Annotated in this window: 206 protein-coding genes, 1 other RNA gene, 1 pseudogene and 1 riboswitch; of the genes and pseudogenes, 91 read left to right on the top strand and 117 right to left on the bottom strand. The window is 44.0% G+C overall.

From position 1 onward, the window contains the following. The first annotated feature begins 223 nt into the window (after positions 1-223). Positions 224-925, top strand: coding sequence for an ABC transporter substrate-binding protein (locus tag Q4592_RS04150; protein ID WP_303510121.1), 702 nt, complete (start codon positions 224-226; stop codon positions 923-925). Between the two features lie 66 nt (positions 926-991). Here Q4592_RS04150 and Q4592_RS04145 read toward each other — a convergent pair whose 3' ends face one another. The 6 genes from Q4592_RS04145 to dnaK all read right to left on the bottom strand — a co-directional run bounded on the left by Q4592_RS04145 (position 992) and on the right by dnaK (position 6,873). Then, entirely contained in the window at positions 992-1,612 is a 621-nt protein-coding gene (locus Q4592_RS04145) for an FKBP-type peptidyl-prolyl cis-trans isomerase (protein ID WP_137675246.1), read from the bottom strand. Between the two features lie 53 nt (positions 1,613-1,665). Continuing rightward, positions 1,666-2,055, bottom strand: a complete 390-nt coding sequence (locus tag Q4592_RS04140; protein WP_303510117.1) for an N-acetyltransferase — start codon at positions 2,053-2,055, stop codon at positions 1,666-1,668. 70 nt (positions 2,056-2,125) lie between these two features. After that, the gene (locus Q4592_RS04135) at positions 2,126-2,986 is read right to left on the bottom strand and encodes a M48 family metallopeptidase (RefSeq protein WP_303510249.1); all 861 of its coding nucleotides are present in this window, start codon (positions 2,984-2,986) and stop codon (positions 2,126-2,128) included. Between the two features lie 35 nt (positions 2,987-3,021). Continuing rightward, positions 3,022-3,570, bottom strand: coding sequence for a bifunctional adenosylcobinamide kinase/adenosylcobinamide-phosphate guanylyltransferase (gene cobU / locus Q4592_RS04130; RefSeq protein WP_303510115.1), 549 nt, complete (start codon positions 3,568-3,570; stop codon positions 3,022-3,024). 131 nt (positions 3,571-3,701) lie between these two features. After that, positions 3,702-4,841: a molecular chaperone DnaJ gene (gene dnaJ, locus Q4592_RS04125; protein ID WP_137675250.1), complete on the bottom strand. Its 1,140-nt coding sequence runs from the start codon at positions 4,839-4,841 to the stop codon at positions 3,702-3,704. 115 nt (positions 4,842-4,956) lie between these two features. Beyond that, positions 4,957-6,873: a molecular chaperone DnaK gene (gene dnaK, locus Q4592_RS04120; RefSeq protein ID WP_303510111.1), complete on the bottom strand. Its 1,917-nt coding sequence runs from the start codon at positions 6,871-6,873 to the stop codon at positions 4,957-4,959. 295 nt (positions 6,874-7,168) lie between these two features. Between dnaK and Q4592_RS04115 the strand changes: the two genes are divergently transcribed. Next, entirely contained in the window at positions 7,169-8,500 is a 1,332-nt protein-coding gene (locus tag Q4592_RS04115; protein WP_303510108.1) for a dicarboxylate/amino acid:cation symporter, read from the top strand. Between the two features lie 68 nt (positions 8,501-8,568). On the opposite strand, the gene can is transcribed toward Q4592_RS04115, so the two are convergent. From can to grpE, 3 genes are all read right to left on the bottom strand, one after another. Further along, complete coding sequence (can, locus tag Q4592_RS04110) at positions 8,569-9,171, bottom strand: carbonate dehydratase (protein WP_137675253.1); 603 nt, start codon at positions 9,169-9,171, stop codon at positions 8,569-8,571. Between the two features lie 93 nt (positions 9,172-9,264). After that, the gene (locus tag Q4592_RS04105; RefSeq protein WP_137675254.1) at positions 9,265-9,516 is read right to left on the bottom strand and encodes a DUF1289 domain-containing protein; all 252 of its coding nucleotides are present in this window, start codon (positions 9,514-9,516) and stop codon (positions 9,265-9,267) included. A gap of 204 nt (positions 9,517-9,720) precedes the next feature. Beyond that, the gene (gene grpE, locus Q4592_RS04100; protein ID WP_303510100.1) at positions 9,721-10,344 is read right to left on the bottom strand and encodes a nucleotide exchange factor GrpE; all 624 of its coding nucleotides are present in this window, start codon (positions 10,342-10,344) and stop codon (positions 9,721-9,723) included. 153 nt (positions 10,345-10,497) lie between these two features. Here grpE and nadK point away from each other — a divergent pair, with 153 nt between their 5' ends. After that, a complete protein-coding gene (nadK, locus tag Q4592_RS04095) occupies positions 10,498-11,379 on the top strand; it encodes an NAD(+) kinase (RefSeq protein ID WP_137675271.1) in 882 nt (293 codons plus the stop codon). A gap of 32 nt (positions 11,380-11,411) precedes the next feature. Next, positions 11,412-12,116 carry a flagellar brake protein gene (locus Q4592_RS04090; RefSeq protein ID WP_137675256.1) on the top strand — a complete coding sequence of 235 codons (705 nt, stop codon included), beginning with the start codon at positions 11,412-11,414 and terminating at the stop codon, positions 12,114-12,116. A gap of 15 nt (positions 12,117-12,131) precedes the next feature. Here Q4592_RS04090 and Q4592_RS04085 read toward each other — a convergent pair whose 3' ends face one another. The 7 genes from Q4592_RS04085 to Q4592_RS04055 form a co-directional block, all read right to left on the bottom strand. Continuing rightward, positions 12,132-13,367, bottom strand: a complete 1,236-nt coding sequence (locus Q4592_RS04085; protein WP_303510094.1) for a cysteine desulfurase-like protein — start codon at positions 13,365-13,367, stop codon at positions 12,132-12,134. Then, entirely contained in the window at positions 13,367-14,005 is a 639-nt protein-coding gene (locus tag Q4592_RS04080) for a 2OG-Fe dioxygenase family protein (RefSeq protein ID WP_303510093.1), read from the bottom strand. Before Q4592_RS04080 ends, Q4592_RS04085 begins: the two co-directional genes overlap by 1 nt. Before the next feature lie 287 nt (positions 14,006-14,292). Then, entirely contained in the window at positions 14,293-15,498 is a 1,206-nt protein-coding gene (locus Q4592_RS04075; RefSeq protein WP_303510091.1) for a multidrug effflux MFS transporter, read from the bottom strand. A gap of 158 nt (positions 15,499-15,656) precedes the next feature. After that, positions 15,657-16,517, bottom strand: coding sequence for an ABC transporter permease (locus tag Q4592_RS04070; RefSeq protein WP_303510088.1), 861 nt, complete (start codon positions 16,515-16,517; stop codon positions 15,657-15,659). A 12-nt stretch (positions 16,518-16,529) separates the two neighbouring features. Beyond that, the gene (locus tag Q4592_RS04065) at positions 16,530-17,387 is read right to left on the bottom strand and encodes an ABC transporter permease (RefSeq protein ID WP_303510086.1); all 858 of its coding nucleotides are present in this window, start codon (positions 17,385-17,387) and stop codon (positions 16,530-16,532) included. Next, a complete protein-coding gene (locus Q4592_RS04060) occupies positions 17,377-18,492 on the bottom strand; it encodes an ABC transporter ATP-binding protein (RefSeq protein ID WP_303510084.1) in 1,116 nt (371 codons plus the stop codon). The genes Q4592_RS04065 and Q4592_RS04060 overlap by 11 nt, the downstream gene beginning before the upstream one ends. A gap of 59 nt (positions 18,493-18,551) precedes the next feature. Then, on the bottom strand, positions 18,552-19,622 hold the full coding sequence (locus tag Q4592_RS04055; RefSeq protein WP_303510082.1) for an extracellular solute-binding protein: 1,071 nt from the start codon (positions 19,620-19,622) through the stop codon (positions 18,552-18,554). A gap of 441 nt (positions 19,623-20,063) precedes the next feature. Between Q4592_RS04055 and recN the strand changes: the two genes are divergently transcribed. Both recN and Q4592_RS04045 read left to right on the top strand, forming a co-directional pair. Continuing rightward, a complete protein-coding gene (gene recN, locus Q4592_RS04050) occupies positions 20,064-21,731 on the top strand; it encodes a DNA repair protein RecN (RefSeq protein WP_303510080.1) in 1,668 nt (555 codons plus the stop codon). 76 nt (positions 21,732-21,807) lie between these two features. Further along, entirely contained in the window at positions 21,808-22,167 is a 360-nt protein-coding gene (locus tag Q4592_RS04045) for an outer membrane protein assembly factor BamE (RefSeq protein WP_137675265.1), read from the top strand. Between the two features lie 52 nt (positions 22,168-22,219). Here the strand turns inward: Q4592_RS04045 and Q4592_RS04040 are convergent, their stop codons facing one another. Together Q4592_RS04040 and Q4592_RS04035 are read right to left on the bottom strand one after the other, a co-directional pair. Then, entirely contained in the window at positions 22,220-22,564 is a 345-nt protein-coding gene (locus Q4592_RS04040; RefSeq protein ID WP_303510069.1) for an RnfH family protein, read from the bottom strand. 2 nt (positions 22,565-22,566) lie between these two features. Further along, on the bottom strand, positions 22,567-22,995 hold the full coding sequence (locus Q4592_RS04035) for an SRPBCC family protein (protein WP_137675267.1): 429 nt from the start codon (positions 22,993-22,995) through the stop codon (positions 22,567-22,569). Positions 22,996-23,096: 101 nt separating this feature from the next. Here Q4592_RS04035 and smpB point away from each other — a divergent pair, with 101 nt between their 5' ends. From smpB to Q4592_RS04020, 3 genes are all read left to right on the top strand, one after another. Continuing rightward, on the top strand, positions 23,097-23,582 hold the full coding sequence (gene smpB / locus Q4592_RS04030) for an SsrA-binding protein SmpB (RefSeq protein WP_137675268.1): 486 nt from the start codon (positions 23,097-23,099) through the stop codon (positions 23,580-23,582). A gap of 89 nt (positions 23,583-23,671) precedes the next feature. Beyond that, positions 23,672-24,038: a transfer-messenger RNA gene (ssrA, locus tag Q4592_RS04025) on the top strand. 217 nt (positions 24,039-24,255) lie between these two features. Next, entirely contained in the window at positions 24,256-25,305 is a 1,050-nt protein-coding gene (locus Q4592_RS04020; protein WP_303510060.1) for a CNNM domain-containing protein, read from the top strand. Positions 25,306-25,465: 160 nt separating this feature from the next. Here Q4592_RS04020 and Q4592_RS04015 read toward each other — a convergent pair whose 3' ends face one another. From Q4592_RS04015 to Q4592_RS04000, 4 genes are all read right to left on the bottom strand, one after another. Continuing rightward, the gene (locus tag Q4592_RS04015; RefSeq protein ID WP_303510057.1) at positions 25,466-25,717 is read right to left on the bottom strand and encodes a DUF2999 family protein; all 252 of its coding nucleotides are present in this window, start codon (positions 25,715-25,717) and stop codon (positions 25,466-25,468) included. A gap of 174 nt (positions 25,718-25,891) precedes the next feature. Next, positions 25,892-26,341 carry a cyanase gene (gene cynS, locus Q4592_RS04010; RefSeq protein WP_303510052.1) on the bottom strand — a complete coding sequence of 150 codons (450 nt, stop codon included), beginning with the start codon at positions 26,339-26,341 and terminating at the stop codon, positions 25,892-25,894. Between the two features lie 48 nt (positions 26,342-26,389). After that, positions 26,390-28,111 carry a bifunctional protein-serine/threonine kinase/phosphatase gene (locus Q4592_RS04005; RefSeq protein WP_303510049.1) on the bottom strand — a complete coding sequence of 574 codons (1,722 nt, stop codon included), beginning with the start codon at positions 28,109-28,111 and terminating at the stop codon, positions 26,390-26,392. 13 nt (positions 28,112-28,124) lie between these two features. Next, a complete protein-coding gene (locus tag Q4592_RS04000; protein WP_137671959.1) occupies positions 28,125-28,982 on the bottom strand; it encodes a formate/nitrite transporter family protein in 858 nt (285 codons plus the stop codon). Between the two features lie 497 nt (positions 28,983-29,479). Here Q4592_RS04000 and Q4592_RS03995 point away from each other — a divergent pair, with 497 nt between their 5' ends. Next, the gene (locus tag Q4592_RS03995; protein WP_303510042.1) at positions 29,480-31,198 is read left to right on the top strand and encodes a sulfotransferase; all 1,719 of its coding nucleotides are present in this window, start codon (positions 29,480-29,482) and stop codon (positions 31,196-31,198) included. A 77-nt stretch (positions 31,199-31,275) separates the two neighbouring features. Here Q4592_RS03995 and Q4592_RS03990 read toward each other — a convergent pair whose 3' ends face one another. Together Q4592_RS03990 and Q4592_RS03985 are read right to left on the bottom strand one after the other, a co-directional pair. Further along, entirely contained in the window at positions 31,276-32,295 is a 1,020-nt protein-coding gene (locus Q4592_RS03990) for an endonuclease/exonuclease/phosphatase family protein (RefSeq protein WP_303510040.1), read from the bottom strand. 167 nt (positions 32,296-32,462) lie between these two features. After that, the gene (locus Q4592_RS03985) at positions 32,463-33,032 is read right to left on the bottom strand and encodes a phosphoribosyltransferase (protein WP_303510038.1); all 570 of its coding nucleotides are present in this window, start codon (positions 33,030-33,032) and stop codon (positions 32,463-32,465) included. A 90-nt stretch (positions 33,033-33,122) separates the two neighbouring features. Here Q4592_RS03985 and Q4592_RS03980 point away from each other — a divergent pair, with 90 nt between their 5' ends. Then, the gene (locus tag Q4592_RS03980; RefSeq protein WP_303510036.1) at positions 33,123-33,728 is read left to right on the top strand and encodes a phosphoribosyltransferase; all 606 of its coding nucleotides are present in this window, start codon (positions 33,123-33,125) and stop codon (positions 33,726-33,728) included. A 73-nt stretch (positions 33,729-33,801) separates the two neighbouring features. On the opposite strand, the gene Q4592_RS03975 is transcribed toward Q4592_RS03980, so the two are convergent. From Q4592_RS03975 to Q4592_RS03935, 9 genes are all read right to left on the bottom strand, one after another. Continuing rightward, entirely contained in the window at positions 33,802-34,893 is a 1,092-nt protein-coding gene (locus tag Q4592_RS03975) for a hypothetical protein (RefSeq protein WP_303510033.1), read from the bottom strand. Positions 34,894-35,035: 142 nt separating this feature from the next. Beyond that, complete coding sequence (locus Q4592_RS03970) at positions 35,036-36,763, bottom strand: DEAD/DEAH box helicase (protein WP_303510030.1); 1,728 nt, start codon at positions 36,761-36,763, stop codon at positions 35,036-35,038. Positions 36,764-36,851: 88 nt separating this feature from the next. Next, positions 36,852-37,784: a glycosyltransferase family A protein gene (locus Q4592_RS03965; protein WP_303510028.1), complete on the bottom strand. Its 933-nt coding sequence runs from the start codon at positions 37,782-37,784 to the stop codon at positions 36,852-36,854. A 318-nt stretch (positions 37,785-38,102) separates the two neighbouring features. Further along, entirely contained in the window at positions 38,103-40,925 is a 2,823-nt protein-coding gene (locus Q4592_RS03960; RefSeq protein ID WP_303510026.1) for a glycoside hydrolase family 9 protein, read from the bottom strand. Between the two features lie 447 nt (positions 40,926-41,372). Continuing rightward, positions 41,373-43,535, bottom strand: coding sequence for a cellulase family glycosylhydrolase (locus tag Q4592_RS03955; protein ID WP_303510024.1), 2,163 nt, complete (start codon positions 43,533-43,535; stop codon positions 41,373-41,375). Positions 43,536-43,597: 62 nt separating this feature from the next. Continuing rightward, positions 43,598-46,531, bottom strand: a complete 2,934-nt coding sequence (locus Q4592_RS03950) for a glycoside hydrolase family 9 protein (protein ID WP_303510022.1) — start codon at positions 46,529-46,531, stop codon at positions 43,598-43,600. 290 nt (positions 46,532-46,821) lie between these two features. Next, entirely contained in the window at positions 46,822-47,127 is a 306-nt protein-coding gene (locus Q4592_RS03945; protein ID WP_303510020.1) for a hypothetical protein, read from the bottom strand. A gap of 136 nt (positions 47,128-47,263) precedes the next feature. Continuing rightward, positions 47,264-48,229 (bottom strand): sensor domain-containing diguanylate cyclase, encoded by a 966-nt coding sequence (locus tag Q4592_RS03940; RefSeq protein WP_303510017.1) that lies wholly within the window; start codon positions 48,227-48,229, stop codon positions 47,264-47,266. 264 nt (positions 48,230-48,493) lie between these two features. After that, entirely contained in the window at positions 48,494-48,712 is a 219-nt protein-coding gene (locus Q4592_RS03935; protein ID WP_303510015.1) for a hypothetical protein, read from the bottom strand. A 243-nt stretch (positions 48,713-48,955) separates the two neighbouring features. On the opposite strand from Q4592_RS03935, the gene Q4592_RS03930 reads away from it, so the two are divergent. Next, positions 48,956-49,231: a nitrogen fixation protein NifW gene (locus Q4592_RS03930; protein WP_303510013.1), complete on the top strand. Its 276-nt coding sequence runs from the start codon at positions 48,956-48,958 to the stop codon at positions 49,229-49,231. A gap of 21 nt (positions 49,232-49,252) precedes the next feature. On the opposite strand, the gene Q4592_RS03925 is transcribed toward Q4592_RS03930, so the two are convergent. From Q4592_RS03925 to Q4592_RS03915, 3 genes are read right to left on the bottom strand one after another with little or no spacing between them, the layout of a single operon-like run. Beyond that, the gene (locus tag Q4592_RS03925) at positions 49,253-49,402 is read right to left on the bottom strand and encodes a hypothetical protein (RefSeq protein ID WP_154675869.1); all 150 of its coding nucleotides are present in this window, start codon (positions 49,400-49,402) and stop codon (positions 49,253-49,255) included. Next, on the bottom strand, positions 49,399-49,668 hold the full coding sequence (locus tag Q4592_RS03920; protein WP_137671972.1) for a hypothetical protein: 270 nt from the start codon (positions 49,666-49,668) through the stop codon (positions 49,399-49,401). The genes Q4592_RS03925 and Q4592_RS03920 overlap by 4 nt, the downstream gene beginning before the upstream one ends. Then, on the bottom strand, positions 49,665-50,687 hold the full coding sequence (locus Q4592_RS03915) for a pentapeptide repeat-containing protein (protein ID WP_303510010.1): 1,023 nt from the start codon (positions 50,685-50,687) through the stop codon (positions 49,665-49,667). The genes Q4592_RS03920 and Q4592_RS03915 overlap by 4 nt, the downstream gene beginning before the upstream one ends. A gap of 302 nt (positions 50,688-50,989) precedes the next feature. On the opposite strand from Q4592_RS03915, the gene malE reads away from it, so the two are divergent. After that, positions 50,990-52,168: a maltose/maltodextrin ABC transporter substrate-binding protein MalE gene (malE, locus tag Q4592_RS03910; protein ID WP_303510007.1), complete on the top strand. Its 1,179-nt coding sequence runs from the start codon at positions 50,990-50,992 to the stop codon at positions 52,166-52,168. A gap of 65 nt (positions 52,169-52,233) precedes the next feature. On the opposite strand, the gene Q4592_RS03905 is transcribed toward malE, so the two are convergent. From Q4592_RS03905 to Q4592_RS03890, 4 genes are all read right to left on the bottom strand, one after another. Next, positions 52,234-53,247: a M48 family metallopeptidase gene (locus Q4592_RS03905; protein WP_303510004.1), complete on the bottom strand. Its 1,014-nt coding sequence runs from the start codon at positions 53,245-53,247 to the stop codon at positions 52,234-52,236. A gap of 5 nt (positions 53,248-53,252) precedes the next feature. Next, a complete protein-coding gene (locus Q4592_RS03900) occupies positions 53,253-54,449 on the bottom strand; it encodes a YjgN family protein (protein ID WP_303510002.1) in 1,197 nt (398 codons plus the stop codon). Between the two features lie 264 nt (positions 54,450-54,713). Beyond that, a complete protein-coding gene (locus Q4592_RS03895) occupies positions 54,714-55,532 on the bottom strand; it encodes a hypothetical protein (RefSeq protein WP_303510001.1) in 819 nt (272 codons plus the stop codon). Positions 55,533-55,557: 25 nt separating this feature from the next. After that, complete coding sequence (locus tag Q4592_RS03890) at positions 55,558-56,574, bottom strand: DUF2860 family protein (RefSeq protein ID WP_303509998.1); 1,017 nt, start codon at positions 56,572-56,574, stop codon at positions 55,558-55,560. 252 nt (positions 56,575-56,826) lie between these two features. On the opposite strand from Q4592_RS03890, the gene Q4592_RS03885 reads away from it, so the two are divergent. The 4 genes from Q4592_RS03885 to Q4592_RS03870 all read left to right on the top strand — a co-directional run bounded on the left by Q4592_RS03885 (position 56,827) and on the right by Q4592_RS03870 (position 60,018). Next, the gene (locus Q4592_RS03885) at positions 56,827-57,576 is read left to right on the top strand and encodes a response regulator transcription factor (protein ID WP_303509995.1); all 750 of its coding nucleotides are present in this window, start codon (positions 56,827-56,829) and stop codon (positions 57,574-57,576) included. 15 nt (positions 57,577-57,591) lie between these two features. Continuing rightward, positions 57,592-58,914, top strand: coding sequence for a cell wall metabolism sensor histidine kinase WalK (locus Q4592_RS03880; RefSeq protein ID WP_303509993.1), 1,323 nt, complete (start codon positions 57,592-57,594; stop codon positions 58,912-58,914). A gap of 77 nt (positions 58,915-58,991) precedes the next feature. Continuing rightward, positions 58,992-59,615 carry a PolC-type DNA polymerase III gene (locus Q4592_RS03875; RefSeq protein WP_303509991.1) on the top strand — a complete coding sequence of 208 codons (624 nt, stop codon included), beginning with the start codon at positions 58,992-58,994 and terminating at the stop codon, positions 59,613-59,615. A 112-nt stretch (positions 59,616-59,727) separates the two neighbouring features. Next, on the top strand, positions 59,728-60,018 hold the full coding sequence (locus Q4592_RS03870) for an RNA-binding protein (protein ID WP_303509989.1): 291 nt from the start codon (positions 59,728-59,730) through the stop codon (positions 60,016-60,018). A gap of 29 nt (positions 60,019-60,047) precedes the next feature. On the opposite strand, the gene Q4592_RS03865 is transcribed toward Q4592_RS03870, so the two are convergent. The 3 genes from Q4592_RS03865 to Q4592_RS03855 are packed head-to-tail and all read right to left on the bottom strand — an operon-like array spanning position 60,048 to position 64,500. Next, a complete protein-coding gene (locus Q4592_RS03865; RefSeq protein ID WP_303509987.1) occupies positions 60,048-60,335 on the bottom strand; it encodes a hypothetical protein in 288 nt (95 codons plus the stop codon). 8 nt (positions 60,336-60,343) lie between these two features. Continuing rightward, positions 60,344-63,469: an efflux RND transporter permease subunit gene (locus tag Q4592_RS03860; RefSeq protein ID WP_303509985.1), complete on the bottom strand. Its 3,126-nt coding sequence runs from the start codon at positions 63,467-63,469 to the stop codon at positions 60,344-60,346. Beyond that, on the bottom strand, positions 63,469-64,500 hold the full coding sequence (locus tag Q4592_RS03855) for an efflux RND transporter periplasmic adaptor subunit (RefSeq protein WP_303509983.1): 1,032 nt from the start codon (positions 64,498-64,500) through the stop codon (positions 63,469-63,471). Before Q4592_RS03855 ends, Q4592_RS03860 begins: the two co-directional genes overlap by 1 nt. A gap of 405 nt (positions 64,501-64,905) precedes the next feature. Here Q4592_RS03855 and gltS point away from each other — a divergent pair, with 405 nt between their 5' ends. The 6 genes from gltS (at position 64,906) to Q4592_RS03825 (ending at position 68,490) form a co-directional block, all read left to right on the top strand. Continuing rightward, positions 64,906-66,135 (top strand): sodium/glutamate symporter, encoded by a 1,230-nt coding sequence (gene gltS, locus Q4592_RS03850; protein ID WP_201798686.1) that lies wholly within the window; start codon positions 64,906-64,908, stop codon positions 66,133-66,135. Between the two features lie 182 nt (positions 66,136-66,317). Beyond that, a complete protein-coding gene (locus tag Q4592_RS03845; RefSeq protein ID WP_303509978.1) occupies positions 66,318-66,626 on the top strand; it encodes a hypothetical protein in 309 nt (102 codons plus the stop codon). A 112-nt stretch (positions 66,627-66,738) separates the two neighbouring features. Then, the gene (locus Q4592_RS03840) at positions 66,739-67,170 is read left to right on the top strand and encodes a DUF3429 domain-containing protein (protein WP_303509975.1); all 432 of its coding nucleotides are present in this window, start codon (positions 66,739-66,741) and stop codon (positions 67,168-67,170) included. A gap of 12 nt (positions 67,171-67,182) precedes the next feature. Next, positions 67,183-67,584 (top strand): thiol-disulfide oxidoreductase DCC family protein, encoded by a 402-nt coding sequence (locus Q4592_RS03835; protein ID WP_303509972.1) that lies wholly within the window; start codon positions 67,183-67,185, stop codon positions 67,582-67,584. A gap of 28 nt (positions 67,585-67,612) precedes the next feature. Continuing rightward, a complete protein-coding gene (locus tag Q4592_RS03830) occupies positions 67,613-67,867 on the top strand; it encodes a DUF3081 family protein (RefSeq protein ID WP_303509970.1) in 255 nt (84 codons plus the stop codon). Positions 67,868-67,998: 131 nt separating this feature from the next. Beyond that, entirely contained in the window at positions 67,999-68,490 is a 492-nt protein-coding gene (locus tag Q4592_RS03825; RefSeq protein ID WP_303509967.1) for a DUF962 domain-containing protein, read from the top strand. A gap of 236 nt (positions 68,491-68,726) precedes the next feature. On the opposite strand, the gene Q4592_RS03820 is transcribed toward Q4592_RS03825, so the two are convergent. The 3 genes from Q4592_RS03820 to Q4592_RS03810 form a co-directional block, all read right to left on the bottom strand. Continuing rightward, the gene (locus tag Q4592_RS03820; protein WP_303509964.1) at positions 68,727-70,295 is read right to left on the bottom strand and encodes a polysaccharide lyase family 7 protein; all 1,569 of its coding nucleotides are present in this window, start codon (positions 70,293-70,295) and stop codon (positions 68,727-68,729) included. Positions 70,296-71,190: 895 nt separating this feature from the next. Beyond that, positions 71,191-71,370, bottom strand: coding sequence for a hypothetical protein (locus tag Q4592_RS03815; RefSeq protein WP_137671991.1), 180 nt, complete (start codon positions 71,368-71,370; stop codon positions 71,191-71,193). A gap of 91 nt (positions 71,371-71,461) precedes the next feature. Next, a complete protein-coding gene (locus Q4592_RS03810; protein WP_303509960.1) occupies positions 71,462-72,382 on the bottom strand; it encodes a hypothetical protein in 921 nt (306 codons plus the stop codon). Positions 72,383-72,519: 137 nt separating this feature from the next. Here Q4592_RS03810 and Q4592_RS03805 point away from each other — a divergent pair. The 9 genes and pseudogenes from Q4592_RS03805 to Q4592_RS03765 form a co-directional block, all read left to right on the top strand. Continuing rightward, positions 72,520-72,720, top strand: a pseudogene (locus tag Q4592_RS03805) (VF530 family DNA-binding protein); the annotation flags it as partial. 120 nt (positions 72,721-72,840) lie between these two features. Then, complete coding sequence (yegS, locus tag Q4592_RS03800; protein ID WP_303509959.1) at positions 72,841-73,776, top strand: lipid kinase YegS; 936 nt, start codon at positions 72,841-72,843, stop codon at positions 73,774-73,776. Positions 73,777-73,822: 46 nt separating this feature from the next. Beyond that, entirely contained in the window at positions 73,823-74,509 is a 687-nt protein-coding gene (locus tag Q4592_RS03795) for a hypothetical protein (protein ID WP_303509955.1), read from the top strand. 235 nt (positions 74,510-74,744) lie between these two features. Then, positions 74,745-75,368: an NAD(P)H-dependent oxidoreductase gene (locus tag Q4592_RS03790; protein WP_303509952.1), complete on the top strand. Its 624-nt coding sequence runs from the start codon at positions 74,745-74,747 to the stop codon at positions 75,366-75,368. Beyond that, on the top strand, positions 75,365-77,308 hold the full coding sequence (locus Q4592_RS03785) for a monovalent cation:proton antiporter-2 (CPA2) family protein (protein ID WP_303509949.1): 1,944 nt from the start codon (positions 75,365-75,367) through the stop codon (positions 77,306-77,308). The genes Q4592_RS03790 and Q4592_RS03785 overlap by 4 nt, the downstream gene beginning before the upstream one ends. 143 nt (positions 77,309-77,451) lie before the next feature. Beyond that, positions 77,452-78,105 (top strand): 5,6-dimethylbenzimidazole synthase, encoded by a 654-nt coding sequence (gene bluB / locus Q4592_RS03780; protein ID WP_303509946.1) that lies wholly within the window; start codon positions 77,452-77,454, stop codon positions 78,103-78,105. 255 nt (positions 78,106-78,360) lie between these two features. Continuing rightward, positions 78,361-79,281, top strand: coding sequence for a bacteriophage abortive infection AbiH family protein (locus Q4592_RS03775; protein WP_303509943.1), 921 nt, complete (start codon positions 78,361-78,363; stop codon positions 79,279-79,281). A gap of 116 nt (positions 79,282-79,397) precedes the next feature. Then, positions 79,398-79,538 carry a hypothetical protein gene (locus tag Q4592_RS03770; RefSeq protein WP_303509941.1) on the top strand — a complete coding sequence of 47 codons (141 nt, stop codon included), beginning with the start codon at positions 79,398-79,400 and terminating at the stop codon, positions 79,536-79,538. Positions 79,539-79,665: 127 nt separating this feature from the next. Then, positions 79,666-81,168, top strand: coding sequence for a reverse transcriptase domain-containing protein (locus tag Q4592_RS03765; RefSeq protein WP_303509939.1), 1,503 nt, complete (start codon positions 79,666-79,668; stop codon positions 81,166-81,168). Between the two features lie 505 nt (positions 81,169-81,673). Here the strand turns inward: Q4592_RS03765 and Q4592_RS03760 are convergent. Beyond that, positions 81,674-82,771, bottom strand: a complete 1,098-nt coding sequence (locus Q4592_RS03760; RefSeq protein WP_303509937.1) for an alkene reductase — start codon at positions 82,769-82,771, stop codon at positions 81,674-81,676. Positions 82,772-82,959: 188 nt separating this feature from the next. Here Q4592_RS03760 and Q4592_RS03755 point away from each other — a divergent pair, with 188 nt between their 5' ends. Continuing rightward, positions 82,960-83,613: a DsbA family oxidoreductase gene (locus Q4592_RS03755; protein ID WP_303509935.1), complete on the top strand. Its 654-nt coding sequence runs from the start codon at positions 82,960-82,962 to the stop codon at positions 83,611-83,613. On the opposite strand, the gene Q4592_RS03750 is transcribed toward Q4592_RS03755, so the two are convergent. From Q4592_RS03750 to Q4592_RS03720, 7 genes are read right to left on the bottom strand one after another with little or no spacing between them, the layout of a single operon-like run. Further along, a complete protein-coding gene (locus Q4592_RS03750) occupies positions 83,610-84,098 on the bottom strand; it encodes a chalcone isomerase family protein (protein ID WP_303509933.1) in 489 nt (162 codons plus the stop codon). The genes Q4592_RS03755 and Q4592_RS03750 overlap by 4 nt on opposite strands. Then, positions 84,091-84,564, bottom strand: coding sequence for a DUF2878 family protein (locus Q4592_RS03745; protein ID WP_303509931.1), 474 nt, complete (start codon positions 84,562-84,564; stop codon positions 84,091-84,093). The genes Q4592_RS03750 and Q4592_RS03745 overlap by 8 nt, the downstream gene beginning before the upstream one ends. Positions 84,565-84,571: 7 nt before the next feature. Beyond that, complete coding sequence (locus Q4592_RS03740; RefSeq protein WP_303509927.1) at positions 84,572-85,795, bottom strand: cyclopropane-fatty-acyl-phospholipid synthase family protein; 1,224 nt, start codon at positions 85,793-85,795, stop codon at positions 84,572-84,574. Positions 85,796-85,817: 22 nt separating this feature from the next. Next, complete coding sequence (locus Q4592_RS03735; protein ID WP_303509925.1) at positions 85,818-86,552, bottom strand: DUF1365 domain-containing protein; 735 nt, start codon at positions 86,550-86,552, stop codon at positions 85,818-85,820. Positions 86,553-86,562: 10 nt separating this feature from the next. Continuing rightward, on the bottom strand, positions 86,563-87,816 hold the full coding sequence (locus Q4592_RS03730; protein ID WP_303509922.1) for an NAD(P)/FAD-dependent oxidoreductase: 1,254 nt from the start codon (positions 87,814-87,816) through the stop codon (positions 86,563-86,565). Positions 87,817-87,820: 4 nt separating this feature from the next. Next, positions 87,821-88,543 (bottom strand): SDR family NAD(P)-dependent oxidoreductase, encoded by a 723-nt coding sequence (locus Q4592_RS03725; protein ID WP_303509919.1) that lies wholly within the window; start codon positions 88,541-88,543, stop codon positions 87,821-87,823. Further along, entirely contained in the window at positions 88,540-88,980 is a 441-nt protein-coding gene (locus Q4592_RS03720; protein WP_303509915.1) for a nuclear transport factor 2 family protein, read from the bottom strand. The genes Q4592_RS03725 and Q4592_RS03720 overlap by 4 nt, the downstream gene beginning before the upstream one ends. A 151-nt stretch (positions 88,981-89,131) precedes the next feature. On the opposite strand from Q4592_RS03720, the gene Q4592_RS03715 reads away from it, so the two are divergent. From Q4592_RS03715 to Q4592_RS03690, 6 genes are all read left to right on the top strand, one after another. Beyond that, the gene (locus Q4592_RS03715; protein WP_303509912.1) at positions 89,132-89,740 is read left to right on the top strand and encodes a hypothetical protein; all 609 of its coding nucleotides are present in this window, start codon (positions 89,132-89,134) and stop codon (positions 89,738-89,740) included. A gap of 32 nt (positions 89,741-89,772) precedes the next feature. Then, the gene (locus Q4592_RS03710) at positions 89,773-90,399 is read left to right on the top strand and encodes a sigma-70 family RNA polymerase sigma factor (RefSeq protein WP_235836152.1); all 627 of its coding nucleotides are present in this window, start codon (positions 89,773-89,775) and stop codon (positions 90,397-90,399) included. After that, positions 90,392-91,069, top strand: a complete 678-nt coding sequence (locus tag Q4592_RS03705) for a ChrR family anti-sigma-E factor (protein WP_137672013.1) — start codon at positions 90,392-90,394, stop codon at positions 91,067-91,069. Before Q4592_RS03710 ends, Q4592_RS03705 begins: the two co-directional genes overlap by 8 nt. A 349-nt stretch (positions 91,070-91,418) precedes the next feature. Continuing rightward, complete coding sequence (locus Q4592_RS03700) at positions 91,419-91,907, top strand: DUF2798 domain-containing protein (protein WP_303509905.1); 489 nt, start codon at positions 91,419-91,421, stop codon at positions 91,905-91,907. Between the two features lie 22 nt (positions 91,908-91,929). Further along, on the top strand, positions 91,930-92,226 hold the full coding sequence (locus Q4592_RS03695; protein WP_303509903.1) for a DUF3861 domain-containing protein: 297 nt from the start codon (positions 91,930-91,932) through the stop codon (positions 92,224-92,226). A gap of 120 nt (positions 92,227-92,346) precedes the next feature. Next, entirely contained in the window at positions 92,347-93,342 is a 996-nt protein-coding gene (locus Q4592_RS03690) for an ABC transporter substrate-binding protein (protein ID WP_303509900.1), read from the top strand. A gap of 101 nt (positions 93,343-93,443) precedes the next feature. Here Q4592_RS03690 and Q4592_RS03685 read toward each other — a convergent pair whose 3' ends face one another. Then, positions 93,444-94,394, bottom strand: coding sequence for a chemotaxis protein CheV (locus tag Q4592_RS03685; RefSeq protein WP_303509897.1), 951 nt, complete (start codon positions 94,392-94,394; stop codon positions 93,444-93,446). Positions 94,395-94,648: 254 nt separating this feature from the next. Between Q4592_RS03685 and Q4592_RS03680 the strand changes: the two genes are divergently transcribed. Next, on the top strand, positions 94,649-95,638 hold the full coding sequence (locus Q4592_RS03680) for a rhodanese-related sulfurtransferase (protein WP_303509894.1): 990 nt from the start codon (positions 94,649-94,651) through the stop codon (positions 95,636-95,638). 34 nt (positions 95,639-95,672) lie between these two features. On the opposite strand, the gene Q4592_RS03675 is transcribed toward Q4592_RS03680, so the two are convergent. Next, the gene (locus tag Q4592_RS03675) at positions 95,673-96,176 is read right to left on the bottom strand and encodes an RNA methyltransferase (RefSeq protein WP_303509891.1); all 504 of its coding nucleotides are present in this window, start codon (positions 96,174-96,176) and stop codon (positions 95,673-95,675) included. Positions 96,177-96,290: 114 nt separating this feature from the next. Then, positions 96,291-96,755: a VF530 family protein gene (locus tag Q4592_RS03670; protein ID WP_303509889.1), complete on the bottom strand. Its 465-nt coding sequence runs from the start codon at positions 96,753-96,755 to the stop codon at positions 96,291-96,293. A gap of 308 nt (positions 96,756-97,063) precedes the next feature. On the opposite strand from Q4592_RS03670, the gene Q4592_RS03665 reads away from it, so the two are divergent. Beyond that, positions 97,064-100,126 (top strand): response regulator, encoded by a 3,063-nt coding sequence (locus Q4592_RS03665; protein WP_303509886.1) that lies wholly within the window; start codon positions 97,064-97,066, stop codon positions 100,124-100,126. Between the two features lie 57 nt (positions 100,127-100,183). Next, positions 100,184-101,272 (top strand): PotD/PotF family extracellular solute-binding protein, encoded by a 1,089-nt coding sequence (locus tag Q4592_RS03660; protein ID WP_303509883.1) that lies wholly within the window; start codon positions 100,184-100,186, stop codon positions 101,270-101,272. A gap of 25 nt (positions 101,273-101,297) precedes the next feature. Here the strand turns inward: Q4592_RS03660 and Q4592_RS03655 are convergent, their stop codons facing one another. Then, positions 101,298-102,161 carry a carboxylate/amino acid/amine transporter gene (locus Q4592_RS03655; RefSeq protein WP_303509881.1) on the bottom strand — a complete coding sequence of 288 codons (864 nt, stop codon included), beginning with the start codon at positions 102,159-102,161 and terminating at the stop codon, positions 101,298-101,300. Between the two features lie 162 nt (positions 102,162-102,323). Next, positions 102,324-102,965: an outer membrane beta-barrel protein gene (locus tag Q4592_RS03650; RefSeq protein ID WP_303509879.1), complete on the bottom strand. Its 642-nt coding sequence runs from the start codon at positions 102,963-102,965 to the stop codon at positions 102,324-102,326. 365 nt (positions 102,966-103,330) lie between these two features. Between Q4592_RS03650 and Q4592_RS03645 the strand changes: the two genes are divergently transcribed. Continuing rightward, positions 103,331-104,230 carry an HAD-IIA family hydrolase gene (locus Q4592_RS03645; RefSeq protein WP_303509878.1) on the top strand — a complete coding sequence of 300 codons (900 nt, stop codon included), beginning with the start codon at positions 103,331-103,333 and terminating at the stop codon, positions 104,228-104,230. Here Q4592_RS03645 and Q4592_RS03640 read toward each other — a convergent pair. Together Q4592_RS03640 and Q4592_RS03635 are read right to left on the bottom strand one after the other, a co-directional pair. Then, a complete protein-coding gene (locus Q4592_RS03640) occupies positions 104,227-104,637 on the bottom strand; it encodes a hypothetical protein (protein ID WP_303509877.1) in 411 nt (136 codons plus the stop codon). The genes Q4592_RS03645 and Q4592_RS03640 overlap by 4 nt on opposite strands. Positions 104,638-104,733: 96 nt before the next feature. Further along, entirely contained in the window at positions 104,734-110,121 is a 5,388-nt protein-coding gene (locus tag Q4592_RS03635; RefSeq protein WP_303509876.1) for a transporter substrate-binding domain-containing protein, read from the bottom strand. Between the two features lie 276 nt (positions 110,122-110,397). Here Q4592_RS03635 and Q4592_RS03630 point away from each other — a divergent pair, with 276 nt between their 5' ends. Next, positions 110,398-110,937, top strand: a complete 540-nt coding sequence (locus tag Q4592_RS03630; protein ID WP_303509874.1) for an HD domain-containing protein — start codon at positions 110,398-110,400, stop codon at positions 110,935-110,937. A 55-nt stretch (positions 110,938-110,992) separates the two neighbouring features. Here the strand turns inward: Q4592_RS03630 and Q4592_RS03625 are convergent, their stop codons facing one another. The 3 genes from Q4592_RS03625 to Q4592_RS03615 form a co-directional block, all read right to left on the bottom strand. Further along, the gene (locus tag Q4592_RS03625) at positions 110,993-113,836 is read right to left on the bottom strand and encodes a glycosyl hydrolase family 8 (RefSeq protein WP_303509873.1); all 2,844 of its coding nucleotides are present in this window, start codon (positions 113,834-113,836) and stop codon (positions 110,993-110,995) included. Between the two features lie 369 nt (positions 113,837-114,205). After that, the gene (locus tag Q4592_RS03620; RefSeq protein WP_303509870.1) at positions 114,206-116,755 is read right to left on the bottom strand and encodes a glycosyl hydrolase family 8; all 2,550 of its coding nucleotides are present in this window, start codon (positions 116,753-116,755) and stop codon (positions 114,206-114,208) included. 341 nt (positions 116,756-117,096) lie between these two features. Next, on the bottom strand, positions 117,097-117,807 hold the full coding sequence (locus Q4592_RS03615) for a pirin family protein (RefSeq protein ID WP_303509867.1): 711 nt from the start codon (positions 117,805-117,807) through the stop codon (positions 117,097-117,099). A 347-nt stretch (positions 117,808-118,154) separates the two neighbouring features. Between Q4592_RS03615 and rsgA the strand changes: the two genes are divergently transcribed. The 5 genes from rsgA (at position 118,155) to Q4592_RS03590 (ending at position 124,562) form a co-directional block, all read left to right on the top strand. Then, positions 118,155-119,207, top strand: coding sequence for a ribosome small subunit-dependent GTPase A (gene rsgA, locus Q4592_RS03610; protein WP_303509866.1), 1,053 nt, complete (start codon positions 118,155-118,157; stop codon positions 119,205-119,207). A 145-nt stretch (positions 119,208-119,352) separates the two neighbouring features. After that, a complete protein-coding gene (locus Q4592_RS03605; RefSeq protein ID WP_303509864.1) occupies positions 119,353-120,765 on the top strand; it encodes a hypothetical protein in 1,413 nt (470 codons plus the stop codon). Positions 120,766-121,524: 759 nt separating this feature from the next. After that, entirely contained in the window at positions 121,525-122,733 is a 1,209-nt protein-coding gene (locus Q4592_RS03600; RefSeq protein ID WP_303509863.1) for a glycoside hydrolase family 11 protein, read from the top strand. A gap of 101 nt (positions 122,734-122,834) precedes the next feature. Further along, positions 122,835-123,785, top strand: coding sequence for a HEAT repeat domain-containing protein (locus tag Q4592_RS03595; RefSeq protein ID WP_303509860.1), 951 nt, complete (start codon positions 122,835-122,837; stop codon positions 123,783-123,785). Between the two features lie 126 nt (positions 123,786-123,911). Further along, positions 123,912-124,562: a hypothetical protein gene (locus Q4592_RS03590; RefSeq protein WP_303509858.1), complete on the top strand. Its 651-nt coding sequence runs from the start codon at positions 123,912-123,914 to the stop codon at positions 124,560-124,562. Positions 124,563-124,615: 53 nt separating this feature from the next. On the opposite strand, the gene Q4592_RS03585 is transcribed toward Q4592_RS03590, so the two are convergent. Both Q4592_RS03585 and Q4592_RS03580 read right to left on the bottom strand, forming a co-directional pair. Further along, complete coding sequence (locus Q4592_RS03585) at positions 124,616-124,717, bottom strand: MetS family NSS transporter small subunit (RefSeq protein ID WP_303509856.1); 102 nt, start codon at positions 124,715-124,717, stop codon at positions 124,616-124,618. Between the two features lie 4 nt (positions 124,718-124,721). Then, complete coding sequence (locus tag Q4592_RS03580) at positions 124,722-126,203, bottom strand: sodium-dependent transporter (protein ID WP_303509854.1); 1,482 nt, start codon at positions 126,201-126,203, stop codon at positions 124,722-124,724. A 649-nt stretch (positions 126,204-126,852) separates the two neighbouring features. On the opposite strand from Q4592_RS03580, the gene Q4592_RS03575 reads away from it, so the two are divergent. Then, complete coding sequence (locus tag Q4592_RS03575) at positions 126,853-127,761, top strand: SMP-30/gluconolactonase/LRE family protein (RefSeq protein ID WP_303509852.1); 909 nt, start codon at positions 126,853-126,855, stop codon at positions 127,759-127,761. Between the two features lie 51 nt (positions 127,762-127,812). Here Q4592_RS03575 and Q4592_RS03570 read toward each other — a convergent pair whose 3' ends face one another. Beyond that, a complete protein-coding gene (locus tag Q4592_RS03570) occupies positions 127,813-128,229 on the bottom strand; it encodes a hypothetical protein (protein ID WP_303509850.1) in 417 nt (138 codons plus the stop codon). 324 nt (positions 128,230-128,553) lie between these two features. Next, positions 128,554-130,656, bottom strand: a complete 2,103-nt coding sequence (locus Q4592_RS03565) for an exo-alpha-sialidase (protein WP_303509847.1) — start codon at positions 130,654-130,656, stop codon at positions 128,554-128,556. 318 nt (positions 130,657-130,974) lie between these two features. Between Q4592_RS03565 and Q4592_RS03560 the strand changes: the two genes are divergently transcribed. Beyond that, positions 130,975-132,711, top strand: coding sequence for a hypothetical protein (locus Q4592_RS03560; RefSeq protein WP_303509844.1), 1,737 nt, complete (start codon positions 130,975-130,977; stop codon positions 132,709-132,711). 53 nt (positions 132,712-132,764) lie between these two features. On the opposite strand, the gene Q4592_RS03555 is transcribed toward Q4592_RS03560, so the two are convergent. Both Q4592_RS03555 and Q4592_RS03550 read right to left on the bottom strand, forming a co-directional pair. Next, on the bottom strand, positions 132,765-133,442 hold the full coding sequence (locus tag Q4592_RS03555) for a response regulator (protein ID WP_303509842.1): 678 nt from the start codon (positions 133,440-133,442) through the stop codon (positions 132,765-132,767). Positions 133,443-133,446: 4 nt separating this feature from the next. Further along, positions 133,447-135,060 carry a sensor histidine kinase gene (locus Q4592_RS03550; protein WP_303509840.1) on the bottom strand — a complete coding sequence of 538 codons (1,614 nt, stop codon included), beginning with the start codon at positions 135,058-135,060 and terminating at the stop codon, positions 133,447-133,449. 235 nt (positions 135,061-135,295) lie between these two features. On the opposite strand from Q4592_RS03550, the gene Q4592_RS03545 reads away from it, so the two are divergent. The 3 genes from Q4592_RS03545 to Q4592_RS03535 all read left to right on the top strand — a co-directional run bounded on the left by Q4592_RS03545 (position 135,296) and on the right by Q4592_RS03535 (position 138,414). After that, positions 135,296-136,264 (top strand): tripartite tricarboxylate transporter substrate binding protein, encoded by a 969-nt coding sequence (locus Q4592_RS03545; RefSeq protein ID WP_137672044.1) that lies wholly within the window; start codon positions 135,296-135,298, stop codon positions 136,262-136,264. 106 nt (positions 136,265-136,370) lie between these two features. Continuing rightward, positions 136,371-136,835: a tripartite tricarboxylate transporter TctB family protein gene (locus tag Q4592_RS03540; protein WP_137672045.1), complete on the top strand. Its 465-nt coding sequence runs from the start codon at positions 136,371-136,373 to the stop codon at positions 136,833-136,835. Between the two features lie 25 nt (positions 136,836-136,860). Beyond that, positions 136,861-138,414 (top strand): tripartite tricarboxylate transporter permease, encoded by a 1,554-nt coding sequence (locus Q4592_RS03535; protein ID WP_303509834.1) that lies wholly within the window; start codon positions 136,861-136,863, stop codon positions 138,412-138,414. A 153-nt stretch (positions 138,415-138,567) separates the two neighbouring features. Here the strand turns inward: Q4592_RS03535 and sstT are convergent, their stop codons facing one another. Next, positions 138,568-139,788, bottom strand: coding sequence for a serine/threonine transporter SstT (gene sstT, locus Q4592_RS03530; RefSeq protein ID WP_303509832.1), 1,221 nt, complete (start codon positions 139,786-139,788; stop codon positions 138,568-138,570). Positions 139,789-140,155: 367 nt separating this feature from the next. Between sstT and Q4592_RS03525 the strand changes: the two genes are divergently transcribed. The 4 genes from Q4592_RS03525 (at position 140,156) to Q4592_RS03510 (ending at position 145,436) form a co-directional block, all read left to right on the top strand. After that, entirely contained in the window at positions 140,156-140,908 is a 753-nt protein-coding gene (locus Q4592_RS03525; RefSeq protein WP_303509831.1) for a TetR/AcrR family transcriptional regulator, read from the top strand. A gap of 235 nt (positions 140,909-141,143) precedes the next feature. Continuing rightward, complete coding sequence (locus Q4592_RS03520) at positions 141,144-143,459, top strand: RND family transporter (protein ID WP_303509828.1); 2,316 nt, start codon at positions 141,144-141,146, stop codon at positions 143,457-143,459. Continuing rightward, complete coding sequence (locus Q4592_RS03515; protein WP_303509825.1) at positions 143,428-144,246, top strand: outer membrane lipoprotein-sorting protein; 819 nt, start codon at positions 143,428-143,430, stop codon at positions 144,244-144,246. Before Q4592_RS03520 ends, Q4592_RS03515 begins: the two co-directional genes overlap by 32 nt. Next, on the top strand, positions 144,246-145,436 hold the full coding sequence (locus Q4592_RS03510) for a hypothetical protein (protein WP_303509823.1): 1,191 nt from the start codon (positions 144,246-144,248) through the stop codon (positions 145,434-145,436). Before Q4592_RS03515 ends, Q4592_RS03510 begins: the two co-directional genes overlap by 1 nt. A gap of 205 nt (positions 145,437-145,641) precedes the next feature. Here Q4592_RS03510 and Q4592_RS03505 read toward each other — a convergent pair whose 3' ends face one another. The 3 genes from Q4592_RS03505 to Q4592_RS03495 all read right to left on the bottom strand — a co-directional run bounded on the left by Q4592_RS03505 (position 145,642) and on the right by Q4592_RS03495 (position 147,603). Next, positions 145,642-146,094, bottom strand: coding sequence for a GNAT family N-acetyltransferase (locus tag Q4592_RS03505; protein ID WP_303509820.1), 453 nt, complete (start codon positions 146,092-146,094; stop codon positions 145,642-145,644). A gap of 93 nt (positions 146,095-146,187) precedes the next feature. After that, positions 146,188-146,976 (bottom strand): hypothetical protein, encoded by a 789-nt coding sequence (locus Q4592_RS03500; protein WP_303509818.1) that lies wholly within the window; start codon positions 146,974-146,976, stop codon positions 146,188-146,190. 414 nt (positions 146,977-147,390) lie between these two features. Continuing rightward, positions 147,391-147,603, bottom strand: coding sequence for a hypothetical protein (locus Q4592_RS03495; RefSeq protein ID WP_303509815.1), 213 nt, complete (start codon positions 147,601-147,603; stop codon positions 147,391-147,393). Positions 147,604-147,931: 328 nt separating this feature from the next. On the opposite strand from Q4592_RS03495, the gene Q4592_RS03490 reads away from it, so the two are divergent. From Q4592_RS03490 to Q4592_RS03480, 3 genes are all read left to right on the top strand, one after another. Then, the gene (locus Q4592_RS03490; protein WP_303509812.1) at positions 147,932-148,093 is read left to right on the top strand and encodes a hypothetical protein; all 162 of its coding nucleotides are present in this window, start codon (positions 147,932-147,934) and stop codon (positions 148,091-148,093) included. Positions 148,094-148,207: 114 nt separating this feature from the next. Further along, positions 148,208-149,185 carry a YadA C-terminal domain-containing protein gene (locus Q4592_RS03485; RefSeq protein WP_303509809.1) on the top strand — a complete coding sequence of 326 codons (978 nt, stop codon included), beginning with the start codon at positions 148,208-148,210 and terminating at the stop codon, positions 149,183-149,185. Positions 149,186-150,032: 847 nt separating this feature from the next. Next, entirely contained in the window at positions 150,033-150,392 is a 360-nt protein-coding gene (locus Q4592_RS03480) for a hypothetical protein (protein WP_303509807.1), read from the top strand. A 159-nt stretch (positions 150,393-150,551) separates the two neighbouring features. Here the strand turns inward: Q4592_RS03480 and Q4592_RS03475 are convergent, their stop codons facing one another. The 3 genes from Q4592_RS03475 to Q4592_RS03465 all read right to left on the bottom strand — a co-directional run bounded on the left by Q4592_RS03475 (position 150,552) and on the right by Q4592_RS03465 (position 153,810). Beyond that, positions 150,552-151,874, bottom strand: a complete 1,323-nt coding sequence (locus tag Q4592_RS03475) for an anti-phage deoxyguanosine triphosphatase (protein WP_303509804.1) — start codon at positions 151,872-151,874, stop codon at positions 150,552-150,554. 164 nt (positions 151,875-152,038) lie between these two features. Next, a complete protein-coding gene (locus Q4592_RS03470) occupies positions 152,039-152,749 on the bottom strand; it encodes a hypothetical protein (RefSeq protein WP_303509803.1) in 711 nt (236 codons plus the stop codon). Between the two features lie 362 nt (positions 152,750-153,111). After that, positions 153,112-153,810 (bottom strand): hypothetical protein, encoded by a 699-nt coding sequence (locus Q4592_RS03465; protein ID WP_303509802.1) that lies wholly within the window; start codon positions 153,808-153,810, stop codon positions 153,112-153,114. Between the two features lie 332 nt (positions 153,811-154,142). On the opposite strand from Q4592_RS03465, the gene Q4592_RS03460 reads away from it, so the two are divergent. The 4 genes from Q4592_RS03460 to Q4592_RS03445 all read left to right on the top strand — a co-directional run bounded on the left by Q4592_RS03460 (position 154,143) and on the right by Q4592_RS03445 (position 160,755). Continuing rightward, positions 154,143-155,024 (top strand): LysR family transcriptional regulator, encoded by an 882-nt coding sequence (locus Q4592_RS03460; protein WP_303509801.1) that lies wholly within the window; start codon positions 154,143-154,145, stop codon positions 155,022-155,024. A 101-nt stretch (positions 155,025-155,125) separates the two neighbouring features. After that, positions 155,126-156,208: an efflux RND transporter periplasmic adaptor subunit gene (locus Q4592_RS03455; RefSeq protein ID WP_303509800.1), complete on the top strand. Its 1,083-nt coding sequence runs from the start codon at positions 155,126-155,128 to the stop codon at positions 156,206-156,208. A 1-nt stretch (position 156,209) separates the two neighbouring features. Then, complete coding sequence (locus tag Q4592_RS03450) at positions 156,210-159,293, top strand: efflux RND transporter permease subunit (RefSeq protein WP_303509798.1); 3,084 nt, start codon at positions 156,210-156,212, stop codon at positions 159,291-159,293. Then, entirely contained in the window at positions 159,280-160,755 is a 1,476-nt protein-coding gene (locus tag Q4592_RS03445) for an efflux transporter outer membrane subunit (protein ID WP_303509795.1), read from the top strand. Before Q4592_RS03450 ends, Q4592_RS03445 begins: the two co-directional genes overlap by 14 nt. Before the next feature lie 141 nt (positions 160,756-160,896). Here the strand turns inward: Q4592_RS03445 and Q4592_RS03440 are convergent, their stop codons facing one another. From Q4592_RS03440 to Q4592_RS03430, 3 genes are all read right to left on the bottom strand, one after another. Continuing rightward, a complete protein-coding gene (locus tag Q4592_RS03440; RefSeq protein WP_303509793.1) occupies positions 160,897-161,523 on the bottom strand; it encodes a YiiX/YebB-like N1pC/P60 family cysteine hydrolase in 627 nt (208 codons plus the stop codon). A gap of 92 nt (positions 161,524-161,615) precedes the next feature. Continuing rightward, positions 161,616-162,128 (bottom strand): PEP-CTERM sorting domain-containing protein, encoded by a 513-nt coding sequence (locus Q4592_RS03435; RefSeq protein ID WP_303509791.1) that lies wholly within the window; start codon positions 162,126-162,128, stop codon positions 161,616-161,618. Between the two features lie 265 nt (positions 162,129-162,393). Next, positions 162,394-163,278, bottom strand: coding sequence for a LysR family transcriptional regulator (locus Q4592_RS03430; protein ID WP_303509789.1), 885 nt, complete (start codon positions 163,276-163,278; stop codon positions 162,394-162,396). A 94-nt stretch (positions 163,279-163,372) separates the two neighbouring features. Between Q4592_RS03430 and Q4592_RS03425 the strand changes: the two genes are divergently transcribed. After that, entirely contained in the window at positions 163,373-163,885 is a 513-nt protein-coding gene (locus Q4592_RS03425) for a lactoylglutathione lyase family protein (RefSeq protein WP_303509788.1), read from the top strand. Between the two features lie 46 nt (positions 163,886-163,931). Here the strand turns inward: Q4592_RS03425 and Q4592_RS03420 are convergent, their stop codons facing one another. The 3 genes from Q4592_RS03420 to Q4592_RS03410 form a co-directional block, all read right to left on the bottom strand. Further along, positions 163,932-164,411 (bottom strand): DUF1772 domain-containing protein, encoded by a 480-nt coding sequence (locus tag Q4592_RS03420; RefSeq protein ID WP_303509786.1) that lies wholly within the window; start codon positions 164,409-164,411, stop codon positions 163,932-163,934. Between the two features lie 35 nt (positions 164,412-164,446). Continuing rightward, on the bottom strand, positions 164,447-165,343 hold the full coding sequence (locus Q4592_RS03415; protein WP_303509784.1) for a DMT family transporter: 897 nt from the start codon (positions 165,341-165,343) through the stop codon (positions 164,447-164,449). A 136-nt stretch (positions 165,344-165,479) separates the two neighbouring features. Beyond that, on the bottom strand, positions 165,480-166,397 hold the full coding sequence (locus Q4592_RS03410) for a LysR family transcriptional regulator (RefSeq protein ID WP_303509781.1): 918 nt from the start codon (positions 166,395-166,397) through the stop codon (positions 165,480-165,482). A 163-nt stretch (positions 166,398-166,560) separates the two neighbouring features. Between Q4592_RS03410 and Q4592_RS03405 the strand changes: the two genes are divergently transcribed. Together Q4592_RS03405 and Q4592_RS03400 are read left to right on the top strand one after the other, a co-directional pair. Further along, positions 166,561-167,250 carry a type 1 glutamine amidotransferase domain-containing protein gene (locus tag Q4592_RS03405; RefSeq protein WP_137672065.1) on the top strand — a complete coding sequence of 230 codons (690 nt, stop codon included), beginning with the start codon at positions 166,561-166,563 and terminating at the stop codon, positions 167,248-167,250. 29 nt (positions 167,251-167,279) lie between these two features. After that, positions 167,280-168,437, top strand: coding sequence for an iron-containing alcohol dehydrogenase (locus tag Q4592_RS03400; RefSeq protein WP_303510244.1), 1,158 nt, complete (start codon positions 167,280-167,282; stop codon positions 168,435-168,437). A 65-nt stretch (positions 168,438-168,502) separates the two neighbouring features. On the opposite strand, the gene Q4592_RS03395 is transcribed toward Q4592_RS03400, so the two are convergent. Together Q4592_RS03395 and Q4592_RS03390 are read right to left on the bottom strand one after the other, a co-directional pair. Beyond that, positions 168,503-170,683: a di-heme-cytochrome C peroxidase gene (locus Q4592_RS03395; protein ID WP_303509775.1), complete on the bottom strand. Its 2,181-nt coding sequence runs from the start codon at positions 170,681-170,683 to the stop codon at positions 168,503-168,505. A 194-nt stretch (positions 170,684-170,877) separates the two neighbouring features. Beyond that, complete coding sequence (locus tag Q4592_RS03390; RefSeq protein WP_303509772.1) at positions 170,878-171,138, bottom strand: DUF1127 domain-containing protein; 261 nt, start codon at positions 171,136-171,138, stop codon at positions 170,878-170,880. Positions 171,139-171,353: 215 nt separating this feature from the next. On the opposite strand from Q4592_RS03390, the gene Q4592_RS03385 reads away from it, so the two are divergent. Then, complete coding sequence (locus Q4592_RS03385; RefSeq protein ID WP_303509769.1) at positions 171,354-172,784, top strand: PLP-dependent aminotransferase family protein; 1,431 nt, start codon at positions 171,354-171,356, stop codon at positions 172,782-172,784. Between the two features lie 25 nt (positions 172,785-172,809). Here Q4592_RS03385 and Q4592_RS03380 read toward each other — a convergent pair whose 3' ends face one another. Further along, on the bottom strand, positions 172,810-173,031 hold the full coding sequence (locus Q4592_RS03380; protein ID WP_303509766.1) for a hypothetical protein: 222 nt from the start codon (positions 173,029-173,031) through the stop codon (positions 172,810-172,812). A gap of 562 nt (positions 173,032-173,593) precedes the next feature. On the opposite strand from Q4592_RS03380, the gene Q4592_RS03375 reads away from it, so the two are divergent. The 3 genes from Q4592_RS03375 to yjjX all read left to right on the top strand — a co-directional run bounded on the left by Q4592_RS03375 (position 173,594) and on the right by yjjX (position 175,416). Continuing rightward, complete coding sequence (locus tag Q4592_RS03375) at positions 173,594-173,953, top strand: hypothetical protein (RefSeq protein ID WP_303509764.1); 360 nt, start codon at positions 173,594-173,596, stop codon at positions 173,951-173,953. Positions 173,954-174,033: 80 nt separating this feature from the next. After that, positions 174,034-174,780, top strand: a complete 747-nt coding sequence (locus Q4592_RS03370) for a sugar nucleotide-binding protein (RefSeq protein ID WP_303509761.1) — start codon at positions 174,034-174,036, stop codon at positions 174,778-174,780. A 93-nt stretch (positions 174,781-174,873) separates the two neighbouring features. Beyond that, a complete protein-coding gene (gene yjjX, locus Q4592_RS03365) occupies positions 174,874-175,416 on the top strand; it encodes an inosine/xanthosine triphosphatase (RefSeq protein WP_303509759.1) in 543 nt (180 codons plus the stop codon). Here the strand turns inward: yjjX and Q4592_RS03360 are convergent. Then, positions 175,402-176,238, bottom strand: coding sequence for a hypothetical protein (locus Q4592_RS03360; protein ID WP_303509757.1), 837 nt, complete (start codon positions 176,236-176,238; stop codon positions 175,402-175,404). The genes yjjX and Q4592_RS03360 overlap by 15 nt on opposite strands. Before the next feature lie 566 nt (positions 176,239-176,804). Here Q4592_RS03360 and rnr point away from each other — a divergent pair. Continuing rightward, positions 176,805-179,135, top strand: a complete 2,331-nt coding sequence (rnr, locus tag Q4592_RS03355; RefSeq protein WP_303509754.1) for a ribonuclease R — start codon at positions 176,805-176,807, stop codon at positions 179,133-179,135. Positions 179,136-179,288: 153 nt separating this feature from the next. On the opposite strand, the gene Q4592_RS03350 is transcribed toward rnr, so the two are convergent. The 3 genes from Q4592_RS03350 to Q4592_RS03340 form a co-directional block, all read right to left on the bottom strand. Further along, on the bottom strand, positions 179,289-179,729 hold the full coding sequence (locus tag Q4592_RS03350) for a hypothetical protein (RefSeq protein ID WP_303509751.1): 441 nt from the start codon (positions 179,727-179,729) through the stop codon (positions 179,289-179,291). Positions 179,730-179,803: 74 nt separating this feature from the next. After that, positions 179,804-180,646, bottom strand: a complete 843-nt coding sequence (locus Q4592_RS03345; protein WP_303509747.1) for a nucleotide-binding protein — start codon at positions 180,644-180,646, stop codon at positions 179,804-179,806. Between the two features lie 151 nt (positions 180,647-180,797). Next, entirely contained in the window at positions 180,798-181,757 is a 960-nt protein-coding gene (locus tag Q4592_RS03340) for a hypothetical protein (protein WP_303509744.1), read from the bottom strand. Positions 181,758-182,120: 363 nt separating this feature from the next. Between Q4592_RS03340 and Q4592_RS03335 the strand changes: the two genes are divergently transcribed. Beyond that, complete coding sequence (locus tag Q4592_RS03335; RefSeq protein ID WP_303509742.1) at positions 182,121-183,002, top strand: glycoside hydrolase family 16 protein; 882 nt, start codon at positions 182,121-182,123, stop codon at positions 183,000-183,002. 48 nt (positions 183,003-183,050) lie between these two features. Here Q4592_RS03335 and Q4592_RS03330 read toward each other — a convergent pair whose 3' ends face one another. Together Q4592_RS03330 and Q4592_RS03325 are read right to left on the bottom strand one after the other, a co-directional pair. Further along, positions 183,051-184,541: an alpha/beta hydrolase-fold protein gene (locus Q4592_RS03330; protein ID WP_303509739.1), complete on the bottom strand. Its 1,491-nt coding sequence runs from the start codon at positions 184,539-184,541 to the stop codon at positions 183,051-183,053. Positions 184,542-184,720: 179 nt separating this feature from the next. Then, entirely contained in the window at positions 184,721-185,626 is a 906-nt protein-coding gene (locus Q4592_RS03325) for a LysR family transcriptional regulator (RefSeq protein ID WP_303509736.1), read from the bottom strand. 158 nt (positions 185,627-185,784) lie between these two features. Between Q4592_RS03325 and Q4592_RS03320 the strand changes: the two genes are divergently transcribed. Beyond that, a complete protein-coding gene (locus Q4592_RS03320) occupies positions 185,785-186,768 on the top strand; it encodes an aldo/keto reductase (RefSeq protein ID WP_303509731.1) in 984 nt (327 codons plus the stop codon). A 256-nt stretch (positions 186,769-187,024) separates the two neighbouring features. On the opposite strand, the gene ribB is transcribed toward Q4592_RS03320, so the two are convergent. Next, complete coding sequence (gene ribB / locus Q4592_RS03315) at positions 187,025-187,678, bottom strand: 3,4-dihydroxy-2-butanone-4-phosphate synthase (protein WP_303509728.1); 654 nt, start codon at positions 187,676-187,678, stop codon at positions 187,025-187,027. Positions 187,679-187,833: 155 nt separating this feature from the next. After that, a riboswitch (FMN riboswitch) is annotated at positions 187,834-188,026 on the bottom strand. Between the two features lie 247 nt (positions 188,027-188,273). On the opposite strand from ribB, the gene Q4592_RS03310 reads away from it, so the two are divergent. The 4 genes from Q4592_RS03310 to Q4592_RS03295 all read left to right on the top strand — a co-directional run bounded on the left by Q4592_RS03310 (position 188,274) and on the right by Q4592_RS03295 (position 191,599). Continuing rightward, positions 188,274-189,257, top strand: a complete 984-nt coding sequence (locus Q4592_RS03310) for a permease (protein ID WP_303509726.1) — start codon at positions 188,274-188,276, stop codon at positions 189,255-189,257. Positions 189,258-189,291: 34 nt separating this feature from the next. After that, positions 189,292-189,540 (top strand): thioredoxin family protein, encoded by a 249-nt coding sequence (locus tag Q4592_RS03305; RefSeq protein ID WP_303509723.1) that lies wholly within the window; start codon positions 189,292-189,294, stop codon positions 189,538-189,540. Positions 189,541-189,612: 72 nt separating this feature from the next. Next, a complete protein-coding gene (locus tag Q4592_RS03300) occupies positions 189,613-190,137 on the top strand; it encodes a sigma-70 family RNA polymerase sigma factor (RefSeq protein WP_303509721.1) in 525 nt (174 codons plus the stop codon). Positions 190,138-190,468: 331 nt separating this feature from the next. Beyond that, positions 190,469-191,599 (top strand): glycosyl hydrolase 53 family protein, encoded by a 1,131-nt coding sequence (locus Q4592_RS03295; RefSeq protein ID WP_303509720.1) that lies wholly within the window; start codon positions 190,469-190,471, stop codon positions 191,597-191,599. A 241-nt stretch (positions 191,600-191,840) separates the two neighbouring features. On the opposite strand, the gene Q4592_RS03290 is transcribed toward Q4592_RS03295, so the two are convergent. Further along, positions 191,841-192,338, bottom strand: coding sequence for a fasciclin domain-containing protein (locus Q4592_RS03290; RefSeq protein WP_303509717.1), 498 nt, complete (start codon positions 192,336-192,338; stop codon positions 191,841-191,843). 304 nt (positions 192,339-192,642) lie between these two features. Here Q4592_RS03290 and Q4592_RS03285 point away from each other — a divergent pair, with 304 nt between their 5' ends. Then, on the top strand, positions 192,643-194,373 hold the full coding sequence (locus tag Q4592_RS03285; protein ID WP_303510241.1) for a choice-of-anchor I family protein: 1,731 nt from the start codon (positions 192,643-192,645) through the stop codon (positions 194,371-194,373). Between the two features lie 85 nt (positions 194,374-194,458). On the opposite strand, the gene Q4592_RS03280 is transcribed toward Q4592_RS03285, so the two are convergent. Then, positions 194,459-196,174 (bottom strand): NAD-dependent malic enzyme, encoded by a 1,716-nt coding sequence (locus Q4592_RS03280; protein ID WP_137672088.1) that lies wholly within the window; start codon positions 196,172-196,174, stop codon positions 194,459-194,461. 226 nt (positions 196,175-196,400) lie between these two features. On the opposite strand from Q4592_RS03280, the gene Q4592_RS03275 reads away from it, so the two are divergent. Continuing rightward, on the top strand, positions 196,401-197,624 hold the full coding sequence (locus tag Q4592_RS03275) for a threonine/serine exporter ThrE family protein (RefSeq protein ID WP_303509714.1): 1,224 nt from the start codon (positions 196,401-196,403) through the stop codon (positions 197,622-197,624). Positions 197,625-197,774: 150 nt separating this feature from the next. Here the strand turns inward: Q4592_RS03275 and Q4592_RS03270 are convergent, their stop codons facing one another. Next, complete coding sequence (locus tag Q4592_RS03270) at positions 197,775-198,035, bottom strand: hypothetical protein (protein WP_137672089.1); 261 nt, start codon at positions 198,033-198,035, stop codon at positions 197,775-197,777. Positions 198,036-198,396: 361 nt separating this feature from the next. Between Q4592_RS03270 and ggt the strand changes: the two genes are divergently transcribed. The 3 genes from ggt (at position 198,397) to Q4592_RS03255 (ending at position 203,289) form a co-directional block, all read left to right on the top strand. Continuing rightward, complete coding sequence (gene ggt / locus Q4592_RS03265; RefSeq protein ID WP_303509711.1) at positions 198,397-200,136, top strand: gamma-glutamyltransferase; 1,740 nt, start codon at positions 198,397-198,399, stop codon at positions 200,134-200,136. A 104-nt stretch (positions 200,137-200,240) separates the two neighbouring features. Continuing rightward, entirely contained in the window at positions 200,241-202,724 is a 2,484-nt protein-coding gene (locus Q4592_RS03260) for a DUF1566 domain-containing protein (protein WP_303509708.1), read from the top strand. 22 nt (positions 202,725-202,746) lie between these two features. Further along, a complete protein-coding gene (locus Q4592_RS03255) occupies positions 202,747-203,289 on the top strand; it encodes a DUF1566 domain-containing protein (RefSeq protein WP_303509706.1) in 543 nt (180 codons plus the stop codon). A gap of 40 nt (positions 203,290-203,329) precedes the next feature. On the opposite strand, the gene nqrM is transcribed toward Q4592_RS03255, so the two are convergent. The 11 genes from nqrM to Q4592_RS03200 all read right to left on the bottom strand — a co-directional run bounded on the left by nqrM (position 203,330) and on the right by Q4592_RS03200 (position 212,762). Further along, the gene (nqrM, locus tag Q4592_RS03250; RefSeq protein WP_303509704.1) at positions 203,330-203,566 is read right to left on the bottom strand and encodes a (Na+)-NQR maturation NqrM; all 237 of its coding nucleotides are present in this window, start codon (positions 203,564-203,566) and stop codon (positions 203,330-203,332) included. A 15-nt stretch (positions 203,567-203,581) separates the two neighbouring features. After that, positions 203,582-204,607, bottom strand: coding sequence for an FAD:protein FMN transferase (locus tag Q4592_RS03245; protein WP_303509701.1), 1,026 nt, complete (start codon positions 204,605-204,607; stop codon positions 203,582-203,584). 3 nt (positions 204,608-204,610) lie between these two features. Further along, positions 204,611-205,834 (bottom strand): NADH:ubiquinone reductase (Na(+)-transporting) subunit F, encoded by a 1,224-nt coding sequence (gene nqrF, locus Q4592_RS03240; RefSeq protein WP_137672095.1) that lies wholly within the window; start codon positions 205,832-205,834, stop codon positions 204,611-204,613. 31 nt (positions 205,835-205,865) lie between these two features. Next, positions 205,866-206,474: an NADH:ubiquinone reductase (Na(+)-transporting) subunit E gene (nqrE, locus tag Q4592_RS03235; protein ID WP_303509698.1), complete on the bottom strand. Its 609-nt coding sequence runs from the start codon at positions 206,472-206,474 to the stop codon at positions 205,866-205,868. A 4-nt stretch (positions 206,475-206,478) separates the two neighbouring features. Continuing rightward, positions 206,479-207,111 carry an NADH:ubiquinone reductase (Na(+)-transporting) subunit D gene (locus tag Q4592_RS03230; protein ID WP_137672097.1) on the bottom strand — a complete coding sequence of 211 codons (633 nt, stop codon included), beginning with the start codon at positions 207,109-207,111 and terminating at the stop codon, positions 206,479-206,481. Continuing rightward, on the bottom strand, positions 207,104-207,889 hold the full coding sequence (locus Q4592_RS03225) for a Na(+)-translocating NADH-quinone reductase subunit C (RefSeq protein WP_137672098.1): 786 nt from the start codon (positions 207,887-207,889) through the stop codon (positions 207,104-207,106). Before Q4592_RS03225 ends, Q4592_RS03230 begins: the two co-directional genes overlap by 8 nt. Beyond that, on the bottom strand, positions 207,879-209,090 hold the full coding sequence (locus Q4592_RS03220) for an NADH:ubiquinone reductase (Na(+)-transporting) subunit B (RefSeq protein WP_137672099.1): 1,212 nt from the start codon (positions 209,088-209,090) through the stop codon (positions 207,879-207,881). Before Q4592_RS03220 ends, Q4592_RS03225 begins: the two co-directional genes overlap by 11 nt. Before the next feature lie 2 nt (positions 209,091-209,092). After that, complete coding sequence (locus Q4592_RS03215; RefSeq protein WP_303509693.1) at positions 209,093-210,433, bottom strand: Na(+)-translocating NADH-quinone reductase subunit A; 1,341 nt, start codon at positions 210,431-210,433, stop codon at positions 209,093-209,095. 298 nt (positions 210,434-210,731) lie between these two features. Then, a complete protein-coding gene (locus Q4592_RS03210) occupies positions 210,732-211,802 on the bottom strand; it encodes a TRAP transporter substrate-binding protein (protein ID WP_303509689.1) in 1,071 nt (356 codons plus the stop codon). Between the two features lie 46 nt (positions 211,803-211,848). Then, the gene (locus Q4592_RS03205) at positions 211,849-212,154 is read right to left on the bottom strand and encodes a BolA family transcriptional regulator (RefSeq protein ID WP_137672102.1); all 306 of its coding nucleotides are present in this window, start codon (positions 212,152-212,154) and stop codon (positions 211,849-211,851) included. A 20-nt stretch (positions 212,155-212,174) separates the two neighbouring features. Next, positions 212,175-212,762, bottom strand: coding sequence for an alpha-ketoglutarate-dependent dioxygenase AlkB (locus tag Q4592_RS03200; protein ID WP_303509685.1), 588 nt, complete (start codon positions 212,760-212,762; stop codon positions 212,175-212,177). Between the two features lie 98 nt (positions 212,763-212,860). On the opposite strand from Q4592_RS03200, the gene Q4592_RS03195 reads away from it, so the two are divergent. Genes Q4592_RS03195 through Q4592_RS03180 form a run of 4 tightly spaced genes read left to right on the top strand, consistent with a single transcriptional unit; the run spans position 212,861 to position 216,572 of the window. After that, on the top strand, positions 212,861-214,003 hold the full coding sequence (locus Q4592_RS03195; protein ID WP_303509682.1) for a methyltransferase: 1,143 nt from the start codon (positions 212,861-212,863) through the stop codon (positions 214,001-214,003). Between the two features lie 22 nt (positions 214,004-214,025). Continuing rightward, on the top strand, positions 214,026-214,607 hold the full coding sequence (locus Q4592_RS03190; RefSeq protein ID WP_303509679.1) for a YajG family lipoprotein: 582 nt from the start codon (positions 214,026-214,028) through the stop codon (positions 214,605-214,607). Further along, the gene (locus Q4592_RS03185; RefSeq protein ID WP_303509676.1) at positions 214,604-215,182 is read left to right on the top strand and encodes a peptidylprolyl isomerase; all 579 of its coding nucleotides are present in this window, start codon (positions 214,604-214,606) and stop codon (positions 215,180-215,182) included. Before Q4592_RS03190 ends, Q4592_RS03185 begins: the two co-directional genes overlap by 4 nt. Before the next feature lie 28 nt (positions 215,183-215,210). Next, positions 215,211-216,572, top strand: coding sequence for an MFS transporter (locus Q4592_RS03180; protein ID WP_303509674.1), 1,362 nt, complete (start codon positions 215,211-215,213; stop codon positions 216,570-216,572). Here the strand turns inward: Q4592_RS03180 and Q4592_RS03175 are convergent. The 4 genes from Q4592_RS03175 to Q4592_RS03160 all read right to left on the bottom strand — a co-directional run bounded on the left by Q4592_RS03175 (position 216,569) and on the right by Q4592_RS03160 (position 219,880). Next, complete coding sequence (locus Q4592_RS03175) at positions 216,569-217,825, bottom strand: RNA polymerase sigma factor (RefSeq protein WP_303509672.1); 1,257 nt, start codon at positions 217,823-217,825, stop codon at positions 216,569-216,571. The two genes, Q4592_RS03180 and Q4592_RS03175, sit on opposite strands and share 4 nt — an antisense overlap. Beyond that, positions 217,822-218,166, bottom strand: coding sequence for a YciI family protein (locus tag Q4592_RS03170; RefSeq protein WP_303509670.1), 345 nt, complete (start codon positions 218,164-218,166; stop codon positions 217,822-217,824). Before Q4592_RS03170 ends, Q4592_RS03175 begins: the two co-directional genes overlap by 4 nt. Before the next feature lie 258 nt (positions 218,167-218,424). Then, positions 218,425-219,219, bottom strand: a complete 795-nt coding sequence (locus Q4592_RS03165) for a hypothetical protein (protein WP_303509668.1) — start codon at positions 219,217-219,219, stop codon at positions 218,425-218,427. A gap of 178 nt (positions 219,220-219,397) precedes the next feature. After that, positions 219,398-219,880: a YajQ family cyclic di-GMP-binding protein gene (locus Q4592_RS03160; RefSeq protein ID WP_303509665.1), complete on the bottom strand. Its 483-nt coding sequence runs from the start codon at positions 219,878-219,880 to the stop codon at positions 219,398-219,400. Between the two features lie 147 nt (positions 219,881-220,027). Between Q4592_RS03160 and Q4592_RS03155 the strand changes: the two genes are divergently transcribed. The 3 genes from Q4592_RS03155 to Q4592_RS03145 are packed head-to-tail and all read left to right on the top strand — an operon-like array spanning position 220,028 to position 221,827. Next, positions 220,028-220,387, top strand: a complete 360-nt coding sequence (locus Q4592_RS03155) for a hypothetical protein (protein ID WP_303509662.1) — start codon at positions 220,028-220,030, stop codon at positions 220,385-220,387. Beyond that, the gene (locus Q4592_RS03150; protein WP_303509659.1) at positions 220,369-221,274 is read left to right on the top strand and encodes a ketopantoate reductase family protein; all 906 of its coding nucleotides are present in this window, start codon (positions 220,369-220,371) and stop codon (positions 221,272-221,274) included. Before Q4592_RS03155 ends, Q4592_RS03150 begins: the two co-directional genes overlap by 19 nt. After that, entirely contained in the window at positions 221,267-221,827 is a 561-nt protein-coding gene (locus Q4592_RS03145) for a DJ-1 family glyoxalase III (protein WP_303509658.1), read from the top strand. Before Q4592_RS03150 ends, Q4592_RS03145 begins: the two co-directional genes overlap by 8 nt. A gap of 70 nt (positions 221,828-221,897) precedes the next feature. Here Q4592_RS03145 and Q4592_RS03140 read toward each other — a convergent pair whose 3' ends face one another. From Q4592_RS03140 to Q4592_RS03115, 6 genes are all read right to left on the bottom strand, one after another. Then, positions 221,898-223,505 (bottom strand): cellulase family glycosylhydrolase, encoded by a 1,608-nt coding sequence (locus tag Q4592_RS03140; protein ID WP_303509657.1) that lies wholly within the window; start codon positions 223,503-223,505, stop codon positions 221,898-221,900. Between the two features lie 286 nt (positions 223,506-223,791). Continuing rightward, complete coding sequence (locus Q4592_RS03135; RefSeq protein WP_303509655.1) at positions 223,792-224,538, bottom strand: carbonic anhydrase; 747 nt, start codon at positions 224,536-224,538, stop codon at positions 223,792-223,794. 183 nt (positions 224,539-224,721) lie between these two features. Continuing rightward, positions 224,722-227,367, bottom strand: coding sequence for an alpha-amylase family glycosyl hydrolase (locus tag Q4592_RS03130; RefSeq protein ID WP_303509654.1), 2,646 nt, complete (start codon positions 227,365-227,367; stop codon positions 224,722-224,724). A gap of 168 nt (positions 227,368-227,535) precedes the next feature. Then, positions 227,536-228,957: an AraC family transcriptional regulator gene (locus Q4592_RS03125; RefSeq protein ID WP_303509653.1), complete on the bottom strand. Its 1,422-nt coding sequence runs from the start codon at positions 228,955-228,957 to the stop codon at positions 227,536-227,538. Between the two features lie 93 nt (positions 228,958-229,050). Then, positions 229,051-230,037, bottom strand: coding sequence for a substrate-binding domain-containing protein (locus Q4592_RS03120; protein ID WP_303509651.1), 987 nt, complete (start codon positions 230,035-230,037; stop codon positions 229,051-229,053). 105 nt (positions 230,038-230,142) lie between these two features. After that, a complete protein-coding gene (locus Q4592_RS03115; protein ID WP_303510238.1) occupies positions 230,143-230,592 on the bottom strand; it encodes a DUF1499 domain-containing protein in 450 nt (149 codons plus the stop codon). Between the last annotated feature and the right edge of the window lie 94 nt (positions 230,593-230,686).

Below are 230,686 nucleotides of genomic sequence, written 5' to 3'. Positions count from 1 at the left end.
TTTTTTCAATGAATTCACTAACTTAGACCACCGTCGCACAACTTTGGCGCACAAGAATAGAGATAGTACGTAAGGCCATACCGTTACTTATCAGTGTTTTCGAGTGAGAGACAAAACCCCAAGTCATAACGATTCATAAGGAAATAACCCGCTATTTAGGTGTTCGACTATTTTGTTTTTCGTCTCTATAATCTACGAATTGTATTAAAACAAGTTAAGAAATATGAAGAACCTTGTATTCTATTTGTTGTTTTGCTTGATGTTATCACCCACCCTATCCGCTAAAACGTACCGTACAACCCAAGTGATTAGCGGGCCACTCGCAGAAATGGGGCAAGCTTTATTAATTGAAGCTTATTACCGCGCGGGAGAACGCGTTGTATTTGAGTTATTACCTAGCGCAAACGCCTTGGAGGCAACCAATAGCGGCGAGTACGATGCTGAGATGTTTCGTATCGACAATTTACAGACTAAGTACGCCAATTTAATTCAAATTCCTACCAGTTACTTAAGCTCAGAGAATGTGGTTTTTACTCGTTTAAGTGATCTAAAAGTGGAAGGATATGAGAGCTTAAAACCCTACAGCATTGCTTATCGCAGTAGTTTAAAGGCAGCTGAAATAGCCACCTTAGGTTTTCCCAAAACTAGCCAACTTCAAGACTTAGATTCAGCCTTAAGATTTATGAGTATAGGTAGAGCAGACCTAGTGGTAGAAGAACGCTGGTTAGGCCTAAAGCGTATAAAGGCGCTTAAGCTCAACAATGTTAGCTTAGTTGAACCACCTGTTGACCAATTAAAGCTCTATCATTATGTACATAAAGATCATGTCGAACTAGCGGCAAAACTCGATGAGGCATTTAAACAAATGCTTAAAGATGGCAGCGCTCAATCAATCATTGAGAGTGTATTGAAAAATGTAGAGTAATTCAGGTGGGTCATTCTATACAAAAAAACCGGCCAATGGCCGGTTCTTTAAGAAGGTTTATAGCTATTAGCCAAGAATAGCTAATAACTCAACTTCAAATACTAATGCTGCAAACGGAGGAATTGCCGCGCCAGCACCTTGTGAGCCATATGCTAGCTCTTGAGGGATGTAAAGTTTCCACTTGTCACCCACTTTCATGCGTTGTAGTGCTTCGGTCCAGCCTTTGATTACGCCGTTCACAGGGAACTCTGCAGGTTGGCCGCGCTGAACTGAGCTATCAAATACTTCACCAGAAATTAAAGTACCTTCATAGTGAACTTGTACTTTGCTGCTAGCACTTGGAGTTTCGCCTTCGCCTTCAACAAGTACTTCATATTGAAGACCCGTTTCAGTTTTGTTGATTTCAGGACGAGAACCATTTTCAGCTAGAAAAGTTTCGCCTTCAGCCATTGCTTCTTTATGCTGCTCAGCTTTTTTAGCTTCGATATCTTTAGTGATTTCTTGGAAAGCCGCACCAATTACTGCTTCGTCAAGTTGTGGTTGAGCACCACTCATCACATCACGAATACCATCTAACATGGCATTTAGCTCTAATCCGTCGAATGCTGCGCGCTCAATTTGCTCGCCAATTTGAAGGCCGTAACCGTAACTTGCTTGCGCTGCTGCGCCTTGATATTTATCGCTCATTTCAACTCTTAAATCTAATCAATAAAAAGAGCCAAAAGGTTAACATAAAGTGGCTAGAAAAACCGCGAATCAGTGGCTAAATGCGCCTTTTTTTGCACAAAGTCACTACCAGAAAACGCCACTTTACGAAGCTCTCCGTCAAAGGTAAAACCTAAATGGCGGTAAAAACCCTCGGCATGCTCGTTATCTTGCATCACCCAACAATGTAACCGCTTCACATTCGCCTGCTGACAAGCGTGTTTAAGCATTGCGCGCCCCCAACCCTTACCAATCGTTTTAGGCAAAAGGTATAGGGCTGCTAGCTCGGTTTCGTCAGCTTGTTTCTCTAGCATTAACAACCCTTCTAGTTGTGGATTTTTTAGCACCCACACTTGGTTATTGTCATTGCTTACTCGTTGCTGCCAAAGCTTTTGGTGCAAACTGGAGGGCAACACTTTGAACATTTTTTTTACTAGTTGCGGTGAGTAAACATGCTGCCAGCTTTTCCGCTGAACCAGGCAGATGTTTTCAATATCACTCTGCGTTGCTAGTTTTATCGGCATCTGACTTTTCACTGTCTATATCAAAACTTGCCGGGCGTTTACACTGGGGCACTTTCCCCTGGGCGATAGCTTGCTTTTCTAATTGCGTAGCACGCGACATTCGTGCTTCTAAGTCGGCGATACGGGTTTTATTTGAAGGGTGGGTAGACAAAAACTCGGGAACCGAACCACCACCGGCTTTCGCCATGTTCTGCCATAAGGCCACACTGGCTTGCGGATTAAATCCCGCACTAGCCATTAAGTCTAAACCCATTACGTCGGCTTCACTCTCTTGAGTTCGACCATAAGGCAATAATACGCCATATTGAACACCTAAGCCCAAAGCTGCCATGGCTGCGCCTTTGTGTTTAACGTCATCGCTCACCCCAATAGCTACAGCAGCAACAGCGGTGCCAATACCGGCGATTTGGTTTTGTGATAATCGCTCGTTACTGTGCTCTGCTAATACGTGGGCAATTTCGTGACCAATCACCGTGGCCAGCTGATCCGGTGTTTCTGCCACTTGAATCAACCCGGTATACACACCAATATGGGCTCCTGGCAAAGCAAATGCGTTCACTTGTTCTGAATCAAATACCACCACTTCCCAGTCTTCATCGCCATAGTGACCAGGAATTTCTGCGGTTACCGCGTTAGATACACACGCCACGTAGTCGTTGGTTGCTTTGTCGTTATAGATCTTTTCTTGCTTTTTGATTTCATCAAAAGACTGAGCGCCTAACGCACTCATCTTCGAATCATCATAAAGTAATACCCGCTTACGCCCTGTTGGCGAAGCAGAGCAACTCAGTAAAGCCGCTAGCGAAACGGTGACTACTGCTGTTTTTAGCATTTTATTCATGTATGACTTCCATTCTAGGCAAACCTTTAAGCCTGCGTATCCTTTAATATTAGCGGCAATCCAGCGCTAATTAATACAACCTTGTGGGCTTTTGCAGCTAAAGCTTGATTTAAACGCCCTAATTCATCAGCAAACATTCTCGCCATGGGGTTATCAGAAACTAAACCTAGGCCGACTTCGTTACTCACTATCACTAAGTCACTAGAAAACTGCTCAAGACAAGCCAGCAACATCGAGGTTTGCAGCTTTATTTCCTGTAATTGATCATTCGGACTTTTATCTGTGCATAACCACCAACCCAGCCAAGTCGACATGCATTCCAACAGCACAGGTGTATTCTGCATAGCGTACTGGCTCAGTACATCACTTAAGTTCTCGGACGAAAAATCCAGCTCATGAGTATCAAAAGCCGCTTTTCTTAAGGATTGATGGTGCTGAATGCGCTGAGCCATTTCGGTATCACTGGCCATCGCTGTAGCGATGTACACCGGCTTGCTGTTATTGAGCGAACTAAACTGCTTTTCGGCCCACGAACTTTTGCCGCTTCTAATACCACCCAATACTAGGCTTATCATTTAGCTACCCTATTGTTTTACCGAATAATAACATAGCTAAACTGGGTTTTGATATGGCTAAGCTCTATGCAATACGCCAACCAATAGGCATAAAAAAAGCGGCTAATGCCGCTTTTTCTTTAGTTAATCGATTAACTGGTTAAGTCATCAAAAAACTTTTTAACCCCGTCGAAGAATCCTTCGGCTTTAGGTTTATGTTTGCTACCAGCAGACCCACCACAGCTCTCTTCGAAATCTTTAAGCAATTGCTTCTGAGTTTCGTTGAGCTTAATCGGTGTTTCAACAATCACTTTACAGATTAAGTCACCAATTGGACCGCCACGTACTGACTTAACGCCTTTGCCGCGCATTCTAAACATGCGGCCCGTTTGGGTTTCGTTCGGTACTTTTAAGCTCACTCGACCATCTAAGGTAGGCACTTCAATCTCGCCACCTAATGCTGCTAAGGTAAAGCTAATTGGCACTTCACAGTAAAGATTGTTTTCTTCACGCTTGAAGATTGGGTGTTCTTTTACATGCACTTGTACATATAAATCACCGGCAGGAGCCCCGCTCTCGCCAGCTTCGCCTTCACCCGATAAGCGAACACGATCACCAGTATCTACGCCAGCTGGAATGCTAACCGATAAGGTTTTAGCGCGCTCGTAACGACCTTCGCCATGACATTTATGACAAGGGTCTGAAATGATTGAACCTTTACCTTTACAGGTAGGACAAGCTTGCTGAACCGCAAAGAACCCTTGGCGCATTTGTACTTGGCCTTGGCCATGACAAGTTCCACAAGTTTTTGGCGTTGAGCCTTTTTTAGCGCCACTACCATTACACTGCTCACAGTGCACTAAAGTAGGAACGCGAATTTCTTTTTTAACGCCTTTAACGGCTTGCTCTAAGCTCAACTCTAGGTTGTAACGAAGATCAGAACCACGTTGAGGTTGGCGTCGACCGCCGCCTCCACGTCCACCGCCGAAGATATCACCAAAGATGTCGCCAAACGCATCACCAAAGTCGCCCTGTCCGCCACCAAAACCACCGGCTCCGCGGTTAGGATCAACCCCTGCGTGGCCGTAATGATCGTAAGCTTCTTTCTTCTGAGGGTTATTCAGAACCTCGTAGGCTTCTTTTACTTCTTTAAATTTTTCTTCAGAAGCTTTATCACCCTTGGTTCTATCGGGGTGAAATTTCATCGCCAAACGTTTGTAGGCTTTTTTAATTTCTCGCTCGCCGGCATCTTTGCCTAGACCAAGAACTTCATAATAATCGCGTTTTGACATAATGGGTGTTCTACTTTCTTACAACGAAACTCGTTGAAAGTATTGGCTTTGATAGACGTACGGGCGTTGTTCTCACAACGCCCGTTATTAACTTACTAAAAGTGTTTAAGACAAATTATTTTTTGTCGTCTTTCACTTCTTCGAACTCAGCATCAACAACGTCATCTTGAGCTGGTGCAGCTTGCTCAGCATCAGCTTCGCCTGCATTAGCTTGGGCTTGTTGTTGAGCCACTTCCATTAGCTTTTGAGAAGCTTCGATAAGGGCTTGAGTTTTTGCTTCAATCTCAGCTTTATCTTCGCCTTTGCTCGCTGCTTCTAACTCGGTTACTGCAGCGTCAATTTTCTCTTTGTCTTCAGCAGGAAGGGCTTCACCAGCTTCTTCAACTTGCTTACGGGTACCGTGTACAAGTGCATCAGCTTGGTTTTTAGCTTGAACTAATTCTTCAAACTTCTTGTCTTCTTCAGCGTTGGCTTCAGCTTCATTTACCATCTTGTTGATTTCGTCATCTGACAAACCAGAAGATGCTTGAATGGTAATTTTCTGCTCTTTAGCCGTATCTTTGTCTTTAGCAGATACGTGTAAGATACCGTCGGCATCCAAATCGAAGGTTACTTCAATTTGTGGTACGCCACGTTGCGCTGGACGAATACCTTCTAGGTTAAATTGACCTAAAGATTTGTTGTCTGCAGCACGCTTACGCTCACCTTGAATTACGTGAACTGTTACAGCACTTTGGTTATCGTCTGCGGTTGAGAATACCTGTGAACCCTTAGTTGGGATGGTGGTGTTCTTTTCTACTACGCGAGTCATTACGCCGCCCATAGTCTCAATACCTAGAGACAGTGGAGTAACGTCTAGTAGTAGTACGTCAGTTTTGTCACCAGAAAGTACCGCACCTTGAATAGCTGCGCCCATGGCTACTGCTTCATCAGGGTTAACGTCTTTACGCGGCTCTTTACCGAAGAACTCTGTTACTGCGCTCTGTACTAGAGGCATACGAGTCTGACCACCAACAAGAATTACATCGTTGATGTCGCCAACTGAAAGATCAGCATCTTGTAGAGCAATGCGTAACGGCTCTAAAGAACGTTGTACTAGTTCTTCAACCAAAGACTCAAGCTTAGCGCGAGTTACTTTGATGTTAAGGTGCTTAGGACCTGAAGCATCAGCAGTAATATAAGGTAGGTTTACATCTGTTTGCTGTGCAGAAGAAAGTTCACATTTTGCTTTCTCAGCCGCTTCTTTTAAGCGCTGCATCGCTAATGGATCTTGCTTAAGGTCAAAACCTTGGTCTTTCTTAAACTCTTCTACTAAGTAGTTGATTAAGCGGTTATCAAAGTCTTCACCACCTAGGTGAGTATCACCATTGGTTGCTAATACTTCGAAGGTTTTCTCGCCGTCTACTTCGTCAATCTCGATGATAGAGATATCGAATGTACCACCACCTAAGTCGTATACAGCAACAACGTTGTCGCCTTTAACTGAGTTAACGCCGTAAGCAAATGCTGCAGCAGTTGGTTCGTTAATAATACGTTTAACGTCTAAGCCCGCAATACGACCAGCATCTTTAGTTGCTTGACGCTGTGAATCGTTGAAGTAAGCAGGAACAGTAATTACTGCTTCAGTTACCGCTTCACCTAAATAGTCTTCTGCAGTTTTCTTCATTTTTTTCAAAACTTCTGCAGAGATTTGTGGCGGTGCTTTCTTCTCACCTTTTGCTTCAACCCATGCGTCACCATTGTCAGCATTAACAATATTGAATGGCATGATTTCGATATCACGTTGAACTTCGTCATCAGTAAAACGACGACCGATTAAACGCTTAATAGCAAAAACGGTGTTTTTAGGGTTAGTCACTGCTTGGCGCTTAGCAGGCTGGCCTACTAATGTTTCGCCGTCGTCTGTGAACGCAATGATCGACGGTGTTGTACGATCGCCTTCTGCGTTCTCAATTACTTTAGGGGTATCGCCGTCTAATACTGCAACACAAGAGTTAGTGGTTCCTAAATCGATACCAATAATTCTACCCATGATGGTGTTCTCCAAATTCTGTTGTAACTATTATTTCGTTGTTGAGAAAGTAAGTGGGGGCAGCAAAAAAACTTTTCAAGGGAAAAGCTAAAAAAAAATGACTAAAGATGAACAAGGAAAATAAAATTACATTTGATTACTGATTGAGCAGAAGATCACAGATTCAGCACACAAATTCACCAACAACCAAGCTAGCAGTGCTATAAATGGCTATTTTTATAACCTGTGATACTATGCGCCCAACTTTAAGTTATATGCAGATGAATACTCTGTGTAAAAAATAGAGAGAAGGGAAATGAAAAACGATTCAAAACTGAGTCTTACTCACAAAATACTTATCGGCATGGTTGCCGGTATTGGCTTAGGGGTTTTCTTACAAACCTTTTTTGCTGAGTCTATCTTAGTCAAAGATTACATCGTTGATGGCATCCTAAACATCACAGGCTCTATCTTTGTAGCCAGCTTAAAAATGCTAGTGGTTCCACTGGTATTTGTATCTTTAGTGTGCGGCGTATCGTCGATGAAAGATACTGCTCGCTTAGGCCGCCTTGGTGGTAAAACCGTATTGTTGTATTTGGCGACGACTGCCATTGCAATTTCTTTAGCTATGGCAGTTGCGCTGCTGGTTCGCCCAGGAACAGGCATTGAGTTAACCACCGAAGCCGCTTTTGTTGCTAAAGAAGCACCAAGCATTAGCCAAGTCATTATCGACATGTTCCCAGATAACCCTATTGCTTCAATGGCACAGGGCAACATGCTACAAATTATTGTATTTGCTTTGCTATTTGGTATCGCCATCGCTATTTCTGGTGAGCCAGGAAAACGCATTGGTAAACACTTTGAAGACTTTAATGTCGTCATCATGAAGTTAGTGACCATTTTAATGAACCTTGCCCCTTATGGCGTATTTGCCCTATTGGCAAAACTGTTCTTTGAAATTGGCTTTGACGCGATTGCTAGCTTGCTGAGCTACTTTATGGTGGTATTAGTGGTTCTGTTGCTACATGCCCTAGTGGTTTATCCAACCTTGTTAAAAGCATTAACCGGTTTAAACCCTATCTTGTTCATTAAGAAAATGCGTGAAGCCATTGTTTTTGCATTTAGTACTGCCTCTTCAAATGCCACTATTCCTGTGACCATGGAAACGGCGACCCATAAATTAGGCGTACGTAACTCTACCGCTTCTTTCACCGTGCCATTAGGCGCTACCATTAATATGGACGGCACCTCTATTATGCAAGGTGTGGCGACTATCTTCATTGCAACGGTTTACGGCATCGATTTAACCGCCGGAAACTTCTTAATGGTGATTGTAACTGCCACCTTAGCCTCTGTAGGCACAGCCGGTGTACCTGGTGTAGGTTTAATTACCCTAGCCATGGTATTGCAGCAAGTAGGTCTACCAGTAGAAGGCATTGCCTTAATTATTGGTGTGGATCGATTATTAGATATGGTGCGTACCGCGGTAAACATTACTGGCGACAGTATGGTGACAGTGGCTGTGGCTAAATCTGAAGGTGATTTGAACTTAGAGACTTACAACAACCCTAAAGCAGGTTTGTCGGAAGAAGAAGTTCACTTACCTTTCGAAGTAGAAGCGCCGTTAACTAAGGCCGAAAAAGCTTAAGTTAACTCGCTATAAAAAACGCGGCATTAGCCGCGTTTTTTTATGTCTGCAATATGTCATTACAGCATTTATTCTAGTCCGGTTCGTGAAATGTCCAGTGTATTAAGAATGCCGTTTTGAATCGAATAGATGCAACCATGTACCGATAGTTCTTGGCCATTGCGCCACGCATTTTGCACGATGGAGGTTTGCGATACGTTTTTAACTTGCTCCATCACATTAAGCTCACACAAACGATCAGCACGCTGCTGTTTGTCTGCTATGGCTTCCAGTTCTTGCTCGTGATAGCGATAAACATCTTTAAGATGGCGTAACCAGTTATCAATAAGGCCAAACTGCTTATCTTCCATAGACGCTAACACGCCCCCACAACCGTAATGGCCGGTAACAATAATGTGCTTAACTTTAAGTACATCTACCGCGTATTGAATGACCGACAAACAGTTTAAATCGGTATGTACTACAACATTGGCAATATTACGATGAACAAATACTTCACCAGGTGGTAGGCCAGCGATCTGGTTAGCGGGTACCCGGCTATCGCTGCAGCCAATCCACAAGAATTCAGGATTTTGCTGCTCAGACAAATCACAGAAAAAGGTAGGGTTTTGCTCTTTTATATTTTTCGCCCAGCTACGGTTATTGCTGATTAGCTGATTTAAATCACTCATAGGACCTCTAAATAACAACACATCCATATCTCTGGATGCATATATTGCCCGATGTGAAAGGCATCTGCCACTGTTTAACGCAGTAATAACTTACTAAAAAGGCAGTTCGGTTTGCGGGGGAGTTTGCTGTTGTTGCTCGGCCAGTTTCTTACGTTGTAACCTAATAAAACGCATTCGACGCTGTTTCGTTAAGCGTAATATGTTTTGTTGTTCGGCAGGCTGAAGCGTTTGCCAAGCAAAGCGTTCGTCGCGATTTCGAAAACATCCCATGCACAAACCGCGGCTATTGGTTTGGCAAATTCCGCGACACGGATTGGGAATATCGAAAATCTCTAACTGTTCCATTTGCTCGCTTTGCTCACCCTTTGGTCAATACGAATAATTTTTATTCATAACTTAACAATGGCATAAGCAAACTAACTAGGTCAAAGATTTCAAACAAAACAGCAACAATTCTGCGCCTTAAGCCTGTCTGGCAAGCTGTACATTGCAAACCAAATTTGAGGCACAAAAAAAGGGCCAATTGGCCCTTTAAGAATAATGTGCTAACTAAGCGCTGGTATCTACTGAAGCCGCTTTAGAAATCATCACCATTGCTGGACGCAATAAGCGACCATTTAATTCGTAGCCTTTTTGTAACACTGCAACTACCGTATTTGGCGCAACACCTTCTACTTCTTGCATGCCCATTGCTTGATGCTTTTCTGGGTCAAAGGCTTGGTCTTGCGGTGCAACAACCTCGATGCCGAACTTTTTCACTGCATCGATCAGTGTTTTTAGGGTTAACTCAACACCTTCAATCATTGATGCTAGCGCTTCGTCTTCACGGTTGGCATGTTGCAGAGCCATTTCCATGTTGTCGATAACCGGTAGCAACTCGTTTGCAAACTTCTCTAAAGCGAATTTACGCGCTTTTTCTACTTCTTGTGCTGAACGACGACGAATATTTTCCATTTCAGCTTTGGCGCGCACCACACCGTCTTTTTGTTCGGCAACTGTTTGCTCTGCAGTGGCTAGGCGCTCTAATAGCTCCGCCACGCTAATTTCTTCAGCTGCAGGTTCAGCTTGCTCAGCGGCCGCCTCTAACTCAGCTTCAATCGCGTCAACTTGCTGTTCTACTTCATTTTCTACTACAACTTCTTCAGGCTGCGCTTTATTTTGCTCACTGCTCATGCAGGGTCTCCGTAATTCTTCACAAATAACTCTAATCTGTTGCATATTATGGGGATCAAACAGCCGCTTTCAAGTGATACTCACGATAAAACTGGCTGAGTACTAAAAGCACACGTTATAATCATCGGTAACACAATGTTAAATCAACACATTATGACTCAAGTTTTCTCTACCATTGGTTTAATTGGCAAACCTCATCATGAAGGTGCCAACAACACACTTACTGCCCTATTTCATTGGCTGGCAGATCAATCTTATACCGTATTGGTAGAAGAACTTACTGGCCAACAACTGCAGATTGATAATCTCAACTTGGTGAGCATTAACGATTTAGGTGAGCAGGCCGATTTAGCCATTGTTGTGGGTGGTGATGGCAATATGTTAGGCGCAGCGCGAGTATTATCGCGTTACGACATTGCGGTGCTGGGAGTCAACCGTGGTAATTTAGGTTTTTTGACCGACTTAGACCCCTTTAACTTTGAGCACCCACTAAAAGAAGTATTACAAGGCCACTATGTAACTGAGAAACGCGGCCTACTAGAAGCCAAGGTGATGCGTCATAACGCGGTAAAAAGCCATAACAGCGCAGTAAATGAAGTTGTACTTCACTTAGATAAAGTCGCTACCATGCTTGAGTTTGAAGTGTATATAGATGATCACTTCATGCTAAGCCAACGCGCCGATGGTCTGATTGTTACCACTCCCACAGGCTCTACCGCCTATTCTTTATCTGCTGGCGGCCCTATTTTAACCCCGAATTTGGATGCGATAGCGTTAGTCCCAATGTTTCCACATACCTTGAGCTCTCGGCCGATAGTGGTTGATAGCCAAAGTGAGATTAAGCTTAAGCTATCTCATGAAAACAGCGACCACATGCACATTAGTTGCGACAGCCATGTATCACTGCCTGTATTGCCAGGTGACGAAGTGATTATTCGTAAGCAACAACATCCATTGCGCTTAGTTCATCCAAAGAGCTATGATTACTTTAAGATTTTACGAACAAAGTTAGGCTGGGGAAGCCGTTTGTTTTAAGTCTCGAGCAAACAATAACAAGGAAGCCTACATTGACAACAACGCCAAGCCCACTCGTAAAACAGCGTAAAGAAGTGGTAGATATTATGCGCCAAATGCGCTTTGGCGATGTACTAGACGTGCAATTTATCAAAGAAGGTAATGTACGGATTAAGTGCAAACTAATTGGAGTAGATGACGCAAACTTCCTTATTTTTGCAGTGCCTAAATCTGCTCAGCAAGGTCATCACGATGTATTAATTGAAGGTATGGCCTGTATTGTACGCTCTATTATTGAAGGTGAAGCGGGTCAATGCATCGCCTTTCGTAGCATCATCACCGACATATTCAAAAGCCCTAAGCACTTACTGTTTGTAAAATACCCTACTGAAATAGAACGGTTTAGCTTACGTAAACAACAGCGAGCAACCACTCGTATTCCAGCAACAGTGACTCACCGTTCATCGGTTAGCGACCAACAAATAGAGAATGATTTAAGCTTCGACGGGGTCATTCTTGATTTATCAGCTGGCGGCTGTCGCTTTAAACTGGCTTGGCCCGAGAGTTACGGTAAGTTTTTACTTAACGATGTATTTGTACATATTCGGGTTGCTGGTAAACCAGAAAGCGACACCATTATAGAAGGCACAGTGAAAAGCCAAAGCAAAGATGGCCACGATCAGCTAGCGATTGGCATTAAGTTTGATGGCCAAAGCGAGCTAGACCAGCTACTGGCCCATCTCGCTCTCGACGTTTAAATAAGTAGCATCTAGCTACAAACAATATTGATCGAGTAAATCCCACAATTGGTCAATTTCTTGATGGGTGTTGTAGTGCATAAAACCAATACGCAATACCCCGCCCTTATCCAATATATCTAGCTGCTGCATCATACCTTGGGCATAAAAGTGACCATGCCAAGTCGCGATATTATGATCGGCTAGCATGCCCGCAATTTGCTCTGGTGCATGATTTGGCCAACGCAATGAAAACGTAGCGGTACGATTAGCTAAACGCTGATTACTGCTTTCTCCATAAAGCTGCGCATGCGGATGTTTTGATAAACGCTCTAAAAAGTGGTGACTAAGTGCTTGCTCATGAGCATTAAATTGCTGATAGCTTTTCACCAAGGCACTGCGTAAATCGTCGCTATCACTATTCCAGTGGGCTAAGTACTCAACGGCTGCAGTCATTCCGGCAATAGCTTCAAAACTTTGAGTGCCAGTTTCAAAACGCCCTGGACCAATATTGGTGGCAGGCTCCACTTTATAGGGCTCTAGATGCTCTAACCAAGGGTCGGCTACATAAGCGATGCCTAGGTGCGGGCCAAAAAACTTGTAAGCCGAACACACTAGAAAATCACAACCAAGCGCTTGCACATCTACTAAGCCATGGGGCACGTAATGCACAGCATCAACATACACCATTGCACCTACAGATTTGGCCTTTACTATAACCCGCTGTAAATCAACTATGCTGCCACTGGTATTTGAAGCGTAAGTGATGGCAACGAGTCGAGTATTTGGGTTAATCAGTGATTCAAAATGTTGGTAGTCAAGGTTACAGTTTTGCGGATCAATATTCACATTATGAACCCGAGCGCCTTTATCTGCGGCTGCGTGTTGCCAGCTAGATACATTTGAATAATGATCGAGACGGCTAACAATCACTTCGTCATCACTGTTCCAATCGCGGCTAATAGCACGACTAAGTTTGAAAGTCAGTGAAGTCATATTGGCGTCAAATATAATATTGTTTGCACTAGGAGCATTTAACAAGGCTTGCGCTGATTCTCTGCCTGTTTGCAAAACTTGCTCTGTGCGTTTACTAACACTAAAAGCGCCGCCTAAATTGGAGTTGCCACCCAGTAAATAGTCAGCCATAGCTTGAATCACTGAGCTGGGGACTTGTGAGCCACCTGGGCCGTCTAGAAATACCGGTGTGTGCCCAGCTCCATTAGCAGCTAGAGCAGGGAAAAGCAGGCGCGCTTGTTCAAAAGAAAAACTCATTACTGATCCTTCGCGGTTAATACAAATACATCCATAAAGCCGGGCTCACTGGGGCGATGGGCTCGAATAGGCCGCGCGTAATGCCAAAGTTTACTGTCATCTAACAAAGCTACTTCACCACTGTCTAAAGCTAACGTCATAATCGGAGCCTGATGTTTATCTTTAAACACCATAAAGTCACCACCATCAATGTTATGCCGACGGATCCCCACCACCGCAATGTGATTAAAACCATCTTGATGGACACCTTCAGGCGCAACGGGAGTGTCATTCTGCTGAGCAGCTATACGAATTTGGTGGATCTCGATATCTTGTTGTTCATCTAGGGCGTTAGCCTCAAGGAATAAGGAACACATTTCATGCATGCCTTTTGACGCAATAATCGCATCTTCAATATCTTCAAATTGGCGAACAACATCCCCTTGAAAATGGTTCACTTGTTCACTTTGTACAAAGGCCCTTCCCGCTAAACGCTGCACGCCTCCTTTGGCAAGCCTAACCACGGAGTAACGACGCAGGCGATACTGGCCATCGGCATGTTGAGTATGCGGCAAGTTATCAAAAGAAGAGGACAAATCATGCACGGCAGAGCCGCTCAGGTGATTAAGTTGTAGTAAACAATCGGCGTGGGTATTCATAACTAAGGCCTAGTTAACAAAGTGATAACAACAACCTTAATACTGAAGCACTATAAAAACCAAGAAAAACAGCCGGATGATTCAACCCTAACTAAAAATTAAGATTTAAATACCAATTTATATAATAAAAGCAGATCGTTAGCACCAAAAACTAACAAGCTAAAGACCATTTTAAGCAAGCTCAACCAACTTATCTATAAGCTGTTGATTTAATGTAAATTAATTTCGATATTTTATACTGCAAGCAAAAATGTCGGTACTTATCTCACTCAGTGAGGTGCTAGCACCTAAGCCTTGGTCTGCTCTAAAGGATCGAATACTTTAATCAGCGTTAAGCTACCTAAGCCAACAAACATAAAGCCCAACACAATGGGATAACAAGTATCGTTAAAACTTAAGCCAATTAGGCTCCCAATCGGAATGGCGATTAAGGTAGAAAGGCAGGCGACAAAAGCTGAGCCCATACCAGCAATAGCACCAAGAGGCTCCATAGCGAGTGAGTTGAGGTTGCCAAATAAAATACCGATACAGAAAAACGCTGGTACCAAATACAACATCAACATCAATAGATGGGGCACACCATTACTAGCGAGCAATACCACACAAAACAAGCTAGTTAAAACAACCAGCCCCAGCAGAGCGTAAATAATCATTTTACGCATTCCCATTTTTAATACCATTCGTCCATTCACTAAGGACGCTACCCCCACTGCACAGGCTGCAGCGGCAAACAATAATGCAAAGTTATCTTGTTGGTCATAAAGCTGAATAAACACCAAAGGCGCACTGTTCAAATAGCCCAGAAAACTGCCAAACACTAGCCCTGAAATAACCGTATAAACCAGTGCTGCTTTCTCTGCCAATAAAAACCTTAAGCCTTCAATAAAGCTTTTCACTGTTAGTGGGCGACGCTGTTCTTCTTGTAAGGTTTCTTCTTGGTAACGCCAAAACCAAAACCCAGTTGATACCGCCATAATCAGCAACATGCCAAAGATCCACCGCCAGTGAGCAACACTAATAATCAACTGACCAATGGCTGGGGCTAAAATCGGCACCACAATAAACACCGAAAAAACCACCGACATAATGCGCGCCATTTCTGCACCCTTTAGCTTGTCGCGCACTAACGCCATGGTAATGATTCGTGGTGCAGCTGCTCCCATGCCTTGTAAAACACGGCCAGCAATTAACCAACTAAATGATTCAGAAAACACGCATATTAAGGTGCCAACTATAAACAGCGAATAGCCCCAGTAGATAGGAGGTTTACGCCCTACAGCGTCTGACCACGGGCCGTAAATAAGCTGGCCAATAGATAGGCCGATAAACAAAGAGGTGATTGTCCATTGAGCTTGCGCGGTTTGCGCTAGGTCGAAGTCGTTAGCAATGGTAACCAGTGCTGGCAACATAGCATCTACTGAGAGAGCAACTAAAGACATCATGCCAGCCAACAGCAAAATAAAAGCTTTAGTTTCCGTGTTCGCTTTGTTCACCTGCTACTCCTTAATTCTACAGACAACAAAGCCTTATAACACGCACACCTAGCAATAGCGATAAGTAACTAAGTTCTGCCCATGTATCCGACATAGCACCTAATAACAGTAACTTAAATAGCGGTTAACACTAAGTAAACGCTTGTACTTCGAAGATACTATTTACTGGAAATATCTTTATCACCACTAAATAACATGGAGGTGAGAGCAATCACAGCAGAACCAAGCATCAATAATAACGAAACAGCATTTAGCACTGGCGTGGAGCCTTCACGTAAGCGGTCGTACATAGCAATGGTTAAGGGGGCATCAGAGCCCACTAACATTAAGGTAGTATTGAAGTTCTCAAAAGACATTAGAAAACTCACTACTGCTGCGCCAATCAAAGCTGGCATGAGAAAAGGCAACACTACAGTAACAAACGCCACCCATGGCCCGGCACCTAAATTTAGCGCGGCTTCTTCTAAACTAAAATCAAACTTTCTTAAGCGAGCTAATACCACCAAGGTAGATATCGTTGTAATAAATGCAACTTGACCAATAACCACCAAAATAAAGCCAGGGCGTAACCACTCCAACTCCCAGCCCCAAACATCCTCGACACTATTAGCTAAGCTGCTGCTTGCGACCAAAATTGCCACACCCAAAATGACGCCGGGGATCACCAAAGGTAATAACAAACCAATGTACAACCAGTTTTTCCCGGGGAAATCAAAACGAATAAACAGCCATGCGTTGGCAGTTGCTAATACCAAAGAAAGTAGTGTGACCAAGCAAGCAATTGAGGCGCTCACTCCAATACTAGAAAGCAGCCCTTCATCATAAAAAATACCTAGCTTTGGCTCGGTTTGGCCAACAAACCAATCCAAAGTGAATCCTTGCCAAGGCAAGGCCGCAAATAAGCTGTCGTTAAAGGCGAATACTGCAACAATACTTAGCGGCAGTGCTAAAAAGACTAAAAAGCCCACCATATAAAATTGATACAGTGATTTGGCCGGTCCACGTAGTTGATGCAACATTATTCGGCTCCGTTAACGACCAAGCGTGCGGCTAAAAGACTGCCCGCTGAGTTTTAAGCCCAATGACACTACCAGTGAAGACACCACCAGTAACACCACCCCAAACGCTGCACCTAGCTCCCAATTAAAACGGGTAATAAACTGGGTAAAGATTTGTTCGGTAAACCATAAGCTGTCTTTACCGCCTAACAATCGCGGCGTAAGATAGTTGCCCAAGCACAGCATAAATACCATGATGCAACCGGAAACAATGCCTGGCATGGCATAAGGCACAATAATAGAATGAGTCACATTCCAACCATTGCCACCAAGATCGTATCCCGCCTCAATTAAACTTTGGTCAAGCCCTTCTAATGTGCTCACCAGAGGTACAACCATAAACAGCATTGAGGTATACACCAGTCCAATTAGCATACTGACATCGTTATACAAAAACTCTATGGGCTGGTCGGTAAGGCCTAAGGCTAATAAGCCTTGGCTAATCACTCCCGATTCACGTAGCAATATCATCCAACCGTAAGTACGTACTAACTCACTGACCCAAAATGGCAATAAACAACTGAGCAGTAACAAGCGTTTACTTTTACCTTTAGCGACTTTGGCAATAAAAAACGCGACAGGAAAACTCACTAACAGGGTAATAAAGGTCGCCAATAACGACATCCACACCGTTCGAACTAAGGTTCGCCAGTACAACGGCTCTTCAAAAAATTGCTGATATTGATACATTCCAATACTGTCACCAGCGGCGTAATCACGCTTAATCAGCGACAGCTCAAACATTTGCAAATGAGGTAACACAATTAGCAGTACAAACCACAAAACAAATGGCAGCAATAACAGATAAAAACCTAGGCCTTTAGCTTTCACTACTTACCTCGCTGTGTATGCACATAGCTTGCTTAGCGTCCCAAAAAACCCTTAAGGTGCTTCCTACCACAACATTGTGTAGCGAGAAGCTCGCTCCCGGGGCTACTCGGTATAGGTCATTATGGTGAATATCACGCACGACTAAGGTAGAGCTTGCGCCGTCAAACAAACATTCCTCTACTTTTACATCAAATTGGTTGTCGGCTTTTAGCTCTTGGCCGGCCTCGGCAATACCAATAGCTTCCGGTCGAACAAATACGTCTACTGTGGACTTAGCCGACTGATTAATACTCGTTGCCACAATCAAATGCCTACCGTGAGCCGTTTTTACCAAGGCTACATCTTGGCGTTGTTCGCATACCACTGCCGATAAGGCATTTGTTTGGCCAACAAACTTAGCCACAAAAGCACTACTTGGCTGATAGTAAAGTTGCTGGGGGCTGGCAAGTTGTTCAAAGCGACCATTATTCATCACCGCCACTTTATCTGACATTACCAAGGCTTCAGATTGATCGTGAGTGATGTAAATAAATGTGGTGCCGAACTCCCGTTGTAGGTGCTTTAGCTCCACTTTCATTTTCTCGCGAAGCTTTAAGTCTAATGCGCCCAATGGTTCATCTAATAACAATAATCTGGGTTCTAATACTAAACTGCGGGCAATCGCAATTCGTTGTTTTTGCCCACCAGAAAGCTGAGCAATTTGCTTAGTTTGGCTGCCATCTAATCCTACCCGCTCTAATACATCTTTGATTTTACTGGCACGCTCTGGTCCTTTTATACCTCGGCGCTTTAAGCCATAAGCAATGTTTTCAGCTACATTCATATTAGGGAATAAAGCTAGGTGCTGAAATACCATGTTCACTGGGCGTTTATTCGGCGCTAATTCATTCACTCGCTTTTGATGAATTCTTATTTCTCCCTCTGAGGGCGATTCAAAGCCAGCCAACATGCGCAACAACGTGGTTTTGCCACAGCCTGATGGGCCAAGAATAGAGAAAAACGAACCAGCTTCTACCGAAAAGTTAAGTTGGTCTACCGCAGTAAAGTCTGCAAAGTGCTTTGAGAGTTGTTCACATTCAAGATCAAAGTTAGCGTTAGCCGCCATATAGGGTCCAAGATTTTACGAAGAGGTAACAAGATTTGGGGCACAAGGCCCCATCTTAGCTATTTGGCCGCTTGAACGCGGTCGAGTACTTTGCCTTCCATGGCTTCTAGGCCGGCTGGAACAGCTGGATACCACTTAATATTATCGATATCGTCACTGCTAAAGCTGGTATTAAATTGGGCTTTAGCCAACTCATTTACGTAAGTATCAGAGCCTTTAGACGCAGTAAAATTACCTGCTGATTCAGTAATTTTAGCGGCGACTTCAGGGCGCATAACAAAGTTGATCCACTTGTAGGCTGCATCAATCGCTTTCGACTTTTTAGGAATAGCAAAGGTATCAATCCAACCCAATGCACCAGATTTAGGCGCCACAAACTGAATGTTTTGCTGCTCACGGTTGAGTTTCCAACCGCCAGCATCCCAAGCCATAGCGGCTACCACTTCGTTAGAACGCATCAAGTTCATTAGCTCATCGCCGCCCGACCAGTACGTTTTTACCAGTGGCTTACAGTCAACCAAAGCTGTTTCAACTTTATTAAGTATTTGCTGGTATTTAACAGGGTCAGCATAAGCAGCAAATGGGTCTTCACCCAATGCAAAAGCAAAACCAATTAAGGTTGGGCGCTTCAAGCGGTAAGAGATCTTACCTTCATATTGCTTTTGGCAAAGGTCGGTGTAATCGGCCACATCTTTGGCCATTTCTCCATTAACCACTAAACCACTGGTACCCCATACATGAGGAACCCCAAATACCTGGTCACCTACCGCAGTATTTTTCTTGGTAGCGTCAAGCATAGAGGTAATCATTTGTTGTTGCTCAATACGGCTCAAATCAATCGGCTGATAGATGCCAAACTGTTGCTGTACGCCAGTAATACGATCTTGGCTAGGTTGAGCTAAATCAAACCCCGAACCACCAGTGGCTCGAAGCTTTGAAATCATGTCTTCATTGTTTGATTTAGTCACTTTTACTTCAATGCCCGTTTCCTTTTCGAACATATCAATCACTTCCTGAGGCGCATAGCCACCCCACGTTAATAAGCGAAGCGTTTCAGCACTCGTTTGCGCACTAACCATTGCGCCCATACTAAGTACCAAAGCACTCAGTGTTAAACGTTTATTCAACATAATCTCTTCCATGTGGTTCAAGGTGAATTGGTCTACCGACTTATGCGGCACAGATACAACAACTGTTTGATAAACATGCACGAATTTAATGACACTAATGTGACAGCTAAAAGCGTAGTAGCTAATTCCGAGAGAGTGTAGTGAGTTGAAATATTTTTTTATTAAAAAGTATATGAAAAGCACAAACCAGCCAAAATAGACAGCATAAGCAGCGGCTTCAACTAGTTTACCCACTAAGTAAGCTCTACCTCTTGTTCCTTACCTAGACAAAAAGCTGCAGCTATCTAGTGGCTAAATAAATGCTGAACTAGCTCAGTAAACTAAGGCAAAAAAAACAATAGCTTCCTCATAATTTAGCAAAATCTTTAAAAATGTCGCTTGCTTGAATAAAACTTGCACTATATATTTACACAGTTACTGTATGAATAAACAGGTATTGAAATGCTCACTCAATTAAGCGTACAAAATTTTGCCATTGTTCGATTTCTTGAACTCGATTTGAATCAAGGAATGACCACCATAACGGGTGAAACCGGAGCGGGTAAATCTATTGCCATTGACGCCCTTGGTTTATGTTTGGGTAATCGAGCAGAAGCCTCAATGGTGCGACAAGAAGCCGATAAGGCTGAAATTAGCGCACAATTTGACGTAAGCAATAACCAACAGGCTCAATTGTGGTTGCAGCAAAATGAGTTACTGAGTGATGACGAATGCATACTGCGCCGAGTGGTAACAAAAGAAGGCCGTTCCAAGGCCTACATTAACGGCACAGCAGTACCGCTGGCTCAATTAAAAAGCCTTGGTCAATACTTAGTAAGTATTCATGGCCAACATGCTCATCAGCTATTATTAAAGCCCAACCAACAGCTATCAATTGTCGACCAATATGCGGCCCATCCTCAGCTAATCGGTGACGTAAAACAAGCTTACCAAGGCTGGAAAGCGCTCTGTAACGAGCTAGAACTTGCTGAACAACAGCAAAAAGAGCTAGCCGCTCAGCGCCAGTTGCTTGATTACCAAGTAAAAGAGCTGGATGCTTTTTCCCTTCAAGAAGGAGAATATCAGGATATCGAGCAACAACATCAATGCTTATCACACAGTACTGAATTACAGCAAAGCAGCCACCAACTCACGCAATTACTTGGTCATGACGATCACGTAAATGTTATGGATATGCTCAGCCAAGCTTGCAAAACAACCAGCCAACTACTTGAGCTAGACCCCAAATTAGACACCATTAATAATCTCTTGCATGACGCGCAAATTCAGGTTGAAGAGGCAACTCAGCAGTTAGGGCACTATAGTGAGCAACTAGACTACGATCCTGAGTTATTTGCAGAGCTAGAAGAAAGGATGAGCCTTGCTTTGGAGTTGGCAAGGAAGCACCATACTTCACCAGAGCAGCTTCCTGCTTTGCATCAAGATTTACTGGCGCAATTAACTCAGCTAAGCCAACAAAGTGAACGTTTTGAACACCTCGCGGATGAGATTGAAAGTGCTTGGCAGCATTATTTAAACAAAGCTAATAAGTTGTCGAAAAGTCGAGAACGTGCAGCCAATAGTTTAAGTAAGCAAATGACCAAAGAGATCCACAAGCTGAGCATGGCTAAAGCCCAGTGTGAGTTTTCACTGCAAAGTGATGCACAGCAATTTACCAACGCTAACGGCATTGACCGAGTTGAACTGCTAGTACGAACTAACCCAGGGCAACCTATGCAAGCCATTGAAAAAGTAGCCTCTGGTGGTGAGTTGTCACGCATCGGCCTAGCGATTCAAGTTATTTGCTCTGCCAGCATTCTCACCCCCACTCTAATTTTTGATGAAGTAGATGTAGGTATTAGCGGACCAACAGCAGCGGTTGTGGGTGGCATGCTTCGCCAGCTGGGTAAACAATGCCAAGTAATGTGTGTCACTCACTTACCGCAAGTAGCAGGCCATGGTCACCAGCAAATGTTAGTTAGTAAGCAGCAAAAGAAAAATGAAACGATCACCAACATGCAAACACTCAACGGTAAACAACGCTTAGAAGAGCTGGCACGCTTACTGGCAGGTGATGCAATTACTCCTTCAGCACTGGCAAACGCACAAGAATTGTTGATTGAGGACTAATTTCTTAGTAATCGATACTTCTTTTTAGGGCGGGGCTTAGTTATGATGTTTGCCTTAACAAGGAGCTTCCATTCCCATGCGTTTTTCAGCAAAAATTTTCGTTTTACTGGCCAGCTTAGGCCTTAGTGCCTGTTCAGCCTTCGACTGGATGGTATATAAAATTGATATCCCCCAAGGCAACTACATTGATGATGCCAAAGTTGAGCAGCTCCGAATTAACATGAGTAAAGAACAAGTACGCTTTGTTCTTGGTACCCCAATGTTAATTGATGCCTTTGACAAAGAACGCTGGTATTACCTGTATAGCTATCAAAGCGGTAATGGCGATTTTGAGAAACGTAACTTAGTGATTCAGTTTGTGAACGATCATTTAGCCTTTGTGGAAGGTGATTACGAAGTGAGTGATGAATTTATGCAGCCACTAGACGCTGGGTAAGTACTCCAATAAATAGTAAAAAGCCAGATAATCACATCTGGCTTTTTTGTCTCTAACTTTCGCTCACTTTAGCTACTGGCCTACCACCCGTGACTTTACTGGCTCGCCCTTCCGCCTTTGCTCGCTCAGCACGAATTTTCCGTAACTCTTTGGGGTCGGCAATCAGTGGACGGTAAATTTCAATTCGATCACCATCTCTCAGCGCTTGAGATAACTTAGCGGCTCTGCTAAATATGCCCACTGATGCGCTTTCTGGTTCAATTTCGGGAAAATGTTGCACAATACCAGATTGCTGAATGCCACTGAGAATGTCACAGCCCAGTTCAACTTTTAGCGCGAGTAATACTTGGTGATCAGGTAAGCCGTATACCACTTCAATATTAATTTGTTCAGCCACTACTAATATACCTGCTTTGCGCGTTCAACAAAGGCTTGTACCATGTTGCCCGCTAACTCATTAAATACCCGGCCAAAAGCTGCAGCAATTAACCGATTACTAAATTCAAAATTTAGATCTAGCATCACCTTACAAGCTTGTTCGTCCAGCGCAACAAAATGCCATACACCAGAGAGCGACTTAAATGGGCCGTCAACTAAATTCATATGAATAGACTGGTCTTCGGTAAGAGTGTTCTCGGTAACAAACTTGTTTTTTATTCCAGCTTTTGCCACTCCTACCTCGGCCACCATTGATGATGGGCCTTCCTGTAAGATCTCGCTATTAACACAACCAGGTAAAAATTCTGGATAAGCATGTACATCGTTAACTAACTGGTACATTTGCTTGGCACTAAACATAACCAACGCACTACGGTTTACTTGCGGCATGAACCCACTCTTTCTTCAAATCTGCCAGCATTTTAACATTAGCTTGGCCTTTGCGCACATTATCAGTTTTAAAGCCCCGCAGCATGCGTATAATAGCCGCCATGAGCAAGAATAAATCAAAATCAAAAGTTGGTTCTAACACCATCGCGCAAAACAAAAAAGCGCGCCATGAGTACCGTATCGAAGACAAATTCGAATCGGGAATAGAACTACAAGGCTGGGAAGTAAAATCCATGCGGACCGGTAAGGTCAACATCGCAGAAAGTTATGTTTATGTTCGCGATGGTGAAGCCTTTATCTCGGGTCTAAATATTCAACCTTTGTTGTCAGCGTCGACCCATGTTGTTGCTGACCCAACTCGAATTCGTAAGCTGCTGCTTAATCGTCGTGAACTCGACAAATTAATTGGAGCAGTAGAACGTCAAGGTTATACCATTGTGGCTACGGCCCTTTACTGGAAAGGCTCTTGGGCCAAACTAGAAATTGGCTTAGCCAAGGGTAAAAAAGACCAAGACAAACGAGAAGACGAAAAAGATCGTGAATGGCAACGCACTAAAGACCGTGTGATGAAGCATAGCTTTAGGTAAGCAAACTGCGATTGAGTAAATAAACAGCGTTTAAACACTCCTGTATATCAGTATGTATACGGCTTGTGTTAGAATGTTCTAGAAATTCCGGGGCTGAATTGGATTCGACAGGATCAGGAAGGCTTGTGGAGCATGTCGTGGGGCGGTTTGCCACGTAAAAAGCCGCAAAAAAATAGTCGCAAACGACGAAAACTACGCACTAGCAGCTTAATAACCTGTTAGAGCACTTCTACCCTAGCTTCCGCTTGTAAGACGGGGAATCATAGAAGTTCAAACCCAAACAAGATAGCGAGGGATGCTTTGACTAGAGAGCTGAACCGCGAAATAGAATTCTGGTGTGTTATTCAGTGGCGTGTTTGTTCGCAGCTGTCTAACGAGATTAAAGACAAACTAAGCATGTAGCGCCATTGGTTAGAATGGTTTTGGACGCGGGTTCGAAACCCGCCAGCTCCACCAATTCTACAAATAAAGACACCTTAGGGTGTCTTTTTTTGTGCCTAGCATTTATCGATGATAATCGCCCACACATCCAAGGCTTCAAGTCGTTTTAATATTCTACTGCCCTTTTGTTGATATTAATTGGTAAACTGCAGCTAACTTAGCACTCATACCAATAGCGCTGGGTTTACTGAACGCCCAACAGTGTCTTTGGGTTAAAATAATGGTGGATTACGTGTTTCTTTTAGTAAGTTTTCTATGTCTTGCTATTTTTGTTTCTTTTCTATGTTCCATTTTAGAGGCGGTGTTACTCAGCGTCTCCCCTAGTTATATTCACCTTCAGCAGCAACACAACCCAAATGCTGCTGCACGCTTAGCCAAATTAAAAGCCAGTATCGACAAACCACTAGCGGCCATTCTCACTCTTAATACCATTGCCCATACAGCTGGTGCAGCTGGCGTAGGAGCTCAAGTCGCGTCTCTTTACGGATCCCAGTATCTCGCCGTTTCTTCGGCCATTATGACGATACTAGTGCTGGTACTATCTGAGATTGTGCCAAAAACCTTAGGAGTCACCTACTGGCGAAAACTCGCCCCTTTTGCCTCTTGGTTATTACCAATAATGATTAAGGTTTTTTACCCTTTTGTGTGGTTAAGTGATCGCATTACCGCACGTATTGGTAAACACGAAGAAGACTTTTCTAGCCTGCGAGAAGAGATCAGTGCACTTGCCGAGTTAGGCCACCAGCAAGGTGTTATTGAGCAAGGTGAGTCTCAAGTACTGCGTAATTTGTTGCAATTAGAGAAGTTAAAAATAACTGAAGTGATGACACCACGCGCGGTGGTTCATCGCATTGAACATAGCAGTAACGTAGACGAGTTTATTGAATCACATCTCGCCAAACCGTTTTCTAGGATCCCGGTTTATCAAGGTGACCGCGATAACATTGTGTCTTATGTACATAAACAAGACATTATGAGCGCAGCCCTTAATAAAGAAGGTAGCCGACAAGTTGGTGAGTTTTCTAGAGAGTTACTCATGCTCCCCGCCAGCGTAAGCATACGCCATGCTTATCAACGCCTGCTGCAAGCTCGAGACTTAATTGCAGCAGTAGTCAATGAATACGGCGAGGTTCAGGGCTTGCTCACCATGGAAGACATCATTGAAACCTTGTTAGGCCAAGAAATTACTGATGAAAGCGATGCAATTGAAGATATGCAACGTTTGGCGCGTTTTCAATGGATACGTCGATTGCGCAGTAAAAAACAACGTTATAGTCGTTAGTTATTAGCCCAATGTTATCATTAGGGTTGAGTCTAGTGTCTAATTACCCTGTAAGGGTATTTGGGCCTTAGACTCACCCGTTTGTTAGCACGCAAATCACGATAAGAAGTGTCACACCTTAGTGCTTAGCATTGCTTGCTAACCTAGATCATCGCTAGCGTTATTTCTTAAGCTGTTCTTTGGCTGCCTCTACTTTCGAAAAGTCTAAACCTAACTCATCCACAGCTTCTTTAATCAAAGCAGGATTTTGCATCACTTGCCCCATTAACATTTGAAGCTGTTCTTGTGGCAAACCTAATTGGCTAATGGTAGCCATAGCCGCAAGAGGGTTTTGCGTCAGCACTTCAAAAAGCTCGCTAATCTGTTGGTCGCTAATATTGTTCTCTCTCAACATCGCAAGAATCGGGTTCATCACACTACCTTTAAACTAAATAAAATAAGCCGACAGTTTAGCGTTTCAGATTGGGGATTGACTAGTGCTATCAGCAATAAGTGCATGGGAGGGCTGTTAAAGCATAAACTAATCACGTAACACATGTAAAAAAGCCAGCAACTCGCTGGCTTTTTTAGTTATCTTACATAGCGCTTAGTAGGTTTTATAAGGTAAGAACTTACCCGACAACACCACGTTTACTCGGTCACCATTGGGGTTTTCTTCACGCTTAATATCCATAGAAAAATCAATCGCGCTCATTATGCCATCGCCAAACTCTTCGTGAATAAGTTCTTTAATGGTGCTGCCATACACGTTAACCACTTCGTACCAACGATAGATAAGTGGATCAGTTGGCACCGCAGTAGGCAGTGAGCCTTTATAAGGCGCTATTTGTAGCCAAGCAACAGCTTCATCAGTTAACTCGAACATATCGCCAACGGTCTCAGCTTGCGCTTTATCAAAAGTCATTTGCCCTAAACAAGCGGCAGTAGTCCACTCTTTAGATAAGCCAATAGCGGTCGCAACTTCACTCCACTTAATGCCTTTTCTTACCTTGGTTGCCATAATTAGCTGAGTGACGTCTTCTCTACTAGTAATCATTTGCGTTTCCTTCCCTTTTCAGTAAATAAAGTCTATTTGCACGACGCGCTAACGGCTTAACAAGTAAATCACTAGCGCAGCCAAAATGGCTGATATGCCCTGCCATACAGCCACTGGATTTCGCTCCACTAGCGGTGCGCGAGTTTTGTTTAAAAAAGCTTTATTGGGCTGGCGTAAATCACACAAAAACTCGGTAATTTGCTCATACCGCTTAAGGCGATTCACCTGCAACGCTTTTTCTAAAGCATCATCAATCCAAACGGGTATTTCACTGTCGGTGTCGAGTACCGACTGATAAACCAAGCGCCTTTGCGCGGCCTGGCTTTTTGCGCCTGCCACTTTGGTGCCGTAAGGGTAACGCCCACACAGCATGAAATAGGTAATAACGGCTAATGAAAACAGCTCGGCACGCGTGCTACCGCCCTCACCTAAAAACAGCTCTGGTGCCGAATAAAGTGCAGTGCCGAGTAAATGCTGCTGAGTTAAATCATGGGTTTGCTCAGCCAAACCTGCCGCCCACACCGAGCCAAAGTCGATAATTTTTATGGTGCCGGTGCTATCTATCATGATGTTGTCAGGTTTAAGATCTTGATGCAGCATATCCATGCGGTGAAAAGCGCGTAGCCCCTTAGCAATTTGCTCAACTATTTCTCTCACCCTGCTTAACTCAGGCTTTGGGTTGTCGGTTATCCACTGCGCTAGAGTTTGCCCTTCAACATACTCAAATACGGTATACAGGTAATTACGCTCGCGCGGGTCGAGATTGGCTTTTAGTACATAGGCGCTATTAATGCGGCGAGCTATCCATTCCTCAGTGAGAAAGCGCTCTAAGTATTCAGGGTCATCGCGTAAATCTATTGAGGGGGCTTTTAGTATTACCTGTTGCCCCGATTGCTCGTCTAAGGCTAAGTAAACATGGCTGCGGCTGCTGGCATGAAGTTGGCGAACGATGGTGTAACCATCAAACTGCATTCGCGCTTCTAACATAGGCGGAAAGGGCAGCCTATCTACTTGCAGCTTTAAGTGCTGAGCACTATTCTCTGCCAATTGATCAACGCGAATAATCTGTAAACTTAAATTATCGTCGCTGCCTGCTTCATAAGCTAACTCTACTATCTTGTTGGCTGCAGCTTCTAATTCATTGGGATACTGTTCAATAGTGCTGTTGACTAGAGCTGCATCAATAAACTCATAAACGCCATCGGTGGCTAATAAAAAGATGTCACCTGGTTCTACGCGCAAGCTTTGGTAGTCAAATTCACAATATTCTTCTATGCCTAAAGCTCGGCTTAGGTAGCTTTTATCTTCATTCACCCATAGGCGGTGATCTTTAGTGAGTTGCTCTAAACCGTTTTGATTTAAACGGTAAACGCGGGTATCCCCCACGTGAAAAATGTGTGCGGTATTGCCTTTTATAACTAAGGCACTAAAAGTACAAACGTAACCCTTGTCTTTGTCGTAATGGTAAGGGCTTTGCTGTGACTGGGAATACAGCCAAGCATTGGTGGCGTCTAATACTTTTTCGGCTGAATGCTGAACCGACCAAACTTCAGAAGTACAGTAGTAATCATCTAGAAAGCTTTTCACTGCGGTTTCGCTGGCTACTTGGCTTACTTCGCTGCTGCTAATGCCGTCGGCCATCACAGCAGCAAAGCCTTTATGGTTTAACTGCGAGCCTCGCGGAGTGGATACACCGTAACAGTCTTGATTAATGGCCTTGCGGCCTTTATCAGAACATTGACCAATGGAAACACTCAGCTGGCTCGTCATATAGTTTCCGTGATTAAGCGTTAGCCGAAGCGGTTTTACTTGGCGCTTCTACAGCAGATTTAGCCACTTTACGCTTAGGCGCGGTTCTCACGTGTGTGGTGTACAGTGTTAAACCAGTAAAGGCTAAACCACCCACTAGGTTACCCAATGCCGTTGGGATTTCGTTCCAAAGGAAGTAATCCATTACAGAGAAGTCACCACCCATAATTAAACCAAATGGGAATAAGAACATGTTCACTACCGAGTGTTCAAAACCCATGTAGAAGAACAAGAATATTGGCATCCACATAGCGATAACTTTACCGCTAACATTGGTAGAGATCATCGCGCCTACTACACCCATTGATACCATCCAGTTACACAACATGCCGCGAACAAAAATTGTAAACCAACCTGCCACACCGTGTTCTGCATAACCTACGGTACGCGCTTCACCAATGGCAGCTGCTTTAGCACCCACCGCACCAGCTTCGATGTTAAAGCCGTAAGTGAAAATGAAGGCCATCATCACCGCAACGGTTAAGGCTCCACCAAAGTTACCTAAAAACACTAAGCCCCAGTTACGCAACAAGCCAGGTACATCTACGCCGGGCCGTTTATCTAACAGCGCCAATGGCACTAAAACAAACACTCCAGTTAATAAGTCAAAACCCATCAAATAAAGCATACAGAAACCCACAGGGAACAAGATTGCTCCAATTAAAAAGTTTCCGGTGTTTACAGCAATGGTAATAGCAAAAATAGCGGCTAGGGCCAAAATGGCACCGGCCATAAATGCACGGATTACCGTATCGCGGGTAGACATGAATACTTTAGATTCACCCGCATCCACCATTTTTGTAACAAACTCTGAAGGAGCTAGATATGACATAATATTTCCCTATATTGCTTAGTAGTAAATTGAATCCTACGGCTTGGAGCAGTGTTATCGGCGGTAACTACCGCAGCGTACCTTTCACAAGTAGAGCTCTAGGCTCTTTGTCAACTTGCTGCTTGGGTCTGTCCTTGACCATCAATAGGGAAATAGCAATTGTTGCGCCAAACGGCTCACAAAAACACACAAAGCCTTAACAATTGGGCAACCCAGCGTTATTTATCATTAATATTTGGCATGCTCTTTAACTGAGCCAGTTAAGGATTTGCACTGTATTAGTCTATAAATGCACCATTGCATAGCGCTTACAGTTATATGCATCAATTAGGGGCAACGACAAAGTACCTAAGTAAAAAGGTAAATCCACCTTGCCTTAACGTTTTGTTATGAAACTACTGCGTTTTTTTGCAATGAGATAAATCACGCATCAAATCTCCCAGCCTTGCGATAAAGTAAAGACTGGAAGAGGTGTAAAGTGAGTAATAGGAAGTAGTATGAAGCCCGAGCAGCGGCACAGCATTATGGAAAAAGCCGTAAAGGCCTTACAAGCTGGCAAGTATAGCCAAGCTATTTCTACCGTAAATAAAATTAACAAGCTTAAATCTCAACAAGACTATAAAAGCCTTGAGCTAGAAGCTTATGCGCTATTTCATATGCAAAAGTTAGAAAAATCACTAGAGAGTTACCAGCAACTGCTAGGGTTTTGCCAAGACAATGAACAGCGTAACAGCACTTATCGCAATATCGCTAAAACACAAAAAACACTGGGCTTAACTCGAGTTGCTATCAGCTCTTTTGAACAATGTTTTTCACTAGATAACAGTATCAATAATGCGCCAATCGCGGCTCAGTTAGGTGAATGCTACCTAGATGAAGACTGCTATGGCGAACTCGATACGTTGACTACGCTTATGCAAGGCTGGCCAGGGTATTACGCCCCCGCTCAAGCCCTATTGATTTCAGCTGCGAAAAAACAAGGTAACAAACAGCTTACTCTAGAAAGAATTGACGCTTTTCTAGCGCATTCAAGCTTTATAGAAGAGTGGCAGCTGGAGTTTGCTATAGACACTTTGATGTTTATACGAGAACACCAGAGTGCAATTAAATTACTTAAACAAGCCGAAATAGACTTTATTAACAAGCCTTGGATTCGTTACTACCAAGCAGAAGTAAAAGCGCGCCAAGGAGAACACGAGAGTGTAACGCGATTACTGAGTGATGAGCTTATAGAGCGCTTAGATTTTATGCGCCAAAAGGCCGCTTATAAGCTTCGAGCGGAAGCATTTGATAAACAACAGCGTTACTCCGACGCCTTTATTGATTTCACCGCTATGGCTAATTTGAATCACCAACGGGCTCAGGCGTCTAGTCATACAGACAATGTAACCAGCTTACAAAAACTCGATTTGTCATTTCTACATAATGTAAAAAACACTCACGCGAAAGAGCATCAACCAGTGTTTATGATGGGCTTTAATCGCTCTGGCACCACCTTATTAGAGAACATACTCGATACCCAAGAGCAGGTTATTGCACTTAGCGAAACCCGCTCACTGTTTAACGTTACCGAGGCCTTTAACTACAAACTTAACAAACGCTATCCGCAAGACTTACCTAAATTAAACGAGCAAGACTTAAACATATTGCGCCAAGAGTACTTTGATTACTTTACGCGTAACAAGATTCAGCTAAAAGATAACAGTGTCGTCGTAGATAAGTTTCCTTTATACACCATAGACTTGCCCTTAATACTAAGCTTATTCCCTAAAGCAAAAATCATCTTTTGCTTACGCCACCCAGCTGATACTTGTTTGAGTAACTTCCAGCAAAACTCAGCAAACAACCAACAACAAGCTAAGTTGAACCGCTTGGAAGACTGCTTTAAACGCTACCAACAAGTCTTCACTCTATTTCAGCGCTACCAAACAGAGTTAGATTTAAATATTCATTTTGTACGGTATGAAGACTTAGTCAGCGATCTGGAAAAAGAAGCGAAGAAGGTATTTGAATTTTTAGAGATTGATGCCAACAACGATTATCTGAATTTTAATCAACATGCTCAACAAAAAGTGGTGCTATCTGCTTCCAGCAATCAAGTGGTTAAACCTATTTACACCGAGTCATGTTACAAATGGCGCAACTACCAAGAGTTTATAACGCCACACCTTGCTATGGTTGAGCCCTTTATCAAAGCCTTTGGCTACAACGACTAGTAACTTACCTGATGGTGGATAAGCGAGAGTGCCCACTCTCACTTATCTGTAACTCACAAGCTGCAATGCTGTTAGCTTTAATCAAAAGGCCGATAAACAAACTTCGCTTTAATAATGCCGTGATCAGTAGCACCCAACGACTCGTAGTGTTCATCGTTTAAATGGTCGTTAATCACCTCTAAGCCTTTAAAGGCCCAAACCCTATCTCGGCTTCTGTCGTAGAACTGCTCACTCACTAAAATGTGGTCTAAAGACTCTAAATGGTTATTGTGAATATGGGTGTAATACACGTCACGTCTGCTACGATATTGCTGCATCACTCCCGCAGAATATAAAGCGTTATCTGCGCCCCCTCTGGCATCACCATCTAACAAAAAGCGCGGCTGCTCAGTAAGAATATTTAAGGTATTACTGCCTTGTCCATCATTAAAATCACCCAATACAATCACAGGCGTATCAGTGTGCTTCATTTGTTCGGTGAGTATCATTCGCAATGCCACTGCCTCAGCGGTGCGGCGCAACGTGGAAATAGCATAACCCAGAGCATTTGCATGTACCTTATGTTGCGCTGGGTCGTACCAATCTTCTCGGCCGATCCAAGTGGGACGCTTTGATTTAAAATGACATACATAAACATGTACATTTTCTTCATCGGCATGAGGCTTGATTTGAAAATGTAAAATAGGTCGAGAGAAACTATCGATATCTAAGTCTAACGCGCCAGTTTGCGCGTCGTCACCTTGGCTAGCAAGCTTGAAACTACCGGGGAAATTTTTGATCCACTCAGGCTGCCCTACCATCAGCTCACTGCGTACCGCAGCTGCACAAGCAATTTTACCTTGGTGGCCACTTGGCACTAACAGTTGGTATTGATTGTCTAAGCCTGCGAGTTCAAACACATCATGCAAGGCTTGCTCATGCCAGAGCTCTTGAAAGCCCCACACATCGGCTTGTACTGCATTTAGTTGACTAACCAACCACTTTACTTTTTGATCGTATTCATTGGGTAGCCACCCTTCTCGATTACGATACATAGGCAAATTGGGTCGATTAAGATTGAGGGTGTTTGCTGTCGCAATCGAGAGTTTTACCGCCATAACTTGCTCCGCTTAATTATTGGTCACTCATTAAGCAAGTATGGTTCAAATTGACTATTTTATTATTGTAAATTTATGACTAGTCATCGCCCAGTTTATTTCAATGTTACCCAGTGGTGTTCGCTCAAGTTACAGCATACATATTAAAATGAGCGACCAACATCCACCTATTTAGGCAGGTGCGCTTTAATGATGTGGTAAAGCTCTGGTCTATGTTCAGCAATCTCTGCAGGACTTAGGCCTTCTAGTGAATGCGGATACTTTAACCACTGCGTCGTTTCATGCAAAAAGTAATCAGGCACCCGGCTGGTTTTGTTTCGCTCTGGTTTGAAATACGGCACAGCAACACGAATATCACTGGGCGTATTTAGTCTGGCCAGGCGACTTAACTCATTAATAATCGCTTCAATAGAGCGGCCAGTATCAAACACATCATCCACTATCAATAAGCTATCGTGCTGCTGCACATGTTTAACTAAATAGTTAAGCCCGAATACCTGTACCTGCTTGGCTTGCTGGTCAATGCCTGCGGCATAGGAGGCGGTGCGTATTGCAATGTTGTCAGTATCTATTCCGTGATAAGCCAAAAACTCCTGTACCGCAATACCAATAGGTGCGCCACCACGCCAAACAGCTATGATAAACGTAGGTTTAAAGCCGCTTACCAATACCTTTTCTGCGAGGCGAAATGAGTCTTCTAACAACTCCTGCCCAGTGATATAACGTTTATCACTCATTGATCCCCCCCCTTAGCATTGCCGAGCTCTTCATAATAGATATAGTATAAAATTAACACTGTAGAAGCCTTTAACTCAAGGATGTGGTTTATGCCAACGAGCCAGCCTACCGCACAACTTAAAAAGCATTATTTAGATGAAGATACGCTTATTCAAGACTCGTTCCGTTTAGCGGTAAACATTTTTGAAAGCGGCTTTCGTCCTACATTTATTGTAGGCCTATGGCGTGGTGGCAGTGCAGTGGGTATTTATGTGCAAGAGTGTTTGCAAACCTTAGGCATAAAAACCAACCATATTTCGCTGCGCACTTCTTACCAAGGACAAGCTAACTATCATCAGATACTCGAAGCACCAGAGTCAATTAGGGTACACGGCATTCAATATCTATTAGAAAACCTAAATGTCGATGACAGCCTGTTAATTGTTGATGACGTATTTAGTAGCGGCCACAACATTGAAGCGGTGTTAACTCGCTTACAAAGCAAGCTAAAACGCAATATGCCTAGCCAAGTAAAAATAGCCACACTATGGCAGAGACCGGCGTTTAATCAAACTCAACTAAAACCTGATTATTGCCTTCACCAAACCGAAGATTGGTTAGTATTCCCCTATGAGTTAACTGGCTTAAGTTATGAAGAAATACAGCAACATAAGAGCTTTGTAGCGCCGTTGATCACACCACCAGGACAAGGCTAATTTCACTTAAAAGGTGAAATTAGAAAAGGCTTGTAACAATACAAGCCTTTTACAGTTTCGAATATAAAAAGCCTTAGTTTCTATCGAGCATGTCGTAGTTTTCAGGCACATCAAAATTACTGTTATGCGCCAGCTTATTCTCTACCGTTTTCACTTCGTAGATATAACGTATACGAGCATCTCTCATCCACTCATCAACTTTTTCGTCAATCATGTCATCAGCGGCATTTTTAACGATATTCCCCAACAAATTAGTTGCAGCGTCTTCTAAGCCACCAGAAAAGTCGATGCTAGTATCGCGCTTCTCTTTCTTTTTGTTATCAGCACATGCTTGCATGTTCTGAAACCATTCCAGCTTTATCGACAAAGGATAACCTTTAATTTTTGCCAGTTCTTGCTGAAACGCGTTTAAGCCTAGGTGATCAGCTTGTTCAGTATCACCCGTAAATGCACTGATCGTTTTAAACCCTTCTCGCCCTAAAAGACGAACTAGAGGGTTATTCTCGCCAACCGAATCCAAGTATTTATTAGTTACAATTTCATGCACACGCCATGCTTCTTTCATTTCAGCATTAGGATCGGCGGTCCAGAATACAAACTGAAGTAAGTTTAGATCTTTTTTGCCTTTCTCATCTGTGAACTCAGTTGACCATTTTACCTTATACTCTTCACTTGCTTGGCCACCAATTTGACGTTTATGACCTGTAGACAATACTTCAAACTCATTTTTGGTAAGCTCGACTTTACAACCTAAGTCTTCGTAGCTTTCATACTCTTCTGAACCTTCATCTGATTCAAGCATATCAGCATAGCCACTTACACAGCCTGATAAAGCACATTCTTGATATGTTTTATTTTTATGGTCCAGTTGCCATAGCAAATTTTTATCCATACGGAAAATACCGCTAGCATCAATACTCGCCCACTTCATATAAAAGCTATCAGGCTTCAATCTGTCATGAATAGTTCGCATATTTTCACGAGTATATACAACTTGTTCACCTTGAGCATCTGGCACATACAGACCATTTAGGACAACTTTTGCCGTGACAACAGCGGTTTGCTCTTTAGGCGTTTCATCTACCGGAGTGGATGCGCATGCACCTAACAATAATGCGCTAGACAGCAAGGTTAACTTAGGGTTAATTGAATAACAGCGTTTCACAATGAATCCTTTCACCAAAAAACAAACGAGTCTATCAATAAAGCACCGCCACAGATATAAACAAAATTATAAATAACAACGGTAAGCCCCTGTTTTTGATAAGTAGTTTCACCTTAATGAGCCTTCAGAACTTTCAGCCTAACTAATACTGCTGATTGGCTTTGCGGTAATGTCCTTGATAATCAAAAATACGATGCTCAACTTGCCAGTAGTGCTTTTGTTTTTTGGCAATCACAAAGTCTGGGGCAACAATTTGTTGGATAGTTTTTTCCGCTTGTTTGGCGTTAGTGACTTCAACTTTATTTCCTTCAACTCTGCGAGCGAACACAGTATTAAATTGCTGCTTAGCTTTTGAATAAGCAAAGTTAAAATGTTCACTAAGCTCAGCACCATCTTCATCGTGGTAGATGAGCTTTAGTTTGTCACCCTCACAGCTTGCCGACATGCCGCTACACCTTAGTACTTTTCGATCTTTTAGCTGCAAGGCATCTTTCAGTTGGTTATCAGGGTCAATTAACTGAAAACCACAGCTATGGCATTGGCGAGCCGCAATATCATTCTCAGCGTTACATTGTGAGCACTGCTTATATTTGTAGCGGTAACTGCATTGCACTTGCTTGGTTTGGTCACTTGGGTCTTCAACCAAACCTTGGCAACGACGACCATAATGTTCGAGAATGTCACCGTCTTTATCGGTGATTCCCCAAAACATGTTGGCAAATTCACATTGCGGGCAACTCACTTGTACTAAAGTGCTATTGGGGTTGGGTTTAGTTTCGCCAATTTCTGGTTGGTACAGGTCGTAATTATTACCCGCGTAGTCAACAATTAAGCAATCGGTTTTCCCCTCATACAGTCGTAGTCCACGGCCAGCAATTTGTTGATATAAACTGACCGAGGCAGTGCGTCGTAATATCGCAATTAAATCCACATGGGGAGCGTCAAAGCCAGTAGTTAATACCGATACATTCACCAAAAATTTAAGCTGTTGGCGCTTAAACTGTTCAATTAGCGAGTCACGCTGGTGGTTAGACGTTTCAGCCGTCACTACTGCTGTTTGGTCCTCTGGTAAGTAGTGAGCTATCTCTTGAGCGTGCTTTACCGTTGCCGCAAACACCATCACGCCTTTACGGTCTTCGGCTAATTGAACTAACTGCTTACATATGGCCTGAGTAACTCGTGGGCAGCCCGCTAAAAATTGGTCTAGCTGCGCCTCACTGTACTGAGTCGGCAACTCATCAAACTGATATCGTGCCGCTGGAGCATCAACTAACAATGGCTGAGTGAGATAGCCTTTACTAATCAAGTGACGTAAAGGCAGCTCGTAAATACATTTTTTAAACCAAGCATTTTCTTTACCTCGCGCATAACCGTGGTAATGCTGCTGATAAATCCACCCCTTATCTAAGCGATAAGGCGTGGCGGTTAAACCGAGTACTTTTAGCTGGGGGTTTTGCTGCTTTAGGTGATTAATAATTACCTGGTATTGGCTATCACTAGCATCATTTACGCGGTGACATTCGTCAATTACTACCAAAGAATAGAAGCCCGAAAACTGGTCAAGATTACGGCTGAGCGATTGCACGCTAGCAAAGGTGACTGAATACTGGTTTTGTTTAAGCCCTAAGCCTGCAGCAAATACGCCTGACTCAAAGCCATAGGTGGTAAATTTACTTTGGTTTTGCTCCACTAATTCTTTTACGTGGGCTAATACCAAAATGGGATGTTTAGCTAAGCGCGCTAGTTCAGCAATGACTATGCTTTTACCCGCCCCTGTAGGTAATACAACTACTGCAGCGTCATCACTTTTTCGAAAGTGCGCTAGTACGGAATCAACCGAAGCTTGCTGGTAATCTCGCAGCTGTAACATGTTTATCCAATAAAATAGTAACTCTAATAGCTACATATATTATCTCATAGGATTGATGTTACAACGCGAGTTCCTATCGATAACAGTGTTAACTATTTATTTTTCTTTTAGTTTGCTGCATAAAATTCCAAACGCAGTTTGGAATTAACTTAAAAAGCCACCCCTTAAACCATAGCTTTCTATTGGATAGCACATTGTGGGCTTTAAGATAAGTTTCACCCGCTAATTGATAAAAACCCGAAAATACATAAGAACTTGCATACCTAGTATGTAACGTCTGAGTTATCAGTGACCAATCTGCTGACTTGTTATACCTATCTGCCAAAGCCTCTATTTTATCAAGGCAAACTAACTCAGCAGCATGCATTTTTTTATCGTTCAGAGAGTAATTATCACCATGAAACACGTGAATAGCTAAAGGCTCAGCCACAAACTCAAACTTCGCGACTAACGCAACTTTTAACCAAAGATGCCAATCATCAACCCCCATAAGAGCTCTATCAGGATCAAAGCCCCCTATTTTGGAGAGTGCTTCTCTTCGCACCACAGCTGTACAGCACGTAAGCATATTTTCTTGAACTAAACTGTCGAAAACCCAACCTTTTTTATTCCTAGAAAAATCAGGATTCACTGTCTTATTTAAATCGGTGTAATGAGCAAAAGAACCACAATAAACTAATCCTATTTGAGGCTCAGCAAACAATGGCACTTGCTTCTCTAATTTCTCAGTCAACCACAAATCATCTTGATCGCAGAAAGCAATAAGTTCACCTGAAGAATTCTTAATACCTACATTCCGAGCTGCAGCGACTCCCCCGTTAGCACAGTGCAGAGCTATTACTCTTGGGTCACTATCTGCCATAAGATTGATTAGCTCTTTAGATTCATCTATCGAACCATCATTGATTAATACCAATTCAAGGTTTTCATATGACTGAGATAGAATAGCATCGACGGTTTTATTTAAATAAGTTGCACCGTTGTAGACTGGCACAATTACGGAGACTAGCGGCTTAGACACAGTTACATCCTTTTACAACCAAGTTTAGTTTGTCAATCAGTGTTAGAGGTAAGTGAGTATCTTGAGAAAGAGCACGATATCATCTGACTGGGAATAACACTTAGCTTCCTGCTAATCATACAGGTTATTTAATTTAGTGATTACTGTCTAATTTTTTATCCACTTATTGGCAATAAACCAGATATTTATTAGAAATATTAGACACTCTACTTTTGACAATTTCATTGTTCTGAAACCAAATATTCTGTCTTAGTGCTTCTTTATAGATGCTGCATTATAAAAAGGCGACCGAAGTCGCCTTAAATATTTATGGATTACTTATGGAAGCACTTCACAAGTTGGTGCTTCAAAGTTGCCACTGTAGCCACCTTGCATACCAAACGAAGTACTCGCATTCGGGCCTAAGTTGCCGTTATATACTTCATTTACAGCAGTAAGCCCTAAGCCATCACTAGCTGCTTGATACTTAGCGTTCCAACCGTTTACCAAACTAATCGGTTGAGGGAAGCTTAAATGAACCTTCCACCCGCTTACATCTTCGCCACCAGCATTAGTCACTTTAATATTGCCTAATACAAAGCCGCTATTCCACACGTTCGCTTCACCTACGCTACAAGTAAGCTCAGACTCGCCACCAACTGGAGGCTGTTCACCCGCTTTAACGGTTAAGGCTAAAACAGCTTCAGCAGACAACTCTGCTGCTTGCTCATCTGTAGCAATAACCAGTACCACTACTTCACCTTCACTCTCCGGCATAGTGATACTGACATTACCGCTACCTACTCGGCTCGTCACTAAAGCGCCATCAAGGTAAACATTTGCGCCATAAGCGTTGGCTAAGTCTAAGCGAACTTGTACGTCGCTACCTGGGCTAACTTCACTGCCATTTGCAGGCGAACTGATCGCCACTGCAGGAACAATAGGCGCCGCTACATTCACGGTTACTTTTGCTTCAGTGGAGTTTGCACCTTGGTTATCTGTAGCAAAATAAGTGAAGCTATCAACACCAAAAGAACCAGCATTAGGTACATAGTCCGCTACGCTGCCATTTAAGCTAACAATACCGTTAGCAGGCTGACTCGCAATAGTGAAACTGGTGACTTGACCGTCGGAATCTGTTGCGGTTAATTCAACAGATACTGGCGTATCAGAAGCCGTGTTTACACTTTGATTTTGCGCCACGGGTGCACAGTTAATGCCTGTATCTGCGCCACATGCCGCACTTGGCTCAGTTCCCCACACTAACTCGCCGTTATCGTATAATGCGATTTTACCCGCAAGCTTGTAGGCATTGTTGTAATTATCCCACGACGGGTCGTTAGCATTATCCCAATCTGGATTGTTGGTATTAGTTGGTAGTGACAAACGGAACTGCACTTCCTTTTTAGAGGCCGATTGACCACCAGGATAAATATCGATGCCATCAAAACTAATTTCTGCGTAATAGATGTTATCCGCTTCGTCACCCCAAGCGTGTAAACCACTAAAACCGGAACCTTGGCTGTAAGCGGTTGATAGCTTTACATCATTTAGAGAGTAGCCTGCGTCAAACACTTCACTCAAATCAACCCAGTAACGGTAGCTTAATTGATCAGTTACGCGAGATGGCCAAGCCGTATGGTTATGCACTCTGGTCGCTAACTCAATATGACGGGTACCTTGCGAGTTGATTTTAGCTTCTACAAATAACTCGGTATCACGTTGCTCTTTAGCCGGGAAACTAGCCTCGGCAATAGGATCTCCGCCATGGTCGAGCCACAAGCGCGCTAACGCCGAAGTAAAGCCTGCGTTGTAGTCGGTAGCCACTTCGTTTTTAACGTAGTCGCCGCGATCATCAACCCAAGAATCATCTAACCCAGGGCCACCGACTAATGCGCCGACCAATAAGTGGCGGTTTTCTACAGGGTCACCCGAGTTATCATTCCATGTTCCGTGAGCGGTACGGTGGTGAGGCTTAGTTGGGTGGTAATCACCGTAGCCAATTTGGTAAGAAATATTTAGCGGATTATCTCCCAAAATATAATCTAACTGGCCTTTAGCAAAGTTATAGTAAATTTCGGCCTTATCATCTTTATCAGTATTTTCTCTTAAGTAATCTGAGTATACCAAGGCTAAGAACGAGGTATTAGAACTGTAACGAGCTGCGCCCCATGTATCTAAAAAGGCTAAGCCACCAGGCGTATAACGAATTTTTTCACCGTTGTAACCTACCGTCCAGTAATCAAGCCAACGCTCTGCGTCAGCTTGGTAGCTAGCCTCACCGGTAAGGCTTGCCATTAATACATAAGCGCCGTAAGACTTATCATCCCAGGCTTGGCCCCACTTGTAAGAGCGTGTATCCGTTTGTGGTTCAGTGCCTAAAGAGCCATATTCCGTTTTAGCTTTATCTAAATAGCTAGCGTCTTCAGTGGCGCGGTACAACCAAATTGCACCCCAAACTAACTCATCTTGATAGCCACTCCATGAGTTATAAAACGCTTTGGCATCGGTAATGGCGTCTGAATATTTACCACGGTATTTATCGGCAAATGAATATAGCTGTTTGGCGTGTTCAAGTAACATTGCTGCATAACTTGGATCGCTGTCTTTAAACACCATAGAGATAGCGGCTAAAGCTGCAGCCGTTTCACCAGCCAAATCAGAGCCTGGGTTAGCGGAATCAACCTTGTAAGAAGGGCGCTCCATTTGCATCACTTCAGCCGACCCCCACCAAGCGTGGTCTACTGAGCCTTTACCTACTTGGCCATAAAGCTCGTTTGGCGCAGTATGAGCGCTAACAAAGTAGTCCGCCACAAAACGCAGGTTATTTTTGATGTGAGTGAGTTGGTTGGTTTGCTCGTAAGCTTGCGGGTAATCTACTACGCCCCAAGCTAGCATGGTGGCAGTGGCTGCCATTGGGAAGCCAAATTTAACGTGGTCGCCGGCATCATACCAACCGCCAGTTAAATCAACATTGTTGTCAGCGCCGTCTTGTAATGCCGAGTCACCTCGCCACTCATTTCGGTTCCAACTAGGAATTACGCCCGATTGTTGGGCTTCGTAAAAATAAATAGATTTTTGTAAGGCTTCGCCATAATTTGCGGCTTGCGCCGACATTGCACTGGTAATTACTGCGGTCGCGAGTAAAGTTTTCCTTAACATCTTTGCTGTCTCATCATTTAGTCAAAAGTATTAAGCCTTCTTCTGCCATTCTATGTAGCGGTAAGAAGTACTGCTGTTTACAGAAACAGACACCCTTTGCAAAAGATCCCAACCACGTTGTGCAAGTCCGCGTTGGTAACTTTCAAGCCTTTGCTTCCTGCGATGGCCGCTATAAATAACACATCCATCAGTAAACGAGCGCAAGCTTACCTTAGTTCTGATAAAACTGTTTATTAATAAATAAAAAATTAATAAAAAAGGACTTAACCTTTGATATACATAACAAAAATGGAATTATTTACTGAAGCAAACATCACCAATCGGCACTAACAGAGAAATAATCTAAATCGAAGTAGCAGATTGCCCCCAAAAACAAAAAGCCCTTAATAAAGTGTATTAAGGGCTTTACAGTTAAGCGCGTTCTTAGCGCGATGACTTATTTATACATTAGCGCATAGTACATGTAGGTGCGCCAAAGTTACCTGAATGCCCCCCTTGCAGACCAAACGACAGGCTGCTACCTGGAGCAATGTCGGTATTATAAGCTTCATTGGTCACTTCAATACTTTGGGCTGTCGCAGTAAATACGCCACCCCAACCGCCCACTAAGCTAACCGCACTAGGAAAATCAAGTACTGCCGTCCAACCAGAGATGGTTTCGGTACCCGTATTACTAACCGTAATGCTGTTAATCACAAAACCACTGCCCCATGAATCTGCAGGCCCAACCGTACAACTTAAGTTAGCTGCTGCCGGCTCAACAACATTAAGCGCCACACTGTCTGAGACACTCAGGTTTTGGCCTTGTTCGTCTTGCGCTGTCACTTTCAAGGTGTAGGCGCCTACAACACTAGGTGCTGTTAGTTCGGCACTGGTGCCAGTAAACGACAGCACTTGCCCCGCTAAGTTGGTTTCAAAACCTGTGGCATCTTTAAGGTTCACGCTCACCGTAAAGGTACTTGCGGCTTCTATACGGCTACTGGCATTTGGCGAGCTTACGCTAATTTCAGGCTGTAACGGTACTTCGTTTAACGCACTGAGCGTAATACTATCGCTCACCGCCATTTCACTACCGACACTGTTTACTGCCACAAGTGAAACCGTAAAGTCACCTTCAGCGTTTGGTGCGGTTAAGTTCACGCCACCAGAAACCGGCCCGGTTTTCACAAAACTACCATCTAGATAAACGTTCACCGATGCCGCTTTGTTCACCGAGTAACTCACGCTAAAACTTGAACCAGTTAGCACGATGCTATTTGCGGCAGGTGAGCTAATACTTACCGACGGATTCAATCCTTGATAGTAATCATTCAAGCTAATACCGGTGGCACTGTTAGCGCCCCCTAAGGCCACTTCGTGATCCAAGCTAATAAATTTACCCGCATCATTAACCCAAAGAGATGGCAAAAATAAGGCGTATTTCTCTTCATCCCAAGTCGTCCAGTCGTGACCGAGTAAGCCACCAGTGTCTCCTGAGTTAGGATTGATACACCAGAAGGTGTGGTGAAGTTGGTGTTCGATAATTAAGTCACGAATCGCCACCATCCAGGCCTCATTAGGTCCGCCATCCATAAAGCCGCCCCACTCGCCAATCAGCAGCGGTGATATGCCTTCTTCATGAATAAACATCCAGTTATCTTTCCACACATCTTGGTACAAAGTGTCTTTATTAAAGCCTGGATAAAACCACTCTTGTTCAAATACCAATGGGCCGTAATCATGCGGTGAGTACATAAACTGCTGTTGCCGCGCCCCTAAATCAATAGGGAATTCGCGCACGCCGCGTAAGTTGCCGCCCCACCAGTTAAAGTGAAAATCGTCTTTGCCTTTGCTTTCCCAGTTTTTACCCTCTACCGGATAGGCTTCAATCCCTTCACACATCACCAACATATTGGGGTTAATATCTAACACGCGGTTAGACACCACCTCACAAGCATGTTTCCAGTTGTTCTCGTCGGTTGAATTATCCCATTTAGCAAACTCACCAGCAGCGCTTTGTTTAGGGTTGCCATGTGGTTCATTTTCTAAATCAAATGCGATAATAGTGTCATCGTTTTTGTAACGCTCAGTCACCCATTCCCAAGTAGAGAAGAAGTCTTCTGAGGTAATGTCGCCTTTGTACCAAAGCGGCGCAATGTGCCCCATGTTATCCGCTTCAGCGCCGTGCACATCTAGTAGGATTTTCATGCCACTGGCCTTGGCGGCAGCGATCATTGCATCAAATACTTCTAAGGAAGTGGCCGAGGCTAAATCAGGATTAGCCGAAGCATTCACTTGAATCGCCACAAACTGGCCGTTTTTCCATTCTTTTAGCAGTTCGGTTGAAATCGGTACTCGCAGTAAGTTCACCCCACGAGAGGCGATATCTTGAATGGTATTTTCCAAATTCACCGACCACAAACCATGTAATACCCGCTCGGTAGTATTAAAGCCAAACCAATTTGCGCCGGTTAGCCACACGGTATTACCTTGCATATCTTTAATTTGGTTACCTTCAACATGTAACCAATCATCTCCCGGTAAGGGAGCGGCCATTAAACTCGCGCTTACCAATGAAGCAGCGGTAAACCCTAAACATTTAGTGAGAAAGCTTTTTTTAGTATTCATCATAATTCTCCGTACATATTCCCTATGAAAAAAGCGGCCGAAGCCGCTTTAAATGGAGTTAAGTATTAAGGTAAAACCACACAAGTTGGTGCTACAAAGTTGCCTGAATGCTCGCCTTGCAAGCCAAACGAAGCACTAGCGCTCGGGGCTAGCTGCCCGTTATGAACCACATTGCTAGCACTAATACCTAAGCCGTCACTGGCAAGATTTAGCTCTGCATTCCAGCCATTGGCCAAAGATACTGCTTCGCTGAATACTAGGTTAACTTTCCAACCGGTTACCGCTTCAGTCCCACCATTCGTTACCGTAATAGCGTTGATAACAAAACCGGTAGACCATGAGTCAGCTTTACCAACTTCACAAGTAAGGTCTCCAACAGGAGTCACCGCACCTTGCTTAACTACCAAGCTTAAGCTGGCTTCGGCACTTATTTCTGTACCTTGTTCATCAGTGGCAATCACCACGATGGCAACCGTGCCTTCAGTATCCGGCATGGTTAAGGTCACTGCTCCGCTACCGACACGGCTAGTGGCAAGCGCGCCATCTAAGTACACATTAACACCATGAGCATTTGCTACATCCAACTGCAAGTTCACATCGCTCGATGGACTCACTTCAGTGCCATTGGTTGGCGAACTAATGGTTACTGCGGGAATGATCGGCGCTGCTACATCTACGCTTACCGTAGCCGCTTGCGATACTGCTGCTTGATCGTCACTGGCGGTAAAGCTAAAGCTGTCACTACCAAAGTAACCAGCACTAGGCACGTAACTGGCAACATCACCACTTAAGGTGACTGAGCCATGTGCTGGCTGGCTAGCAATGGCATAGCTGGCAATTGTGCCATCGCTATCAGTTGCGGCAAGGGTAATTGAAGCAGGGGTATCAAACGGTGTGGCCACTGTTTGACTTTGCGCGATTGGCGCACAATTTATACCGGTTGCTCCGCCACAAGCAGCACTAGGCTCCGCACCCCATACCAATAAACCTGCGTCATACATGGCAATTTTAGGTGCAAGTTCATGCGCATTACTGTAGCTATCCCAAGAAGGGTCGTTAGCATTATCCCAATCAGGATTGTTGGTATTGGTTGGCAACGCTAAGCGGAACTGCACTTCTTTTTTCGACGGAGACTGGCCGCCTGGGTAAATGTCTACACCATCAAAACTAATCTCGGCGTAGTAAATATTATCGCCTTCATTACCCCATGGGTGTAAACCACTAAAGCCAGAACCTTGTGAATATGCCGTGCTTACTGTTACGTCATTTGCGGTATAACCAGCAGCAACGACTTCTGTTAAATCAACCCAGTAACGTAGGCTTAGTTTATCGGTTACCCGAGATGGCCATGCTGTATGGTTATGCACACGCGCGCTAATCTCTATATGGCGCGGCCCTTCGGAGTTAACTTTGGCGTCTATGTAGAGTTCGGTATCTCGCACTTCTTTAGGCGGGAAATCCGCTTCAGCAATCGGTGCACCGCCATGATCTAACCACAAGCGGGCCAAGGCTGAAGTAAAGCCAGCGTTGTAATCGGTGGCCACTTCATTTTTGTAGTAATCACCGCGATCGTCTGCGTATGAATCATCTTTACCTGGCCCACCCACTAGCGCACCAATCAGTAAGTGACGATTCTCAACGGGATGACTGGATAAACTGTCTGCCCAGGCACCATGCGCGGTACGGTGATGCGGCTTAGTCGGGTAGTAAGAGCCATAGCCAATTTGGTAAGAAATGTTGAGTGGGTTATCCCCTAAAATGTAATCTAGCTGACTTTTCGCAAAATCGTAGTAAGTAGCAGCCTTGGTTGGTGCCAATGCATTCGCTTTAAGAAAATCAGAATAGATAAGCGCTAAGAATGAAGTATTTGAGGTGTAACGGGCTGCGCCCCATACATCCAAAAATGCTAAGCCGCCTGGGGTGTAGGCAATTTTCTCGCCATTAAAACCAGTGGTCCAGTAATCTAACCAGCGCTCGGCATCATCTTGATAGACTTGCTCACCAGTAAGCTTGGCCAACAATACGTAAGAACCATAAGATTTATCATCCCAAGCTTGGCCCCATTTGTAGGCGCGGTACTCAGTTTGACCTTCGTTGCCTAGCTTAGGGTATTCAAGTTTAGCTTTATCTAAATACGCAACATCATTGGTGGCGCGGTATAACCAAATTGCCCCCCACACTAACTCATCTTGATAACCACTCCATGAGTTATAAAAGGCTTTTGCGTCGGTAATAGCATCTGAATATTTGCCGCGATAATTGTCTGCAAAACTATAAAGCTGCTTAGCGTGATCTAACAAAGTAGCCGAGTATACTGGGTCACTTTCTGCAAATACCATTGAAATGGCGGCCAGCGCTGCTGCGGTTTCACCGGCTAAATCTGAGCCAGGGTTGGCGGCATCAATTTTGTAAGAAGGACGCTCCATTTGCATCACTTCTGCAGATCCCCACCAAGCATGGTCGATGCTACCACCGCCCACTTGGCCATATAATTCATTAGGTGCGGTATGCGCCTTTAGAAAATAATCAGCCACAAAACGAAGGTTATTTTTAATATGTTCAAGCTGATTAGTTTGAGAATAGGCTTCTGGATATTCAATTACCCCCCACGCCAACATGGTCGCGGTAGAGGCCATTGGGAAGCCGAATTTAACGTGGTCACCGGCGTCATACCAACCACCAGTGAGATCTACATTGTTATCGCTACCATCATTTAAGGCTGAATCGCCGCGCCATTCGGTGCGGTTCCAATCAGGTATAACTCCCGATTGCTGAGCTTCGTAAAAGTAGATGGATTTTTGCAAGGCTTCACCATAATTGGCCGCTTGCGCCGACATTGCACTCGTTACTATCGCCGTGGCGAGAAGTGTTTTCCTTAACATCATGTCTTGTCTCTCTTTGTTTGCAAAATTAGCTATTTTCTTCCTCGCCATCTTTGTGGCGGTAGAAAGTACACTGGCGTATTTACCAATTACAAACAGAGAACTTGACCATGCCATGCTAACTCGTGGCGGTTCTCATTAGGCCATACACCTTTTTGGTAAACCTTCTATTGAGGTTTGACTCATTTAAGAAACTAGCAACCCCATTTAAGTTCTCAAGGCGATTATTGACAAACTTGAAACCAATCAAGAAAAATATTTTAATGATGAAACTAACAGGAAACTTTGAGAGCGTTTTCATAAGAAAAACTGCTCAAGGTCGCTAATAGGATCTGCTAAGACCAGCGACCTTTTACCGATAAAATAGCTAATTGTGCTTGAAAGTGAGGCTTTCAAGCATAATCAAATCAGGCACTTAAAGCCTCGATAGAGGCTGTTTCACGATATTTGAGGCGTTTATACACCAATACCGACACCATGGTGAGATTAGCGGCTAACACTAGAGAAGTAGTAACAGATAATAGTGGGTCACCCACTACAAACACCGTATAAGTCCATGCAAGTACGGCATTACACTGGAACATAATCCAGCTCATAAATGAGATATCTTTTGCCGGTCCTTTGATTCGCATTAAGCGAATAATCTGCGGGCTGAAAGACAAAATAGAAATAAGCCAACTGAAGGGATATAGAAATTGTATAAACTGTTCCAAGTAGTTCTCCGATAGCCAAAACGCGCCATCCGAGGCGAACAGTCATACCTTTAGTGCAGGCGAAAAAGTAAGCAAGTTAAAATCTGCGGCGATGATACACCAGCCTTGTGTACCGGTCAAAACTTAAACAGCTATTCTAAGGTGTTTTATGCTGATACATATCTTGATCGGCTAAAGCAAGTATGTTTTCTACTTCCATGGTTAAATCTACGTCAGCGTAACCAATGGTCACGGTGTACAAAGGCAGGTCTGATTCCGAATATTGGGCAAATTGCTCGGTAAAGCGAGTGGCTATCGCCTCAAAATCAGAATCTTGCTCAATCAAGACTAATGCAACAAACTCATCGCCCCCCATTCGACCAATAACGTCAGAGCTGCGCACGCAATGGCGCATTGCTTTAGCCATATCAATTAACACATTGTCTCCAACTGCATGGCCATGGGTATCGTTGATTTGCTTGAACTTATCAATATCTAAGTAAAATACACCTAAGCGTGAGCCCATTCGTTTGGCCAAAAGGATCCTTTGCTGAGCTAACGAGCTGAAACCTCGACGATTATTTAATTCTGTAAGGGGATCGGTTACTGCCAGCTTTTGCATTTGTAAGTACAATTCAAGCAAGGACAAGTCCGCTTCTAGGATATCTCTTAGCTGCTCTATCAGCTCAAAGTAAGTATCGTCGTAATTGGTCTCACGGTAATCTAATACACAAAAGGTACCAAAGGCTTTTCCGTTAGGCCAAAACACAGGAACACCGAGATAAGACCGAAAACCGTCCTTATGCACTTCAGGGTTTGAGTCCCAACAGGGGTCTATCGTAGCGTTAGCAACATAAAGGCTTTGGCGAGTTTCAACTATTTTGCGGCAAAAAATATTCGCTTCTGGCTCTACCACCATACCCGCGTTGTAAGGGTTAGTTTGCTGCTCACTGGCAATAGCAACTTGGTAACCCGAAGAAGTATGTTGGACTAAAAACCCTGCTGGAGCGTCAAACAGTTTGGCTAACAGGTTTACCGTGCGCTGCCACTTAGTAAGTGAAATGAGATCGTTGGGGCTATCTAGAATCCACTGTTCGGGATCAATTGCAGGTTTTAGTGGCATCTGCACCTCCATGCTAGATTTTATGTCTTCAAGCCTTACTCACAGCCATCATACAAATTCTAAGAAAGAAGTACTTGTAGCGCTCGTTATCAATTGCCGCCATTAAATGCATACTAAGATTTTAAGTGGCAACATTTATTTACTTAACCTTACCTCACTAACGTTAATCGGCTAACCCTATCGAGCAATATAGACTTAGCTTTATAGCTCGCTAGTATTTTAAAAACCAACAGAAATCAGCTTAAACCTAAAGCTTAGACAAACTTAATGGCCACCACCGCAACTCATGTTTTGCCACATATAAAGCTGCTCTGCGGTTAAACCGGAATTTTTAGTCGAATCTGAAGACTGCTGAATAGACGCCAGTAAATCGTCATCTGTAGCGCCGGTTTGTTCTATATTTGTTGGTGCAGAACTAACGATAGGTTGATTGGAACAAGCGGCTAAATAAACAGCCGCAAATAATACCGATATGGTTTTCATCACTCACACCTCAAAATGCAACATAATGATAACAATTTAGTATTATTTACGTTAATTGTCACTCGGTAACTGAGTTAAAGCCCGCAGGATGAAGACGCGTATACAAATACGCCCATACCCAATAGGCATCAATCCACGACTCTACCGCTTAACAGCATCAAAAATTGGCACCTTGGCTATGTTATATCAATATGTGAGCTACAAAGCTTTGCTAGCCTTTGATTAACGTTCAAGAGGCGATTTATGAGTAAAACAGACATACATGCGGTGATACAAAACTTTACCTGTATGGAAGAAGCGCTGCGCTATTTTGAGATTGATTTTGATAATGGTTTTATCGACGAATATCGAGAACTGCTCACTAAACGCTTTGGTGGTAACTTGATCATGAGCAAAGCCAATGATTGGTTCTCTGCGCGTCGCGCATTAAAAAATGCCTACTGCAAAACCCAACGAGAACGTTTAGACAAACACACTCGCTCGGCCTGCCGAGGTTGTACGTCTTGCGAGCGACGCTAAAAATAGTCCTAACGACCCTTTTTATTGCCCCACCCAAGAACCATTTACGCATTTATAGCTACCAATGGTCGCCCCTTCCGGGTAAACATTTCCGCCATGCACGCAATCAGCAATGCTTGGCAAACTAAGAGCAAGCCCAATAATAGCCACTAACATCGGTAATTTTTTCATTGCTCTGCTCCTAAAGCATGCTGCTCACTGTTGTCTGTTTGTGGTGTTAATGATGCGCTTACATGGATGCCATTTCGGCTTACCAGATCACCCTCACCATTAGGCGTAGTTGTACTTCGGCTGGCTTTATCCGCCGATGTAAAACTTCCATTTAGGCAAACTAAATTACCTAATTTCGCACCTTCATCGTAAATATCTCCCTGTAAGGTACAGTTAGCATTTACCGATACACTGAAAGGCAAAAGACAAATCAACCATTTGTTCATTTTTCGCACCATCGTTTAAGTTTTGCTTCCCACGCTTTTTTCCAACTGTGCTCTAGCGCTACCTTTTTAGCCTGCTCTCTATAATCTTTTCTGCGTTGTACTAAATCCGCTTTCGCCACAGAGTCGAGCACGAGCAAGTGTTCTAAATCGACTAATCGCTTAAACTGTTCCGTATCCTTTTGGCTCATGTATTGCCGCAAATCATCATCAATCACCGAACCATAAAGCGTATTCGTTTTAAATAGCATTTCAGACAATTGACCTAACTCAACTTGCCTCTGCGCCTTTAACTCATTCACAGTTAAAGACTCAGCTTGTGAATTAGATTTATTGATACGTAAACCGCTTAGATTAGAAAATATAAAACTTGATCGTGAAAAGGTATCAGCGCGCTCGTCTTTAGTACCAGACAACTCAATAGATACGTCTTTGAAGTTACCCCAATACGCTCGCGCGCCATGAAACAGACTTTGACTAAAGTTAACATTGCGAAAATTCACGTAACTAGACTCTGGCATATCAAACGCCACTTTAGCCAAATAGCTGTTTTCCAGATTGACGCAATACAGCGTGGTTGTTTGAAAAGTAATGTCTTTAAGCTGAACTCCACTTAAATCTTTACCCGCCAAAGAAAGCGACTTTTTACTCACAAAGCTGCGTGTAGTGTCGAACAAATACGCTAGCTCGTTACTTGCTAAAAACTGAATAACTTGGGCAACCAAAGAAGGGTAATTTAAACTTTCAAACAGCAGTTGAGAGCGAGAGACTATAAAACGTTCTAAGCGCGCCTCATCAGTATTAGATAAAACAATGGCATCACTCACAGCCGACACAAAATAAGCAACATTCGCCACCTGCGCAGCACGCTTTTGTTCATCTAGTTGTCTAGTGAAATTGTCAGCTGAACTCTTAAGCGATACGTACGCTAAAACAACCGCAATGATAGTGGCAGCAGAACTCAATACACCATGGTGTGATGATACCCAATCCCATGCTTTCTTAAGCCAGGTAATTAACATTGCACTGCCACGCTGTTGTCCACGCTAGTGATAAATCAATCTAATGACTTAATGCATAACGAGTACCCAAAATGACAAACATAATAAAATCAAGTTGTTCAATATTTAAGCAGAAGCGCTTATGTGAAAAATGTAAAGAAAAGCGACATTTTTAGGCGAAATACAAGTGATTACGTTTTGTATCTCATTTATTAAAAACGCCTGAGATTGATTGTGATAAACCTCAATTGCCCAAAGTCGCTTGCTTGCAAAGCACTGTCATTTTCTCAATGCTACATTCGCAAGTAATAGGGAATAGAAAAATGATAACTAGAATAAGCAGCCTCGCGGCCACGTTATTAGTGCTGGGTATAGCCTGCGCAAAGGCCGATCAAGTCGATGCGCCTAGCATTACCATATGGACAGGTAAAAGCCATGCTCAAATGCAACAAATTGCGCAAGATTTTACCACCGATACAGGGGTAAACGTTGAAGTAAAGCGCCCCGTTGATATTACCGGAAATTTTGAGATACAAGCCCGAAATGGCGAAGGCCCTGATGTTATTTTTTGGCCACATGACCGAATAGGTGATTGGGCTAAAGCAGGATTAATCAGTGAATTAAAACCCAGTGAGTCACTAAAAGCTTCTGCGGTAGATTACGCCTGGGATGCTGTGAGCGTAGAAGGGAAAACCTACGGTTACCCAATTGGAATAGAAGCCATTAGCCTTATTTATAACAAGGCTTTAATTAGCCAAGTACCGACTTCTTTTGAAGAGATTTTTCAATTAGATCAACAATTACAAGAGCAACATAAAGCCAAGGCCATTTTGTGGGACTACAACAATACCTACTACACTTGGCCGTTGTTAGCGGCCGACGGCGCTTACGTTTTCGCTAAACAAAACCAGCGTTATAACGTTAAAGATACTGGAGTAAACCACCCTAGCGCCATGTATGCCGCAAACTTGCTAAAACGGATGCTTGATGAGCAAGTGATGCCTCGCAACGCCGATTATTCAATTATGGATGTACAGTTTATTAAAGGCGAAGTGGCCATGGTGATAAATGGCCCGTGGTATTGGGATGAGCTTAACAGTGTAGGGATGGATTTTGGGGTTGCTCCACTCCCTAGCGTGAACGGTAAACCAGCAAAAGCCTTTGTTGGCATTTGGAGCGCGGTGGTCAATAGCGCCACTAAACACCCAGCCCTAGTGGACGAGTTTTTAAACTATTACCTAATGACGGTAGAAAACCAACGTTTGCTCTTCAGCAGTGGCGACATTGGCGCAATGGCTAACCTCGAACTAGAAAAAGAACTCGCAAACGACCCTAAAGTTCAAGCGGTTTACGCAAGTGCAGCCCAAGGTGAACCCATGCCAAACGCTGCCGCCATGGGTAAGTTTTGGGCTGCGATGGCAACCACACTAACTAACATCACCACCGGAAGGCAACCAGTAGAAAAAGCACTTAATGCCGCCGCTAAGCGGATTACACGTTAATAACAAAAAAGCCGAAGAGTAACTTCGGCTTTTTATTTTCTTAATTTGACGCTAATAAGTAACCTTTAATCAATAGCGGTTGAACACTGAATTAACTGCTCTAGCCGCTCTTCATCGCCTGGATGGCTGCTTATCCAGGAGGGAATATCTGCTTCGACATACTCAAAAAGATGTTGGTAGCCACTTAACAAGTGCTGTTCAGATAAGCCCAGTTTTTGGCTCCATTGGCAGGCAAAAAGATCTGCGCTTGCTTCTGCTTCTCTGGAATATCCCATACTTAGTCCTAACACTGCTGCGCTCACCAAGCCATCCACCAGCAAGCTGCTGTCACCTACCAGCAAAACCACAGCGGTACTAACAAGTGCCGAACGCACTAACCCTGCCATTACATCGTTATGTGCAACATGAGCGAGTTCGTGCAGTAATATGCCATTCAACTGTTCAGGTTGTTGCATTAATTCGACCAATTTATCGGTCACTATGATGGAACCATTCGCCAACGCAAAAGCGTTAGCTTGGTCGGACAGTTTGTAGAACAGCAATTGCGGGCTTGGGTGTAAGTCGTTAATACCGCTAACCAACTGCTGGAAACTACCCTGAATAAGCTGCTGAGTTTCTGTATCAATCTCGGTGGGTTCAAAGCCTACAGATTCGAGCTGCTCTAACGTTCGTTCTTCGAGCTCCACCGCAACCACATCGGGAATGTGTTTTGCTAAAGACTGAGACAAGCGAGGCAAGCCTTGCTCTATGCTCACGTATACCACCATGGCACTGACCAAAATGGCCACAGCAATAACCAAAAAGTTTTTCTCAAAGCTTTTAAGCAGCGATGATTGGCCGTGCTTGTCTAACCAAGCATTTAATTCCAATGGCTGATCCGCAACAAAGCGATCACCGTTACTGAAACTAATAGCTCGCGGCTGATTGCCGATCGCGGCTGAAATCTCCAGATCATCAAACCTAGCACGGGTAGCCCCCTGTTCATCACTCAGTTCTAACCAGCCCTCGTCAGAGCAGTGCAAACGCGCTGCTCTAGACAAAGAGCCATTGGCTACAAATACTTTGCCCTTAAAATTCATATGGCTTAAATAACACCCACCTCAATACTAAAGGCGTCGGCCACTTCATCAGAAATAGCCGTAGTACTATCACTCACTTGGTTTTGGTTAGCCACCGTGTCAATTTCGCCCATTACCGCAGTAGCATCGGCCATAAAATTAGCCATACGGACTTTAGCCAACGGAATAGCTAAACCGAGTGAAAAAACAGTGAGCAGCATATTGCTTAACATCACCCCTAAAAAAGCCATTGGTTTAACGTTTGAATCCATATATAGCTTGCTTTCTAAATCAGTTTGGCCGAATTGATAGTTTCTTATGCATGCTTGTAAATAAGCAGTAACAAACCAACCAAGTAAGAAAAAGCTCAAATATATAACGCCAATAACACCAAAGATTAATCCTTTAGAAGCTAAGTCTTGCATGCCACCCTCGCCTATATTGGCAAACATCATGGCTATTTGGCCTAGGTCAGTACTAAAGGCAACAAATGCAATCAAAGCAAGTATTAGCATTAAGCCAATAAATCCACCTAAACCCATAGCGGCTACTTTTAAGAATATTTTGAATACTGCACGCGAGTCGATGTCGGCAGCAAACTGTAAGTTACCCCAGCGGTAATTGTTTAGAATGTAAGTGCTCATTTGAGTAGCAATCATTGCATTTACATAGGTAATGCCTAAACCAAACAACACCACACTAATAATGCCGCCCAATACGCTAGAAATAAGTGTAAATACGTAACTTACGACAACTAAAATTAAGATAAAACTCAGCATGTAAACAAACGGCAATACTAAAAACGTTTTGTAAGCCTCACCGTAAGAGCCGGCAAAATCAAAGCGCACATTACGATAGCGAGTGACTCTAGAGTCAAAGCGCAAGTTTTTCACCATTAATACCGGCATTAGGGCCACAAACGCCAAGCCCAGTATTGCGCTAGCGGCTTCGCTCACAGCCGGCAACGCTACCCAAGCAATCACACATACCAGTGCAATAACTCGACCAATAAGAATCTGTAAAGGCTTAGCCAAATACTCAAAGTTTTCTCCGGCTAGCTCGGTGTTGCCATAAAAATATTGCTTGTTACGAACCTTAGCCCAGGCGGAATATATGCCTAGAGTAAGAATGGTGAGAAGTACATTTACAATCCAAATACCAAAGAACTCTCCGGCTCTTCCATTAAAGCTAAAAGGATTATTTTGCGGTTTATAGTCTTCCATGTTAACGCTTCCTAATTTGTGCTAATTAATTGATATTACTAATGTGTTATTATTTTTTGGCTATAATAACCAAATAATTATTAGATTTGTTAGTAAAAGTTAAAATATTGCGTTAATTCAGGAAGAAAGTGATGCGATAGCGCTTTCAATCACGCTTTTAGAAATGATAAAAACAAAAAGAATAACGATAGCAAAGTGCTAGCATCATTCTTTTTATAAATAAAATGTATTTTGTTAATTAAAGTCGTCACTCATTAAGTGGGTCTAAAACAAATACTGCTGCATATTCACTTTAAAACTGTCGCCGTCATTAACCCCTGACTGCTCAACGATAAACGCCCCCAACTTATCTTTACTCACCCAAATTTCAGTATTCGAGGTATTATTCGCTAACTCAAAACCATGGCTAACATATACTCGCTTAGCGGCACTTAAGGGTTTTTCACCTAAGTATTTAACCTGATATGAGATGATATCGAATTCATCTAAATCCAGTACTTTCAGGGTATGAGTATTTTTGTGGTCAATGGATGTAACTAAGTGATCTGCTAAACTGGCGGAATCAGTATCAAAATCAATTTGCTGAACAATCGCATCAGGTGCATCAGAAAAAGCACTTAATGCTAATGGGATCCCACTATCCGCCCCTTTGCGGTCAATAGACTTCGCCAGCTGTTTTACCCTAGTGGGGTTCTGCTCAGCCTTGTGCTCTACGGCATTAATGTGTAAACCTTGTTCAAGCTTATCACTACCAAAAATCAGGTATTGCGCCTCCTCATCGCTGACCTTATAGGCGAAGTGCTTTAGCTTTCCGCCTTCCAACATTACTTTACCGTTTCGTTGATACTGTTCGTTAAACCATAAAAAGCTAAAATCGAGATTCACTTGCTCTTGAATAGTCATCGCGGTTGGCTGCAAATCGTTAACCATTCGTGTAAGTTGATAACTACCAACCACATCCCCCTCCACTTCTATTTGGTAAATTACCGTTCTAGATTGATGCGCAGCTAAAGCAACGTTAGCTACAAACATGCTCGATAACGCCAACAGCACCAATACTCTTATGCTCATAGACACCGACATAGCAAACCTCCTTAAGCCTTGAGCCCTAAAACTCGTAAGCAACACCCACTAACATGCCTAAAGACTTACTCTCGTAAAACGAAATGTTACTACTGCCTTTCTCGTAAGACGCCATCACATACAGCGAGCTATTATCAAAATCAAAGGGGCGCATATAGCCATAAATGGCATTTATACCAACATCATCATCATCTTGAGTTTGACTAAAAATCGGGTTCCGCCCTTTATAATCGCGCTTGGCGTAATTCATAAATAAACTGGTAAAGTGGCGCTCAGCAAATGAATAAGTGGCTTCTAGGCCAACACCATAGCCATCAAACGCCATCGCATCACCGTCAGTATCTGCTTTGGTGTAAGTCAATTGTGGGGTAATCATTAACCCGCCTTCGTCATAAACCATGACCTCAGCCGCCAATCGATGATACGAACCGTCACGCTGCATTAACTGTTGCTCGGCCGCATCTAAACCAAAGGCCACGCCACTGCGTTCGTTTTCAATATCCGCTTTAGCAAAGCCATAACGTAAAGTAACTGGAGTATCAAAAATATAGCGCCAAGCCATTCTAAAGCCGCTGCTATCGGCATCGGTTTTTTGACGTGCAGAGCCAGTTAAATATGGGTCTTGCCAAGTTTCACTAAAACCCGGAATACGCGGAAAGTAGGCTAATTCAAGCTCTGAGTACTCACCCACCATTTGGGTTATGCCTAGCTCAATTTGGTCTTGACCTCGAACAATGTTTTCATCTTGTTGACCTAAGAAAATCTGAGTTTTTCGGTTGGCAAAAGTATAATTAAGTTCACCTAACACGGCTGGGCCTACACCAGAACTTTTATTCCCTGAGTTGTTTAAATCTGCAGTAGTGGCGTTGTCATCATCAGTATCAAACTGCGATTGCTGTTGGCCTACGGTAGCGCCTAATAGCAGTTCGAAGCCAAACCCTGATTCATCATCAATGTAACCCGTGGCATTTGCATGGCTAACTGCGCCTAATAAAGTAGTGATAGCGGCAGCTATTGAAACGGCCTGTTGAGATTTTTTCATCCTGTTCCCTGTCCTATATAACGCTAGCGAAAGCGATTAGCGCTCATCGCTCAATCAGTTGTTGAGAAGATTGTAAAATGCGACAAATTCTCAATCAGTCAGTCTTTCGTCAGGGATAGTCAATCTTTCACAGAATCCTTAACCAGATCGTGAGGTAAAATTTACAATTAAATGATATTTGTCGTATTTTTGTAAGAGGTAATTGCATCGTCTTAGGCGCTCTCTAAAATGAGCCAGCTAGGGGAGTTGTCTATGCAGGGAAACAAATTGAGCCAAGAACATAAAAGAATCGTATTAATCGAGGATGATTCACGTCAACAACAGTTGGTGGCAACATTTTTGCGTAGTGAAGGTTTTGAAGTTATTTCTAGTGAGCGTGGAGACCAAGCACCCGCGCTTATCGCTAAACATTCCCCCGATGCCGTATTGTTAGATTTAATGCTACCAGGTATGGATGGCATTCAAGTATGCCAAGTAGTGCGTGACTTTTATTCCGGCCCTATTCTTATGGTTACCGCCCAAGGCGACGATGTAACCGAAGTGTCGGCGTTGAATTTGGGCGTGGATGACTTTTTAAGTAAACCATTACGCCCGCATGTTTTGCTTGCGCGCTTACGCTCGGCGCTGCGCCGCAGTGACCGCACTTCAGCATTAGACAATCAGCACACTAATCAAGCTGAACAACCGCGCAATGCTCACCGAATTATTTGCCAAGACTTAGATGCCGACAAAACCCAACGCCGTATTTGGTTAGGCGAACAATTATTAGAGCTTACTGACGCAGAGTTTGATTTGCTTTATTTCTTAATGGACAACGCTGGCCATGTATTACCTCGCGACGTATTATTTAAAGAAATGCGCGGCATTGACTACGATGGATTAGATCGCTCACTCGATATGCGTGTATCCACTATTCGCAAAAAGCTTAACGACAATACCCCGCCCTACCGCTACATTAAGTCGGTACGTGGTAAAGGCTATTTATTTGTTAAAGCCGCTTAGGTCAGCAACGCAACCATGATTACGCTATTTCTACGATTATTCTTGTCGTCGGTGTTTGCTATTGTGGCGGCCACTTTTATTTATGGGGTCATCATTGAAGAGCGAGTTCAACAAATTGAGCGAGACCAAATAGGCACAATTACCCTACCAATATATTACTTGTTAGAACGCGACTTATTACACGCCGAAAACCCAGATGTAGACGCAGTACTCACTCGCTACCAAGAAGAATTCCCTTTCTTTATTCGCATTTATCCCATCACTGATATGGACGCCGAAAAACGGTTACATGTTATGCGGCATGGCCAACATATTGCCGTACACTCTAACTTTTTGGATGATGACGACATCACCCTTTTTTACCAATGGCCAAATCAACAAGTGTTGGAGCTAGATCTCGATGAAGAGTTTATTGACCACGGCGATTGGTTATTCTGGTATATGGTTGCTCTTATTGGAGGGTGTTTAGCCGCAACGGTAATGTGGTTCTCGTTCTCGATTACTCGCCATACCTACCGCCTTGCTAAGGTGACCAAATCTTTGGGTGAAGGTAACTTTGATGTAAGCGCAAACGAAAAAGCCCCTTCGCCAATCAACCACATGGCCCGCAGCCTAAATGCGATGGCCTATAAACTTAAAACGCTAATTCAAGAACAAGACGCCATGACAATGGCTGCCTCACACGAGCTAAAGACGCCGATAAACAATCTGCGTTTTGCCTTGGACATGACCCGTTCAATTACCGATATGCAAACCATGCATGAGCACATTCAAGAAATGGATGAAGATTTGGACAGCTTGGAAGATCTTACTCACGAGCTAATTACCTTTTCTCAGCTCACTAAGGCTACCGGTATTCACCCCGAATCGCTCAACCCCTACCCGCTGCTTTACAATATGTGCGAGCGTTTATCTAAACTAAGTCCTAACTTAAAACTACAAATCGAATGTCCAGTGGGTTTATCGCTGATGGCAGATGAAAAACTGCTGCGCCGCGCCTTAAATAACCTGATAGTGAATGCCCAAAAATATGCTGAAAAGCTGATCCTTATTCGCGCTTACTTATCCAATAAGTCAGTATTTTTTGAAGTGCATGATGACGGTATCGGTGTACCAGAACAGTATCGCGAATCCATATTCTTACCCTTTGCTCGAGTAGACGATAGCCGTAGCAGGCAAAGTGGCGGTCACGGTTTAGGCTTATCGATTGTAGAGCGTATTGTGGCTAACCATGGCGGCAACGCACAAGTTAGCGATAGCCCAATTGGTGGTGCATTGTTCACCTTAGAGCTCCCCCTGTTTCAACATCAAGATGAAAAAAACAAAACCAGCAAATAAGAGTTGAACACTTGGCCTGGTTGCCACACAGCGGTATTATTAGCCCCTCGATGTAATCCTTAAAAAGAATATGGCCTTTGAACCCTTCTTCACCCGCTAATACTGTTATTGTTCTCGATTTCGAAACCACTGGGCTGTCACCGAACCAAGGTGACCGAGCGATAGAAATTGGCGCAGTACTGCTAGAAAATGGTCAAGCCACTCAGCGCTTTCAAGAATTAATGAACCCGGGGTTTAGGGTTAACTCGTTTATTGAAAACTACACTGGCATTAGTAATACCATGTTACGCGACGCCCCGCCTTGTGAAGAGGTGATGGAACGTTTCTATCAATTTGTGGGGTCTCATAACCTTGTGGCGCACAACGCCTCATTTGATCAACGTTTTTTAGAGGCCGAATTTGCCCAAATAGGCCGAACACTTCAAGGCCAATTTGCCTGCTCTATGTTGCTGTCACGCCGTTTATTTCCCGACGCCCCCAACCATAAATTGGGGAGTTTAGTGGCTTACAACAATATTGAGAACGACGGTGTATTTCACCGAGCGTTAGCCGATTCAGAAATGACAGCCAAGCTATGGAACTGTCTGCTAGAGCAGCTCGCTAATCAATACCATCTAGACCAACCAAGCTTTAGCTTAATGCAACAGATAAGCAGTAAGAGTAAAGCAAATGTCGCGAGCTTTTTACGTAAAATTGCGTAACAATGAGTGATATAAAATAAAAGCTATTGAATAGCTGATTTCCGGTGGTAAGCCTCAAGATGATGTGGCACAATCGCCGCCCTTTTTTTTCTCCGCCAACAATGGGTACACCATGAAATTATTAGTCCGCAACCTAGCTCGCACCATTACCGAAACCGAGTTGTTAGCCTTATTTGAAGCCCACGGAGAAGTACAGAGTTGCGACTTAGTGATGGACCAAGAAAGTGGCAAATCAAAAGGTTTTGGCTTTGTTGAAATGGCCGACGATAGCGCTGCTCAAGCAGCGATTGACGCACTCAACGGCACTAAGCAAGCGGGTAACAAAATTCGCGTAAAAGCGGCCGACGAAAAGCCAGAAACGCCAGCTGAAGAGCAAATATGGCCAGAGCAAGAAGGCGAATAATCTCGCGCTGTTTTAGTAGCGACTAATCTCTATTCTTCGCTACTAAAACGAACTTGTCGTTTAAGGTTATTCAACTGAATACCTTTAGCATTTAACTCTAGGTTAATTTGCTCGATAATCTTCTTCAGTTCACCCACCCGCTCCGCACTCTGCAGTGCACCTTGGTGAGCGTAAACACACTGCACTTCTAAACTATCGGGAAAGCGCTGATAGTTTACTTGATGGCTAATCCAACTAAAATCCGCGTTATCTAGCTTAGCCGCTTCGCACACCGTGGTTAAAGCCGCCACGATATCCTTATCGCGTTTTTTATCCATTTTTCGCATTAGTTCTCACATCTGTTGTCGCGATTTGATATTGCGCTATTTCCTTGTAACTGTTGATTAAGTTGTTCGGCACGCGCTTCCGGTGAGCCACTTAAGCCCCCCAATAAATGATACAAACACGGTACCACAAACAGCGTCACAAAAGTGGCCAGTAACATGCCACTAAATATTACAATACCAATCGCAAAGCGGGTTTCCGAACCAGCGCCAGTGGCAAGCAACATAGGCACCGCACCTAGCAAGGTGGTCATGGCCGTCATAATAATCGGCCGTAAGCGATTGGTAGACGCTTTAATAATGGCCTCTTTCACTGCCAAACCTTGGTCGCGTAATTGATTGGCAAACTCTACAATTAAAATACCGTTTTTGGTTGCCATACCTATAAGCATTAATAAACCTAACTGGCTATATATATTAAAAGTTTCACCAGTAATAAGGATGCCGAGCAATCCTCCTAGCAGCCCCAGAGGTACGGTTAGCATGACAATGGCGGGGCTAATAAAGCTTTCAAACTGCGCCGCTAACACCAAATAACAAACCAATAAAGCCATGGCAAACAACAACCAAATTTCTCGCTGGTTATCGTAAAACTCTTTTGATTCTCCAGCGTAATCTACGGTATAGCCGCTAGGCAAAATTTCGCTAGAAACCTGGTTCAAAAAGCTCAGTGCTTCGCCCAAGCTCACATCGTCACTTAAGTTAGCTTTAAGGTTTATCGACTTTTTCCGTTGATAATGAAACAAGCCTCGAGCAGATGCCACATCATTCGCTTCCACCAAGGTGTCTAAAGACACCAAGGCGCCACTGGCACTGCGCAGATACACCTTGCTCAAATCACTGGGCGATTGGAACTGGCTTTCATCGGCCTTTAAGTAAACGTCATACTCTTCGCCAAACTCTTCGAATCGGGTTTGAGCTCGTCCTCCAAGCAGTACTTCTAAGGTGCTAGCAATATCGTCGATACTAATACCCAACTCGCGGGCAGCTAAGCGATTTACCTGTAGCAGTATCTCCGGCGTAGTGGGATTGTAATCAAGCTGAACCCCGTGCATTAAACCGCTATCGTTGGCTTCTTTCTCTAGCATTTGTGCGTATTGATAAAGACTTTCATAATCATCGCCCTGTAATACAAATTGCACTGGCTCGCCCATTCCACCGCCAAAACCGGGTTGATAGGGGTAGACTTTTACGTCACTGACATCATGAGCAGCATCGCGGATCATCTCTACTACTTCAGCGGCATTTTGAGTTCGCTGGCTCCAATCTTTTAAGCGAACAATGAAAAAGCCCTGGTGGTCGGCCCAACTGCCAAAAGCAGGGGCAGAATAATTAAGGGTGTCGATAGGGCCGTCTTGATCCATCATAGGCAATAAGCGCTGCTCAATTTGCGCCATGCTTTCTACCATGCGATCGTAACTGGTCGCCTCCACGCCACCAACATATACGTTAACAACCCCGCGGTCTTCTTTAGGTGCAAAGGCCGGATTTTGCTGCTGATAAGCCCACACAAGCAGGGCCATACACGCCACAACCACCAGCACAGCGCTCACTTTAAAATGCACCACTTTTTCCAACAAAGCCGCATACCTGTTCTGCAGCGCTGTCATTGCTCGGCCTACTGAGCGATTGAGCCAAGTCACCTTAGTGGGATCTTTCTCAAATAGCTTACCCGCCATTACGGGTGCAAGAGTCAGCGCCACTAAAGAAGAGAAAATCACCGCAGCCGACAGCAACACCGCAAATTCGCTAAACAAGTCGCCAATTTTTCCCTGCATAAATACCAGCGGCAAAAACACCATGACCAATACAACGGTGGTAGCAATAACAGCAAAATTTAGCTCTTTTGCACCGCGAAACGCCGCAACCAAAGGCGGTGCGCCCGCAGCTCTATGGCGAATGATATTCTCCACCACCACAATCGCATCATCCACCACCAAACCAATGGCTAAAATGAGGGCCATCAGAGTCACTAAGTTAATGCTGTAACCCAGCATATAAGCCACCGAGAAGGCAGCCACTAAAGATACTGGTACGGTTACCGCAGGAATAATGGTGGCGCTTAGTCGCCCCAAAAATAAATACAACACTGCCACCACTAATAAGGCACAAATCGCTAGGGTTGAATACACCTCGTTAATCGCCTGGCGGATAAAAATAGTGCTATCGTAATCAACACTTAACTCAGCGCCTTCAGGCAAAAAACGCTGCAAAGAAGCCAGTTCTTTGTTAACTGTATCAGCCACTTCCAAAGGGTTAGCTTTAGACATAGCAACAATGCCCAAACCCATGCTGTCTACGCCGTTGCTTTTAAAGGTAGTGGTGTCTTTTTTAGCGCCAATGTAGATGTGGGCGATATCATCGAGGGTAACGCTGTCGCCATTAAGGTTAGCAATTTGTAGCTCAGCAAAATCGTCGGCTTGCTGATACATGCGCTCCATGCGCACCACAATATTTAGGCTATCATTTCGAACGTAACCGGCCGGCAACTGCAGGTTTTCTCGATTAAGCGCATCAATAACATCATTGGTGGTGAGCCCGCGCCCAGCCATCGCAATGGAATCTAACTCCACGTACATTACCCGCTCAACCAAACCAGAGGTATTTACCGCACTCACTCCGGGCAGTAGGCTTAAACGTTCAATCAGTATCCGTTCGGCAAAGTCACTTAACTCAACGCGATCTTGCAAGGTAGCGGTAAGATTTAGCCACATAAATGGCGCTTCTTCACTGTCGTTTTTACGCACCACCGGTTCATCTACGTCATCAGGCAGACGATTACGCGCACGGCTTACCGCATCTCGCACATCGCTCACCGCCGCCAGCATGTCAGAGCCTTGCTTGAAGGTGATAGTAATGCCAGACCAGCCATCCCAAGACGAAGACCAGATGTAATCAATACCATCAATGCCGCTAAGTTCATCTTCTATCGGGTTGGTGATTTGCGATTCTACGATGGAAGAAGCACTACCGCGATATGGCGTACCAATAGAGACCACAGGGCTTTCAATGTCGGGCATTTCGCGCACCGGCAGTTGGCTGTAGCCAACAACCCCAAATAACATCAATAATATGCTTAGTACTATCGCCGCTACCGGGCGATACATCGACAGGTCTGAAATTTTCATTAGTTTAGTACGTCAACCTCAATCCCATCGTGAAGCTTCACTAATCCGCGATACACCACTTTATCGCCCGCTTCCAAACCACTCAGTACTTCCACTACATTATTGCCACGCACGCCCAGTTCTAATTCAACTTTGTCCACCTGCTGCTGGTTTATTCGGTAAGCAAAACGGCGATCACCGTCGTAGGCCACCGCTTGCAAGGGCAGCAGTAAACGCTCTGGAGCGTTTAGAGCTAACTCACCCGTAACCAGAGCCCCCGGTGCCAAACCCGCTTGTTGATTATCAATAGACAACTGAATGTAAACATTGAGGCTTTCGCCACGCACTCGGCTATCAATACTACTCACCGTGGCATCAAACACTTGATGTTGAAGCCCAGCTTGATGCACTTGCGCTTGTTGGCCGACGGCAACTCGCCCTAAATAGCGGGCTGCCACCGGTACATTGAGGCGTAAAGTATCAGCATTATCTAACGTCGTAAGAGTGGTGTCGGTATTCACCAATTGGCCGGGGCTTAAGTCAACTAACCCCAGTTTGCCGCTAAAAGGCGCTCGAATAGCTCTATCTTGCAAAGCCGCTGTGGCAATCGCTAACTCAGCTTGCTGCATCGCTACTTGTGACTCATAACGATCTACTTCAGCCTGAGTAGTGGCACCTTTGGGTAACAGTTGTAGTAAGTTTTTATGTTGGCGAAGTATGTCGTCTAAACGGGCTTGTTCACGCTGTAACACCGCCTGTTGATGGCGGTTATCAAGCTGCACCAATAACTGGCCTTTGCTAACTGCTTGGCTAGATTTAACCGCCACAGTGGCAATACGGCCATCAACCTCAGGGTTAATATTCACCGAGCTTGCGGAGAATACATTGCCTAACAAATGCACTTGTTCGCGCAGCTGGCCTTTCTCTATGGTCACCACTTCTACGGTAACGGGTTTATTCGGAGTGGCTGCCGAATCAGCAGCGTCGTTACTGTAAAACTTCCATGTAGCAACAGTAATCAACGCCGCCATAATCAAAATGATGCGTCGCATTATTGCTTACCTTTACAAACTGAACACCGACTCTATCGCAAGCCAAGCTAAATGGTCTATCTTTAGTTTATGACAGAAGTGATAAATGCGAATTTGGCAGGATTAGTTCCTAAAAAAACATAATTGGCGAGATTAACAGCCTATAAATAGCCCTTTGATACTAACAAGCTCTGCAGAATAATTTTATTTCCTTAGGCTTTTCTCCAAGCAACAAACCTCATCAAAGCCCCACGACCTAATGCGTTTACATACCTTGGTTTACTCTGATTAGAACTATCTCTACACTAAATGGCGAAATATTCGCAGCATTCACTGCAACTATTTCGCCACTTATCACCCTAAGTAGGATGGATCCTACTCAGCAAGCCCAGCTTGCTTAATAACACTTAGCTAATAGGAAATTGTATGGGCATTGAGTTCAATGACGGAGTTTTAGTATTTGACTCCTTTTTTACCGCCACCATCGGCATATTGGTGTTGTTTATTGGCCGACGAATTAACAGAGCGGTTAATTTTTTAAGAGAGTTCAGTATTCCTGAACCGGTTACCGGAGGCATTTTGTTCTCGGTAATCATTGGTCTTATTTACGCCCTCACCTCGGTAGAGATTGAGTTCACCTTAATCGCTCGCGATATTTTGCTGGTCTACTTCTTCACCACCATTGGTATCAACTCCAGTTTAAAAGATTTGCTAAAAGGTGGGATGCCCTTAGTGATTTTACTCGGCATTACCATTGGTTACATGATTCTTCAAAATCTCACCGGTATCACTGTGGCGAAAATTTTCGGTCTAGACTCTGCCGTGGGCCTCTTAGGAGGAAGTGTATCGCTAATTGGTGGACACGGTACAGCCATTGCATGGGCACCACGAATTGCCGAGGATTTTGGCGTAACAAACGCCATGGAAATTGGTATTGCCAGTGCAACCTTCGGACTAATACTTGCCAGTTTAATGGGTGGCCCAATTGCCCAGTTCTTAGTGAACCGACATAACCTAAGCCCTAAAAAAGATGAGCCGTTAGATGTTGGTGTGGCAGAAGAAAACAAAGATAAAGGGATCACTGGCTTTGACTTTTTAGATGCCATTTTAGCGATTCATATCTGTGTTATTTTAGGCTTCATACTGAATGAAATCATTGCCAACGTGGGCTTACAGCTACCGCTATTTGTAACCTGTTTATTTGCCGGTATTGTAATGACAAACTTGGTACCGTCTTCGCTGCCGCGTATAACGGGTACCCAATGGCCAACCCGTAAACCAGCCATTGCATTAATTGCCGATATTTCCCTAGGTACTTTTTTAGCGATGTCGCTAATGAGCATGCAATTGTGGACGCTGATTGATTTAGCGGGTCCTATTTTTGCCATCCTCAGCGCCCAGTTTGTGATTGCCATTCTAGTGAACATTTTCATCGTATTCCCAGCAATGGGCAAAAGCTACGACGCAGCAGTAATTTGTTCAGGCTTTGGTGGTATATCGCTAGGCTCTACGCCTACTGCAATGGCAAATATGTCAGCGGTATCGCAGCGCTATGGTAACTCACACCTCGCCTTTATTATTGTGCCTTTGGTCTGTGCCTTCTTCATTGACTTGGTGAATGCCTTATTGATTCCATTCTTCTTAGCTAACTTCTAGCATTACTCAGAGGGGATGCATTTACTGCATTCCCTCTAAATAGTAAGCCTCTGTTTTATCTCGTCATTTACAGCAAAAAAAACAAACTGACATAAATACTTATAAAAAAAAGGCTGTTTCATCTGCTATACCTTAACTATTCAACTGACTAAAAAATACTCAATATTTAGGAGGCGCTTGCAATGACTATGATCAGCGCTAAACAGTTTTCAGAATGGTTATGCGACCGTTTCGCCGAAGACAAAAAAGGGGTTTGTTTGTCGCGAGAAGACATTAACCACCTTACTGGCCGCCAAAGCTTTTCTCTGGGTTTTGTGCACGATATTCACTATGAACTCATGCCTCATGGTATGGCGTTTGTTACCGACACTAGCCGTGAAACCTTTTATTTGGTTCCCATTCAGAAACGCAATTGGCGTGATCACCTAGAAAAACAATACGAGCGAGAGCTGTTTTGCAATGTACTCCCCTTGGATAAATCGGGTACCTAAGGCTTTGCTTAGTTATAACCATATACCCCACTAAGCTTGCACGTTTAACAAGGTCGATCCAAATGCCTGCTTACTACGTTTAATAAAGTAGTAAATCGTTAAGGACGGTATTTTGGACAAACTACAGCGCACAATCACTTTTTTAGGATACGCAGGCTTAAGTGTTTTCATCGCTTTATGTTTGGCCACACTAATGCAAATAAAGTTGTTCACACACAGCCCTCAGCAATTGTTTGTTGGATATAGCGCTGTCATCTTAAGCTTCCTTTGCGGAAGCTTGTGGGCACAAGCATTAAACGGCGAAAGCCATAGCAGTAAGCAACTGATTATTAGCAACCTACTGAGTGTGCTCAGCTTTGTATGTTTAATGCTAAATTCCACCAGCAGTGCACTCATTTTACTGGTCGGTGCTTATATAATTATTTATTACCGTGAATGGCATAGCCAACCACCTAGCCGCTTTAGTCCGTCTTACCAACGTTTACGCTTAATTTTAACCTGCGTAGTGGTGAGCACTCACCTACTAATACTTGCCTATCAATAAACCGGAGTACTTATGCAATTACGAATTTTTTATGATGGCCAATGCCCTTTATGTGTAGAAGAAATGCGTCAACTTAAGTTTTTTGATCACCGAGAGCTAATAGAGTTACAAGACATCAACCAAGCTGAGTTTACCGACAAATTTCCACACATCGACCGAACAGAAGCCAGCGATATACTGCATGCAGAAACCGAAACAGGGACTTTGTTACTAGGCTTAGATGTTACCGCTCAAGCTTGGGGGCTGGTGAATCAAAAGCCATGGATACAACTGCTACGCACCCCGCTGTTGCGTGGAGTATCTGACAAAGCCTATTTGGTGTTTGCTAAAAATCGCTTCAAAATATCGCGTTTGTTAACTGGCAAAGCCCGTTGCGATGAACAAAGCTGTGGCGTAGATAAGCAGTTTGACTAAACCATGCTAAACATTTTAGGGGAAAGTGATGCAACGCGTTGTTGATGTAAACCTAGCGCTTCGAGTATATGAAAAAATTACCCGCTTAGGCATAAAGCAAGGTGAAAGTTACCTTTATCAAGGTTTGCGGGCTAGCTCCGATTGGGATGGTTACACCATTGTGCTCAGTAACCAACAATTGGATCTTAGTGTATTTTTTCACAATAAATACCAGTTTTCGGTGCATGACGATAAAGCGATAGATAGCTTTATAAAACAACTAAAACACCTCGACCAAGACTAATTACTTGGCCACGGTATACGCTTCTCCATTGCCACATGAGATCTTGATCTCAAGTTCTAGCCTTCGGCTAACTGGTCAGAGCTGCAACTGTTATGGTAACAAACTGTTAACACTTAGCAGGATGCCAAGTTATGCCAAAACCCGTGCAGCAATGGTTTAATGAATATGCCGTTAGCCATAAAAACCCAACCAACAAAGCCATTCATTGGTTTATGGTGCCTGCTATCTATTTCAGTATTGTTGGCCTTTTATGGTCTCTGCCTTTATCAGCAGTTGTCAGTGACCAACAACTTTCCCCTTGGATAAATGCCGCCAGCCTTTTAGCTCTGCCTATTCATTGGTTTTACTTACGCTTATCCAAAGCTCTCGCGCTGGCGATGGCCTTATTCACCCTGTCGTGTTTTCTGTTATGCGATTTGATCAGTACATTAAGCCCAATTCCACTTTGGCAATGCAGTATCTGGATATTTGTAGTGGCCTGGATTGGCCAGTTTATTGGCCATAAAATTGAAGGGAAAAAGCCCTCATTTTTTGAAGACATTCAATACTTACTGATTGGCCCTTTATGGTTAATGGGCTTTGTCTTTGACTACTTAAACATTGAATATAAAGCAAAAAAATAAGCGGCAACTGAAGCTTAGTCTAGCTAGTCGTTAATACTTATTGCTCCACCGAGTTCTGAGCGGCTTGCTGGAATAGCTTGTTCCTTGATTGCAGCAGAAGGAGAAAGAGGAGGAAAGAGCAAGCTCACTTAACGAAGAAAAGTTGCTAAGAAAGCCGCTAAATTTAGCATCCTAATAAAGAAAAACCCCGCTCTAAGCGGGGTTCTTTATTTTACAAACAGAGTGATAACTAAAGCTTATTTCTCTGTGTAAGTATCATGAGAGGCTTCAAGCTTGTAGAAGGTAGCTTGAGCGTAATCGTCTAAGTCACCAGAGATGTTTTGATTATAAACACCAGCTTTAAAGTACATGTACTTGCCGCCAACATCGTAGCCACTGTCACTCATGTCAACTACCTGAACAGCGTCTTCTTTGCCTTCACGCATAACACTAACTGTCATCATGTTGCCAACCACTTCGATACGGTAGCTGAAGATCTCACCTAGAGCGATACCATCCTCACCCACTTCAGCTGTCAAGCCACCCACTAGCGGATAAAAATCCTCTTTTGTGGCATCTTGGCTTTCATGTGCAAAGTAAACAGCACCTGTTGCTTGATTTGGTAGTTTACGGTAGTACAAACGAATTGGCTCATCGTTTTGGTCGTGGATTTGACCAATGATAAAGCGACCTACTTCATTAGCTTTACCGGTAGTCGTAGCGTGGTCAATTTTTAGGGTTGCTTCTAACACGCCATCAATACCGCCAGCCGCTTTTAAGTCTGCTTCAGGAGCACTTGAGAATACCCAGTTGTTTTTGTTCACACCTTTAGTGCTATGTGACATGTTACCGCGACGTAGCATCTCACGAAGCTCGGTACGAGCATACTTGGTGTTTTTAGAGGTACGAACACCTTTCACGTAAGATTTGAATACTAGACCACCATCATCAGCGGTGTAGAAAATCTCAGGGTGTTGGTAACCGTTTGCTAAGTTCCATTCAGACACGTCGTCTGGACGTTCATTTTTATCATGGTCAAAAGGCTGAGATAGGTACCAGTATGACAAATCAAAGTTTTCGCTCGGTGCGTTACCTGCTAGCGGGGTTGCTGGCAAACTTGGTGTTGGCGGAAGCTCACTACGCGAACAATTTACCGTAGTATCACATGGGTATACTGCTGGCGCACCAAAATCACCTGAACGAAGGTTTTTACGCGATTCTTTATACGCTTTCTCTGCCGCTTTCATTTCTGCAATCATTGATGCTTCTGCAGCAACGACTGCTGACGTAATGATGTGGCTTGAGGGACAAGCGTTAATGTCGCAATTCACGGCAGCTAGTTCAGTAACACTGTTCCAACCATTTTTAGTATTGCCGTGTCCAACATATTTTACGTAACGTGCATTTACCGCAGGCTCAAACTGAAAACGCTCTAGACCAAGGGCTTTACCCGAGCTCATTTGGCTTTCGAGTACAGTTGTCCAGTTTTCACCATCAACACTCATTTGGATATCAAATTTAGACTGACGCTGGTTACCTTTACTAAATGCAGCTTGAACGGCATCAAATTCTTGAACAGAACCAAAGTCCAACATTGCCCATTCACCGTCACCCGCTGAAGACCAACGCGTTGTAAGATCTTGGTCCAATAAACGGTCAGGGCCGTTACCATCGTGGCTACTTGCTGTAACTGCTACTGGCGTTAATAAAGCTTCACCCGTTTCCTTGTTGTTAACGAACTCATTAACAGGATCAGAGGTTGATGTACAACCTACAGCTAAAAAAACAGACGTTGCTAACAAGCTTTTAAGATAGATATGTTTCATTTACCCATTCACCTAATGTTGTATAAATCGATGATGCATTTTGTAGTACAAAACCAATTTAGCGCTGTGTATTGATGTGGAAATAACAGCTATATCCTTTTCCACATTATCTAAAACCCTATACAATAGTGTTTTCAAACTCTAACGAACACTAATTGTAATATAATTTAATAATACAAATGTGACTGAGTATTGATAAATGCGATTAAGGTCTAATACCGTCGTCCGAATAGTGATCAATGTTCAAAAAATACAGCTTACATCGAACCTTTTCCCAAAATGTTCATCCATAAACTACCAATAGAAGCCAGCCTTTATATCGAAGGTAATGCCCTATTAATGTCCAAACTAAAGACAAAATAAGCGTATTGTCTGCCTTAGCGACAAAATTGTTACCTCAATGAATAGTGTGGTTGATAGGATTCTCAGTCTTTGTACAAACTGTGTCGCTCTATTCTTTTCGACGTCATAGTTAGCAAGCTAAACGCTTTAATAACGGCAAGGCTCGCCATCTCGAGTATTGGCCTAGGCCAACATTCCAAAGCACTCGAACGCGCTTGCGGCTCCCTTCCCAAGCAACTTAACTAGCGCTTAGTTAATCTTCTCACCATGGTGTTGAGTCAATACAGCTTGGAGTTCAATGCCGTCAGTACATTAGGCTTATCCAAGCTCTTAGCGCTTGCTATGCTCAAGTTTACTTTAAGCGGCTTTTTGCACTGTAATCTCATCAACACACTAAGCTCGATTCCATTTTAGTCATGCACTGGGATGACTTTTATGATGGCGGAGTACTCAACTTGTTGAGCACATATAAAAGGGGAAGCCACGGGAAGGTATTCAATATAACACATTGAATAAAAAGCAAAAAATAAGCCGCTACTGCGGCTTAGTCTACTTACACTTTAATGTTTATTGTTTCGCCTAGTCCCGGTCGGCTCGCTGGCGCGGCCTCAGGAACATCAGCTGCGGCAACTAATTCTTGTACAGCTTTACCGTCTTGCTCTTGTTGGCTTTTAGCCAACTTGGCTGAAATCACTTCCATTGATTGAGAAGTGCTTGCACCATTGATTTCCATTCTACCTCCTGATTCCTGGTCATCGCTTCTTTAGCGGCTTTATTGAGAATAACTTTAGCTTTCTCGGCCACAAAAGATCTTTTTTATGCCGCTACTCTTCACAAGTTTCGGTCGTCAGCTGGTGCTCACCAGCATCCTCACCTTCAGCAATAATAAAGTCGCTAAGCAATTGATAACAAAGCGCTTGGCCCTGTTTATCAATGGATTTAATAGTGATCAAACCACTGTTACCAGAGCGACGGTTACTCCATTGCTCTTTCGCATCCTGCTTAGGGGCTTTCATCAATTTTTTCATCGCCTTAGCGTATTGTTCTCGGTCTTTTTCTGTGAGGCTGTCGGCATTTTTGAAGCCCAAACGCTCAGTGGTGTTTTCACCTATTTTACCAATGAGATTAAATGGCGAAGTAAGAATGCCGCCTACGAAGCCTGATACCAAACCACGGCTGGCTTCTTTTCCGGCTTCTTCGGCTTTACCTACTAGCTCATCGGCACTGGCGATCATCTCTGGTATTTCTACACGCAAGGCTTCACTTTCAGCCAAAATAAGCGGCACTTGAGGCACCACTTTAGCTATTTGTTGGTTAGTGCCTCTCACCGTTGTGTTGGTATCATCTACTCGCTTTAATACTGCGGGTAGTTCACCACGCCACGCGTCTGACTCAGCCAATATTGGCTCTATTGCTTGGCTAATCGTGGTAACTTCATCAATGATTATGGGCAACTGTTGGTTAATAACATCAATACGCTCTAGTACATCTGGAATCAAAGCTTGGTAACCCGCGCTTTGCTCTATGATTTGTGGAATGAAGGTTTTAAGCTCGGCTACCTCTGCCACTATTGGGTCTACTCGTTGTGCTGTAGCGTCTACTTTTTCCAACAACATGGGTAACTGCTCACGAAATTGGCGCAACTCTAAAGTAAAAAAAACAATCGCCGCAGCCAAAGCAAACAAACCAATACTTGTTAGTATTCGCACTAAACGAAGCAAACCTTCCATAAAACATCTGTCCATCGTAAAAAATCCACTTCCAGCTTACCCTATAAAACCCGTTTTAGGGTGAGCCTAATAAGTAAAACTTTGTCGTTTTACTTTTCCCGCCATAAATAGGAGCTGTTACAATAAGCAATAATTTACTATTGGCTACCAGCATGACCCAAGAAAACAACCCTTTGCACGGCAAAACCCTTGAAAGCATTTTAAAAGAACTGGTCGATTTTTACGGCTGGGACGAATTAGGCGCGCGGATCAATGTTCGCTGCTTTACTCACGACCCAAGCATTAAATCTAGCCTGAAATTTTTGCGTAAAACCCAATGGGCCCGCGACAAAGTAGAGAACTTATACTTGCGAATGAAAGGGCAAGCATAAACAGATTGTTTGTTCACAAATCGCTGACAACACTAGCAACATTTGCGCAGGCTACTTATAGTAGAAGTAACTACTAAGATGTTGATTAAATAAGGGCTATTTGTGGAACTTAGACTAATACTCAACGGCAAGAAAGCACACCTTCCAGATATTCGCGAGGCAGTCTCTCAGCTCCGCCAGCAAGGGCACAACATTCAAGTGAGAGTCACCTGGGAAGGTGGCGACGTAGAACGACTGGTCGCCGAGGCACATCAACAAGGTTGGAACTCGCCAGAGAAAAAACTGATGATTGGCGGCGGTGATGGCTCGGTACAAGAAGTGGTATCAGCCTTAATGCTCTATCCTGCAGAGCAGCGCCCTAGCCTAGCCATTTTGCCCCTCGGTACCGCCAATGACTTTGCTACCGCTTGCCAGATTCCTACTAACCCTTTAGATGCCATCACTTTTGCCTTGGAACATTCTGCGCAAATGGTGGATGTAATAAGCGCTAAAGATTTAGAGAATCAACAACAGTACTATTTTATGAATGTACTCACCGCCGGTTTTGGCGCACAAATCACCGCCGAAACACCGGTAGAGCTAAAAAACTTTTTAGGTGGCGGCGCTTATACCCTCTCTGGAATAGTACAAGCCTTAAACTTTAAACCTTATGTTGGGAAGCTTAATAGCCCTGATAAAAGCTTTGACGATGGTTTAATCATTGGTGCGCTTTGTAACGGCAAGCAGGCCGGCGGCGGTCAAATACTGGGGCCAAATGCTTACTTAAACGACGGTTTGATGGACATATGCATTGTGCGGGATTTCCCCGCTACCGCCTTAAGCCAAGTACTGCAAGAAGCCGCTGCTTTTGGCAATGGCGATACCCAAAACGGCGAGTATATTGTAACTTGGCAAACCCCTTGGTTAGAGACTAAGTCAGAACAGTTTATACCCACAAACTTAGACGGCGAACCGCATAAATTTAATCATGCCCGTTTTGAAGTTGTACCAAATGCGCTGCCGCTAATCATTGCACAAAACAGCCCATGTTTATGCTGATTAAACCCCATCGCCTTTGGGCTGTTTTCACCGTTAGGCTTACACCATGAAAAAGAACGTTGTTATTAGTTGGTCATCAGGTAAAGACTCCACGCTCACTCTTTTGCGGCTGCTTAAAGACCCAAGATATAAGGTTACCGCCTTATACACCACCCATGTGAAAAACGACGTTCCATTTCAAGCAACCCCTTTAAACGTTGTGCAAATGCAAGCAGACCTTATTGGTTTGCCTCTCATCACCATAGAGCTTCCAGAGGTTTTTCCCAGTAATCACATTTACCAAAGTACCGTGATTAACGGGCTGAAAAAATCAGGTATTGCGATAGATGCAATCGCCTTTGGAGACATGTTTTGTAACGGTATTGTTGATTATCGAAGAAGTTACATAGAACCCGCAGGGTGGGAATGTGTTTTCCCCTTGTTAGGCGAAGCTTCCGAATCACTGGCTGCAGATATTCTTAGTAGCGGTATTAAGACATTTTTAATCACTGTTGATAGTGAACGCTTACCAAGAGAATACTGTGGCCGAGAGTACAACGAGGAACTGCTTAGTGAACTGCCACCAGATATTGACCCTTGTGGTGAAAATGGTGAGTTTCATACCTTGGTGGTGCAAGCGCCTTGCTTTAACGGACAAATAAACCTAGAGCTGTTACATGTAGAGCATCTGCAACGTTTCAGCCATCAAAGATACAAGGCGACTTCGGTAACCAACACCAGTAAATCACACTAATTGCACAACTAAGCACCATGACTAAAGAAGGGATCAACTAGCGCTATTTGCGGCACTATTTACGCACAATACGCTGCCCATGAAAAAACCGATGTAAATGTCTGCTATAACTCACTATGGTGAGTATTGTTACTCAGGCCTTGGTTTGTTGCAGCTTTGTCACTCGTTCGCAAATATACCAATATTAGAAGCCGTTTTAATGCTGCCCTTTATCTAGGCTTAAAAGGAATTATCAATGCCCCAGCAAAATCAAAAAGTATTAGTGTTATTTGCTCACCCTTCGCAAGACCGCTCAGAAATAAATCGGCCTATGTTTAAGCTAGCCGGCAACATTGAAGGGGTAACAGCGGTAGATTTATACCGGGAGTACCCTACTTTTCGCATTAATGTAGATAAAGAACAACAGCGCTTATTGGAACACGACATAGTGATTATGCAGTTCCCTTTATATTGGTACTCTACTCCCGCTATTTTAAAAGAATGGCAAGACTTAGTACTGGAATATGGCTTTGCTTATGGGCACGACGGCAACATGCTACATGGCAAAAGTTTACTCTGTGCCATCACCGCTGGCGGTGCCGAAAACGCCTACTGCGATAAAGGCTATAACCACTTCACTATTCGCGAACTACTACACCCGCTAGAGCAAACCGCATCCCTCATTGGCATGCGTTACCTAGCGCCCTTTGCGTTATTTGCCTCACGCACCGCCGCAGAAGAGCAACGAGTGGGTGTTCATTTAAATAATTGGAAAAAGCTATTGGTTAATCTTGTTGAAAACAAGGTGGATTTAGAACTGGCCAGCCGCCTAGACAAGCTCACTCAGCTTCCTAATAACTTGTTCAAGGAGGCCTTATGACCGGTTATTTTCTACAAGCCTTTGTCTATCTTATTGCTGCTGTATTAGCGGTTCCTTTAGCTAAAAAACTCGGTTTGGGCTCGGTATTGGGTTATTTAATTGCTGGTGTCATTATTGGCCCAGTAATCGGTTTAGTTGGCACCGAAACCGCCACCATTCAGCACTTTGCTGAGTTTGGCGTGGTGATGATGCTGTTTGTGGTGGGGCTAGAATTAGAACCCCGCATGTTATGGGATATGCGCCACAAGCTCATTGGTTTAGGCGGTCTGCAGGTATCGTTAACCACCATTGTGGTGATGGGTATCGCCTTAGCCTTTGATTTACAGTGGACCATTGCGCTCGCCATTGGCCTAATCTTTTCGCTGTCTTCTACCGCAATTGTGCTGCAAACCTTTAATGAAAAAGGCCTAACTAAAACTGATGGCGGCCGTTCGTCGTTTTCGGTGTTGCTGTTCCAAGATATCGCTGTAATCCCCATGCTGGCGCTTATTCCACTGCTCGCGTTACCGGAGTTAATTGAAAAAGCCGAACAACTTGGCCAAGCCGCTGCCGAACATGGCGACAGCTTAAACCTAGTGGCTCACCTACCCGGTTGGGCCTATGCCTTGGTGGTTGTGCTGGCCATTGCAGCCTTAGTGGTAGGCGGCCATTATCTTAGCCGCCCACTGTTTCGTTATGTAGCAAGCTCTGGCCTGCGTGAGATCTTCACTGCCGCTACCTTAATGCTGGTGATTGGCATCGCCGCGTTAATGGGCTTGATTGGTTTATCGCCGGCATTAGGCGCGTTTTTGGCTGGGGTAGTATTAGCCAACAGTGAGTTTAGGCACGAGTTAGAATCCACCATCGAGCCCTTTAAAGGGCTGCTGTTGGGGCTATTTTTTATCACCGTTGGCGCAGGTGTAGATTTTGGGGTACTACAAGTACATTGGCCTAAAGTTATCGCCATGGCCTTAGCGGTTATGCTAATTAAAGCCTCGGTACTGTTTGTACTGGCCATCATCTTTAAAATTAAAAACAGCGACCGTTGGTTGTTTGCACTTAGTTTGGCGCAAGCGGGTGAATTTGGCTTCGTATTACTTAGCTATACCGTGCAAAACCACGTTATCCCTCAAGACATTGCGCAAATACTGTCTTTGGTTGTGGCCTTCTCCATGTTCTTAACCCCTAGCCTGTTTATTCTTTACGACAAAGTGATATTACCGCGTTACGAAGAAGCCGAGAACCATCAAGAACCCGATGAAATTGACGAAAAAGGTACCGTAATCATTGCCGGTATTGGTCGTTTTGGGCAAATTGTAAACCGCTTCTTAGTAGCCAATGGCATAAAAACCGTGGTGCTCGATCACCAAGTTGCTCAAGTAGAATTGATGCGCAAAATTAACATCAAAAGCTACTTTGGAGACGCTACACAACCCGAGTTATTGCACACAGCAGGCATTGAAGAAGCCAAGCTCATGGTAGTCACCATTGATGATAAAGAGCGGGTAAGAGACATTGTTAAGTACGTAAAACATAACTTTCCACATGTGCGCTTAATGGTACGGGCCTTTGACCGTGGCCACGCTTACGAGCTTCGTAGCTTAGGAGCAGACCACATTATTACCGAAGCCTACTACTCGGCGCTGGAGATGGGTGGTCGAGCACTGTCTGAGCTAGGCTTTCATCCGTTTAAGGCTGAACAGCTTAAAAATGCTTTCGACCAAATTGAAAAAGACAACAAAGAGAAGCTTTACCAAACCTGGCTGGCCAGCAGCGAAGATAACCGCTTTAGTAATGACTATCGCGATCTGTTTTTACAACTAGAAGATCTGTTGGGCAAAGCCATGAACAAAGACCGAAGTGACGGCCACTCTCTAACCGATAGGGGCTGGACGCCACCGCCTAAAAACTATTTAGACGACTTTGAACAAGACCAGCCAAAAGCTGATGATAAACCTTAAACTTAAGTTTTAATGCGCGAACAAACAGGCCAAAGTATTGGCCTGTTTTTGTTTTCATATCCTGTTTCGGCCACCCTGAATAAGTTGAACCCCAAAGCCCACTCAGGTTTAATGTGGCCAAATATGCAGTAATAAAGAACACTATGAATATCAGCCAAGCCGAAAGAGATGCGCTTTACAAAGTGATTTATTCGCGCAGAGACGTGCGTAAAGACTTCATCAACAAAGCCATTCCACAAGATGTTATTCAACGTATTCTTGCGGCGGCGCATCATGCACCAAGTGTCGGTTTTAGCCAGCCTTGGGATTTTATCTTAGTAACCCAAGAACAAACTAAACAGGCGATTAAACGCGGCTATCAAGCGGCCAGTGCCGAATCGGCCAAGCTATTCTCTCAAGAAAAACGCGATACCTACCAACGCTTTAAACTAGAAGGCATATTAGAAGCCCCACTTGGCATTTGTGTTACCTGCGACAGAGAACGCAATGGCCCAGTAGTGATTGGCCGCACCATAAAACCAGAAATGGATTTATACAGCACCGTATGTGCTATTCAAAACATGTGGCTGGCCGCGCGTGCCGAAAATCTCGGCCTAGGCTGGGTAAGCATTATTCATGATCAAGTATTACGCGACACCTTAGCCATTCCCGAGCGTTTAGAAATTATTGGCTACCTATGCTTGGGCTATGTGTCGAGCTTTAGCGAAAAACCAGAGCTAGAACAGTTTGGCTGGCTACCTAGAGAACAACTAGACCAACTGGTTCACAATGAAAAATGGACAGACAAATCTAAGTAAACGAAGCAGTTGGCAATCTGGAGTAAAGCCACAACACATAAGCTAAGGCTCACTGCCAATTTCGTTCGATTGATTTGACTCAGCCCTATTCTGGCCTAACACGGATTTGCCCCATTTCAAGTTAGCGCATTCTCCACGATTATCTCTAATATCAGAACATTGACCAAGTTTTCGTAATGCGACAAAGTAACTTATGATCTACTTTCTAACCAATTAATAACCTCCTTAGACTCTACACGACAGGATAGTACTAGCGTGAATAAACTCTATATCATTGGCAATGGATTTGATTTGCACCATGGCTTACCAACATCATTAGCAGGCTTCCGAGACTATTCCAAACATAGTGAATTCCACCGATTATATGAAAATGGTGTTTTTATGATGTCCGCTAACCAGACATTAGATGAGCACTGGCAACATTTAGAGACAAATCTTGCCAATTTTGATGTCGATGCACTCATTGAATATGCTAGCGAATATTACGATGATGACCCTCATGAAAATCAGTTTATCTATGAAGTCGAAAATGCTATCGACGTGCTTACAGTGGGGCTTAAAAAGAACTTAAACAACTATTTGTCATTGGCTGAGAGTAGTACAGTTGAGGACGACAAAGTATTGCCAATCGATACTACTGCTCGCTTTCTATGTTTCAACTATACGAACACCCTTGAGCGGATTTATAACATATCTTCAGATCGTATCTGTTACATTCATGGCAAGCTAAATAGCACTGACGTCCCAATTGTTGTTGGCCACGGTATGGAGGCTTCAGAATATAAAGCTCCGCCCTCAATTGACATATCAACTCTCTCAGAAGAAGAGTTTGAGGCCTTTTATGATTCTTACTCACCTGATTATGAACACTCTGTTAGTGAGGCTCATAGATACTTTAAAAAAAATCACAAGGACACTGCTGCTTGTATCCAAGTATCTAGCATGTTTCTACAGTCTCTAGTAGATATTGAGAGAGTGGTAATCCTAGGTCATTCTTTAGCAGAAATCGATAAACCTTACTTTGACTATGTAAACCAAATAGTTGGGCCGAAGTGTCGATGGTGGGCGTCTTACTATCCAAGTTCCGAAGAAGATGCAATACGTAGTCGACTTGAAGAGATTGTTGATGATGAAAATAGGATGAAATTGATAGAGATGTCCTTGTTGACTAAATAATTTGAAGCTATCAATTTTCTCAAACTATTTAACGTGACGGATACCCAATGGTGTGTCACAGCAGCTCACGCTAATTCAACTTTGCTTTATCACCAGCTATTCGAAATGGCGTGTGTATGAATTTAAACGGTTTTAGTCGTTTGATTCGCGTTAATCGCCTGTATATTATTGACTTTTTAGAAAATAGCGGTTACGTTCGATGCATGCCTATAGAGGTGAGCGGACACCCTTACCACTTGGTTATCCCTCTTGACTAATGGATGGCTGAGCAGGGACGTTAGTGGATAAAACATCTGTCTAATGTATGTAGTGACTATCTTTTACGTAGGTTGTGTCCGTGGAATAAACCCAGCGAAAGCTGGGTTTTTTTTTAAGGGGAGATTTGTGGAATTACATGAAAAAATTACGTGGTACATTGAAAAAGAAGCAGAGAAATTAGCTCTTCGCCACCACGCATATCACAACGCATTACATGTTGAGAATGAGAGAAAGCGTCAACGGTCTTCATCACCTACAAACCTGAAAGTGGTAGCAAAACCACCGCACTGGTCACGAGATAAAAAGTTTGACCCTTTTTATGTAAAAAAGCACGCTAAGACAATAGCATATTCAATTGCCAAGAAAATCGAGTCTCATACCTATGAACCATTTGAACCATCGAAAAACAAGGTGGCTAAATCATCTGGAGGTTATAGAGAAGTAGCAATGTATCAGATTCCTGATGCAGCCATATCAACCTTTTTTTATCACCGGTTGTTGTCTAAGAATAAGCATCGCTTTAGTTCATTTTCATATGCCTATCGCGATGATCGAAATGTGCACTTTGCAATTCAGGATATTGCTGTAGAGTTATCTCAAAACTCTAGGTTGTTTGTCGCAGAATTCGACTTTTCAAAGTTTTTTGATGCGATTTCACATCAGTATTTGTTCGAACAATTCGACAAAAATGGTTTCTTCATTAGCCAAGAGGAGAGAGCTGTAATTAAAGCGTTCTTAAACGGACGTGAAAGAGGTATCCCTCAAGGTACATCTATTTCACTTTTCTTAGCCAATCTGGCTTGCTGGAAACTTGATAAACAGCTAGAAAAAGAGGGATTACAATTCGCTAGATATGCCGACGACACTATCGTATGGTCACAGGACTATACGAAAATTACCAAAGCTCTAGATATCATGAGTAATTTCTCTAAAGACGTCGGCGTTGCATTAAACGCTGAAAAGTCTGAGGGGATCAGTATTCTTTGCCCAAACGGAATGAAATCAGAGTTTCATAAAAGCAAAGACAAAGTCGAGTTCTTAGGTTACTCGATATCTATTGATAAAGTTTCAATCAAAGACTCGTCGGTCGAAAAAATTAAACGAGAAATATCTTACATTTTGTATAAGCACTTGATTCAACCTCTAAAGTCTTCACCGCTAAAAGCCCTAAAAATACCAGCAAACAATCAGGATGAAGCACTACTGAGTGCCATTTGTGAGATACGTCGATATTTGTACGGTAATCTATCTGAAGATATGTTGTCAGCATATCTCAGTGGACGCAGTAATCGAATATTTTTTAAAGGAATAATGAGTTTTTACCCTTTGATTAACGACGAGGCTCAAATGAAGTCTTTGGACGGCTGGTTGGTCAATGCCATTTTCAAAGCTGTGCGACACCGTGCGATTCTTCTTGCATTTCATCGTCAACCTCGAAATCATATTTTCCCTTTTAACGTATCAAGAAGAGAACTCTTAAAAGGTTGTAATCGAACTCGCATCAAGAGAATGAAGCTTCTTAAATACCCAAGCTTTTTAACTATCTATAAAGCCATGCAGAAAGGTCTCGTAGAAATTGGTATTGCTGGAGTAACTGATTCCAAAGCTAATACCTACAACTATATATAGTAAGGGCACTTAAAAAGCGTTTAAGGCTTCAAGATACTTTTACTAATCTAAGTTCGGCGAGCTAGAACAAAAACTCTAGCTCATTTCGTCCAAAAGTGAGTTTAAGTGGTTTGACGCATTTCTGCCCCACCGCAACAGCAGCCGCATAGTTTAACTAATGCCTAAGTTAGTGCTACTTGTTTGCTCAGGCTTTGTTTATTATTGGCCGGCATTAGCTAATTGAGGAAACACCGTGACACCCGAATCAACATCTTCTTTGAGTGTAAATGCCTTGGTGATGCTCATTTCTGTAGTGCTTATTTTGATTGGGCGATCGTTGCGGAACAGTAAAAGCTCGCGGGGTATTTCTGCGTCCAGTAATGATACTTCTACTGGCACTGCTTTTATGGTGGTAGGTGCGCTGCTATTTTTGAGTTATTTATACAAATTTGTCCAAGGGTTACTGTAAACGCCTGCGAAAAATCACTAAGCCTTTGCTTACACAAAGGCTTAGGTTAATTGTTACTTAAGCTTGATAACTTGGGTAATCGCTTAAGCCCTGCTCGCCGCCACCAAATAGCGTGTTTGGATCGTGAGCAGCCAGCGGATACCCATGCTGCAAACGTGCAGGTAAATCGGGGTTGGCCACAAACGGGCGGCCAAAACCAATCATGTCGGCTAAACCGTCTTCTATCGCTTGTTGAGCATTGTCCCCTTTATAACGGCCAGCATAAATTAATACGCCTTGGTAGGCTTCACGCAAAGCACGTTTAAAGCTTATTGGCGTATCTGGCGCATCATCCCAGTCCACTTCGGCAATGTGTAGATAAACAATGTTGTGTTTATTTAACAGCACAGCCGCAGCGGTGTAAGTCTCGATAGGGTTAGCGTCTACGGTACCGTTTAAGGTTGTTAATGGCGCTAAACGCACCCCTACTCGCTCTGCGCCAATGGCATCCACCATGGCTGCAACTACTTCATCTAAAAAGCGTAAACGGTTTTCCAAGCTACCACCGTATTGATCTTGGCGTTGGTTAGATTCAGAATCGATAAACTGGTTTATTAAATAGCCGTTAGCAGCATGCAGTTCAATACCATCAAAACCAGCTTCTATGGCATTTAAAGCCGCTTGGCGAAACTGTTGAACCACTTCGGCAATGTCTTGTTGGCTCATTTCTCGCGGGGTGCTTACGTCAACAAAACCCGGTTCGTCGCTACCGTTATCAATAAATACTTTTACATTTTCGGCAGCAATAGCAGACGATGAAATAGGCTGTTCACCGTTAATGTTATCTGAGTGAGTCACTCGACCTACGTGCCATAGTTGAGCAAACATAGTACCACCCTTGGCATGTACTGCGTCGGTTACTGTCTTCCAGCCTGCAATTTGCTCTTGGCTATAAATACCTGGTGTCCATGCATATCCTTTGCCCATTGGCGAAATTTGAGTCCCTTCAGATACAATTAAACCTGCACTCGCTCGCTGAGCGTAATACGTGGCCATCATTTCATTAGCTACATCACCCGGTTGGCTGGCGCGCGAACGTGTCATTGGTGGCATTACAATGCGGTTATTTAGGGTCAATTGGCCCAATTTGATTGAGTCGAACAAAGAAGTTGTCATGCTTGGGTTCCTATTATTTAGCTGTTGCCAGTTTACCAACTCTCTAGCCAGCAATTTAGCTCAAAAATCACAAATGATTTTTGTTATAACTACAACAAACCTCAAGCGTGCTCTCTCGTTCCTACAAAGTTTGCTAATCACTGGCCGTCTAGCGCATACTCATTACACAAAATTAAGAGGGTTTGTTTATGGCTGCTGGTATTTCCTTACGCATCGATATTGTGTCTGATGTGGTGTGTCCTTGGTGCATTGTGGGTTACCTGCGCTTGCAAGAGGCTTTAAGCCAGTTAGATGACAATATTAGGCCACATATTCAATGGCACCCTTTTGAGCTAAACCCGAAAATGCCCGCAGAAGGACAAAATCTTCGCGAACATATTCAAGAAAAGTATGGTAGCACTACAGAGCAAAGCGAGGCCGTGAGAGAGCAGCTAAAAGGCATTGGCAACGAGCTTGGGTTTAGCTTCAATTTTAATCAAGACTCTAGAATTTATAACACCTTTGAGGCCCACCAATTACTGCATTGGAGCGAACCGTACGGTAAGCAAACCGAGCTCAAGCTGGCATTATTTGAGGCTTACTTTAGCCAAGGAAAAGATCCCTCGGATCGCGATACCTTGTTAGCAATTGTGGAGCAAGTGGGCTTAAGCAGTGAGCTGGCGCAGCGAGTATTAAAAGACCAACTCTACGTTGAAGAAGTGCGCAATAGCCAGCAGACCTGGCAAAATCACGGCATTCAAGCAGTACCCGCGTTTATCATTAACAATCGTTATTTGTTGTCAGGTGCCCAGCCTAGTGAAAACTTACTGGATGCAATAAACGAGAGTTTAAGTAAGGGCTAGTTTGCCCCGGTTAACGAGCGCTGCTGTTTTGGGAAGCGGCTGTTTTCCGAAAGCCAAATATCTAAAAAGTGCTGACTAAATAGGTTGTCATCTAATGACCCCAAATGTTCACCATTGAGATAAAAGCGCCCTTGGTTGGCCGAATCGGCCACTAACTGTAGCTGATCACCTTTTTTTAAGTCTGGCCAAATCGATGAGAGCTTATTGAGCCATTGCTGACACGGCGATTGCTCACACACTCCTAAGCGCTGCCACTCATCTTTGGTGGCATCTACCAATTTACTGCGGTTAATTTTTCGCAGGTAATCAATGGTAAGCACCATCGGGTAGCGATGTTGCTGATACTGCCCGTCTGGGCTGTGTAAGCTCACATTGTAAATGGACCAAAACAACACCTTTAATTTGGCGTCGCCTACCAGTTTCATATTGCTTGCTTGGCTAAAGCTTGAGAATAATGCAATGGCTATTACTAGGATTTTAAACATAGCGTTTCTCCAATAACGAATTAGCTAAGTAAGCAAACACACTCCATAGTGGTAGCAGTATAATTAGCCCTAACCAAAGGCCTGGCTCTAAGGTGAATACGTCGGCTAGGCTGGCTAGGTAGTAAGAAACCGGCCCCATTATCGCAACAAAAATGGGCATAAAGGGTTTCGGTAAACTGGCCAAGGTGGGCAGTAAAAGGGCGAAGCTTGCCCACAACAGCATCATAAACACCGGTAAGTTAGGCGAGCTAAAACTCAGCACGCCAAACTCTACTAGCGCGATATCGATAATAACGCCAACGACGCTTAACATGGCACAAGGCACAAGTACCGCCCACTGGTAGTTGCGTACTTGCAATAAGGCTAAGGCCACTAACCCCAGCAACATAAACCACACTGCTTGCTCGCCCCAAAAAAAGGCGGCAAACCAGTTCAGTTTAAATACAAGCAATACAGGCCATTGCATAAGCCAATTACCCTTTCACCATGGTGAGCTGTTCGGTACCAATATTGTGGCTACGGAAACCCGCTTCGCAATAAGCGAAATAGAAGTGCCACAGACGGTAAAACTGCTCATCAAAGCCAAAGCTTTGGCTGTTGTTTTGGTGTTGTTGCTGCACTCTATGATGCCAATGCTGCAGGGTTTCGGCATAATCAATGCCTATTTCTAGGCGTTGTAGAGGCTGCATCCCCTGCTTGGCAAATAGTTGCTTAAGCAGCGAAGGTGAAGGTAAAAAACCGCCTGGAAATACATATTGCTGAATAAAATCAACGCTTTTTCTGTATGCGGTAAAACGACGGTCGTCGATAGTAATCGCCTGCAGTAGCATTAAGCCACCCGCTTTTAAGCGCTTAGAGCATAACTCAGCAAAACCAGGTAAATAACGCTCTCCCACTGCTTCAATCATTTCAATCGATACTAGCTTGTCGTATTCGCCTTCTAGTTCGCGATAATCTTGATTAAGCACCGTAATCAAATGGCCTAAATTACGTTGTTCGACTAACTGGCAAACATGGGCATGCTGTTTATCTGAAATAGTAGTGGTAGTGACTTTGCAGCCATAATGACTGGCCGCATACATGGCTAAGCCGCCCCAACCTGTACCAATTTCTAGCAAGTGATCATTTGATTGCAGCTTTAGCTGCTCGCAAATACGTTTAAGTTTATTGTCTTGCGCCTGTGCCAGCGTAATATCTTGGCCGCCGAAAATAGCCGACGAATATTGCATTTGTGGATCGAGAAACGATTGGTAAAAATCATTACCCAAGTCGTAGTGAGCTAAGATGTTTTTCTTGGCTTGGCGTTTGTGGTTGCGACGAAAGAAATGCTGAACTTTAAACCACGCGCTAGTAAACCAATGCAGTTTTCTGTCTAGGCTGTCTAGATGATCTTGGTTGTCTGCTAGAAGCTGTAACAAGCGGTGTAAATCAGAACAGCGCCACAAACCTTCCATGTAGGTTTCGCCTGCAGCAATGCTACCGCCCTTCAAAATACGAGAAAAAACCTGAGCATCAAGAATGTGTACTTCTACTACATGAGGATAGTCTTTCTCTCCAAGATGAACAGACTCGTAGCCCGCTTGGCTCAATAAAATTGCCCCGCCAGTTAAACCGTCAAAGGTTTTCATTACAAGGTGGCGAGTAATGTCCAAGCTGCTATTTAACGATGCAGTAGCGAGAGATTTTGCAGTGGTCATAAGTTTTCCTTAACAGCAAATATCAGTGAGTTTTGTCGCTGGCTGGATGACCATAAAACGGAACTTTTTTCATCCATAACTTCAATGCCTGCCAATAAATTCCCCCTACCACTTTAAGAGTGAGCAAAGGATATGACTTAATAACGCGACTAAGGCTAGAAGAGTTTAATGGCTGCTTAATTAAATTTACTCCAGCGCTAAATTCTTTCTGTTGCCGCCAGCAATTAATCACCACCGTAACCTGTTGTTCTACTAGCTTTACTTGCCAGTTATAACGCATATCCATGGGATTAAACGGCGATACGTGAAAGGCTTTGTCATGGTCTTCTAGGGTATTTAAATCTAACCAATACTGGTGCTTTTCTTTCCATGGGGTATTGGTAACTTCGGCCAGCATGTAATCAAACTTGTCGCCATCACCATAAAGCACAAAATTAACCGGGCTAAAATACCAACCAAGGCAACGAAATTGCCCCATTAGCACTACTTGTTTAGCGCTATAATCTGGCTGAAAACGCTGCTGAGCGGCCAAAGCTTTATCGCGAATGCTGCCCGGTTGCTTGCCTAAATAGTCGCCTTCACGGAGCCGAAACCACGGCAGGAAGCGGCTGAAGTTTTTTAGCTGATGACGAACGGCTTGCTCCTCAGCTAAATCTATCCATGCATAATAGAGCTTGTAGTTAAAGCCATGCTTACGTGGCACAAAACGCTGATGAAAGGTATCGCCAAAGGCAATAGAAGAGTGTTTTACGTCCATCGCTTACTCCTCACAAATCGATGCCAAACTTACGACATACTTCCACCGCTGAACGCACACCGTCTTCATGAAAACCGTTATGCCAATAAGCGCCACAAAAGTAACTGTTATTCTGGCCATTAATCAGTTCACGTTGCTGCTGCGCGCCAAATCCTTCAACTGAAAACACCGGGTGCATATAGTTGAAGCGCTTAATCACTTTGTCTTCAGCAATCGGCTCCAATGGATTTAACGTGACACAAAACTGCGGTGCATTCTCTAAACCCTGCAAACGATTCATATCATAGGTAACACTGGCCAGTCGGTCATTCCTATCACCGCTAGGCGGAAGTAGGTAGTTCCAACTAGCACGGGCTCGATGAATACTTGGCAGCAGACGCTCGTCGGTATGCAAGATGACTTCATTATTTTGATATTTGAGTTTGCCTAATACCTCTCGCTCATCAGTACTGGCTTCTGCGCCTAATACCGACAATGCTTGGTCGCTATGGCAGGCAAACACCACAGCATCGCCCTGCCATGTCCAACCATCACTGGTTTCAATGCTTACTCCATCGTCACCTCGTTGAATGCTGGTGACTTGGCTGTTCAAGCGAATGTTATTTTCTAAGCCTGCAAGTAGCGGTTTTATATATTGCTTGGAACCACCCGGAACAACGTGCCATTGCGGGCGATTAGCAACATCTAACAAGCCGTGGTTTACAAAAAACCGAGCAAAAAACTGCATTGGAAATTGGTTAATACCGTTTAGTGAAGACGACCAAATCGCCGCCCCCATAGGCAGCAAATAGTTTTCTTGAAACATTCTGGAAAAGCGGTGATCTTGTAAAAACTGCCCCAAACTTACCGAGGTATCTATATCTACCGCTGCTTTAGCTAGCTTGTTAAAGCGCAAAATTTCGTTAATGAATTTATAGAAGCTAGGTTTAAGCAAGTTGCTACGCTGGGCAAACATAGTGTTTAGATCGTGCCCGTTGTATTGCAAGTTAAGCTCTGGATTAACCACACTAAAACTCATTTCTGTAGGCTGAGCGTGAATGCCTAACTTGTCCAACAACTTGTTAAACAAGGGGTAGGTACGGTCGTTAAACACAATAAAACCCGTATCTACCGCGTACTCTTTACCTTCTATTTCAATTTGATTGGTCGCGGTATGCCCGCCAAGATAATCATTTTGTTCCAGTAAGGTGACATCGTGTTGTTCTTTTAATAAGTGAGCGCAGGTCATGCCTGATATGCCCGCTCCAATAACTGCTATTTTCATCTATCTATGCTCCTTCCTTGTGAGCTAAACGGCGACAGAGAGATTGTTGCCAAGACACTGGCAAACAATTCAAAAAGTGTAATATTCCGCTGAATACACCAGGGAAATTAATGCTTGTTTTACCCTTTGCTAAACCCTTCATAATGTATTGGCTAGCCTGCTCTGAACTAATCATGTTGGGCATGGCAAAGGCATTTTTATCGGTGAGAGGGGTTTTAACAAAACCTGGTTGCACACAATGCACACTCACCTGTTTGGCGGCTAAATCGGTACCAAGCGCCTGAGATAAGTAGTGTATTGCCGCTTTGCTGCTGCCATAGGCGCCAGCTTGGCTAAACGGCAGTAAATGCGCCAAACTGCCTACCAAGGCGAGTTTGGAGCCAGGTTTTAGCTGCCCCCACAATCCATCTAAACAGTTGGCAACGGTAAGCACATTGGCTTGCCAAACGCGGCTAAATAATTCAGCGTCAAAGCGCTCTGGGTCTAGGTATTCGCAGTTACCGGCACACAAAACAATTAAGTCCATGGCTGGTAACTCACTCAAACTGGCTCTCACTGTCGCTAAATCAGCTAACTCTAGCGGCAAAGCTGTGATGCCTTTTTCTGTTAATTCTTGCAAGCGCTCTTTATTTCGCCCTTGCCCCCATACTTGGTGACCTTTGGCGGCATAATCTAAGGCCAACTGTTTACCAATGCCCGAGCTAGCCCCAGTGATAAGAATATTCATTGGGCTAGACCATTTTTTAACTTTTTAGATAACCAGCCAATCACCGGGATATGGTCATGTAACATGGCGCTCACATCGTAGTAATCACGATGGTAATAGATTTTTTCATCAAACTTGAGGTGGCTTATTCCGTCTAGCGCAATTAAGCGACCGTTTCCGAGTTTTGGATGAGCAAACTGCATTTGCCAAGTAAGGCTGAATTCGCTATCTGCAATCAAACGCGAGGAAAAATGAAATTCGCACTTATCGGTGTTTACTAATAGATGTTCGAAATACTGGCTTAAATCTGCAATGCCATGTAGATGATGCAGAGGATCAATAAACTCCACATTGTCGGTGTAAATCTCGGATAAACGCGCCACTTGAGCCATGCCAAGCTCAGAGTAAAACTGTTCTAGCTGCTGGACGATTGGGGGCATCGACGCTGAAGTTTTCATGAAAAATCCTTTTAGCTAAACAAATCTAAGCATTTGTTTCTATTGTTGTTAATCATAGTACGTGAAAGATAATAAGAAAGATCATTCATCTTTTTTTGCACTCTATACGTAATACAAAACAACTAAGTAGTTTTTAGGAGCTGATCCGCTTATGCCTCAGTTGTACCCATTGATGATTTGCAGTGAACACTATATGCCCGAGCGATACGCGAGAATACGTGGCCAGGGGTCTGTGTTCATTGCCAGTTTACGGGCAGCAGAGAAAGCCGGTGGAATGTGGTTAGCCTTTCAAGACAGCAATGGAAATAGCGCAGTTAAGCAAGGTGATATTGTAAGCTTTGCGCAAATTAGCCATATAGATTGGCTGAGCCAAGCGGAGATTGTGGTTGAATGTAAAGTGCTAAATTGGGGTCAGGTTTGCGCGAATGCTCTAGCGTTTAGTAATGAATGGATGGCCCCTTGTATAAGGGCTGAATCTTTAGAGCTTTGGCCAAAGCTCTATAAACAAAGAAATACCCATGCTTTGCAACTCGCCCTAGAAAAAATCAACTTACAGTATCCAGAACTTAAAGCCTCTGACCTGCAGGAAAATATAAGTAGCGAATGTGTAAAGCAGCTTTGTTGGCGCTGGTTAGAGCTACTTCCTCTGCCTATTAATACCAAGCAGCGCTTGCTTAAGTCCCCTTCTGCATCTTTGTGTATACGTTATTTAGGTTTTATTTTGAGACAAAGTGATCGTTTTAATCATCTACCCCGTTAATCAGTTATCAATCCGACAACGATTTTGGCAATATGGAAATACAACGCTCAGTATCGACAATCGGTGGAACAACAACACGCATGGCTACTCAGGTTTCCCAGCCCAATAAAGACGATGGTATCGCCCTGTTATTGGCAAACATTGCAAGTAAGCAGTGTAAGCGCAGTTACGACACCTTGTTCCGCGAAGTTGCTCCACGCTTACTTAATTTGGCGCGTAAGCAGTTTGTAGATGAATCCTTGGCACTAGAAATGGTGCAAGAAACCATGCTCAAACTATGGCTTAAAGCGGGTTTGTACGACGCTTCGAAAGGCAACGCGATGACGTGGATATTTTCGGTGTCGCGGAACGTTAAATTTGACTTAATGCGCAAAGGCAAGCACCAGCAAAGCTGGGTGCAAGGCGATGACCTTTGGCCAATTCTCACTGAAGAAGAAGACTCAGATAAAATATCTTCTGAAGATCAAGAGTTAGTGAGTAACGAGCTCAAAGAGTTAATAGAACGTTTGCCAGAAGAACAAGCTGATATTGTTCGGCGGGTCTACCTACATGGTGAGTCTCAACAACAAGTATCGGAAATATTGAATTTACCGCTTGGCACTGTGAAAAGTCGCCTTAGATTAGCGCTGAAAAAAATGAAGGAGGTTTTAGATGACTAGCATTCAATTTCATCCAGTTGAGGAGACTCTCAACCTATATGCCGCTGGCCAATTAGACCCCGCTATGAGCATTATGGTAAGTGCCCATTTGGAGTACTGCACCGAGTGTAGACAACGGGTGCACGCCATTGAACAGAAAATGGCCGCTCAATTAGAAGATACTCAACCTGCAGCCATGAGCAATGATCTGGATTCAATGCTGCAAATGATTATGCAGCAAAGTGCTGAAACAGTGATTGAGCCTAGCCAACCAAGGCTGCAAGAAGAAATCAGTTTAGGGGATAAACGGTTTCCATTGCCACGAGCTTTGCAGGCTCATCCGCAACACATTGGCCCCTGGGGACGCCTACCGGGTAAAATTCAACGAGCTCGTGTAGATGCTGTTAGTGACAGTAAAATGAACTTTATTTACATGGATCAAGATAGTGCCTTGCCAGAGCATACTCACCAAGGTCAAGAGATAACCTTGGTACTAGCTGGCACCTTTATCGATGATGCGGGTAGCTATGTTCCGGGTGATTTTATTATTCAAAATACTGAGAATAAACACACCCCGCGCACTGCAGCTAACCAAGATTGCTTATGTTTAACCTTGTTAGATGCACCACTGCATTTTACTTCGGGATTGGCATCTTTACTTAACCCTTTTAGCCAGTTGTTTTTTAAGTAAAACTCAAGCCAATCACTGGCAAGCGTAAATCTTTATAAAGGCCCTTATGCAAGGGCCTTTTTTATTGGCTGTTTGCCACTTACCACTAAAAACCAAGCATCTTCGTGTAATAAAGCAACGGTAAACCACAATGCCGGCGCTCCTCATCGAATGCTGACTTACTCCGCTCACTCCCCCTCAATTTAGTTGATAGATACGCCTTCGCTTAACTGACTGTATTTTCTAAATAAAAGAATACTCATGTTGAGTTGCTCTCTATTTATACCCAAATGTAGTTGACTAAATCAACCAATGCAAATATAGTAGATAAAATCAACCATATGCAAATAGGTACAAATTGAACAACGAAATGAGCGCACCAATAACAGCAGCCGTAACGGCAGAAGCTAAATCCAACCCACTGTTCTACAAAATTTTAGTCGTGCTCGCCATGATGTCTGTTATCGCGGGTACCCTGACTGGCGTGATGACTTATATACAAGTGGGATACAGCGACTCCTTTGTAGTGATTTGGTTAGAGGCATTTCTTACTACCGCCGTTATTTTGATGCCGGTTGGTGTAGTAATGATGAGCCTAGTGAGCAAGTTAATCGCTAAGCTACTGCCACATATAGCAGAGTCTGCACGTAACCCGATTGTTGGAGTGATCATGGCGGTCATCATGGAATCGATTATGGCTTTTACTACCACCGCTAAAAATATCGGCTTTGCTAATAGATCAGAATTTGCCAGCGCGTGGCTAGAGGGTTTTTTAGTCGCACTGCCGGTAGGTTTAAGCCTCATGCTGATTATTTCAATGACAGTAAAACCTAAAATTGAAAAATTCTTAAAAAGCTAAACAACCTTAGAGTGAGAAAAGTATGACGACACGTACCAGAAAAGAAAATGGCTACCGTATCACTATTGAAGAGCTCGATACTGAAGCGCCAAAAACCTTGGTATTCGAATACCAAGACAGAGAAGACTTGTTTACGGTTGTAGAAAAACTAAAGCAAGGCAGTGGCTTAGAAGAAAACATCGCCACCAAAGTGGGTGTAGCCTTGCGTTTATTAGGGCCGGTTATGATGCAAAATCGTAAACACGATTTGTTCATCGATTTTATGCCACACTTCAAAGCATTTATGCATAAACTGAAAGCAACGGTAAAAGCCAATTAAGTAGGGCTAAAGTAAACTTCACTAAGCCGCCCTTTAACTAACGCTGGCAAGCATTATTGTTTACCTTGCACGCGGTAAGGTAAACAAGCTTATTCGACATGGATAGAGGATATAAACTTTATGAAAAACAAGTGTGCACTTGCCTTAGCGATGCTGTTGTCTGTGGTATCGATTCAGATCAATGCAAAAGAGTGTGGCAGCGTAAGCATTGCCGATATGAACTGGAATTCAGCAAGCCTGATGGCGCATATTGACCAGTTTATATTAGAACATGGCTTTGGCTGTGAAGCCGAATTGATACCTGGAGATAGCGTTCCAACAGGGATATCAATGATAGAAAAAGGCTACCCAGATATCGCGCCAGAACTTTGGACCAATGGTATTAAGGAAGCCTTAGACAAAGGTGTTGCCGATAAGCGTTTACGCTACGCCGGTAACTCCTTAACAGACGGCGGTGAAGAAGGCTTTTGGGTTGCCGACTTCTTGGTAGAGAAGCACCCAGAGCTTGCCACCATTGAGGGGGTGATTAAACACGCAAACTTATTCAAACATCCAGAAGATGATGAGAAATCTGCGTTTTATGGCTGTCCGGCAGGATGGACCTGTCAAATAACCTCAGAGCATTTGTTCAATGCATTAGCGCTTGAGAAGCATGGTTTTGAGATGATAGATCCCGGTTCAGGTGCCGCTTTAGCTGGTGAACTGGCTAAAGCCTATGAACGCAAAAAGCCATGGTTTGGTTATTACTGGTCACCCACCCCTGTGCTAGGTAAATACACCATGGTAAAAGTTGATTTTGGTAGTGGCACAGACCTAGATGAATACCGCAACTGTACTACCCAGCCAGACTGTGAGTCGCCTAAAGTCACTATGTACCCGCCCTCGCCAGTGCATTCGGTTACCACGGAATCATTTGCTAAAAGTGAACCTTTAGCCTTTGAATATCTGGGTCAGCGAGGTTTTAGCAACCAACAAATGAGCTTTTTACTGGCTTGGATGGAAGACAACCAGGCTGACGCAGAAGAGGCGATGTATTACTTTTTTGAACATCATCCTGAGCTTTGGCAAGTTTGGCTCTCAGAAGACGTAGCAAACAAAGTAGCAGCAGCTTTATAGCATTAATCAAAAAGGCCCGAAGCGCATGTAAGCCTTCGGGCCTTTTTCTAGAGTACTTGAACCTTAACCGCTCCGTTTGAGGCTGCTAATGGGTTTAAAAATCAACCTGAAATAGATTCACGCATTCTCTGCTGTACAACATCTACCAGCAAATCCGGTTGAAACTTAGAGATAAAGCGATTACAGCCTACCTTTTCTACCATGGCTTCATTAAAGCTGCCACTTAGAGACGTATTCAAGGCAATGAACAAATCACTCATACGTTCATCCCCCCGCACTTCTGCGGTTAAACGGTAACCATCCATTTCGGGCATTTCTGCATCGGTAATCATTAACAAAATCTCGTCGTATACCGATTTACCTTCATCGGCCCAGCCCTTCAGCATGTTTAGCGCTTGAAGGCCATTTTCGGCTTCGATAATTTCCATGCCCAATTGGCCTAGGGTGGCTTTCACTTGACCGCGTGCCGTAGAGGAATCATCAACCACCAACACTCGTTTCCCACTTAATAGATGAGAAACATCTTTATCTAAGGCTTCTTCAGAAATGGCGATGTTGTAAGAAACAATTTCAGCGAGTACTTTCTCAACATCAATAATCTCTACAATGCGACTGGCATCTTCATGATCGATTCGAGTGATGGCCGTGAGATAATTACTGCGCCCTACCGAGGTAGGCGGCGGTAAAATATCCTTCCACGAGGTATTCACAATATGCATAACCTCGCCCACCATAAAGCCCTGCACCGAGCGGTTATATTCGGTAATAATTAGGTTACAGTCGACCTTGGCTTCTTCTTTAGCCGGTGGCATTTTAACTGCGGCACGTAAATCGATAACCGGAATAGAATGACCGCGTAAGGTAACTACGCCAGAAACATGAGCATGAGATCCTGGTAAGCGGTTCATATTCGGTAGTTTAACTACCTCTTTCACCTTAAAAACATTAATTGCAAACAACTGCATTGAGTTGAGTTTAAAAATTAATAATTCTAAACGGTTTTCGCCCACGAGCTGGGTTCGTTGATCCACTGAGGCTAAAACACTAGACATACTACTCAACCTATTCCATGTTAGTTAATTACTTCATTATAGACCTGTCATGCTATGCAGCAAAAACACAACAGTCCGTAACACTTTGTTTTAGCGGGCTAGCACACAGAACTGTACTTATACATCGTTAAACCACTCCAACAAGCCTACAACAAAAAGCCACATTACTGCTGCAATTAGTAGCATTTTCATTACAATGAGCCTCTTTTAATCATGCTTCGGGATTACGCCCCGGTAGGCACAAGGAAGTTAACATGAGCCAAATTACCATTTGCGCCCTTTATAAATTTGTTCGATTAAACAATTATCTAGAGCTACAAGCCCCACTGCTAGCCTTAATGAAACAGCACCAAGTTCGCGGTACCTTACTGCTGGCCGAAGAAGGCATTAACGGCACCATCGCCGGGCCAGACCAATCTATAGAAACGGTTTTACAGTGGCTAAAGTCTGATCCTCGCCTGAGCCAAATCGTGGATAAGCGCTCGTTTAGCTCCGAGCAACCCTTTAATCGCTCACGAGTAAAACTCAAAAAAGAAATTGTTACCATGGGTGTGGAAGGCATTGATCCTAACCATGTAGTGGGCTCTTACGTTAAACCCAGCGATTGGAATCAACTGATTGCCGACCCAGAAGTATTGGTGGTAGATACTCGCAATGACTACGAAGTACAACTGGGCAGCTTTAAGCATGCGGTAAACCCAAATACTGAAACCTTTCGTGAATTTCCGGCTTACGTCGCCGAAGAGATGGATCCACAAAAACACAAAAAAGTAGCGATGTTTTGTACTGGTGGGATCCGTTGTGAAAAATCAACCGCCTACTTAAAAGAACAAGGTTTTGATGAGGTTTATCATTTAGAAGGCGGCATTCTTAAATACTTAGAAGAAGTGCCACAACAAGAGTCGTTATGGGAAGGTGACTGCTTTGTATTTGATGAGCGTGTCACCGTAGATCACCAACTACAACCGGGTGAATACCAATTGTGTAGCGGCTGTCGCATGCCTATATCTCCGGCCGACATGCAAAGCGAAAAATTTGAGCAAGGTGTGAGCTGCCCACATTGTTACGATAGCTTAAGTGACGAGCAAAAAGGCCGCTTTAGAGAGCGAGAAAAACAAGTGCAGTTGGCTAAGCAACGTGGGGAACAACATGTTGGAATGGAAGCCGCTCAACATAGTGAGCAGCGTCGCCAGCAAAAGCAGAAGTTACGCGAAGATCAACGCGCGACGAAGAACCCCAAATAATATGATGATGGGGCGGTTAAACGCCCCCAATCAACTAATTGGCTTTTAAGCGGTTATTAACATCGCGGCTTTGACGAATTAACTCATCTCCACCCTTAGACACATCAGATTTAACAAGCCGATCGTAGAGCACCACATTCACGGTTGCAGCCAAATTCAAACAACCTTGAGTGGGGATGTACACCACGTCATCAGCTTTATCCACCAGCTCTTGGCTAATAGAGCCGTCTTCGGGGCCAAAGATATATAAAGCCTGCTCAGGATGAGTAAAGTCTGGCAAGGCTGTTGCCCCTTCGGCCAATTCAATACAGACTATTTTTAGCCCTGCGGCTTGCTCTGCAAGGTCATCAACTCCGCTTAGAGGAATATTCAAACTTTGGTTTTTGGTATCGGTATTAAAACGCGCGGCACGGGCGTAGCGCTGCCCTGTATAAAACACCTCAGCCGCGCCAAAACAACCTGCGGCACGCATTACTGAACCAACATTACTGGGGCTTTTGGGGTTAACCAAACCAATTTTAACTGTATCTTGAGACATAACTAGAACCGAAATAAACACTAAGCGCCTTGCATACCATTAACACTACAAGGCCCAACTATTACCGAGAATTGTACTCGATATTTTCTATTTTCCTACTGCTGATAAGGCAGTTTACTTAGGTGAATCTGCCCAAGGGTTTAGCGGCTTGCCCTCATCTTGAACATCGCTCTCTTGTGGCTTAGGCCATGTTGCTTTAGATTTGGCTTTAAAACTTCTCTTAGGTTTAGGTTTCGGCTTGTTTTGCACCTGCTTCTCTGCAGTAATATCAATCACTACTGGAGCACGAGGCTTTTGGTCTAAGGGCACTAAGCGGTCACGCGGAGGTAAAGCATATTGCTTGTCATCTGGCCGCAGAAGATGTTTAAAGCGGTACATATAAAACGCTTCAACTTTCTCTCTCGCCCAAGTGGTTTTACGTAAAAACTTAAGGCAAGACTGAGGGGTAGGATTGTTTTTAAAACAGTTCATATTCATGGCATAGGCCAGTGTTTCCCAGCCATAGTGTTCAACTATTTCATCCAACAGCACTTCAAGCTTGAGGCCATGCAAGGGGTTATTTTGCTGTATTTCTTTCATACGTAGATCCTGAAACCTTAATCACCACAAATACGGATGTCGATTATAAAGGAAAATTCACCAATACACGCTGTTAAAGCACTCTTGATGAACGAATACCATCTAATTCAATCAACCCACCTTTAATATTGGTAATAATGGTAGGCCTACACTCCACTAAGATATACAAACAACTCGCTGAACGTAAAGCTCAAAAATACCTTGTGGACTGACCACGGCTTGCGGAGTAAACTATCAGCTCGCAACACTTTACCAACCTAATGACACACTTTTGCAACATGCGGTTCGCTCAAATACAGGAGTAATTGATGAGCCCAATTCGAGAGTTTTACCGTAGTCGCCTTAACCGACAACTCTCTACACGCATCATATTAATTAGTGCCTTTGTCACTATTTTGGTGAGCATGTTAGACATCTTCATAGACTACAGAAAAGCACTTGATGACATTGACCAAGAGCACAGTCGAATTATCAATTCTGACTTAAACGCCCTTCAAAATGCCATGTGGTATCTCGTTACCGAGAGCATTGAACTGCAATTAAATAGTACCCTTGACCACCCTGATATCAGCTACATAAAATTGGTCACCAGCGTTGATCAGCAATGGGAACTAGGTAAACCGGTACCAAGCAACCAAGCCATTGAAAGCAGTATAGAAATAACCCATCAAGTTGACCATGAAACCACTACTTTACTGGGCCAACTTACTATTCAATCTGACTTAAACTCTTTATATAAGCGACTAGCAGAAAAAGCCTTGTCTGTTATGCTCTATAACGGCCTTGCGATTATCATTGTGTCGTTGCTGATCGTGTTACTTGTTCATAGAATGGTTACTCAGCCCTTGAACAAAATGACCTCTTTTTTTGACAACCTAAGCTTTGACAAACCACTGCAACCCTTAGCGTTATCCCCCCAACAACAAGCCCAGAAAAACGAAGTTAGCGAAACAACCGATGCGATAAACCGAACCAGTATGGAGCTGGCGGATACCTACGATAGGGTTCGAAAATCAGAGCGCGAATTATCCATTGCCCTCTCTGAGCAAGAACGTTTATTGCTCGTTGAAGTCGGCTTTAATAAAGCGCTAGAAAACCAAGTAGCCGACCGAACCGAGCAATTAAATGAAGCCAAGCTACGCGCCGAAGAAGGCAACTTAGCCAAGTCTGACTTCTTAGCAAAAATGTCTCACGAAATCCGCACGCCAATGAACGGCATTATTGGCATGTCGCACCTCACTTTAGAAACAGAACTCAGCGAAACACAGCGAAATTACGTAGAAAAAATTCAGCTATCTGGCGAAAACCTCTTGCGAATCATCAACGATATTCTTGATTTTTCCAAAATTGAAGCCGGCAAAATGGACTTAGAGCTGGCCGATTTTTCCTTAGAAAACGTGTTTGATCAACTCGCTAATGTGGCCACCTTAAAAGCCCAAGACAATCAAATTGAGCTGCTATTTCAACTTCATTCAGAGGTACCAAGTTACCTAAGAGGCGATGCCTTACGCCTTCAGCAAATACTCATTAACTTGGTTAATAATGCCCTAAAATTTACCACTATCGGTGGTGAAGTATTAGTAGACGTTACCTTGCAGGAGCAGCAAAACCAGCGCTATAAATTATTGTTTGCAATAAAAGACACTGGCATAGGAATGAGCCCTGAGCAGCAAAAAAAGCTATTCCAGTCATTCACTCAAGCAGACGACTCCACAACCCGAAAATACGGCGGCACCGGCTTAGGTTTAGTGATATCTCAAAAACTCACTCACTTAATGGAAGGTGAGATTTGGGTAGAAAGTGAGTTGGACCAAGGCAGCACCTTTTTCTTTACGGCCTGGTTTGAGCCAGCAGAGGACGAACACAGCTTTGCAGTACAAAGTGATATCGATTTCTCCTCTTTACGCATATTAGTGGTAGATGACAATGCCAATTCGAGAGAGATATTAAGTGCCGAATTAAGCCAATTAGGCTGCCAAGTAGAGCGAGCTAAATCTGGTGAAGAGTGTTTAGACATTATTATACGCAGTGACCAAAAGCACCCCTTTGATTTAGTCCTAATGGATTGGAAAATGCCTCAACTTGATGGGATTGAAACCATCAGCAAAATGCAGCAGCAACAGTTATTAAACCTACCCGCTGTCACCATGGTAAGCGCCTATGACCGCATTGAAGCTCAGCACTCTGCTGACAATGCAGGCGCGATACTCTCTGGATTCTTAACTAAACCAGTCACCCGTACCAGCCTACTTAACGCCATTGAAAAAGTCGTAAATGGCTATACCCAGCCCACCAGCTCAGTACGCAGCTCAAAAGAAGAGCAGCAACTTCTCTTAGACACAGTTGCCGCGTTGCAAGGCGCTCATGTTCTATTAGTAGAAGATAACGAAATAAACCAAGAAATTGCGATTAGCTTGCTCGAAGCAAAACAAATAAAAGTCAGCCTGGCTAATGATGGTCAGGAAGCCTTAGAGCTGTTGACAGAGCTCAGTGTCGACGGGGTGTTAATGGACTGTCACATGCCAGTTATGGATGGATATACCGCCACCAGAGAAATCAGAAAACAATCCCAATACGCTAATTTGCCTATCATTGCTATGACCGCAAACGCCCTTGCTAGCGACATTAAAAAGACATTAGATTCAGGCATGAATGCGCATATATCCAAACCTATCGATGTGACAGCCATGTTTGTAACAATGGCTGAGTTTATAAAGCCGGCCGGGGCTGTAACAATAAATGATTCCCCCAAAAACTTAGCCAGCCAATCAGAACCAAGCTTGCCTCCGCTAAGTGGCATAAATACCGAACAAGGCTTGGCTACAACTCAAAACAACCTAAAGCTGTATCGAAAAATTCTGAATAAGTTTAGCCACACCCAACACGACTTTGTGGATCGATATACAGCGGCATTACAATCCGATGAAGAAGGGCTTGCCGAACGTTTAGCCCACACCTTGTATGGCGTATCGGCCACCATTGGCGCAGAAACCCTAGCTATTGCGACCAAACAACTTGAGTTAGCCACCAAGAATAACCAACAAGATCCTGCGATTAAGTCTCTGCTTAATACGGTAGAACAGCATCTAGCAGAAGTGATAACCAGCTTAAGTGGCTTACAGAATCAAGAGCTTAATCAAGCACCGAGTGACCAACAAAACGCCAGCGTAAGTAAGCAGCAACTACTAGACTTACAGCGCTTACTAGAAAGCTATGACTCAGAAGCTTCTGAGCTTATCGAGACTATCGTCAGTTCCCCTCTAGAGGCGTCTCTAAAAGAGAAAATCATTCAGGTTCAGGATGCTATTAACGACTATTATTTTGATGAAGCCCTAGAGCAAGTGCAGCAATTAATCCAACAGAAGCTTTAATTGTTATTAATTTAAACCGCATGCTAGCAATGAGATGCCACTAAAAAGTAGGTTCTAATGTTTCATAAACCCATCGCTTTTATCGCATTGCTTTGCAGTTTGGTGTCATTGCCTAGTTGGGCAGACATAGAACTTAATATCCTCTGCTGGGAAGGCTATGCGCCAGCCGATCGGGTAAAACAGTTTGAACAATATATTGCTGATAAATATAAACAAAAACTAACGATAAACGTTGAGTATGCCGTTGAAGACAAGCAATGGTTTGAGGTTATTCGAGCGAAAAAGGCTGATATTATTAGCCCTTCTCACAATATACCAAAATCAACCACTTGGCCGATGGTTCAGTTTGGCTTATTACTGCCAATAAACTTAAACAATATCCCTAACTACCAACGTTTAAATCCTCATTTGGTGTTAGAGGAATACGCTCTTCATCAGCAGAAAACCTACGCGGTGCCTTTACTTTATGGCCCCTATGGTTTGGCATACAACACCGAAAAAGTAATGAATCCACCCACTTCATGGAATGTATTATGGGATCCCCAATACGCAAACCAATACACCGTCAGTGAAGTGTTTTATGAGGTTAACATATACCTCACTGCACTCGCTTTAGGGTACCCTGCATCCCAACTACAAGACTATGAAGCATTCAGTAAAGACAAACAGTTCATTGCCAAATTGTCTGAGCTGGCAGGAAACGCCAATAAACTATGGGGAGGAATAGACACAGCAGAAGACTTAAAAGGCTTGTCTTTAGCTACCTCTTTTGGCTTTGCTTTTTCGGAGCTAGAAAAACAAGGTGAGAAGTGGACATTTGCCACTCCTAAAGAAGGGCAAACAGCGTGGGTTGACCACTGGGCGATAGGCTATTCATTAAAAGATAGCCCCTTAAAAAAACAGATTGCCGAAGAGTGGATAAACTTTACGATTAGTGAAGAGCTACAACGTGAATATGCCCAAAAGCTGAGTAGTTTTCCGGTAATTTCTCAGTTTGACTCTGCGCTAAGCTCACAAGAAATAGATCGCTATCAACTCAATAATCCGAACTTCTTTCAAGAACAGTTTTTTTTACTTAAATTTATCGACCGTCGCCAGCAAAATGGTTTTAGAAAGCTCTGGGAGCAAGCCAAATTGAGCCAATAGCTGCTCCCTCAAATAACGCTGACGGCTAATTAACTCTTTTGTGCTTGGCCATCCGCTCGTTTAACGCTAAGGCCGCAATGATAATTGTGGCGCCAATGCTTAATCGCAATACGTCGGCATCATGATTCCAAATCAGCAAGTTTACTGCTATTCCTGCGGGGATAAGCAAATTGTTCGCCACTGCTAAAGCGCCAATATTCACCAAGGTGGCGCCTTTGTTCCAAGCAAAATAACCTACGCCAGAAGCTATCGAGCCAAGGTAAACAAGTACCCCCCACTGAATATTAGTCGTGGGTAACTTATTGGTATTCCCCAACATAGCAAAAGCGATTATGGCCACAATCAAGGCACCAATAAAGAACCAAGCAAACACGGTTTGTTGCGCAAGCTGCTGAGATTGCCTAGCCATTAAACGTTTGTAGGCCACTTGGCCGGTAGCAAAACACAGATTGGCCCCTTGAACCAATAAGAAACCAGTGACAAAACCTTGATCTATGCCTTCATAACGAATCGCCACTGCACCTAGAGTGGCAATCAAAGCACTTAATAAGAACTGAGAGTTAAAGCGGCGCTCAAAGGCATCGTTGACTAAAGTAACGTAAATCGGCGTCATAACAGTAAATAACAACACTTCCGGTACCGACAAATACAAAAATGACTGATAGTAAAACCCGTACATACAACCTAATTGGATAGCTCCAATCAGCATCAATTTAAGCGCCAAGGAAGTGCTAACTTGCGAGGTTTTAAGAAAGGGTAAAAAGACTAAGGTCGCCAAGCCCACTCGCATTAGAACCGAAAACCAAGCGTCAACTTGCCCCGCTAAGTACACGCCAATCAAACTAAAAGAAAAAGCCCACAACAGGGTAATAGACAAAAGATATGGCATAACAACTCAAGTTAATAACTAAAAGCTAGAGTGTAATGCTTATAGGGAGGAAACCAAGAGAATTTGATGAGAATGAAAGTACCAATACGTCACGTGCTAAATGGGCCGACAGTAAGTACGCCAAGAAAATCCTTGTTATAAGCGTACTCACAAGTTCACAAACTAGAAACGGTAGTCAAAAGATATTGTGTAAGCATTGCTATGTGGTAATGAGAAACTGGTTTTTTCACCGGTCTCCCAATGAATGTCATTGGAGTAGCTTTCAAACATATGTCGATACTGAACATCCATCGACAAGTTATCCAGTATTTTGTATTGCATACCTATTTGTAAGCCATAGGTGAAATCGGTCTGATTCGCTTGGTGAGAGTAACTTGAAACACCGCCACCCACAGGCTTTTCTTCTAACCAAAACTTCCCTTTGTTGTGAACAGCTCCAATGGTAGCGCCTCCAAACACAGAAAACTTATCACTGATTGGCTGAATGTAGTCATAAGATAACAAATATTCATTCTGAGCCAACTCAATCTGAGTATCCACTCCACCTAAGTTATTGCGATAAACGTTTGCGTCACTCATGTAATTTATCGTAGCCGTTAAACGATGGTTTTCGTTCAAATAGACACCGCCTCGAATATGAAATGCAGCACGACCTGCGTCAGTTGCTCGGCTTCCATATTCTGAGTCTGAAGCTTCAACGTTTACCTTTTGATAACCCGCTCCGCCCCCTACAAAAAATTCAGTTGAATATGCAGAGGAAGTAAATAAAGTGGCAAAACTTAGCGCCAAAAGTGCTTTTTTCATAATCGAGCCTAAAGGATTAAAAAATTCGCCGAGAGTATTGTTGTAATTGAAATTTTGATCCAATTAGTAAAACAAATTTCGATAATAAGCCAAACTTATCATTGAATCCCATTCACTAAACTTGATTAAACACAGAGCTTAATCTTGCTGCATACATTGTCTGATTAAGTATTACTATTTTGGGTAGTTTTACTTATTCATTCAGCGCTCTTATTTGAGTGAAGGCGATGCAGTTTTTAGTTGAGAACGTATTGTTAATCAACCGATTCAACTTAAAGTTTGAAAATATTCAAAGACAAGATGACTTCATATTTCCCCAAATTTCTGCCACAGTAACGCTCTAATTTTTGCTGAGGTTAATCACCATGTTTTACAGCCCATCAGAGGCATTTTCGGCCTATCTTGCGATGCCAGAGCGACTGCCTGAAAGTGTTCCTGTTTCACATACCCAACAACTCGATAGCATTACCGATTTAGTCGACGATATTGATGTATTTTTATTTGATGCTTACGGCGTGCTAAATGTGGGTGGAACCGCCATTGAAGGGGCCAAAGAGCAAATAGCTAAACTGCGAAGCGCAGGTAAGAAAGTGATGGTAGTGACCAATGCTGCTACCCAAAACAAACAGCAATTATTCGATAAATTTGTCGGCTTAGGTTTTGACTTTAGTGACCAAGAAATTGTAAATAGCCGTGAAGTGCTATTGCAGTACATGGATTTACAGAGCTCAACAAACTTAGGTGTTATAACACTGCCTGAGTTTCGTTTAGATACCCAGCGCCCTTGTGTTTACCCAGAAGACGATAACTTTTGGCAAGCAGACGAGTTTTTGTTTTTGAGTGGCCAAGCCTGGAATGAAGAGCGTCACCAGCGCTTTATTGAAGAGCTAAGAAACAAGCCACGCACAGTTTGGGTAGGAAATTCAGACCTGATCGCACCGCTAGAAAATGGGGTATCTCAAGAGCCAGGTAGTTACACCTTAACCCTACCGGATGAGATCTATCCTCAGGTACGTTGCTTTGGTAAACCCTACGCGCCGATTTTTGAAGAAGCACTGAGTCGAATTAAACTCCAACTTGGAGAAGTTGCACCACAGCGCATTGCGATGATTGGTGATACCTTGCACACCGACATACTTGGTGGCAACGCGATGGGATTTAAGAGTGTACTTGTCACTCAGCATGGGTTCTTACGCGGTTTAGATGTGGAACAGCATATCCAGCGCAGCAAAATACGGCCTCATTACCAACTGGCTTCTATCTAATATGTTGCAGGTTTCTCTGGCTTTGTTTGGTTAAGAAAAGCCTGCAAGTCTTGGCATTTTTGCTGGCGTTGAGAACTATCCATTTGTCCCCACTCTTGCTCGGCAACATGCACTAAATCAGACACAACTGAGTCCATGGTTTTATCCATGGTGGCGGCAAGGTCGGCAACTTCGATACGGCCTTGTTTAATACTATCTTGATAACTTACTCGCCACTTTTGATAATCGGAACTCAAGCTCTTATTCCCCGCCACATTGGTACAAAACCCACTCAAAGAATGGTAAATAATAGATTGGGCAAATAAATGCTGAGACTCGCTCACTTTTGACTTGGGAAATGCCGCAAGTGACGCACTAGTAAGCAAGCTAAAACTACATACCGTGGCAATAACAAAATGTTTGTTCATAAAGTTTTCCTTACTTATTCTGAAAAAACACACTTCGTCTACACTAGGTGATTCAGAGTAATCTTGCTGCACTATGTGTTGTTAAGATGATGTAAATCAACTCAAACTCTGTTGCAGAGCCGCTAACTTAACGGCAGCCTCTTCAAAGTCATATTCAGCCGCCGCTCGATTAATACTCACTAACTGTTTTTTTATCTGTTCGGGGAACGCTAACTCTACCAATTCATCAATCCGCTCAACCGCATCGGCGTCGCACTCTTCTAACTGAAAATTGAGCTGAGCAAACTCAGATTTAAGTTGCGCGATATTTTTATCGAACAATGAGCTATCGTCAGTGGCTGAAGGACGGTTTGCATTAGGCAACAATAGAGCTATCTCCCCCAAAGCCAAATGCAGTTGGGTAGCAAGGTTAGCGAGCAATGTTTGAATGCGCTCAACGCTATTTTCGAAACTATCCCCTAGCTCACCTTGCTTAATCGAGTTAGCGACCGCTTCTAACTCTGCGGCTGCATCTTGTAAGGCCAAAGCACCAATATTCCCAGAGTTCCCCTTTAAGGTATGAACAAGTCGAGTGGCGAGCTCCCAATCTAACTCGCCAACGGCCACTTCAAACTCTTCGACAAATTGCTGCTGACTAATGCTAAATTTTGTTAGCAGCTTCAAATATAAACCGCTATTGCCATTACAGGTAGCTAGACCAGCGACTTGATTAATCAGTTCAGGGTTCAGGCTTTGGACTACCGGCATGTCACTGGTTACTAACTGATCGCCGGAAGCACTTGCCCCTTTTATACCAGACGCTTGAATCCACTGAGCCATAGTAGTGATCATGGTTTCGACATCAATCGGTTTACTAATGTAATCATTCATACCAGCGCTAATTACTTTTTCTCGATCACCACTCATGGCGTTGGCGGTCATCGCTATCACCACTATTTCCAAATCAAATTCGCGGATCTTTTGAGTCGCAGAGTAACCATCCATTACTGGCATTTGAATATCCATCAATACCCCGTCGTAGCGATTAACACGCAGTTTATCTATCGCTATTTGGCCGTTTTCAGCTAAGTCACAACTCACATCAATACTGTTAAGTAGCTCTAGGGCTAAGTCTTGATTCAGCTCGTTGTCTTCAACCAGTAATACATGGGCACCACGTAGTTTACGCTTGGCGTCACTCAACTTATCACTGAGTTTTGCAACCGGTGTATATAACTCAATGTCTCGTCCGCTAATTCGCGCAATGGCGTTAAACACTTCAGAGGCGGTAATCGGTTTGGATAAATAAGCACTGACTCCGGCATTTTCACTTTGTTGTTTGAACCGAGCGTGGTCATAGGCTGAAACAATAATGAAGCCAATAGGATGACTACCTGCTTCTTGGCGAATTGCTTCGCAAGTTGCGACTCCGTCCATATCTGGCATATTCCAATCAACAATCGCCACATCAAACAGCTCTGGTTGCTTCGCGACCAACTGTTGAGCTTCGGCTCCTGAGTGCACAACGCTGACAATTGGGCCAAAAGAAGAAACAATTGAAGCCATAATATCGGCGGCGCTTTCATTATCATCTACCACCAATATTTGCATATCGCCTAGTCTGCTAGCACCCAAGGCATTACGTAAACTAGGGCGACTATGGTTGAGCTTAAACCATGCGGTAAACACAAACTCGGTGCCCTCGCCTAACACGCTATTTATCCATATTTCGCCTTCCATTAGCTCAACCAAACGCTTGCAAATGGTTAAACCTAATCCGGTGCCGCCATATTCTCGGGTGGTAGACGTATCCGCCTGAGTGAAAGATTGAAACAGCTTTTGTTGCTGCTCGGGTGAAATACCAATACCACTGTCTTTTACTGAAAACTGCAACTTGGCTTGGTCGCTTGCTTGCTCCAGTAATTTCACTGTAAATACAATCTCACCCTGATCGGTGAACTTAATCGCATTGCTGGCCAGGTTGGTAAAAATTTGCCCCAAGCGAAGCGGGTCACCCATCAAATTATTAGGCACTTGTGGCTCAACCATAGTGACAACTTCAATGCCTTTTTCTTGCGCTTTAAGCTCAATTAAATTCAGTTGGTTTTGCAGAATATCTTGAATACAAATATCCAAGCTTTCCATATCCAACTTGCCCGCTTCAATTTTTGAGAAATCGAGAATGTCATTGATAATGCCCAGTAACGAAGCCGCAGCATGAGATACTTTGTTTAAGTAACTGCGCGTTTTACGGTCCAAGTCAGCATTTAGCGCAAGATGCGTCATGCCAATAATGGCGTTCATCGGCGTACGAATTTCGTGGCTCATATTGGCTAAAAAGTCAGACTTAGCACGATTTGCATGATCAGCTTGGTCAATGGCGAGGGTTAACTGAGTATTAAGCTCTTTAAGTTCACTTATGTCGTAACACCAAAACAATACCGCTTTGTGTTCTTTAAATTCGGTATTGAGATAATTGGCTAAGCCAGTAAAACGTGAACCATCGGTACGTTTAAAATCAATCTCCTGATTGACCACCGGTTCGCCTTTACTCAGCTGTTCATAACAAGCCTCTCGCTGAGACTTGTCATTGTAGATATCGCCAACATTAAAATTATCTAAATCTTCTGCTTCAACGCCAAACATGTCGCGAGCGGTTTTATTGGAGAAAAAGGTTTGGTCATTGGCAACAATAGCCACGCCGATAGGTGCAGAGTTGAGCATGTCAAACAGCAGCTGCTCGCGAGCTTGTAGTTTTAACTCAGCTTGCTCGCGCGCCTTTATATGGGTTGCTAATCGGCGGTTCCAAAATAGCGTTAGTACCACCAATATTAACGCCCCTAACCCCACCTGCCACACCAAGCTGTAGTCGATTTTCTCAACCACTTTATGCGGCGCCCATTTAGATACAACAGTGTCTTTTTGCTGCTGAGTGACTGCAGCAATGGCTTTACTCACAATAGACTGTAATAAAGGCTGGGTTTTAAGCACATATAAGGTAGAAGAGACATTTTTGTCAAAGTCTCCGGCCACCGATAAATTGGCATAACCACGATGATGGATAATATAGTTAAGCACCAACACAGTATCTACCATGCCGTCAATTTCACCTTGCTCAACCAACTCAATGCCTTGCTCGGTATTATTGGGAAATATCCAATCTACATCTAAGTGGCGCTCAACAATCTCGTCGGTTTGTGAGGCGCCTTTAATTATGCCAATGGTTTTCCCTTCTAACTGGTTGAAGGAATCAATTAAATTTCCACCTTTACGCCCTACGTAACTCACCTCACTTTTGGTTATAGGTAAGGTAGCGGTGTAATCCAACTCTAAGTGGGTATTGCCAAAAGCAGCCGAAGCCAGCAACACTTCGCGTTGATGAATCAAGTCTAACGACTGCTCCCAAGATTCAACCTTCACCGGTTCAAACACAATCCCAGTACTGGCAGAAATAAGCTGTAGGTAATCGGCAACAATACCAATGTACTGGCCGTCACTATCAAATGCTTCGTATGGCAGCGCTGCTGGGTCAACCGCTACTTTTACCAATGGATTTTCAAGTATCCATTGCTGCTCTGCTTCACTTAAGTTGAGCAGTTGCCCAGATAAACCATGCCGTTCATAGGCCAACCTCATATCAGCCAATTCAGATTCACTTAACATGGCGAATTGGCTTAAGTCTGGCACGCTGGCAGAGATAATAGCTTCAGGAGTATTAGTCTCGGTATAAAACGTAATATTACCCACTTTATCGGTGCTGCCGTTTTGTACCAAAAAGCTCTCTTTTGATAGGCGGCTAAGATTACTCACCTGCATAAAATCTACGCTTTGTAATTCACCGTCTCGCTCTTGAAGCTGCAAGATGACCTGATTCGGTGAATCAGAACTGACGGTCACTCCTTGAATGTTTGAGTTTTTATAAAACACTCTAAGAATGTTTCTTAGCTGTTTAATATCGTTATTAAAAATGTAAGGTGCAACAACATCGGCGATGAGGTTACCCCGCTTTATCTGGTTGATGAAGCTAGACGCCATGTAAAGCTCAACCAGTTGCGAATAACTATCGCTTTGCTTTAACCCTCCAAGCGCTTGATTAAAAAAATCTCGTATACGCTCATCTCTAAACGCTACTTTATAGCCCACTTCAGATTGGGCAAAAATATCGTGAAATTGATAATCAACCACTAAGCCATTGGTAGATTCACCGTAACTAATCGCCCATTTAACCAATGCTTCATCGGCCACCAAAATATCGGCCTCTCCAGCAAAAAACTCAGCTAACGACTGTTCTTGAACCACATGTTCTCGATAACTAGAGGACGGCTTTTGTGAGTGATTGATTTGCGAGGAATACAAACGTTTTGAACCATCAAACCCCGTTACACTATATTCGCTAAGCTGGCTGGGGCGAGTCAGTTCCAATTCATCGATAGCTCGGCTTATTGCCACATTGTTAAACACCACAATGTCATCGGAATAAAACAACCCTTCAACTTCTTCAAGCACCCCCGCTGAAAAGTCTAGTGCTTGGTCTTCATTGAGGATCTCTTCGCCACGAAAGGTAGGCAACTGTTCAATATTACCTAACTGGTAACCCATTGAAGAAAACACCCGCCGAACTATTTCATACTCTAGGCCTGCTTCCGAGCTTTGGTCGTACATGTACGGAGCACGCCCATAACCAAAAGCGCCATTCATAATATTTTGCGATGAGCTGTCCTTAAGCCATTGCCCTGAAATGCGATTGCGCGTTTCTATATCTATAGATTTAAGGGTTTTATTAATCACAGACAACAAAATAGGAGATTGCTTGGCTAAGCCTAGAGATATTGGAATGTTTTTACGCCCAGTGACCACGATGTTCTTTTTGATCTTGTTTAAACGCAGTTTATTTTTTAGATATAGCGAAGAACTCAGCTCGCCAATGGTGGCGTCAACCTCCCCCTTCTCCACCGCTCGCAAACAATGTGACAACTCGGTATAAGATTTAAGTGTAATGGTGGGGTAACGCTGTTTTAACCAAGCGGTTTGCTCAAAACCTTCTACTACCGCTAAAGTTTTTCCCGATAACTCATCCAAGGAGCCAAGCACCGGCGTATTGCTTTGCGTAAACAGATACTCGGTATGCAATAGGTAGGGCTCAGAAAAATTTACATAACTGGTTTTTTCTTGGTCAAAGAACATCATTGGAATAATGTCGAATCGCTGCTGCCTAAAGCCTTGCAACATCTCCAACCACGGTAAGCCGATTTGGTAGCTAAAGGTTAAGCCGCTTAGCTTGGCGATTTCGTTTAGGTAGTCACGTGAAATACCGTCATATTCACCCGCATCATTAACAAAGGCATAAGGGTAAAAGTTAACATCGGCCACTACAGAAATAGCCGATTGCTGGTCAATCCATTGCTGCTCTTCTTGACTAAAATTGAGCTCGTTTGCACTTGCCTGACCAAGCGCTAAAACAAACAAGGTAAGTGCAATCCTTAGCACTAAAATGCGGGTCCACATAAATAGCATCGTTCACCAATGTATATGTTTTATCACTAAATTAAACAGCCTAGATATCTGCGAGTAGGCAAAAAGAAAAGACTCATTTGCTATTAATGATAGTAGACCATGAAGTGAAAGCAGGTGATTTATGAGTGAGGGTTTTGACTTAGCTCCAGCTTTAAACACATTGAGACATTTTGTCGTAAACAACCATAAAGCTGTCATTTATGACTAAAGATATCCTCTGCTCTGCTCATTATACTAAATCAAACCAATAACACGGCGAGCCAAACCATGAACATGTGCGCAGAGATAACACTGTTAGACGAGATATTAACGCCCTATAAGGCAGAAATAGGCGAAGACTATTTGGCTTATAAAAACCATGTATTACGGATGCTTAATATTTGCTTTTACTTAGCCAAACCGGATCAACAACAGACCCAAAAACTGATTATTGCTGCGGCTTTTCATGATATTGGCATATGGACCAATAACACGGTGGATTATTTGCCGCCTTCATTGGTTCATGCTGAACGCTACTTACAGCAACAGAACTTAGGCGAATGGTCGGAAGAGATTGCACTTATTATCGATCAGCACCATAAAGTGAGAGCCTTTACTGATCCTCGTTACCCATTGGTGGAATACTTTCGACAGGCCGATTTAGTGGATTTTTCTTTAGGTCTTGTAAAACATGGGGTACCGGTGGATTTTATAAAGCAACTTAAACAAACATTGCCTAATCACGGCTTTCATAGAATGTTACTTAAACGCACTTGGCAGCGAATTAAACAAAAACCATTTAGCCCTGCGCCAATGATGAAATGGTAAAAAAAGCATGGCAATACAGCTGCCATGCTTAACATCTAAAGCCTAAGGTTAAGGCTTAATTCACTGGAGTAAACTTAATCCAATTAAGGTTAAAGTCACCTTGAAGGATATTAACACGTAGTGTTTGGCTACCACCGTTAACCACAACGTTATTAATGGTTTGGCTTTGCCAGTTTTGCCACCCGCCCGTTGCGCCTACGCTGGTATTACCAACAATTTGCTGACCAGCTAATTCAAGGCTATAGCTGCCGCCACCAGGGCTTGAAGCAACTCGAACATCAACAGTATAAGTGCCAGCGGCTAAATCTACGCTGTACTCTAACCATTCGCCCGCTGCTGTCCAGCCTACGTTGTAACCGCCACCTACATCAGAGGTCATTTGCAAATCAACATCGTCACTACGATGGCTGCCACCCGCATTACCACTAGTGGTATCGTAGAACTGGGTGTAGTCCTCAGCTTGTACTAGCACTTCGCTTGGCGTGCTAGGATTACCGCCGCCAGTATCACCACCGGTGCTGCTACCGCTGTATAGCTTGTACCAATCAAGCAAGGTATCGTTTTGGCCTACATCACTTTCCAATACAAACTTCAACGCGCTAGCGTTGCTGGCTAAGCTGAAGGTAACTGTTTGCTCTGTACGAGTAGTACCACTAAAGGTAGCCGTAGCCACTTTTTGCGCATCAGCATAAATGCTGATGCCCGCAGCAGTGTTGTTACTTGAAGAGCCGTTAATCACCAAGCTATAGTCACCAGCAGATAAATTACTGCTGTTTACCGTTACCGATTCAGCGTTTCCATAAAGAATTACACCTGCATACGGCGAAGTAATAGGCTGGCGATAAGAAGGTGAAATAACGCCATCTTCAAACTGCGCCTGTTCAAGCAACTCACCATCAACCGGTGGGTTAGTTGGGTTACCGCCACCATCGTTAGCGCTAACCGTAACAGTTACCGTGCCGCTAGCACTAGCTTGACCATCACTAATGGTGTACCCAAAGCTGTCGTTGCCAACAAAACCACTATTAGGCGTGTAACTTAGTGCGTTGCCAACTTGGCTAACACTGCCGTTACCCGCTTGGGTATAGCTAGTCAGTGACAATGAGTCACCGTCGGCATCACTGTCGTTCTGCAATACAGAAATACTTACTGCAGTATCTTGAGTGGTTGAAGCACTATCGTTATTGGCTTTTGGTGGGTTATTGCCACCAGTAGGTGGAGGCGTCACCACGTCACATTCGCCCGCAGGACAAATAATTCGGTAGTTACCACTTAATGCCAAGAAACCAAACATGTACAAGGTACCGTCGTAATAACGGTATTTACCACTTGGTACAGGGGTATCCCAAAGCGCTTGAACAAATTCCCACGAACGCTGATTATCTGAAGCTAAACTCGCCACCGCATTCATTGATACTAAACCAGGAGAATGATCCGAGTTGTTTTCGTATGGTGTGCCATTTAGCTCATACAAGCTTGAGTAGGAGTCTATGCCTTCGCTCTTGAAGAAGCTCTGTAAGGCATTTACATAAGTGGTTTGCCATGGGTCATTCTGCCACCAAGCAAAGTCCATTGCGGCATTACCTACGGTGCGCCAAGCATCGTATTGGAAGGTATCTTTCCAATGTTGAAAATCAGCATGGGGGCGACCATCAAAGTAAGCATAATCAGGGCTTAAACCGTTAGAAGCATTCACCGTTTTTTTAAGGAACGCGCGGCTTGTCACTGCTAAATCGGCCCAAAAACTGTTGTTGTTATCTGCCCAACGTGCCCAAAGCTCATAAAAAGCAGGCAAGTGATAAGACGGATCAGTCCAGTTTCTGTCGGTAGGCGTAGCAGGTGAGAATACAATTTGTTTTTCCGCATGGTTAAACAAGCTGAATTCTTCTAACTGGCCTTGGTTGTTATAGCGAGTTTGGCCGTTGCCATACATATCTTTTAAGATTTGGTTGGCTTGCTCTCGGTAGTTATAAATACCATTGCCATCACCCCATAAGTTTGAGGCAAAAAATAACGCCGTAACAAAATACTCTTCGCCGTCTGGCGCAGGGTTAGCATCTTGAATATTGCCTGAAGTGCTTACCTTCCAAGCAAAGTACCCTTTGTTATTACCTGATTTGTTCAGAGAGTAAGTATGCGCCCACTTCCACAACTTGTTGAAGTCATCTTGACGGCCCATTTGCACCGCCATCATCATGCCGTAAGACATACCTTCACTACGAACATCGTTATTACCAACGTCCCAAATGTAAGCCATATCGTTGCCTACTGGGATGAAAATGGCTTTATCGGCAGTATCGCTACTATGGAATAGTTGGTCGTAAACAGCTTGAACTTTGGCATCTACTTCGGCAGCAGAGTAGCCTAATTCTTGGAACATATTACGATACACGCCAGTGTCGTAGGCACCGGCACTTGGTAGCGCTGGCGCACCAGGAAGTGCCGCTATATCACCCACTCGGTGTAACTCGTACCAATCTAAAAAGGTATCGTTACTGCCATTATCGGTTTCAAGCTTAAATTGTAAGGTTGAGTTAGCAGGTTGGCTATCAAGCTTAAAGGTAATGCTGTTAACTGAGGCACTGGTTCCTGAAAACTCTGTAGCACCCAGTTTTTTGCCACCTAAATACACGCTAATACCCGCAGCATTGTTGGCACTGCTAGCTCCGCGAATATCTAGGCGAAATTGCCCAGGTACGTTACTCAATTGGGCTTGCGCTTCTACGCCATCGTTATTGGCATAAGCGGCTACGCCGTTAAAGGGGCTGTCAACAGCGCCCGAGTAGCCCGGCAATAAACTGCCATTTTCTAGCTCAAATTTTTGCAATAGCTCGGCCGAGCAAATAGGCGACAATAGCCCTAAGCTCAGCACTGCTAGCACTGTTTTGTTAAAGATCATTCCTTTTATCCTCATATATGGTGTCTTGCATAGTGAGCAACCGCCAAAATAATATTTGGCTTAAGCTGCTGTTTAGCTCTTAATTTGGAAGAGCTAGCTATTATTTGTTTTATATGCAGCACAGACTTTAGCAGTGACTAAAAATACGCCAAGGGCAAATGAAAACTATCGTTAGCAACAAAAGAAAGATCGTACAAAAAACACCCAGAAATGTGAGCGACATTAACAAAATGTTAACGCTAACAATTGGCAGCCTTACTCTAAAAGAAAAGATTTGAAAGGTATTTGTAAGCGGTATTGTGTTAAATAAAAATAATAAGGGTGACTGCAGCCACCCTTACTTCATAACATGATTGTTACAGCTTTATGTTAGTTACATACCGTACCATTAACGATAACTAACTCTGCTGGCGTATTCGCTACGCCTTTATTGCCTTGCATTCCAAAACTCACCGTTTGACCCGGTTGAATAGTTGAATTCCAAGATAATGAGCTAGCGGTGTAGGCGTCTGTGCCAACAAGTTGGGTATTCCAACTGTTGGTCACTGTTGAGCCGTTTGCATAAGCCCAGTTCACTTCCCAGCCATTAATTGCCGCGCTGCCATTGTTAGCAATAGTAATACTGGCAACAAAGCCACTATTCCACTCATTATCAATGCTATAGCTACAATTTGCGCCACTACCTGCACTTGTCACAGTAATGCTAGAAGTGTAAGTATCGCTGCCACCATTAGCATCAGTTACCGTTAACCTTGCTTGGTAAGTTCCCGCGCTGGCGTAACTATGGCTAGCAGTTGCACCGGTTGAGCCATTGCTGTCGCCAAAGTCCCAGCTAAAACTTAAGCTGTCATTGTCTACATCGCTAGAACATGCAGCATCAAAACTCAAGGTTTCGCCAACAATTGCGGCTTCACTACTAACACTAAAACACGCGCTTGGCGGGTTATTTACGCTAGAATCTTGCACCGTAATGGTCACATTAGCGCTAGCGGTTTCTTCGCCATCAGTGATGGTATAACTAAAGCTATCTTCGCCAAAAAATCCACTATTAGGCGTGTAACTTAAGGTATCTCCCACTTGGCTTACAGCACCATTACTTGGCTGAGTAAAGCTAGCAATGCTTAGGCTATCGCCGTCTAGGTCACTATCATTGTTTAGCACCGCTACCGTTACTGGCGTATCCTGCTGGGTGCTTGCGCTATCGTTAACAGCCACTGGTGGGCGGTTACCCACTGGCGGTGGTGTTACCGCATCACACTCTCCTGCTGGGCAGATAATTTGGTAATTGCCACTCAGTGCCAACATACCAAACATATAAAGAGTGCCGTCGTAATAACGCCATTTACCACTTGGTACTGGCGTATCCCAAAGCGCTTGTACAAACTCCCAAGAGCGTTGGTTATCTGATGCCAAACTCGCCATCGCATTCATTGCCACCAAACCCGGTGAATGGTCTGAGTTGTCTTGATACGGTGTGCCGTTTAATTCATACAAGCTTGAGTAGGAATCAATACCTTCACCTTTAAAGAAGGTTTGTAAGCTGTTCACATAGGTGGTTTGCCATGGGTCATTGTTCCACCAAGCAAAGTCCATGGCCGCATTACCCACGGTACGCCATGCATCGTATTGGAAGGTCACTTTATGCGCTTGAAACTCGCCATGTGGGCGACCATCAAAGTAAGCATAATCAGGACTCAAGCCATTTTCGGCATTCACGGTGGTTTTTAGAAACGCGCGGCTAGTAACCGCTAAGTCAGCCCAAAAGCTGTTGTTGTTATCTGCCCAACGTGCCCATAACTCGTAAAACGCAGGCAAGTGGTAAGAAGGGTCAGTCCAATTTCTATCGCTTGGCGTGGCAGGAGAAAATACAATTTGTTTGTCTTCATGGCTAAACAAACTGAACTCTTCTAGCTCACCTTGGTTGTTGTAGCGAGTTTGGCCGTTACCGTACATATCTTTTAAGATTTGGTTGGCTTGCTCACGATAGTTGTAAATACCGCTTCCATCGCCCCAGCGATTAGAGGCAAAAAACAGCGCGGTAGCAAAGTATTCTTCACCATCTGGTGCAGGGTTGGCATCTTGCACATTACCTGCAGTACTCACTTTCCAGGCAAAGTAACCTTTGTTATTGCCTGATTTATTGAGTGAATAGGTATGGGCCCACTTCCATAATTTGTTGAAGTCTTCTTGACGGCCCATTTGTACCGCCATCATCATGCCGTAAGACATCCCTTCACTGCGCACATCGTTATTACCGACATCCCAGATATAGGCCATATCATTGCCTACTGGGATGAAAATAGCTTGATTGGTCGTATCGGTGCTGTGGAATAACTGGTCGTAAACCGCTTGGACTTTGGCATCCACTTCGGCTTTAGAATAGCCAAGCTCTTGGAACATGTTACGGTAAATACCGCTCTCATAAGCGCCAGTATTGGGAAGAACCGGTGCAGCAGGAAGCGGCGCGATGTCGCCAACCCGGTGCAGTTCAAACCAATCTAAATAGGTGTCGTTGCTGCCGTTATCGTTTTCTAACTTAAACTGTAAGGTTGATGAACTGGTTTGTGCATCTAACTTGAAGTTGATACTGCTTACCGATGCGGCTGTACCCGAAAACTCGGTAGCCCCCAGTTTTTTGTCGCCCAAATACACACTAATACCCGCGGCATTATTAGCACTACTCGCCCCGCGAATATCCAGCCTAAACTGCCCTGGAACATTGCTTAATTGAGCTTGAGCCTCTACGCCGTCGTTATTAGCATAAGCCGCAATACCATTAAATGGGCTATCGATGGCACTTGAGTAACCAGGCAGTAAACTGCCATTTTCTAACTCAAATTTTTGTAAGACTTCCGCTGAGCTTAGTGGCGATATTAATGCAGCGCTCAACACAGCAAGTCCGTAAGGTTTAAAGATCATTCCTTTATCCTCAAAATAGTGGTTAACAATGAGCGGTAAAAGCCTGCTAAAACGCGATAAGCGCCCCCACAAATACCTTCTCAAAAATATCAGTAATTTTGCTGTTGTTAGATTTTTATGCAGCCAGAACCATAGCAGTTGAGCGATAAAGCCCAAGTTAAAATGCAATCTATCATTAGAGGGTGAGGGAAATTGTACGGATTTGAGTCAAAACTGTGAGCAAGCTTTCAAAAATGTGAGCGCTAACAAACCTCCATAAGCAAGATTTTGAGGGAACTTATGTGCAATGAACTGCTATCGTCATGCTAACTAGCGTTAGCAAACTCATTCATAGTGAGTGTTTATGCACTCGGCAAATCAAACCAAAGCGCTTCTAAAGGGTAATTTTCGGTCGTAATAGTTAACGCTTGCTCTCCTGATACCCCCACTCCGTCACCAGGTCGAACTGTGTGGGCAGAACCAGAAAGCTGCTGCAAATTTGCCGCGCCACTTATTACCTGCAAATAACCACAGGCTTTCATCACTTCAAGCTCAAAAGATTGGTTCGGTGCTAGCACTAAACGATAAAGGGCTGCATCTTGCTGCATCACCAATGAGCCATCGCGGCCGTCTGGTGTCACTAGCGCGGTAAGCATTGAATCTTGCTGAATAGTAGCCTGCTGATAACGGGGGGCTAATCCATTGTGTTGTGGCTTTATCCAAATTTGCAGAAACTCCAAGACATCAGAGCTACTGGCATTGTATTCGGAATGACTGACACCAGTGCCTGCGCTCATCACTTGAATGTCTCCGGCTGGCACCTGGTACTTGTTACCCATACTATCGATATGCTCAACCGCACCTTTGGTAACGTAAGAGATAATTTCCATATCGCGATGCTGGTGAGTATCAAAACCTTTTCCAGGCGCGACTTGATCCTGGTTTATCACCCGTAGCACTGAATATCCCATATGCTGAGGATCATGATAATTAGCAAATGAAAAGCTGTGTTGGCTTTTAAGCCATCCCAAGTCTGCAGATCCACGCTCATGCGCAGCTCGAAAATAATGCATAGTTAACGCTACTCCTCTTTTGCCCGCAATATTTGCTAAGGCTTTGCTATTTATACGCATTTACCAACAAAAACGTTTTAAACAGCCTAAGTATTTTTGGTTCCTCTTTGCCTAGACCAGATTTATCCCAATCACCATTCAAGTAATTATGGGTGTAGCACTCATTTTTTGATATTATTTAGCCGATTTTTAGTCAATAGCGAGGATACAAAATGATTGTAATCAACACTCCACGGGCTCAGGAATAAGCGTAATAACTCTCTCCTGCTCAGCCCGGTAATCACCGGGGCGTAATAACGACCCCTATATCATTTTTACATAGCACCAATGTGCTTGGGGTAATCTCAATGGGTAATTCTTTTTCTCTATCTCAACTTGGATGGAAACCCTTTTTTCAACAACAACTTACTTTAGACGAACTTGATTCGTGTATACCTGCTCGCGTATTTGAGCAACACCGCAGTGAATACGTGGTAGCAACTGAAACGGCCATGCAACGTATTGGCATTACACCTAACATGCCTAAGATGGCAGTGGGTGACTGGCTATTGATAGATGAAAACAATGGCGAGCCTAGGTTTTGTAAACACTTAGATCCGGCGACCTTGTTTAGTCGAAAGGCAGTAGGTACACGCGCAGAGTTACAGCTGATTGCCGCTAACGTTGATACGGTGTTTATTGTTTGTTCCTTAAACAACAACTTTAACTTGAGTCGTATTGAACGCTATTTAGCAATGGCTAACGACGCTAACGTTGACCCAGTAGTGGTGTTAAGCAAAGCCGATACTTGCAACGACGTACCGCATTATGTTCAACAGGTACAACAGTTAGACCCTATGTTACTGGTTGAAGCGGTAAATGCGCTTGATACTCAAGACGCTGCCAAACTAGAGCCCTGGTGTAAACAAGGCCAAACAGTGGCGTTTATGGGGTCTTCTGGTGTTGGTAAATCAACCTTAATCAATACCCTGTTAGGTGAGCAAAGCAGTGAAACCGCAGCCATTAGAGAAGCAGATAGTAAAGGGCGTCACACCACTACGGCTCGCGCTATGCACTTAATGGCCAAAGGCGGATTACTGCTAGATACACCGGGCATGCGAGAGTTACAACTTAGCGATTGTGAAGAGGGGGTAAACTCCACCTTTAATGACATCACTGAATTAGCTCAACAGTGCAAGTTTGGTGATTGCCAACACAACAGTGAACCTGGCTGCCAAGTTAGGCTGGCGATTAACAAGGGTGAATTAGAAGAGCGCCGACTGGTTAATTATCAAAAGCTAATGCGCGAACAACAGTTTAACGCCGCTAGCATTGCTGAAAGGCGATCTGCCGATAAAGAACTAGGAAAGTTTTACCGGCGAGTTCAAAACAGTAGCAAGCAGTTTAAACAAGGCGGTTAACCCAACCAAAGCGATAGCAGCTTGCTATCGCTTTTTCTTGATACAAATATAAATAACCCTATTAAAACTGTGCTTTAACGCTGATTTTTTCTTTTTGCTGTTAGCTAATATTAGCTAATATTCAATGCGCTAAAGGGGTTAGCCTGTGAAACGAGTATTACTCAGTGTCTGTTTGTTGGCGGGAGGAAATGCCCAAGCAGCGAATAACGCCATTCCTTCCCCGCAACGTTGGTTAGACAGCGTTGAAAACGAACTCGCGCCCTTTTGGCTTCATCAAGATGCTGCTGGTGAGCCCATGGGCAACTTCCCTACCTTTCGCTGTAACGACGGCTCCTTGTATCAAACTGTAGACCCTTGCAACGATTTGGCTTTTGCGCCCGCTTGGATGAAACCTCATCTCGCTGAAAGCTACACGCGAATGCAAGCGCGGCACACTTTTGTGTATGGCGTAATTTTTCACTTAACTGGCGATAAACAAGCCTTAGAGCTGGCTAAAGCAGGCGTAGATTATTTACGCAATCATTTACTCGAAGAGCAAGGCTCGGTGGTTAGCGTAACTGAAAACGGCCAATCTAAATTCTCTGCCAAGCAGCGTACCACCCAAGATTTAGCCTATGCCCAGCTTGGTATGGCCTTTTATTATTACTTAAGTGGCGACAAAAAGGTGCTTGCCGATTTACTTAAAGTTAAGGATTATATTTTTAAGCAATACTGGGATGAGCAAGCTCAACGGCTTCGCTGGGTAAACGCGCCGTCTAATAATGGCAGTGGTGAAGAGATAGAGTTAGTGGCTCAATTGGATCAAATCAATGCGTATATGTTGCTGATTGCTCCACTGTTACCAGAGCCACACAAAAGCCAATGGGATGCTGATTTAGGTAAACTGTTAGACACCATAATGAGTCAGTTTTTACGCCCTCAAGATCATCGATTTTGGGGGACTAAACACGGTGAAGACTATCAACTAGACTCCTCTCGCCATAACGATTATGGGCACACGGCTAAATCGTGGTGGATGAGTTGGCTAGCCGCTGAGTATTTAGGTAAACAGCAACTTGCCAAACAAAGCCAACAAGGCTTACAAGACACCTTAGCCGCAGCGTTTATTGAGCAAGGCGACGGCGGTTGGCGACGACTCCCTAATGGCGCGCCCGCTATCTGGTGGGAATATGCTGAACTCGACCAATCGGCAGCCAGTTTAGCCTTGGTAGATCCCAATGCTCAGCAGTATTTAGCCAGCACTTATCCGCAATGGTTTGACCGTTTTGTTGCCAAAGACGGTGGCACCTACCCAGTGGCTAATCAAGGGCTGAAAATCCACCTTTGGAAAAGTGATTATCACGCACTGGAGCATGCATTAGTCGCCTACCTTACCAGTGCACAACTGAGCGGAGAAAGTGCTCGTTTATACTTTGCCATGCCCGCTGACCAAGCAGCCTTGCGCCAGCCTTATTTCTATTATGCAAAAGAGAGTAAAGCTGAAGCTTTAAAGAGCTGGCAAGGCTTAGCCATTAGCCAAGTTACGTATAAAAATATAGGAATTAAAAAAGCTAAATAGCCAATAAATCAAAAGCCGAGCAAATTCTGCTCGGCAATTACTGCCTGAACATAAGCATTTTAAGTGGCCACATATCCACTCATGTTTTTTCCCCCCTCGTTACGCAAAACCATCATTAAAAACATTATTATCACTAAAGTGAAAAATTGTTAAGCCTTGTGAAATTTTGCACGTTGTTTTCTCTCTCTGGCTCCCTCCACTTTTAATAATGATTTGCTAAAGCCCTGATATGAGTGGTCAATGAATCAAAACTTCATCTTTAAAATATCATCATTTAATTAATAATAAACCTCGCTTTTTCGTGAAGCAGATCGAAGTTTAATCCCGCCCTACCCGCTTTGTTCGCATTAAAGCTCCACTCACAGTCTTGACCCTTTTAAGTACCAGAGCTTTAATCTGTAAGCGCTTAAAAATCACTCACATCAAGAGTGAGCTTGGACTTTAATTGTCTAAACCAAAATATATGGGCCTAAAACCAAGCAGAAATGTTAGCGCTAACAAAACACATGAAGTGAATAGTGTAAACAATGACTAAATAATGTCTCACCGCAAACGGTGAGCTGGACAGCCACAAGTTGCGTAACCACGAAACAAGCGATGTTCGCAGCAGTATTACTTCGCCTAAGGAGGAGATGGCTCAATCCAATTTAGTTGAACACTAAACCGAAGCGTTGCAGATAAACCAACGCCTCTAAAGACATGGATGAGCGAAGCCTTGCAGTTCTTCGATTCATTTGGGCAATCCCAAGAGGAATAACAATGAATACAACCATAGCGTCAACCTTGCACCTAGCCGCAAAAGAAGTGCTAAGCATTAAAGGCCTAGTAACCGCATTTGCTTGCGCCACCATAATTTCAGTGTCACCGGTTCAAGCACAAACACTAACGAGCAACAAAACCGGTTATCACAATGGGTACTTCTATTCATTTTGGTCAGAAAACAATGGCAGTAATGAGGCCTCGTTTACCTTAGGTAACGGCGGCAATTATTCGTCACGCTGGTCGAATGTAAAAAACTGGGTTGGCGGAAAAGGCTGGAAGCCAGGCGGTCGCAAAAATGTGACTTATTCGGGCAGCTACCAAGCCAATGGTACCAGTTACTTGGCATTGTATGGCTGGACGCGTAACCCACTGGTTGAATACTACGTAGTGGAAAACTGGATTGGCTATAACCCGAGCACTGGTGCTCAAAACTTGGGCACTGTCACCACCGATGGTGGCACCTACGATTTATATCGCACTCAGCGTGTTAACAAACCCTCTATCGTTGGTAATGCGACCTTCTATCAGTACTGGAGTATTCGCCGTAACAAACGCTCAAGCGGAACCATTACCACCGGCAATCACTTTGATGCCTGGGGTCGTAGTGGCCTACAGCTAGGCAGCTTTGACTACATGGTAATGGGTACCGAAGGTTACCAAAGCAGCGGTAGTTCAAATATCACCGTTGGCGAAAGCGGCAGCGGAGATAACGGTGGTGGTGACAATGGCGGCGGCGATAGCGGCGGTGGTGATAATGGCGGCGGCAACGGTTCTACCGTTACCCCTCCTAATTACGCCGTTAAGTTACAAGCTAAACACAGTAAAAAATGTTTAGACGTAGCAGGTGTAAGCAACAACAACGGCGCAAATATTCAGCAATATGACTGTGGTGGCGGCAACAATCAAAAATGGAAGTTTTACAGTCAAGGGAACGGTTGGTACACCGTTCAAGCCCAGCATAGCAGCAAGTGTTTAGATGTGGCGGGGCCTTCTACTAACAACGGTGCCAACATTCACCAATATGCTTGTCATAACGGCGGTAACCAACAATTCAAACTGTATGATCAGGGTGGTGGTTGGTTCACTATGCAAGCTAAACACAGCAGCAAATGTATTGAAGTGGGTAGCTCCAACCAAAACAATGGCGCTAACGTGAACCAGTACAATTGTCATAACGCCAGCAATCAGCAGTTTAAATTCAACTAAACTCGACAAGTTAGCATTACTCAAAGAAGCGGCCTTTGGCCGTTTCTTTATTAATGCTTCTTGAGTACTTCGCAAGCAACTAGATTAATAAGGTGGATTGAATGCGCATATTAAAAACCGCAGTATTGATCATCCCTAGCCTTGTTCTCATCTTGGTACTTTTTTTAAGCCCCGCAGAACACACCGGCTATAGCAGTGAGGCCGAACAAGACATCAGCGCACTGGAAGATGACCTCGAGCGGCTGCGTGAAAAACTACACCTAGCGGAAGTTCAATTACAGCAAGTTTATTATTCACCGCAGCAAGCAGAGCTTTTACTCACCCACTATGAGCCAACTACTGGCAATATTACCGTCCAGGCAAACCTACCAAGCAATGCCCAACAAAACGCTGCTCAAACAGATAAGGCCGCTATTGGTATAGAGACTAATGCCACAAGCAACCAAGCGGCCAGTGATACGGTTGCCGCCTTACGCCAGCTTGCAAGTGATAGCCCGTTTGACGTAGAAGAGCAAATAAACACCTTGCTGCTTAGCGAACATCCCAATGATCTGGCTGCGCTCTCCCGCATCATTTACGAATGGCGCCAAGAACCACAAAGCTTACCTGACTATTTAGTCACCGCGATTTACGACAATGGACATAACGATAACCTTCGTAGAATTAGTGCTCAAGTATTAGCCCAACGTGGTGACTATAGTTTGCTTGAAGACTACGTAGCCGCGCAATCAGAAGCCATTAACAGCAACCAAGATCAACAGCGAAGCCAAGCCTTATATGCCCTTTCACAAACCAATAATTATTTGGCGGTACCGTTAATCCAACCCTTACTTAACGATCCTAGCGCATCGATTAGAGCCGATGCCTTAATGGCCTTACGTGCTACGGGTAATGGTTCTCATGTAGCGATTGCCCAAGAGTTAGTGGGTGATAGTAATCAACAAATAAGCGCGTTAGCCAAAGAAGTGGTGAACCTACTTAATCAGTTGCCAGATGATGCAAGACAACGAGTAAGCCAAGATGATATTAAACAAAACACTCCTGAGTTATAGTACACAAAGCGTACACTTTACGTCACTTTTAACGGTTAGTTAACTCAACCAGCCACATTTAGTTCTAAACCTCGTCGGCTACTATATATTGCGCCACCTTTTGCCAACGTGACTAGACTTGCCACTATGAATGCCCCTTTATACCTTGCCCTCTTTGCTTGCTTTACTTTATGGGCCAGCACATTAAACGCTGAAGAACGCCAAAGCTCTAGCGAAAAACATATTGAAGACCCCACTCAAATTGTAACGCGCGCAGGCGTGGGTTATGACGGTGAACTTACCGTTAATGCCTCAATAGGCTTAGACGATAGCCGCATGTTACGCGGTAAAGTGAATGCCAGTGGTGACGATTGGTACTTAGGAGGGTCGTGGTTATTTGAAAAAGGCATTGTTAATTTATATGTAGACGGCAATACCGATCGCATTAGTTACAATTTAGGCACCTATGTGCCGTTATCAGAGTTTGGTGTGAATACCGGAAAATGGATGGTTTTTCCAACGGGCGGAGTGTCGGTGATTGATCCTAAAAACACCAGTGAGCTCAACTATGGTGGTTATCTTGGTGGTTTTGCCATTCGTCCCTTTAATGAACAATGGTCGCTAGTATCGTGGTTAGGTACAACAGTCGCATCTAATAATTACCAGTCAATTTGGGGCGGCATTGGTGCGAGCTATCGCATCAACCAAGAGCAAAGTATTCGCGGAAATGTCAATTTATCCAACGACGATTATGGCCATAACACCACCTCAAGCATTTCTTATACTTATCAGTTTTAAGCCACAAAAAAGCCAAGCAAGGTTGCTTGGCTTTTTGTTTCAAAGTGTTGTGTTTAGTCTTGCTTGGCCTTCATGGCTCTAGCGATACAAAAAGCCGCCCCACCCCAAGTAAACCCTAAACCAACAACCATCATAATAATTGCACTTAGTTCCATGTTGTTACTCCTGTGTTGCTGGTGCTGTAGGCAGTTTTCTTACGATGATAGATAGCACTACCATAATCGCAACAAGTCCCCAACCAAAGGTCATTAAATCAAACTGATTGTAGCCACCGTAGCCTTCTGATATCAAAGAGATAAAGTTGGTCACTAAAATAACCAACAAAATGGCCGGACTAACAAAACGTAAACACACATTAAACCAAGCCCCAATACGGAACTCTGAGCGTTGATTACTGTATTCACGTAAATCAGGTAAACCTTTCAGCATCCAACCCACTATGATGAGCTCAAGGAAACAACTACCAAGAATACCCACGTTATTCATGAAGTAATCAACCACATCTAATAACAATAAGCCGCCATTGGTAGTAAAGGCTAAAGAAACAAATAGGGCTACGCCACATACTGCTGTAGCCGCCTTTTTACGGCCACAACCAAACTTGTCAATTACCGACGATGTTACCGCTTCAATAATAGAAATCATTGAGCTTAAACCCGCTACCGTTAGGGCTAAGAAAAATAATGGCCCTAAGATATAAGGAGCAGGCAAGAGATTAATAGCAGTAGGAATAGTAACAAAAGCCAAGCCTACGCCAGCTTTTACCACTTCGGTAATAGCAACACCTTGCTGATCAGCCATGTAACCCAAAATACCGAAAATCATGATGCCAGCCATAATCGAGAAACCGCAGTTAATTAACACGGTCATGAAGGCGTTATTAGCAATATCGGAATTTTTTGGCAGGTAACTAGAGTAAGCCAGCATAATGGCAAACCCGACACTTAGGGTGAAGAAGATTTGCCCGTAAGCGGCAGACCACACCGATGCGTCTAAGATTTTGCTAAAGTCAGGTTTAAATAGGTAGTTCAAACCTTCTACCGCTCCAGGTAAAAAGGCCATTCGAACAATTAGTCCCAACACCATAACAAATAGCAAAGGCATCATTATTTTGCTGGCGCGCTCAATACCACCTTTAACCCCGGTAAATACCGCTGAATAGGTAATTAGCCAAGCAATCACTACAGGGACTAAAATATGCAGCTGAACACTCCCCAAATTGCTTGGGCTGTTGTCGCCCAGCTTTAGGTATTCGCTAAAGAAGAAAGTATTTGGATCTGCGCCCCAGCTTTGGGTAAATGAAAATCCCAGGTAAGAAATAGACCAGCCAATTACGGCGACGTAGTACACCGCAATCGCAAACGCGATAAATACTTGAAACCAACCCAACCACTCTAATCTTCGCCCTAGTTTTGCAAACACTTGAGGGGCTGCGCCACGCATTTTATGGCCAAGGCTGAACTCCATGATCATAAATGGAATACCCGCCGATAACATAGCGAATAGATAAGGAATAAAAAATGCCCCACCACCGTTCTCATACGCCATATAAGGGAAGCGCCAAATGTTGCCTAATCCAATTGCTGAACCCACAGCGGCCATAATAAAGCCAACCCGGGAGCCCCACTGCTCTCTTTGCATAATTATCTCCTCAATACCTTCAGGGGAGAGTAAAACTTAGGCACTCAACATACCGCTCTACTTTCCTTGTACAAAATACTCTTTACATCTAGCTATTCGGGATTTAACAGCACCGATAACTAATAGAGAACAATGCTACAAAACAAAGAACTAACAAAATAGAGCAACCCACAGGCACATTGATTTAAATCATTAATTTTACTTGGTTTTTTCACTAACAAGCCAAACAAAAAACAGCATTTAACTTTGCCAAAAACGAATAAAAAGGAGTTAACAACCACACATAAACCAAAGAGCAAACACTACCTCTACCAATAAATCCAAAAACAAACAAATACTCTACCCATGAATCTGTATTTAGCTTAATCCTCCAAACAGATTCCACATCCTCGTGCAAATCCAAAACAAACAACTTTTAAGCTTCGTATTCATCAATGAAGGTATTGTTGCTTTGTCTGTAATGCTAACCATAAACAAGCCAGCACGGTCGCCTTCCTTAGAAATGCTCTTTACGCCCTATTCTAACTCGCAAAAATGTAGAAAACTGATGAAACAAATCATCCCCTAATTAAGAAGTGTTACCATCGCTAACAAACGAATTGAATGAGAAAATGCTCGCTTATAAGGGCATTTAGTAAAGGACATAACGATGAACAGTAACCCCAAGGTAGAATGTATCTGGCCAGCTCAAGCGCGTTTAGGAGAAGGGGTTATCTGGATTGAGCAAGAACAAGCTTTGTATTGGGTCGACATATTAAAAGAAAGCCTGCATCGTTTTCATCCAGCCAGCGGCCAACAGCAAACCTGGTCACAAAAACCGATGATTAGCGCTATTTTACCCACTCAAATACCTGGTGAACACAGTACTTTTGTCGCCACTTATGCCGACGGCGTAAAGCTGCTAAGCAATAACATCAGCTACCCGTTAATAGACCCAGAACCTCAGCTGCCTAACAATCGCCTTAATGATGCATGGGTAGCGCCAAACGGCGACCTTTGGTTAGGTTCAATGGATTGCCAACTCAAACAAGATTCAGGCTCGTTTTACCGCTTAAGTCCAGACCTTAAACTGAACTCGCTGGCTGGCAAGTATTGGGTGACCAATGGTCCAACGTTTAGCGCTTCTCAAGCTTATGGCTACTTTGTAGACACTGAAAATTTCTGCATCTTACGCAGTAAACTGGCTGAAGATGGTAGCCTCATTAATTTGGAAAACTGGCTAGAAATAGATCGCAGCTTTGGTAACCCCGATGGCATCACCATCGATGCAGAGCAGCATATTTGGGTAGCTCACTACAATGGCGCGCAAGTAAGCCGTTATACGCCAGAAGGAAAACTAGAACGACAAATAGCAATTCCAGCACTTAATGTGACCAAGTGTGCTTTTGGCGGCCCCGATTTAAGCACTCTCTATGTAGTAACCGCTAGCGAAGGCATGAGTGAACAACAACTCCGAGACTACCCGCTAAGTGGCGGTGTATTTGCTGTTGAGCTTGAAGGTATAAGAGGTGTGCCTACGCCGACCTTTGCCATGACAAGTTGGCCTAGCGATCTATAAATTATAAGGCTGAGGCCAAGGCGTCAGCCCCTTTAATAAGGTAAAGAATAATTAGATATTTTCGCAATCTTTATAATTTTTTAGTTTACCCACGAAACCGTTTTTCCCTTCGAGATTAACTAACAAGCCAAATCCGTATTTAAGCGCCTCGTTTTCATCTTCACAGACTTCTCTAAGAGCCAATTTTGTAATAGTTGAAGCTGCTTGTGGGCTCCACTCAATACGGTTATTAGTTATATTAAACTCGTAAACTATTACATCGCTAGATAGATAGCAGCCACCTTCTAGATCGTTATCCTTATAACGAACTAGAGAACAGCTATCAACTATCTTCTGACGGATAGTTTCTTTATGTGGAGCATTCAATTCAGTGTGGTAAGTAGCTACAACTTCTTCCACTGTAGGCCCTGTCATCGCACAAGCGCTTAAGCCAAGCACAGCAATAAGACCCAACATACTATTTTTCATACTTCATCCCTGAAAATAACAAAGTCGGGATTTAAGCATTTAGTATTATAAAAATCAATAAGATGTGAAACTACATTTCCAGTAACAAATAAATCGTAATTCAAATAGAGATTTATAAGGTAGTTCACAGCGCCTGAATACCGCAATTACAAATTATAAGCTGCCGACAGTGGCTGAAGATTAATACTTTATCAAACCATAGTAACAATTGGTTGCTATGCAGCCCCAGCCCAATAAGGTGTTAATAGATCGAGTAAAAATGGCCTAAAAGTTCAACTTTAGGCCATTGCAATTAGTTCACTGTTGTAAAATAAAAAAAGCAGCTTAATGGAACAAAATCACAGACTGTGAGTAGCTATTATCTAGCACTTTTACCGGTGTCGTCCAAGTGACTAAATCGGTGCTGGTAGACATCCAAGTGTCGTATTCATTCTGATTGTGCCAGTTGACGATCCAAGTACCCTCTGGGGTATAGGTTAACATCGCCGATTCTTCTATTTGCGAATCTGAATCAGCGTTAGGATTCAACGCCACTTCTTCAGACCAATTAAGGCCTAAATCGGTAGAAACGCTGTAATACACATCATCTTCTCCACCAAAGGTAGGGTTTTCACCGTGCCAAGTGATTACGGCAATGTTATCAGGAGTAACCACTACGCTGTCGGCATAATCTTGGTCACTGGTACTGTCTGTTGCTCCATAGTTGTTAATGCGTTTAGCATCAGTCCATGTTTTGCCAAAGTCTGATGTTGTTGCAGCCCAAATATCTAAATCGTCAACACCCGTTCCTTTACCAGCCCATGCCGCAACACCAAAACCAGAATCGTTCATATCCACTTTAACGAAATAGTCGGTACTACTATCCACTGAGGCTTGGTGGTTCAAGTAAGCGGGTACACTCCATGTTCCACCTTTATCCTCAGAATAACTATACAAAATGTCTCTATCGGTACTAGCACCGCCATCGAGGTCAAAATTAGAGTACCAGGTCACTAGCCACAATTGCTCTTTAATGATGATGACTGGGTCACTATTTCGGCTAGAGGGCGTATTTTTACCAAATGCGTTGAGTAAGGTTGTATCTCCCCAAGTTTTGCCATTGTCTTTAGAAATTTGGTAGGCAATATCTGAGTCGCCAGCACCTGAGCCTTGTATGTCTTCTTCAGTTCCCCATATCGCCACCCAAGTACCTTCTCCGTCAGTCGCAATATCTGGACGACTTGCGTCTAGGTTATCAATATCACCATCAGGATTAAGCTGCGCACGTGGCGACCACGTTGCTCCATTGTCATGTGAGTAGCTATACATCACATCATAAGCTGAGTCGTAAAACTCCCAAACTGCGACGATATTTCCTTTGTTGTCAGTGGCAACTTCAGGGTAATAATCTTCATCTCCGTTATTGGGTAGAATGCTTTCACTGGCCAACCAAGTGTCACCTAAATCTTCTGACTTGGTGATATACATTTCATAACCATCAGATGACACCATTAGCATCTCAGGTTTATTTTTAACAATAGTGTTAGCGCTAGAAAACGATTCTTCAGCACCTAAATCATCAATAAAACTAACTTCTACATGGATATTTTTGCCATTGTCAGAAGGCTGTAAAGCCAAAGAGTTAGCAGTTGCACCATTAATTTCACCGCTCTCATCAAACCATTGATACGTCACTGACATATTCTCAATGCCATCGGCGTCGTTGGCTTGCAACACAGCCGTCACCGTAGACTGCTCTTCAACATCTCCACTGATACTCACACTGCCAACCGCAGGATGGTTAACATGCACAACACTATTAGAAAAATCTGACTCTACAACAACGGTTTTTCCATTCACTGTGTAACTAAGCTCTACCGAAACTTTCTTGTCAATGTCCTCGGCCGTTAATAAGTAAGTATTAGATGTTGCTTGAAAAATTTCTTCGCCAGCTCTACTCCACTGATAGCTATATTCCCCTCCCGTAATCGAAACAGTAGGGACAGCAACCAAAGATTGATCTTCAAAAGAATTGCCTTCTAATAACACTGATGCGCTGAGTTTGGCAGAAACCGCATAACTAGAACTGGTAAGTAACTCAGAGAATCCAAGATCATCTACAAAGCTAACAGCAAGATAAATAGCCTGTTCAACATGCTCATTAGTTAATTGAATAGAAGGGGTAGTTGCACCGCTAATTTGTCCTGTTTGGTTATACCATTGGTAAGAAAGTGTGGCATTTTCAATACCATTTACATCATGTACAGCCACTGTTGAGACTATCTCTTGACCAGCTTCAAACTGACCACTAAATGAAAAACTGGCTGATGCTTGGACATTCTTAACAAGCACTTCACTCGCTTCATCCCCTCCGCCACACGCACTAAGCACCATAGTTGACGCTAATACCCACAAAGGGGGAAATACAAATTGACTCTTTTTATACATAAAACTGCTCTTCCTAAGCACAACAAATCCATTTAACAAAAGCATCTAAAAAATAACATTATTTACATGCTGGCGTATCTTCGGTGAAACACACTGAATAAGTCAACTTAGAATGAAAGCATGCAAAGTATTGCATAACGAAACTAGCCCCAAATATTCTATTTACTTGGCCTCGAAAGATCTCAATATTAAAACCATCAATATCAATTGATGCCTTGGCTTATCAATGATTTAATAAGCCCCATTTACCTCTTCCTAAAGTTGAAGCATGAAGCGTTTCAGCTACAGGTAATCAACGATTAATACATGGAGTTTTAGATGAAGAACGTTCTTATCGCCGGTGGTTTACTGGCTATTGGTGCTGGAGCCGGCGGATATTGGTATTCACAACAGGCTGTTCAAACAACAGCCGACAGCGGTGTATTGGCTTATGTGCCTGCCGATACGGCTATATTCTCAGCCAGCCTTAAGCCGTTTCCGGTGAAAAACTACATCAACTCTTTATCTGGCTCTTACCAAAGCTTGCCAGTAGACGCCTTTGACGACGCTGAGATTAGCGATCCTCGTGGTAAGTTCTTTGTCGCGTTATTCAAAAGCTACAGCGAGGCACTTAAAGACGGCCAAGCCTTTGTAGATACCTTTGGTTTAGCCGATGAAATACGCAGCTACATGTATACCCTTGGCGCCGTGCCAGTGATTAAAGTTGAAGTGGCTAAGCCAGACGCCATTTGGGCGTGGTTAGACAATGCCGAGCAACAAAGTGGCTTCAGCCATAAAGCTGCAAACTTAAAAGGGCTAGATTACCGCACTTACCCATTAAGTGATGAAGGCGACCAAGACAGCGCCGAGCTAGTGGTAGCAGTAAATAATGGCTTGTTAACCATTACCCTTAATACTTCACTTAACGATAGTGAACTGTTAGAAATGGCCTTAGGAATGACTCCGGCTAGCCAATCAATTGCCGATACAACACTGATTCAAGACAGCTTAACTAAACACAACTTTATCGACGACGGCATTGGTTTTATAAACCACCAAGTAATTGCTAAAGCGTTAACCACCAGCGACGGCAATTTATTGGCCAAACACCTAACTAAAATTACCCAAGCCAGCGGTGATGAGAATGCCTTAGCAGATTTACGAACTCCTGCCTGTGACCAAGAATTTAGTGCCATTGTTAGCAACTGGCCTAAAACCGTGATGGGTTTTGACAACTTGAGCATTACCGAGCAAGAAAGCAGTTTTGGCGCGCGCATGGTTGTTGAGAGTAATAACAGCGTATTGCTTAAGGCTTATCAATCGATGAGCGGCTTTATTCCTTCATATGCATCAAATACCGAAGATGCTGTTTTCAGCATGGCCTACGGGATTGATGTTAACCAACTAGTGCCGTCGCTGCTGTCAGTGTGGGAAGAAATGCTCCAGCCAAGTTACCAATGTGCGCCTCTACAAGAGATGCAAATGGCCATGGAACAGCAAAACCCTGGCATGGTGGGCATGATGACTGGCATGGCCAACGGCTTAAAAGGTGTTGGCATGGCGGTATTTAGTTACCAATTGGCCGATATAAGCCGCCCAGAAGATCTGGAAAGCCTAGACGCGATTTTAAGTGTATCGGCAGATAACCCAGCAGTGTTGTTTGAAATGGCTAAGCAGTTCTCACCACAATTGGCCAGCATCACCTTACCTGCAGACGGAACCCCGGTAGACCTAACAGGCCTATTACCCATTCCGCCAAGCATGAACATTCAACCTCAACTCGCCGTTAAAGGTAACCACCTTGTATTGTTTAACGGCGAACGTGCAGCCGAAGTTAGTGAACAACTCGCGGCAGAGCCGGTGGCAAACAATGGCTTAATCAGCATGTACATTGATTACCAGCAAATGTTTGAACCGATCATAAGCGGCATTGAAATGAGCGGTGAAGAAGTACCAGAAGAGTTATTAGACTTAAAGGACTACCGCATTAAAGCGCAAATGAATATGGCAGTGAATGACCAAGGTATTATCTTTGGCTCAAGCATGACTAGCCAAGCAGATAGCGCAACCAACTAATTAAAAAAGAAACTAAAAAGGCTCGCCACGGCGAGCCTTTTTTATTGATACCGTTAACTCACTCGATGATACACCCGCTCTGGCCTGCCTACTGCACCGTAAGCCACTTCTGGGCTTAACTCATTACAACTCACTAAGTATTCCAAATATCGCCGTGCGGTAGTTCGACTACTGCCAATTTCTTTACCCGCTAACTCCGCGGTTAACGCCGGATGCTCGGTAAACAAGCCGCGCACTTTATCTAGGGTGACCGCGTCTACCCCCTTAGGTAAACGCTTCTTACTTTCAGCCGTGGCGCCTTCGCTCATCGGCATTAACTTATCTACGTCTTGCTGCTCAAATGAGCTATTTTGGTCCAGCCTACGCAGGTAGTTTTTATAATTATTCAGTGATTCCTGCAGCCGCGGAAAAACCACCGGTTTAAGAATGTAATCAAACACGCCGCTGCGCAGGGCTTCTTGCAAAGTGGATGCTTCTTTGGCGGCGGTAAGTAGCATGACATCAATCGCCAAATCTTGGCTGCGAATATGTTTAAGTAACTCTAAACCTGTGCCATCCGGCAGATAGACATCCAGTAACAATAGCTGTGGAGGCTTGGCATTAATATGAATCATTGCGTCTGCAATACTCAAGGCGATACCCGAGACGTCAAAGTCACTGACTCGCTGCAAATACTGGCGATGAATTTCAGCAATACCCGCGTCGTCTTCAACAATAAGAACCTGAATCAAATCGCTACTCCTGCTTTAACTGCTTGGGAATATATACGGTAAAACGTGTTCCCGATTGATCACTACTAAACTCTACATTTCCCCGTAAAATCTGCACCGTTTCTTTCACTAAATATAATCCAATACCATGGTCGCCTTGGGTTTTGGTGGTAACGCCCTGCTTGTAAATATTGGGCTGTAAAGCATCTTGAATACCACCGGCAAAATCTTCTACTTCAATGATGATATCGTTACCTAAATCAGTCATTGATAATGTTACGGCTTGTTGATTCTCACTATGCCGAGTGGCTTCAAAGGCGTTATCCAGCAAATTAGCCACTATGGTAACAATTTGCTCTGAGCCACAATGTTCGGGCAAATCTCGTAAACTGCTATCAGGGTCAATGCTTAACTCCAACCCCAGTTCTCTCGCCCGATGAAACTTACCTAAAATACAACCTGCAATCACCGAATCATCTACCGCTTCAATTAAAAAGTGAATCAATTCTTGGAATTGATCATTGGCTTGGCCAATAAACGCTAGGGCTTTATCGCCCTCTCCCAACTGAATTAAACCAGCAATGGTATTGAGCTGATTAGCATGCTCATGATTTTGCACCCGCAAGGCTTCGGAATGGGCTTTAATTTGCGAGAGTTGTTTGGTCAGCAGGGTAATTTCATCCTTACGCCGAAAACTCGATACCATGCCAATAAAGCGTTGATTGTGATCATTCATTGGCACCCGGTTAGCAATTACCAAGTGGCCATTGAGTAGCAGCTCTACATCGCTTTGCGCCTGTGGCTGGTCAAGCAGTTCCACCATATCGCTATCAGGCAACCAGTCACGCAAAGCCATGCCTACGGGGTTGGCTGGCTGGCCGAGTTCATCTTTACCCAGTAAGCGCATGGCATTGGCATTTACGTTAGTAATTATGCCTTCACGGTTAATCGCTATAACGCCTTCGCGAATGGTATTCAAGGTCGCTTGCAGCTCGGCATATAGGCGGGTCATTTGTTCAGGTTCAAAACCTAACAAGGTGTCTTTAATCCGTTGGGCCAGCCACCAGCCAATTAACATATTTAGCGATAACACCCCCATCACTAGCAGCGCCATAAAGTGCAAATAAGGTTGTAGCTGCACATCTATTTTTTCTAGCAGGTAACCCACAGAGACAATGCCAATAATCTCATTTTGGCTATTGCGCACCGGTACTTTACCGCGCACAGATACCCCTAAAGATCCTTTGGCTTGAGATACATATTCTTGGCCAAGCACCAAGGCAGCGTGGTTATCTCCCCCAACCATGGGTTTACCAATCCGCTCACTTTTGGGGTGGGCTAAACGAATACCCTTGGCGTCTCCCACCACAATAAAGCTGGCGCCCATGGTGCGGCGTAATTCTTCGGCTAAGGTTTGTAGGCTAGCACTATCTTTGCGTGCAACCGCGCTCACTACATCGGGCAGTTTAGCCACCACTCTAGCAACATCTAGCGCCCGCTCACCTTTGTCTTGGTATTCAGAATCACTGACATACCAATAGCTAGTCACCACCACAATGCTCAGCTGAATCAAGCTGTAGATCAGCATTATCAGCAGTAATCTTGCGCGGTAGCTGGGTAAGCGAGCTTGTTGATACATCGAAACATTTCCTTGTTAACTCAATCCAGCTTAGCACGAGCACACTCGCCTACTCCCGTGAACAATATGAACTTAATCACCAATATGGACTTTAAAGCCATTACTTGGCTTTCATTCCCAAATGCCAGCGATTGATTAACATTAATTCAACATTATTTGCCAGCAAGCCGTTTTCAGTTTTGGCAACTATCACTTCCAGCAACGCTGGAAACCCTATGCAACAAGGAGAGCAAGCATGTTAGCCAAGATTAAGTTGGTAAAAACATTAATAGGGGCCGCTGTATTGGCCACCGGCCTAAGTGGTGCCGTACAAGCAGATGAAGTTCACTTTCTTATTCCCGGTGGTGCTGGCGGTGGCTGGGATGGCACAGCACGTGGTACCGGTGAAGCCTTAATGAAATCAGGCATTATCGATAAAGTGTCTTATCAAAACATGAGCGGCGGCGGTGGCGGCAAAGCGATTGCCCACTTAATCGAAACCGCTAAAACCCAAGAACATACCTTAATGGTGAATTCCACGCCGATCGTGGTTCGCTCGCTAACCGGGGTATTCCCGCAATCATTTCGCGATTTAACCCCCATTGCCGCCACCATTGCAGATTACGGAGCGCTGATCGTTCGCAAAGATTCAAAATATACTCACTGGGACCAAATTGTTGCTGACTTCAAAGAAAACCCCAACAAAGTGAAAGTGGCAGGCGGTAGCGCTCGAGGTAGCCTAGACCACCTAATTGCAGCGGCAGCCATTAAAAACGAAGGCTTAGATCCCATGAAGCTTCGCTACGTTGCTTACGACGCTGGCGGTAAAGCCATGGCAGGTTTGCTCTCTGGTGAAACGGCGCTGTTATCTACCGGTTTGGGTGAAGCGCTTGATATGGCCAAAAATGACCAAGTACGCATTCTAGCCATTACCGCTGAGAAACGAGTAAAAGACGCACCAGAAGTACCAACCCTAAAAGAAATGGGCAACGATACGGTATTTGCTAACTGGCGTGGCTTCTTTGCCGCTCCAGGCACCAGTGAAGCGCAAGCTGAAAAGTTTTCCGACATGCTAAAAGAGATGTACGCCACTGGCGAATGGGAAACCGTGCGCTCACGTAATGGCTGGGTAAACAACTTTGTGCCTTACGGCCAGTTCTTCGGTTTCTTAGAACAACAAGAGAAAACCGTAGGCAGTCTGATGAAAGAACTTGGTTTCTTATAATTTCATAAGCCAGCAACTCCCTTGCTGCTTTCTTTGCTTACCGCAGTAATAGGCTAAGCACCGGTGTCGAGTTCGGCACCGGTATTTTTCAAACTTGGAGCTAACAATGCAAATTAGCAATCAACGAATTGGCGGCCTCATTTTTCTGCTGTTCTCTTTGTTTTATGGCTACTTTAGCTACGACATAGCGCTATTCCCCGGCGCTGAGTATGAGCCCTTCACCCCGCGTACTTTGCCGCAGTTTTTGGCGCTGAGCGGAGTGATATGTTCGGTAATTTTGGTAATCACTGGAGGGGCAGATTTTCGAGCCAGTATTAAGCATTTAGTTTGGCAACCTGTGGCTAAGCTGCTGGCGGCCATGTTCGCTTATGGCCTGTTGGTGAATTGGTTGGGTTTTGTATTAGCCACCATTATTTTTCTGGTGGTCAGTTTTCGCATTATGGGCGAAACCAAACACAAGAAAGCTGCCGCAATAGCCGTGATCTTCACCCTCGTGTTTTGGGCGCTATTAACCCAAATATTAGATATTTATTTAGAACCTGGGCAGCTATGGCACTGGTTTAATGGCTGAGCGTAAGCGAATCAAGGAGTAAACAATGTTAGACGGAATTTTAGCAGGGCTTGGCACCGCAGTAATGCCAATGAACCTGATGATGGTAGTGGTAGGTTGCTTAGTCGGCACCTTTATTGGCATGTTGCCAGGCCTCGGCCCCATTACAGCTATTGCCTTGATGATCCCGCTCACTTACAGCCTAGAGCCTTCGTCTGGTTTAATTTTAATGGCGGGTGTCTACTACGGGGCCATTTTTGGCGCTTCTTCGTCTTCTATTTTAATCAATGCGCCGGGTTGTAGCGCAACCGTAGTCACCGCTTTTGATGGCAACCCATTGGCTAAAAAAGGCCAAGCAGGTAAAGCACTAGCGGTGGCAGCTTACGCTTCGTTCACCGGCGGTACTCTTGGCGCAATAATGCTGCTGATTGCCGCGCCTGCGTTAGCCTCAGTATCTTTAAGTTTTCAAAGCGCAGACTACTTCGCACTCATGGTATTGGGCTTGTCAGCGGTGGCTGCATTCTCGGGCAAGGGCCAAGTGCTTAAAGCGATTATGATGACGATTCTCGGCTTAATGCTCGCTACAGTAGGTACCGATAGAAGTGAGGGTGTAGAACGCTTCACCTTTGGTCAGCTAGATCTCATCGACGGTTTCAGCTTCTTGCTACTGGCCATGGCCACTTTTGCCTTAGCCGAAACGTTAATGTCGGTGCTAAAACCAGAAAACCCAAACAACAGTGCCACAGAGCAAAAAATGATGTCGGAGCTGGGTAGCCTTAAGCTCACTAAAGAAGAAGTAAAAAGCGTGGCCGCGCCTACTTTACGCTCCTCTTTCTTAGGCTTTTTTGTGGGCGTATTGCCCGGTGCTGGCGCAACTATCGCGTCGTTCCTAGCCTATGGTGTAGAGCGTAACTTAGCCAAACCAGAAGATAAAAAACAATTTGGCGAAGGCTCACTGAAAGGGCTCGCCGCGCCAGAGTCGGCTAATAATGCAGCCTCAACGGGCTCGTTTGTGCCACTGTTAACACTGGGTATTCCAGGTTCGGGCACAACTGCAGTATTACTCGGTGCACTGATTGCTTACGGGATTCAGCCAGGGCCTAGAATGTACATTGAGCACCCCGATTTATTCTGGTCAATCATCATCTCTATGTACTTTGGTAACGTGATACTGCTTATTCTTAACTTGCCACTCATCCCCTACTTAGCCAAGTTATTGAATATACCGAGACCTTACCTGATACCGATGATTTTGCTGTTTTCTATTACCGGCGTGTACTTGGTTTCTTTCAATAGCATGGACATCATGATAATGGTGGCGGTGTGTATGGCGGCCTTGGGTTTGCGCTTACTCAACTTCCCTATGGCGCCCATGTTGCTGGGTTTTATTCTTGGCGGAATGTTAGAAGATAACCTGCGCCGAGCGCTACTTATTGGTGATGGCGAACTGAGCTTTTTGTGGGAGCGACCACTCACACTAACCTTTATTAGCATCGCCGCACTTGTATTGTTTAGTCCTTTGCTACGACCAATTTGGGAACGCAGTAAAGCAAGAGCCGAATACGAACAAGCGAAACGTAAATCGGCAGCAAAACTATAATTCAATGATGTTAAGCAATATTGGGATGCCCACTCCCCTCGATATCAGGGCATCCCAATTCCAGCATATTCAGCAAACAAAAAAGGATGGCCTAAGCCATCCTTTTTACTAAATAATTAACAGACAATGTTAGCCTTTACGCATAAATAGCGCTTAAGCTTTTTCCTCTGCAGCCTTACAGCATGCAGCAGTAAACAATACATCAGTAGAGCTATTTAGAGCGGTTTCTGCAGAATCTTGCAGCACGCCAATAATAAAGCCTACTGCTACCACTTGCATGGCCACATCGTTAGATACACCAAACAAGCTACACGCTAATGGAATCAGCAATAATGAACCACCCGCTACGCCAGATGCGCCACAAGCAGAAACAGCCGCCACTACACTCAACAACAATGCCGTAGCAAAATCGACTTGAATCCCTAAGGTGTGCACTGCCGCTAGCGATAGCACAGTAATAGTAATAGCAGCGCCCGCCATGTTAATGGTGGCACCTAATGGAATGGATACTGAGTAGGTATCTTCATCCAATTTTAAGCGTCGAGCTAAATCCATATTTACTGGAATATTAGCCGCTGAGCTGCGAGTGAAGAAGGCAGTAACACCACTTTCACGCAGGCACTTAAATACCAACGGGTAAGGGTTACGACGGATTTTGTAGAACACCAAAATTGGGTTCATCACCAAGGCAATCAGTAACATTGAACCAATAAGCACCATCAGCAATTGGCTGTAGCCTAGTAATACAGAGAAACCGGTTTGAGCAATGGTATTTGCCACCAAACCAAAGATACCAATTGGCGCCAGGCGAATCACAAAACGCACAATGCTTGATACCCCAGCAGCAACATCGTTAAACAAAGTTTTGGTGGTATCTGACGCGCTATGCATGGCAATACCAAGGCCGATAGCCCAGGCTAAAATACCAATGTAGTTGCCGCTCATAATCGCGTTAATTGGATTATCTACCACCTTGAATAACAAGGTATGTAGTACTTCGCCGATACCTTGCGGTGGATTTGCTGAGGTTTCAGTACTCACTAATACCAATTCAGTAGGAAAGGCAAAACTCATTGCTACCGCAGTTAACGACGCAGCAAAGGTGCCAAATAAATACAGGTAAATAATCGGGCGTAATTGAGTATTTTGTCCACGCTTGTGGCTAGCGACCGACGCAGCGACTAAAACAAAAACCAATACCGGAGCAACCGCTTTTAGCGCGCCTACAAACAGTTCGCCCAGTAGTCCAATAGACATTGCCGCGCTTGGCGCAGCCACCGCAAGCAAACTACCGGCAACAATACCGATAAGAATTTGCAGCACTAAGCTACCTTGAGTGATAAATCGTAATATGCTGTTGTTTGATTGTTTCATGCTTCTTATTGTCCTTCCGTGAAGCTATATAATTGGTCAAGGCGTAACCATATAGGATGAAACACTAACTTTAAACCCAATATCGATATTATATTGATGCATCACAATAAGTTTTTTTGCCTAAGTGTGATTTAGCTTTATGAAAAACTACTTTGTTGATAAAAAAACGATCGCTAAGGGTTTTAATGGATTAGTTTTCCCATACACTGGCTCACAAACGCAGTTATTACTTACACTTCTATTCAGTAATACTGTAGATACCATAGAACAGTGATATAAAATTAAAATAAAACTTGAATATCAACTTCCTCAAGCGTATAAATTGACGAATCGTCACATTGTGACGATGGGTCAACAAAGAGACAAAATGAATACTAAAACCAGAAAAGCCCTAGAAATAGCCGATCGCGAAGAGTTACTGCTGGATATAGCCTTAGAGCTAATGGCAGAAACCGGCTTTGCCGGATTAACAATGGATAAAATCACTCAACGCTCGCAGTATTCCAAAGGCACTGTGTATAACCATTTTGGCTGTAAAGAAGATGTATTGTGCGGATTATGCTGTCGCTCAATGCGCTTACAAATTGACTTGTACCAGCGCATTAATGGCTTTGCCGGTAGTACTCGAGAAAAAATGATTGCGATGGCCTATGGCTACCGTTTGTTTAATCGTCTTTACCCTACCCTTTCAATGGTAGTGTTAAGTATGAAAACACCCAACATCATGGAAAAAACCTCGAGTACTCGTAGCGCCAGCGTTAGCGAATATGAAAACAAAATTGTTGGCGTAGCGGTTAAGTTAATCGAAGAAGCGGTTGCTTTAGAGGAGATCCCCGCGAGTCAAAATGTGGATGCAAATGCAGCAACTTTTGCCGCTTGGTCAATGGCTTTTGGAACCAACGCACTCAGCAGCACAGTAGTAAATAAGTCGAGTAAGTTTTGCTCTGCTGGCTTTGATAGCCAATATGCGCTGCTTTATAACATTAACTTATTGTGTGACGGGCTAAATTGGAAGCCGTTATCGCAGGAACAAGACTACCTAGCAACCTGGCAGCGAATAGGCCAAGAGCTGTACTCTGAAGAGTTAGCAATGCTAGAACAAAACGAAACACTGTATTAAGCACTTTACGCAAGCTGATAATTAGCTAACTAAGTTTTGTCAGCTAGGTAAGAAAAAGTAACAACTTGTTCTACCTTTTGAAGGTAGTTAAAACAAAAGCACACATAGCAAGCAACGAAAACCGCGGTAACTAGCGGTTTTTTAAACAACATAAGTGACGATTCGTCAAATTTAGACTAATCGTCATAATTCAATTTCAACCAATTGAATGGTGCAATTGGTAAAGGACAGGGCCATGGAAAAGAAATTTTTTAGTCAGGTAATTGCTCGACCTTGGTTAACGCTAGTTTTATTACTATTAGCGGTAATGGCAATGACATCGGGAGGACGCTTTCTTACCTTTGTTGGGGATTACCGAATATTTTTTGGTGAGGATAACCCGCAGCTTCAAGAATTTGAAAGTATGCAAAAGGTGTTTAACAAAACCGACTCCGTCACCTTTGTTATCGCCCCAGAGCAAGGCGATGTATTCAACCAAGAATCTCTCACGTTAATTAAAGAACTTACCGATGAGTCTTGGCAAATACCCAACTCCACACGGGTAGATTCTATTACTAACTTCCAGCATACCGAAGCGGTAGAAGACGACTTGTGGGTAGAGGATTTATTGCTTGAGCTGGAGATGTTAGATCCGGAAAAAGTAGCCAAAATAAAACAGGTGAGCTTAAGTGAACAGCTACTCGAAAGCCGCTTGATCAGCCTAGATGGTCGGGTTGCCGTAATAGCGGCCACCATCACCATCTCCGAAGCCGACATGCAGGCAGAAGTGCCCAAAACCTCTCAATTTGTGCGCGATCTACAAGCTAAGTATCAGCAGGCTTATCCGCAACACAAAATCTTACTCTCTGGCATGATCATGATGAACAATAGCTTCATCGAACAAAGCCAAAAAGACATGTCTACTCTTGTGCCGCTAATGTTTCTGCTGATTTTAGTGATGTTAGCGCTGCTACTTCGCTCAGTGCTTGGTATGTTAGCCACCTTAGTGGTGATAGTAGTAACTATTGCCAGCACCATGGGCATGGCCGGTTGGATGGGTTATGCATTAAACACCGTAACGGTAAATGTGCCTACCATGGTAATGACCTTAGCAGTGGCCGATTGCGTGCACGTTATCGCGTCTATGCTCTATGAAATGCGCCAAGGCAAATCTAAAAACGAAGCATTAGCCTTTAGTTTAAAAATCAACAATCGGGCTATTTTCTTAACTAGCGCGACCACCTCCATAGGTTTCTTAACCCTAAACTTTTCCGACTCGCCGCCCTTCCAGGCTTTAGGCACCATTGTTGCAGTTGGGGTAATGCTAGCTTATGTGTATGCCTTAACCATTTTACCGGCACTGCTAAAAATCTTGCCGATTAAACAAGCGCCAAATGTAGAGAGCCGCTCTAACTTCGACCGCTTAGCTAACTTTGTAATTGATTCACGTAAATGGCTAATGCCCGTGACCATTGTGGTAATTGTTGGCTTTTTAGCGATGATTCCCAGAAATCAGCTCAACGATGTGGCCACCGAGTACTTCAGCAAACAGGTGGACTTTCGGCAATCTACCGACTTTATGGAGGAGAATATATCTGGGATTACCACCATTTCTTATGAAATAAGAAGCGGCGAAAGCAGCGGCATTAACCAGCCAAACTACATGCAAACAGTAGCCGACTTTAGCGCTTGGTTACGCGTGCAGCCAGAAATAGACAATGTGAATAGTATTTCCGACATCATGCGCCGTTTAAACAAAAACATGCATGGTGATGATGCCAATTACTATTTAATACCAGAGCAGCGAGAGCTCTCGGCGCAATACCTATTAATGTATGAAATGAGCCTACCCTATGGCTTAGATTTGAATAATCAAATCAACGTTGATAAATCAGCTTCACGCTTAACTATTACCACTAAAAACATGGGTTCTGTTGGCATGATAGCCCTAGAGCAGCGCTCGCTAGAATGGTGGCAAATAAACGCACCGGAATACCACGTAATTGCAGCTAGCCCTAACCTTATGTTTGCTCACATTGGCGAACGTAACATGCCGCAAGCCTTAAAAGGCGCATTTTGGGCCTTAGTGCTTATCTCGGTACTGATTGGAATTTCACTTCGCTCGTTGCGACTCACCTTTATTAGCTTACTGCCAAACTTAGTGCCTGCAGGTATTGGTTTTGGCATTTGGGCATTAATTGATGGCAACATTAACTTGGGTTTATCTATCGTGATTAGCGTCACCTTAGGGATTGTGGTGGACGATACGGTGCACTTTCTCACCAAGTACCAATACGCCCGCAGGCTAGGAAAGAGCACTGAGGATGCAGTGCGTTATGCCTTTGTCAGTGTGGGTAAAGCCTTGGCCATTACCACTGCGGTATTGGTAGTAGGTTTCTCGGTACTTATAGGTTCAACCTTTACCATCAACTCAAATATGGGTTTATTAACCTCAATCATTATCGCCGTCGCTTTAGCCATCGACTTCTTACTACTACCATTACTTTTGATTAGCTTTGACCGCGCAAAGGGAGCAGAACATGCAGCAGCACTTCAACAAAAAACCGCTTAAATTATGGATGACTCAAGCATTAGTGCTTACGGTGGCTATGCTCGGCAGCCAACAAGCCTTAGCAGAAACCGAACAGGAAAAAGGTTTGCGCATCGCCACCGAGCGTAAAGCCTTTGATCTGGGTTGGGTTGACTCTAAAGCGGAAACCGAAATGATTCTGTACAACGCTCAGGGTGACAAAAGCACTCGCTCGATTCGTATTCAATCCTTAGAAGTGGCAGATGATGGCGACAAAGCACTGAGTGTGTTTGATCACCCAGCCGATGTTAAAGGCACTGCCTTTTTAAGCTTTTCTCATGCCTTAGAGCCTGATGAGCAATGGCTGTATTTACCGGCACTTAAGCGGGTAAAACGCATCGGCTCGCGCAACAAATCGGGCCCTTACATGGGCAGTGAATTTGCCTTTGAAGACTTAAGTTCTTTTGAAGTAGAAAAGTACACCTACACCTATTTGCGCGATGAAACCGTAGCCGGCTTCGACAGCTACGTAGTTGAAAATGTGCCTGTCGATAAGTACTCAGGGTATACCAAACAAATAACCTGGATGGATAAAGAGGCCTACCGCGTTCATAAGGTCGAGTTTTATGACCGCAAAGGCCAACTGCTTAAAACCCTCACCATGACCGACTACCAAGTTTATGCTGATAAACATTGGCGCCCCTCTAAAATGCTAATGGTGAATCACCAAACTGATAAAAAAACTGAAATGTTTTGGAATAACTATCAGTTTAAAACCGGTGTAAAAGAGTCTGACTTCAACAAAAATAAGCTTAAGCGAGCCCGCTAATGACTGTATCTAACACTAGGCTAGCGCTTGCTTGCGGCTTGGTATTTGCCAGCTTTAGTAGCGCAGCCATGGAGCTGCGCGGTAATGTTGCCGTGCAATATCGAGGCTTTTTTGAAGAAGGTGCATTTCCTCATCAAGACCAGCAACACCAAGGATCAATTAGCGCTGAGCCCGAGTTGTATTGGGAGTGGAATGACGGCGTAGATAGCATTACTTTTACTCCCTTCGCCCGCGCCGATTCAATGGATAGCGAACGCAGCCATGCCGACATTCGCGAACTGAAGTGGCTGCATTTGGCTGATGAATACGAGTTAGAAATTGGCATTGCCAAAGTGTTTTGGGGCGTTACCGAAACCCAGCACTTGGTAGACGTGATTAACCAGACCGACTTTATTGAGTCGCCCGATGGCGACGAAAAGCTCGGCCAACCAATGGTGCATTTCAATACCTATCAAGACTCGGGCATTTGGGATATTTTCATTTTACCCGGCTTTAGAGAGCGCACCTTTGCCGGCGTTGATGGTCGCTTTCGCCCGCCCTTACCGGTAGACCAAGATAATGCCCAATATGAATCGGGCGCTAAAGACAAACATGTTGATTTTGCCCTACGCTGGGCGCAAACCTTTGGTGATTGGGATGTAGGTACGGCTTATTTTAGAGGCACCAACCGCGACCCCTTGTTGCTCCCCAGTAACGGAGGTAGCACGCTCACCCCTTACTACGAACAGATGGATCAGCTTGGTGTAGATCTTCAAGCCACCATAGGTGATTGGTTATGGAAATTTGAAGGTTTGTATCGCAATACTAACAGCAATAATTACACTGCAGCGGTTGGTGGTTATGAGTACACCTTAGTGGGTTTATTCGACAGCATTGCTGATTTAGGTTTACTCACCGAGTATAACTGGAATAGCGACGGTAAAGAGGCCACCTCTACCTTTCAAAACGATCTCTACCTAGGCGCTCGCTTGGTATTAAACGACGCCCAAAGTACCGAGTTTTTGTTAGGCGGAGCCATTGATTTAGACTACAACACCAATGTAGTGACACTAGAAGCTAGCCGACGTTTTGGCGATAACTGGAAAGGAGAATTGGACCTTTGGTACATTGATGCCGATGACCTCGCCGATCCCACTTACGCCTTTAGCAAAGACAGCTTTGTACAAGTAAACATGGCCTACTTTTTCTAAAAGCTAAACAGAAAAGATATTGCAAAAAGCCCTCGTTGTTGAGGGCTTTTTTGTTGGGGTTAGCAAATGCGTTAGTCGAAAAGTAAGGTCAAATTAAGGTGTGAACTACGCTAAAACCTTACCTAAACCATTGTGCTATAAACACTAAACCAACTTGAAGTGAGGGCGACAAGCATTGTAAATCACTCATTGTTATGTAGTAAGCCTAACCTTTCCACCGACACTCTAAGTCTGGAAGCCCTTCTTCGTTTTCACTGCTTCCAGGCAGAACAACAAAACCATGTGCACGATAGAACCTCTGAGCTTTTTCATTTGCTTTAAACGTCCGTAAAGTAAGTGAACCGCTAGATTGTTCTTTAGCTTGGCTCAGTAAGTACGAGCCAATACCTTTTCCTTGGACTTTAGGTGAAACGTATAGCTGGCTTATTTCTGTTTCTGAGCAGGCCATAAAGGCGACCGGATGAGAGCTATCAATACGGACAATAACTAACACCTGATAGCTACTAGGTAGGATATGTTCAAGAAAGTAAGCCTGTGACTCAAAGGAGTGAACGGGCTGTATGCCTAGAGCTTCCATCATTGATTCACGCCAAAGTGACGTGACTTCATTGATATGCTCTGAAGCTAAAAGCTCAATTTTGTAGATGCTTACGTCCATTTTTTTCTACAACATAACGCCGCCATAAACCGCGCGAGCTTGCGAGCGTCGGGCGACCGAAGGGAGCTGATTTGATGGCTTTGTTATGCAATTTTACCAGCCTCTAATTGAACGTAGCCTTGACTGTAGTGATGCTGACAAATCGGCAAGGCCTTCCTGATTAGGCAGGTATCTTATGTAGCGTATATGCCGAAGATCAAAAGGAATATCGTGCTCTGATTGAGTTATAAGGATCACCTCTTTACCGATAGCGTGGGCAACCCCAGCCTCGTAAAACACATTAGGATTTTTCCCTGAGCAGTCACATACTACAACTTTGGCTCGAGCTATTATGTTTACGATATCTTGGATTATCGTATGGTGCTCCCATATGTCGTCAGCTCTTACGCTCTCCAAACCGACAGCACTGATTGATTGTTGAAGAGCTGCGTGTACCGAATTAAATTCAGCCCCAAATGGCATCATGATCGAGACAAGATTTTCATCTTGCGAGTAAGCAGCTTCAAGCGAGAATACCTTCGGACTGATAGACCTTTTTTGTTGGTTTTGCAATAAAAGCTTAAATAGATCAACGTCGCACACAGACCAACAGGTATGAGATAAACCAAATCGTCCTAATCTCAATTCTACTGAATGCCCTTCTAGCTCAGCATTGGAAATTGGCTGAATGCTATTATCAATGGCATATTGAATGGATACCTCATGCCCCAAGGTGATATTTGTAATATACGCTACCCTTGCGAATTGCGGCCCGTTGCCCCCAGTTTCGGTCACTAAAAGTACAGGGTATTCCTTTAGTTTGGCAACATCGAGTGTACCGTTTGAAAAAAACCTACTACCAACAGGGTCATCTTCTCTAATATATATGCGGCTCATTGACATGGTTCCGCCTGAGTCAGGCCACCCTTGGTAAGATACTAGCAAGTGAAACATATTTTTATCTACCTCCTCTTTGGCTCAATGCTTGTCCTGCATAACAGCTTATTAAAAGGAAAAATTCCTTGTTTAAACAAGGAGCCTTTCCTCTTTTTACGCATTTTATAATACAAAGGCTATCACCTTTCCTAAGCTACATAAGCTACCTAGCTCTAAAATTAACAAAAATATCAGCAAAAAAGATGCAAGCCTTTGTGGAAAGAATGAATCGCAGATTGCTTGTATAAAATCACTGCAAATACCTGCTTTTTTGCGCCTTTAGCTAAGCGCGCGTTCTACCGTTGTATTCGCGAACAAATGCAGATCTAAGGCCTAAACTCAGCAACGCTAAGTACCACTGAGTTTACGCCCTAGTTATTACTAAAAGTACATACTTGCCTGCAGCCAACCTACGGTGTCTTTTTTAGATACTTTGCTATCTGCTGTATGTTCAACCTTAAAGCCTACCGATACGTTGTCTAACACCATGTAACCATCGCCTACTTCTACCTGCGGAATATAGTCTTTAGCACGGCTTACATAAGTGGCTTTAGGGTTAGCGTACAAGCATTGCCCATCATCAAAAGCATACATCGCATATAACCCAAGCCATCGTTCACGTTGAAATAGCGAAGGCTATAGTCAAAATCAACTTTTTTATCAGCGTCTTTTTTATCTGCTGCGCCAAAGTCAGCAAAGATCATATTTCCTGCGCCCCAAAGAGCCAAGTATCACGGTGGGAACACCGTAGTTAATATCATCAGCTTGCTGTTGGTTAGGCTGTCCACTTTAGAAGGCCGAAGGCCTGAACAGAAGAACCAAGAACCCAACCTAATAAAAACCCTGTAAGCACAACTAAAAGGCGCTCGTGTGTCCTCATTGCTGCGCGCTCATACAATGCCCCCCAAGAAAGAACAACAAAGTGATTTCTAAAAACGTAAGCAAGCCAACTAAAAACGTAGATCTAACAGAGCTATTAAAACTGTTGGCTTTCGTATTTATCGCTTCTCTTGTGATTGGCCCAAAAGGCCACGCGAAAGCAGCGGAACTTAGCGAAGAACAACTTAACGAAATGTCGCGCTAAGCGCTAGCCAACTCTATAGCGCAGCCGGACAAGATATTAAGTGTGGCGACTAGCGGTGCTAGTGGCACACAAGGGCAACTAAATTTTTAATCTAATACATAAACAGGAAACAAAATGAACAAATCTATTTTAGCGCTTACTTTGGCAGCTTCTTTCACTTTCGGCGCTCAAGCAGATGACTACGACTTCGACCGTCCGGGTAACGGTACCAAACAAGACAATGAAATCATTGAAGCTAGCGGCGCAATCATTGGTGCAGCGTCAGACAATAAAACTGTTAGCAAGTATTTCAAGGCTGAAACTCCTGAAGCAAAGAAAGAAGCAGCGGCAGAATACGCAGCAGCGGTTATTGAAAATGACGGCAAGCCAATCGGGGGCGCTGACGAGTTCGCATCTAAAGCCGACAAAGACGGCACACAGTCTGCGCACGACCAACTAATGACTGAAGGGTTAAGCGCTATTCGTAACTCTGATGAATTCAAGAACGCTAGCGACGTTGACGCAGTAAAGCTAGGTTTCCAATCTAAGTCTGATATGCGTATCGCTATCGACGACACGATTGCAGAACATAATGAAAATCGCTGGGGCGTAGAAAACGCAAAAGACGCAAACGGACGAATTATTGCCGACGACCGCCACGATACTGATGGCGATTTCGGTGTTAAGGCTCCTACAAAGCCGCAACCACCTGTTAAGCCCGCGCCACCATCACGCAGCGAACGTAACTCTGGTAACATCGAGCGTAACAGCGGCAGCATTAGTCAAAACGCTGTGGGCATTCAGAAGAACAAGCAAGATATTATGGCGCTGAACGAAAAAGTCGAACGCCAGAGCGAAGTCTTGAAAGAGCAAATGGACGGTGTTAAAGCTATGACCCACGCCACAGTAAATGCTCGACCATTCGCATTAGACGGCGAGTTCGCCATGGGCGTTGGCTTGGGCCAAGCTGGCAACGTTTCAGCGGTTTCGCTTGGCGGTTCATACGGTATTAGTAACGGTTGGGCCATTTCAGGTACGCTAAGCGCTGAGACAGGCAAGCAATACCAAAGCAACGACGTATCAGGCGGCGTTGGCGTCCAAAAACGCTGGTAAGAGCTAACTCACAATAATAAAGCCCGCCCTCGCGCGGGCTTTTTTATTGTAGATTTTGACGTTAACACGATGCACTTCGAGGAACTAAACAAAGCACTTAACAAGATGGTAGAAATACTAGCTTATAGAGAAACGAAAAAACTCGTTTTCCCCCTACCACTATTAGCCCTAACAACTGGTATACAAGCAGCACCAAACAATACCGAGGAAACAATTAATCAAGATGATGAAGTGGAAATAATGGTTGAGTATACGCGCTAACTAGAGGAACTATGCCGAGTGTTATCAAAGTCGAATTAACACGGCGCAAGCCAAGAGCAAGAGCTCTAGAACTTCAACACTACAAGCGCTACGGCAGGTTAGGTCTTCGGCTGGTGAAGTACCACGCAAACCAACGAGGCTTTCAAAACGGAAAAAGAAACGTATAGGACGCTTACTTTCGCGGCACTAATCGTGATCCCTTGTTGCTCCCTAGTAACGGAGGTAGCACGCTCACGCCCTACTACGAGCAAATGGACCAGCTTGGCTTAGACCTACAAGCTACCATAGGTGATTGGTTATGGAAGTTTGTATCGCAATAAATAAAAAGAATAAAAAGGGTCAGAGTAAAATTAAACTGCTTATGCCTTTAAGACCGCAACTTAAGCGGACTATTGATAACGAGGAAACTGCGCGCCCCCTACCCCAGAGTAGCAGTACATATCATTCAACAAGGCAATAACCGCTAGGCTATCGATTACTATCAAAATGACAGGTGAAAGTATATAACCCAGCGAGTTAAAGTGACTCTGACCCCTTTTATTAAGGTTTATATCGCAATACCAACAGCAATAATTACACCGCGGCAGTGGGTGGTTATGAATACACCTTGGTGGGTCTATTCGACAGCATTGCCAATTTAGGCCTGCTCACAGAATATAACTGGAATAGCGACAGAAAAGAGGCCTCCTCTACCTTTCAAAACGATCTCTACCTAGGCGCTCGCTTAGTGTTAAACGACGCCCAAAGTACCGAGTTTTTGTTAGGCGGAGCCATTGATTTAGACTACAACATCAATGTGGTGACACTAGAAGCTAGCCGACGTTTTGGCGATAACTGGAAGGGCGAATTAGACCTTTGGTACATTGATGCCGATGACCTCGCCGACCCCACTTACGCCTTTAGCAAAGACAGTTTTGTACAAGTAAACATGGCCTACTTTTTCTAAAAGCCAACCAGAAAATAAATTGCAAAAAGCCCTCGTTGTTGAGGGCTTTTTTGTTGGGCTTAGCAAATGCGCTAGTCGAAAAGTGACGCCGAAATAAGCGGACTAAAGCTGCGGGTTAAAATGTAGAGCCAAGCAGAACGTCTCCCTACCTTGTCATATTTACATTCGATCAAATACAGAGCCTATGTTTGGTGTATATAGTTTGTGATAAAGCTTAGTAGCATAAGTATCAGTCATACCAGATACGTAGTCACAAATAATACGCTCTTTATTCTCGGATTTTTCGTATAACTCAAGGGTATTCTTTGGCAATAAGCGAGAAGGATTAGAGTTTAACACCTCGAATAGCTTTAAAACTATTTGCTGGCCTTTATACTCAAGAATTTGCACCTCAGGGCTTTTAATTACACGTACAAAAATGAACTTTTTTAAAGCCTTAAGAATAATTTCAACATCAGCCTCAACACATGCGTTATATTTAAGCAAGTCAGTTTTAAATCCATCTATAGTTTTTACAGAAACATTTGAAATAAAATACCCTATAAGCTTACTGATAGCATGTTTCCGCTCTTTCCCTGACCCAGAAAACAACTTCGCATTATAAAAATCAATATTATCAACAATCACATTATTTTTTAAGTGACAAATTTTATCTAAAACATCAGTTTCCCACATTTTGAATGTAACTAAGCGTAATGCTAGTGCATCCTCTAAATCATGCACACCATAGGAAATATCATCCGCCAATTCCATGATAGAAGTATCAAATGATTTAAAAATACAGTCGCTATGCTCACCTTTATTTTCTTTTATTGTAGTGAACTTTTTTGCATCACTTTTATCAACACCTTCAAAAATCCATTTAAAAACACCAAGTTCATCATCTAAAAAACACTTAGGTGGATGTGAATAATCAATGCTAATTTTAGAAAGCTCTTTTTTAGGCGATTTATAATTTATTAATTCACTGTAAGAAGAAGGATACTTAATTAAACCTAACTGTGTCCTTCTCGTTAAATCCATACCATGATCAGGAGAGTACTCGCCAAGTTTGGAAGCAATTCGCAATGTCTGACCATTGCCCTCAAAGCCACCAAAATTAAGCATTGAATAATTTAATGCAACTTCACCGCCATGTCCGAAAGGTGGATGACCAATATCATGACATAGACCTATCGACTCAATTAAACTTAAAGAGGGAATCCATTTATAAACATCATTGTCAATATACTTTTCTTTTAAGGACTCACAAATACCAGAACCAATTTGTGCTACTTCTAGTGAGTGAGTCAAACGAGTACGATAAAAATCACTATCACCTAAGCCTAAGACTTGAGTTTTTGATTGCAAACGTCGAAATGCGGCAGAATGAATAATCCTAGCTCTATCTCTCTGAAACTGACTATCAGCTGTTTCTGAGTTAAAACGCTTTTGAGCGTAACCTTCGTCGCTATTTCTCTTAGTTTGTAACCAGTAATCCATTTTCATACCTATTAGTGATTTTAAAAATATACATTGAAAATTGTAGTAAATATAACGCCGTATAAACTGTATAACATGTTGGGCGCCTTTTTTATTATTTTACTTTAAGTAAAAAATCGTACAATGTGAGACGTAATATTCGATGAGATTGTTAGGTTTTTCATTTAAAGAATGAGTGTTTTTTTCGGTAAGAACAATCTAGCCAACTCACTCACTGATATATCATTTAAATAATTTTTGGTACAGTAGCAATACCCACACTCTCTAACTTCAATTAATCTCCGTAGAGCAGGTTTTTCCTCAGTAGCAGAGAACAATGCATGTTGTAATTCTGTATACAGGTTGATACCCCCCTCATTTATAATTGTTTCAGGGTTATCAATTAATATCTTTTCGAGATATTCAAATAGAATTGGCGCCTTTGGCTTTTTAATAGTAAACATTTTCCTTTGCGTATCGAATTCATCCCATCTTTTTCTTAGTTCATCAACACTTTGAAAGTATTTATCATCCATAGTTAGATGCTCCCCCCAAAACATTGGATTATTTTTGGTCACCCAAACATGTAGGTCTTCTTTTAGCAAAAAGTCCAAGTTAAGTTTGAACAATACAGGACCGTATAAGTTTTGCCTTGGAAAAAAACCATGAAGGTCAACCGTGTCAATGAAAACATCACCAAAAACATCGAATTTAACATCTTCTTCATCTGAAGCTTGCGGTGTTTGAAAAAGTTTATTATCAACAACATCTTCACGAGACAATAATCCATCATTTTCAATAAAGGTTATAGAAGTAGAAAGTGTATTTGCATGATGAAAATGAGTCACCTTCTTTTCATGTAATAAATCATATAGTTCTTTATTATCTAACCTCATTTATAACCTTATATAAGTAAGTATACCCAACAATGAATATATAACAGATTATTAAAAGGAAAAACTCCTTGTTTAAACAAGGAACCTTTCCTCTTTTCACGCATTTATAATACAAAGGCTATCATCTTTCCTAAGCGACATTAGCAACCTAGATCTAAAAATAACAAAAATATCAGTATAAAAAGATGCAAGCTTTCGGGGAAAGAAGGAATCGCAGATTACATGTATAAAATTACCGTAAACACCTGCTTTTTATGCCTTTAGCTAAGCGCGCTTGCTACCCTAGTAATCGCGAACAAATGCGGGTGTTAGGCCTAAACTCAGCAACGCTAAGCACCACTGAGTTTACGCCCTGGTTATTACTAAAAGTACATACTCGCTTGCAACCAGCCTACCGTGTCTTTTTTAGATACTTTGCTATCTGCTGTATGCTCAACCTTAAAGCCTACCGACACGTTGTCTAACACCATGTAACCGCCGCCTACTTCTATCTGCGGGATAAAATCTTTAGCACGACTTACATAGGTAGCTTTTGGGTTAGCGTATAACCAATGCCCATCATCAAAGGCATACATGGCATATAAGCCACCTTGTACTAAATTTGAGTCTTTAAAGGTTTCGGTACTGTCTTTAATCGGCATATCTATTTTACTGCTCATTTTGCCGGCGTAGAGCATTGGGAATAGCGAGATATTGGGCGTAATGTCAAACTTGTACATCCCCCCCACTAAAGCAGTTGTGGTGTTTCGGTCCCCCATAACATCAACTGAATAGCCCAAGCCGTCGTTCACTTTGAAATAGCGAAGGCGATAGTCAAAATCAACTTTATTATCAGCGTCTTTTTTATCTGCTGCGCCAAGGTCAGCAAAGATCATATGGCCTGCGCCCCAACCAAAAGTGCTATTTATTTGAGTGCGGTCATTGCTGCGAGATACACCCAAAGAGCTAAAAGTGGCTGTAGGGTCGCCATAGTTAATATCTGTTTCCGCTTCACTAGTTTGCTCCGCTAAAACAGTAAGAGGCAGAGTTAAGATGGCTACTGCTAGAATCGTTTTTTTCATTTTAATTACCTTAAATATATGAAATGCCCTTTAAAAAAGAGCGGCGATCCATGGCCGCATAAGCTGCGAGAACTTAAACTCATTATCAAATAAGCTAAACGTTGCTCAGTCTTGCTTTACCGATTATCTACTCGTTATGGCGCTCACTTTAGCGACTAAAGGCTTTAGTGTTAAACGTGGACCTTTCAGTTCAGCTTACAGGGAAATACTCAGCTTGGGCGTAAACTCTAAACAGCCTTATTGGGAGTTTGAAGCAAGGTTATAAGGTTTGAATTAGTCACTAATACTGTTAGTCTTCGCTAAGTTTGTATCTAATTTGGTGACAATTTATTATGCGAGTTGAAGATCTTTCTCTATTTATTAAAGTGGTGGAATCGGGCAGTTTTAGCGCAGCAGCTCATTCTCTCGACCTTCCCAGAGCCAACGTGAGTCGCCGTATTAATGAATTAGAACAAAGCTTAAGTACACGGCTGTTTGTACGCACCACTCGCAAGCTAAACCTGACTAGCCAAGGCCAGCAGTACTACGAAAGTGTGCAAGACATTATTCGCCGGCTAAACGACGCTAATGGCGCACTACACAGCCATACCACCAGCCCAAGTGGTTTAGTAAAAATGGGGGTAAACGTAGGCAGCGATCACTATGTTATCGACATACTAAAAAGCTTTAGGAAAAGCTATCCAGACATTGATGTAGAAGCCCGTTACTCTAATGAAAGTTACCAAGGATTATTTGAGCACGGCCTTGATATGGCGATGTATGTAGGCTCTCTCGACGACTCTAGCTTTGTTGCCAGAAAAGTGGGCGGCTTTAGTAAAGTTGTTGTCGCCAGTCCAGAGTATTTGCGCCACAATCCCGTTCCCAATACCCCGCAAGACTTACTGCAGCATAGCTGCATTATTTATCGAAGTTATGGCCAGAAACTGGAGAATCGCTGGCAATTCTCTAATCAAGAAATTGAAGTGTCTCATCACCATATTAGTAATAATTATGCCCATATAGCCCAGGCGGTAGAAGCCGGATTGGGTATAGCGCTAGTGCCTTATATACTGGCCTATCCAATGATTGAAAAAGGCACAGTGTGTCACTTAATGAAAGACTACCTTTCTTCATCGGAAGAGGCATGGATGGTATACCCAAGCCGCAACGGCCTCACCCATACTGCGCGTTTGTTACTCGACCATATTGTTTCTCGTGTACCTGAATACATGTGATTGTCACGATATACGTGACACATAAGAACAGAAGCGCTAGCAGATAGCGCACTTAAAACTGTTTACCATGCCTGCTCTCAACCTAGTCACCGGAGCACGCAATGAAACACTCCTACCTCGCCATTGCACTTAGCGCAACTTTGCTAAGTGCTTGTAGTAATGAACAAGCAGTAGAAACAACCGTTAGCAAATTACGCCCCGTTAAAGTAATTAGCTTAACCGCCAGCAGCCAAGCTGTTAGCCAGCATTACAGCGGAGTTTTGCAATCAAGCACCAGTTCTAAGCTGGCGTTCCGAGTGCCTGGTACTATCACAGATGTTTTTGTCACAAGCGGCGAAGCGGTAACAAAGGGCCAATTGTTAGCGCGCTTAGACCCGCATGATTACCAAGTGAGTCTATTAGAACTGCAAGCCAAACTCGCCGAAGCTAAATCTGCACAGGCACTGGCTTACAACGAATATCAACGAATAGAACAAGCCAGCCAAGACAATGCGATTGCCCCGGTTAACTTGAATCGAGCATTAAGTGGTAAGCAACGTGCCGACGCAACGGTAGAAGTGGTTAATCAAAACATTCAACGGGCTAAAGACGCCTTACGCTACACCGAGTTACGCGCGCCTTTTGACGGCGTAGTAGCACAACGCTTTGTTGATAATCACGAGCAAGCGGTTCCTGCGCTGCGCGTGTTTACCTTGCACAAACCAGAGCAACTGGAAGCGGTGATAGACGTACCAGAAAACCAAATCGTTAATTTTAAAGTAGGCCAAAGCGCCCAAATTACTTGGCACAAGCACCCCGAGGGTATCACCGCCACGGTAAGCGAAATTGCCACCGTGCCAGATCTTATCAAGCAAACCTACACAGTAAAGTTTGACCTCGAAAACAGCACCGTAGAAACCTACCCAGGTAAAGCGATTCAACTCGCTTTAGCCCAAGTGCAGTCAGAACAAACGCGTTACTGCCTGCCTCATTCAGCATTGGTATTAAATGGCGCTAAGGTCAGCGTTTTCCGCGTCACCGCTAACACAGTGGATGCGGTTGCCACCAACATTGTTAATCAAACCCAGCAACAAGTGTGTGTAACGGGTGACTTTTCCCCTCAAGACAAAGTGATTGTGGCAGGAAGCCGCTACCTCAAAGACGGACAACCAGTAGGCGAATTGCTAGAAACGAAGGAAGGGTGAGATGAACTTAGCTGAATTCGCCATTAGGCAACGTACCTTTGTATGCTTTTTTACCGTGTTATGTATCATCGCCGGTATTGGTTCATACATCGGTTTAGGGAAGCTAGAAGATCCCTCGTTCACCGTAAAAAGCGCCGTAGTGTTAACCCTATATCCTGGCGCCTCAGCCGAGGAAGTGGAGCTGCAGGTCACCGACAAAATTGAGACTCGACTACAAGAAATGGGCTCAGTGTGGAAGTTACGTAGCCTCTCCCGCCCTGGTAGCTCGATGATCTTTGTTGATCTTAAAGAGAATACCTCTTCAGAAGAATTGCCTCAGCAATGGGATTTATTGCGCCGTAAAGTAAACGACGTAAAACTCGAACTGCCAATGAGTGCGCAAATCAGCATTGTGCAAGATGAGTTCTCTGAGGTATACGGCATGCTGTTTGCGGTTTACGGTGAAGACACCTCCCCGGCAGAGCTAAAACACCACGCTAAAGAACTTCAGCGCCGCTTAAAAGCCGTTGAAGGGATTAAGAAAGTTGAGTTACATGGGGCAGCCCAGCAAATCGTAACTATTGATTTACCCAGCGAACGCTTGGCCGAGCATAAACTGTCTAGTGCGCAAATTTTTAATCAGCTTACTACCCAAAACATGGTGCTCGATTCTGGTAGCTTCAAGCTAGGCGAAGAACGAATTAGAGTGACCCAAAGCGGTACTTTTAGCAGCGTTAGCGACATTCAAAACTTTTTGCTTAAATCGGGTGTGGCCGACTTAGGCTCAGGCCTAATTCGCCTTGGCGACATCGCCGATGTGTACCTTGACTATCAAACACCCGCCCTTTCGCAAAGCCGCTTTAATGGCAAACCAGCCATTACCGTTGCAGTGAGTCCAGTGAACGGTATCAATGTTGTAGAGCTAGGTGATGCCTTAAAACAAGTACTGAGTGATTACACCAACGAACTACCAGTAGGCACCGAGATTGGCACCATCGCATTTCAACCAGATGAAGTGCAAAAATCTATCAATAACTTTGTGACTAACTTAGTTGAAAGTATTGTGATTGTGGTTGCCGTGCTGTGGATTTTCATGGGGCTTCGCAGTGCAGCCATTGTAGGCAGCAGCTTGCTTATTACCCTGCTGGTTACACTGATTTACATGCTAATTGCTGGCATTGATTTACAACGCGTTTCGGTTGGATCATTTATTTTGGCCCTCGGTATGCTGGTAGATAATGCCATTGTGATTACCGATATGTTCAAATCTAAACTTGCTCAAGGTATGGAGCGCTATCAAGCGGCCACCAGCAGCGTAAAAGAAACCTCGGTGCCACTGCTTGCAGCTACGGTTATTGCCATTATGGGCGCGACGCCAGTATTGCTTTCGCAAACCGATGCGGCTGAGTTTTCTATCTCGGTATTTCAGATATTGTGCAGCTCATTGTTGTTATCGTGGCTAGTGGCAATGACCTTAACACCATTAATGTGTTGGGCCTTTATCAAAAACAAACCCGGCCAAGAAGGCCAAGACGAACCTAAGATAAGCAAGCTGTCTCGCCGTGCACTTTCTTGGGTTGTGGCCAAACCTGTTAGCGCTATCGCCTTAGTGATACCAGCTTTGCTAGTCACCGCATTAGTTGTGCCTAAAATTGCCATTAACTTTATGCCTGGCTCGGACCGACCCATCCTATTTTTGGATTATTGGCTGCCTAACGGTGGGCAAACTGAAGTAGTGTCGCGCGACATGCAAAAAATAGAACAATGGTTATTGCAGCAACCTGAAGTCACCGGCATTTCAAGCTACATTGGTGCCAGCGCGCCACGGTTCTCGGTAACTGTTGAACCAGAACCGTTCGACAGCAGCTACGGCCAAATTCTAATCAACGCACGCGATTTTGACTCTATTCAAGCATTGGTAGAGCGTGGCGACCGTTGGTTATTAACGCAATTCCCTAATGCAGAGCCACGCTTTAGAGATTTAAAACTTGCCACTAAAGACAAGTTTGCGCTTGAAGCTCGTTTTAAAGGGCCTGATCCGCAAGTATTGCAAGGCTTATCTGGCGAAGCTCAAGCCATTTTTGCAGCTCACCCAAATACCAAATATGTAAGGGATGATTGGCGTCAAACGAGCAAGCAGTTAGTGCCTATTACTAATCAAGATAAAATGCGCAGAGCCGGCATCAACCGCAGCGATATTGCAATAGCGATTCAACGCGCCTCGAGCGGCGTAGTGGTAGGTGCATTACGCCAAGGCGACGAAACCTTGCCTATCAAACTACAAAGCACTAATACCGATATTGCTCAACTAGAAAACCTACCAGTTCGCTCTTTGTTAGGTTTACACAGCGTACCACTAAGCCAAGTAGTAGACGGCTTTGAAATGCGTGAAGAGCAAAGCCTTATTTGGCGTCGTAACCGTGTGCCTATTATCACTGCTCAAGCAGCGGTATTTGGAGAAACACCATCAGACGTGCGTAAAGACCTAGCAGAGCAAATATTGGCGATAGAACTGCCATATGGTTATAGCTTTGAATGGGGTGGTGAATACTACGATGAGCAACGAGCGCTTAACGATACCCTAAAGCAAATCCCAAAAGCAGTGTTAATGATGGTAATCATTATGGTGGCTTTGTTTAACGGCCTTAAGCAACCTGCAATCATCCTCATTACCCTTCCATTGGCTTCCATTGGCTGTGCTTGGACACTGTTTCTCTTCGATAAACCTTTTGGCTTTATGGGATTAACTGGTGCAGTTGCCCTGTCGGGAATGATCATCAAAAACGGCATTGTGCTGATCGACCAAATTGAATTAGAGCGCAAACAAGGCCGCAGTATTGGTGATGCGATTATTGAAGCGACCCTAAACCGAACAATGGCTATCTCTATGGGTGCATTAACCACTGCATTAGGTATGGTGCCGCTATTAAGTGACCGCCTGTTCGACCAAATGGCAGCCATTATTATTGGTGGCCTCGTCGTAGCTACCTTCTTATCGCTAATTATTATGCCTGCTTGGTATCGCATTTTTTATCGTGAAGAGCCACAAACTCAAGCACAGCTTGAAGCTAAACCTTGTTCGGAGCTTAATCATGAAAACAACTAATCTACCTACTCATAAGCTCAGCAAGCTGTCTTTATTGGTAGTATCGGCAATGCTGAGTGCGTGTTCTATGGGACCTGAATATCAGGTGCCCGATCTTGAAATGGACAGCAGCTACTCTAAGCAGCAAGCGAATCAAATTGACAATCAGCAAACGGTGACCGCTGGTTGGTGGCACCAGTTTAATGACCCCATCTTGAACAGTTTGGTTGAGCAGGCTCAGCAGCAAAACTTGAATATAAAAATGGCGGCAAACCGTATTCAAGCAGCGCAAGCTTACCGCAGTGCTGTAGCCTCGTTTAAAGTGCCCACTGTTAGCTTAGGCGGCGGTTACACCAGTTATCAACTGAGTAAAAATGGCCCCTTAACCGGCCCAGCCTTTGGCATAGACAATCCAATAAGCGGTGGCCAACTGGATTTACTTGAACGGCAAAACGGCGGCTTTTTTGCTGGGGCAAATGTGAGCTGGGAAATGGATTTGTTCGGGCGCATTAACAAGCAAGTTAGCGCCGCAGAAATTCGTGGAGAGCAAGCCAAAATATACCACCAAGGTATGCATACCTTGGTTAGCGCCGAAATCGTTAATAACTACTTACAATATCGCGGCGCGCAACAGCGTATAGCCATTGCAAAACGTAATATTAGCGAACAAGAAACGGTGCTTAAGTTAGTGAAATCGCTGACCGCGAGTGGTTATGGCTCGGAGCTAGATGTAGCCAAAGCGCAAAGTGCCCTCGCCTTAAGCCGTGCTGCTTTACCGCAGCTTAATAGTGCTGAGAACGTGCATTTAAATCGTATCGCACTGGTTCTGGGTCAAAGCCCTTCGCAACTTACTGCGCAACTTGCAGAGCCACAAAAGCTGCCAACATTTGATGGTTTAATCCCGGTTGGATTACCATCAGATTTACTCACTCAACGCCCAGATATTAGTATTGCAGAGCGAGAAATGGCAGCAGTAAACCAAGAACTGGCGGCAACAGTAGTATCAAACTACCCGCGCTTTTTCTTAACCGGTGGGCCAGGTTTAAGTGCTAAAAACTTTGATGATTTATTCAAAGCCGATTCCGGTGCTTGGTTAGCCAGCGTAGGCGTGCAATGGACCCTATTTGATGGTGGACGCCACGAGGCAATGGTAGAAATGCAACAGCAGCGTTTCAACAACAGCGCTCTTCACTACCAACAATCGGTAAACTCAGCCTTTATCGAAGTTGAAACCATGTTAATGGCCTATGGCAATAGCCAAGAGTTTGCTAGCAACATAGAACAGGCGAGTGCTCAGGCAGATCTTGCATTAAGCAAAGCAAATTCGCTCTATCGCGCAGGGCTAATTGATCACTTAGCAGTGCTTGATGCACAGCGCCAACAAAACCTACTAGAAGATGCGCAGATACTGGCAAAACTTCAAACCGCTAACACCATTGTGGGTTTACATAAAAGCCTAGGAGGCGATTGGTCACTTAACTAATTAAAGCTGTTTTGACGCCTTGGTATCACTCCTGGAGTAGCTGTTCTCGATTTACTCTCTCTTCCCAAGGCGTCCTTTTTCAAGGGCTGTTAAAGCCGTTAACCAAGAAGGTTCCAATGCTTGGTCAAAACGCCAAGCCGGTTAATCCGTAGAAAAAAGATCAACTTCCTGAGAAAGATAAAAGCCATTATTTAGTTGAGTAAGTTGGTCTTCAGAAAAGTTAGCTGGCGTATATTCATTAGAGGGTTTATCCCCACCCAACAAGCCCATACATTGGTAGGCGGCTGCTACTAATTCACTACAAAACAACGACGATAAATCTTCTTGGTTTTCACCAAAAGGCCCCTGCCAGCCAGCGCGTGCTAACTCCCAAAAGCTTTGTTCGTAATGCCGACCTTTTAAGCGCTCTAGTAAGCTCATGAGTTCAGCAATTGCTACATCTGCTAACTCGCCACCCATCAGTTGGCGAACTGAAATACTGCCAAAGTGTTTTTTCACTCTTTCATGTAAAGCTACCACTTGCACCCCATTGCTGAGTTGCTGGCTATAGAGACATTGCTCGCCAGTGCCGGGAACCGCTTCCCACATGGTCGTAAAGTCGTATTGGTCTAACTGCAATACCATACCCACGTGGCTCCACTTACTAAACGTGCCGTAACGAATAATGTCACTGCTTAAGCCTTTACCCGAAAAAAAGACTAAATCCCCAGTTTTTAGCCGCTTAGCTAATTGCTGCCGCTCCAGCATATTCCATGCTCTCCAAATCATCCTTAATGCAGATTTATATGATAAAAATAAAAAGCCTGCAATGATGCAGGCTTAAATCAATAAATCTAAAGGTGGAGCTAACTAAATACTCATTAAGTGCGGCGACGCAACGCCAAACCCAATAAACCACACAACATAATTGCTAGGCTTGCTGGTTCACTGACTTGTGCCGCTAACGGGATATTGTTAAAACGAACCAATAAGGTTTCTTGAAAACTGCCGTTTGGTAAGCGTTCGATAGGGTTACCGTAGTCACAGTGGCTATATCTATTATCGAAGTATTGCGCTGCACATTTATCATCAACGCTAAACAAGCTTTTGGCTGGAATATTGGCAAATTCCTCTACACTGGCAAAACGCCAAATGCTTACACCTAAAGCTGCATTTAAGGCATCATCGTAAAGCCCGCCTGCATATTCCCAGTTATCGACTAACTGGCTACAGCCACCTGAACAAGGTGAAGCCCATACCCAATCAAAAATGTCGCTGGTTACAATCACATCTTCCAAAGGATCTAGTGCGATCACCGTGGCTGCTGATTGTTGAGAAAACACCATGCTTAATAAAAGCATGCTCGATATTGTTATTTTTTGTAATAATTTCACTTTCCGCTTTCCTTGCTATTTTGGTCATTGCCCGCGCAGGGATGCAAAAAATAGTCCTATATATCAACACCTTTAATTACAAAGACTTAAATCTAAAAGCAATAATCTAATGTTGATATATGTAAAAATAGCTGACACTAAAATGTAAACCTAACTAAACAAAATGCTTATTAATCAATAATTAATAGTTCAACTGTTGAAAAAAATACCGCTTAAGGTGAACGGGCACCTAAATGTGATGTAAGTCACTCTTTGTTCAACTTGCTTAGTTATCGTTCGCTGTTAAGCCCTGCTGCATAATTTGTGACACCAAGTTAAAACGGCTAGCCAATTGCTGATAACGACGCTGCACTAGGTAAATGGTCTCATCTACTGGCTTAGCTAAGTGATGAATGGCTATTTTACTGGGCTCAGCAAAAGCGGCCACGGCATGGGCTGGTAATACTGTGAAACCTAAGCCTCGAGACACTGGTTCTAAGATCAGGGAAATTTGGTTTGAGAAGCCTTGAAGTCTAAATTGCTCAAGTTGTTCAAACTCGGGATAGTTAGCCGACAACAACAAATTTGCATGATGAGCACCATCTGGATGATCAATGTAACCTAAGTTTTGTAAGACTTGCCAGTTGGGCTTATTACAACTGGCTGGGGTCACCAGCAGTAGTGCTTCTTTGGCAAAAACTTGTGCGCTTAACTCACTCAACTGCGAAGGGCGGGTAATAAAGCCTAAGTCTAACTGGCGTTCTGCCAATAGCTGCTCAATTCGTGCGTTAGGCGCAAACTGATAGTCAAATACTAACTTAGGATGCTGCTGTTGTAAGTCCAATAAACTGGGGTATAGCTTTAAACCTAAGCTGCCGGGGCTGGCAATTCTACATAAGCCAGTATGTGGATCATCTTGCTTTAGGCTCACCTCTAATCCACTCAGTTGGGCCAGAGTTACCTGCGCTTGCTGATAGACCTTGTGGCCCGCTTCCGTTAAGTTGAAGCTTTTGCCTTCTCTTTGCAGCAAAGGCGTTTGAAAATGATCTTCCAGTTTACGTATTTGTTGGCTAACACCTGGCTGTGTCATCGCCAGCTTCTCGGCCGTTCGGGTAAAATGCCCTGTCTCAACCAACGTACAATAGGTTTGCAACCAGTCTAAATTAATCATAATAAAATCTTATCAATTTAATAATTAAAGATAATTTAATGTTTTTATTATGCCGCACTAAACTTAAACCATCAAATCACTGGTGGAGCTAGACATGCAGTTAACTAACAACCCTTACCCACGTACTTTTTCGCACATTGGTATTTCAGTGCCAGACTTAGAAGCCGCTGTAAAATTTTATACCGAAGTATTGGGTTGGTACCTAATTATGGAACCGACCGAAATTACAGAAGACGATAGTGCGATTGGTGAAATGTGTACCGACGTATTTGGCAGTGGTTGGCAAAGATTCCGTATTGCCCACCTATCTACGGGTGATCGTATCGGTGTTGAGCTGTTTGAATTCAACAATCAAGAAAACCCTGAAGACAACTTTGAATACTGGAAAACCGGTATCTTTCACTTCTGTGTACAAGATCCAAATGTAGAAGAATTGGCCGAGAAAATTGTTGCTGCGGGCGGTAAAAAACGCATGAAAGCACCACGTTTCTATTACCCAGGTGAGAAGCCTTACCGCATGATTTATATGGAAGACCCGTTTGGTAACATCTTAGAAATTTATAGCCATAGCTATGAGTTAAACTATGCCGCAGGCGCTTACAAATAAGTGAACTTGAATCGACTAAGGCCTTATCTTCTTGATTAAGGCTTTTTTATAGCGCGAAGATAAACAGCAACATCGCCATCGCTGACGCCACCGTTCGTAGATGATTCCAGGCAGTCCACGACTGCAGGTAAGTCCGCCAATATTGCGCATCTTCGGTACTCACAGCGGTCTGGCTAGAAATAAGCGCTAGAGCCTTATTACGAGGTACGTTAGCCAAAGCGGTAACAGCAAAACAGCCTATTAAGTAACTTAAGCTCGCCGCAACTGCGTAATAATTAATGTTTACGGCAAGCGTAAATTGCCAAATAAGGCTTGCTAGGCTTAACAGCGCACTCCCGATAAACACCATAAAAAAGCCAGGGTTTAGCACGGTAACATTAATACTTTGCATTGCCGCTAAACCCTGCTCATTGGTTAGTCTTGCTAAAGCTGGCATCACAAAGTTGGAGAAAGCAAAAAAGATCCCAGCTACTACGCCGCTAGTTATTGCTGCTAACAACAGCAAAAAGTATTCTCCGTTTGTCATGTTCTTCCCTTAGCTGTTTGCTTTAAACTGACACCCTAGGCCACCAATTTTAAGCCAATCACACTCAAGCACACTAGGCTCATCATCAACCATTGTTTAGTGCTTGGTTTCTCCCCCAATAGCCATAAACCCAACACCATACTAAATACCATCATCGTGCTTAATATTGCCGCAGCAATGGCCAGCGGGCCGAGAGTCATCGCTAATGCGTAGCACCCCGTGCCGATCACTGTAGGTGACGCATAAATAAGAATCTGTTTAAAGTGGGTAAAACTAATGCCTTGAAAACCGTTGTTTACGGTAAACAAACCGCGGCCAAATGCCATTAACATGGCCATGACCCCAATCATCACCTCCCAAGCATAACCCACTAAAAAAGGATGACTAGAACGCGACATACTGGCCACCAATATCAAGGCGCAAGACATTAACGCGCCGTAACCGGCACTCGCCAATATTCCCACTAACGGTTTGTATTGAAGGGAAGCCTGCAGCGCAACGTGTTTAGCTCGCCGAGCTTGGCTAGCGCCCAATAGCAACACTGCCACCAAGGTCAATCCGCCCACTAACCATTGCTGAGCACTTAAGCGTTCATCAAGAAAAACTTGCCCCAGCAAGGCCACAAATAACGCGGTGAATGCCATAGATAAGGCGCTAGCAATGCCAACAGGTAAACGCACAAAGGCAATGGCATTCGCCCAATTACCTAGGGCAGCCAAACTCGCCGCCAAGACTAAATATCCCGTTTGACCAACAAAATCTGCATAAGCCGAGCGCGGTACTAATAACAATAAAGGCGACATGCTAATTAATAAACTTAGCCCGCGATAGGCTACTGCGCTAAGTGGGTCTGACTGGCGATATACTTTGGCCATTAATACGCCTTGCAAGGCGTAAGCGAAGGTGGCGCTTAAGGCAATAATAAAAAACACTATGGCACTCAGTTGTTAATGTTAGCTAAAGCCTACGCAACTCGCTTAGCCGCAACAAGGCTTTAAACAAGCATCAACATGGCGCAACTAAAAATCATTATGAATAGTGTTAGCGAGTTGCGTACTCGCGCTAACTTTATTGCAATAAATTGCTGGTTTGCTCCTGCTTGGCTAAATACTGCTTTAAATAATCAATCAGTAAACGCAGCTTTTTAGAGCTAGTGGCCCCTTTTGGAAATACGCAGTAAACATCAATATCTTGCAACTGATAATCACTCATCAATACTTCTAAATTGCCCGTTTTAATCTTTGGCAATGCATCATATAAGGGCACCCGCCCTAAACCGTGCCCACCTTCAATAAAAGCGGTTCTGGCTGCTGCATTATTGGTGCTAATACCACCCTTGGTTTTGATACTAAAAGACCGAGACCCCTTAGTTAGCTGCAAAGTATTAGAGCCTGCGGTATAAATGACCCATTGATGGGCGTCTAAATCTGCTGGCTGCTGGGGGCGCCCCTGTTTGTTCAAATAATCAGGCGAGCCACATAAGCAGGTCTTTAAAGTCGTGAGTTTGGACGCTTGTAAACCAGAGTCTTCTAGTTCGGCGCCGCGAATGGCTAAATCAAAACCATCTTGAATGACGTTTACCACCTCATCACTTAATACCAGTTCAATGTTGATTTTGGGGTACAAAGCTCGAAATAGATTAAGTGCAGGCACAATGGTTTGCAGGCCCGCATTGACCGGGCAAGAAATTTTAAGCGAACCTTCAGGCTCTTGTTTAATGTTTTCCATTTGCTGGTTAGCAGCTTTAGCTTGCTCAGCAATATTGTGGCATCGCTGATAATACTGCTCACCCGCTTCGGTTAAATGCAAACTGCGGGTAGAGCGGTTAAGCAAACTCACACCTAAATGCTGCTCCAGCTTTTTAACGTGGTAGCTCACTACTGCTCGAGTAATGCCTATTTGCTTAGCTGCAGCACTAAAGCTGCCCTGCTCCACCACTTGGGCAAACACCACCATGCTTTTCAATTGCTCAAAAGAAACGCTCACATCAAACCCTCACCAACTACATCAGCTGCATTGTATCAATTATTCTACCAATCATGTCTATTTAATCTGCATTGTCGCATTCAAACTTGGGGTCTACACTGCTTCCATCGCTACCGTATTTGGCGGTAGCCAATCAGCTAAAAGCAAATTAAGGAATAAACAGATGAGCGCAGCAAAAAAGATTTTGATGGTACTAACTTCTCACGATCAACTGGGTAATACCGAACACAAGACAGGCTTTTGGGTAGAAGAATTTGCCGCCCCTTACTACGTGTTTTTAGATGCTGGTTCAGAAATTACTTTAGCTTCTCCAAATGGTGGCCAACCACCGATTGACCCAAGCAGCGAACTTGCAGATTTTCAAACCGACGCAACACGCCGCTTCGACAACGACGATGCTGCCAAGCAACAGCTTGCAACCACCCTAAAGTTAGCAGACCTTGATGCGAGCGATTACGACGCAGTATTCTACCCTGGCGGTCATGGCCCGTTGTGGGATTTAACCGACAACCCACAATCTATCGCTTTGCTTGAAAGCTTTATCCAGCAAAACAAACCGGTTTCTGCAGTATGTCACGCTACCGCTGCACTGCTTAACGTTAAACAAGCTGACGGCCAATTACTAGTTAAAGGCAAGGCTGTAACGGGTTTTACTAACAGCGAAGAAGCCGCCGTGCAACTCACCGAAGTTGTACCATTTTTGCTGGAAGACGAATTGAAGGCTCGTGGGGCTGATTACCAATCCGTTGCCGACTGGAGCCCATTTGCGGTACAAGATGGTTTAATGATTACCGGACAAAACCCGGCCTCGTCGGAAATGGCAGCAGAAAAATTACTGCAACAGTTCGCCTAATTTCCCTCTCACCTTTTTAAGGAATTATGATGTTGAACTTTTCGTTTCAAAACACCACCCAGATTCATTTTGGTGAAGGACAAATAGCGTCTCTAAGCCAAGAGGTTCCCGCTAACGCTAAGGTGCTCGTCACCTACGGCGGTGGCTCAATCAAAAGTAACGGGGTCTACGACCAAGTTGCTAAAGCCTTAGAGAATCATCAATGGTCTGAGTTTTCTGGCATTGAACCTAATCCAAGTTACGACACCTTAATGCGCGCGGTTGAGCAAATAAAGGCTGAAGGCTTAGACTACATTCTGGCAGTAGGCGGTGGTTCAGTGATTGATGGCAGTAAGTTTATTGCCGCAGCTGCTGAGTATAAAGGTGACGACCCATGGGACATTATTGCCAAACAACACCCAGTTGAATCAGCGCTGCCTTTGGGGGCGGTGTTAACTCTGCCAGCAACAGGCTCAGAGACTAACCCTGCCGCGGTAGTAACGCGCGATGGTACTAAGTTGCCTTTTTACGCCTTAGCGGTGCGACCAAAGTTTGCGGTACTAGATCCTAGTGTGACTTTAAGTTTATCACCTCGCCAAGTAAGCAATGGTGTAGTTGATGCTTTTGTCCACGTGATGGAGCAATACCTTACCTACCCAGTAAACGCAAAAATTCAAGACCGTTTTGCTGAAGGGATTTTGCTAACGTTGATTGAAGAAGGGCCAAAAGCACTCGTCGCTGAAACCTCTCAAGATCTAGAAGTACGCGCTAACATTATGTGGGCAGCCACCATGGCTTTAAATGGCCTAATTGGCGCAGGCGTGCCGCAAGACTGGTCTAGCCATATGTTAGGCCATGAGCTTACCGCCGCCTACGGCGTAGACCACGCGCGCAGTTTATCTATCACCTTACCAGCAGTGATGAAGATTCGTCGTGAAGCCAAAGCCGACAAATTACTGCAATATGCCGAGCGTATTTGGGGCATAAACGAAGGCGACAGCGAACAACGCATCAACGACGCAATTGCCGCTACCGAAGCGTTCTTCCGCAGCATGCAAGTACCAGTGAGATTAAGCGATATTGATTTAGGCGCTAGCGACGTAGAAGTATTGTTGAGCAAGTTGGAACAACACCAAATGGTAGCCTTGGGCGAAGACAAGCAAACGACCTTAGAGGTTAGCCGCAACATTCTTAACGCGGCTTTATAAAAACAATCCTCATCACTTAAAAACAGGGCGCTAGCGCCCTGTTTTTTTTGTATTTATTAATCGGTTTAAAGCGTTTTAAGATACTCAATCATCGCGTCACATTGCTCTGCAGTAAACGCCGTCCCTATCGCACCAGTCACTTGATTCAAATAATGTTTTTTCGGATCGTATTGGTCGGAAAAGTGGTGGCCACTATTGTGATTGCCCGGTATCGATGTATCCAACACAAAGTAACCGTCTTGCGTGTATTTCTGCCCGCGTTTAAGGGTAAGCTTTGCCTCTTCTGCAAAACCTTTCGGCTGCAACAAACCCACGTTTATCGAGTCAAAAGCAATATTGCCCATTTGTAGGTATTTAGCGCGCTGACCACCTTCCGGGCAGAGCAAATCTCGCAATGTAGCCACTGACCCATTGTGTAAAAAAGGCGCGGTGGCCCATACCCCATTTAGTGGGCGAGCTTTATATCCTGAAGTTGCGCGAATGCAGTTTGGTCGGCCACCTTCAAACTTGGCTTGTAACGCAGGATCATTCAATCCATTTTGCTTAAACCAAGCATCAATGGTTTGCTGCACAATTGCCCCCAACGCAAGGCCAAACAGTATATTGCCGCCGTCTTTAACGGGCAGATCCACCAGCGTTGTTAGCGAGAGCTCTTGCCCTAAAGGCCCGCGGTATGCCCCGTGTTCGCCATAGGCAAATTGGTCAGTTTGTTGCGCCGCATAGAGCTGATTAGGATCTTCACCACAGATCACTTGGTCAATACCTAAACCGGGAATAACCTCACCAGCGGGTACATTTGCCACGCCAGCAGTGCCCAAGGTTCGCCGCGCTAATACATCTGCCTGCGCAGAATCTGTCCCCACTTGCGACAGTTGAATCAAATTAAGCTTTAATACTTTTTCTTTGGTTTCTCGCGGCACACCTTGATGCTGATAAACAATGGGAGAAAAGTATTGTTCCTGCCATATCTGCTCCGTATTTAAGGCAGGAAGATGACAGCCCTGACACTTTGATTGATACAAAGAAGCACCAAGCTCAGCCTTTGCTTTATCAATTGCGCCAAACTCCCACTTGGGCCCTTGCAAGCCAGAGAATCCATCAATCGGATTAGGCTGACTCCCCCCTAAAAAATCTTCTAACCACACTAAGTTTTGCATAGGAATCGACGAGGAGAAACGCTGGTCATCAAGCGAACTTTGCATATCGACATAGGCGTTAACGCCCATGGCTTCACCCGCATTCCTAATCAACGGCCCCATGATGGAAGCATCGTATTGCACCCAATCAAACCAAGACGCAGTCCATAAATGGGGATAGTTAACCGGCGCATTGATGGCGTGGTAATTATCGCGACGATTCACATTTTCGGAGAACACTTGGTTGCCAATGCGATTTAGTGCATCCAAGCGCATAAAACCTTCATCAACATCAATAATATCGGTATTCCCAGCACTGGCACTAACGATACTGGCCAACTCATCGGCTAAATTGAGTTTAGTTGCAGGGCTGTATGCGGGGCCTAATACGCGACGAGCGAAGCGATCAAAACGTCCATCAAAAAAGGGAATTTTACTCGACAGCGCGGTTTGGCCAAGCGCCGCGGCAAGTGTGCTGGTTAACAAGGTTAAATCGGTAGTCGCTGGCGCCCCATCAATCACGTACTCAACCTTATGCTCACCTTCACCGTGGATAAAATGCCCGGTGTGGCAAGCTGCGCAGGTAAAGCCGACTCCTACAGTTCGTGTGGGGTAACCCGGCAAAGTAATTGAGTCAGAGCGCGCAAAACCAATAGGTAAACCATCGGGGTTAAACTTGTCTGCTTCAGAGCGAATAAAACCAAAACGAAGTAAAAACTCATTGGCGGTAAATAAGCCCTTGTCGGAGAAACTGTTGAGAAGCAAAAAAGACCAGATAGAGCTACTGGGTTGCTCTAACTCAACAAACCAGTGATAGGGAATAGGAATGGTGCGTGTGCCTTGAGAGATATGATGATATTTCTTGGCATCTTCACTCACATACTTCCCTTTGCTTCCCCAATTTTGATCAGGCCAATATTGCTCAAGCCAAGAGCCGTCACGATGAGTAACTTGTAATTCGGGTAAATGAGGCGGGGTTAAGGTATCTACAATGCTTTTCACTTTGTCGCTGCTTAACACTGCCAGAACAAAGATAAACACAACAATAATAGCGGCAACAATAAAACGAATAATCCACTGACGAGTAATAGCAGGGGCAACAACACTCATGACCTGATTCCTTTCTTCCTTGAAGGGCTCTAGTCCATAAACCATAGAAGATTTAACTTAATATTGTAAGCTTAATAAGCGCAGTGTCAGTATTTGCTACTTTCGTTGTGTAACGCTGCTTGCACAGCGCTACCGCAACCTTAGCATTTCAACAACTCAGATAAGGCTTGGCTCACCAGCTCCAAAGTCACGCGTTAACGAGTAATGCGTTTTTTGAGCGCAAAAAAAGATTGAGTTTTGCTGTACTTCTCACTGCTCCGCTTGGCCTGAGTACCACTTTGCCAAAATGCTTTATTTCCCTCGGCATACGCTTGAGCACGGGTAATCCCTATGTCGCGTAACAGCTCATCACTTAAGCCTAATAATGCTTGGCGACTGCGGCGGCGTGCGCGATACAGAGCGAGACATTTAACTAGACGACGAATACTCAAATTTACTTTGTTTAACACCAACATTGGCTTGCTCCTTATTCCGTTAACGGCCTAAACAGCTTAAATTTTGTGCAAGCAAGCGTACAGATTCAGAATAACAATGTTTTAGCATGACAGACGCGCCAAAAGTGCATCTGTCATGCTTGGTCTAGGTTGATCTGTACTGCTTAATTTGGTTTTTTTCCAATCTGTATTTTGATGTGTTATTACTGAGGGATATTGCGGCTAAGGATGCGCCCATGACACTGTATGAACAATTTGCCCAAGAACTGAAAGATCAAATCAATCAAGCTTATTACCCTGTGGGACAAAAGCTGCCTTCAATTCGTGAAATGAGCAAAACGCGAGGGGTAAGTATTTCAACGGTACAAGAAAGCTACCGACTGTTAGAAGATGCAGGCTTCGTGCGCAGCAAGCTAAAATCTGGTTATTATGTTCAGCAACCGCCTAATACCTCACTACTACTAGAAACCAGCCAACCAGAACAACGGCCAGTCCCTATTGATAATTGGCAAGCAGTGTTAGACCTAACCATGAACGAAAGCAACAGCCACTTTTTAGCCTTGGGCCGTGGTTCGCCAGACACCGAATTTGCCAGCTTAAAACCCTTACAAAAACTGCTAATCGACAGTGTTAAATATCAAAGCAAGCAGGTATTTAGTTGTTCCAAAGGGAATGGGTTATTTGCCTTAAGAGTACAAATTGCCCGCTTAATGCAACACTCAGGCTGTCATATTCACCCCGACAATATTCAAATAACAGCAGGCTGCCAAGAAGCCCTATCATTGAGCTTAAAAGCGCTCACCCAGCCTGGCGACATTGTTGCGATAGACTCACCCAATTTTTATGGCTGCATGCAAGCGATTCAGTCTAATCAGCTTAAAGTACTAGAAATACCCACTCATCCGGAAACAGGCATTAGCCTGCCAGCACTAGAGCTAGCGTTAGAGCAATGGCCAATTAAGGTGCTACAGCTTATTCCTACCTCTAATAACCCTTTGGGTTATGTGATGCCTGAAAAGAACAAGCTCAAACTTTTGAAGATGGCAGAACAATACGATTTTGCCATCATCGAAGATGACATACTCGGTGATGGTTTTTACCAAACGCCGCGGCCGCGTAGCTTAAAATCTTACGATACCCAAGAGCGTGTGTTGTTTTGCTCATCCTTTTCTAAAACCATTGCGCCAGGCCTTCGAGTTGGCTGGGTGGCACCTGGGCGTTACGGGCAGTTACTTACTCACTTAAAATTTATCACCTCGCTGGGGGCGAATAGTTTGCCTCTGCTAGCGGTGGCCGACTTTATTGAGCAAGGTTATTACGAGAAACACTTAAGGTTGTCTAAGCAGCAATATCAGGCGCGGCGAGATCTTATGTTGCACTGGGTACAACGCTATTTTCCTAACGGCAGTAAAATGAGCTTCCCTAAAGGTGGGTTCTTTTTATGGGTAGAGCTACCTGAGCAGATAAACTGTTTAGAGCTAAACGACAACTTAAAGCCGTTTCATATTGGTATTGCGGCGGGCAGTTTGTTTTCGGCGGCGGGAAAATATAAAAACTGTTTGCGATTAAGTTATGCCAACCCTCCTAGCGAACGGATTGAGCAAGCCATTAAGCTTATTGGCGAGCAAGCCAAAATATTGCTTAAGCAGGCAACAACGCGAGGTTAAAGGGCTTAACCTCGCTGCGCATAGCTTACAGTTTTTTCCACTGTAACTTAGTGCATTTGCCGTTTTCGTCGTGTACACGACAAGCGAAACGGTAACCATCTTTCACTAAGCTTTTGTGGTAAAACTCGGCGTTTTTGTCGAATTCACTTAAGGCCGGTTTACTACTAGGTTCCTCTGCCGCAACTAGCGGTAAACTTACACTTAACGCCATTACTACTGCTGATGCACTCACTAAAACACTGCGCATGATTTTCCTCTTACAATTATTGATAAATCCAATTTCTGCGGTTTTATACCATCTAATTGAATCAGTTCAATCTACGAAAAATCATCCTAAGGCCTCATAAAGACTAGCAAAAACAAAAAGAAAGACGTTACCACTTTATTCTTTGCCTGTTTAAATTAACTATTTAGCGATATATATAAATGACATCGATTTCAACAGCGGCAAATTTTTTATTAAAAAACAGGTTTAAGTGACTACTATTTAATCAAAAAAGCTTGATCTCAAAAAAATCGAACAAAAAACAATTAAATCATATAAAACAAAAGCTTAGATGAATTTAAACAAGTAAACGTTTTCAGAGGGGTAGTCATAAATAAATACTTAGCAATATTTGTACAGTAATCACTATAAGCATTAACAAAAATACAGAAATTATAAATCTAAGTAATCACTTATTAATTAATCCTGCCTATTTAGGGCTTCTCAATTTGACAAGATCTTAGTCTTAATATAATTTTTCAAGCACTTAAAATGGAATTGAATGTTATTTAGTGGCTTACGCGACTAAATACCTAAGGTAATAATGAATTTAAAGCATATTGTAAGTGCCACACTGGTATTGCTAAGCGCAAACACCAGCCTCGCGGCAGAAACCTTCGATGAATCAGAGTTACCCGCCCTTAAAAACTATGCCTTTGCTGCGTGCATGTACCATATTCAAGCCAAAATTGAGCCTACACCAAGCATTACGCTCAATGGTTTAAGGGAAGAAATGGACGTGTTTTACCAATACAGCGTATTACCCACTAACTTTTTTGAAACCGTGTATGCCCAAGTAGAACTAGGCACCCAAAACATTCCGCCTTCTGGCTCTATTCGTTACTGTATTAGCTGGTTACAAGAAGACAAAGTTGAAGGTGTGGTTGCCTCTTTAGCTAAGTAAAGAAGCCCACTATAATTTTCTGGCAGTTGCGCTGCACACATCGCATAATCGATTTAACTTACCGAATGGGAAACAGTGCAATGCAACGCGCCTTAGTAACAGGTTTACACGGTCGACTCGCCCCTTACTTAAAAAAAGCCTTACTGGCTAAGGGCATTGAAGTATTCGGTTTTGATCGCCAACAGCTCGACATTAATAACCGTGACCAGCAAATCGCTTATATTCGGGCTAACCGAATAGACACTATCTTCCATCTAGCCACCGGCTCAGAAGATTGGCTAGCCATGCTGGCAGGCATTGCTTTAGAGCTAAAGATAAACATACTGTTTACCAGCACCGAGAGTGTATTTAATCCCAACAGCATTGGCCCTTTTTCGCCAGACCACCCAGCAGATGCCGACAACGAATACGGTCGCTACAAAATAGTGTGCGAGCAAGCCGCGCTGCAAGCCAACCCACATACCATTATTGCCCGCTTAGGCTGGCAAATGTTCGACACCTTTGAACAAGACAACCTACTCACCCATGTTAGAGATATGCATAATCAGAAAGGCTATTTAGAAGCCAGCACTGAATGGCTGCCCGCAGTGGCCTATGTTGAGCACAGCATGGCATGTTTGCTTCAGTTAGCTGAACAAGGCCAAGCTGGGGTTTACCATGTAGGTGGTAATGAGCAGGGCTTGTCGTTTTATCAATTGGTGCAGTTAATTAATCAAAAGTACCAACTAGAATGGGACATTCGGCCAGGAAATACACCTTCGCGTGACGGCAGAATTATTGACTCACGAGTCCCCTGTAGCAGCATTACCGATCAACTAAACAGTTAATCTCCCAGACTATTTTGCTTTATTTGCTAGCACATTTAAGCTTCTAAATATGCTAGCATCAGCTGCCTAATTGTCGTTATTTATAGAGTTGTTATGTCTCAACGTTCACTCAAAGTCATCGTAGGTTCTCGCAACCCCGTTAAAGTACGCGCGGTAGCTAAGGCACTAGCCTTGTATTACCCAGATGCCGAGATTGATTGCCAAGGTATTGATGCGCCCTCGCAAGTGCCCGAGCAACCCATGACCACTCAGCAAACGCGTGACGGTGCAGTAAATCGTTTACGCTACTGCCAACAGCAACAACATGCAGACATTTACGCAGCGATAGAGGGCGGCGTTGATATGTTTGAAGATGGCCCCGCTACCTTTGCGTTTGTTGCCATAGCCAATAGCCAACAAACCGCTGTGGGCCGCGGTGCTAACATGCCCTTGCCTGCTAGTGTTTACCAAGCACTTGAGCAAGGCGAAGAACTTGGCCCACTTATGGATAAGTTATTTAATACACATAACATTAAGCAAAAAGGCGGCGCCATTGGCCTACTCACCAACGGCTTAGCCACCCGCGAAGACAACTACGTACACGCCTTAACGCTGGCCTTAGTAAAGTTTGCGCATGCTGATTTATTTGCGAGGTAAGGCAAAAGAACGCAGTATGCGGCGCTTACTTCGCTGCCAGCAACATCCCAATAAACCGCTAGCCAACAACACGCCCGATAACGGCTCCGATACGTCTACCGGTTTATTGATTGAAGCGGGTTTAAAATCGACTAAATACATCAAGTCGTCGTAATCATCATCCCCCAACATATCAGGTTCAAAAAAACCAAAGGGAAGATCTTCCCAGCCAATTAAATACGCGTTGGAGAAGGTGTATTCAATAATACCGTCACCGAGATCTAAATAGCGTGATTGTCCGTTAAGCTCAGGAATAGCAAACGTCATAGTATGATCCCAGCCTCCGTTTAACTGATTTTCTGAATAAAAAGTAGAATATGTTACCGGGCCGCTTTGTTCTAAATACCAACCAAACTCACCCATTATGTCTAGGCTTACCCCCGCAAAAGGCTGGTTAGCTGAACCGTCCCCCATAAACCCATAATGTGGATTAGAAGGCAAAATGGCCGTTTTTTCTTGGCCAACGCCTACATCGGTATAAATACCAAGCGTATTATGGTTACCTGCTGTTAACCCCACTAACGCGACGCTTTGCGAGCCTTCGCCCACAAATAATTGATCGTTAGCCACGAAGCGATTATCTAACTCAGCATTACTTTGGTAGCGAGTACCAAGCAACATATTCATGGCATCAAAAAGATCAGGGACACCATCATTGTGATCCCTAGCTGTCGGTATTACATTCACATCATGGTGATAATAATCATTGTCTACATTGCTACTATATGGGGTAGCCTGCCCACTAAAGTGCAGCAGTGCTAGCGCCGCGATTGTGATTCTCATATTGATTCCCGCATGTTTACATTTATGTTGTTTTTATTTTCTTTAAGCGAGCGAATAGTAACCACACAAATTAAAAGGACAAATACAAGCTGAACAAAATGTGAGCTAGATATTAAATAACTCAATTAAGAGAAAGGGAGTGAGAGACGGCGAAGGTTTAGCTCCTTTACTGCTCTGCTCGGCTATATAAGTTGACAATCGTTCACAATTCTATAAAGTGGCGGCCATTAGAAAATCAGTCTATTTTTTGAACTCCGCATTAGCTTGCCTTCAATTAAGCTTCGTTCCGTCGTTTTAAATTCCAGCTTGTTTTTCCAATCTTGCCCTCAGGCAATTATTACTTTGCTTGTCATAGTGCTGTCATAAAACCAGCTTATAAGTCAGGCAAACACCGTGATGAGTGAACCCCAGATTGTAGCGTTCATCATCACACCTTATTTTAGCGACTCGATAAACGAGCGCATTGGCCTAAAAACCTTGAGAGTTATATCTGAACTGCATTAAAAGAACATTTCATGATTTCCCTAGAGCAAGGTTATTGGCCCGATTAACAGAGAACAATAACTATGAGTAAACACTCACGCTCTAATGAGCAACAATATGCCAACCCCATTCCTGATCGCGACGCCATCATTGCGCTGCTCGATCAACAAGGAAAACCGCTTAATCGCGAACAACTTGCCGCAGCCCTAAACCTAAGCTCAGAAGAAGACTTAGAAGCATTGCGCCGCCGCTTAATTGCCATGAGCCGCGACGGCCAGCTACATAGCGACCGCAAACGCAATTACTGGCCAGTAGACGACAGCGAATACTTAGTAGGCCGCGTAATTGGTCACCGCGAAGGCTTTGGCTTTTTAAAATGCGAAGGCTACGACACCGACTTTGTATTGCATAGCTCGCAAATGAGCAAAGTATTTGATGGCGACATCATTCAAGCTTTGCCAAATGGTTTTAACAACCGTGGTCGTGAAGAAGCGCGCGTGGTTAAAATTATTGAGAAGAATACTCAACACATTATTGGTCGTTTTGTAGAGCAAGATGGCCGCTACAGTGTTCAGCCCGACAACCAACGCATTACCCAAACTATTGATGTACCTGCGGCGCAAACCCTTGGTGCCAGCAACGGCCAATACGTGAGTGCCGAGCTCATCAGCTACCCGCACAAGCGTGATAACGCCATTGCCCACATTAGTGAAGTAATTGGCGACCCTAATGCACCGGGTATGGAAATCAATGTTGCGATTCGCACCCATCAAATTCCTTTTGAATGGCCAGAAGAAGCACTGGCTCAAGCGGCTAAATTAGCCCCAGAAGTGGCCGAACAAGACAAGCTGCATCGAGTGGATTTACGCGATACGCCGTTTGTTACCATTGACGGCGAAGACGCCAAAGACTTTGATGATGCAGTTTATTGCGAAGCAAGCACAAACGGTGGCTGGCGTTTATCGGTAGCCATTGCCGATGTCTCTCATTACATTCAGCCAGAAACCGCCTTAGATATTGAAGCGCAAAAACGCGGCACCTCGGTGTACTTTCCTGGCCACGTAGTGCCAATGCTACCCGAAGCCATTTCAAATGGTTTGTGTTCGCTTAACCCTCAGGTTGACCGTTTAGTGATGGTTTGCGAAATGAACATTGATGCCCAAGGCCAGCTGGCCAGTTACCAGTTTTGCGAAGCGGTGATTCACTCACATGCCCGCCTCACCTACACCCAAGTGGGCGCAATGTTAGAGCAAGCCAACTCAGCGCAAGGCCAACAGCTGTGTAAAGAGTTTGCCAAGGTACTGCCACACCTACAAGACTTACACCGTTTGTATGGCGTATTGAAACAGGCGCGTGAACTGCGCGGTGCCATTGATTTCGAAACCCAAGAAACCCGCTTTGAATTTAATAGCGAACGTAAGATTGAGCAGATTGTTCCGCTAGTACGTAACGACGCCCACAAACTGATTGAAGAATGTATGTTGTGCGCCAACGTTGCCACGGCACGTTTCTTAGAACAGCTAAAAATTCCGGCTTTATACCGGGTACACCAAGGCCCTAAAGAGAAAAAACTCAAGGGTTTGCGTAGCTTTTTAGCCGAACTAGGTTTGAACTTAGGCGGTGGCGACAAACCTACGCCAGCCGACTACAACAAGCTACTTAGCAGTATTGGCGAGCGAGAAGACGCCAGCATTATTCAAACGGTGATGCTGCGCTCTATGAGCCAAGCTATTTACACCCCAGAAAACGAAGGCCACTTTGGCTTAGCATTTGATGCTTACGCTCACTTTACCTCGCCAATTCGCCGCTACCCAGACTTACTGGTACACCGTGCTATTCGCTCGATTATTCGCAGTAAAGAAAGCGGCAGCATTTTTAAGCGCACCTTTAAATCATTAAGCGGTAAAGGCCTAGACCCGGTTCGCCGCGTAAACGGCGCTGCGCCTCTTAAGCTTGCAAACAGTTACCCATACGGCCCAGAGCAAATGTTAATGCTGGCCGACCACTGTTCTTTAGTGGCTCGCCGCGCCGACACCGCCAGTTGGGACGTAGATGCTTGGCTTAAATGTGAATACATGCAAGACCAAGTGGGCGAAAGATTCCAAGGCATTGTAAGCGGCGTAAACAACTTTGGTTTGTATGTAGAACTAAAAGATATGGCAGTAGAAGGCGTGGTGCACATCTCGTCACTGGCTGGCGACTTTTATAACTTCGACGCAAACAAACAACGCTTAATTGGCGAAAACAGCCGCAAGAGCTTTGGCATTGGCCATGTAATTGAGGTGAAAGTAGCCCGCGTAGATATGGAACAACGCAAAATTGAGTTAGTGCCAAGTGATATCGCCAGCGCGAGCAACTTCAGTAAACCCAAGAAAAAAGCCAAAGCTAAAAGCAAAGCTAAGAAAGTCGCTTAAAGGCTTTATCTCACTAAGGCTAGAAATGGCCTTAGTGAGAGCTTTCTCTGCGCTATCAAGTCATAAGGCAGTATTAACGCCCTGTAAATGGGCAGGTGCAGTGGCTCCACCGCGTCTTGGCACTTGTCCCCGCGAGGAGCAAAACGACAAGCACTAGTATGATTTATTTGTTATACGTACCTTGCCATATTCAGCCACAAGATCCTTAGCCCTTCCCTCTTGAAGCATCCAATAAACCTGCACTGTGTACATTGGCAATAAACAAATTAGGAACAAAATTAAACTGGCTTTTTGTATCTGAAAAAGAGGGCCTGCTACATACCAGACAAGGTATAGAGCGCATGTAATCACAAACATCTGGAAATAAGCGTGGGATTTGGCAGTCTGGTGGTTTACAGCGGCTATATTGTGTCGACTTTCTTTCAAGAATCGTTTGTATTTGTATCTACGACCTCTGAAAAATTTGCGCAGGCCTTTACCGGCTCTCATTCTTAAATGCAAAAAAGCCATTGGAGCAAATTTAAGTAACAAGCCAAAGAAAACTCCAGTGAACCACCAAGCTGGATCATTTAGATTTGTTAGTATTTTTTCCATGTTATCCATCTAGTCCATGTACGTATAACGCCCGCCTCAGCAGCAGAAAAAACTGGCTCTTGTTAGCGTTAAGTTTAGAAAGGAATACTTTTATCGTATTTTTGAGGTGCTGGAGCTTGAGTTTTCTTATTTGCTTTAAGGAGCAAGTCCTCATTTTCTAGTAAATAATCTATACCATCAGCTGATATCGAGAACGCAAAATATTCACTGTCATTGTACTCATGATCTATTGCAATATTCTTATCTAGAAATCCTAATCTTTCGAGCTTAATTGCCGCCAAACTCAAAATTCCTTGCTCAATATCATTTAGGTCATTAAATGTACTCCAAACAGATACACCATCTGGAGAACTAGCATAACTTTCAAGCACTTTTGCTAATAAACGATGCTCTACATCCCCTAGCTTGTAGTCATACCCAACCTTTCTACGAGCAGTTTTTTGAATATCTAGCTCTTGAGAAAGCAAACCTAAACTTGCTACTTCCTTTTTAATGAGCACGCAAGGATGATTTACAGCGGCTTCCAAATTTCTATCAGACCTTTCACCATTATAATCTGCAGGAGTAAGCCCTAAAAGATCTGTAGGAAAATGTAGATCAGTATCTCTAGGCTTAACAATGAAGCACCTTTCTTTCCCCAGTGTTCCAACAAAAAGGCCAAGCTCAAAGACTACATTATCTCGTACGATATGCTTTTGTTGATCTCGGATTTGGGCAATATCATCAGGCGTAAATATAAAAATAGCAAAATCAACTGACTCTGCCATTTTGACTAAGGAGTCAATGGTATTCTGTGAAAGATTGAAACCATGTTTCCAAACTGTTACTTCAGCCTGGTGATCTAGGTTCACATTGAACGCATCTGCTACATCAAGGCTTTCGACCGCTGAAGCAATAAAAATTCTGGGTTTTCTCATTTCAATTTCACTTCCTTACTTATTCGAACGATGCACAGCACTAACGCCTTTGTAACCGGAAAATTTAAAGTGTAGATTTCTCGTGATAAAGTGGTCCAGCCACCACAAAAAGTCGCGCTTTAAAATTGTCCGAGTTCACAAACTTGTTAGCTCATTCCACCATCATCTTTTCCCACTGATACTGGCAATAGCCACACTTACCTTCATTGTATTGATCTTCAAGACCTAAAACCTCACCACAACGCTCACAGCTTGTGTATTCCATTTGATAGCCGCATACGACACAGCAACCTTCGCTTAGGATAAAAGTACTTTTGCCACATTCAAGACAGCGGTCATAGGGTGATTGTTCGCCATCCTTTGCGGCGCTATAAGCCTCGCCAGCCAAAGAGTCATCTATACATTGCTCTACTACATCATCAAAGGAGAAATCGTGATTACACGATTTGCAGTTTAAGTTAATGGTAGGGTAATTATCGTCATGATAAGGAGCCTGTATTAATGATGAATGGCATTGTTCACAACGTAAATGATCTAGTGATCCCTTTACTGAGTCATATTTCCAGTCAATGGAATCAATTGATTCTTTACATGCTTTTTCTTCAGCTGAATATACGTCACTTACCTCAAGCAACGTCGACCATGATTGACTTCCAAGTGTTTCCTGAGGGTCTTTATCCAAATACTCACTAAGAAAATCTCTTATCAAAAGAAATGACTTTGCTACAATTTCTCTAACAGCATCAGGAGACATTGCGGTGTAGTAGTGCTCTAGATCATTACGCAATTTGTTTATTTCATCGAATCGCGTCCAATCAACAGTAACTTTTAGACTTTTAAACCTTTCCTTTATTGACTGAACATCAACGGTTTTATGACCTTTCCCTTCAAAGACAATTTCGCCACCGTCGTTTTGAACAGGTCGAATATTCTGCTTGATTAATAGCTCTTTATTATCATCAGGTGACAATTGACAAAGCTTCTCTTTATAGAGCAAAAGAATGCCCGCAGAAATATTTCTAACAGCTGAAACGCTTCTTCTGTCATCGTCACTTTCATAGTCTTCAATTCCAATCTGGATCGAGTCTATGGCGTTTTGAATAATGCTCAAGTTTCCTCCTAAAAGCTAACAGTTAACTGTTAACTTAAAGGAAAACCGCCTTTTTTAAACAAGCCAATTTTCCTCTTTCACGCATTTAATGAAAACCAGACTATCACCTTTTCTAAACCTCACCATCCATCCAGATCAAAAAAAATAACAAAAATATCAGCACGGAATAATGCGAGTTCTTGGAGAAAGAAGGCATCGTGAAAGGTAATAGTAAGTTTGCTTTGGCAAGTGCAATAAATTACGTAACTTGAAGTATATTTTCATCATTGATCTGGCTCTTATTCTGCCGGTTTTTCACTACCTTGCAGGCCAAGCTCTTGGCAAACTGATGCTGAAGATGATTAGCAACGCTTGGAGCACTTAATGCTAAACCGCAGCCCTCAGATTGGATTACTTGTACTACTCAGTAGCAGCTTATTCGCCTGTGGCGGAGGCGGTGTTAGCCCTCAATCGGAGCAGCCTAGCCAGCCAGAAGCCATTACTTGGCAACTCTCGTGGAGTGATGAGTTTAGCGGCAGCCAGCTGGATCTGAATAAGTGGGCCTTTGATATGGGCAATGGCTTTATGCTCAACGACCAGTATATTTCAGGTTGGGGAAACAACGAGCTGCAAGCCTATACCAACAACGCCGCCAATGTGCGACTCAACGGCAATGGCCAACTTATTATTCAAGCCTTAGTCGAAGGCAGTAGCGACCAATACGGTAATTACAATTACAGCTCTGCGCGCTTAAAAACTCAGGGATTATTTGCCCAAGCCTATGGTCGATTTGAAGCCCGTATTAAATTGCCAATTGGCCAAGGGTTATGGCCGGCTTTTTGGTTAATGCCGCAAGACAATGTATATGGCTCGTGGGCGGCCTCGGGCGAAATAGACATTATGGAAGCGCGTGGTAGCAACCCTTCGCAAGTAAATGGCACCATTCACTATGGCGCACAATGGCCAAATAATACCTACTCGGAACGCCACTACCTGTTTACCGACAGCGATATTAGCGAGTTTCATGTTTACCGAATCGATTGGACGCCTCAGGGCATATATTGGTACGTAGATGACGAGTTGTATGCTAGCCAAAGTTCTTGGTATACCCAAGACCAAGCCTTCCCCGCTCCCTTCGACCAAGATTTTTACATCATTATGAATTTGGCGGTAGGCGGCAATTACGATGGTAACCCACAATCTAATCAGATATTCCCCGCCCAAATGGAAGTGGATTATATACGGGTATGCGAAGCGCTTAACTAAAGTTAGCGCTCCGCCTCAGCTTATTGCTAACACTCTGTAGCTGATTGTTTATGGATGGAAGAAGGCTGATATTTGGCTGAGAAATTGTGCTGAGATGCCATTCCAATAGCGCCAAGTGTGGCCGCCTTCTGCTGTGGTGTAAGTAAATTCAGCCTTATGGTTTTCTAGCTGCTCCACCAAGCGCTGATTGCTTTGAAAACTGGTATGGTCATCTTCACCGCAATATAGGTACAAGGCTGGCTGCATAGTAAAATTCTGCCAAGTAAAATCACGGTAAATGCTCATATCAAAGTAGCCGCTCAAAGGCACCGATAAACCAAACTGCTCGGGGTATTTATGCGCTAAATAAAACGCCCCTGCCCCGCCCATAGACACGCCACTAATTGCACTATTTTGTGCACCTGGTTTAACTCGGTATTGCTCTCGAATACTCGGTAGCAGCTCTTGCATAATGAGCTGCTCGTATTCGCCAGTGTAATAGCTCTGTTCGCCAGAAGGCATTAGCAATATGAAAGGTTTAATCGCTTGTTTGGCAATTAAGTTGTCCATAAGGTGCTGGGCTTTGCCGTCCACCAGCCACTGCTGGTAATTACTGCCATAGCCGTGCAACAGCACCACTAATGGGTAGCGTTGCTCGTTAGCATGGTAATTGGGCGGCAGATAAACCGCATAAGGGCTGGCTTTGTTAAGCGCGCTGCTGGCAAAGGTTGCATCAACTATCTCGCCATGAGCAATTTCTGGGTTTGCGCTAAGCAGCGGCGACTCTTCGCCAATCACCAATACTGAGTTAAATCCGCCTCTGCTGTCATATACCGCGCGCTCGTTGTTTTCATCGGCTATCCAATTGCCGTCTATCACAAACTTGTACTGCCAAGCCCCCGGCGCTAAATATAAGGTAATTGACCAGCTACCATCGTCATTCGCCTTCATTTGAAATACATCGGGACGCCAGTCGCTCATTTCACCGGCTAAATACACCTGCTCAGCCTGTTTAGCCATTACCGTAAAGGTATGTGCGGTGGTGTTTTCTGCCGGAGAAAGCAGTGGGTGTGGTGGCGTTAAATCAAACTCGCCAAGCTCGGCGCTGGCAGCTTCTTGCTCAGGCAATATTCGCCCTTTTACAGTGGTTGAGCCGGAACAATAATAAGCGCTGTTGAACCACTCCCACAGATAAGAGCCAGTAACCTTCCCATCGAGTATTTCAACTGTAGCCGAAACGTGACTTAATTCCCCACCATCAATCCGAACACTAGGTGCAGACCAAGTGATTTGCTGGCCATTAATATCACCTGTTACGCCACTATCAATACTCAGCTTGCATTGCTGTTGCTCCACTACAAATACTTGCTTTAGCTGTTTGCCAAAGCCATTGCAATCACTGTTATCAACCTCTAAAAAAAGCTCCCAAGTGCCGGCGTAATTAGCGCAAGCTAATTCACTCTGTTCAGAAGCATTGCTGTTGGAAGAACTGCTGCAAGCCCCCACCAATAACACACTTAAAAGAGGTAGGGCTAATGCCAATAAGCTATGTCGTTTCATCTCAATCCTTAAGTTCCACTCATCCGTGATCACTAATAAACGCTTTAAATTTAATCACATACAAACACAGCACTATTGATAATAAAAGTAATTGCGACAAGTGCTGTGATAATAGGCACAAACTGCTAAAAGGGCCGATAAATAAACATTAACGGGTGATTGAATCATCCATGTTGATCTCATCGAGGCTTAGGCAACAAACTGCTTATATGGTCTTGCAGGTAAGCCATGAAACGCTGCAAGCGTGAAGAGTGTTCAATTTTGGGCGGATACAGCATCCACACTTGTCGGGGTTCAACCTGAAAATCGGCCAGTAACCTCTGCAATCGGCCTGCCTGCACATGCTCCCACACTAAATGCTCGGGTACTCGAATCACGCCCTGCGCATTTAAGGCCGCTTTAATGAGGATGTTATTGTCGTTCACCGCAAACCGTCCTTGTGCTTCAAACTCTTGCACTTTATTGGCTTGTTTAAATGTCCAGGTTCGCCAAGTAGGAAAGGCTAAGCACTGCAACTGGCTTAAATCGCTAGGTTGAGTTGGCACAAAGTGCTCTGCTAAGTATGCAGGGGAAGCACACACCCAATGGCAATAAGGCATTAGCGTTCGCGCCACCATATTTTGTGGCGGTTGCTCGGTAACACGAATGGCTAAATCGAAATTACGCTCATGTAAGTCTTCTAAATGATGGCCAACATCAATTTCAAAACTCACTTCGGGGTAGCGTTGATTAAATCCATTACATACCTCAACCAAAAACGACTCTGCAAAAGCGGCTGGCGCGGTAATACGCAAAATACCCGCGACATCTTCGCCGCTGTGTTCTAGCTCTCGCTCTAGATCTAACAAGTTATGATGCATGGCTTGCGCCTGCAAAAACACCTTGTGGCCTTCGGTGGTGAGCCGCACGCTGCGAGTGGTTCTAATCAACAGTTGAGTATGTAAATCTTGCTCTAAACTGCGAATTTGTTGCGACAAGTAGCTACGAGAAATATCAAGGTGTTCAGCGGCCTTAGAAAAGCTCAAGTACTGAGCCACTTCATAAAACAACAACAAGCGTTCTAACTTTTTATGATTCTTCGACATTCGCTTACCTAACTAGCTGCATCAACTTGTCCATAATAATACGCAAAATAAGATTTTTTGTTTGATATAACAAACAGTATTTTTGCTTTAGCCCTCTTTTTTCAGTGGCTTTACTAACTCTATACTTGAGCCAACATCTTTGATTAAGTGGGTATAAAATGGAATATCGTCGATTAGGCCAAAGTGGCCTGCAGGTAAGTGAATTTGGTTTAGGCTCTTGGGTTACTTTTGGCAAACAAGTGGACTTATCGGCCGCCAAGCAAATTATGACACGCGCCTATGATGCTGGAATAAACTTTTACGATAATGCCGAAGGTTACGAAAGCGGCGAAAGCGAACGCTTAATGGGACAAGCCATAGAGCAACTGGGCTGGACACGCGATAGTTTTGTGGTATCGAGCAAAGTATTTTGGGGCGGCGATAAACCTACCCAACGTGGGCTAAGCCGCAAACATGTATTTGATGCCTGCCATGCCGCACTTAAACGCCTGCGGGTTGATTACCTAGATTTGTTTTACTGCCACCGCCCAGACATTGATACGCCGATTTACGAAACGGTTCGTGCCATGCACGACTTGGTTTGCCAAGGTAAAGTAATGTATTGGGGCACCTCTGAATGGAGCGCTCAGCAAATTACCGAAGCATGGGCAGTAGCCAAAGCAGAAAACCTGCATGCGCCAGTGATGGAGCAGCCGCAATACAACATGATGGTGCGCGACAAAATAGAAGCCGAGTATCTACCGCTGTACCAACTAACCGGTTTAGGCACTACTATTTTCTCGCCACTGGCCAGCGGATTGCTCACTGGCAAATACCTAAATGGCGTGCCAGATAACAGCCGCTTAAGCTTGCCTGGCTATGAATGGCTGCGCGATATGTTAATGGGCGAGAACAACAAGCTAGAGCAGATAGCTCAACTTAACCAATTGGCAGAAAGCCTTAACATGCCATTACATCACCTAGCCTTAAATTGGTGTTTACGTACGCCACATGTGAGCAGCGTAATACTAGGAGTGTCTAAGTTAGAGCAGTTAGAAGATAACCTGAAAGCGCTAGAGCTGAAACAGCAGTTAAACAACGACGTATGGCAGCAGGTTGATAACATTTTAGGTAATAAACCGGCAGCACCAGAACGCTTTTAATTCATCGATAAGGGGGTTTACCTTTTATCACATTAGAGCAAAAGCTCTAGCACAAGTGTGTTGCTCATGAATATTACCGTGATCACACCCTTGTGAAAAAACAGCTGAAACATTGAAAAAATATAAGAACTTTTTATGAAGCTAGGGCTATACTGACGAAAAGGTGATTACACCTACAAAACAACAATAGTACTAAACGCATAATCTGATCAGGGGCCTTATTGGCCCCTTTTATTTTGCCAAAACAAGCGCTTAACTAGCTCGCTTTACTGATTAGCGCTTTCCTATATTCCACAATATCTTCAATGCTTAATACTGGCATGGCATGTTGCTTAGCAAAAGCAACAATCTCGGGCAAACGCGCCATGGTGCCATCTGGCATGGTCACTTCACACAATACACCAGCAGGTGTTAAGCCCGCTAAAGTCACTAAATCAACGGTACCTTCGGTATGTCCGCGGCGTGTTAATACTCCACCGGGCTGCGCACGCAGCGGATAAACATGGCCTGGTCTGGCTAAATCGCTGGGTTTAGCGCCTTCGGCAATCGCGGTTTTAATGGTAGTGACGCGATCAGCAGCCGACACTCCTGTGGTTACGCCTTCATTGGCTTCAATGCTTACGGTAAAGGCCGTACCAAATTGGCTAGAGTTATCGCTAACCATTGGCGGTAAATCAAGCTGTTTGATTTTGTCATCGTTTAAGCACAAGCAAACAATGCCGCTACATTCGCGAATAAGCATGGCCATTTGAGCATTGGTGAGAGTTTCGGCGGCGAAGATTAAATCGCCTTCATTTTCGCGGTCTTCGTCGTCAACAACCAATACCCCTTGGCCTTGGCGTAAGGCTGCAAGCGCGGCGTCAACTCGTTGGATAGGATTGCCATATTCGGCAAGTAGAGACTGATTCATGGTTTAAATCCTTAAATTACTACATTAAGTTTTCCAGAATCAGGGCGTGCAGGAATAGCACCTCACCGTAAAGTGAAGTTTTTTATCGGCATTAAACCACACTCAGCCACAGGCTAAGGGTTCTGTTCTAACCAGGTTAAAACAAAATGATAATGCTTGATTCTCTTCCATCCGGACTCATTACAGCCAAACTGCAAATTACCGTCGGCTCTGGACTAGTCGCAATAAAAGTATTGCTTCGTCACCAGATCTGCTGACCCCAACTACCGTTGGGCGCTCGCGGGCTTTTAGCCATAAACATAACTAACTACCGCCGGTGGGGAGTTACACCCCGCCCTGAGAATTTGGCTGTTTCTGGTATAGAAACAGCCACGCTATGGTGCCTTTAATTTGCGAGGAACACAATGCAGAAAAGTACTCGCGATAAGTAGCTCTCATCGCTCCTAGCCATAGCCTTGCGGCACTAGGGCTAAAACCACCCTATTGCCTAGCAATTCACTTTACTCAAAAAACTGGAAAAGTTTTTCTAAATATTCTGCATCCTTTTTGCTGTTCATCCGTGTTAGTCATATACCCTCGAATTGGATACTGAAAGATGGAGATTTTTACTTGGTTGGCTGACTGGCTAAGTTATTCCGTATTTGGGCTAACACCCAGCACTAGAGTGGCCAACGGCCTGCATTTTTTTATTGAAGACACCAGCAAAATTTTGGTGTTATTGGTGCTGTTGATCTACGTCATCTCTTACTTACGCGCCAGCCTTAGCGTAGATAAAGTGCGTAACTACTTGTTAGGTAAACATAGAGCTTTGGGTTACTTATTAGGGTCTACTTTTGGCGCTATCACACCGTTTTGCTCCTGTAGCTCCATTCCACTGTTTATGGGCTTTGTTTCTGCCAGAATCCCCATTGGCGTGACTATCGCATTTCTTATCACCTCGCCGCTGGTAAATGAAGTAGTGGTGATTATGTTAGGCAGCATTCTTGGTTTTAAATTCCCCCTTATGTACGTAGCCATTGGTATGTTGCTAGGCATGTTGGCTGGGGTAATGATGGATATGCTTAAGGCTCAACGATGGTTACAGCCCTTTCTTGCAGAAGCCTACCAACAAGCTGAAAACAGCAATATTCAAATCGCAGACGACACACCCGCTCCCTCGGTGACGCATAAAGATCGCCATTACTTTGCAGTAAACGAAACCAAAACCATCTTAAGCCGCATATGGAAGTGGGTGATTATTGGCGTGGGTTTGGGAGCCGCTATTCATGGCTTTGTGCCAGCTCAATGGTTTGAACAAAACTTGGCTAATGGCCAATGGTGGACCGTACCACTTGCCACGCTTAGCGCCATTCCCATTTACACCAATGCATCAGGTGTGGTGCCAATTATGGCTTCACTGATTGATAAGGGCATGCCCATCGGCACCACTTTGGCGTTTTGCATGGGCGCTGTGGCGGTAAGCATTCCCGAATTCATCATGCTCAAGCAAGTGATGCAAATACGCTTTTTAGGCGCAATTGCCGGCTATTTACTGGTGGCCATATCCCTAACGGGGTGGCTATTTAACTATTACTACTAAACAACATTTCAACAAACACAACGAGGAACTCATTATGACAACGATTCAGGTATACGGTTCAGGCTGTAAAAACTGCGCAACAACAGCAGAACGTATTTTAGAGGTAGCCAACGAACTTGGCTTAAACGTTGACCTTGAAAAAGTTACCGATTTACAAAAAATCATGGCCGCTGGAGTATTAACTACGCCAGCCCTTGCCATTGAAGGGCAAATAAAACACAGCGGCTCAGTACCGTCTGTTGATCTAGTGCGTGAGTTACTAAGCGAGAATGCTGTAGCGTAAACCTAGCAACAACTTACTAAGCCGCTGGTACAATAACTTAGGCGGCTTAACCCTATTGCGGCAGAGAGAAACATGAAATGTTTAATGAAGGCCTGGAGCGAGGCTGAGCCCTTGCTCTATGGCTGGTTAATAAAGCAAACCAACAACCAGCATGAAGCTGAAGATATCATGCAAGAAGTGTTTTTAAAGGCCATGAGCAATAGCCAGCGTTTTTGTACCCTAGATGATGGTAAAGCGTGGTTGTTTACTATGACCAAAAACCATTTCATTGATAAGCTACGCCAAAAATTGCACGCCACCGACATCAATGACTTATCCGCTTCAGACAGTGTTGCGCCGGTAATGACTCAACTGCAGCAATGCTTGGCCAAAGTGCTGCCTAAGCTGTCTGACAGCGAACGTGACATTATTGAGCAATGTGATCTTAATGGCCTTACTCAGCTTGAGTACGCGGAACAGCAACAACTCAGCTTATCCGCCACCAAAGCCCGCCTGCGCAGAGCAAGAATGCAACTAGAGAAGGTATTAACCACCGAATGCAAAGTGAAGCGAGATGAAGCGGGAGTTTGTTGCTTTAAAAGCCTTGCAGAAAAGTAATCATAAATATTAGATAAAGCACCCTAGCACCTCATCTTCGGTCAATGGTTAGATGCAATACTTACTCAGATTAACACTCACTTAGCTCTGTATTTCAGTCGTTAATTCTTAGCTTCCCTTATAAACTCACCTCTCTATTTTCTTTCCACCTCAAATCTAGGTTAATCAAAGGCAACAGGCAAACACCCTAAATAATGCGATGAGTTGTTGCTTGCAGTTTTAGCAAAAGCTAGCCCACAGGCTTGGGGCAGTGCTCAATTTGAACGATTCGAAATTGATTTTGTTGTTAGGAAACATACACTTCAATTATCTTCTCTTGAATAGCTATCTGATGCGCAAATTTCACTTCACTTTTCTCCATGCTGTAATGGTTATTATGCTGGTTGCTTGCGGTAGTTCGCCTTCGGAAAACTCTCCGCCATTAGCACCTGAGCCCACCTTACACTTTCGCGGCGTTGATGCTTCTTTCGCGAGCCTTTTACAAGATTGTGAATCTCCAATTCTGATAAGTGGTGAAGAATATCCTTGGCAGACCTATGCCGATGCTGGCATCAATCTCGTCCGACTGCGAGTATGGGTTGAACCAGAGGCGGGATACAACGACTTAGCGGATACCTTACAAAAAGCACAAGCCATCGCCGATGCAGGAATGGATCTATATATTGACTTTCATTACTCCGATACATGGGCTGATCCGGGCAAACAAACTAAACCTTTAGCATGGCAAGACAGCGACTTTGATACTCTAAATACTCAGTTGTACCGCCATACCCTAGATGTAATGAACGCTCTTTCTTCGGCCAATATCCCCGTGAAAATGGTTCAGTTAGGTAATGAAATAAGCTCGGGTATGCTTTGGGATGAAGGGAGAGTGGGTGCTAACTTCAATAGTAATTGGTGGCGTTTAGCCTTGTTGCTAAAGAGCGCGACGCGTGCCGTTAATGACAGTGATTATACTGATCCCCCACTGATTATGATCCACACAGACACTGGCGGCGATAAAGATGCAAGTGAGTGGTTCTTCAGTCACCTTGTTAGCGAAGGAGTCGAATTTGATATCATTGGTCTGTCTTTTTATCCATGGTGGCATGGCTCAATGCAGGACTTAAGTGAAAACTTAAGTCACTTAGCCGCTAACTACCAACAAGCAATAGTGCTCGCAGAAGTCGCCTATCCATTTAGCCTAGTAAACCAAGATCAGCAACCCAATTTTGTGTGGCAAGAAACACCTCTAAATACCGAGTTTGCGGCTTCAGAGCAAGGACAAGCAGATTACATTGCTGCCTTACGAGAGGTGTTGCTCTCACTACCAAACAATAAAGGTTTAGGCATGGTTTATTGGGCGCCTGACTGGATTAGCCATACTCAAGAGGCATGCCAATCATCTTGGGACAATTTAACCTTGTTTGATGACGCCGGCCACTCATTGAAAGCCCTCGCGGAATTAGGCCAAGGGCGTTAATACCACAAAAACAAAGCCCGACTGCGAAGAGCGTGAATGCAGCTAGAACATATATTGATTACCGAATGCAAAGTGAAGCGAGATGAAGCAGGTGTTTGCTGCTTTAAAAATCTTAACGATGGAGCGGGAGAGTAAAATTGGCTTTGAAGCAATCGCTTGCCGAAATGTTGTTTCAAGTAGTCGACCAGCAAACTTGTACAAAGCAATAAAACAGGGCCCGAATAGAGCCCTGCTACTGTAGTTACTTTGGCATCAGCACCGTATCAATTACATGAATTACACCGTTACTTGCTTTAACGTCGGCCGCCACTACTTTGGCATCATTTATCATTACCATTTCGCCGCTAGTGCTAACGGCTAGCATTCCTCCCTGAACGGTTGTAGCGCTATCAATGTTTACTACGTCGGCTGCCATCACTTTTCCCGCTACAACGTGGTAAGTGAGAATAGCGACTAGCTTGTCTTTGTTTTCAGGTTTCAACAGCATTTCTACTGTACCCTCAGGTAATTTAGCAAAAGCCTCGTCAGTAGGTGCAAATACAGTAAATGGGCCTTCGCCCTTGAGCGTCTCTACCAATCCGCCAGCTTTAACCGCCGAGACCAGTGTGGTGAAGGAGCCATTTTCAACAGCCACATCTACAATATCCTTTTTCATTCCATGGTGATTAGCATGGGCGATTGTTGAGAATGTCACTGCAGCGATAATAAAAGTAAACACTTTTGCAATTCGTTTTAACATGGTTTCTTTCCTTTCAGCTTTGCGTGCGTTGGGTTCGAGATTTGTACGGCCAAGCTATTCGCTTGGATCACATTACGCAGTAAAGTCCACTCCCCTTACTCATGCAGTAAATACTCATCACTCAACAACAATGCTAATAAATTCAGTAACCTAATATAAGCGCCTTCTCAGAAAAGCAGGCTTACAACTGTCCCCCTCCCTCAATCGAATGTTTAATAACTGTCACAATTTGGTCATCACACAGTCACATTAGGTACACAAAATGCCCTGCAAGATTAATCAGTGAATATAGGGATATATGATGATGCTCAAGAAGAGCTTAGTTTCACTTGCGGTAGTTTCTTGCCTGGCATTAGTAGGCTGTAACGGCGATGACGGTCAAGCAGGCCAAGCAGGCGCCGATGCAGTAACGGGTATTTCACTTAGCCCTGTGGGCCGTATTGTGCTCAATGCTAACGGCGCGGCAGAAATTGTGCAGTATCATGCTGCTAGCCAAACCATTTATGCCATCAATAGTTCTGACGATAGTGTTGAGATGATTGATGCTTCTGGACTATCTTCTGAGGCTCTTGCTGCGCCACTTAGTGATAGCAACTTAAACGCCACCGCGCTTACATTACCCACCGAGGCCAACAACGTTGCCCTTGGTGGCGCAAATAGTATTGCTGTTAACAGCGATTTAATGGCTGTTGCTATTGAAGCCGATGACCAAGCCAACAATGGCTACATTGTGTTTTACAAAGGCTTGAATGCTGGCACTCCGGTATTTTTAAACGCAGTAGAAGTCGGCAATCTTCCAGACATGGTGACCTTTACACCTGATGGCAGCAAGGTACTTGTGGCAAACGAAGGTGAGCCAAGTGGCGATTACAGTAATGACCCTGAAGGTTCGATTGCAGTGATTAAGGTAACCGACGGCACTCCGGCCAGCACCGCCACTATTATCGACTTTACCGCGTTTAATAGTATGCAAAACGAGTTGGAAGCCAAGGGCATGCATTTCCCTAATCCAGCGGGCCGAACCTTAAATGGTCAAGTCATCACTACCACTGTTGCTCAAGACTTAGAGCCTGAATACATCACTACCACTAACCACATGGCCTATGTAACGCTTCAAGAAAACAACGGCTTAGCCATTGTTGATTTAAGCGATAACAGCGTAAAAATAATCGGTTTAGGCTTTAAAGATTGGGCCGGCTTGAACTTTGATGGCAACGAAAACGGCAGCGTAAGCTTTGGCCAATACGACGGCCTTTACGGCGTATACATGCCCGATACCATTACTTCATTCACTTGGAATGGCGCGCAATTTTTAATCACCGCTAATGAAGGTGATGCCCGCGAGTATTTCTTTGATGTTGCCGACGAAGCCGCATGTACTGCTGCTGGCGGCCAAGACTACGATGCAGACGACGGTTGTTTATCGTTCTCTGAAGAACTTAAGCTTAAAAAGTTAACGGCGGCGGCGGGGTCTAAATTGGAGGCTCTGCAAGCGGGTGGCGAGATTGATGGGCTGCGCGTAACCAACATGCTAGGTGACGCCAACGGTGATGGCGAGTACGAAACTGCGTTTGCTTACGGTGCGCGTTCATTCACTATTTGGGATCAAAACGGCACGGTGGTATTTGACTCAGCCGATGACATTGGCCGCATTACCGCTGCCATTCACGGCAGTGCTTTTAACAATGGTGATGATGAAAACGAAGGTGACTCTCGCTCAGAAAACAAAGGCGCAGAACCAGAAGCGTTAACCGTAGGCATGGTAGGCGACAAAACCTACGCCTTTATTGGTTTAGAGCGTATGGGCGGGATTATGGTTTACGACGTAAGCAACCCGTATAACAGTGCATTTGAAAGCTATGTAATAAACCGAGATTTAACCGAGGGCCTAGAAGCCGGAGATGGCATTGGCGATTTAGCACCAGAGAGTTTGGTATTTGTTGCGGCTGCCGACAGCCCAACCAATAAGCCCTTGTTGCTAGTAGGTAATGAGGTGAGTGGTTCTCTGACAGTATGGGAAATTACGGCTCAATAACGGGCGGTTAAATCTACACGTGCACTTGTTCTTATAAATAGAAAAAGGAGCCTTTCGGCTCCTTTTTTATCAACAATGTTGAGCTCTATACTCTGCGATACGGCAGATAAATAGGTTCCCACATATGCTGGGCGATTTCTTGGTCGATGTCTTTACCACTCAAACAACCCTGTGGATCGGTTTCTTGAATTTGCTTCAAAATGGCCTTGGCCACAAAACCAGAAACATCTTTTAACTCGCGCATTCTTGGGAATACACAGCCGCTGTCTAGATCTTCTTGCGAAACATATTCAGCTAAAGCAAAAGACGCAGTAGTGAACATTTCCATGGTGATTTTACTCACACCCGCCACAATTGTAGCCAAACCAACCGCAGGGAAAATGAACACATTATTACCTTGGCCAATACGGTATTGCTTACCGTTGTAGTCTACGTCGTCAAACGGGCTGCCGGTGGCAACAATGGCTTGGCCATTAGTCCACTGGTAAACATCTTCAGGCAAGGCTTCGCAGTTGTCGGTAGGGTTAGATAGTGGGAACACCATTGGGCGCTCGGTGTATTCCAACATCTTTTTCACATGGCTTTCTTTAAATGCGCCACCTACACCACTACAACCTAACAGCACAGTAACGGGCGTATTGTCGATAAGCTCGCTTAAGCTGGCTTTACCCTCTTCGGCAAGTGACCAGTTTTGGGCTAACTCGAACGGTTTTGCGTAACGTTTTTTGTATTCGTCTAAGTCTGGGCGATTATCAAATACCACACCGCGTGAATCGAGAATAAAGATCCGGTCGCGTGCTTCTTGATGATTAATGCCTTCTTTTAGCAAGCCAGCAAAGATTTGATCGGCTACGCCAACGCCACCAGCGCCAGCGCCGTATACTGCGTACACTTGCTCGCCTAGGGTTTCGCCTTTAATTTTAGTGGCACCAATTACACCGGCTAATACGACCGAGCCTGTACCTTGAATATCATCATTAAACGACGGTAACTCGTCTTCATACTTAGATAAGTTATCGAAGGCGTTAGATTTACTAAAGTCTTCCCACTGTAATACCGCTTCTGGGAAGTGCAGTTTAGTTTGTGCCACAAACTTCTCAATAAACTCTTGGTACTCTTGTCCACGCATGCGCTTTTTAGGCAAGCCAAGATACATTGGGTCATCAAGCAAATCTTGGTTATCAGTACCTACATCTAATGCAATCGGCAAGCAACGCGCTGGGTGGATCCCTGCACCCAAGGTGTATAGCGACAATTTACCAATAGGAATGCCCATACCACCAATGCCTAAATCACCTAAGCCCAAAATGCCTTGGCTGTCGGTAACCACAATAATTTTTATGTCTTTACCCGCAAAATGACGCGCCATATCGCCCATTTGATCGACGTTTTCTGCGGTAATATAAAGACCACGGTCTTTTTGGTAGCGGTGGCTAAATTCCTGACAGGCTTTACCTACTGTAGGCGTGTAAATAATTGGCGCCATTTCTTCAATATGACGAGATACCAATGCGTAAAACAAGGTCTCGTTGCGGTCTTGTAAAGCGCGCAAGTATTGGTATTGCTCAATATCACTACAAGCACTAAGAAAACCTTGGTATACGCGCTTTAGCTGATCTTCGAAGGTTTGTGGTTTTGGTGGTAACAAGCCAGCCAAATTAAAGGCTTCACGCTCTTCATATGTAAATGCAGAACTTTTGTTTAACGTGCGATCGTTAAGCAATGCGTTACCAGAAATAGAAACCGGACGAAACTCGTTGCCGTTTTCATCTTTCCAACGTAAATATTTGCCAATAGCCATGGCGTCCTCCGAGACAGCGCGTAATAAATTTAATCTAATCCTAAATGATAAATGATCACGCCGAATCTGTACGCTATTTCATTAAAAAATCAGGTAAATTTCTCTGTCAGTAGCTAAACCCATTGGTTCTAAGTTATTACAGTGGCTTTTTATCTGCTGGCCACTACACCAAAACTCACTCTGTGGGATACAATTAAGCATCTACCACATTGAATAACGTCCCACATTGAAACAATCATCCTTTGAAGTAAAACGCGATTTCATTATCAAACTTGGCAAAGCCTTACATAAATACGGCACGCCAGCTTTTCGTATGGAGTCTCACTTGCGTAACGTTGCCGAAACCATGGGCTTAGATGGCTATTTTTTAGTCACGCCTACTTCACTTACCTTTGTTCTATGGGCACCCGACGATACTCAAGAATACAACTATGTAATGCGCGTAAAACCAGGTGAAATTGACTTAGGCATGCTAGCGCGCACCAATCAACTCGTGGAGAAGGTGACCGCTCAAGAAGTGAGTTTAAGTGAGGCCATAACCCAACTAAACACACTCGCCAAACAAGCGCCAATGCATACGCCTTGGACCATGTTGTTAGCCTTTGCGATAACCGGTGGTGCATTTGCCATGTTAATGGCGGCCACTTGGAATACCATTATCTGGTCTAGTTTACTGAGTGGGATCTCTTTTTATCTAGCCCATCGCGCCGAGCACTCACGCGGCGTACACGAAGCGTTAGAGCCAGTGGCAGCATTATTGTGTGCTTTTATGGCCGTGGCCATAAGCCAAATAGTGCCCGATATAAACATCCCCATTTTAATCCTTTCTTCTATCATCATTTTTGTGCCCGGCTTGTCCCTCACCTTGGGCTTAAGTGAACTGGCTGCGCGTGAATTAATTGCCGGCACAGCGCGAGTGATGGACGGTGTAATGGTGCTGTTTAAACTCTATTTTGGCGCAGTATTAGGCATGGCCTTTGGCGCGTTAATTTGGGGGCAGGTTGACCTACATGTAATGGAAGTGAGCACCTGGTGGATTAAATGGCTTGGGGTATTTTTGCTATCTTTGGGCTTAAGCGTGGTGTTTAAGGTAAGACCAAAGGATATTCCATGGGGAATATTATCGGGAATTATTGCTTATTCTGCCGCCTTTGCGGGTAGTGCTTATTTAGGCGAAGCTTTAGGGCCGTTTATTGGCGCGTTTGTGGTGGGAGTGTACGCCAACCTATTCGCTAAATTCACCAAGTCGCCTGCCTCAGTGGTATTGCTTCAAGGCATTGTATTACTGGTTCCAGGCAGCAAAGCCTACATTAGTTTGAATTCAATGGTGTTGGGAGAATCAATGGTAAGCATTCCCAATATTGGCTCACAAACCTTTTTGATTTTCATGTCGATTGTTGCAGGTATTTTATTTGCGAATGTAGCGGTGCCGCAGCGTAGTTCTTTATAACAGGCAAAAAAAAGCGCTTAAGCTAGCACAGACTTAAGCGCTGGAAAAACATCGAGGATTTAGAACTGCTGTAAACTAGACCAAAAGGCAGAAATATCGGATCTCGACTGCATCCTAAAATTGGATCGGTTCACGAAAACTAAGGATTAGCTACTCAGCCACCTCACTGTTCTCTAGGTCTTCTGGTTGAACCGAGATTTCGAGGTTGATGAACTCAGCTTGACTAAGTACACCGTCTTGATCGGTATCTAACTCTGTCCATACTTGGCTAAGAATTGGCAACTCGGCCGCTTCTTCTTGGCTTACAACCATATCTTGGTTAGTATCCAAGTCTTTGAACACTTCACTATTTGCAGAAGCAAAGCTGGCTACAAATAAGGCTAACATTGGAAAGCTATACTTTAAGTTCATAAGAAACTCCTTGTTAAACATCAATTTCACAAAAAGACCGCGATTAAACTAGCGGTTGAGCACTAGGGTATTAGCAAAGCCTAAGCCAACTTTTAAAAAACCATTAAAAACAAACAGTTAACTAATAAATTAGCAGATCACCCGACCATGACTGTCGCCAATGCCCGACAGTAATACCAAGGGATATTCCACAAGTGGCTAATAGCGCCGCTCAAGCCTGTCTCAAATACCCATCACCTTTCTTTTAAAATCATCAAATAACCAGTAAAAATCACAAATTATCAATAAGATAAGCGAGATATGGCGAGAAGTTTTTCAGCTGCTACACTGGCTAGATAAACCTAATAGAAAGGAAGCCAACATGTTTGCTCGTAGCCTACTAAGCGTGGCATTAGTGATTAGCGCTAACAGCCTTGCCCAAAGCCAAACCGCCGATAGCTTTGCCCCAGAACAAGCCAGTGACATTGCCCACAAAAAACAAGTCGTTGCCACTAAGTTTATGGTGTCTGCTGCGAATCCCTTAGCGGTTGAAGCCGGTTACGAAGTGCTAAAAGCAGGCGGCAATGCGGTTGACGCAATGATAGCGGTGCAAAGCGTATTGGGTTTAGTTGAACCGCAGTCATCTGGTATAGGAGGTGGCGCATTTGTGGTGTACTTTGATGCAGAAAAAAGCCAACTTACTAGCTTTGACGCCCGTGAAACCGCCCCCTTAGCTGCGGATTCTTCATTGTTTTTAGATGATTCAGGCAAGCCCTTACAGTTTTATGATGCTGTGGTAGGAGGCCGTTCGGTGGGTACCCCTGGCGTGGTAGCGCTGTTCGAAACATTACATAAGCGCTATGGAAAAACCACTTGGGGAGATCTGTTTCAACCCGCTATCGGCCTAGCCAATGAAGGCTTTCGCGTTAGCCCGCGTTTAGCCAAACTTATTGCAGGTGACCAGCTACGCCTTGGCCGTTTTTCGGAAAGCCGCCGCTACTTTTTTGATGACTCAGCCACTCCCCTTCCAGAAGGCCACTTACTGAAAAATCCTGATTACGCTAAGACTTTAACACTGGTCGCTAAACAAGGTGCCGCTGGCTTTTATCAAGGTACAACTGCCGAGGCAATGATTGCTGCGGTGACTCAACTCAATGATAAGAATGGCCGTTTAAGCCTGGCCGATTTAAGCGCTTATGAGGTGAAAGAGCGCCCCGCCCTATGCGCTCCTTATCACCAATATTCGGTGTGTGGTATGGGGCCACCAAGCTCCGGTGCTAGCACTGTTGGGCAAATATTAGGTATCGCTGCCCACTACCCTATAGATAAGTGGGGACCAAACAATATCCATAGCTGGCGAATATTGGGAGATGCCTCTCGCCTCGCCTTTGCTGACCGCGGCAAATATTTAGCCGATGGAGACTTTGTAGATGTCCCCCTTAAAGGCTTACTCAGCAGCGATTATATTAAGTCTCGCGCTGATCTCCTTAAGCGCGAAAAAGCCCTTAAAAGTGTTAGCCCCGGCCAAGTAGCAACCACTACTGCCCGTGCTAAGGATCACAGCATAGAACTACCTTCTACCACCCACATTAGTATTGTTGATGCCCAAGGCAATGTGCTGTCGATGACCAGTAGCGTTGAGAATGCATTTGGATCACGAATAATGGTAAATGGCTTTTTGTTGAATAATCAGCTTACTGACTTCTCTTTTGTTGGCGAAAAAGACGGGCAAATGGTCGCCAATCGCGTTGAACCAGGCAAACGCCCTCGCTCATCAATGGCGCCTACAATTGTAATGGAAAACCAGCAGCCAATTATTGCCATAGGTTCTCCTGGCGGCAGCAGCATAATTGGCTACGTAGCAAAAACCTTAATAGGCCATTTAAGCTGGGGCATGAGCTTACAACAAGCTATTGAACAGCCCCATTTAAATAACCGTTTCGGTACTTATGATCTCGAAGCAAATACCAGTGCAGCCTTGCAACAGCAAGCCCTTGAAGATTTGGGATACAAAACCAAAATAAAAGACATGACTTCGGGTTTACAAGGCATAAGAATTTACCCAGACAAGCTAGTAGGCGCAGCGGATCCAAGACGAGAAGGGATTGCTAAAGGGGATTGACCTAATCATTAATAGCCCCCTTTGCTTAGCAGAATACTTAATCAAGCCTATGCTTTATTAAGTGATTATAGCCTGATAAAGACTTGCTATTTAAAGGGGAATTAATGATAAGAGAAAAAGTATTTAGCTGTTTAATAATGCTTTTGGCTTGCTTGGTATTAAGCGCTTGTAATCATGATGACTCTACAAATGTTTCCCAAACGAATAGGATACTTGTTAGTGCAGGCCCAGATTTTCAGGTTAACGAAAACCTGCCGGTACTGGTTACCGCTGAAGTACAAGATGATTTTAACCAGCTATCGGAGATGGCGTGGCATCAGCTGTCGGGGATTGACGTTGAATTAGACAGTACTCAAGCCTCGATACTGCGCTTTAATGCTCCATCAGTTAACGCAAAGCAAGTGCTGACTTTTGCCTTTACAGCCCGCAGCCAAGCAGGCAAGCAATACTCCGATAGCCTTGTCGTAACGGTGCTTAACATTAATCAAGCGCCTACCATTGAGTTAGCAAGCGAGATGGCGGTAGCGGAGCAGCAGAGTGTTCTCATCAATCCTTTAGTCACCGATGCCGACAATCACACTCTCGATATTCAGTGGCGCCAAATACTTCTAGACAATCAAACTCCATTAACTATTTCAGATCCAACCCAGCTACAACTGAATATCCAAATTCCTACTTTAAGCACTGCGCAGACCTATCAATTCGAGCTAAGCGCAACAGACTCGGAACAAGCTAGCACCAGCAGTATTATTCAACTCAATGCTTTTCCCGCCTTAAAAGGGCGCGTTATTGATGAGCCGCTGGCGCAAGCAGTGGTAACGCTTAAGGACTGGCAAAGTGGCTTGCCATTGGCGCAAACTCACACTGATGACAACGGTAATTTTCAGTTTTTATTAGACAACAGTAGCAGTAACTTTAGGCTTGACGTTAGCGGTGGCATGTTAAATAACCAAAGTTTTTTAGGTTTAATGAATGGCGCATGTACATTTGATACCCGCAGCCAATGTAACGTGACTCCTATCTCTAGCTTGGTGCTTAGTTATGCCGCTAGAAATAGCCTTCAAGACTTGAGCCAACAAGATCAATGGATAAACACCATTGAAGATCTGATAGGTGAAATTAGCCCTGACCCTTTTCTCAGCAACGATAGTAGCAATTTACGACTCGATGTTATTCGCACAGCAATGGGAAGCCAAGGGGAAAACATTCAAACATGGATAACTCAAGTGCTTGATTTCCTCAGCCAGCCTAATGATCCAGCCCTTGCCTTACAAACAGAACCTTGGTTTGAGAAAATAAATCTCCCACCGATTATTAGTGCAAACCTTGACCAAACTGTTGATGAACAAACGACGGTGAACTTAAGCGCTATAGCTAGCGATAGCGATGGGTCAATTAGTGGCTATATTTGGCAGCAAACTTCAGGCCCTATAGTCAATCTACAAGATGCAAATACCGCAAATGCTTATTTTTTGGCCCCTGAAGTGATTAGCACTAGCATCTTGCAATTTGAATTGACAGTAACCGATAACGAAACTTCTAGCACCAGCGATAGCGTAACGATAACGATCAATGACAACTTACCGCCCAATGCCAAGATCTCTGCCCCACTTCTGACTAATGGAACCGATTTAGTTTTACTGGATGGCAGTCAATCAAACGATACGGAAACCGACACCTTACAATACCTGTGGCGCCAAATAGACAACACAGGCATTAACCTTTCATTTATTGATAGTAGCTTTGAGCAAGTTCAATTTACTGCCCCCAATGTGGCTAATTCACAAGTACTAACGGTAGAACTAACAGTGACCGATGAAGGCGGGAAAATCGCTACAGAGGAACTCAGTATTGCGATAGCACCGAATGATGCAAACCTTGCTGCGATAAATGATACTGGTATTAACCAATGCGGTGACTATGCCTTTGGTAGCAGTGGTCTACATCACAACGAGCTAGATTGTACCCTTGGAATAGATTTAAACGGAGACGTCATTCCCACCCCACAAGACGGCCAAGATGGAAGAGACCTTAACTTCGCTAGTAATAACGATGGAAGGCTGGGATTTAGCTTTATTAAATTGGATAGCCAAGGCCAACCTTTAGACGCTAGCGCAACAGAGTGGTCTTGTGTACTGGATACAACCACTCAGGTTATCTGGGAAGTAAAAACAAACGATGGCGGCTTACAAGACTCAAATAACACATACAGCTGGTTAGACAACAATGGCACCCGCAATGGAGGTAATATAGGTACAGCGGATGGTGGCAGTTGCCCGGACGCGGACGCCTGTGACACCGAAGGATTTACGGCAAGTATCAACGCATTAACCTTATGCGGTTTGAACAATTGGCGCGTGCCAAACCTTCTAGAGCTTCAATCTCTACTTGATTACAGCAAGATCACCTTCGCCATAGACAGTAACTATTTCCCAAACACCAATAACACTTGGCATTGGAGCTCAGACACAATCGCAGCTGCTGACATTGGCGCATGGCGAGTTAACTTTGATTTGTCGGTTATTGATGTTCCCTTTGGCTTAAAGTCTTCTCAGTTGCCCGTGAGGTTAATTCATGATTTGCCATAAACATTCGACTAATACACAAAGCATGAATAGACACAGTTCAAGAGTGTTAGTCAGCGGAAGAGTGGTGGTATTGGCACTTTTTAGCCTTATATCTACATCATCAATTGCTGCTACTTGTAACCCTTCTTTGCTTGTCACTACACCAGATAGCCGTTTTCAAGACAACAGCGACCAAACCGTGTCTGACCTTAGTACTCATCTTATGTGGGCACGATGTACCATTGGCAGAACCTGGGATGGCACCACCTGTAATGGCATAGCTGAAGAAAGAAACTGGCAACAAGCTGTAGAAAACGCGCGAGACTCTTCATTAGCGGGTTACAACGACTGGCGCCTACCAAACATAAAGGAGTTAAATTACCTTATTGAAAGAAGTTGCTACCTTCCGGCGATTAATGAAAACTTTTTTTCTTCGGTAAATGGTGTAACGGATGACTATTGGACATCAACCCCAGATAGTAACGATGGAAGCAAAGCTTGGTTAATTGGCTTCTCGGATGGGCAGTTTGGAGTTGACGCTAAAGATAACACCCACAGCGTACGGTTAGTAAGAGGGGGAATATAAACTGAAACGGATGAGAAAAGCGCCCTAAGGCGCTTAACAATTAGATAATACGGTGTTCGTCTAACATCGCTTGGCGAGCTTGTTTCTTTTGCTCAACTAAGGCCATTTTAGCTTTGCGCTTGTCACAGGGTTCTGGGCAATCACAGACTTTTTCAATGCCTAAAGAAGCAATCCCCCCACAGCTTCCGCTAATGGTTTTCTTCTGAAAAATGTAGCCCACAGCCATAGCAGAAATCACCACTATGAAAAAAACAAACGTCACTAAAAAATAAGCCATTACGACTCCTTAATGTTATTGGACGACAAACGGGACAAACGCCGAGCTAATGTGCTCTGCAAACTCGTCCCCTTGCTTCTCGATAATATACACCGCTAGCTGATGATTTTCTGCAAAACTCATCGCAGCTTCTACCCCCATTACTGTGAACGCAGTCGCGTAAGCATCGGCCATCATGCTGGTTGGCGTAATTACACTCACCGATACAATATGGTTTGCGATAGGCATTCCGGTATTGGGATTAATGGTATGTGAGTATCTGACCCCGTCTTGTTCGAAATAATTTCGATAATCCCCAGAGGTTGCCAAACCGTTGTCACCCGGCTCAATAATTTTCTGCACCGCTCGCTGTTCAGCTAAGGGTTTTTCAACCGCTATACGCCAACCATGATTTTTATCGTTATGACCTTTTAGACGCAGCTCTCCACCAATATCAACCATGTAGTTATTCAACCCTTCAGCTTCTAACAAATCAGCCACACGATCAACGCCGTGGCCTTTTGCTATGGCTGATAAATCAACATATAGCTCTGGTAAGTCTTTAGACAATTTACCACTGCTTAAGCTTAGATGCTGATAACCAATTTTTGCTTTAGTTAGCGCTAACTCTTGTTCAGTAGGTCGTTGCTCTGGGCGTCCCTCAGGACCAAAACCCCACAAGTTAACTAATGGGCCTACAGTAATATCAAACGCGCCCTTAGAGTCTTCTGAGAGCTGTAATGAGGCCTCAATAACCAGTGCTAGATTGTCAGAAATGCTGATTGCATTATTCGCGCTATGTTGATTAAACCGCGATAACTCCGAATCAGATATGTAGGTAGACATCTCTTGATTCACTTGCTGCAGCACGGTGTCAATCTTGGTTTGTAATGCCTCACCATTTGGCAAGTTTGCTTTAGGCTCGGCCAATTTTATTTGGTAATAGGTACCCATAGTGCGCCCTTCAATTTGCAGAGTATACAAACTGTTTTGCTCACTACAGCCGCTAATAAAAAAGGCTAGTCCTACTAGGACTAGCCAATAATGCTTCACTAAACTCACTGTTTAGCCACCAAAATCATCAAGTAGAATGTTTTCGTCTTCCACACCTAAATCTTTAAGCATGTTAATAACGGCTGCATTCATTACTGGAGGACCACACATGTAGTATTCACAGTCTTCTGGTGCATCATGGTCACGTAGGTAGTTTTCAAACAATACGTTATGAATGAATCCTGTTTTGCCGTCCCAATCATCACCAGGCTGTGGATCTGATAAGGCAACGTGCCACTCAAAGTTTTCATTTTCGCGCGCCAGCATATCAAAATCTTCTTCATAGAAAATTTCTCGGCGTGAGCGTGCGCCATACCAGAAGCTAATTTTACGCTTCGAGCTTAAACGCTTAAGTTGGTCGAAGATATGTGAACGCATTGGCGCCATACCAGCACCACCACCAATGAATACCATTTCTGATTCAGTTTCTTTAGCGAAGAACTCACCAAATGGACCAGAAATAGTGACCTTATCACCTGCTTTAAGGTTAAAGATGTACGAAGACATCTTACCGCAAGGTAGGCTCATGTTATTTGGCGGAGGCGTAGCAATACGCACGTTCAACATAATGATGCCAGCTTCTTCAGGGTAGTTAGCCATTGAATAAGCACGAATGGTTTCATCGTCTACTTTTGACTCTAAGTTAAAGAAGCCAAAGTGTTCCCAGTCGCCACGGTATTGTTCTTCCACGTCAAAATCAGAGAATTTAACATGGTGAGCAGGCGCTTCAATTTGAATATAGCCACCGGCACGAAACGGTACCGATTCGCCATCAGGAATTTGTAACTTAAGCTCTTTAATAAAGGTTGCTTTGTTATCGTTAGAGATAACTTCACAATCCCATTTTTTCACACCAAAGATTTCTTCAGGTAAAGAGATCTTCATGTCTTGCTTAACATTTACCTGACAAGCTAAACGTAGGCCAGTGGCCGCGTCGCGCTTGCTGATATGATCTAATTCAGTAGGAAGAATATCACCGCCACCTTCGTGAATGTGTACATGACACTGACCACAAGAGCCACCACCACCACATGCAGAAGAAACGAAGATACCCGAATTACCTAGTACGCCCAGCAACTTGCTACCGGCTTGGGTAGTAATCGCCTTAGCGGGATCATCATTAATTAAAATTTGAATGTCACCAGAACTTACCAGCTTAGACTTAGCAAACAAAATGATTGTTACTAAAGCCAAGACGAGCAAGGTAAACATGGTTACGCCGAGAATAATTTCCATCGACTAATTTTCCTTGTAGTTATTGGCCGTCTTACAGCTGAACGCCAGAGAACGACATAAACGCCATCGCCATTAAACCCACAGTGATAAAGGTAATACCTAAACCACGTAAGCCGTCTGGCACGTCTGAATACTTCATTTTTTCACGAATACCGGCTAGTGCCACAATGGCTAACATCCAACCAATACCGCTACCAATACCGTAAACCAAAGACTCACCAAGGTTGTACTCACGTTGCACCATGAACGATACACCACCAAAGATGGCACAGTTAACGGTAATCAACGGTAGGAAGATACCCAAGGCTTGGTACAAGGCAGGGAAGTATTTGTCTAATACCATTTCTAGTATTTGAACTAAGGCTGCAATAACACCAATAAAGGTAATGAAACCTAAAAAGCTTAAATCAGCGTTAGGTAAACCCGCCCAGTCTAAAGCGCCTGGAGCCAGTAAGTTGAAGTAAATAAGTTGGTTAACAGGTACTGAAATACCTAATACCACAATTACCGCAACACCTAAGCCGAATGCAGTTTTAACTTTCTTAGAAACCGCTAGGAAGGTACACATACCTAGCAAGAAAGCCAAAGCCATATTTTCAATGAAAATAGAGCGAACTAAGAGACTAATATAATGTTCCACTCGATTACTCCTTCGGCTCTACTTGCGCTGGGTATGCGGTACGCAATGCCCAAATCAACAAGCCAATGATGAAGAATGCAGAGGCTGGCAATAACAATAGACCGTTTGGTTGATACCAACCGCCATTATTAATCAGCGGCATAATCTCGATACCAAATAGAGAGCCAGAACCAAATAGTTCACGAACTGCACCTACTGACATTAAAATTGCACCGTAGCCCAAGCCGTTACCGATACCGTCTAAAAACGATTTGAACGGTGGCTCTTTCATCGCGAAGGCTTCTGCGCGGCCCATTACAATACAGTTGGTAATAATCAAACCAACAAATACCGAGAGCTGCTTAGAAATGTCGTATACCACAGCTTTTAACACTTGGTCTACCACAATCACTAGTGAAGCAATAATTGCCATTTGAACGATGATTCGCACACTGCTAGGAATGTGGTTACGAATCATAGAAATAAACAAGTTAGAGAATGCCGTAACAACAATTACAGCAAGGGTCATTACAAATGCAGTTTCTAACTTACTGGTTACCGCTAGCGCAGAACATACACCCAGTACCTGCAAGGCAATAGGGTTATTCGCAAAAACCGGTCCAAATAGAACCTTTTTGGTTTCCTTAGCATCAGCCATTGTTTAGGTCTCCCTGTTGCAACTTGGCAAGGAACTTACCGAAGCCTTTATCACTTAACCAAAACTTGAAGGTGTTATCTACGCCATTACTGGTTAAGGTCGCACCCGATAAACCGTCTACCTCAGAAGGTGAATCTGCAGGAGCAATACCTTTGATAACAGAGATTGCAGTATCGCCATTGTCATCAAACAGTTTCTTACCAACAAACTTAGCCTGCCACAATGGGTTAGCAACTTCTCCACCTAGACCAGGAGTTTCACCTTGGTCGTAGTAAACAATCGCATCAACGGTATTACCATCTGGTTGAATCGCCAAAAATGCGTACATGGTTGACCAAAGGCCGCGGCCATGAACTGGCAAGATAACCCGTGAAATATCGCCTTGGTCATTTTTAACCAAGTAAACACTGGCTAGATTAGAGCGGCGTACAATGCCGGCAATATCTTCATCACCTGATAAGCGAATACTGGTTTCAGGATCTTTTGCAGATTTACGCTGTTCAAAGGTTTGCGGGTTAACTTGGTCTTCGGCAACAAACTCACCGGTGGCCAAATCAATCACACGAGGTTCAATCGCCTCAGCGTAAACATCCGCCACCTTGCGCCCTGCTAGCTCAATGCCAGACACCGCTAAAATGTTCTTTTGTTTATCTTCAACTGCATTCTGCTGTTGCATGCCACGCAAGCCAACGGCTGCGAGCGATACCACAATTGAACACACTAAACTTACGCCAACAACAACCTGTATGGTTTTGGCTAAGGAATCATTACTGGCCATCGCGAGCAAGCCTCCGTTTGATATTGGCTTGAACTACAAAGTAGTCAAAAATTGGCGCAAACAAATTAGCAAACAAAATGGCCAACATCATGCCTTCTGGGAATGCTGGGTTAACTACACGAATTAACACCACCATCAAACCAATTAAACCGCCGTACCACCACTTACCTTTATTGGTAAATGACGCAGATACTGGGTCAGTAGCCATAAAGAACATACCTAGCGCAAAGCCACCTAATACAAGGTGCCAATGAGGCGGCAGTTGGAACATCATGTTGCTATCTGAACCTACTGCGTTCAACAGTAAGCTGGTTGCGACCATGCCTACCATTACACCAGCAACAATGCGCCAAGACGCGATACGGGTAAAGATAAGGAACAAACCGCCTAGCGCTAGCAAGAAGGTTGAGGTTTCACCGCTAGATCCTTGGATGAATCCAAAGAATGCATCGCTCCAAGTAATACCTTGAGCGACTAGACCTTGCATGCCTTCTGCGGCCACTACACTTAGCGCTGTAGCACCAGAGTAACCGTCTACCGCTGTCCATACAGCATCACCTGAGATAGCCGTTGGATAAGCAAAGAATAAAAATGCTCGGCCAGCTAGCGCTGGGTTTAAGAAGTTTTTACCGGTTCCGCCAAAGACTTCTTTCGCGACAACCACACCAAAGGTAATACCTAGTGCAACTTGCCATAAAGGCATAGTGGCGGGCAGAGTGAGCGCAAACAAAATAGAAGTAACAAAGAAACCTTCGTTAACTTCATGGCCACGAACCGAGGCGAACAATACTTCCCAAAATCCACCCACAGCAAATGCCGTTAGGTAAATAGGTAGGAAGAAAATCGCACCGTAAATCATTGACGATATCCAGCCAGCGTCAGCCCCTGTAGGAACGCCTAGCATTGCTATCAAAGCACCATGCCAATCGTTAGGTACTGCGTAACCGGCGATAATTGCGTCGTTTGCTTGAATACCCGCATTGTACATACCAAAGAACATGGCAGGCATTAAGGCAACCCAAACAAAAATCATGATGCGCTTTAAATCAATCGCATCACGTACGTGGGTGTTTTTCTTCGTCACTAAACCAGGAGAGTACAAGAAAGTAGCCGTGGCTTCGTAAAGCGCAAACCATTTCTCGTGTTTGCCACCCGGCATGAACTGAGGTTCAATTTTTTCAATATATTGCTTAAGACTCATGCTTAACCTTCCTTCTCAATCTTGGTCAAACAATCACGAAGTACGCTGCCGTACTCGTATTTGCCTGGACAGACAAAGGTACATAGCGCTAAATCTTCTTCATCTAGCTCTAAACAGCCTAGTTGTTGAGCACTGTCGGTATCGTTTGACAATAAATCACGAAGCAATAATGTAGGAAGAATATCCAAAGGCATTACTCGTTCATACTGACCAATTGGCACCATCGCTCGTGAACTACCACCGGTAGTGGTGGTTAACGAGAACAACTTGCTCTTGTTTAAACCCGATACAAACAATCTCGCTAATGAGAACTTGTTCGTGCCTGGAACAGCCCAACCCATAAATTCTTTTTCGTAGCCTTCTTCAAGCGCGACGACTTGCTGATGGTAACGGCCAATAAATGCGTGCGGACCCGAAGCATGGTTGCCCATTAATACGGTACCGGAAATAACGCGGTGCTCGCCGTCTACCAATTCACCATCGATCAATTGATCAATATCAGCACCTAACTCGGTGCGAATTAAGCGAGGCTCTTTTACAACGGGTCCAGCTAAAGACACTACACGCTGGTTGTAAATTTTACCGCTTGCAATTAAGTGGCCTAAGGCGATGACTTCTTGGTAAGCAATCGACCATACCGTGCGCTGAGCACTGGCAGGTTTTAAGCTATGAATGTGCGTTCCAGGTAAGCCGGCTGGGTGAGGCCCAGCAAACACATGCTCTTGTACACGAGCCGCATCTGATTGAGGCAAGCTTTCGCTTCCCTTACATACAAATACTTCACCAGAAGTTAATCGAGACAAAACACGTAAGCCTGTTAAATAAGCACTTTGGTCTTGGTCAATAACCACTTTAGGGTCGGCCGCGAGAGGGTTAGTGTCGATGGCGGTAACAAAGATAGCAGAAGGTTCTGAGTCTACTGCGGGTACTTTGCTATATGGACGCGTTCTAAAACCGGCCCATTGGCCAGATTTTACTAACTTGTCAACAATCGTTGCGCGTTCTGCGCTATCGATTTCGGCATCGCTGAGAGCACCAAAATCGATGCTATCGCCTGCTTGTTTTTCAATAACAACAGACTGCAACACACGTTGGGCGCCACGGTTAACTTCTTGAACAACGCCAGCACAAGGTGCAGTAAATACAACGCCGGGGTTCTTTTTGTCTTCGAACAACGTCTGACCTTGGCTTACCACATCACCCACTCGAACTTTCATTGTAGGGCGCATGCCTACATAATCTTCTCCGAGTACAGCAACTCTGGTAACAATAGACGCGTCTACTATTTGCTGTTTGGGACCGCCTTTAATAGGCAGATCCAATCCTTTTTTTATTGTAATCATACTCTCTTACACATGTGTTGGGTTGGAAGACGAGCGATGATTTCCATGTAACTTTAGTACTCCAAATGAGGTAGTTAAGCTAACAAGTCTTAGACATTTAACTAACAAGCCACAGAAATCGCGAGTATTCTAGCACCAATTAATCCTATTTCTCCAAAGAAAAAGGCCAAAAATCTAACCTATTCGACTTAAGTGTTAGCGGTTTGTTAACAAACTTGTAAAACAAGTCAAGCAAGCACCAAGCAAAGCTCAAATTGCTGACAAATCACCCAATTCTGAAAAATCGAGTATTTATAGCTTATTCTAAGGTTGTAGGATCCAATTCCACTTGATTGTACTTAAGCACCCCAAATTGGAATCGTTGATAACTATTGAGAACCTTTTCAAAAAAACGATCCTGCTGAGCTAACTGTTGGATCACCTCAACGCTGTAGTCTTTTAATAAAGCGAGCACGTCATCGGGAAAAGCAACAACTTCCACTCCGTGCTCGTTGGCCAGCACATTTAATGCTTCTATATTGTAGACCACATATTCATTGAGGGTTTCTTGATTAACCACTTTCGTGGCGTTTTCAATTATTCTCTGTAAATCAACAGGCAAGGCGGCAAAAGCGTCTTGATTAACCACAAACTCTAAGGTGGTACTTGGCTCATGCCAACCAGGGTAATAATAATATTTAGCCACTTTATGAAAGCCAAATGCCAAGTCGTTATATGGCCCAACCCATTCAACGGCGTCAAGTTCACCAGATTGTAGTGCGGTATACAGTTCTCCTGCGGGAAGATTAGTGGGCAAGCCCCCCGCTAATTCGAGTACTTTCCCGCCTAAACCAGGGATGCGCATTTTGAGTTGCTTAAAATCGTTAATCGAAGTGACTTTTTTGTTATACCAGCCGCCCATTTGTGCGTCGGTATTACCACCAGGAAAGGGAATTAAGTTATGCGGGGCATAAAGCTCCTGCCAAAGCGCTAAGCCACCACCTAAATACAACCAAGCATTAAGTTCTTTAGCGCTCATACCAAAAGGCACTGAACTAAAAAATACCGCTGCCGGCAACTCATTCTGCCAATAATAGGCCGCGCTATGGCCCATTTCAGCATCCCCCGCAGACACAACTTTAAATACATCCAGTGCTGGGTATAACTCTCCGGCACCATATACTTTGATGTCTAAGCGGCCATTGCTCATGGCTTTTACTTCTTCTGCGAAGCGGTCGGGAGCGGAACCTAAACCGGGTAAATGCTTAGGCCAGGAGGTGATTAAGGTCCAACTGTACTCGGCTTTTTGCTGCTGAGGATCAGCTCCCTGCTGATCAATACAGCCAACTAACAGCCAAGTTAGCACAAGCACTTTTATTACTATCCGCATTAAACATTCCTTATTTGATGCAGCAATGAGGTCAATCTACTAAGCCTTAGCTTCCGCCGCGGCATTTTGGCGAAGCTGGAGCATTTTGCTGTTCCGCCCATTGGCTCGGCGTATAAGTGTGCATAGCCAAGGCATGAATATCATTTTGTAATTCATTTGCTAATAACTGGTTTACCGCTCGATGTCGTTGCAATAAGCGTTTACCTTCAAATTCGGTGCTAACAATAGTGACTTTAAAATGGCTCTCTGAACCTGCAGGTACGTTGTGCATATTGCTTTCGTTTACCACCTCTAGGTAGCTAGGCGAAAAGTGTTGCTGCAATTTGTCGGTAATCAGTGTTTCAACGCGCATTAATAGTCCCTGTATTTGGTTTAACTCAAAGGCATTGTATATCGAAACGTTAAATTGATCCTTGGCTGTTTCACTCTTAGTGCTTTGGGCAAGCTATGTTGCCATTGCTGCTGGCATAAACCATTCATAATGAGTAAATCACCACTTTCTAACAGGTACTCATGTTTACGGTTCTCAACTTTATTACGGAACAAAAACCGTCTTGGCTCACCCAAGCTTAGTGACGCAATAACCGGGCGTTCGCCCAACTGTTTTTCATTATCACTATGCCAGCCCATATAATCATGGCCGTCTCGATAATAGTTAAGCAAAACACTATTAAACTGTTGCTGGCATTTGTGCTGCACCGCCAACTTTATAGGCATTAAAAAACTTGGCCAAGGAGTAGGTGCTCGCCACTCTCCGGAGTAACGATAAGCCGTGTTGGCGTCGCCAATCCACAGAGATAAACGGGGTTCGAGGCAGGTTTTGCCAAATATTTTAATCTGATGCTGCTGCCAAGGTAATTTATGCAAGATGTGTTGGTATGCTAAGGCGCTGGCCTCAGAGTTTAACCATTGCCGGTGATGGACAATTTCTTTGGTGGCGATATCTTCTGCGAACAGCACTTATTACAACCTACATCCATAAGGGTGTTGCTTTAGTTTAGCCCTCAACTTAGTTACACTGCTGCCACTATTCAAGGCCTGCACGTTACAAATCCAATATGAGTCAAGATTTGCAAATAAACTCGCTCAGTTTGAGCTTATCACGTTACCCCAAAGACGCGGCTAGCGACTTGCGAGCATGGAATGCGGCTGACGAACTTCTGATTGAATTCGCCGCTGAGCTTTCAACTATTCCACAACATATCTTAATCATTAATGATGAATTTGGAGCCCTAGCGTGTGCCTTACTGGCTCACCCCAATTTTACTAATAGCCACATTAGTTGGATAAGTGACTCATTCATTGCGCAACAAGCACTTGCACAAAATCTACAGGTAAACGCGCTAGATGCGAGTCAGCGTTTAACCCTGCTCTCTAGCACCGACACCATGCCAAAGGCTGAACTGGTACTAATGCGTTTACCCAAAAGCCTAAATTACTTAGAGCACCAGCTGATTGGCTTACAACAAAGCTTGAGTAACGATTCGCAGTTGGCATGTGGTGCTATGGTAAAAGGTTTGCCTAAATCGGTATTTGGCTTATTTGAGAAGCACATTGGCAGTGTGACGACCTCACTGGCCAAAAAGAAAGCTCGTTTGTTGTTTGGCCATTATGCAGGGGCAGAGTCTGCAGCGCTTTACCCTAAAGCTTGGAACATTGCTGAATACAAATGGCAGTTAAATGATCACGCCAATGTGTTTTGCTTTGGGAAATTCGATATTGGCACGCGCTTTCTATTAGAAAATTTCCCTCAAGGTGAATTTGAATCGGTGATTGATTTGGGCTGCGGCAATGGTTTATTGGGTTTACATGCTTTAAGCCTATACCCCAATGCCCGAGTTAGCTTTTGTGATGAATCAGCGATGGCGCTGGCTTCTGCCAAAAACAATGTGGCGCTAAACCAACCAGAACACCTGACTCGCTGTAGCTTTAATCACGATAATGCACTGCAGCATCAAGCAGATGAAAGCGCTGATTTAGTATTATGTAACCCACCCTTTCATCAACAAAACACCATTTCTAGCCACATCGCTCAGCAAATGTTCAAAGACGCCAAGCGCTGTTTACGCGCTGGCGGCAAGCTAATTGTGGTGGCAAATAGACACTTAGGTTATCACCCACTATTAAAATCTTACTTTGGTGGTTATAAGTTACTGGCGAGCAATAACAAATTTGTTATTCTGAGCAGCACTAAGCGTTAATCAACCCATTAAGGTGAACAACTTGAAAAGCCCGTTTTTGTTGCCCGCCCTGCTGTTAGGCGGTGTATTAGGCCTTAGTGCCTGTAGCAGCCAGCCTCAGCAAGTACAGTTACAACCCACGGTAAATCTCGATTCGGTCGCTCAGCATTCGATCATAGCGGCAATAAAATCGCAGGATCTACGCAGCAACCGCTTTTTAATCAGCATTCATCAAGACGGTGAAGAGCAGGCTCAGTTAATTGCCAGCGGCAGTAACTTGCGCCAAAGCATTGAGCAACAACTATCAACCTCTTGGCAGCAGCAAGGTGTGGGTTTTGTGCCCGATTCGCCAAACTTAATTACCATTGAGCTGCTTGAGCTTGCCAGTAAGGTAGAAGAAAGCAGTGTAAAACACGCCGCTACCTCTACTATGCGAATTAAGGTCACGGTAGACACGCCGCATAAGACCTTAGCTAAACAATTTCGCTCAACCCACACCAACGAGGGGGCGTTTTCGGTAAATGTAAATAAACAAGCCGACGCCATGAGCCAACAACTTTCAGAATTATTGACACAAATCGCCAGCGACCCGCAACTTATTGAAGTATTGGAGTATCAACTATGACCTTGGGAATTTTTCGCACTAGCCTTTTTGCTTTAGCCTTTGCCGCACTTAGCCTACCCGCTGCAGCTCAAACCTTAAAGTTCATCACCAATCAAGGTGAGTTTGAGATGGAACTTAAGCCTGAAGCTGCCCCCAAAACCGTCACTAACTTTATGCGTTACGTAGAAGACGGCAGCTATAAAGGCACCTTATTTCACCGCACTATTCCTGGCTTTATGGCACAGGCAGGTGGTTTCTCAATCAACTATGAAAAAGTAGACAGCTACCGCCCTGTTGAAAACGAATCTAAAACTGGCCTTAGCAATAAACGCGGCACAGTAGCAATGGCTCGAACCAACGACCCACACAGCGCCAGTCGCCAGTTTTTCATTAACGTTATCGACAATGCCTACCTAGACGGCAGCCCAAACAAGTTTGGTTACACAGTGTTTGCCGAAATCACTTCAGGCATGGACGTGGTAGATAGCATTGTAAACAAGCCGACCAAAACCGGCCCTATTCCAGGCATGCGCAATGTGCCAGTAGAAAAAGTGATTATTGAAGATGTAATCGTGGTTGGCGAAGCGCAACCTTAAGTAAGCCTTAACCTCAACTGAGCATTACATGAACTCATCGCTAAATTGGTCACAAACCTTACGCTCTTACTTAGATAAGAGATTGCTTTGGGTATTTATGCTCGGTTGCGCCAGCGGATTCCCGTGGGTGCTTATTGGCTCAAACATGTCGGGCTGGCTAACCGATGCCGGCCTTTCTCGCTCAGCGATTGGCTTTTTTGGCTCTGTATTTACCGTTTATGCCATTAACTTTTTATGGGCACCTTTGGTTGATAGGGTCAAACTGCCTATCTTGCATAACTGGCTAGGTCAGCGTCGCAGTTGGATTTTTCTCTGCCAAAGTATTGTGTTGCTATGTACCTTTGGCATCGCTCAATTTGATCCCGCTAAAAGCCTAATGTTCACCTCGATGTTAGCGCTGTGTATTGCCACTGCGTCATCTACCCAAGATATCGCCATTGATGCTTACCGCATCGACAGTTTTTCAAGCAGTGACTCACATCGCTTACCGCAAGCCTCGGCTATGGCGGTGATTGGTTGGTGGACTGGTTATTCACTGCCTGGCTATTTAGCCTTTGTGAACGCAGACCAAATTGGTTGGAACGGCGTATACCTTGGCATGTGCTTTATTGTTGCTTTGTTAATGTTATTTACGGTGTTAGTAAAAGAGCCCACCACTAACCGTGATGCCCTGCAACAACAAGCCGAACTGCGCCACGCCCAATACCTTGGCACAAAATCCCCCTTGGTTGCGTGGCTTACCGTTACCGTAGCCGAACCCTTCTTAGACTTTTTCCGCCGAAATGGCGTAAGAGTAGCGATCACTCTGCTGCTATTTGTATTTCTATTTAAGATTGGCGAAGCCTTTTTAGGCCGCATGTCGATTACTTTTTACCGCGAAGTGGGTTTTAGTAACGACCAAATTGGCCACTATTCAAAACTAATTGGCTGGGGTGCAACGGTGGTATTTACCCTCGTCGGCAGCGCCTTTAATGTTCGTTTTGGCATTATTAGAGGGTTGATTTTAGGCGGGATAGCTATGTCGGCCAGCAACTTAATGTTTGCTTGGATAGCCTCGGTAGGGCCAGACGAACAGCTGTTTCTAGCCACCATTATCGTGGACAACTTTACCAGCGCCTTTGCTACCGTAGCTTTTGTATCGTTCTTAACCGTATTAACTGGGCAAGCCTTTTCGGCCACTCAGTATGCCTTGCTAGCAAGCTTAGGAAACTTAGGCCGCACCACTCTCGCCTCGTTTAGCGGCAGCTTGGCGGACTTCCTTGATTCGTGGCCGCTGTTCTTTATTTTAACCGCGGTGATGGTGATCCCAAGCTTATTAATGCTAATAAGCTTACGCGGCTATTTCACAAAAATACTGCAGCACAACCAAAACAGTAAAAACAACACTTAGTCACCGTTAGTGCTATAGGCAGACAAGCGTTTCAGCAACAGTTGTTTAATGTTTTCGGTGGGGGCTTGCGCCAAAGCTAACTCCGCGTTGTTAGTGGCTTGGACTATTTCGCCGCAGCGATATTGTAAGTCTGCCAATACAGCAAACCAGTGATAGGAACGCTCTAGCCAAACAGGGAAATTAGCCGTATTAAGTACCCGTAAACCTTCGGCTGCGCCTAGCCACTCCGCTATAGCTATCGCTCGATTAAGAATATGAAAGGGTGAAGGGGCTATTTGCTCAAGCAATTGATAGCCCAGCACTATTTTTTGCCAATCGGTTTGCTGGTAACTCGGCGCTAAACAATGTTCTGCTGCAATCCCCGCCTCCACATGATACCGAGACAAACTCTCACCACTCGCAGAACGTTGCAAGTAAGCTAAGCCTTGGCGGATTTTTTGTTGGTCCCACAGCGTGCGATTTTGCTCTTGCAATAACACCAAGCCTTGAGCGTTTTGCCTAGCCTGAATCCGCGAAAAGTTAAGTAGCATTAACGCCAATAACGCGTCAGTTTCAGGGCTGCTACCGATTGTACTTTTCGCTAGGGCTTGGCCTAAGCGAATCGCCTCTTCACATAAATCATGGCGAATGGCTAAATCCTTATGTGATGACAAATACCCCTCAGTAAACATCAAATAAATCACTCGGTGCACAGCAGGTAAACGGCTCGCCATGGTAGAAACGTCAACACCATCAAGCTCTATTTCCTGAGCCTGTAAGTAGTGCTTGGCTCGGCTATAGCGTTTATAGGTATTTGCCTCACTAATAAACAAGCGGTAGGCAATTTCTTCAATGCTAAAACCACACAAGCTTTTTAAAGTGAAAACCAACTGCGATTCAAGCGCTAAATCCTCATCACAGCTGATAAACAGCATCCGCAGCAACGCATCATTTAACTCTCCACTTAAGGGCGTGTCTTCGGGAGGGGTTGATTGATGATCTAACTGCTCATGTAAGCTAGTTAGTTTTTGTAGCTTAAGTTGATTGCCTTGAATCTCAGACAATGCATGCCGATAAGCCACCTGATATAACCAAGCTGAAGGCTTAGTTGGAGGCTTGGTTTTTGGCCAGTGTTCCAAGGCTTGGGCCATCGCCCATTGCACCGCATCATTAGCCATATCTAGATGCTGCATACCTAATCGTCGCACTAATAACGCCACGAGCTGCCCATACTCGTGGCGAAATAGATGCTCTACATGAGCATCTATTTTCACAGTGCGTTTATTTCTCTAATTTCAATACTCACACTGCTGCTTTCCACCATTGGGCTGGCTTGTATTACCGCAATCGCGGCTTCCTTATTAGCCGCACTAATCAACATATAGCCGCCAATCACTTCTTTAAGCTCTATAAAAGGACCATCTTTTACACTGTCGTGACGCACTACCGCCCCTTCGCTGCCTAGCTTACTTCCCATATCAACAATATTATCGGCAAATTTAGTTTGCCAAGCTTGGTACTTGGCATACATCACTTCCATATCTGAAGGTGACGGCTTTTCACAACCCTCGGCATTGTCACTGCGCAGCAGACACATATATTGTTTATTGCTCATCGTTACTCTCCTTGATGCTAATTGAGCCAGTGGAACAAACTCCTCTGACATTACTATGACGCATCACCCAGACAAAGTTGGACACTTTAGTAAAAAAACTTCAGATATAGGGGGTTGGCAGACTAAGATTTATCACAAAGCACATACGCGCAAAGTTGATGAGGGAGTGACTCGTGTTAGTCAATAACCTCCGAAAAAAGAAGCGCTTAACGACGGTAAACGCTATATAGACCGCCAAGCTAAAGTCTTTAAGTTTTACTAAATTTGAATATGAATATGGTCGTCGTGCCTTACAGATTTACAACCATGAAACCGAATTCTCGAGTCATCTAAATGTAAGCGCTCAACTAAATGCGGTTCAATAAATATCTTACTAATGGCTGTGTTCTTTAACAGGGTTTCAATTAGCTGCTTATTGTACTGATTAGAAAAGCTAAGTTCGGGGTAGCGCTGACCCAAAGTGAGATACCGCGAATAGTTATATTGAAAATACCCATTCTCTCTGCAAAAGGCGCTGGTATTTGTTTCATCTAAACCCGGCCACTCAAACACTCCATAACCACTTACAGAAGGCGTAAAATGGCTCGGTTTGCCATATCCATCCTGATAAACATAGCTAAGGTCAATTTTCCTGCCGTCGTTATGGCTTAGGTGAGGCAATAAAGGAAAACGATTTAAAAAAGGGAAATTGGCATCCAAAATATTCAGACTTAAAGCGGGTTGTTGTTGCGCCAAATTGCCGGCTATTTCAATTAGCGCATTATTTAGCTCTGGCACAACATAATTTCTGTTCAAGCCCACCGTTAACCACATATTTAGTGGCTTAACATTGGTTAAATGTACCACCGATTCTCTGCCAAATAACGGTGCGACATAAGGCACAACAGCTACCGTAAGTAAGGCATACATCGCCAAATTGATAGCAAAGGCATAATAAAGCTTAGTGATTTTGCTCGCACGACAAAGCAACATAGAAAGCAAATAAGAAATAGCCCCAACTTGCGTAACAATAGCTAAACCCAAACACACTAAAAACCGCACAAAAAATTTCACGCTATCACGACCCTATTCACTTACTTTGGCTTCCTTCCAAGAAAATATACCTTAGCATCCAACGGCTTAACATTCATCGCACTAGCCACATAAATAGCGACTTAAGCCATACAATCCCCTATAAATACAAAAAGCCGCACAAGGCGACTTTTAATAAAGAGCGAAACACACGTTAACTTTAGTCTCGAAAGTTCTCAAATTGGAACGGCTGATCAAATTCACCACTGCGCACTAGCGCCATGGCTGCTTGTAAGTCGTCGCGCTTCTTGCCGGTAACACGTACTTGTTCACCTTGAATAGACGCTTGTACTTTAAGCTTGGCATCTTTAATTTGCTTAACCACTTTTTTAGCGGTGGCTTGGTCGATACCATTTTTAAAATTGACCACTTGCGAGTGAGTTTTACCACTGCGAGTCACTGATGCTAAATCAATCGACTTGGCGTCAACCGAACGTTTCACTAAAGTGCCACGTAAAATATGCAGCATTTGGTTAAGTTGAAACTCAGCTTCAGCAGTCATTTTTACTGACTCGTCTTTATACTCAAAACTGGCTTCTACACCACGAAAATCAAACCGTGTTTCAAGCTCACGAATCGCGTTGTCACAGGCGTGACGAACTTCGTTAGCATCAATCTCAGAAACAATGTCAAATGAAGGCATGTTTTCTATCCCCTTAAATTTGGCTTATGCGAAAATGCTTGCATTATACCTGTGCTATCCGAAAATGCATGCTTCGGAGTATCTGGACAATAGTAATCTTAGATAAGCCAAGACTGAACCATTTCTAACAAAGAGTAACAAGCAATAGTGAAACAACGCAGAGCATTTTTTCGCGGGTTGTTGTGGGCAAGCCTACTTGGTATTTTTGTATTAGCCCTATGGCCAATGCACATAGTTGGCCCGATAGCGCACTCCGATAAACTGCTGCACCTAGTATGCTTCTTTGGTTTAGCCTGGCTGGCACAACTGGCCGACTATAGTTACCGAGAACTAGCCCTTGGTTTATTACTTTTTGGTGGGTTCATCGAACTGTCGCAAGACTTAAGTAGCTACCGGCAAGCTTCTTGGTTAGATCAATTGGCGGATATACTGGGCGTAATAAGCTATTTAGCCTTAAGCCGACACTCAAGCATACAAAAGGTGAACCGATGTATCACTGCGCAATAGTTGGCGCTGGCGCTGTCGGCGGCTTACTGGCGGCACTGTTGAGCCAACACAGTAAAGTGTGTTTTGTTGACCCGCGTATCGCCAGAGAAAGCAGCCTAGCGCTTACTTTAACGCCTTTTTCTGCCGACAATAGCACCCAGCTACGCACTCGCTTGCCACTACTCAATACCATACCTAGCTGCCGCTGGTTAATCATATGCGTAAAAGCTCATCAAGTGGCCAGCGCAGTGGCCGCTCTTACTATTCCTGCTGATTGTAAGGTTATCTTAATGGTGAATGGTTTAGGCGCGCATCAAGACCTAATTAATCAACTTAATCCCGAGCAACTCTACTTAGCCAGTAATACCCATGGCGCATTAGTATTGAGTAAAAGCCAACAAGCCCTGCACATTAAACATACCGGCTTAGGTAAAATTGATCTGGGTAGCTATTTAGGCAGCGCTGAACCTGATGAGCTATCACTGCTGAACGAGGCCTTAGCGCCTCTACACTGGCATAACAATATCTACCCAGCACTATGGTTAAAACTGGCCATTAACTGCTGCATAAATCCGCTTACTGCTATTCACAATTGTCCAAACGGAGATCTGTTAAATAGCCATTACCAACAAACACTAGAAGCCCTATGCCAAGAGCTTAGCCTAGTAGCAGAGCGCGAGGGAATTACGCTCAGCGCAGAGTATTTACTACAAACAGTGCACTTAGTGGCACAAAACACCGCCGCTAACTATTCTTCAATGCATCAAGATATTCATCATCAACGAACTAGCGAGATTAACTACATAAATGCTTATGTGTTGCAACGCGCCAAACAGTTTCAACTGCACTGCCCTTACAATGAAAAAATGTTAGAACAGATTAAAAAACTGGAGCAACAATATGACTAAAGTGATGGTAGCCATTGCACCCGGCAGTGAAGAAATTGAAGCCGTAACGATTATCGACGTATTACGCCGAGCCGATATAACGGTGGATGTGGTAAGTGTTTGCCCTACAGCTAGCTTAGAGATATGCGCATCTCGAGGAGTGAAGCTGCTTGCCGATGTACACCTTAATCAGATAGACGCCTCAGCTTACGATATGTTGGTATTGCCAGGAGGAGTGCCTGGTAGTGAGGTTTTTCGTGATTCGGTTCACTTGATTGAGATACTAAAAAACCGCTCCAATACTCAATGGCTAGCGGCAATATGTGCTGCGCCAGCACTTGTGCTCGCATCTCACGATTTACTTGGGGAAGCTCAAGTAACCTGCCATCCCGGCTTTCAAAAAGATCTGCCTAAACAACTATTATCCACACAGCGAGTGGTAGTCGATAAAACTCATCAATTAATAACCAGCCAAGGCCCAGGAACAGCCCTCGAATTTAGTTTGGCATTAGTCGCGCAATTAAAAGGGCAAGATTGCGCAAACGCAGTAGCGGCGCCAATGGTACTTGCTTAGATATAAATTCTTATATCAACCAAATAAAAGCCATGCTCAGCATGGCTTACACTTAGTATGGGCGATTACCTTATTGGCAAACCGCGCCAGTTATTGCCGTAGCATTACCCGCTCCGCTTCCAGTAAAGCCAAATTCTACACTTTCGCCAGCGGCGATGGTGCCGTTCCAACCAACGTTAGACGCTGTATAACCTTCTGCAGAAACCAGTGTAGTATTCCAAGAACTGGTCACCGTTGAACCATCACTGTAACCCCAGCTCACTTCCCATCCGTTAATCGCTTCGCTGCCATTATTGGTGATTGTGACTGCACCTTGGAATCCACCATCCCAGCTATTGACGACCAAATGCTTACAGGCCGCGTTAGGATCCACCGGGTCCGTTGGGTCCGTTGGGTCCGTTGGGTCCGTTGGGTCCGTTGGGTCCGTTGGGTCTGTTGGGTCTGTTGGGTCTGTTGGGTCTGTTGGGTCTACAGGACCATCAACCAAGCCGCCAGAACCTGCAGGAATATTCAGACACATTGTGTAACCCACACAGCTTCCACCATTTTCTTGTGAGTGACCACCATCTTCATATAAACAAACAGGAATGATGGTGCCATAAAAGTCGCACTGTTGAATCACAGGCAGCTCTTGTCCATCAAACACCGAGGCTAAAGTAGACGTTTGTTTAATCCCATTAATGCCGTTGAATAAACGCTCACCCCAAGGAGTTAACTTACTTGCATCAAAATTAACTGTCATATCCAATTCAAAGGTACCGGGGGCAGTGTTGCCAGACCACGACCAGCCGAGATAACCAATACTATACTCTTCAGCGACCGCCAAAATAGCATCTTCATCTACGTCTTGACCTTGATGATCCATACCAAATTCGCCAACAATCAACGGCATGTTATGACGAGTTAGGAAGGTAGATACATAAGATTCGATTTTCTCGCGATTTTGGTAAACCTGGTACATATGCACACTAAACATGATGTTATTTAGCGTATCAGCCGATGCGACATCTGAGGCATGATCCAGCATAATTTCTTGCCAATCTTGTCCCCAGTTCGCGGCATCTACCATCAAGGTATGAGTGAAGCCGGCATCACGTAGTGTGGTAATCGCTTGCTTATGTTCACTCACATAGGTTTCTGCGGGAACGTTATTGCCAAATGGTTCGTTAGCAATATTGATGATAACGTAGTCTTCTTCGCCCTTTAATACATCGGCCAACTCCACCCAGTAAGCGGCGGTGATTTGCATTTCTCCAGCTTCCGCTTTCTCACCCGAGCCGGTGACATCATGCACTTCTAGCACACATACCAAGCGGTTTAACTTACACATTTTTACCACTTTGGCGACATCGGCGGCATCGTTTTTAGCAAACTGCTGGCCATCACTCAGTACCACTCGCACTGTATTTGCGCCGGCTTCAGCAATATCGCGAAACGCACCTTGGCGATAGTTGTACCAAGCATGTGCATGGTTAACCCCGCGCATGATAACCGGCTTACCATTGCCGTCTAATAGCTGAGTGCCCGAGGTAGTAAAACCCGCCGAAGCAGAAAAGCTAAGGCCAGCTACTGTAGCGACTAAACTCAACATCCCAGCTTTGATAATTGTTTTTATTGCTGCTTTTTCTGTTCTAAGACCAGAAGACAACAGCCATTCCCTTGTGTTGTAGCGTTTCATAGTTACTCCATATTGTTGTGTTATAAGTTGAAAAATAAGCCAAAAACCCTATTGATCAATTAAACAATAATGACTAATTTACATTTCGCATGAAAAACTAAAGGTTTCATACCGCTTTCATCAAATAGCTATGCTTAGGTCTTAGTTTGATTAAAAGTTATAAATGCTTTCTTGATTATTTGTATTATTGTTAGACCTAAATTAATTGACCGTGATAACGCGCTTATTCCCGCTTGTTGCTAATATTCGAATCCAAGCAACAAGCCGGTTTAGTCGTCAACGACATTTACTCAAGAATGGTTCTGGCGTTGATCGCTTGCAACGGACGGTTGTTTGGATGCTGCATAAGCGCGGTAAAATCGTCAATTTGTTGTGTAGAGGCACTTACTGGGGACTTAAGTACTATCCATCTCACACCTTCTGAACAAGGAGGGGTTGTTAGCGAACCATTAAAACGGTAATAATCTTGCTGACTTGGCCACAGCGCTAAGGCGTTCACCACCTGACTTAATTCCGCTTGTTCGCCCGCATTCTTAGGCATTTTGGCCCACACTTTACTCAGCTCTTGGTTAGCCTCACCTTGCTCAAACATTAATGCCACAACCGCTAAGTTTCCTTGCTTGTCTGCATGAACAAAGTGCGCCTCTAAGGGGTAAGACTGGCCCTTAACAGTATTTTCACTAGGAGAGTGGAAATGAAACTGCTTTAACTCAAACTCATGGCCATCCAAACCTAGGGTGCTGCCAGCTGCGTAGTTAACTTGAATAGTATGACCGTTATTAACTACCGCTTCGCCGGCGGGTTTATAGGCTACGGTAAGGCTTTCTAACTCACCTTTAATTGTATGACTTATATCAACGGGTGATTGATTTTTACCACCTGCGCAAGTGGCAAATTCTGGGGCTAGCTCACCCCAATGCGCGGGGCCCTGATGACCAGAGTATGACCAATGAGCGCTTTCTTTAGCTCCTGCTACTGTCGATACACTAATTAAAGATCCCGCTAAAATAACGTTTAAGATTTGCTTGTTCATTTCTTGCTTCCTTCAAAAATGGAAAACTCACTACTCGATCCGAATGGATACGAGTAAGAGGAAACAAGGTTTTAACAGCCTAATGACTATTGAATCAATATAGAGGTGAGAATAATGACTAAATTAATTATAACAGGTGTAAAAAAAGCCTTACTAATGTAAGGCTTAACATGGTTTATAGTTTTACTCGCTTAGCGTAATTATCGGTAATTCATCCCAAATTTTAGCCTCGTCCTCTGCGCCACCAGAAAAGTTCCAAGGTCCCGTTTCAGGATTTAATGGGCGATAAACTGCCGACAAACCGTCCAGATCCCAAGTGCTAAGATAGAAACGAATGCCATTTAAGCTGCTTGGTCGGGCTAAAGCCTCACTAGCAAAATCTAAATAAATCGTTTGCTGCTCCTTATCCACGGTGACAATAGGGGCTGGAGTCACTGCTTCACCCCAAGTATTTGCGTCAGCTCCATCGGCATTGTAAATCGAACTCTGCCAACCAAATATCACCGCATTACGATTCCAGGTACCGCTTGGCATGGTGGCGTTTATTTTAGGTAGTACACTTTGACTAGTCCCTTGATCTTCAGGTAGATCAATAAAGATAGAAAAACCTACATGATCAAACCCATTCGGTGGTAACCAAGTGTCGGTAAGCTTATCCATCACTAGTTTGATACGAACATTGCTGCCCACCGAATAAACTTCGGCTTGGTTAATCGCTAGCTGGCTATTTACTTTGTCAAAACTAGGATCGCCAGGTAGCGAGTAACTGCCATTTGGCCCGCCACTCCCTTCTGCGACATCACCGCTATCGTCAATACTAAAATCAGGGGTATTCGACCACGCCAAGTCCGAAGTAAAGTGCACATCAGCGAGGCCAGCCTGTTCCTTAGGGGAATAAATAGCAAAACGATGCGATTGTTTACCAATAGCAAAGTGACGAGTAGATAACAAACTTGTCCATTGCCCACTTTGGTCTGCTTTAATATCAGTGGCGTTTGCTAAGTTACCGTTTACCACTAACTGCAATTTAGCATTGGGCTCGGCACTACCGCTCACTACTGTGTCTTGGGTAATGGTTCGATCCGCCCAATCATCATCTAAGCGAATACCTAAGTCGGGGGTATTAACCGCTGCTGTTTGCTGGGTTTTAAAATAAATAACTGCTGCCTTTGCGGGTAACTCAAGGCTAACTTCGCCATTAGCATCGCTAACTAAGCCTGCTGGTGCTTGCAACCAATTGGCCTGCAGCTGTTGCTCAAATACCGTCCCTTCTGGTTGTTGCAAGTTTAAGCGATTAAGCAACATAGGCGCATTTGCCGTATTCATTACCACTAAAACTTCTTCGTCGCCCAACGTTCGAATAAAACTAAATACGCCTGCTCCCGATTTATCACTGGCTATTACCTTAATATCGCCACGCGTCATCACCGCATTTTGTGTACGCAGTGCGGCTAGCGCTTGAATGAACAAATACATTTCACTATTTTGCTCAAAGGAGTCTTTAGACTCACCGTCATCACGATAACCACCGTCAAACATCGCATCACGGCTAGCACTCATCGCTTGCTCGGTGCCTTGGTAAATAACCGGGATCCCCGGAATAGATAACATAGTGATGAGAGCCTGCTTCAAATCAGCTTGGCTAGCTTGAGACAAGAAGCGTGGCATATCGTGGTTATCAATAAAATTCGGCATTAAATAAGGGTTAGGAAACAACTCCATCATTTTTTCTAAACGAAAACGTAAGTAATCGGTTGGCTGTCCACTTGCAAAAACCCGCGTCATAGTGGTTTGCAGAGGGAAGTTGAGTAATGAGCCCAGTTGCTTGGCGTCTCCCTCACCCAAGTAACTTAGCATTTTTTGTTCACCCTCGGTGTTGTATGCCGTCGAGCTTTCAAATACTTCACCAAAGGTTAAAAACTGTTGCCGCCCGGTTTGCTCTGCTTGCGCCATTACACCATTGTCGGCATGTAGAAAATCATGCCAAAACTCATGTTCAACAAACTTCACCGTATCAATACGAAATGCATCTACCCCCACTTCTCTAATCCATTTACGGTAGCTTTGCTTCAAATAAGCCCTCACTTCCGGATCTTCGGTATTTAGATCATCGAGATCTGAAAGCTGCCAGTTTTTCTCCTGATCTGGATTATTATGATCACTAATGCTTGGTGTCCAATGGTAGCTGCCCGTGCCATCTGCTTTACAGCTATTAAGATTGAGCGGATAAGGTAAAACCTGCCCCTCGACAAGAGGATTATTGGTCAAACGAAAGCCTTCGCAAGGTTGGCTGGCGTCGTATTCCCAGGGCTTATCATAAGTGAAGTAATTACCAACATGGTTAGTCACAATGTCCTGAATTAAAAACATATTGCGACTGTGAATGTCGCTTGCCAGCGCTTGATAACTGGCGAGGTCGCCGAAGTGTTCGTCAACCTGCTGAAAATCACGCGCCCAATAACCATGATAACCGCCATAGTTTTGCTCGTTATCCCACCATTGATTAGCCACCGGAGGGGTTATCCATACTGAGGTTGCACCCAGCTGTTGAATGTAGTCGAGCTTGTCGCTGACTCCCACCAAATCACCACCACTAAATTTTTTATCCGAGCTAGGGTCAAACTCCCCTTGGCCTTGATCACTTAAACTTGGGTCTCCATTATTAAAACGGTCAATCATCAGGAAATAAATAATCTGCTCTTGCCACTCTGGTGATGCCACATGGCTGCCATTGACGACTTGAGCCTCATCATCAGAATTACAGCCACTTAATGCCAGTGCCACAGACAAAGCCAGTATATTTGCTGGCTTCATTATATTGTTACTCATTACGCTCATATCGCCTTCCATTGTGAATGATAGTGAGCCAAACAATAAAGCAAAGGCAGATGAAAAATGGTGTCACTTGGTGCCAAATACTAGGCGTTAGCATGCCAGTAAAAGCACTTTGTGAAGGCTGCAACAATTTTACTGTAGGTGAAAGGTGCTAAACCTTGTTTACATCAGCGGAGGGACAAATTGGTAGTGTTTAGGGTAGTGATGCAGTGCCAGCTCTTGGTTATATTTGTCATATAACCGAAAATGACATTGTTTTGCCAAAGCCGGAAAAGGACTGGATAAGGTCCAAACGCTATATTGCGAGTTAGTGCTTACTTGCTGTAAAGCCAGCGGTTCAGGGTGCTCGCCTAGGTAACATAGTATTTTATCTACATTAGCTATACGACACGCCAACTCGATAAACAATTGATAAGCAAAACCAGTTTTTATAATACTCAAGGTAGGCACAATATACGCGGGCGCTCCCAGCAACAGGCGCTCACTAACTAAATAATCGCGTTGCTGGTTGTCATCAATATAAGTTTCGCCGTCAACATCATAGCGGAGCCTAAAGCTCAGTGGTTGTGCCACTGGTAGGTTAGCGGTAGACCATAGCTCGGTGCCGTCTGCCAGAAAGTCATCAAAAAAAGCGGGATAGTGGCGCCAAATGCCATCTTGATCTTTGCATTCAACTGTTACCACCTTTTCAAAGGCAATATTGTCTACTTCTAACCAAACCTGCCCTTCTTGAGTATGCAACTCTCCAGGCAGCCCAATGGAGCCGCGCGCATAGTGCAAACGCACCGGTTGCTGGTTTACTTGAATACGGTTTTGTTGGCATTGCTGCCGATAAAAGCTAGGAGTAAAACTAAACCAGCGTCGAAACGAACGATGAAAATTGGACGGATCATCATAACCCAGTTTCAAGGCCACTTGAGCAACAGATAAGTGGGTATCGGCCAATAAATTAAGCGCTAAGGTTTGTTTTTCATCATCGACCAATTTAGAGAAGTTAAGCTGTTTTTCGCTTAGCCGACGCTGCAAAGTGCGGGTTGATAAACCCAGTTGTTTGGCAACAACATCAATGCTCAAGGGCTTATCAATAGCACGCTGAATGGTGCGCTTTAGCTGAGACTGTAAATCAGGTGATTCAATGGCTTGATGCTGCAGCAATAAAAAGACTTTTTTAGCAAAACTATGCAATGCAGGCTTAGCGGGCTGCGGCTCTAGCTCTTGTAAACTCACCCGGAAACATAATTTACTGGTTACCGACACCAATTCTGTTTTCACCTGCGAAGACAGACTAGCGTGTAAATCTGTTAGTAACAGCTCACTCCAAGCTGGCAGGTTTTGCTGGTCTCGAGTCGATAAGGTTAAATCAAGACTCTCATTGGATTCACTGATCTCGATATAAACATTACGTTCAAACAGAGATAAGCTTTTACTCCACCATACCAAACCTTCTTTCAGGCTCGGCGCATGACTCAGCAAGATATGTTGCAGCTGCAGCAGATCGCTTAAATGCCAATACTCTCCCGCCACGCGCAAGTGAGAATGCCCGAGTTTTTTAGCGAGGGGAGAACTTAACGCTGAGAGCTTCAAAATGCTGATTGTCGTAAAAGAAAAGTCTCATTATTCTGCATAAAAACAACAAGGTCTCAATGACTTAATTGTAAGCAACCAGCAAAGTGTGATTTATTGACAAAGTGGCTGTTGGCCGTAAACGCAGCGCTCCAACTTGGTATGAATAATCGGCTCTACCGCATTACCTTGATGAATACTGTGCAGGGTATAAATTGACTGATAGCCCATATCATAAGGAGACTGCCCTACATTTCCATGGGCTAAACCTTGAGCAAGTAGGCGCTTCTGCACCTCTAAGGTATCGCCAAAAATCAGCAGTAAGTTTTTTGAGTCTAGCGTTTTTTGGTAAGGGCTAATAATTTCGGTGTACTTAAACTCAAGGGTTTGTGGCCAAGCACCGACGGTAATCACTGCATCTAGCAATTTAGGTTCGTATTGATGTAAGCGCACCATTCTATCTAGGTTATTCAGCGATCGTAGTGCTTCGTCGTCTGAATGGATTGGGCAGCGACTGTGTTCTTCCCAGAGCTCGCTATTGCCTTTGCTGTTGAACCCTAGCCCTGCATAAACACCATTTATGCGTTCAACCAAGTTAGCAGCACCTTTATGCCCTGTTAAGATACAAAACGCACCGCCCTTTGGCTTTAAGGCCTGGGTTAAGCGGCCTAATTGAAAACCGAACTGGAAGTTGTCGGTACCAATATAGCTATAACGCAACGTGGGGTTTTGCGCTAAAGCCTGCTCAGAAAAGTCGGAATCAAAAGTCACTACCGGCACCTTATGTTGCTTAGCCAGCAACATACTGCGGTGGGTTAATACTCGCGAGTTAATCACCGACACCGAAATGCCATCAACGCCTTGTTCTATTTGCTGGGTAATAATTTGGTCTTGGTATCTCGCATCGGCTTCTTCGGGCCCGAGATAAATACATTCCACGTCTAATTCTGCAGCAGCCTGTAAACAGCCCTTTTCTACATCATCGAAAAAGGGATTGGTTACCGTTTTAGGTACCACTAAATAACGAGGTTTAGGATTAGCCGATTCGGCCATTAAAGCGCTACAGAAAAGAATTAGAAAACTAGTAATTAGAGCTTTCACTGAATCACCGCATGTGAATAAGGTTCTTCTAAGCTAAGCCAATAAAACCCACTTGGTAAAGCCAAGCTGCGCTAACTGCAACTTGGCTCACGCTTTTATGAATGCTTAATCGGCTTCATTGTATAACTTTGCAAACTCTTGATAACGAAGCTTATTTATCCCCATATCGGAGTAACCTACGCGCGATTGAGAGCGGAAATGTAAGAGTTGATTGGTTTCATCAAAATACAGTTCCACATCATCACGATAACCCACCTTGGGACTAAAAAACACAACATGCACGTAGTCACCATTACGTGACACCACTTTGTTATTTGGCATATGTGCAAAAGCGCGCAAAGCCGCTAACTGGGTACTTTTTAGATCAGCCTTAAAGGCTAAAGGCGCAACTTTTTTGTCATCTTCTTCTGCGTAGCTAGAAACGCCATTAGGTGAACTGGCTAGCGGCGCTAAACGACCAGCATTAAGCCCTAAATCACCAGGCTCTTTTAGATTCTTAAAGGTCATTAATCCCCCCACTGCCAGCACAACTATTACTAATCCCCACATAAGCATCTTCACTATCCCTCTCCCTTGGTTCGCCAAATATTGTCGTACATTCAATCATTGTTACTATAACTAAAAAAAGTAAAAAAAAAGCCACACACTT

Origin of the sequence: Agarivorans sp. 1_MG-2023 (assembly GCF_030548385.1) — a bacterium.
Classification (GTDB): Bacteria; Pseudomonadota; Gammaproteobacteria; order Enterobacterales; family Celerinatantimonadaceae; genus Agarivorans.
Note: the sequence above shows the minus strand (reverse complement) of the source record. Positions and strands in the feature narration are given on the sequence as shown.

Coding starts and splice junctions, on each gene's coding strand:
- Q4592_RS04150 (WP_303510121.1), top strand. CDS start 224: ATGAAGAACCTTGTATTCTATTTGTTGTTTTGCTTGATGTTATCACCC.
- Q4592_RS04145 (WP_137675246.1), bottom strand. CDS start 1,612: ATGAGCGATAAATATCAAGGCGCAGCAGCGCAAGCAAGTTACGGTTAC.
- Q4592_RS04140 (WP_303510117.1), bottom strand. CDS start 2,055: ATGTTCAAAGTGTTGCCCTCCAGTTTGCACCAAAAGCTTTGGCAGCAA.
- Q4592_RS04135 (WP_303510249.1), bottom strand. CDS start 2,986: ATGCTAAAAACAGCAGTAGTCACCGTTTCGCTAGCGGCTTTACTGAGT.
- cobU (WP_303510115.1), bottom strand. CDS start 3,570: ATGATAAGCCTAGTATTGGGTGGTATTAGAAGCGGCAAAAGTTCGTGG.
- dnaJ (WP_137675250.1), bottom strand. CDS start 4,841: ATGTCAAAACGCGATTATTATGAAGTTCTTGGTCTAGGCAAAGATGCC.
- dnaK (WP_303510111.1), bottom strand. CDS start 6,873: ATGGGTAGAATTATTGGTATCGATTTAGGAACCACTAACTCTTGTGTT.
- Q4592_RS04115 (WP_303510108.1), top strand. CDS start 7,169: ATGAAAAACGATTCAAAACTGAGTCTTACTCACAAAATACTTATCGGC.
- can (WP_137675253.1), bottom strand. CDS start 9,171: ATGAGTGATTTAAATCAGCTAATCAGCAATAACCGTAGCTGGGCGAAA.
- Q4592_RS04105 (WP_137675254.1), bottom strand. CDS start 9,516: ATGGAACAGTTAGAGATTTTCGATATTCCCAATCCGTGTCGCGGAATT.
- grpE (WP_303510100.1), bottom strand. CDS start 10,344: ATGAGCAGTGAGCAAAATAAAGCGCAGCCTGAAGAAGTTGTAGTAGAA.
- nadK (WP_137675271.1), top strand. CDS start 10,498: ATGACTCAAGTTTTCTCTACCATTGGTTTAATTGGCAAACCTCATCAT.
- Q4592_RS04085 (WP_303510094.1), bottom strand. CDS start 13,367: ATGAGTTTTTCTTTTGAACAAGCGCGCCTGCTTTTCCCTGCTCTAGCT.
- Q4592_RS04080 (WP_303510093.1), bottom strand. CDS start 14,005: ATGAATACCCACGCCGATTGTTTACTACAACTTAATCACCTGAGCGGC.
- Q4592_RS04070 (WP_303510088.1), bottom strand. CDS start 16,517: ATGTTGCATCAACTACGTGGACCGGCCAAATCACTGTATCAATTTTAT.
- Q4592_RS04060 (WP_303510084.1), bottom strand. CDS start 18,492: ATGGCGGCTAACGCTAACTTTGATCTTGAATGTGAACAACTCTCAAAG.
- Q4592_RS04055 (WP_303510082.1), bottom strand. CDS start 19,622: ATGTTGAATAAACGTTTAACACTGAGTGCTTTGGTACTTAGTATGGGC.
- recN (WP_303510080.1), top strand. CDS start 20,064: ATGCTCACTCAATTAAGCGTACAAAATTTTGCCATTGTTCGATTTCTT.
- Q4592_RS04045 (WP_137675265.1), top strand. CDS start 21,808: ATGCGTTTTTCAGCAAAAATTTTCGTTTTACTGGCCAGCTTAGGCCTT.
- Q4592_RS04035 (WP_137675267.1), bottom strand. CDS start 22,995: ATGCCGCAAGTAAACCGTAGTGCGTTGGTTATGTTTAGTGCCAAGCAA.
- smpB (WP_137675268.1), top strand. CDS start 23,097: ATGAGCAAGAATAAATCAAAATCAAAAGTTGGTTCTAACACCATCGCG.
- Q4592_RS04015 (WP_303510057.1), bottom strand. CDS start 25,717: ATGAACCCGATTCTTGCGATGTTGAGAGAGAACAATATTAGCGACCAA.
- cynS (WP_303510052.1), bottom strand. CDS start 26,341: ATGATTACTAGTAGAGAAGACGTCACTCAGCTAATTATGGCAACCAAG.
- Q4592_RS04005 (WP_303510049.1), bottom strand. CDS start 28,111: ATGACGAGCCAGCTGAGTGTTTCCATTGGTCAATGTTCTGATAAAGGC.
- Q4592_RS04000 (WP_137671959.1), bottom strand. CDS start 28,982: ATGTCATATCTAGCTCCTTCAGAGTTTGTTACAAAAATGGTGGATGCG.
- Q4592_RS03995 (WP_303510042.1), top strand. CDS start 29,480: ATGAAGCCCGAGCAGCGGCACAGCATTATGGAAAAAGCCGTAAAGGCC.
- Q4592_RS03990 (WP_303510040.1), bottom strand. CDS start 32,295: ATGGCGGTAAAACTCTCGATTGCGACAGCAAACACCCTCAATCTTAAT.
- Q4592_RS03985 (WP_303510038.1), bottom strand. CDS start 33,032: ATGAGTGATAAACGTTATATCACTGGGCAGGAGTTGTTAGAAGACTCA.
- Q4592_RS03980 (WP_303510036.1), top strand. CDS start 33,123: ATGCCAACGAGCCAGCCTACCGCACAACTTAAAAAGCATTATTTAGAT.
- Q4592_RS03970 (WP_303510030.1), bottom strand. CDS start 36,763: ATGTTACAGCTGCGAGATTACCAGCAAGCTTCGGTTGATTCCGTACTA.
- Q4592_RS03960 (WP_303510026.1), bottom strand. CDS start 40,925: ATGTTAAGGAAAACTTTACTCGCGACCGCAGTAATTACCAGTGCAATG.
- Q4592_RS03955 (WP_303510024.1), bottom strand. CDS start 43,535: ATGATGAATACTAAAAAAAGCTTTCTCACTAAATGTTTAGGGTTTACC.
- Q4592_RS03950 (WP_303510022.1), bottom strand. CDS start 46,531: ATGGCATGGTCAAGTTCTCTGTTTGTAATTGGTAAATACGCCAGTGTA.
- Q4592_RS03940 (WP_303510017.1), bottom strand. CDS start 48,229: ATGCCACTAAAACCTGCAATTGATCCCGAACAGTGGATTCTAGATAGC.
- Q4592_RS03935 (WP_303510015.1), bottom strand. CDS start 48,712: ATGAAAACCATATCGGTATTATTTGCGGCTGTTTATTTAGCCGCTTGT.
- Q4592_RS03930 (WP_303510013.1), top strand. CDS start 48,956: ATGAGTAAAACAGACATACATGCGGTGATACAAAACTTTACCTGTATG.
- Q4592_RS03925 (WP_154675869.1), bottom strand. CDS start 49,402: ATGAAAAAATTACCGATGTTAGTGGCTATTATTGGGCTTGCTCTTAGT.
- Q4592_RS03920 (WP_137671972.1), bottom strand. CDS start 49,668: ATGAACAAATGGTTGATTTGTCTTTTGCCTTTCAGTGTATCGGTAAAT.
- Q4592_RS03915 (WP_303510010.1), bottom strand. CDS start 50,687: ATGTTAATTACCTGGCTTAAGAAAGCATGGGATTGGGTATCATCACAC.
- malE (WP_303510007.1), top strand. CDS start 50,990: ATGATAACTAGAATAAGCAGCCTCGCGGCCACGTTATTAGTGCTGGGT.
- Q4592_RS03905 (WP_303510004.1), bottom strand. CDS start 53,247: ATGAATTTTAAGGGCAAAGTATTTGTAGCCAATGGCTCTTTGTCTAGA.
- Q4592_RS03900 (WP_303510002.1), bottom strand. CDS start 54,449: ATGGAAGACTATAAACCGCAAAATAATCCTTTTAGCTTTAATGGAAGA.
- Q4592_RS03895 (WP_303510001.1), bottom strand. CDS start 55,532: ATGTCGGTGTCTATGAGCATAAGAGTATTGGTGCTGTTGGCGTTATCG.
- Q4592_RS03890 (WP_303509998.1), bottom strand. CDS start 56,574: ATGAAAAAATCTCAACAGGCCGTTTCAATAGCTGCCGCTATCACTACT.
- Q4592_RS03885 (WP_303509995.1), top strand. CDS start 56,827: ATGCAGGGAAACAAATTGAGCCAAGAACATAAAAGAATCGTATTAATC.
- Q4592_RS03880 (WP_303509993.1), top strand. CDS start 57,592: ATGATTACGCTATTTCTACGATTATTCTTGTCGTCGGTGTTTGCTATT.
- Q4592_RS03870 (WP_303509989.1), top strand. CDS start 59,728: ATGAAATTATTAGTCCGCAACCTAGCTCGCACCATTACCGAAACCGAG.
- Q4592_RS03865 (WP_303509987.1), bottom strand. CDS start 60,335: ATGGATAAAAAACGCGATAAGGATATCGTGGCGGCTTTAACCACGGTG.
- Q4592_RS03860 (WP_303509985.1), bottom strand. CDS start 63,469: ATGAAAATTTCAGACCTGTCGATGTATCGCCCGGTAGCGGCGATAGTA.
- Q4592_RS03855 (WP_303509983.1), bottom strand. CDS start 64,500: ATGCGACGCATCATTTTGATTATGGCGGCGTTGATTACTGTTGCTACA.
- gltS (WP_201798686.1), top strand. CDS start 64,906: ATGGGCATTGAGTTCAATGACGGAGTTTTAGTATTTGACTCCTTTTTT.
- Q4592_RS03845 (WP_303509978.1), top strand. CDS start 66,318: ATGACTATGATCAGCGCTAAACAGTTTTCAGAATGGTTATGCGACCGT.
- Q4592_RS03835 (WP_303509972.1), top strand. CDS start 67,183: ATGCAATTACGAATTTTTTATGATGGCCAATGCCCTTTATGTGTAGAA.
- Q4592_RS03830 (WP_303509970.1), top strand. CDS start 67,613: ATGCAACGCGTTGTTGATGTAAACCTAGCGCTTCGAGTATATGAAAAA.
- Q4592_RS03825 (WP_303509967.1), top strand. CDS start 67,999: ATGCCAAAACCCGTGCAGCAATGGTTTAATGAATATGCCGTTAGCCAT.
- Q4592_RS03820 (WP_303509964.1), bottom strand. CDS start 70,295: ATGAAACATATCTATCTTAAAAGCTTGTTAGCAACGTCTGTTTTTTTA.
- Q4592_RS03815 (WP_137671991.1), bottom strand. CDS start 71,370: ATGGAAATCAATGGTGCAAGCACTTCTCAATCAATGGAAGTGATTTCA.
- Q4592_RS03810 (WP_303509960.1), bottom strand. CDS start 72,382: ATGGACAGATGTTTTATGGAAGGTTTGCTTCGTTTAGTGCGAATACTA.
- Q4592_RS03795 (WP_303509955.1), top strand. CDS start 73,823: ATGAAAAAGAACGTTGTTATTAGTTGGTCATCAGGTAAAGACTCCACG.
- Q4592_RS03790 (WP_303509952.1), top strand. CDS start 74,745: ATGCCCCAGCAAAATCAAAAAGTATTAGTGTTATTTGCTCACCCTTCG.
- Q4592_RS03785 (WP_303509949.1), top strand. CDS start 75,365: ATGACCGGTTATTTTCTACAAGCCTTTGTCTATCTTATTGCTGCTGTA.
- bluB (WP_303509946.1), top strand. CDS start 77,452: ATGAATATCAGCCAAGCCGAAAGAGATGCGCTTTACAAAGTGATTTAT.
- Q4592_RS03770 (WP_303509941.1), top strand. CDS start 79,398: ATGAATTTAAACGGTTTTAGTCGTTTGATTCGCGTTAATCGCCTGTAT.
- Q4592_RS03760 (WP_303509937.1), bottom strand. CDS start 82,771: ATGACAACTTCTTTGTTCGACTCAATCAAATTGGGCCAATTGACCCTA.
- Q4592_RS03755 (WP_303509935.1), top strand. CDS start 82,960: ATGGCTGCTGGTATTTCCTTACGCATCGATATTGTGTCTGATGTGGTG.
- Q4592_RS03750 (WP_303509933.1), bottom strand. CDS start 84,098: ATGTTTAAAATCCTAGTAATAGCCATTGCATTATTCTCAAGCTTTAGC.
- Q4592_RS03745 (WP_303509931.1), bottom strand. CDS start 84,564: ATGCAATGGCCTGTATTGCTTGTATTTAAACTGAACTGGTTTGCCGCC.
- Q4592_RS03740 (WP_303509927.1), bottom strand. CDS start 85,795: ATGACCACTGCAAAATCTCTCGCTACTGCATCGTTAAATAGCAGCTTG.
- Q4592_RS03735 (WP_303509925.1), bottom strand. CDS start 86,552: ATGGACGTAAAACACTCTTCTATTGCCTTTGGCGATACCTTTCATCAG.
- Q4592_RS03730 (WP_303509922.1), bottom strand. CDS start 87,816: ATGAAAATAGCAGTTATTGGAGCGGGCATATCAGGCATGACCTGCGCT.
- Q4592_RS03725 (WP_303509919.1), bottom strand. CDS start 88,543: ATGAATATTCTTATCACTGGGGCTAGCTCGGGCATTGGTAAACAGTTG.
- Q4592_RS03720 (WP_303509915.1), bottom strand. CDS start 88,980: ATGAAAACTTCAGCGTCGATGCCCCCAATCGTCCAGCAGCTAGAACAG.
- Q4592_RS03715 (WP_303509912.1), top strand. CDS start 89,132: ATGCCTCAGTTGTACCCATTGATGATTTGCAGTGAACACTATATGCCC.
- Q4592_RS03710 (WP_235836152.1), top strand. CDS start 89,773: ATGGAAATACAACGCTCAGTATCGACAATCGGTGGAACAACAACACGC.
- Q4592_RS03705 (WP_137672013.1), top strand. CDS start 90,392: ATGACTAGCATTCAATTTCATCCAGTTGAGGAGACTCTCAACCTATAT.
- Q4592_RS03700 (WP_303509905.1), top strand. CDS start 91,419: ATGAGCGCACCAATAACAGCAGCCGTAACGGCAGAAGCTAAATCCAAC.
- Q4592_RS03695 (WP_303509903.1), top strand. CDS start 91,930: ATGACGACACGTACCAGAAAAGAAAATGGCTACCGTATCACTATTGAA.
- Q4592_RS03690 (WP_303509900.1), top strand. CDS start 92,347: ATGAAAAACAAGTGTGCACTTGCCTTAGCGATGCTGTTGTCTGTGGTA.
- Q4592_RS03685 (WP_303509897.1), bottom strand. CDS start 94,394: ATGTCTAGTGTTTTAGCCTCAGTGGATCAACGAACCCAGCTCGTGGGC.
- Q4592_RS03680 (WP_303509894.1), top strand. CDS start 94,649: ATGAGCCAAATTACCATTTGCGCCCTTTATAAATTTGTTCGATTAAAC.
- Q4592_RS03675 (WP_303509891.1), bottom strand. CDS start 96,176: ATGTCTCAAGATACAGTTAAAATTGGTTTGGTTAACCCCAAAAGCCCC.
- Q4592_RS03670 (WP_303509889.1), bottom strand. CDS start 96,755: ATGAAAGAAATACAGCAAAATAACCCCTTGCATGGCCTCAAGCTTGAA.
- Q4592_RS03665 (WP_303509886.1), top strand. CDS start 97,064: ATGAGCCCAATTCGAGAGTTTTACCGTAGTCGCCTTAACCGACAACTC.
- Q4592_RS03660 (WP_303509883.1), top strand. CDS start 100,184: ATGTTTCATAAACCCATCGCTTTTATCGCATTGCTTTGCAGTTTGGTG.
- Q4592_RS03655 (WP_303509881.1), bottom strand. CDS start 102,161: ATGCCATATCTTTTGTCTATTACCCTGTTGTGGGCTTTTTCTTTTAGT.
- Q4592_RS03650 (WP_303509879.1), bottom strand. CDS start 102,965: ATGAAAAAAGCACTTTTGGCGCTAAGTTTTGCCACTTTATTTACTTCC.
- Q4592_RS03645 (WP_303509878.1), top strand. CDS start 103,331: ATGTTTTACAGCCCATCAGAGGCATTTTCGGCCTATCTTGCGATGCCA.
- Q4592_RS03640 (WP_303509877.1), bottom strand. CDS start 104,637: ATGAACAAACATTTTGTTATTGCCACGGTATGTAGTTTTAGCTTGCTT.
- Q4592_RS03635 (WP_303509876.1), bottom strand. CDS start 110,121: ATGTGGACCCGCATTTTAGTGCTAAGGATTGCACTTACCTTGTTTGTT.
- Q4592_RS03630 (WP_303509874.1), top strand. CDS start 110,398: ATGAACATGTGCGCAGAGATAACACTGTTAGACGAGATATTAACGCCC.
- Q4592_RS03625 (WP_303509873.1), bottom strand. CDS start 113,836: ATGATCTTTAACAAAACAGTGCTAGCAGTGCTGAGCTTAGGGCTATTG.
- Q4592_RS03620 (WP_303509870.1), bottom strand. CDS start 116,755: ATGATCTTTAAACCTTACGGACTTGCTGTGTTGAGCGCTGCATTAATA.
- Q4592_RS03615 (WP_303509867.1), bottom strand. CDS start 117,807: ATGCATTATTTTCGAGCTGCGCATGAGCGTGGATCTGCAGACTTGGGA.
- rsgA (WP_303509866.1), top strand. CDS start 118,155: ATGGGTAATTCTTTTTCTCTATCTCAACTTGGATGGAAACCCTTTTTT.
- Q4592_RS03600 (WP_303509863.1), top strand. CDS start 121,525: ATGAATACAACCATAGCGTCAACCTTGCACCTAGCCGCAAAAGAAGTG.
- Q4592_RS03595 (WP_303509860.1), top strand. CDS start 122,835: ATGCGCATATTAAAAACCGCAGTATTGATCATCCCTAGCCTTGTTCTC.
- Q4592_RS03590 (WP_303509858.1), top strand. CDS start 123,912: ATGAATGCCCCTTTATACCTTGCCCTCTTTGCTTGCTTTACTTTATGG.
- Q4592_RS03585 (WP_303509856.1), bottom strand. CDS start 124,717: ATGGAACTAAGTGCAATTATTATGATGGTTGTTGGTTTAGGGTTTACT.
- Q4592_RS03580 (WP_303509854.1), bottom strand. CDS start 126,203: ATGCAAAGAGAGCAGTGGGGCTCCCGGGTTGGCTTTATTATGGCCGCT.
- Q4592_RS03575 (WP_303509852.1), top strand. CDS start 126,853: ATGAACAGTAACCCCAAGGTAGAATGTATCTGGCCAGCTCAAGCGCGT.
- Q4592_RS03570 (WP_303509850.1), bottom strand. CDS start 128,229: ATGAAAAATAGTATGTTGGGTCTTATTGCTGTGCTTGGCTTAAGCGCT.
- Q4592_RS03565 (WP_303509847.1), bottom strand. CDS start 130,656: ATGTATAAAAAGAGTCAATTTGTATTTCCCCCTTTGTGGGTATTAGCG.
- Q4592_RS03560 (WP_303509844.1), top strand. CDS start 130,975: ATGAAGAACGTTCTTATCGCCGGTGGTTTACTGGCTATTGGTGCTGGA.
- Q4592_RS03550 (WP_303509840.1), bottom strand. CDS start 135,060: ATGTATCAACAAGCTCGCTTACCCAGCTACCGCGCAAGATTACTGCTG.
- Q4592_RS03545 (WP_137672044.1), top strand. CDS start 135,296: ATGTTAGCCAAGATTAAGTTGGTAAAAACATTAATAGGGGCCGCTGTA.
- Q4592_RS03540 (WP_137672045.1), top strand. CDS start 136,371: ATGCAAATTAGCAATCAACGAATTGGCGGCCTCATTTTTCTGCTGTTC.
- Q4592_RS03535 (WP_303509834.1), top strand. CDS start 136,861: ATGTTAGACGGAATTTTAGCAGGGCTTGGCACCGCAGTAATGCCAATG.
- sstT (WP_303509832.1), bottom strand. CDS start 139,788: ATGAAACAATCAAACAACAGCATATTACGATTTATCACTCAAGGTAGC.
- Q4592_RS03525 (WP_303509831.1), top strand. CDS start 140,156: ATGAATACTAAAACCAGAAAAGCCCTAGAAATAGCCGATCGCGAAGAG.
- Q4592_RS03520 (WP_303509828.1), top strand. CDS start 141,144: ATGGAAAAGAAATTTTTTAGTCAGGTAATTGCTCGACCTTGGTTAACG.
- Q4592_RS03515 (WP_303509825.1), top strand. CDS start 143,428: ATGCAGCAGCACTTCAACAAAAAACCGCTTAAATTATGGATGACTCAA.
- Q4592_RS03510 (WP_303509823.1), top strand. CDS start 144,246: ATGACTGTATCTAACACTAGGCTAGCGCTTGCTTGCGGCTTGGTATTT.
- Q4592_RS03505 (WP_303509820.1), bottom strand. CDS start 146,094: ATGGACGTAAGCATCTACAAAATTGAGCTTTTAGCTTCAGAGCATATC.
- Q4592_RS03500 (WP_303509818.1), bottom strand. CDS start 146,976: ATGTCAATGAGCCGCATATATATTAGAGAAGATGACCCTGTTGGTAGT.
- Q4592_RS03495 (WP_303509815.1), bottom strand. CDS start 147,603: ATGTATGCTTTTGATGATGGGCAATGCTTGTACGCTAACCCTAAAGCC.
- Q4592_RS03485 (WP_303509809.1), top strand. CDS start 148,208: ATGAACAAATCTATTTTAGCGCTTACTTTGGCAGCTTCTTTCACTTTC.
- Q4592_RS03475 (WP_303509804.1), bottom strand. CDS start 151,874: ATGGATTACTGGTTACAAACTAAGAGAAATAGCGACGAAGGTTACGCT.
- Q4592_RS03470 (WP_303509803.1), bottom strand. CDS start 152,749: ATGAGGTTAGATAATAAAGAACTATATGATTTATTACATGAAAAGAAG.
- Q4592_RS03465 (WP_303509802.1), bottom strand. CDS start 153,810: ATGAAAAAAACGATTCTAGCAGTAGCCATCTTAACTCTGCCTCTTACT.
- Q4592_RS03460 (WP_303509801.1), top strand. CDS start 154,143: ATGCGAGTTGAAGATCTTTCTCTATTTATTAAAGTGGTGGAATCGGGC.
- Q4592_RS03455 (WP_303509800.1), top strand. CDS start 155,126: ATGAAACACTCCTACCTCGCCATTGCACTTAGCGCAACTTTGCTAAGT.
- Q4592_RS03450 (WP_303509798.1), top strand. CDS start 156,210: ATGAACTTAGCTGAATTCGCCATTAGGCAACGTACCTTTGTATGCTTT.
- Q4592_RS03445 (WP_303509795.1), top strand. CDS start 159,280: ATGAAAACAACTAATCTACCTACTCATAAGCTCAGCAAGCTGTCTTTA.
- Q4592_RS03440 (WP_303509793.1), bottom strand. CDS start 161,523: ATGATTTGGAGAGCATGGAATATGCTGGAGCGGCAGCAATTAGCTAAG.
- Q4592_RS03430 (WP_303509789.1), bottom strand. CDS start 163,278: ATGATTAATTTAGACTGGTTGCAAACCTATTGTACGTTGGTTGAGACA.
- Q4592_RS03425 (WP_303509788.1), top strand. CDS start 163,373: ATGCAGTTAACTAACAACCCTTACCCACGTACTTTTTCGCACATTGGT.
- Q4592_RS03420 (WP_303509786.1), bottom strand. CDS start 164,411: ATGACAAACGGAGAATACTTTTTGCTGTTGTTAGCAGCAATAACTAGC.
- Q4592_RS03405 (WP_137672065.1), top strand. CDS start 166,561: ATGAGCGCAGCAAAAAAGATTTTGATGGTACTAACTTCTCACGATCAA.
- Q4592_RS03400 (WP_303510244.1), top strand. CDS start 167,280: ATGTTGAACTTTTCGTTTCAAAACACCACCCAGATTCATTTTGGTGAA.
- Q4592_RS03395 (WP_303509775.1), bottom strand. CDS start 170,683: ATGAGTGTTGTTGCCCCTGCTATTACTCGTCAGTGGATTATTCGTTTT.
- Q4592_RS03390 (WP_303509772.1), bottom strand. CDS start 171,138: ATGTTGGTGTTAAACAAAGTAAATTTGAGTATTCGTCGTCTAGTTAAA.
- Q4592_RS03385 (WP_303509769.1), top strand. CDS start 171,354: ATGACACTGTATGAACAATTTGCCCAAGAACTGAAAGATCAAATCAAT.
- Q4592_RS03380 (WP_303509766.1), bottom strand. CDS start 173,031: ATGCGCAGTGTTTTAGTGAGTGCATCAGCAGTAGTAATGGCGTTAAGT.
- Q4592_RS03375 (WP_303509764.1), top strand. CDS start 173,594: ATGAATTTAAAGCATATTGTAAGTGCCACACTGGTATTGCTAAGCGCA.
- Q4592_RS03370 (WP_303509761.1), top strand. CDS start 174,034: ATGCAACGCGCCTTAGTAACAGGTTTACACGGTCGACTCGCCCCTTAC.
- yjjX (WP_303509759.1), top strand. CDS start 174,874: ATGTCTCAACGTTCACTCAAAGTCATCGTAGGTTCTCGCAACCCCGTT.
- Q4592_RS03360 (WP_303509757.1), bottom strand. CDS start 176,238: ATGAGAATCACAATCGCGGCGCTAGCACTGCTGCACTTTAGTGGGCAG.
- rnr (WP_303509754.1), top strand. CDS start 176,805: ATGAGTAAACACTCACGCTCTAATGAGCAACAATATGCCAACCCCATT.
- Q4592_RS03350 (WP_303509751.1), bottom strand. CDS start 179,729: ATGGAAAAAATACTAACAAATCTAAATGATCCAGCTTGGTGGTTCACT.
- Q4592_RS03345 (WP_303509747.1), bottom strand. CDS start 180,646: ATGAGAAAACCCAGAATTTTTATTGCTTCAGCGGTCGAAAGCCTTGAT.
- Q4592_RS03335 (WP_303509742.1), top strand. CDS start 182,121: ATGCTAAACCGCAGCCCTCAGATTGGATTACTTGTACTACTCAGTAGC.
- Q4592_RS03330 (WP_303509739.1), bottom strand. CDS start 184,541: ATGAAACGACATAGCTTATTGGCATTAGCCCTACCTCTTTTAAGTGTG.
- Q4592_RS03325 (WP_303509736.1), bottom strand. CDS start 185,626: ATGTCGAAGAATCATAAAAAGTTAGAACGCTTGTTGTTGTTTTATGAA.
- Q4592_RS03320 (WP_303509731.1), top strand. CDS start 185,785: ATGGAATATCGTCGATTAGGCCAAAGTGGCCTGCAGGTAAGTGAATTT.
- ribB (WP_303509728.1), bottom strand. CDS start 187,678: ATGAATCAGTCTCTACTTGCCGAATATGGCAATCCTATCCAACGAGTT.
- Q4592_RS03310 (WP_303509726.1), top strand. CDS start 188,274: ATGGAGATTTTTACTTGGTTGGCTGACTGGCTAAGTTATTCCGTATTT.
- Q4592_RS03305 (WP_303509723.1), top strand. CDS start 189,292: ATGACAACGATTCAGGTATACGGTTCAGGCTGTAAAAACTGCGCAACA.
- Q4592_RS03300 (WP_303509721.1), top strand. CDS start 189,613: ATGAAATGTTTAATGAAGGCCTGGAGCGAGGCTGAGCCCTTGCTCTAT.
- Q4592_RS03295 (WP_303509720.1), top strand. CDS start 190,469: ATGCGCAAATTTCACTTCACTTTTCTCCATGCTGTAATGGTTATTATG.
- Q4592_RS03290 (WP_303509717.1), bottom strand. CDS start 192,338: ATGTTAAAACGAATTGCAAAAGTGTTTACTTTTATTATCGCTGCAGTG.
- Q4592_RS03285 (WP_303510241.1), top strand. CDS start 192,643: ATGCTCAAGAAGAGCTTAGTTTCACTTGCGGTAGTTTCTTGCCTGGCA.
- Q4592_RS03280 (WP_137672088.1), bottom strand. CDS start 196,174: ATGGCTATTGGCAAATATTTACGTTGGAAAGATGAAAACGGCAACGAG.
- Q4592_RS03270 (WP_137672089.1), bottom strand. CDS start 198,035: ATGAACTTAAAGTATAGCTTTCCAATGTTAGCCTTATTTGTAGCCAGC.
- ggt (WP_303509711.1), top strand. CDS start 198,397: ATGTTTGCTCGTAGCCTACTAAGCGTGGCATTAGTGATTAGCGCTAAC.
- Q4592_RS03260 (WP_303509708.1), top strand. CDS start 200,241: ATGATAAGAGAAAAAGTATTTAGCTGTTTAATAATGCTTTTGGCTTGC.
- Q4592_RS03255 (WP_303509706.1), top strand. CDS start 202,747: ATGAATAGACACAGTTCAAGAGTGTTAGTCAGCGGAAGAGTGGTGGTA.
- nqrM (WP_303509704.1), bottom strand. CDS start 203,566: ATGGCTTATTTTTTAGTGACGTTTGTTTTTTTCATAGTGGTGATTTCT.
- nqrF (WP_137672095.1), bottom strand. CDS start 205,834: ATGGAAATTATTCTCGGCGTAACCATGTTTACCTTGCTCGTCTTGGCT.
- Q4592_RS03230 (WP_137672097.1), bottom strand. CDS start 207,111: ATGGCTGATGCTAAGGAAACCAAAAAGGTTCTATTTGGACCGGTTTTT.
- Q4592_RS03225 (WP_137672098.1), bottom strand. CDS start 207,889: ATGGCCAGTAATGATTCCTTAGCCAAAACCATACAGGTTGTTGTTGGC.
- Q4592_RS03220 (WP_137672099.1), bottom strand. CDS start 209,090: ATGAGTCTTAAGCAATATATTGAAAAAATTGAACCTCAGTTCATGCCG.
- Q4592_RS03215 (WP_303509693.1), bottom strand. CDS start 210,433: ATGATTACAATAAAAAAAGGATTGGATCTGCCTATTAAAGGCGGTCCC.
- Q4592_RS03210 (WP_303509689.1), bottom strand. CDS start 211,802: ATGCGGATAGTAATAAAAGTGCTTGTGCTAACTTGGCTGTTAGTTGGC.
- Q4592_RS03205 (WP_137672102.1), bottom strand. CDS start 212,154: ATGCGCGTTGAAACACTGATTACCGACAAATTGCAGCAACACTTTTCG.
- Q4592_RS03195 (WP_303509682.1), top strand. CDS start 212,861: ATGAGTCAAGATTTGCAAATAAACTCGCTCAGTTTGAGCTTATCACGT.
- Q4592_RS03185 (WP_303509676.1), top strand. CDS start 214,604: ATGACCTTGGGAATTTTTCGCACTAGCCTTTTTGCTTTAGCCTTTGCC.
- Q4592_RS03180 (WP_303509674.1), top strand. CDS start 215,211: ATGAACTCATCGCTAAATTGGTCACAAACCTTACGCTCTTACTTAGAT.
- Q4592_RS03170 (WP_303509670.1), bottom strand. CDS start 218,166: ATGAGCAATAAACAATATATGTGTCTGCTGCGCAGTGACAATGCCGAG.
- Q4592_RS03160 (WP_303509665.1), bottom strand. CDS start 219,880: ATGCCTTCATTTGACATTGTTTCTGAGATTGATGCTAACGAAGTTCGT.
- Q4592_RS03150 (WP_303509659.1), top strand. CDS start 220,369: ATGTATCACTGCGCAATAGTTGGCGCTGGCGCTGTCGGCGGCTTACTG.
- Q4592_RS03145 (WP_303509658.1), top strand. CDS start 221,267: ATGACTAAAGTGATGGTAGCCATTGCACCCGGCAGTGAAGAAATTGAA.
- Q4592_RS03140 (WP_303509657.1), bottom strand. CDS start 223,505: ATGAAACGCTACAACACAAGGGAATGGCTGTTGTCTTCTGGTCTTAGA.
- Q4592_RS03135 (WP_303509655.1), bottom strand. CDS start 224,538: ATGAACAAGCAAATCTTAAACGTTATTTTAGCGGGATCTTTAATTAGT.
- Q4592_RS03130 (WP_303509654.1), bottom strand. CDS start 227,367: ATGAGTAACAATATAATGAAGCCAGCAAATATACTGGCTTTGTCTGTG.
- Q4592_RS03115 (WP_303510238.1), bottom strand. CDS start 230,592: ATGCTTATGTGGGGATTAGTAATAGTTGTGCTGGCAGTGGGGGGATTA.